This is a genomic window from Sanguibacter suaedae, assembly GCF_016342785.1.
Lineage (GTDB): Bacteria > Actinomycetota > Actinomycetes > Actinomycetales > Cellulomonadaceae > Sanguibacter > Sanguibacter suaedae.
Genome location: NZ_JAEINH010000001.1, coordinates 112,438 through 336,115 on the forward strand (window position 1 = coordinate 112,438; position 223,678 = coordinate 336,115).

Consider the following 223,678-nt stretch of genomic DNA (forward strand, 5'->3'; position numbering starts at 1 on the left):
AGGTCGATGCTCGTGGAGTTCTCGGTACCTGCGGTGATGAAGGACATGGCATTTCCCTTTCGACCGGCCAACCGGGAGAACGGTCGTTCTCCCCGATGTGGACTACAGTAGAGAACGATCGTTCTCAGCGCAAGGGGCCCCAGATGACGAACAGGACGACAGAAGGAGAACGATGAGTGACAGCACCCGCGACAGCGTCGTCGAGGCCGCGGACCACCTCTTCTACGAGCGCGGCGTCCAGGCCGTCGGCATGGACCAGCTGCGCACCGCCGCAGGCGTGTCCCTGAAGCGCCTCTACTCCGAGTTCCCATCGAAGGACGCGATCCTCCTCGCCGTCCTCGACCGACGCACGCACTCGTGGCAGCACGGCATCGAGGGTCGCGTCGCGCTCGCGGCCACGCCCCGCGACCGCGTCCTCGCGGTCTACGACCACATCCTCGACTGGGCCTGCGAGGACGGCTTCCGCGGCTGCGGGTTCCTCAACACGTTCGGCGAGCTCGGCTCCACGCACCCCGCCGTCGCCGACGCCACGCGCGCCCACAAGGAGCGCTTCGTCTCCTACGTCACCGGGCTCTGCGAGGACGCCGGCGCCACGGCCGAGGTCGCACGGCAGCTCGTCCTGCTCGCCGAGGGCGCCCAGACCATGGCTGCCGTCACGGACGACGCGTCGTGGGCGCGCGACGCCAGGGCCGCGGCGGAGACCCTGCTCGACACCGCGACGCGCTGACCTGCAGCGCAACGCGACCAGGCGACCCCCGGAGCCCTGGCCGCCATCGGTCCGTTGCCCGCGCGCGACGCGCCGTCCCGACGCACACTGGGAGGGAACCGTTGCCGTCGACAGGAAGGAGCATCCCCATGGGCCTGCTCAAGAGGATCCCCGCGCTCATCATGGCCACCGTCGTCGCGAAGGTGGGCCGCGGCCTGGCCCGCAAGGTCGCGTCGCAGTCGGAGAAGAACAACCGCGGCAAGCCCACGGGGCTGTCGCAGGCGCTCTACGCGGTGGCCGGCCGCCGCTGAGGGTAGTCCTCCCCATCGCGCGAGACCGCGTCCGTGCGTGATGCTCAGCGGCGGAAACGCCCCCGAGCACCTCACGGAGCACCAGTGCAGCGCACGACGCAGTCAGCACGACGCACCACCAGCAGGACCAGCACCACGACGAGGGTCGCCGCCACCGCGGCGGCCCTCGTCGCCGTCCTCGGCGGGTGCTCCGGCTCCGGCGACGGGCCGGCGGAGCTCCCCGGGTCGTGGCCGGGCCACAGCTCCCCCACGGAGAGCCCGGCGGGGACCGACGAGACCGCCGGCACCGGCATCCCCGGGACCTACGTGGCGGGGATCGAGGACGGGCTCGAGCGGTACCCGGACATCGGGTCCATGGGCATGGGTGACATCTCGTGGGACTGCCCGCTCACGTCCGAGATCGAGGTCGACGGCCGGTCCCAGGAGACCCTGTCGACGACGTTCTGGAAGATCGACGACGGCGTGCACGAGGTCGCGTGCGACTTCTACCCGCCGGTCCCGGTGGACCTGAGGTTCGCCCTCGCGGAGGACGACGCCGCGTACGCGCGCCTCGTCGAGGGCACGGGGGCCGTGCAGCAGAGGGGCAACGACCAGGTGGAGAGCACCGTGACGATCGGTGGTCGCGACCTGGTGCTCGTCACGTGGGAGTACCCGACCAACCCTGCCGCGGGCACCAAGGTCGACGCGTGCTACCTCGACGAGGAGCTGCTAGCCCGTGCGTGCCTCGACGTGCACGACGCGGACGAGCGGAGCGCCGGGTACGACGCCGAGCAGGCCGCGCAGGACCTCGTGGCGATCCTCGACGAGTAGGGGCGATCGGTCAGGCGCGGTAGCGCCCCGGGCGGTGGTTCATGGCGAGGATGACGTTGAGCACGACCACACCGAGGACGGACGCGAGGACCGTGGGGAGGTCCACCACGAGGAGCGCGGCCAGGACGATGGCCGAGTCGAAGCACAGCTGGACCATCCCGGCGCTGTACCCGAACCGTTCCTGGACGTAGAGCACGAAGATCCCGAGGCCGCCGGCGCTCGCACGGTGCCGGAAGAGGACGAGGAACCCGAGGCCCATGAACATGCCGCCGAGGGCGCACGCGTAGAACGGCGAGAGGAAGTCGAGGGCGACGTTCGCCGTGTGCACCTCGGTGAAGACGGAGATGAGCCCGACGACCGCGAAGGTCTTGAGGGTGAACATCCACCCGAGCCGCACGACGGCGAGGACGTAGAAGGGGATGTTGATGAGGAAGAAGACGAGGCTGAAGCTCCAGCCCGTGGAGTAGGTGACGAGGAACGCGATCCCCGCGATGCCGCCTGAGACCCCACCGACGTCCTTGAGGAGCACGAGCCCGAAGGACAGCGCGAGGGACCCGATGAGGAGGGCGACGACGTCCTCGACCGGGCGGTGCGGGCGGGCTTCGACGAGCAGTGCGGGTGCCGCGGGTTCCCGGGTGTCGTGTCTCGCCATGTGAGAAGGGTGCGCGCTGCCGGCCGCCATGCACAACCAAGCGGACCACGGTTGCGCAGATTGCTCACTCCTCGGGCGTCATCGGCGTAGTGTGCTCAGCATGACGCCGCTCGACGCGCTCGACGCGCGGATCCTCCTCGCCCTGGACGACGAGCCCACCCAGACGACCCTGGGCCTCGCCCGCGAGCTCGACGTCGCCCGGAACACCGTGCACGCTCGCCTGCGCCGGCTCGAGGAGCAGGGCGCCCTGCGGGAACCGAGCCGACGCCTGGACCCGCGCGCCATGGGCTACGAGCTGCTGGCGTTCGTCATGCTCTCCATCAGCCAGTCGGCGCGTGACGCCGCCGTCGAGAACCTCGCGCGGCTCCCGGAGATCATCGAGATGCACGCCATCTCCGGGGAGGGCGACCTCCTGGCGCGCGTCGTCGCCCGCGACACCCAGCACCTGTACGAGCTCACGAGCGACATCCTCGCGATCGACGGCATACTGCGGTCGAACACGACCATCGTGCTCGCGGACGAGATCCCGTCCCGCGCAGGGCCGCTCCTGCGCACCCTGCTCTGAAGGAGACCTGCGTGCGACTCTTCGCGTCCGTGACACCGCCGGCCGAGGTCCTCGACCACCTCGGCACGGCCCTGGCGATGCTCGGCGACCTGCCTCCCGCGCCGGTCCGCGACCCGCGCCGTCGTCGCCCAGCACGGGCCGCGATGCGCTCGCCGTGGACCCCGCGGGAGACGTGGCACCTCACGCTCGCGTTCTTCGGGGAGGTGCCCGACGGCGCGATCCCGGACCTCGAGTCCCTCATGGCCGGGGCGACCGGCGACCTCGCACCGTTCCGCATCCACCTGACGGGCGCCGGGACGTTCCGTGGCTCGGTGCTGTGGGTGGGCGTGGGCGGCGAGACCGGGCCGCTGGGTGCGGTCGTCGACGCCCTGGTCCCGGTGCACGAGGAGATCTCGGGCCGCCAGGACCCGCGCGAGCGCAACCGCGCGCACCTCACGGTGTCCCGCTCGACGACGACCGACCTCGCCGCGGCCGCCCACGCCCTGGCCGTCTACCAGGGGCCCTCATGGACGGTCGACGAGATCGAGCTCGTCGCGTCGGACCTCGGAGCGGGCCCGCAGGGCAGCCCCGTCCACACGACGGTGGCCCGTTTCCCCCTGGGCGGCCGCTGACCACGGACGCGCCGAGCTCGCGCTATGCGTACAGCAACGACTTGAAGCCGTCATAGGGCTCCGCGAGGTCGTCGCCCGCACGCCGGAGGTCGACGATCTCCGACAACCCTTCACCTGCCCGGTAGTACCTCCCGCGGGTCTCACCGACCGCGACGAGGAGATCGGCGTCGACCAGCCGCCGGAAGTCCCGGGTCGCCGTGCGCTCGTCGACTCCCGCAGTCCGGACGTAGCTCGATCGTCTGAGTCTGTATCCCACGACGGCCGAGAAGAGCAGGTCGAGAGTCCGCTCGGGCAATCCGTGGACCTCTCCCAGGTCGTCGAGCATCCCCCAGACGACGGCAGCCCTCGCCATCCGACTCTGCACGGTCTGGGCCTGGAGGTGGTGTGCGCGCAGGCAGAACTTGAGCCACAGATGGGCGTCGTGCTCCGGGCTCCAGCTTCCCGAGCTCGTGCGCGCCAGCACCCGGTAGTAGTCGTCCGTGTGCCGCCCCAGCCACTCCTCGATGCTGGAGAGCTCGGGTGCGCTCAACCCCGCGTGGGTGAGGACCAGGGTATGGAGCGCTCGAGCCATCCGACCGTTCCCGTCGCGGAACGGGTGGATCATCACGAGGTTCAGATGAGCCATGGCGGCTGCGACGAACGGGCTCTCGTCGGGTGCCGTCGAGAGCCTCTGGACGAGCTCGTCGACCAGGCCAGGCACCTCGTCCGAAGGGGGCCCCTCGTAGACATTCCGCCCGAGGGTCTCGTCGTGCACGAAGATCTCCCCGCGCCGGTACTGCCCCGGGCTCTTGTCGAGCGAGTGGGACAGGAGCATGAAGTGCATGCTCCTCACGACGGAGGCGTCGAGCCTGAAGTGTTCGTCCGCCGCCGTCGCCAGGACGAAACCGAGCGCCTGGCGGTATCCGCGGATCTCCGCGAACGTCCGTTCGTCGGCGCTGATCGGCTCCTCGCCGTCGATCGCAGCGTCCGCCTCGTCGAGCTCGACGTCGTAGCCCTCGATGCTGTTCGACCCGCGGATGGCTCGTGCCACGGCGGTGCGCCGGAGCCGCCCGACCCATCTCCTGGGCGTCCTCAGGTGGTCGGACAACGTGACTCGCATGGCCTCGAGCTCGCCCAGCACGGCGAGATCGTCGGCGTCGAGCAGCGGTGTGCGATAGATCATGGTGTCTCGATGTCTCTATTCTTGGGACAAGATCTCCATCGTATCGCCGCTGTCTCCAATATAGAGACATCAGGACATGCGTCGGGGCAGGCGCTGACGATCAGGCCCGCGCGTCGGCGAGCATGTCGCGGACGAGGGGTGCGACGCGGGTGCCGTAGAGCTCGAGGCTGCTCATGAGCTGGGAGTGGGGCATGGCGCCGTTGGCGTACTTGAGGTCGATGCGGTCGAGGTCGAGCGCGGTGGCGACGCGCACGATCTTGCGCGCGACCGTCTCGGGCGACCCGACGAAGTAGGCGCCGTCGGGTCCGGCCTGCGCGCGGAACTGGCCCTCGCCCATGGCGCGGCCGCCTCGCTCGAGGGCGATCTTCGAGAAGGTGGCGCCCATCGTCGGCCAGGCCTCGGCGAGGGCCTGCTCGTCGGTCTCGGCGATGTGGCCGGGGGCGTGGACGCCGACGGGCTGCGGGTCGCGGCCGAGCTCGCCGAGCGCGCAACGGTAGAGGTCGGTGAACTGCTTGAACGCGAGGGGGTCGCCACCGATGATGGCGAGCATGAGGGGCAGCCCGTAGGACGCGGCGCGCACGACGCTCTGGGGGCTGCCGCCGACGGCCACCCAGGTGGGCAGGAGGCCGTCCTCGAGGTGCGGGTACACGGCCTGGTCGCGCAACGGCCGACGCGTGGTGCCCTGCCAGGTGACGGGCGTCTGCTCGCGGACGTGGGCGAAGAGGTCGAGCTTCTCCTCGAAGAGGGTCTCGTACTGGTCGAGCTCGTACCCGAAGAGGGGGAACGACTCGACGAAGGAGCCGCGGCCCAGGATGACCTCGGCGCGACCGGAGGACACGGCGTCGAGGGTCGCAAACCGCTGGAAGACGCGCAGGGGGTCGTCGGAGCTGAGGACGGTGACGGCGGACCCGAGGCGGATGCGCTCGGTGCGCGCGGCGATGGCCGTGAGGACGACGTCGGGTGCGGAGATCGCGAAGTCGGGGCGGTGGTGCTCGCCGACGCCCATGAAGTCGAGGCCCACCTGGTCGGCGAGGACGCCCTGGGCGACGACGTCGCGGATGACGTGGGCGTGGCTGTGGGGGGTGCCGTCGTCGGCGAGGGTCACGTCCCCGAACGTGTCGATGCCCAGCTGCAGGTCGCTCATGTCGTCTCCTCGTGGCGTGCTCGTGGGTAGTCGCAGGTGCGGTGGTGGCTCACCCACCACCATAGTTGATGCTTCAACAAAACGTCGCGCGAGATGTTCCCGTTTCACCCGCCCGCCCCCGTCGGACCTCTCAAGACACTGCCGCACGACGTCGACAATCATCCTGAGGACGCGGCTCCGGCGCCCGCCTCCCGGCCCGGGGTCGGGCCGGCTCGCCGTCGAGACCACCACTCCCACGGAGGCCGCATGTCCCGCCCAGAGGTCCGCGTCGGCGGAGGCCGAATCCCCTACGACGACGCCCACGCGTGGGTGACCCGCTACCTCAGCTCCCCCGGTGAGCACTGGGCGTACCCCGCATACGAGTCGTACCCCGGCGGGGACAGCCCCGCCCTCGAGGAGGCGGACCTCCTCGCCCCGGTGCTCCTGAGCACCCCGGTGCGCAGCCTCGAGACCTACTACTCGCTCCAGGAGAACCTCAAGGCGTTCAACGCCGTCCTCGGCGCCATCCCCCTCGAGACCTCCCTCGCCGGCGCGACGCACACGGACCTCGCGGCCGTCGTCGACCTCTTCGCGTTCCTCGACACCCACCCCATGCACGACGTGTCCCTGGCGATGTTCACCAAGCTGCTGCACCGCAAGCGCCCGCACCTCATCCCTCTGTACGACACCGCTGTGGGCACCTGCTACCTCGACATGCCGGACGCCCCCCTGGTGCGCGACGACCGCCGCGCGTACGCGAGCTTCGCGCAGCTGTGGCTGCGCGCCGTGCAGCGCGACCTCGACAGCCAGCTCGACGTGTGGGCCGAGCTCTCGACCCTCACCCCCACCGACGGACCGCAGATCAGCCCGCTGCGTGCCCTCGACATCGTCGGGTGGAAGGTCGGGTCCGGCACCGACGAGATGCGGTCCGCCCCGGCCGAGGCCTGAGCGCGGACTGGCCGAGCGCCGGAGGACGCTCCGGTCGCCACGCGCCCGCCTTCGGGTGACCATGGGACTCCCCCGAGCACCAGGAGTCCCGTGAGCCCCGCGAGCCCGAACCACCACGCCACGCGCACGACGACGGACGTCGACGGCGCCACCGTGGTCGCCTGGGTGTCCGGGCCCGCCCCGGACGCGCCGGGCGTGCCGCACCCCGAGGACGCCGCGCGCCCGATCGTCCTCGTCCACGGGCTCGGGGCGTCGTCGCGCTACTTCCGACCGCTCACCCAGGTCCTCTCCGCGCACCGCACGGTCCACGCGCTCGACCTCCCCGGCTACGGGTCCGCACCCAAGCCACCGCACGACCTCGGCATCGAGGGGCACGCCCGCGCGGTGGTCGAGCACGTCCGCGCCTCAGGTCTGCGCTCACCGGTCCTCGTGGGGCACTCCATGGGGGCGCAGGTCGTCGCCGAGGCACTCGTCCAGGCCCCGGACCTCACCGACCGCGTCGTCCTCGTCGGCCCCACCACCGACCCGGACGCACGCTCCGCGCTGCGGCAGGGCTGGCGGCTGCTCCGCGACGGGCTCCGGGAGCCGCCACGCGCCAACGGGATCATCCTCAGCGACTACGCGCTGCGCTGCGGTCCGCCGTACTACCTGCGGCAGGTCCCCCACCTCGTGCGGTACGACACCGAGGCGGCCGTGCGCCGCACCACCGCGCAGGTGCTCGTGATCCGCGGCGACCGGGACCCCGTCGTGCCCCACACCTGGGCGCGCCGCCTCACCGACGCCGCGCCGCACGGGCTCCTCGCCGAGGTCCCCGGCCCGCACATCGTCATGATGACCGCGCCCGACCACGTCGCCCGCCTCGTCCTCGACCCGGCGTGGTCGACGACGGCGCCCGGAACCTGAACGGAGCCCCGCCCGTGCCACCTCGTCCCCTGCCGTCGCTGCACCTGCGCGAACGGGCCGCGGACTACGCGTACGCCGTCGCCGTGCAGACCCGCCGCCTGCTGGGCGGCCCCGACCCCGGGTCCCTGGCCAGCGGGTCCGAGGCACCCGTGCTGCTCCTGCCGGGCGTCTACGAGACGTGGCACTTCCTGCTGCCCGTGGCGCGACGCCTGCACGACGCGGGCCACCCCGTGCACACCGTCCCGGGCCTGGGCATCAACCGGGCGCCGGTCCTCGACGCCGCCCGCACCGCGCTCGCGACGCTCGAGGACCTCGACCTCCACGACGTCGTCCTCGTCGCCCACTCAAAGGGCGGGCTCATCGGGAAGCGGATGATGCTCACGGACACGGTGGAGGACAGGGTGGACGCGCGGCCCACGGAGCGCATCGCGGCGCTCGTGGCCGTGAACACGCCCTTCGCAGGTTCCCGCTACGCGTCGTACGCCGTGGGGCGCACGCTGCGCGCGTTCGCCCCGGGGAACGCGAACCTCCTGGAGCTCGCGACGCACGCCGACGTGAACTCGCGCATCACCTCGGTGTACGCGGAGTTCGACCCGCACATCCCCGAGACGAGCCGCCTCGAGGGCGCCACGAACGTCGAGCTGCCCGTGGCCGGCCACTTCCGGCCGCTCTCGGACCCGCTCGTGCTCGACGCCGTCCTCGAGGCGGTCGCCCGGTCGTGAGGCGGCCGACCAGGGTCGTGAGGCGGCCGCTCGGGGTCAGCCGACGTCGCGTCGGCGGAACACCAGCGCGCCCACGGCGACCAGGACGGCGAGGACCACGGCGTACGTGACGACGCCGTGCGTGAGCGACAGGGTCGTGTCGACGTACTCGCACACGACACCGTTCGCACCCGCCGTGCACGTCTCCACCCCGTACGTGGTGCCACCCTGGACCACGGCCTCGAGGTTGAGCATGAGCAGCCGGGGTCGCAGCTCGAGGAAGTACCCGGCGAGCATCCCCTCGACGACCACGACGTAGGCGACGACGATCCCGACGACGGCGACCGTGCTGCGCAGCACGGCGGCGAGCGCCGCCCCGATCGCGGCGAAGGCGGCGCTGAGCAGGACGGTGCGTCTGGCGGCACCGGCGAGGTCGCCCCACAGCTCGGACGTCATGGGGCCCACGTGGTCGTTCACGGTGTAGGCGGCCCAGGTGCCGAGGACGGCGAGCGTGACGACGACGGCCATGGGGAGGAGGACACCGAGTGCGGGTGCGAGGACCTTGGTGGCGTAGACCCGACCACGGCGCGGCTCGAAGGTGAGCCATCCGCCGATGGAGCGCGTGCTGAACTCGGCGGCGACGAGGCTGGCCCCGACGAGGAGCGCCACGAAGAGCACGGGGTAGGCGAGGTCGGCGGCGGGGGCGACGCCCTTCGCGGCGAAGGTGGGCGCTTCCCAGGAGTAGTTCTCCCAGCTGGGTTCGAGCATCTCCTCGCACTCGGCCTCGGTGTCGGCCCAGTCGAGGTCGAGACAGTCGGCGATCTGGGCCTCGCTGGTCTCCTCCCACTCGGCCAGGGCGCTCTGGTGGCTCTCCTCCATCATGGCGAGCTCGGACCCGGTGGCGGGGCGGCCGGTCTGCCACGCGGAGAACACGGCGAGGGCGACGACGGCGAGGAGCCCGAGGACCGCGAGCCAGGGGAGGCGCCGGCTGCGGAACCGGTCGAGCTCGACGAGGAGGAGGCGCATCATCGGCCCTCTCCCTCGGTGCGTGCTGTGCCGGACCCCGGTGGGGCGGCGGGTGGTGCGGCGAGGCGCTCGGCGGCGCTCTCCGCGTGGGCGGCGCGGCGACCGGTGGGTGCGGCGACGGCGTCGGCGACGCTGGTGCCCGGCCCCTGGCCGGCGGTGAGCTCGAGGAACACGGACTCGAGCCCCGCGGTGAGCGGGACGAGCTCGTGGACGTAGAGGCCCTGCCCCGCGAGGAGACGCGTGATCTGCGCGGGGTCGTCGACGCCGTCGACGAGGAGGTGGTCGTGGCCGTCGAGGCGGACGGTGAGCCCTGCGGCGTCGAGGACGGTGAGGGCGGTGGGCCGGTCCGCGACGCCGACGCGCACCGAGGAGGTGGCGCTGCCGATGATGTCGCTGACCCGCCCGCTGGCGATGAGCCGGCCGTGCCCGATGATCGACACCGTGTCGGCGACCTGCTCGACCTCGGCGAGGATGTGGCTGCTCACGAGGACCGTCTTGCCCTGGTCGGCGAGGGTCCGCATGGTGGTGCGGATCTCGCGGATGCCTGCCGGGTCGAGGCCGTTGGTGGGTTCGTCGAAGATGAGGAGCTCGGGGTCCTTGAGGAGCGTGGCGGCGATGGCGAGGCGTTGCTTCATGCCGAGGGAGTACGTGCGGAAGCGGTCGCCGGCCCTGTCGGCGAGGCCGACGTCCTCGAGGACCTTCTCGACGGCCCCGTCGGGCGCACCGATGGCCCGGGCGAGGAGCTGGAGGTTCTTGCGGGCGGTGAAGTGCGGGAAGAACGTGGGCGACTCGACGATGGCACCGACGCGTCCGATGACCTGCGGCAGACGCTCCGGAACCTCTTCCCCGAAGAGGGTCATGGTGCCGGAGTCCGCGCGGACGAGTCCGAGGAGCATGCGGATGGACGTGGTCTTCCCGGAACCGTTGGGGCCGAGGAACCCGTGGACGCCACCGAGGGGCACGTCGAGGTCGAGGCCCTCGACGGCGACCTGGCGTCCGCGGCGCGACCGGTAGGTCTTGCGCAGGCCGCGGGTGCTCACGGCGAGCGTCGCCGCGTCCACCTCCGTGGTCGTGACTCCGTGCCGCGCTGCTGCCGCGGGTGCCATGGTGCTCCTCGTGGTCGTCTCTGGGACGCCCGGCGCGCCCCCGGGTCGAGGCTAGCGGTAGATACCGGACATCCCCGTCATCCTGTCGGGGGATCTTCGCTGGTCAGGGCTCCGCCCTGGGGACGGTGCGATGTCCCGCCCGTGCACCCAACGTCCGCCATCGACGCGTCCCCGACCATCGTGACTTATCGCTCTTTCCAGGAGTTCTCACCCAGTTCGGTGCATGTTCACGGCCGGGTCACCCACGCCACGGAGGCTCAGGAGGTCCGAACGACCGCGTGACATCTCAGGGGAGAAAGCAATGACCTCACGTGTTCCACCCGCATGGCTGCGTGCCGCCGGAGTCGGCACCCTCGCAGCCGGCGTCGTCCTGGCGCCCGGAGCACCGGCACTCGCAGACGAGGGCCCTGCAGGACCCAAGAACGTCATCATCCTCATCGGTGACGGCATGGGCTACAACCACATCGACGCCGCGAGCCTCTACGAGCACGGCGCCACCTACAAGCAGGTGTCCGTCGACCCGTCGGCCGGCACCGTCGAGGCGCTCCCCGGGACCCCGTCCCAGGTCTTCGAGCACTTCCCCGTCCAGGTCGCGATGTCCACGCACTCCGCGAACGGGCGCGCCGAGTACGACCCGGCGAAGGCGTGGGCCGACTTCTCGTGGGTCGCGGAGGGCGCGACGGACTCCGCAGCGGCGGGCACCGCCCTCGCCACGGGCGTGAAGACCAACAACGGCAACCTCGGCGTCGACCCGGGAGGCGCGCCGGTGAAGAACGTCGCCGAGCGCGCCTCCGAGGTCGGCAAGGCCACCGGTGTGGTCTCGTCCGTGCAGTTCAGCCACGCGACGCCCGCGTCGTGGGGCGCGCACACCTCGAGCCGCAACAACCTCCACGACATCAGCGACCAGATGCTCTCGGGGTCCCTCGACGTCATCATGGGCGCCGGTCACCCCATGTTCGACGACGACCACCAGCCGCTGGCGACGCCACGCTTCGACTACCTGTCCGAGCAGGGCTGGAACGCCCTCAGCGACGGGCAGACGCCGTTCACGTTCGTCGAGGACAAGGCCGACTTCGAGGCCGTCGCCGCAGGTGAGGTCGTGCCGGAGAAGCTCTTCGGGCTCGTCCAGGTCGCGTCGACCCTCCAGCAGGCGCGCGCGGGCGACGAGGAGGGGCTCCTCCCCGGCGAGGCCCCGCTGAACGACGTCCCGAGCCTCCAGACCCTCACGGAGGGCGCGCTCAACGTCCTCGAGCAGGACGAGGACGGCCTCTTCCTCATGGTCGAGGGCGGCGCGATCGACTGGACGGGTCACGCCAACCAGACGACGCGCAACATCGAGGAGACGCTCGAGTTCAACCGCGCCGTCGAGTCCGTCGTCGAGTGGGTCGAGACGGAGAGCAGCTGGGAGGAGACCCTGGTCATCGTCACGGCGGACCACGAGACCGGGTATCTCGACGGTGCCTCGTCGGACCCGAGCTGGACGCCGATCACGGGATCCAAGGGCCAGCTGCCCACCCAGGGCTGGTACTCGGGGAACCACACGAACCAGCTCGTGCCGCTGTACGCCAAGGGTGCGTCGTCCGACCTCCTCGCGTCGTACGCCGTGGGGCAGGACCCCGTCCGCGGCGCCTACCTCGACAACGTCGACGTGGCGCGGCTCGCGTTCGAGACCTGGGGCTTCGAGGACGAGCCCGACGCGTCGGGCATCGAGGTCCGGGCGACCGTCCCCGAGCAGGGTGAGGTCGAGGGTAGCCTCACCATGACGATCGCCGGCGCCCAGGAGGGCGTGACGCTCTCCGGCGGCGAGAACGTCGGTGACCGGCTGCGCTTCACGGGCAAGCTCCCCACGGTGTCCGTGACGGACTCGCGCTCCAACGACGCCGCGGGCCAGGGCGGCTGGGCCGTGTCCGGTCAGTCGGGCGACCTCACGGCCGCCGCGCAGACCATCCGCGCGACGCACCTCGGGTGGACCCCGGGCCTGCTCACCACGAAGCCGGGCGTCGCTCCCGGGTCGAAGGTCAAGCCGGTCCTCTCGGGCGGCGAGGGGCTCGCCACGCCGGCCACGCTCGCGTCCGCGACGACGGAGGGCCGCTTCGGCACGACCGACATGACCGCGGAGCTCGCTCTCGAGGTGCCGGTCGACACCCGGGCGGGTGACTACTCCGGGACGCTCACCGTCTCGCTGTTCCCCGTCGACTGACGACCCACCGGGGCCGGTCGGGCGATGCCCGGCCGGCCCCGGCCTCGTCCCAGAGCTCCCTGCCCGCCCTCCCACGGAAGACACGACATGCGCGTCACACACCTCGTCCCCGCCCTCCTGATCGCCGCCGTCGCCTGGGGCACGCCCCCCGCGCCGGCCGCCGCGGAGGAGGACACCTCCCGCACGACGTGGGCCGTCGAGCCCGCGAACGCCGACGGCCCGGACTCGCGCGTCTCGGTGCGCACCGAGCTCGTCCCGGGCGCGACCGTCGTCGAGCACGTCGCCGTGACCAACTACTCCGCGCAGGAGACGACCTTCGACGTGTACGCGAGCGACGGCGTCGTCACCGCGGACGGCCAGTTCGACCTCCTGCCCGCAGGGACGCCGCCCGAGGACGCCGGCGCGTGGATGTCCGTGGGCGACGCGGGCCCCGGCGAGACCGTGCAGGTGGTGGTCGGCCCGGAGGCGACCGTGACCGTGCCGGTCGGGATCACCGTCCCCGAGGACGCCACGCCCGGTGACCACCCGGCGGGCGTCGTCGCGTCCGTCTCCCGCGACCCGGGCGAGGAGAGCGTGACGTTCGACGCCCGCGTGGGCGTCCGCATGCACCTGCGCGTGTCCGGCGACCTCGAACCGACGCTCGCCCTCACCGACGTCGAGACCACCTACTCGCCCTCGTGGCTGCCGTGGCGGCCGGGTACCCTGACGATCGACTACGCGGTGGAGAACACCGGCAACGTGCGTCTCGGGGCGGAGACGACCGCGAGCGCGAGCGGCCCCTTCGGGTGGGCCTCCCGCGAGGAGACCGGGCCGTCGGCGCGTGAGGTGCTGCCGGGCCAGGCGGCCGGCGGGTCGGTCACCGTCGACGCGTGGCCGCTGGTCCGTACGGGCGGGTCGGTGTCCGTGGTGCCCGTGGTCGTCGGCGACGACCTCGTCGAGGTGGCCCTCACGGACGCGAGCGCCACCTGGACAGTGTGGACGGTGCCGTGGCTGCACCTCGGGCTGCTCCTCGTCGCCGCGGGGACCCTCGTCGCTCTCGTGCAGGCTCGGCGGCGCCGCGAGGCGCGCACCGAGCGGCGGATCGCGGAGGCGGTGGCCGCTGCCCGGCCTGCCGCCACCGCCTGAGGCGAGCCCGTCAGGCGACGGGCGGCTGGACGTCGAGGACCCAGGTCACCCCGAAGCGGTCGGTGAGCCCCCTGAAGCCAGGGCTTCAGGGGACGCCAGGCGCGGCCGCCCTCAATCCCGGTGCAGCCGGTGCAGCCGGTCGACCATGAGGTCGGCCTCGTCGAGCACGTCGCCCGCCGCCCAGGTCATGTCTCGTCTCGACTGCGTGATGGGCCGCAGCACCTGAGCGTCGACGAGCCGCTCGATGGCAGCGTAGGCGCGGGCCTGCGACACGCCAGTGAGGCGTGCAACGTCGTAGGCGTCGACGATCGGGTGAGCCGGCAGCAGTTGCAGCATGGCTGCGGTCGCAGAGCCCCTGCGCGGACGCACGACGTCTCGCCACTCCTCCGGGAGACGGACCAGTCGTCCGGCGGAGACCGCAGCTTCTGTCGCTGCCCGGGAGGTCGCATCCGCGAGGTAGATCGCGAACGACTCGACGTCGCCGGCCCGGTAGCCGTTGACCAGCTCGAAATAGTGCCCGCGGTCGGCGACGATGGCGGAGGCGACCGGCACCGCCATGCGCGTGGTGACACCCCGGTACCGCCACAAGGCGTTGATCAGCGAACGCCCGAGCCGACCGTTGCCGTCGGTGAAGGGGTGGATGGACTCGAACTGTGCGTGGGCGACTGCGGCATGCAGCACCGGGTCCAGATCGTCCCTGCGCATGAAGGCGATCAGGTCACGCATGAGGCCTGGAACACGCTCGTGGCCGGGTGGGACGTGGACGGCGCCCGCCGGTGACCGGTTCGAACCACCGATCCAGTTCTGGACGGTGCGCAGCGCACCGGCGTCCCACTTCTCCTCGGGGTCGTCGGCCATCAACGGTCGATGGGCGGCGAGGATGTCGTCCAGCTCGACGCCGTCCGTCGCGCGTCGCACGAGGAGCGCGAGCCCGTCGATGGCGCCCTTGACGGTCCGGGCTGCCCTCGGTGCGCTGATGCCGTGCTGCGCCCTGGCCAGCTGGTCCACCGTGGTCAGCTCCTCCTCGATGCGGGAGGAGGCGATCGCCTCGGTCCGCAGCAGGAACGGCTCGAGGGTGGTGACCTGGTCGGCGTAGGTGCGTTCGAGCACGGCGATGTCGACGAGTGCCTGCCTGCTCGCATCGACGAGCTCTGGGGACGCGGCGAGCCGCACGCTCGCGATCTCGGGCGGGATGCTCGCCGTGTACTCGCTGACCTCGGACCGGCGCCCGGAGCGCGGGACCCAGGGCAGCACCTCGTGCAGATGGGGCGGAACGCCCCTGGGGGCGGTGTCCTGCGGAACGGGGTTCGCGTCCGCCATGGTGGGCTCCTAACCGAGAATAGTGGCGCCACTATTCTCGGTTAGGATGATAACCGAGAACAAGAGGAGGACTGTTCTCGGTTGTCACCTCGCCCCGCCACCCCGCGGGTTCTCCCCGTCAGGCGACGGGCGGCTGGACGTCGAGGACCCAGGTCACCCCGAAGCGGTCGGTGAGCATCCCGAACCCGGGGCTCCAGGGCGACGCGGCGAGGGGTTCGACGACGGTGGCGCCGTCGCTGAGCCCCTCCCAGAGGGCGGTCACCTCGGCGAGGGTCTCGCCGCGCACGGACTGGAAGAACGTGCGGTCGGTGACGGTGGTGCCGTTCTCGCGGCGCGTGGTCCCCGCGACCGCGGACGCGTCCGGGTCGTCGTGGCCGGGGACGTCGTAGGCCATGACGCGGAACCCGGCCCCGTCGTCGACCTGCCCGAAGACGACCTTGTCGGCCCCCGGTGCGTCGGCGGGCATGCCGACGTCGCCGTACGTGGTGACGGTCAGCTCGCCGCCGAAGACGCTCCGGTAGAGCTCGAGGGCCTGGCGGGCGGTGCCCCGGAGGTTGAGGTGCGTGGTCGTCGTGATGCTCATGGGTCCATCCCTTGCTCGTGGTGTCGGGAGCGGCGGTGCCGCCCTCGCCGAGGAGCGTGTCAGCGGTAGCGGACGGTTTCGGTCCGCTACCTGCGGCAGACTCGGAGGCATGACCGGAAGCTCGTCGCGGATGCTCGCCCTGCTGTCGCTGCTGCAGACCCGGCGCGACTGGCCGGGGCACGTCCTCGCCGAACGCCTGGGGGTGACGCCGCGGACGGTGCGCCGGGACGTGGACCGGTTGCGCGGCCTCGGCTACGAGGTCGCCGCCACCAAGGGCCCCGACGGCGGATACCGGCTGGGTGCCGGGATGCACCTGCCACCCCTCCTCCTCGACGACGCGCAGGCTGTCGCGGTGGCCGTCGCCCTCCAGCACGTCCCTGCCAGCGGCGTGGATCTCGAGGAGGCGGCCGAGCGTGCCCTGCTCACGGTGCGACAGGTCATGCCGTCGCGGCTGCGGCACCGCCTCGACGCGGTCCGCTTCACGACCACCGGTCCCGGGGGTGACGACGCCCGCGTCGACCCGGCTGTCCTGGAGGCGGTGAGCACGGCCGTGCAGGAGCGTCGCACGCTGCGCTTCGACTACGCGGGGCGCGACGGCCTTCCCCGACGCGCCGAGCCCCACGCGCTGGTGGCGCGCGCGGGGCGCTGGTTCGTCGTCGCGTGGGACCTGGACCGTGACGACTGGCGCACGTTCCGCGTCGACCGCATGGCACCGCGCACCCCGGCGGGCGCGGTGTTCGCGCCGCGTGAGATCCCGGCGTCCGACGCCGCGTCCTTCCTCGAGGCGCGCCTGCGGGGCGCGACGCACGAGGAGGGGTGGCCGTGCGTCGGCACCGTCGAGATCGGGCTGCCTGCGAGCGAGGTGGTGCCCTGGGCGGGCGACGGGACGGTGGAGGCGCTCGGGCCGCGATCGTGCCGGGTGACGGTGGGGTCGTGGTCGTGGGCGGGGGTGCTCGCGTCCGTCGCCCGGTTCGACGCCCCGTTCACCGTCGTCGGGCCGGAGGAGCTGCGGGACGCGGCGGTGACGCTCGCGCAGCGGTGCGCGGCGTCGGCCGAGCCGCCCACGTCGCGGGTGGACCCCGCGAGGTGACACGACGCTGACAGCGCCCCGACCTGCACGGCATGATGTCCGCATGCCTCCCTGCAACGATGCACAGCGGTCCGACGCCGGCTACCTCATGGTCTTCCACTCCGACGAGACGCACGCGATCCACGCGATCCTCTCCGAGGGGCCCGACCCGACCCGGTGGCGGTCCGTGGACGGCGGCGACCCGGTGGTGACGTCGTCCCTCGGGGAGAAGGGCACCCGTGACCCGCACCTGGTGCGGTCGCCGGTGGACGGGAAGTACTTCCTGCTGGGGACGGACCTCGACATCCGGTGGACGGACCGGCCCGGCGTGCCGGAGGACGGCTTCTGGGACTGGGTGGGCCGGCACGGGAGCCGGTCGATCAACGTGTGGGAGTCCGTCGACCTCGTCACGTGGTCGGAGCAGCGCCAGGTGGAGGTGGCGCCCGCCACCGCGGGCATGGCGTGGGCCCCCAAGACGGTGTGGGACGACGACGCGGACGCTTTCCTCGTCGTCTGGTCGTCACGCGTGTTCGCGGCGGACGACACCGACCACGCCGGTGACGGCCCGCACCGCCTCCTCGCCGCGCACACGCGGGACTTCGTGACGTTCACGCCCGCACAGGACTGGGGTAACCCGGGGGCGTCGGTCATCGACGCGTTCATCGTGCAGGACGACGAGGGGTTCGTGCGGTTCGTCAAGGACGAGGCCGCCGGGACGGTCCTGTCGGAGCAGGCGGCCTCGCTCCACGCGGAGCGGTGGGAGCCCGTGTCGGCGGGCGTGGCTTCGGGGACGGAGACGGGCATCATCGAGGGCCCCCTCGTCTTCCGGTCCTTCACGGACGGCGAGTGGTACCTGTGGGTGGACGAGTACACGGGTGCGGACCGCGGCTACGTGCCGTTCCACTCCCCCGACCTCCGCGCCGAACGGTGGGCGCCCGTGGAGGGCTACTCGTTCCCGTGCAAGGTGAAGCACGGCACGGTGGTCCCGCTCGACGCGGACCAGTACGCGCGACTCGAGGCCCGCGTCCGATGACCGGCACGCCCACCGCGCCCGGGCGCCGCTTCGAGATCCGCCCGGCCCGCACCACGGACCCGGCGGAGGTGGACCACCTGTACGAGGTCTGCCTGCGCACCGGTGCGGACGGCGAGGACGCGAGCGCGCTGGTCGACGACCCGCGGCTCCTCGGCGAGCTCTACCTGGGGGCCTACCTGGCGCTGGAGCCGGACCTGGCGTTCGTCCTCGACGACAGCACCGGAGCGGTCGGGTACGTGGTGGGGACCTCGGACACGGCCGCGTTCGACGACCTCCTGGACGCGCGCTGGTGGCCCGCCCTGCGGGCCCGCTACCCGCTGTCGGTGCTCGACGCGCTGGACCCGGACTCCATGGACGCCCGCCTGGTGCGCCTCGTCCACACCCCGGGCCGGACGGAGCCGCACGTCGTGGAGCAGTTCCCCGCCCACCTGCACGTCGACGTCCTGCCGGTCGGCCAGGGCGGGGGGAACGGTCGCCGCCTCCTCGATCGTCTCTTCGACGCCCTCCGCGAGCGCGACGTCCCGGGAGTGCACCTGGGTGTCTCACCCGAGAACCGTCGGGCGATCGGCTTCTACGAGCACCTCGGCTTCCAGCGCATCCCAGGCGCGGAGGGCGTGATCCTGGGGCTCACCCTCTGACCTGCGGCGGATGTCTCACCTCGCCCGGTCAGCAGCCGATGATGAGACCAGGCCCCTTCCCCCCAGGGCGCCCGCGCCGCACGGCGCCCCGCACGACCTCCGAGGAACCATGCACATCGCCTCTGCCCTCACGGGCTCCGCAGCCACCCTGTCCGACCTCGCCGGCCCTCTCGGGCTGGGCGCGCTCGCGGTCGCGGCCGCCGTCGCGGTCGTCCTCCTCGTGTGGCGCTTCTTCCCGGAGGACCGTTCCTGACGTCAGGTCGCGTCAGGCTGCGCCGGGAGCAGCCCGCTCCCGGCTCGCCCTGACGGCGAGCCACAGGGCGAGCGCCCACATCGGTGCTGATCCGAGTGCCGCGAGCGTGGCGGCCGTCGCAATATCACCGCCGGACACGACGTCGAACCCGGGGAGCGCGCTAGCCACGAAGATGCACAGCAGCGCCACCGCACCGGCGACGACAGTCGACCGTCGCGGGCGCGGCGCCGCCCAGAGCGCCAGGGCGTGCAGGACCCCCAGCATCCCGACAGACACGACGCCGAACCACCCCGGGTCGAGCGCGCTGATGTAGATCACGACAGCACCTGCCGCAGCCACGAGGCACGTCAGCGCCGAGTGGGCGTGCGGGCTCGGCGCCCGCCGCGCGCTCACTTCGCGTCGGGGCGCAGGTCCTCGATGGCGGCCGCGACCTCGGGGTCGTCGAGGTTCGCGACGACGTCGCGCTCCTCGGCGACCTCGCCGGTGGTCGCCTCCTCGGGGTCGGGCTCCACGGCGTCGGCGTCGGCGTCGCGGGTGTTCCTCGTGACCGGCACGGGCGGGACCGGGTAACTGCCCGTCCCCACGGAGTTCGTCGTCATGCGTGCTCCTTCGTCGGGTATCGACTCTGATCACCCCATCCTGGCCTCACTCGGCCCCGCGCACACCTCGAGAGCCGACGCGGGCGGGATAGGTTGCCGGTAGGCATCCCTGCCCGGCGGAAAGGCCCCCTGTGTTCGTGCGTGACGGCATCATCATCAGCAGCGCGACAGACCTCGCGGTCGCCGCGCAGTGCGAGCTCGCGCTGCTCGCCGACATGGACGAGCGCCTGGGCCGCTCCCCGCGGACCGCGGAGCCCGACGCGATGCTGGAACGCACGTCGTCGCTGGGGCTGGCGCACGAGGACCGTGTCCTCGCCGGGTACCTGGAGCGGCTGGGCGGTGACGGGCAGGGCGTCGTGTCCTTCGCCGACGAGGAGTGGTCGACGCTCGACGACCTGCGTGCCGCGCACGACCGCACCGTCGCCGCGCTCCGAGACGGCGCTGCGCTCGTCTACCAGGGTGTCCTGTTCGACGGCAGGTTCCTGGGCCGCCCCGACTTCCTCGTCGACGACGCCGCCCTCGCACGCGCCGACGGGAAGCCCGGCGAGGTCTCCGACGCCGGACCGACCCCGCTCGTCACCGTCGTCGACTCCAAGCTCGCCCGCCACGCGAAGGTCACGGCGCTCCTCCAGCTCGCCGCCTACGCGGACCAGCTGCAGGGGGCGGGGGTTCCCGTCGCGCCGCACCTGCGACTCGTCCACGGCGACGGCTCCGTCTCGGAGCACGCCCTCGCGGACGTGCTCCCCGTGTACCGGGAGCGTCGCGCCCGGCTGGAGCGCGTCGTCGACGCCCACCTCACCGACGACGCCCCCGTCGTGTGGGGGGACGAGCGGTACTCGGCATGCGGGCGGTGCGCGAGGTGCACCAGCCACGTCGTCGAGCACCGCGACCTGCTCCTCGTCGCCGGGCTGCGCACCACGCAGCGGGCCCGCCTGCGCGAGGCCGGCATCACCACGATCGACGACCTCGCCGCGAGCACGGGGCCGGTCGAGGGCGTCCCCGACCGTGTCCTGTCCGGGCTCCGCGAGCAGGCCGCCCTGCAGGTCGCGCAGGACTCGCGCCCCGCCCTTCCCGGCGGCCGCCCCGACGTCCGCGCGACCCTCGTCGGGAAGGACGCCCTCTCGACCTTGCCCGCCCCCGACCCGGGCGACGTGTTCTTCGACTTCGAGGGCGACCCCCTGTGGACGGCACCAGGGTCGTCGGACTGGGGCCTCGAGTACCTCTTCGGGGTCGTCGAGGCCCCCACCTCACCGGACGCCGAACCGGTGTTCCGGGCGTTCTGGGCGCACGACCGCGCCCAGGAGAAGCAGGCCCTCCTCGACTTCCTCGCGTACCTGCGCGACCGCCGCGCCGAGTTCCCCGGCATGCACGTCTACCACTACGCGCCCTACGAGAAGACGGCGCTCGGACGCCTCGTCGGGCGGCACGGCGTCGGCGAGGAGCAGCTCGACGACCTCCTGCGTCACGGGGTCCTGGTCGACCTCTACGCCACCGTGCGCCAGAGCGTGCGCGTCTCCCAGCCGTCGTACTCCATCAAGAAGCTCGAGCCCCTGTACATGGGCGACGACCTCCGCAACGCCGACCTCGACAACGCCGCCGACTCCATCACCGAGTACGCCCGGGCGTGCGAGGCGACGGAGGCGGGCCGGGCCGACGAGGCCGCGGCAGTCCTCGACCTCATCGCCGACTACAACCGCTACGACTGCGTCTCCACCCTCCGCCTGCGCGACTGGCTCCGCACGCTCGCCACCGAGAACGGCATCACGCTCCGCGACGCCGACGACCCGGCCGCGCTCCTCGACCCCACCGACCTTCCCGGCGACGACGAGGACGAGCTCGCGGCCGCGCTCCTCGCCGCCGCCGGCGACGCCCCGCGCGAGGACCGCACCGAGGACGAGCAGGCCCTCGCGATGCTCGCCGCCGCGCTCGGGTACCACCGCCGCGAGGACAAGCCCTTCTGGTGGGCCCACTTCGACCGCCTCACCGCACCCCCCGACGAGTGGGCGCAGTCCCGCGACGTCCTCGTCGCCGAGTCCGTCACCGTCTCCCGTGACTGGTCCAAGGAGGGCACCCAGCGCTCGTTGCGCCGCGAGCTGCGCATCACCGGTGAGCTCGCCACCGGCAGCTCCCTGGCCGCAGGTTCGGGCGTGTGGGTGGTGTACGACGACGTCCCCCGTGGCCTCGAGGTGCCGCCGGGCGCGGTGCGCCAGGTGAGCGGGACCTCGACGGTGCTGAGCACCTCCACCGACGCCCGCGGCCGGGACGTCCTCGTCGTCGAGGAGGTCCTCAAGAAGGGCCTCGACCCGTACGACGCGGTGCCCATGGCCGTCGTCCCCGGCAGCCCCGTGCGCACCGGCCCCCTCGAGGCCGCCGTCCGCGAGGTCGCGAGCGCCGTCGAGCGCGACGTCCTCGGGGGCGACGAGCGCTGGCCCGCGCAACCCGCCCTCGACCTCCTGCGCCGCCTCCCCCCGCAGCTGCGGGACACCGACGCGACACCCGGCGGCACCCTCCCCGTCGTCGGCGACGGCAAGGGCGCGTACATCTCGGCCATCACCGACGCCGTCCGCGCCCTCGACGGCTCCTACCTCGCCGTGCAGGGCCCGCCCGGCACCGGCAAGACGTACGTCGCGGCCCGCGTCATCGAGCGGCTCGTCGGGCGCGGGTGGCGCATCGGGGTCGTCGCACCGTCGCACGCCGTCGTCGAGCACCTCCTCGACAAGATCGTCGACGCCGGGGTCCCCGCGCACCGCGTCGGGAAGGTCCCCTCCGGCGACGCCCCGCACGCCTGGACCGCCATCCCCGAGAAGAAGCAGGCGCGCTTCATCAGCGAGCACCGCGACCACGGGTTCGTCGTCGGCGGCACCGCCTGGGACCTCACCAACACCGCGAAGATCGGGCGCGGCGAGCTCGACCTCCTCGTCGTCGACGAGGCAGGCCAGTTCTCCGTCGCCAACACCGTCGCCGTGTCCGTCGCCGCCCACAACCTCCTCCTCCTCGGCGACCCCCAGCAGCTCCCCCAGGTGAGCCAGGGCACCCACCCGGAACCCGTCGACGGCTCCGCCCTCGGCTGGGCCGCCCACGGCCACGACGCCCTGCCCGCCCACCTCGGGTACTTCCTCGAGCGCACGTGGCGCATGCACCCCGACCTCTGCGAGCCCGTCTCACGCCTCGCCTACGAGGGCCGGTTACGCTCGCAGGAGTCGGCCACCGCGGCGCGCTCCCTCGAGGGCATGGCCCCCGGCGTGCACGTGGTGAGCGTGGAGCACCGCGGCAGCTCCGTGGTCTCCGTCGAGGAGGCCGACGCGGTCGTCGCGCAGGTCGCCGACCTCCTCGGGCGTGCCTGGACCGACGGCGAGGGCGCCGAGCCGCGTCCCCTCACGGAGGGCGACGTCCTCGTCGTCGCGGCCTACAACGCCCAGCGCGCGCAGGTCGTCGCCGCCCTGGCCCGGGCCGGGATGCCCCGGGTCCGCGTGGGGACGGTGGACAAGTTCCAGGGTCAGGAGGCGCCGGTCGTGGTCCTCACCATGGCCGCCTCGTCCGCGGAGGACGTCCCCCGCGGGATGGGGTTCCTCCTGTCCCGGAACCGCGTGAACGTGGGAGTCTCCCGCGGCCAGTGGGCGGCCGTCGTGGTGCGCTCCCCCGCGCTCACCGACTACCTGCCGACCACCCCGGAGGCCCTGTGCGAGCTCGGGGCGTTCATCGGGCTGTGCAGCTCCGCGCAGCCCGGTGCGACCCACCACTAGGCAGCGGGGTGGATGACGTGTAGTGTCCGTGACAGAAGTTGCAGTGAATCTCATGTCTTTGCCGCGCAGGGCCACATGCCCGCGGATCTTGTTCTTCAAGAGTTGACGACGGAACACCGTGACGGACGACCCCGACAGGCGGGGCGTCGTGATCACTCTTGAAGGAGTATCAAATGACTGTTGGAACCGTGAAGTGGTTCAACGCCGAAAAGGGTTTCGGCTTCATCGCACCTGAGGACGGCAGCGCCGACGTGTTCGCGCACTACTCCGCGATCGCCTCCTCCGGCTACCGCTCGCTCGACGAGAACCAGAAGGTCGAGTTCGACGTCACGCAGGGCCCCAAGGGCCCGCAGGCCGAGAACATCCGCCCGCTCTGATCTCCGACTGAGCAGGTCACGCCGGGCCCCGGCCCGCTGACCGCCGTCTGAGTCACCACGAGAGCCCCGGACCACGCGTCCGGGGCTTTCGTGTACCCACCCGGAGGTCACCCGCCGTGAGCACCATCAGCATGCCCGTACCGCCCGCCGACGCCCCCCGCGTCCGCGCCGTCACCGACTTCGCCGAGATCTCGCGCCGCATCCAGGACGCCGGCCTCATGCGTCGCCGCTACGGCTACTACTGGGCCAAGCTCGTCGGCATGGTCGTCGTCTACGCGGCCCTCGTCGCCGCGTTCGTCGCGATCGGCGACTCCTGGTGGCAGCTCGTCACGGCCCTCGTCGCCGCCGTCGTCATGACCCAGGCCGCGTTCCTCGGGCACGACGCCGCCCACCGGCAGATCTTCCGGTCCGGGAGGTGGAACGAGTGGACCAGCCTCGTCGTCGCCAACCTCTTCGTCGGGCTCAGCTACGGCTGGTGGCAGCACAAGCACACCCGCCACCACGGCAACCCCAACAAGGACGGTGCCGACCCCGACATCGACCTCCCGATCCTCGCGTTCACCCCCGAGCAGGCCGCAGCACGCCGCAACCCCGCCACCCGCTGGTTCGCCGCCCACCAGGGCTGGTTCTTCTTCCCCCTGCTCCTCCTCGAGGGCCTCGACCTCCACTACCAGGGCCTCAAGCGCGTCCTCGGACGCGAGCCCATCGCCCGGCGCGGCGTGGAGATCCTCTTCCTCGGTGCGAGGCTCGGCGGGTACGTCGCCCTCGTGCTCCTCACCCTGGCGCCCCTCAAGGCCGTCGTCTTCATGGCCGTGCACCTCGGGCTCTTCGGGCTGTACATGGGCGGGTCGTTCGCCCCCAACCACAAGGGCATGCCGATCGTCCCCAAGGACATGAAGATCGACTTCATGCGTCGGCAGGTCCTCATGAGCCGCAACGTCACCGGCGGGCGGTTCGTCGACGTCGCGCTCGGCGGGCTCAACTACCAGGTGGAGCACCACCTGTTCCCCAGCATGCCGCGCGTCGCCCTGCGCCACGCGCAGCCCATCGTCGAGGCGTTCTGCGCCGAGAAGGACGTCACGTACACGCAGACCAGCCTGCTCGCGTCGTACGGGATCGTCGTGCGCTACCTCAACCGGGTGGGCCTGGGCGAGCGGGACACGTTCACGTGCCCGCTCGTCCAGACCTACCGCTGAGGCGTCCCGCTCACGGGTACTGCGTGAACGACGCGGTCGCCGGGTCCGCCCCGGTGCGCCGCCCGGCCTCGAGGCCGGTGATCGCGGCCATCTCCTCGTCGCTCAGCTCGATGTCGAACAGGTCGGCGTTCGCCGCGATCCGCGCCGGAGTCGCCGACTTGGGGATGACGATCGTGCCGTTCTGCACGTGCCAGCGCAGCACCACCTGGCCCGGCGTCACCCCGTGCTCGCGGGAGATGCGCTCCACGACCGGGTCGCCGAGGTCATCGCCACGGCCCAGCGGGCTGTACGCCTCCACCGCGAGACCCGCGGCGCGCGAGGCCGCCACCACCGCGTCCTGCTGGAACGTGGGGTGCACCTCCACCTGGTTCACCGCCGGGACCACGTCCGTCTCCGCGAGGAGCCGCTCCAGGTGCTCGGGCAGGAAGTTCGACACCCCGATGGCCCGCACCACACCCTCCGAGTAAAGCTTCTCGAACGCCCGCCACGTCTCCACGTAGAGGTCCTTGCTGGGCACCGGCCAGTGCACCAGGTACAGGTCCACCTGGTCGACGCCCAGAGCCCGACGGCTCGCGTCGAACGCCGCGAGGGTCGACTCGTACCCCTGGTCGCCGTTGCGGAGCTTTGTCGTGACGAACAGCTCGTCCCGGGGGACGCCGCACGAGCGCAGCGCCGCGCCCACGCCCCTCTCGTTGGAGTAGGCGGCCGCCGTGTCGACGTGCCGGTACCCGACCTCGACCGCGCACTCCACGGCGCGCTGCACCTCGTCGTCGGGGATCTCGTACGTCCCGAACCCGACCTGCGGGACGCGGACTCCGTTGTTCAGTGTCACTGCGGGGATCTGTGAGGTCATACAGATGTCTTACCCCAGGCCGCGCGCCGCGGCGATCCGTCAGCCGCACCCCGTCCCGCCTCCACAGGTCCTCCTCGGGTCCCCCCAGGATCAGCCACGGATCGGGGCGGCCCGGCGCACGCGGGCGAGCCCCGGCGGGATAGCCTCAAGGGAGGAACCGTCGAGCACTGGAGGACCGCCCGTGAGCACACCGAGCAGCAGCACGGGCAGGTCCGTGGGACCCCAGGTGGAGACGACGTCCGGCACCGTCCGTGGCACCTCCGGACCAGGTGGCACCCGGATCTTCAAGGGAGTGCCGTACGCCGAGGCACCCGTCGGGAACCTCCGCTTCAGGGCGCCCCGCCCAGCGCCGCGGTGGACGGGCGTGCGCAGCGCCGTGCACGACGCCCCCGTGGCCCCCCAGCGCGTGAGCAACCCCTTCACCGGGGCGGGCCCCGACACCGAGCAGTCGGAGGACTGCCTCACCCTCACCGTCACGACGCCGCCCACCACCACCGACGACGCCCCCCGGCCGGTCCTCGTCTGGTTCCACGGCGGAGACAACGTCACGGGCTCCGGGTCCGCACCCGCCTACGCGGGCGACGCCCTCGCCCTGCGTGGCGACGTCGTGGTGGTCACGGTGAGCTACCGGCTGGGTGCGCTCGGATGGGTGGACTTCTCGAGCTTCTCGACGTCGCAGCACATCTTCGAGACCAACCTCGGGCTGCGTGACCAGATCGCGGCCCTCGAGTGGGTGAGGGACAACATCTCCGCGTTCGGTGGCGACCCCGGAGCGGTGACCGTCGGGGGGCAGTCGGCCGGTGCCACGTCCGTGACCACCCTGCTCTGCGTGCCGTCGGCCGCCGGGCTCTTCCACCGGGCGATCGCGATGAGCCCCGACGTCGCGGGCGTGTCCGGGGCGGAGCGCGCCGCCGGGTGGGCGCGCGACTACGTCAACTGGTTGCGCACCACGGAGAGCCTGGCCGTCGACGCCCTCCTCACCGCACCGCCCAAGGAGCTCGCGGACGCGACCGCGCGGCTCGCCGCGCTCGTCGCCAAGGAGACCCCCGGGGCGTCCTGCACGCGACCCGTCGTCGACGGCGACCTCCTGCCGGAGCACCCCGTGGACGTCCTCACCGAGGGCCGCGGGCACCCGGTCCCGCTCCTCGCCGGGTCCACCAAGCACGAGGGCCTGCCCTTCGTCGGGTCGCGCCGCTCGGCCGTGCCGACCACGTCGGAGGCCATCGACCTCTTCTTCGAGATCAACGACCCCGGCGCCCAGCTCACCGTGCTCTCCGCGTACCCCGGGTACCCGAGCATGCGTGCCCGCGCCCAGCTGGGGGGCGACGCGATGTTCTGGGTCCCCACCGTCACCGCGGCACGCGCCCACGCCGAGCAGGCGCCCACGTTCGTGTACCGGTACGACGTCACGACGCCCGCCCTCAACCTCCGTGGCCACGGGGGCGGACACGGCACCGAGCTGGTCCCCACCTTCGGGACGCTCTCGTCGTCGCGGGCACGGGCCCTGACGCGGCTCGGTGGCCTCGAGGACCTCACCGCGGTGAGCGAGCGCATGCAGGACGCGTGGACGTCCTTCGTCCGCACCGGGACCCCCGGTACGGGGTGGCCGACCTACGACTCCGACGACCGCCTGACCAAGGTGTTCGCGTCTCGCGACCGCGTCGTGAGCGACCCGGGACGCGAGCGGCGCCGCGCGTGGGAGGGCGTCGCCAGGTACCGCTGACGGCCCCTGATGCATGCCCGACATCCCCTGGTATGGGCCCTTGGCCTTTGCGTCGTCGAAAAATGTGCGTACGTCTAGCCTCCCGGCGACGGATGTGGCTAAAGTAGGCGACGAAGTTGCAGTGGATCGAACGTCTTACCTGCACCGACGCGAGTCGGGGTAGTTCTTGGTCTTCAGGAGTGGACGACGACACCGTGACGAGCGGCCTCCACAGGGGAGGTCGTCCGACAGAAGCTCTTGAAGGAGTTGCACGATGGCAGTTGGAACCGTGAAGTGGTTCAACGCGGAGAAGGGCTTTGGCTTCATCGCCCCCGAGGACGGCAGCGCTGACGTGTTCGCCCACTACTCGGCGATCCAGAGCTCCGGCTACCGGTCGCTCGACGAGAACCAGAAGGTGGAGTTCGACATCACGCAGGGCCCCAAGGGCCCGCAGGCGGAGAACATCCGCCCCATCTGATCTGACGCTCGCACTTTCCCGAGCACGACGAAGGCCCTGGTCCAGGTGGACCGGGGCCTTCGTCGCGTGCGGATGCGCGCACGCACCACGCAGCCGATAGTGAAGACCATGGCTAACCACCCAGGACCCACCGAGCTCCTCCTCGTCCGGCACGGCCAGAGCACCGGGAACGTCGCGAGCGCAGCCGCCGACCGCGAGGGTGCGGAGCGCATCGACATCGACCTGCGGGACGCCGACGTCCCCCTCTCCGACACCGGTGAGGACCAGGCCCGGTCCCTCGGGAGGTGGTTCGCGGAGCAAGGGCCCTCGGCCGCTCCCCAGCGCGTGTGGTCCTCGCCCTTCCTGCGCGCCCGGGAGACGGCACGGATCGCGGTGGAGACCGCCGGCCTCGACGTCCCCGTCCGCCTCGACGAGCGCCTCCGCGACCGCGACCTCGGCATCCTCGACCTGTACTCGGCCACCGGCGTCAAGGCGCACTTCCCCGAGGAGGCGGAGCGCCGCGCCTGGCACGGCAAGTTCTACTACCGGCCCCCGGGCGGCGAGTCCTGGGCGGACGTCGCACTCCGGGTTCGGGCGTTCCTCGGAGACCTCGAGCGCTCCGCCGCAGGCACGGACCGGGTGCTCGTCGCCGCCCACGACGCCGTGATCATGGTCTTCCGGTACGTGTGCGAGGGGATGACGGAGCAGGAGGTCCTCGCCGCCGCCCGCGAGCGGTCGGTGAGCAACGCGTCCGTGACGCGCCTGCGCCGCTCACCCGATGACGACCCGTGGACGTGGCGCGCGGACCTCGTGAGCGCCGACGAGCACCTCACCCCGGCCCGGCGGACGGACGAGGCGGGCAGCACCGATGTCGGCTGACACCTCACCGGTCCCCCTGACACCTGCGCTCCTGCGCTCCTGGGGACTGCCCAAGGACGCCTCGTCCAAGTACGAGCGCGGCCAGGTGCTCGTCGTCGGCGGAGCCCGGCAGACGCCCGGCGCCGTCCTCCTCACCGGGGTGTCCGCCCTCCGCGTGGGGGCCGGACGCCTCACGCTGGCCGTCGCCGCGTCAGTGGCCCCGGCGCTCGCGGTGGCGGTGCCCGAGGCGGGCGTCGTGGGGCTCGAGGAAGGTCCTGGCGGCGCCGTCCTCGGCCGGGGAGGGTCCGCGCTCGCCGACGACCTCGCATCCTCGGACGTCGTGGTCGTGGGGCCCGGACTCGACGACGCCGACGAGGCCGCCGCGCTCCTCGAGGCCGTCGCCCCGCACGTGGGCGACTCGACGGACGTCCTCCTCGACGCGTACGCCCTCGGGGTCCTCCCCCGGGTCGCCGAGGCCGTCGAGCCGCTGCGGGGGCGCCTGGTCCTCACGCCCAACCCGGCGGAGGCCGCACGCCTGGTGGGGTGCGAGGCGGACGACCTCGACGACCCAGCGGACCTCCTCGCGGGCCTGCGCGACGTCGCGGACCGCTACGGTGCCGTCGTCACCTGCCAGGGCCTCGTGGTGGCCCCCGGCGGGGACGCCTGGTCGTTGACCACGGGGACGGGCGGGCTCGCGACGTCCGGGTCGGGGGACGTCCTCGCGGGAGCGGTCGCCGGCCTGCGGGCCCGGGGAGTCTCCGCCGACCGGGCGGCCGCCTGGGGCACGCACGTGCACGCCGTGGCCGGCGACCGCCTCACGTCGTCCGTGGGGGCGTTCGGGTTCCTCGCCCGCGAGCTCGCCGCAGAGCTGCCGCGGGTGGTCGCCGAGCTCTCCGCCTGAGGGGGCTCAGTCCTCGGAGACCTCGGCGAGCGGCGCGACGGCGGGGCCCTCGAGGACCTCGCCGTCGGGGGCGAAGCGGGAACCGTGGAGCGGGCAGTCCCAGGACCTTTCCGCGTCGTTCCACGACACGATGCCTCCGAGGTGGGAGCACGACGCGGAGCGGCGGAACGTCATCCCACCGACCGTGCACACCGCCTCCTGGCGCAGCCCGGACCGCTCGACGCGTCCCTCGCCCTCGGCGGGGACGCCGTCGGACCCGCTCGACGGCACCACGCCGGGCACAAGGGGCTTGAGGCGGTCGGTGGTCATCCGCGCCCCGACGCTCGCGTTGATGCGGGCCGCCTCGCCCACGCCCTTCGCCTCGTGGCGGCTCCACGACCGGAAGGCGTCGGCCCACGGCATGCTCCCGTGGCTCTCGTCGCCGAGGAGGGTGACGCTCAGCGCGAGGCTCGCCGCGACGGCGTTGGTCATGCCCCACTTGTCGTACCCGGTGGCCACCTGGATCGCGTCCTGGCCCGGGGTGAGCGGGCCCACGAACGGCAGGTGCGAGGTCGTCTGGTAGTCCTGCGCGGACCACACGTGGGTGAGCTCGGCCCCCGGGAACCGTTCCTGCGTCCACGCGACGAGGTCCTCGACGTTCCCGAGGGTGTGGTCGTCCCGCCCGACGACGTGGCCGTTCCCACCGACGAGGAGGAGCTCGCCGTCCTGCCCGGGGTAGGTGCGCAGCGACCGGGTCGGCGAGCCCGCCGAGAGGTACATGGGCTGCGGCAGGCTGCCGGGGACCCGGAAGGCCGTCGCGTAGGAGCGCAACGGCTCGACGCGCGCGAAGAAGCCGCCGCGGTCCAGGACGGGGACGCCCGTGGCGAGCACAACCCGGTCAGCGAGGACCTCCGTGGGCGTCCGGGCACCGGGCCCCTGGTCGGTCTCGACGTGCACGGCGCACGGGTCGCCCGCGTCCACACCCACCACACGGCTGCGCTCGTGGATCTGCACGCCCCGGTCGACGAGATCGTGGGCGAGCTCCATGAGGACGTCCATGGGGTTGATCTGCACCTGGTCGGGCAGCACCACGCCACCGGCGTGCTCGAACCCGAGACCCACGTCGTCCTGCCAGCGCACGGGGAGGCCGAGGGACGCGGCCGCGTCGTGCTCCGCGCGGGCCGCCGCCACGTCGTCGGGCGAACCCGCGTAGGTCACGGCGTCACGCAGCTGGTGGTCGATGCCGCGGGCCTCGCAGTACCGGCGCAGCCAGGACTGGCCCTCCCGGTTGCCCTCCACGTAGCGGGCGACGGTCTCGGAGGAGTGCCGGCCGGTGAGGTCCGACAGCCGCGTTCCCTGGAGCAGCGACACCTTGGCCGTCGTGTTGCCCGTGGTCACGGCACCCACGTGCCGGGCCTCGAGGACCACGACGGAGGCGCCCGCCCGGGCGAGGAGGAGCGCCGTGGTGAGGCCGGTGAGGCCTGCGCCGACGACGGCGACGTCGTACCTGGAGCCCGCGACGAGCGGGCCGGGCACGGGGAAGGGCCGCGTGTCGGGTCGTGTGGTGGGGTCGAGCCAGAGGGAGGTCGTCTCAGGAGCGTCCATCCCTCGATGATGCGCAGAGACCGGCGATCCCGCACGGCGAGATGGCGCCCAGGAGTGCCGGTCCGCGCGCGGCGGTCCCTCATGGTCGCGGCTCCCCGGCCGATGGGACGCGCGAGAAGGTGGCCCCACGGACGGGACCCGACGAGGCCGAGGACCGGCCGCACAGAACGAAGGACCTGTCAGTGAGCGGTATCGACGCGATCTCGTCGCGCATCCTGGAGATCCAGACGACCATCTCGTCCGTGTCCCGGGGCCTCACCCCGACGCAGACGTCCGCGGCGGCGTCCTCGTCGTCTGCGAGGACAGCAGCTGGCACGGCGGCGACGAGCGAGGCGTTCGGGTCGGCGCTCGCGCAGGCCGTCGCGGCCGCGCCCGCCGCCCCGGCGCCGCCCGCGGCCGCCCCGGCGTCGACCGCGAAGCTCGACGCGAACGGCATCCCCGAGGGGTTCGCCGCGTACGGCAACGGGAAGATCCCGCGCGAGGCCCTCACCGAGATCACCGGCACGGGCCACCGCCTGTGGGCACCGGCCGCGCAGGCGTTCGACAAGGTCCTCGCCGCCGCGAAGGCGGACGGCGTGACCATCGGCATCACCGACTCGTACCGGACCTACGAGTCCCAGGTGGACCTCGCCCAGCGCAAGGGCCTGTACTCGCAGGGCGGTCTCGCGGCCAAGCCCGGCACCAGCGACCACGGCTGGGGGCTGAGCGTGGACCTGAACCTCGACAGCAAGGCGCTGGCGTGGATGCGCGCCAACGGAGCATCGATGGGCTTCGTCGAGGACGTGCCGCGCGAGCCCTGGCACTGGACCTTCCAGGGCTGATCGGCACGGTTCCGCGGCTGCCGCGGGGTGCCTCGTGAGATCGCTCCCATACCGACGGTATTCGAGGTTTCATCCATGGGGACTTCTCCCCATCGGACACCCCTCCGTTCACCTTGATGACCCCCTGGAGGGGGCCTACTGTTCCAGGGTGATCAGTCGGAAGCCAGACCTCTCAGGAGCAGCACCCGCGACGCTCGTCTCGCTCGAGCGCACCGGGCTCGCCGGCCTCTCCGCCGCCAGCCTCATGGACATCCGCCAGCAGCTGTCGGCCACGGAGCTCGTCCTGCCCACCTCCACCGCCGCCGTCGCGCAGGCCACCCGGAGCACGCCCGCGCCGCGCGCCTGACACCCGCAGACACCACGAACGCCCGGTGCCCGTCCCTCCCAGGACAGGCACCGGGCGTTCTGTCGTGAGCGGCCGGGACGCTCAGCCCTTGTCGGAGCCCTTGTCCTTGTGCGCGCCGTCGGTGGTCCCGCGGCTCTCGCGCAGCTCGCGCCCACGCTCGACGTCCTCGCGGAACTTCTCGGCCTTCTTCTCGCTGGCCTGCGTGTCGCGCGGCGGGAGCTGCACGGTCTCCTCAGCGGCGATGCCCGCCTGGAGCTGGCGACCCCGCTCGAGCTCCGCGTCGAGCTCTGCCCCGAAGAGCAGGGCGAGGTTGGTGATCCACAGCCACAGCAGGAAGATCACCACACCGGCGAGGGCACCGTACGTGGCGTCGTAGTTGGAGAACCGCGCCACGTAGAACGCGAACCCTGCGGACGCGAGGGCCCACACGCCGATGGCGACGACGGCCCCCAGGCTGATCCACCGGAACTTGGGCTGACGGACGTTCGGCGTGCCGTAGTAGAGGATCGCGATGACGATCACGACGAGCACGAGGACGGCGGGCCACTTGGCGATGCTCCACACGGTGAGGAAGGTGTCGCTCAACCCGACGAACGACCCGATGGCCTCGGCGACGGGCCCGGACGCCACGAGCATGAGTGCGATGAGCGCCACGAGCACGAGCGTGATGAGCGTGACGAGGAGCATCACGGGGCGCAGCTTCCAGATGGGCCTGCCCTCGTCGATCTCGTAGATGCGGTTCATGGCCCGGCCGAAGGCGTTGACGTAGTTGGACGCCGACCACAGGGCGACGGCGAGACCGGTGTAGAACGCGAGGGTCGACGCCGACGACTGGGAGATCCCCTCGATGATCGACTGGAGGTTCTTCGCCGCGTCCTCGGGGACGAACTCCTCGAGCGTGTTCATGAGCTCGCCGACCATCTTCTCGCTGTTGCCCACGAGGCCGAGGATGGAGATGAGCGCCAGGAGGGCGGGGGCGACGGCGAGCACCGAGTAGTACGTGAGGGCGGCCGCGAGGTCGGTGCACTGGTCGGAGAGGAACTCGCGGAAGGTCTTGCCCCCCACGTAGGTCCAGGACCGCTTGGTGAGGTCGGTGGGCGACCCGGGCTTGCGGGAGTCCTCGGCGTCGGGCGAGGACTTCTTGCGCTCCGCCTCCGAGATCGAGTCGTCGATGTGCGTCATGGTGGGTCCTCCGCGGTACGTCATGGGGGGGCGTCTCCTCCCATGGTCCGGCGGGACCTGCGCGGACGCGACCGGAGAGCGGCCGCGCACCGCCGCGGGGCGTCAGCCGACGCGCACGACGAGGACCGCGGTGTCGTCGGTGACCTCGTCCGCCACCAGACCCTGGACGAGGGCGTGCGGGAGGTCGACGAAGGGCAGCGGGGCGAGCGACCCGAGAACGCGGCAGAGGCGTTCGATGCCGTGGAGGAGCATCTCGCCGCGGCGCTCGACCAGCCCGTCCGTGTAGAGGACGAGCGTGTCGCCCGGGTGGAGGACGGTCTCGTGGTCCGTGCGTGCGACCGTCGGGTAGACGCCGAGCATGAGGTCGTTGCGGGCGCGGAGCAGCTCGACGGTTCCGTCGGCCCGGAGCACCACGGGCGGGGGGTGCCCGGCGCTCGACCACGTGAACCGGCGGCTGCCGCCGGGCTCGTCCGCGGGGTCCAGGCAGGCCGTGATGGCGGTCCCGGTCGCCTCGAGCCGCACCCCCGTGTTGGCCCGGTCGAGGAGTGCGAGGATGTACGACGGGGGCTCGTCGTGCTCCCAGGCGAAGGACCGCAGCATGGACCGCAGCTGTCCCATGAGCGCTGCGGCCGCGAGGTCGTGCCCCGTGACGTCGCCGATCATCAGGGCGAGGGACCCGTTCTCGAGCACGAGTGCGTCGTACCAGTCGCCGCCGACGTCCTCGGTGCGGGCGGCGGGCTCGTAGATCGAGGTGATCTGCACGCCCTCCACCGTGGGCAGAGGGGACAGCATGGACGCCTGGAGCATGCGCGCGACGCTCTGCCGCTCGGCGAGGAGCCGCGCCCGGTCGAGGGCCTGCGCCGTGTACCCGCCGAGCGCGGCCTTGATGGTCGCCGACTGGTCGTCGAAGTCCCGCGGGAGGTCCCACACGAGGGTGAGGACACCGAGGAGCTCACCGCTGGAGATCAGGGGCATGAGGGCGCGGGCACCGCGGATGCGCGCCACCGACGGGCTCGTGAACTGGAAGCGCGCCCGCATCTCGTCGACGTCGCGGAAGAGCAGGTGGGTGCGGGTGCGCGCCACGTGCGCGAGCGGCCGGTGCGGGTCGTCCACGAGGCAGTCCTGCCACCAGCCCTCGACGTCCCCCGGGAACCCGTCCATCGACGTGTAGCGCAGGGACGTGCCGTCCTCGCTGAGGACCGCGAGGCCCGTGTAGCGGGCTCCGAGGCCGGTGGTGGCGACACGGCCCGCGATCTGGGCGACGTCGTCGATGGTCACGGCGTCGGCGAAGGCGTCGGACAGCAGGAGGAGGAGGCGTGCCTGCCGGTTGCTCTGCGTCATGACGCGCTGGATCTCGCGGGCGCGGGCGTGCTCGGCACGCCGTCGCAGGTCGGCGGAGCACAGGGCCGCCAGGTCCTCGAGGACCTCGAGGTCCGTCTCCGTCCAGTCGTGGGGCTGGTCGTCGAGGACGCACAGCACCCCGGCGGGTTCGGACCGTGCGTCGTGGACCGGGAACCCTGCGAACGCCACGACGTGCTCGTCGGGCCCGTCGAGCCGGCGCCGCACCGTCGGGTCGTCCGCGACGTCCCGCACCACGACGGGCGTGCCGCGGGCGACGACGATCCTCCGGAAGGAGTCACCGAGGAACGGTGCCGTCGTCGACGCCCACCCCTGTGGGAGGTCGGTGCCCGGCAGGAGCGGCCCGTCCGGGTCGCTCGCGAGGGACACGAGGGACACCGGTGCACCCACGCGCGTCCGCGCCAGGCGTGCGAACCGCTCGCGGGTCTCGTCATCGATGGAAAGCTGGCCCGTCGACACGCTGGCGGTCCTCGGGGTCTCGGTCACAGGCCTGATTATCCACGTCAGCGGGTCGGCCGCCGCACCCGCAGCGGCATCGGGCCCCGCACGGTCGTACGGTGGATGGATGAACCGTCTCTCCCGGTCCTTGTCCCCGTACCTCCGACAGCACGCCGACAACCCGGTGGACTGGCGCGAGTGGTCGTCCGACGCGTTCGCCGAGGCTCGCGAGCGCGACGTGCCGGTGCTGCTGTCCGTGGGGTACGCGGCGTGCCACTGGTGCCACGTCATGGCGCACGAGTCGTTCGAGGACGAGGCGACGGCGGCGCAGATGAACGCGGGATTCGTGAACGTCAAGGTGGACCGGGAGGAGCGCCCGGACATCGACTCCGTGTACATGGCGGCCGTGGTGGCGATGACGCGGCAGGGCGGGTGGCCGATGACGGTGTTCCTCACCCCGGACGGTGCGCCGTTCTTCGCGGGGACGTACTACCCGCCGACACCGGTGCAGGGCATGCCGTCGTTCCGTCAGGTCCTCGACGCGGTGAGCACGGCGTGGCGGGACCGCCGGGAGGACATCGTCGAGCAGGCAGGTGGGCTCGTGGAGCACCTGCGGACGCAGTCGCCCGAGCTGAGCACGCTCACCTCTGCGCCGACGGTGGACGACCTCGCGGGGGCCGTCGACGCGCTGTCCCGGGACCTCGACGCGCAGCACGGGGGCTTCGGTGGTGCCCCGAAGTTCCCGCCGTCGATGACGCTGGAGCAGCTCCTGCGTCACCACGCCCGGACGGGCGACGAGCGGGCGCTGCGGATGGTGCTCAGCACGTGCGAGGCGATGGCCCGGGGAGGGCTGTACGACCAGCTGGGCGGCGGGTTCGCCCGCTACTCCGTGGACGCGGGGTGGGTGGTGCCGCACTTCGAGAAGATGCTCTACGACAACGCCCAGCTCCTGGGCGTGTACGCGCACCTGACCCGCACCCTCGACGCCCTGGTGGGCGGGGGCGCGACGGAGCTCGACGGACAGGACCTCGTCGGGCCGGCCGCGCTCGCCCGCCGGGTCACCACGGAGACCGCGGAGTTCCTCCTCCGTGAGCTGCGGACCGGCGAGGGGGCGTTCGCGTCGTCCCTCGACGCGGACAGCGACGGCCACGAGGGCACCTTCTACGTGTGGACCCCGGAGCAGCTGGTGGACGTCCTCGGGGAGGACGACGGGCGCTGGGCGGCGCGTGTGCTGTCCGTCACACCGGAGGGCACCTTCGAGGGCGGGGCGAGCGTCCTGCAGCTCCTCGACCCGGACCTCGTCTCCGCGCCCGACGACGCGGCCCGCTGGGAACGCGTCCGCACGGTGCTGGCTGAGGCGCGCGAGCAGCGCACGAGGCCGGGACGCGACGACAAGGTCGTCGCCGGGTGGAACGGCATGGCCGTCGGCGCGCTCGCCGAGGCGGGCATGATCCTCGGGCGGCCGGACTGGGTGGACGCTGCCGAGGAGGCCGCGGGGCACGTGGTGGCCCTCCACCTCGGGACGGAGGACCACGCCGTGCACCTGCGGCGCGTGTCGCTCGGCACGGAGCAGGGCGATGCGGGCGGCACCCTCGAGGACTACGCCCTGCTCGCCGACGGGCTCCTCGTCCTGTCCTCCGCACGACGCGACACGCGATGGACGGAGATCGCCCGGCACCTCCTCGACACCGTCCTCGACCGCTTCATCGAGGAGTCGCCGGAGGGCGGCACCACGTTCTACGACACGCCCGACGCTGCGCACGACGGCGTCGAGCTCGTCGTGCGCCCCGCCGATCCCGGCGACAACGCGAGCCCCTCCGGCCGCTCCGCCGCGGCCGGCGCCCTCCTGCGGTACGCAGCCCTCTCGGGGTCCCACCGGCACCGGCAGGCCGCCGAGGCCGCCCTCGCCGTGTACCCCGTCCTCGCGCGGCGTGCGCCGAGGTTCGCGGGGCACGCCCTCGCCGTCGCCGAGGCCATGGCCGACGGCCCGCGCGAGGTGGCCGTCGTCCTCCCGACGGCACCCGGGTCGTCGGCCGGGGACGACCTGGTGCAGGCCGCGTGGGCGACGCCCACGGCGGGCGCGGTGATCGCCGTCGGGCCGGAAGGGACGGGGCACCCGCTCCTCGCCGACCGCCCCGCACCGGTGCCCACCGCCTACGTGTGCCGGGGCTTCGTGTGCGAGCGCCCCGTGACCACCGCTGCCGACCTCCGGCAGCTCCTCTCCCCCACGCGCACCACGGAGGACACGCCATGAGGACCCACGACCTGCTCACCGAGACCTTCGACCGCGTCGCGCAGGAGGTGCGTGACGTGTGCGACGGGCTGGAGCCCCACCAGCTGGAGCACCGGCCCGGCCCAGACGCGAACACGATCGCGTGGCTCGTGTGGCACCTCGCCCGCGTGCAGGACGCGCAGGTGGCGGCCCTCGCGGACAGCCCCGAGGTGTGGACGGCCGACGGGTGGGCGCGACGGTTCGACCTGTCCCTGCCCGACGAGGACACGGGCTACGGGCACACGAGCGACGACGTCGCCGCCGTCCGTGGCGTCACCGCCGAGCTCCTCGTCGGCTACCACGACGCGGTCGTGGCCCGCAGCCGGGACGTCGTCGCCGGCCTGGGCGACGACGACCTCGACCGCGTGATCGACGAGTCGTGGGACCCTCCCGTGACCATGGGCGTGCGCCTGGTGAGCATCCTCGCCGACGACCTCCAGCACGCCGGGCAGGCCGCCTACGTCCGGGGGCTCGTCGCCGGCGGCTGACAGGACACGACATCCGCAGCACCTGCCGTCCGGCACAGGACCGCCCCTCTCCCGGGGGAGGATGGTGCTGTGACCGCCACCCTCGTCGCCCGCGGCCTCGCCGCCGGGCACGCCGACCGCACCCTGTTCTCCGACCTGGACGTCGTCGTCGCCCCTGGTGACGTCGTGGGTCTCGTCGGGCCCAACGGTGCCGGGAAGTCGACCCTGCTCTCCGTCCTGGGCGGGGCGCACGCGCCCGACGCCGGGTCCGTGTCCCTGTCGCCCGCGCACGCCCTCGTCGGGTGGTTGCCGCAGGAGGTGGAGCGCGTCCCCGGGGAGACGGTCGCCGGGCACCTCGCACGCCGTACCGGGGTCGCCGACGCGCAGGCCGCCCTCGACGCCGGGGCGGACGCGCTCGCCGCGGGCACACCGGGCGCGGACGACGCGTACTCCGTGGCGTTCGACCGGTGGATGGCCATCGGTGCCGCGGACCTCGACGAGCGCACCGGCGCGGTGCTCGCGGACCTCGGCCTCGACGTCGACCCCACCCACCCCATGACGGGGCTGTCCGGCGGGCAGGCCGCCCGCGTCGGCCTCGCGGCGCTGCTGCTGTCCCGGTTCGACGTCCTCCTCCTCGACGAACCCACCAACGACCTCGACCTCGACGGCCTCGCCCGCCTCGAGACGTTCGTGCGCTCCCAGCGCGCAGGCGTCGTCGTCGTCTCCCACGACCGCGAGTTCCTCGCCCGCTGCGTCACGCGCGTCGTCGAGCTCGACCTCGCCCAGCAGCAGGTGGGCGTCTACTCCGGCGGGTACGAGGCGTACCTCGAGGAGCGCGCCACCTCACGCAGGCACGCCCGCGAGCAGTACGACGAGTACGCCGACAAGAAGATGTCCCTCGAGGCCCGGGCGCGCATGCAGCGCGGCTGGATGGACAAGGGCGTGCGCAACGCGCTGCGCAAGGCGAGCGACCCCGACAAGATGCTCGCCGGCAAGCGCCGCGAGGGGTCGGAGAAGCAGGCTGCGAAGGCCCGGCAGACCGAGCGCATGATCGAGCGCCTCGACGAGGTGGCCGAGCCCCGCAAGGAGTGGGAGCTGCGCTACGAGATCGCCGCGGCACCCCGCGGGTCGAGCGTCGTCGCGACCCTCCGCGGGGCCGTCGTGCACCACGGTGCCGGCAGGGACGGGGGCGAGGGCGACGGGACGGGTGGTCCCGCGTTCACGCTCGGTCCCGTGGACCTTCAGGTCGATGCCGGGGACCGCATCGCCATCACGGGCGCCAACGGGTCCGGCAAGACCACGCTCCTGCGGGCCCTCCTCGGGCGGCAGCCGCTCGCGGCCGGCACGGCGACGCTCGGGGCGAGCGTCGCCGTCGGCGAGGTCGACCAGGCGCGCGACCTCCTCGGGGCGGGCGGCGGCCCGCTCGCCGACGCGTTCGCGCGGCTCGTCCCCGACTGGTCCGACGCGGACGTCCGCACCCTCCTCGCGAAGTTCGGGCTGCGCGCCGCCCACGTCGGACGGCCCGTCACGTCGCTGTCGCCCGGAGAGCGCACGCGGGCGTCGCTCGCGCTCCTCCAGGCGCGGGGTGTGAACCTCCTCGTCCTCGACGAACCCACCAACCACCTGGACCTGCCCGCCATCGAGCAGCTCGAGGAGGCCCTCGAGGGCTACGCGGGCACCCTGCTGCTCGTCACCCACGACCGCCGCATGCTCGACGCCGTGCGCGTCGACCGCCGCTGGACCGTCGACGCGGGGCGCGTCACCGAGGAGTGACCGGGACGCCGGGAAGAGGTGGCGCGGGGCAGCGCACGGACGCGGCATGATCGGCCCATGACCGTGCACCTGACACCCATGCCGACCGACCGTCTCCCCGGGTGGATCGAGCGCACCCGCGCCGAGTACGTCGCCGAGCGCGTCCGCGCCGGCGAGACCCTCGAGGCGGCCGAGGCGAACGCCCTCGCGTCCCACACCCGGCTCTTCCCGGGCGGCGCCCCCGCACCCGGCCACCACGTGCTCGACGTCGTCGCCGACGACCAGGTCGTCGGGTACCTGTGGGTGGGCCCGGTCTCGGACGACGACCACGACGCCTGGTGGGTGTGGGACGTGGAGATCGCCGCCGAGCACCGCGGTCAAGGTCACGGGCGGGCCGCGATGACGCTCGCCGAGACCGTGGTCCGCGAGAACGGTGGCAGCACCCTGGGGCTGAACGTCTTCGGCTTCAACACCGGCGCCCGGGCGCTCTACGAGTCCCTCGGGTACCAGACCAAGGCCGTGCAGATGTCCAAGCGGGTGTGAACCGCCCGCGTCGTCACCGCCCGACGAGCGTGAACTCCCGAACCCCGTCGGTGAGCTCGGCCGCGACGCGTCCCAAGCCGTCGACGACGCCCCGCACCTCGCCCACCTGCTCGGACGTCGCGCGTGACGTCGTCGCCACCCGGGCGACGTTCTCCGCGATGTCCGTGGACCCCGCGGCAGCGCTCACCAGGTTGCGCTCGATCTCCGTGGTGGTGATCGCCTGCTGCTGCACGACCGCCGCGACCGACGACTGGCGCTCGCTCACCTCGGACATGGACCCGGCGATGCGCGTGATGCTCGCCGTGACGTCCCCGGCGTCGGTCGTCACGGCGTCGAGCACCGGGGCGATCGCGTCGATGGCCGTGGCCGTCTGGTGCGCGAGCTCCTTGACCTCGCCGGCGACCACCGCGAAGCCCTTGCCCGCGTCCCCGGCCCGGGCGGCCTCGATGGTCGCGTTGAGCGCCAGGAGGTTCGTCTGCTCCGCGATGGCCGTGACGGTCCGCAGCACGGCCGCGATCTGGGACGACGACCCGCCCAGCCGCTCGGCCGACTCCGACGCCTCCGCGATGAGCCCCACCGCGCGGTGCGCCTCCTCGGACGCCGCCCGCACGTCGTGCCCCACGGAGTCGATGGACGTGCGCATCTCGGTCATGGCGGCGGTGACCGCCTGCACCTCCGACGACACGACCGAGGCCGACCCGGCGGCCTCCGACGCCCGTCCCTGCGCGTCCGCCGCGATGCCCTCGAGGGTCCTGCTCGACCCGCCCAGGCCGTCGGCCGTGGTGTGCAGCGCGTCGGCGCTCGCGCCCATGCGCTCGACGGCGGTGCGCATCCCGTCGACCGCCTCCCGCAGGGCCTCGCCCATGACGCCGATCTCATCGGTCCCCTCGGGGACGACGGTCACCGACAGGTCACGGCCGGCGACGCGACGCAGGGCGTCCGTGAGCCGCGCGAGGCGCGCCGTGATCCGACCCGACGTCCACACGACGAGCCCGGCGATGAGCGCCGCCACGAGGAGACCGACGAGCGCGAGGTCACGCAGGAGGTCCGACGCGCCCTGCTCGAGCTGCTGGGGGACGGCCTCGAGGTCCGAGTCGAAGCCCCACGCCGCGATGGTCCAGCCCCAGGCGGGGAAGGCCCCGACCTCGACGGTCGCGGCGCCCGCGGTCGGGAGCGTCAGGCGGGCCCGGGCGTGCTCCCCCTCGGCCGCGGCGACGGCGTCGACGAGGGACTGGGTGTAGGGCGTGCCGTCGGCGTCGGTCGCGTCGAGCGCGGAGTCACCGGCGACGGCACCGGGCGGCGGGACCACGTACGCGCCGGCGGCGTCCGTGACCGTCACGTACCCGTCGGTGCCGATCGTGATGTCTGCGAGCGCCGCGCGCAGGGGTGCGTCGACGTCCGCCTGGGGCAGGCCCACGAAGATGGCGCCGATGACCTCTCCGGAGCCGTCGAGGAGTGGCCCGTACCCGGTCACGTAGGTCTCGCCGACCACCTGGGCGGTGCCGAAGAAGCTCTCGCCGGCGAGGAGCGCGGCGACCACGGCGTTGGGGGTGCCGTCGGGGGCGGTGGCGGCGATGTAGGTGCCGATGGCGCGGGTGTCGTCGGCGGTGGGGACGGTCGTCGCGACGCGGAGCATGTCGTCGGTCTCGTCGACGCGCTGGAAGATGGTGACGGCCTCGCCGAGGAGCGAGGCGATGTCGTCGACGACGGGTGTGGGGGTGCTGAGGTCGCGGTTCTGGCCGAGCCAGGTGGCGCCCACGCTCATGCGGGGCAGGGTGATGTCGGTGGCGTCGCCGGTCGTCTGGTTGGTGGCACGCCAGGCCACGGGCTCACCGAGCTCGAGGGTCCCCTCGGTGGCGAGGACCTGCTGCGCGACGCCGAGGTCGGACTCGAGGCGGGCGGTCACCGTGGTGACCTGCGTGGCGACCAGCGACTCCGCCTGCTGGACGGTGGTCTCCAGCGACGACTCGTTGAGGGCGCGGACGTCGGCCCCCGCCTGCTCGGCGAGCCCGGCGCTCTGCCAGGCCCCGGCTGCGGTGAGGAGGACGGCCGTGAGGACCACGGACCCGACCCCGGTGAGCAGGAGCTGGCTCCGCAGGCCGAGGCCGCGTCGGCTCCTGGCTCCGGGGCGCGCTCCGGGAGGTGTGGCGCGCGGGCCGCCGGGGCGCGTGGTCGTCGGGTGCATGTCTCTCCTCGAGCAGAAGAGGGGGCCGACGACGGTGGCGACGCGCGCGCCCAGGTTCCCGGGCGCCACTTTCACCTATCGGCGGTATGTCAAGGGACTTGAGTCCCGATGTGCGGTCCCACCCGCCATCCGTTCACTTCACCCCTGCAAAATTACAGTTGTGCAAACTTTCTGCGCGTGCGACGCTACGTCCGTGTCCACCCCACCCGCCCCCGGCCTCCGCGAGCGCAAGCGCGCCGAGACGCGGCTGCGCCTCGAGCAGGCCGCCGTGGAGCTCGTGCAGCGCGACGGGCTGGAGCGACTCACGGTGGACGCGATCGCGGCCCGCGCGGACGTGTCGTCCCGCACCTTCTTCAACTACTTCGACTCGAAGGAGGACGCGATCCTCGGGATCCACGACGAGAACCTCACCGACGCCGTCGTGGCGCACCACCTGGACACGCACGACCACTCCGACCCGGTGGCGTCCGTCGTCGCGTTCCTCGCGACCATCTGGCTGCCCGCCGCCCCCGAGGCGGCCGAGCTCCACGAGGCGCGCATGGCCATCGCCGAGCAGCACCCCGAGCTCCTGGGTCGACAGCTCGCCCAGATCAACCGCATGGGCGAGGCCGTCGGCGGCACCGTCCGCGCCATCGTCGAACGCAGCGGTCGGTTCGCAGGGTCCGCCACCACACCGGAGCAGGCCGTGAGCACCATGCTCGGCCTGTGCACCGGCACGCTGCACGCCGTCGTCCGCGAGTGGCTCGCCGGCGACCGGTCCCGCCCGTTCACCAGCCTCGCGGACGACGCCGTCGCCCGCGCCCGCACCGTCCTCACCGCACTCCTCTAGCACCGCCCGCTCCCAGCCCCTCACCGCCCCACTCCCGCGGAGGAAAACCCGTGTTCCGACTCGCCCGCCTCAGCCTGGCGAACCGAGCGCTCGTCGCGCTCGTCTCCCTGCTCATCGCCATCGGTGGCCTCGTCGCCATGACGAGCCTCAAGCAGGAGCTCATCCCCTCGATCGAGCTCCCCCAGGTCACCGTCGTCACCGCGTCACCCGGCGCGTCGCCCGAGGTGGTCGACGAGCAGATCAGCCTGCCGCTGTCCACGGCGCTCACGAACGTCCCCGACGTCGAGGACGTCGTCGCCACGTCCCGGGGCTCGCTGTCCATCATCTCCGTGGCGTACACCTTCGGGGCCGACGCGGACCAGGTGCGCAGCGGGGTGACCCGCGCCATCGAGTCCGTCGAGGGGTCGCTGCCCGAGAGCGCCGAGCCGGAGATCATCGCGGGCAACGTCTCCGACTTCCCCATCATCTTCCTCACCGCCACCTCCGACGCGAGCGTCGCGGACCTCTCCACCACCCTCGACGAGGTCGTCGTCCCCCGCCTCGAGGACGTCGACGGCGTGCGCTCCGCGGTCGTCAGCGGCGGCGAGACGCAGCGCATCACCATCGCCCCCGACGCGGCCGCCCTCGCCGCCGCGGGCCTCGGCCCGCAGGACGTCACCGCCGCGCTCGACGCCAACGGCACGGTGCTGCCCGTCGGGACCGTCACCACCGACGGCGAGGAGCTCTCCGTCCAGGCCGGGACCGCGCTCGCCGGGCTCGACGACCTGCGCGCCCTGCCGCTCGCCAGCACCACCCAGCCGGGAACCGTCGTCCTCCTCGGGGACGTCGCCGCCGTCGACCTCGTCACCGAGGACCGGACCTCCATCACCCGCACCAACGGCACCGACAGCCTCTCGGTGTCCATCACCGCCACGGCCGACGCGGACGTCGTGGGCGTCTCCCACGCCGTGGACGAGGCCCTCGCGGACCTCCGTGACGAGCTCGTTGACGGCACGGAGCTCACCGTCGTGTTCAGCCAGGCGCCGTTCATCGAGGACTCCATCCACCACCTCGTCCTCGAGGGCGCCCTCGGCCTCGTGTTCGCGGTCCTCGTGATCCTCGTGTTCCTGCTGTCCGTGCGGTCCACGCTCGTCACGGCCATCTCGATCCCGCTGTCCGTCCTCGTGACGTTCATCGGCCTGTACGTGGGCGGGTACACGCTCAACGTCCTCACCCTCGGCGCCATGACCATCGCCATCGGCCGCGTGGTCGACGACTCCATCGTGGTCATCGAGAACATCAAACGGCACATCGGCTACGGGACGCCCAAGCTCGAGGCGATCCTCACCGGGGTGCGCGAGGTCGCGGGCGCCATCACGTCGTCGACCCTCACCACCGTCGCCGTGTTCCTGCCCATCGCCCTCGTGAGCGGCGTCGTCGGCGAGCTGTTCCGGCCCTTCGCGCTCACCGTGGCGATCGCCATGCTGTCGTCGCTCCTCGTCGCCCTGACGATCGTGCCCGTCCTGTCGTACTGGTTCCTCGGCCGCAAGGCCGACGCCGGGGCCGCGAGCGACCCGGCCGAGCTCGAGAGGGTCCGCGCCGAGGCCGAGGCCAAGGAGCACCGCGGGTTCCTCCAGCGCGGGTACCGGCCCGTGCTGCGCTCCACCCAGAAGCACCCCGTCATCACCGTCCTCGCCTCCGTGCTGCTCCTCGTGGGCACCGTGTCCCTGGTGCCGCTCCTCAAGGTCGACTTCCTGGGTGGCACCGGCCAGAACTCCCTGTCCATCACGCAGGAGTTCGAGCCCGGCACCGACCTCGACTCCGTGAGCGAGGGGGCGCGCGCCGTCGAGGACGCGCTCCTCGACACCGAGGGCATCGAGGAGGTCCTCCTCACGGCCGGGTCCGGCGACGGCGACCTCGGCGCCCTCCTCGGGGGTGGCGGCGGGACCGCGTCGTTCATCGTGAACACCGATCCCGACGCCGACCAGGCGGCGCTCACCGAGACCGTGCGCGAGCGCCTCGACGCCATCGAGGGCGCGGGCACCATCACGCTCGGCCAGAACGACGGCAGCGGGTTCTCCTCGACCGTCGACGTGGTCGTCACCGCCGTCGACGAGGCCGACCTCGCCGAGGCCGCCGACACCGTGTACACCGCGCTGCAGGGCGTCGAGTACTCGACGACCACCGAGACGGACCGCGCGGCCGACCAGCCGACCCTGCAGATCACCGTCGACCGCGAGGCCGCCCTGCAGCAGGGCCTCACGGAGATCCAGGTCGTGGGGATCGTCGCCGGGTCGCTCTCCCCGCAGAGCGTCGGCACCCTCACCGTCGACGGCACCGAGCACCGCATCTACGTCGAGACGGGCCTGCCCACGCCCACCACGCCGGACGAGATCTCCCAGATGGTGCTCCCGACGGCCTCCGGCCTGGTGCCGCTGGCCGACGTCGCGACCGTGGAGCGCGTGAGCGTCCCCACCACCATCACGCGTGAGGCCGGCGAGCTCGTCGCCACCATCTCCGTGACGCCGGTGGAGGGCGAGCTGGGACAGCTCACCACGACCGTCGACGAGGCCCTCGCCTCCGTGGACCTGCCCGCGGGTGCGTCCGCGGACGTCGGCGGTGTCGCCGAGCTCCAGGCGGAATCGTTCGAGCAGCTGGGCCTCGCGATGCTCCTCGCCATCGCGATCGTCTACCTGCTCATGGTCGCGACGTTCAAGTCGCTCGTGCAGCCGCTCATCCTCCTCGTGTCGATCCCCTTCGCCGCGACCGGGGCCATCGTGCTGCTGCTCCTCACGGGCACGCCGCTGGGCGTCTCGGCGCTCATCGGTCTCCTCATGCTCATCGGCATCGTGGTGACCAACGCGATCGTGCTCATCGACCTCGTGAACCAGTACCGGGAGCAGGGCGAGAACGTCGAGCAGGCCGTGTTCGACGGGGCACGCCAGCGTCTGCGCCCCATCCTCATGACGGCGCTCGCGACCATCTGCGCCCTCATCCCCATGGCGCTCGGGGTCACCGGGTCCGCCGGGTTCATCTCCCAGGACCTCGCGATCGTCGTCATCGGTGGGCTCGTGTCCTCGACGCTCCTCACCCTCGTGCTCGTGCCGGTCCTCTACCGGCTCGTCGAGGGGCGCAAGGAGCGCCGTGCGCTCAAGCGTGCCGACGCCACGGAGCAGGCCCCGGCAGGCGCCGAGGCCTGACGAAGGACCCCGTCAGCGGGAGTGCGCGGCCCAGGCCTCACGGAGGTCCGGGCCGCGCAGGCCCGACGACAGCAGGAGGGTGAGCAGGACGCGTGCCTTGACGGCGGACAACGACCCGCCGGGCAGGACACCGCGGGCGGCGAGGTCGATCTCGCCGCCCGCGTACCCGTAGGTGTGCTCCAGCACGGGCCCGGAGCCGATGCGGCTGGCGAGGACCACGGGCATGCGCGCCACGGCGCGCTCCACGTGCTCGACGGCCGTCGCCGCGACGTGCCCACCACCGGCACCGGCGAGCACCACACCGTCGTACCCGGCGTCGGCGAGAGCGGGCAGGACCGCGAGGTCGTCGCCACCGCCCGCCCCGACGATCGCGACGCGCGCACCCGCCGTCGGCGGGGCCGCGAGCGCCGCCCTGGGGCGCGGACGCAGCTCGAGGCGAGCCGCGCCCTCGACGACGAGGCCCACGGGGCCGAGGGGGTCGGAGGAGAAGGCGTCGACCCGGAAGGTGCTGCGCTTGGTGACCCACCGGGCGCTGTGCACGAGGTCGGCGAACTGCACGAGGACCCCCGCGCCCGAGGCGTCGGGCGCGGCGGCGACGCGGATCGCGGAGACGAGGTTCGCGGGTCCGTCCTCGCCGGGGACGTCCCGGCTGCGCATCGCGCCCGTGACGACGACGGGCACGCGGGCGGCGGTGCCGAGGAGGTCGAGCGCGAAGGCCGTCTCCTCGATGGTGTCGGTGCCCTGGGAGACGACCACGCCGTCGACGTCGTCGGGCAGGCCCGTGACGTGACGGTGGACGGCGAGGACGTCGTCGAGGGACAGGGAGGGCGACGGGAGGAGGCGGAGCTCGTGCGGGACGAGCTCGACGTCGGGGACCCTGTCCTGGACCTCGCGGCGGAACATCTCGGCGCCCCGGACCGGGACCACGCCCTCCGACGTGGGGGCGTTCTCCGAGCTGATGGTGCCGCCGAGGGTGATGAGGCTGATGCGTCGTGTCCGTGTCACGCGGACAAGTGAACCAGGGTGGGCCGGTCGGCGGTGCCGACCGGCCCACACGTCACACGGTTCCGGTGCTGCTGGTGCTGGTGCCCCGCCCTGCGCGGACGCGGAGGGCGACGAGCCCTGCGCCTGCCGCGACGAGGAGCAGCGACACGGCGATCCACCACGGGTTCGCCTGGCCACCGGTCTGCGGGAGCGTCCCGGTGGGTGCGGTGCCGTCCTGGGCGGCGACGGTCACGGCCACCCAGCCGACGACGTCGCCCTGGACGTCGAGGACCGCGAGACGGTGGTCACCGGGCGGGGTGCTCTCCGGGATGCGGACCGTGACGGTCCCGTCCGCGGCGACCTGCGTCCAGTCACCGTTGAGGAGCGCCGCGGGCTCGAACAGCCACACGGCGACCCACGTCCCCGCACGGTCCTCACCGACGTCCACGGTGACGACCTGCCCCTGACGGAGCGCCTTCTGGTCGAGGACGATGCCACCCTCGGCAACACCGTCGAGGACGGCAGCCGTGCGGTTCGTGGGCAGACCCTGAGGCTTGACCGTCGGGTCGGCGGGGATCACCGGCTCGGCCGGGGTACCGGGTTCGGCGGGAGTGCCGGGCTCGGCGGGGTTCGCCGGGTCGACGGGCTCGACCGGCGTCTCAGGCCCGGTGGGTGTCCCCGGTGCAGGAGGCACAGTCGGGTCCGTCGGGTCCGTCGGGTCCGTCGGCTCGGTCGGGTCCGTGGGCTCGGCCGGGTCGGTCGGCTCCGAGCCGGCCTCCGCGACGGAGAGCCGCACGGGTGCGGACTCGACGTAGACGGTGCCGTCCGGCAGGACGAGGCGGGCGAACACGGCCGCTCCGTCCAGCTCCGCCTCGGCGGCGAACGTCAGCTCGGGACCGTGCTGGTCCTCGACGAGCATGGGCGTCGTCTCGCCTGCTCGCTGGACGAACCACTCCCACCGGTCGACGACGGACGCGGGGTCCACGATCGCGGTGAGCGTCGCCTCCTCGCCCTCGGCGAGCGTGCCCTGGGCTCCGTCGATCGTGATCTTCTGGCGTGCGGGGGCGCCGTGGTCGTCGACGTGCACGGTCACGGGTTCCGCGACCATGGTCCCGGCGTCACCGGCGAACGTCAGGGTGGCACGCACCTCGACGCCGTCGAGCGCCTGCTCGGCGACGAGCGAGTGGGTGAGCCCCTCGGCGTCGGGCAGCGCCGTCCAGTCCTGTCCGGGCCAACGCCACTCCCAGGCGACGGTGTCGTCCTCGGCGAGCGCGGGGTCGGCGATGAGCCCGAGGCTCACCTGGCCGCCCTGGTGGTAGTGGCCGCTGATCGACTGGAAGAAGAAGATCTGCTCGTCGGGGTCGGCGGTGGAGACGTTGATCGGGGCTCCGGCCTGACCGACGTACTCGTCGCCGAGCTTGGCGACGAGGTACAGGTACCCGCCGTCGAGGTCCTGGGTGATGGTGTGCTCGAGGGTCAGGGCGTCGGGGCCGTTGCCCTCCTTGAGGACGGTGGTGACCCAGGGCTCCACGGAGAAGTTCGAGTAGCTCCACTCGTAGACGAGTCCCTCACGCTCGGGGAACACGGTGCCGCTCGCACGGAGGGTGGCTCCGTCGCGGTAGACGCTCTGCACACCCTCGAGCATGACCTCGCGCTCGAGGATCGTCATGGGGAGGATCGGCGACTGAGCCACGGCGACCCCGTCCCGGACCACCTGGACGGCCATGTCGCCGGAGTACCACGACATGCCAACCAGGCTGATGCTGGCGCCGTCGACGACTGCGGTCTCCACCGGGTACCAGGGGCTGCCGTTGCGCTGGACGAGCCGGTAGCTCTCGCCGGGGGCGAGGTCGCGCCCGGAGACGGTGAGGAGGAGGGTCTCGCCGTTGTAGAGGGTGCCCGGCGTCTCGAGCGTGAGGACCGGCTGGCCGCCGTCCTGGGTGACGACGAGCGGGAGCCAGTCGGTCTTCTGGACGGTGGTGCGCCCCTCTCGGACCGCGGCCTGGATCTCGAAGCCGTCGTGGGACAGGTCGAGGGGCATCTGGAGGTGGCCCTCGGCCGCGCGGCCTCCGGTGCCGTCCAGGGCGTACCCGCTGTTGGTGGTGCCGACGGGGCGGATGGCCCACTCGACGGTCTGTCCTTCGGTGAGGGTGACGCCGACGAGGCGGACGTCGAGCATGTCGCCGACGGTGTAGGAGTCGGCGAGGCCGCGGAGCCCGAACTCGTCGCCGCCGGCCTCCTCGACCACCGTGACACCGACGGGCGCGGAGGTGGACGCGAGGGCGAGGTTGGCGACGGCCGGGACGTAGGTCGCGGTGTAGGAGTGGGGTCCGACGACCGGCTCGGCGACCGTGAAGGTGGCTGAGCCGTCGGTGACGGGTTCGTGCCCGAGCACGGTGTCGCCGTCGCGGAGCTCGACCCACCCGTCGGCGAGCGCGGGCGTGACGGTCGCGGTGAGGGTCAGGGGGTCGCCGAGGACGAGGTCGGTCGCGGACGCCGCGAGCGTGGTCCCGGTGGCGGCCTGTTCGGGGAGGTCCCCGACCACGAAGGTGTAGGTGGCGGTGTCGCTCGACGGCGCACCGGCGACGGTCACGGTGCCCTCGACGCTCACGCGGTAGGTGCCGGGCGCGGTGAAGGCCCAGTTGGCGTGCATGTGGGTGCGGCCGACGGTGAACGTCTTGTGGTCCTCGTCGGAGGACCACAGTCGATTGGCGCCGCCGAAGGTGCCCATGGTGAACAGCTCGAGGTCACCGGGGCCCTCGACGCCGGTGAGCGTGAAGGTGGTGCTGTTGCCCTCGATCGCACCGGTGGGGACGGACTCGGTGGAGAACCCGGGCCACAGCTGGCCGGGACCGGGGTTGGACTCGGACGCGAGCCAGATGGGCGCGCCCTCGGGGGCGATGAAGTCGAAGCCGGCGGGGGCGGTGGTCGCGGAGTCCTGATCCACGTGGAACCAGACGTCCGCGGGATCGAGGCGTGTGCCGTTGCCCTCGGGGACGTCGGCCTTGGTCCCGAGCACGAGGGCGCCGTCCTCGAGGAACGTGGAGACGGCGTCGGTGTGGATGTCCTGGAGGACGCGGTACTCGGTAGGAGCGGGCGCGGTGCCGTCGGCGGCGACGGCCGTGGCGGGGAGCATGAGGGCTCCCGCCAGGACCGTCACCGCCGTGAGCAGCGCCGTCGGCCGGGCGGCCGGTCGTGCGGTGGAGATCACGGGGGTCCTTTCGCAGCGCACGCCGGGGCGGCGTCACGCGGGAGGGTTTATGAGAACGAATATCAATATCGTTCAGCGTGATCTTCTCCGACCTCCCAGGAACTGTCAAGGTTGCGTCAGTCGAGGACCGCGGTGGCCTCGACCTCGACGAGCACGTCGGGCTCGAAGAGGAGCTCGACGCCGATGAGTGAGGAGGGCGGGAGCGGCTGCGGGAGGTCGAGCTCCTGGGAGACGCTCTCGACACCGGCCATGAAGTCGCTGATCATCTCGGGCTGCCACCGGGTGACGTAGAAGGTGAGGCGCACGACGTCGTGGAACGTCGCGCCTGCGGCGGTCAGGCCGGTCGCGGTATTCCGCAGGGCTGCGGCGACCTGGCCCGCGAGGTCGCCGGGCGCGAGGGGAGCGCCCTGGGCATCGCGCGCGATCTGCCCCGCAACGTGGACGTGTCGGGTTCCGGTGGCGACCGCCACGTGGTGGTAGGGCGTGGGCTGCATGAGGCCGTCGGGGGTGAAGAGCTGGACGGGCACGGGGACCTCCTGGTCGAGAACGGGTGGTATCCGTTGTCTACCTGGTGTCCGGAAGGCACTTCAACGAGACTAGGTGGCATGACGGATACCGCCCGCCCCCTGACGCACGACCTCGGTGTCGGCGCCCCGCACCGGGAGCTCCTGGACCAGGTGCTCGACAAGTGGTCGCTGCAGGTGCTGGAGGAGCTCTGCGAGCGCCCTTCCCGCTTCAACGACCTGCGCCGGGCGGTCCCGGAGGTCACCGCGAAGTCGCTCACCGCGACGTTGCGGCGCCTGGAGCGCAACGGGATCGTCGGGCGGGAGGTGGTGAGCTCGCGCCCGGTGGCGGTCGAGTACAGCATCACCCCGTTGGGCAAGACGTTCCGGGACCCCGTCGACGCCCTGCTCGTCTGGGCGCGGGCGCACCTGCCCGAGATCCAGCGTGCGCGCGAGGCCTTCGACGAGGCGGAGTACCGGTAGGGCGGAAGGCTAGCCGAGCCGCTCTGCGACCGTCTTCTCGGCGACGGCCTTCGCGTCGGCGAGCGTTCCCTCGGGGAGGGTGACGGACCCACCCCACGGGTAGACGACCATCCAGCATTCTGGCCCGTCGCTCGGCACGTACGGGGTGATGATGACCTCGCCCTGGGGCGTGTCGAGCTGGTGGGCGTGCTCGTGCGCGATCCAGTCCATCACCCCAGCATCGCAGCAGGTGGGAGCGGTGTCATGCGGTCGCGCGCCCCGCCGGGGACGGGCTAGCCGCGCTCAGGCTCCGAGGTGGCCGCCTGCCGCCGGACCGCTCGGTCCTTGCGTGCGGCGTAGACGGCCATGGCGCAGGACACGACAAGACCCGAGACGACCATGGTCGTGACGACCTCGTTCCACCAGACGCCGTTCTGGATCCGCACGATGCTCATCCCGATGACCATGATCGCCAGCGGCCACGTCACGAGGAAATACCTGCGGAAGGTGTCGCGCGGCTCGTCCTGCGTTCGGTCGGTCACTTTCCACTCTCCCCTGCCCCTGGTGAACGAACAAGAGGCTCGAGATCCTCAGGATCTCGAGCCTCTTGTTGTGGTGCGCCCGGAGGGATTCGAACCCCCAACCTTCTGATCCGTAGTCAGATGCTCTATCCGTTGAGCTACGGGCGCAGACCGTCGGTCACCGCGAGGGCGACCGTCGAGAACATTACCGCGACTGGGCCCCGATCCCCAAACCGGGGCGACGTGACCCCCGTCGCACCCTGAGCGCGAGGCCGTCCCGGGCTCAGGGTCCTCCCTGGTCCTCCGCCCCTGGGACCACTCCCTGGGGTGCAGAGGGACCACCCGGGGGTCACCCTCGAGGCGTAGGCGGCGCCGCGCACGACGAGACCGTCGGCCGACGCGCAGCCACCCCACCGCCCGCCAGGCTGGACTCATGCAGACAGCCCAGCCCGTCCTCACCGCCCGCGCCCTGACCAAGGTGTACGGCTCGGACGCCACCGCCACCCATGCCCTCGCCGGCGTCGACACCACCGTCTTCGCGGGCGAGTCCCTCGCGGTGATGGGCCCGTCCGGCTCCGGGAAGACGACCCTCCTGCACTGCCTCGCCGGGATCGTCCGCCCCACGTCGGGGGCCGTCATGTGGCGGGGGACGGACATCGTCGCCATGCGCGACGCCCAGCGCACCGCGCTGCGCCGCACCGACTTCGGGTTCGTGTTCCAGTCCGGGCAGCTCCTCCCCGAGCTCCCCGCTGTCGAGAACGCAGCCCTCCCCCTCATGCTCGCGGGCATGCCCCGCGCGGAGGCCACCGCCAGGGCGTCCGACGTCCTGGCCCGGCTGGGCCTCGCCGGCATGGACGACCGTCGGCCCGGCGAGATGTCGGGCGGGCAGGCGCAGCGCGTCGCCATCGCGCGCGCCCTCGTCGGCTCCCCCGGCGTCGTGTTCGCCGACGAGCCCACGGGCGCCCTCGACCAGTCGACGGGCACCGAGGTCATGTCCATCCTCACCAGCGCCGCCGAGGCCGCCGGCGCGGCCCTCGTCGTCGTCACCCACGACCCGGGCGTGGCCCGCTGGTGCTCGCGCACCATCACCATGCGCGACGGTCGCGTCTCCGGCGAGTTCCTCGCCCCCGACCGGTCCACCCCGGCGTCCGCCGCCCAGACCGAGGACGCCCGATGAAGGCCACCGCGGCCCTGTGGCTCCTGCTCCGGCGCCGGAGCGCCACGGGCAGCGACCCGCAGCGCCTCACCACCGTCCTGTCCGTCCTCGCGTTCGCCGTGACCACCGCGATCGTCCTCGTCGTCCTCGGCGGCGTCGGCGCCTTCGGGGAACGCGCCCGCCTGGCCGGCAGCACCGACGAGGCCGGGACGTACGTCATCCTCGCCTGGGTCGCCGCGTCCCTGCTCCTCGTGCCGCTGATCACCCTCGGCGGGGCCGCCGCGCGCCTCGCCGTCGCACGACGCGACGCCCGCCTCGCGGCCCTGCGCCTCGCCGGGGCGACGACGGGGCAGGTCGCCACCCTCACGGTCCTCGACGCCGCCTCCCAGGCCTTCGTGGGGGCCCTCGCGGGCGTCGTCGGGTACCTCGCGCTCGTGCCCCTCGTCGCCCAGGTGCGGTTCCAGGACCGCGCGTTCGGCCTCGCCGAGCTGTGGACGGGCGTGCCGACCGTCCTCGCAGCGGTCGCGGGCGTCGTCCTCGTCGCGCTCCTGTCGTCCGTCGTGAGCCTGCGCCGCGTCGCCGTGACACCCCTCGGCGTCGCCAACCGGGAGCAGCCACCCGGCCTCACGTGGATGCGGGCCCTCGTCGCCGTGGCCGCCGTCGTCGCGTTCACCACCGTCATCAAGCTCGGCCGCGCCGACCTCGTCGTCATCGCCGTCATGCTCGTCATCGGGTTCGCGACCCTCAACGTCGTCGGCCCCTTCGTCGTGTGGGTCCTCGGCAAGGTCACCGCGTCCCGCGCCCGCACCGTCCCCACGCTCCTCGCCGGACGCCGCATGATCGACGACCCGCGCACCGCGTGGCGGTCCGTCGGCGGCGTCGCCCTCGCGACGTTCATCGCCGGGCTCGCCAGCCTGTCCTCCATGTTCGCGTCCACCGCCGACGCGTACGCCGGGGAGGACCGCATCCTCATGCTCGACGTCGCCACCGGCGGGTACCTCACCCTCGCCATCGCGGGCGTCCTCGCCGCAGTGTCCACCGGCGTCATGCAGGCGGGCAACGTCATCGCCCGACGCGCCGAGTACCGCACCCTCACCCTCGCCGGCACCGACGTCGGCGTCCTCGACACCGCCCGCATGCGCGAGACGTTCATCCCCCTCGTCGCCTGCATGGGCGTCTCCGCCGGGTTCTCGCTCCTGTTCATGGTGCCCGTGGTGGGAACCGTCGCCCTGCAGAGCTGGCCCGTCGTCGTCCAGTTCGTCGTGAGCGTCCTCGCCGCCGGCGGGCTCGTCCTCGCCGGCGCCGCCGCCTCACGTCGCGTGGTCCGCGAGGTCGTCGCCGTCTGACGCGTCGAGGGCGGGCGGCCCGCCCTCGACGACCACCGAGAACGACGAAGGGCCCCGGTCACCTGACCGGGGCCCTTCGTGAAGCGGAGACGGAGGGATTCGAACCCTCGAACGGGTTGCCCCGTTACCACCTTAGCAGGGTGGCGCACTAGACCTGGCTATGCGACGTCTCCTCGCCCGCGGCACAGCGATCTACTGCGGGCTGTGCCAGGGTACCCGTACGCCGCACCCAGGAGCAAAAGCGCGCCCGCTCAGCGCGGCGCCCGCCGCCACGCGCCGTCGGTGAGGGTGCGTGCGATCGTCAGCCCGATGACGAGGGCGATGACCACGAACGTGGCCTGCACCCCGTGCGCGAGGGCCTCCACGGAGTCACCGCTGTTGAGGTAGTAGATGGCCCGGTACGCCGACGCACCCGGCACCATGATGACCACGGCCGGCACGGACAGCGTGATCCGTGGGACCCCCAGCCGCGGCGCCACGAGGTTGGCGAGCACCCCGACGACCACCCCGGCGACGCACGCGGCGCCCTGCGGGAGCATCCCCGCATCGACGAGCTCGAGGCGGCCCACGTTCACGAGCATCCCGATCCCGGCGGCCGCGAACGCGATGCGCCACGGGGAGTTGAACAGCAGCGCGAAGCCCCACACGCCGAGGGCGCTCGCCGCGAGGCGCAGCCCGATCTCGAGGGCGAGGGATAGCGACAGCGGGTCGGCCGGGTCCGGCGTGAGCCCCATGACGGCGGACACGGCCCACACGCTCAACGCCGCCGACGTCATGATCATCAGGGCGTACGTGAGCCGCGACATCCCCGCGGAGAAGTCGAGCCGGGACAGGTCCAGGCCCGCGGTGACCAGCGGGAACCCGGGCACGAGGAAGAGCACCGCGGACACGTAGCCGCTCTCGTGGATCGAGTCGACCGCGCCGAGCGCGAACAGCACGTTGACGATGCCCAGGTACACACCGCTCGCGACCGCCGCGGACAGCATGGTCACACCGAGCTGGTTGTACCCCTTGTGGAGCATGTGCCGGCGGGCGAGCTGCCCGAGCCCGGCCCCGAAGAACACGACGAGGACCTCCACCGGTCCGCCGTTGTTGAGGAACGCGAAGGCGGCACACGCGAGGGCCGCGAAGAGGGCGTTGGACCACGGACCGTACCGGGGCGGTGTGGCCTCGATGGCGTCGAGGCGCTCCTCGATCTCCTCGACCGTCACCCCGGGCCTCAGCGTCGCGCACAGGCGCTCCAGGGTGGCGATGCGGTGGGCGTTCACCCCGATGGCCCGGCTCTGCACCACCTCGGTGCGGAAGATGGGCCCACGGTGCGACGTGGCGGTGATCTCGTTGACGGTCACCTGCGCCGCGACGCTGTCCATGCCGAGGGCCCGGCCCACCTGCTGCATGGCGATCTTCACACGGTAGCTGCCGCTCCCGCTGGCGAGGAGCATGGTCCCCACCCGGAGGACCACACCGGACTGCCTGATGAGGCCGACGGGCTCGAGGGAGTCCTCCTGGGGCGGGCTGGTCGTCACCGGCCCATCATCGCGGACCTGCGGCGCCCGACGCAGGACATCCGTCCCGTGAGGTCCGCCACGTCCCGCACCGAGCACGTCGAACGCGCGGTGAGCACCCGGAGACCTCTGCGCGCGGGAGTGTCAGTACCGGGCGAACACCTGGGTGGCCCACGCCGACCCGTCGGGGGCGACGTGGTACCCGATGCCCACGTGCGTGAACGTGGACCGCAGGATGTTCGCCCGGTGGCCCGGGCTGTTCATCCAGTTCGTGTGGATGGTCGACGGGAGGTCGGGGTACCCGCCCGCGTACGCCACGTTCTCGCCCCACGCCCTCCACCCGGCGGGGATCTGCGACGACACGGACGGGTTGTGTGCCATGCCCGTGGACGCCATGTGCGCGCTCCACGGCTGTGCCACGGCCTCCAGCCCGGAGTGGTAGGCCAGCGGCGGCAGGCCGTTCGCGGCCCGGGCGTCGTTGAGCGCCCAGAAGAGCGCTGCGGCGCCCGCGGTCGACGGCGCGGCGGCGGGCGCGGCAGCAGGGGCGGCCGCGGGTGCCGGGGCCGCGGGTGCCGGGGCCGCGGGGGCGGCGGCAACCGGCGCCGCTGCGGCAGGTGCCGGAGCCGCAGGCGCGGCCGCTGCGTCGGCCGGAACGGGCGTCGCCTCGGGTGCCGCCGACGCCACGGGAGCGGGCGCGGTGCCCGGCACAGCCGCGGCCGTCGGGTCCTCGACCGCGGCGGGCGCGGCCTGGGGAGAGACGGCGGGCGCGGGTACGGGAGCCGTGTCCTGGAGCGGCTCGGCAGGCACGAGGGCGGCCAGGTCGGGCGCTTCGTCGACGGCGGACGCGGGTGTCGCGTCGGCCGTCGGAGCGGGAACGACGGCGCCTGCCCGGACGGTGCCCTGCTCGGACGTGAGGATCCCGGAGGCGGTGGCGACGGGCGCGAGGGCCAGGAGGCCTGCTGCCACGACGGCACCGGTCAGGACGGTCTTCTGCTTCATGCTCGCTCGCTCACTCTCGTGTGTCTGCGGATGCATCGGCACGTCGACCGTCGATCACGAGCGGTTGGAGCGAACTTCTTCACCCAGCGTCCCCGTGAAACACGAATCGCCGCATTTACCACTCTGCGTGGTCGCGGCGACGGACGCTACCCGGGCAGCCGGGAGCGTGGGGTGAAGTGGCGGAGGGCGAGGGATTCGAACCCCCGGTGCTGTTGAGGCACAACGGTTTTCAAGACCGTCACATTAGGCCGCTCTGTCAGCCCTCCTCGCGCAGCGGGCTGCGCACGCGCCATTCTGGCACGAGGTCTCGGAACGCACCGAACCGCCCCCTGATGGTCGAGGGCGGTTCGGGTCCAGCAGGCCGGACCGCTCAGGCGGCGCGGAGCTGCTGCATCGCGTGCTGCACGAGCGCGATGAGGGACTGCTTGGTCGCCGCGCGGGAGCGGGCGTCCGTGTAGAGCATGGGGACGTGCGCGGGGATCTGAAGAGCCTCGCGGACGTCCTCGAGGCGGTGCTTGGCCACCCCGTCGAAGCAGTTGACGCCGACGACGAACGGGATGCCGCGGGACTCGAAGTAGTCGACGGCCGGGAAGCACTGCTCCAGGCGGTCGGTGTCGACGAGGACCACGGCGCCGATCGCGCCGCGCACCAGGTCGTCCCACATGAAGAGGAAGCGGTCCTGGCCGGGTGTGCCGAAGAGGTACAGCCACAGCGAGCCGGGGAGCTCGATACGACCGAAGTCCATCGCCACGGTGGTGGTCGTCTTGCGGTCGGACACGCCGCCCGCGTCGTCGACGCCTACGGAGTGCTCGGTCATGGCCGCCTCGGTGTTCAGAGGCTCGATGTCGGAGATCGACCCGATGAAGGTCGTCTTGCCGACCGCGAAGCCGCCCGCCACGACGATCTTGACGACCGTCGGAGCGCCCGCAGGCTTGGCCGGCGCGGCCGCCGCGTTCGCGGGGCCGTTAGAGGGCGGAAATACCATTGAGAACACTCTCCAACACACTCAGGGACAGGGCAGGGTTCTGACCGTGTCCGGTGTGAACATTGACGGGCGTAGACGTGTGGACGGTGAGGTACCCGTCGTCGGCGAGGTCCGCGATGAGGATCCGCACCACTCCCAGAGGCATCCGCAGCAGTGCGGAGACCTCGGCGATCGAGACGTACGTGTGAGCCGCGTGGCTCAGGATCGCACGCTTCTCCGGGGGCAGGCCCCGGCTGTCGACCGCACCGGGCATGACCTCGATCAATGTCTCGAGCGGCAGGTTCGACGTCGCCGAGCGGACACGGCCGCCCGTCACTGCGTACGGACGCACCGTGGCGGCCTCGAAGTGCTCTCCATCCATGGAGTGCGAGTTCGACGTGAAGTTCGACATGGTGACCTACCTCATCCGATCGGCGCTCGGGTCGCTCCGTCAACAGGAAGGCTACCGCGCATCTCAGAGATAAGCTGCGGCGTCAAGGTGGCCTCTGTGCGGGAGACGAGCATGGCCATCTCGTAGCCGATCAGACCCACGTCGCACGTGGAGTCCGCGACGGCCGCGAGGACGGATCCGTTGGACACGTTCATGAGGAACAGGAAGCCGTTGTCCATCTCGATGATGGCCTGGCGGACTGCACCTCCGTTGAGCTGACGGGACGCACCTCTGGTCAGGCTCGACATGCCGGACACGATCGCGGCGAGCTGGTCACCGCTCGTCCGGTCGAGGTTCTCGGACATGGCCATCAGGAGCCCGTCTGCCGACACCACCAGGGTGTGACGGGTGCCGGGGACAGTCCTGACGAAGTTGTCGAGCAACCAACCAAAGTTCGTCGCCTCAGTGCTGAGAGCGCTCACGCTTCCTCCTTTTCCGATGCCTCAGTGGCGATTCGTCGATCAACGCGGCTGGGGCGCCGAGTCTGGAACATTGTTCTGCACGGTAGCGTCAGCCGATCTCCCGGCATCCGTACCTTGGCCTGCTGTGTGTGCGGCCCCCGGCTGCCGACCACGGGAGGTGGCCGACTGGAACGCCGAGAGTCGTGACCGAAGCTCAGCCGCGTCGCGGCTGATCTTCTGAGATGCGACGTCGTCAGTGGAAGCTGCGACCTCGCCACGGGTTCGGCGGGTCAGCCCGCCGGCCTGTGAGGTGTCGACCGCGCTTGGGCGGTATGCCGACAGCTGGCTGAGCTCAGCCAGTGCCTGCTCCTGGATGTTCGACCGCATGGCGAGCATCGAGGCGATGTCCCCGTTGATCTGGCTCGGGGGCGTCCAGCTGGCGCCCTCGTCGAGCCCGCTCAGCGGGAGGTCCTTGAAGGGCAGCGGAGCCTCGGCCCGCTGCTGGGCGGGTGCGGCAGGCGCGCTGGGCGTCCACTGCTCCCCCGCGGGGGCGGCGGGTGCCGACGGCGCCCACTGTCCGGCCGGTTCCGGCATGGCCTGCGCACGAGGTGCGGGGCTCTGCTGGCGAGCGGGCAGGGACTCGAAGCCCTGCTGCTCGAAGCGGTCCGCCTCACGCACGGTCTCCCGCGGCGCACGGTCCACCGCGGGAGGCGCGGTGGGGGCCGCGGCGGCGGGTCCCGGCGTGAACGTCGGCAGGCCGGTGGGCGCGAGCCCACCCTCGGCGGCCGCGTCGTCCTGCTCGCCGCCACGGCGACGCAACCAGGAGAACGGTCCGCGACGCGTCGGCTCGGCGGCCTGACGTGCCTGGCGGCGCGTCGGGGCGTCGGACACGACGTCGGCGAAGCTCGGGAGCGTCGGACGCTCCTCCTGGACCTCGACGGGCGCGGGCCGCTCGGCTACCGGTGCACGCTCGGCGACGGGCTCACGCGTGGGGACCGCGGGGGCCTCGACGCGCAGGACCGGCTCGGGACGCTGCGGCTGCTGAGCAGGCTCCGGGGCGAAGCGCTGGGCGCTCTCCCGGACGGGCGGCTGCTGGACGGGTGGCTGCTGGACGTCCTGGGCCGGGGCAGGGCGTTCCATCCGCTGCGCGGGCTGGAAGCGCGAGGCGAGCTCGGCGCGCTGCATCGGCTCGAAGTCACGCGTCGCCGGCGGCAGGATCGGGGCGACCGTCGGAGGGGCGACGGGTGCTGTGCGCTCCACCGGTGCCAGCGCCTCGAAGCGCTGGACAGGCTGGAAGCTCGACTCGCCGCTGTCCTCCTGCGGACGCCACCCGGACTCGGGCTGCTGCGCCTGCTGCGGCTCGGCGCCGCGCTGCTGCAACGGCTCGAACTGCTGGACGGGCTCGAAGGCCTGCTCAGGCTGGAACGACTGCTCCTGCTGGAACGACTGCTCCTGCTGGAACGCCGTCTCTGGCTGCCAAGCAGGCTCTGCCTGCTGCGGCTGCTGCTGCTGGTCGACACCACGCTGCTGCAACGGCTCGAACCGCTGAACAGGCTCGAACGCCTGCTCATGCTCGGGCTGCTGCACGGGCTCGAACGCCTGCACGGGCTCGAAGGACTCGGTCGGCTGGAACTGCCCCAGCGGCTGGAACTGCTCGACGGGCGCGAACGGCTCGTCGGAGTCCGCCTGGGGTGCCCAGCTGGGCTCCTCGGCCTGCGTCTGCTGGCCCCACCCGAAGTCGTCCTCGTCCGGCGCGAGACCGGGGATGACCATGGGTGCGGAGACCTGCTCGGGAGCGTCGGCCCAGGAGGCGGACTCCATGCCGTGGCGTCCGCGGTCCTGGCCGAGCTCGGCTCCAGGGGCGTCGTCGTGTGCGGGGTGCTGGTCGTCGCTGTCCTCGGCGTGGCGCACCGAGGGCGCGTCGGCCTGGAAGGACTCGGCGACCGCCTCGGCAGTGGTCTCCTCGGCCGGGACGTCCTCTGTCGAGGCGTAGTCCTGCTGCTCGTCCGTCGGCTCGATGGAGCTGAGGGTGCGGAAGCGGGAGAACACGGCGCTGCGACGCTCACCGTCGAGGATCGGCTCGTCCTGGACGGGCTCGAGCTGCGTGAAGGCCGCTCCGAGCTGGGTGGGCTCGCTGCTCCGGGTCCGGGCAGGGAGGCGGGCCGGCAGGCTCTCGCCGAGGTTCTGCGGAGGGCTCCAGCTGAGGTCGTCGGCGGAGGAGAGGTCGATGGAGGGGTTCGCCGACTCGAGAGGCGGCAGGACCATCTCACGGGCGGCGTCGGCGTCGGGAGAGATCCCCACGTTCGACGCGACCGCGGGGGTCTGGCTCGTCGAGACGGAGCTGCGGCGACGCGGCATGCCCATGCTCGTGGAGCCGTCGGTGAGCGCGTCGAGGTCGACGGGGATGGCGACCTCGGGCTCGGTCTCGGGCGCGATCCACTGGTCGGTGGCCTGGCGGTTCGCGGCGCTCAGCGGGTCCGTGGGGCCCTGGAGCGGCACGTCCGCGTCGTCGACGAAGAGGTTGAGCGGGAACGACACGGTCGCGATGGTGCCGGCGCTGCCGTCCGGTGCCTTGGAGAACACCACGTGCGCACCGAGGCGGTCCGCGAGCCGACCGACCACGAAGAGGCCGAGGCGCTGGACACCGATGACGTCCGACGCGGAGCGGGAGGCCACCTTCGCGTTGGCGTTGGCGATCTCCTCGTCGCTCATCCCGAGCCCGTGGTCGCGGACCTCGACGGTGACGTACCGCGACGTGCGGTTGGTCGTCACCTCGACGGGCGTGTTGGGCTCGGAGAACATCGTCGCGTTCTCGAGGAGCTCGGCGATGAGGTGCGCGCCGTTCAGGGCGTTGTGCCCGAGCATGAGCGGGTCGGCCTCGAGGTTGAGGCGCACCCGGTCGTAGAGCTCGATCTCGGACGACGCGGTACGGACCACGTCGGAGACCGGCATGGGCTGGCGCACGCGCCGGCCGGAGTCGATGCCCGCGAGCACGAGGAGGGACTCGGAGTTACGACGCATCCGGGTCGCGAGGTGGTCGAGGCGGAAGAGGTTGGCGAGGACGCTGGCGTCCTCCTCGGAGCGCTCGAGCTCGTCGAGGAACGCGAGCTGACGGTTGAGGAGCACGTGGTCGCGGCGGGCCACGTTGACGAACATCTCGGCGATGGAGCCACGGAGGGCCGCCTGCTCCTTGGCGACCTCGACGGTCGTCGCGTTCACGTCGTTGAACGCTGCGGCGAGCTGTCCCACCTCGTCGGAGGACTCGACCTTGATGGTCGCGAGGCTCATCTCCGGGCCCTGGCCGGGGACGGACACCTGCTCGACGAGCTTGGGGAGCTCGTCGCGGACGTCGGCGGCGGCGCGGGTGAGGTGACGCAGCGGGACGGTGATGCGTCGCGAGATCGCGGCGGCGATGAACACCGACACCACGAGGATGAGCAGCGTCCCGACGAGGGTGAGGATGGCCTCGGTGCGCTGCGTGTCGGCCTGCGCCTGGGTGCGCTCGACGGAGAAGTCACGCAGCTCGTCCCTGATGGGGACGGCGCTCTCGATCTCTCGGGCGTTGGCGTTGACCCACTCGGCGGCGAGGGTCCCGGTGATCGCCTCGGCACGGCCGGTCCCGAGGTAACCACGCATGGAGACGAACTGTGCGTTCTGGGGCGGGAGGCGCAGGTCCTCGACCGCGAGGGCGGCGACGGCGAGCGTCGCGTCGGAGCGGATCGCGTTGGTCAGACCGATGACGGTCGTGAGCTCACGGATCTCTCGCTGGTTGGGGGTCGGGGAGGCGACGTCGTCGAGGACCTTCTGCGCGAGGGGGTACTCGGCAGCGGTGAGGTCGATGGCACGGGAGGTCTGGACGTACGCGTCGATGTAGGCGGCGACACGACGGTCGGTGAGGGTGTCGGCGAGCGATCCGGGGACCTCGAGGAACGACAGCACCATGGTGGTGTACTGGTCGGAGATGACGAGGGTCTGGGCCGAACCACGGTTGACCTGGTCGCGGGCCTGGGCGAGGGACGTCGGGTTGGTGGTGCCGACGTTGGTGAGGACGGTGCGCACGAGCGGGTCGAGCGCGCCGGTCTCGAGGCCCTCGTACTCGGACCGCAAGGCCCCGAGGGCCGCGTCCGTCTCCAGGCGCGCCGCGTCGAGCTGCTCCTTGGCGCCCGCCACGTTGTTGAGGGTCTGGACCGAGAGGTTGCGCTCCTCCTGGAGTGCCGCGATGACCTTCTCACCGCCCTCGAGGAGCTCGACGATGCCGTCGGCCTGCGAGGCGATCCTGGCTCGGCTGAGGGCCTGCCACGAGAAGACCGACGCCGCGATGGCCAGCACGAGCACCGGCACAGCGAGGGCAGCGAAGATCTTGCCTCGCACACTCAGTTTCCGGAGCATCTGTTATGCCTTCCAATCGCTGTCATCGCTGTCACGGTGGGCCCGTCTCGTCCTGCACGCGCACCATCGTCCGCAAGGGAAACATCGACCGGGGACCCCTGGTGCTTTAGGCAAACAGGGGGCTTTAACCCGCTCGCCCCGCACCACCGTGCCGGCCGGCCCGGGTGGCCGTAGGGTCACAAGTATGCACGTGGTTGAAATTTCGAGGTTCGGGCAGCCTGACGTCCTGACGTCCGTGGAGGTCAGCGACCCGACCCCCGCCCCGGGTCATGTCCTGGTGACGGTCGCTGCCGCTGGCATCAACCGCGCGGACATTCTGCAACGCCGCGGTCACTATCCGCCACCCCCTGGGGCACCGAGCTGGCCCGGCCTGGAGGTCTCGGGGGTCGTCGAGGCCCTGGGAGAGGGTGTCAAGGGGTGGAAGGTCGGCGATCGGGTGGCCGCGCTCATCGACGGCGGCGGCTACGCGGAGCTCGTCACGGTGCCCGCGGAGCAGCTCCTCCCGGTCCCGGACTCCGTGGACCTCGTCGACGCCGCGGGTCTCCCGGAGGCCGTGTGCACGGCCTGGTCGAACCTCGTCGACGTCGCCCGCCTCTCCGCGGGCGAGCACGTGCTCGTGCACGGTGGGTCGGGAGGTGTGGGGACCGTCGCGATCCAGGTGGCCCGCGCGCTCGGCGCGCACGTGCTCGTCACCGCGGGCAGCGAGGAGCGGGTGGCCCGGTGCATGGAGCTCGGCGCTGCCGGCGGCTTCGTCTACCGCCGCCCCGAGGGCGAGAGCTTCGCGGACGCCCTGCCGGACCTCGTCCGCGAGGCGACGGGAGGCCACGGGGCGGACGTCGTGCTCGACGTGGTCGGAGGCGCGTACCTGGGTGCGAACGTCGCGTCGCTCGCGACGGGCGGACGCCTGGTGGTCATCGGGATGCAGAAGGGGCAGCGCGGCGAGCTGGACCTCGGAACCCTCCTCACCCGACGCGCGAGCGTCACCGGCACGACGCTGAGGTCGCGTCCGGCCGAGGAGAAGGCCCGGATCGTGGCCGCGGTGCGCGAGCACGCGTGGCCGTGGCTGGCCGACGGCCGGCTGCGGCCGGTGGTGCACGCCCGCCTCCCGCTCGCCGAGGCGGCCCGCGGGCACGAGCTGCTCGACTCCGGCGAGGTCGTCGGCAAGGTCCTCCTCGTCCCCTGACCCGGGCTGCGGCCGGGACGGTGCACGGGCGAGGGGGCATGGGCAAGACTGGTGTCATGAGCGACGACCAGCACGCAGACCAGCAGCTCGAGGGTCAGGACCGAGCGGTGGAGCAGGTGCGCGAGGAGCGCACCGTCATCGAGGAGCCGGCGAAGGTGCTGCGCATCGGGGAGATGGTGAAGCGTCTCCTCGAGGAGGTGCGCAGCGCCCCGCTGGACGAGGCGGCCCGCAGCCGGATGGCCGAGATCCACGAGCGGTCGATCGCGGAGCTCGAGGACGGGCTGTCCGACGACCTCGTGGCCGAGCTCCGGCGCATCACCCTGCCGTTCACGGACGACGCGGTGCCGTCGGACGCGGAGCTGCGCATCGCGCACGCCCAGCTGGTGGGCTGGTTGGAGGGCCTGTTCCACGGCCTGCAGACCGCGATCGTCGCCCAGCAGATGGCGGCGCAGGCCCGGTCCCAGGGCCGCGCCCCGACCCGCGCGCTGCCGCCGGGCCTCCTGCGGGAGCCCGGGACGCCCGACGGGGGCGAGACGTCCGACGGACGTCCCACCCCCGGTCAGTACCTCTGATCCCGGCCCCGGTCAGGCACCCCGGCCGGCTCAGCCCTTGACGGACCCGGCGAGGAGTCCTCGCACGAAGTAGCGCTGCAGGGCGAGGAACACGATCATCGGGACGATCATCGAGATGAACGCGCCGGCGGACAGGATGTGCCAGTCGCCGCCGCGCGAGCCGGCCATCTCCGCGACGCGGACGGTCAGGGGCGCGACATCACGCCCACCGCCGGCGAACGTGAGGGACACGAGCAGGTCGTTCCACACCCACAGGAACTGGAAGATCCCGAAGGATGCGATCGCGGGCACGAGGAGCGGCATGAGTACCTGGAAGAAGATCTTCACGTGCCCGGCACCGTCCATGCGTGCCGCCTCGATGAGCGAACGCGGGATCTCCTTCATGAAGTTGTGGAGCAGGAAGATCGCGAGCGGCAGCGCGAAGATCGAGTGCGAGAGCCACACGGCCCAGAAGGTGCCGTTGAGCCCCCAGTCGACGTACTGGGACAGCAGCGGGATGAGGGTCACCTGGATGGGGACCACCTGGAGCGCGAACACCGCGATGAAGAGGATGTTCTTGCCCCGGAACTCGATCCACGCGAAGGCGTAGGACGCGAGGAGCGCGAGCGTGATCGGGATGACCACCGCCGGCAGGGTGATGACGATGGAGTTGACGAAGAACGTGGACAGCTGGGTGGAGCTGCCGAACAGCGCGGACTCGTAGTTGTCGAAGTTGAACCACGGGCGCGTGATCGTGGTCCACCAGCCGCTGCTGCGGATGTCCTGCTCCGGCCGGAACGACGTGATGAGCAGCCCCAGCGTCGGGGTGGTCCACAGGACCGCGATGACGATCGCGGTGACGGTGGCCCATGGTGACGTGAGCGCCTTCTTCCCGGCAGCGGCTCGACGGTCGATCCGGGACATCTTCGACGCGGGGCCCTTCGAGGCCTTCTTCTCGTCCTGCTCGGACAGCTTCACGGCGGGAATCGGGACACTCATCGGATCTCCTCCGTGATACGCAGCTGACGGACGTTATACATCACGATCGGGATGACGAAGACGAACAGCACGACGGCGAGCGCGGCACCGAAGCCCTGCTCGTTCTGCCGGAAGCTCTGCGTGTAGAACTCGTTCGCGACGACCGACGTGCCGTAGTTCCCGCCGGTCATGGTCCGGACGATGTCGAAGACCTTGAGCGTGCCCATCGCGATCGTCGTCACGACGACCACGAGAGCGGGGCGGATGCTCGGCACGGTGATGCTGCGGAACATGCCGACGCCGCTCAGGCCGTCGAGGCGGGCGGCCTCGACGATGTCGTCGGGGATGGCCTTGATCGCTGCCGACAGGATCGTCATGGCGAACCCGGTTTGGATCCAGATCATGACGGCGATGAGGAAGAACGTGTTGAGCGGCTGGTTGAGGAGGAACTGCTGCGGGTCGAGACCGAGCCAGACGAGGATCTGGTTGAGCAGACCGACCTGTGGGATGTTCTGCTGGGCGGGGCGGAACTCGTAGACGAACTTCCAGATGATGCCGGCGCCGACCATCGAGATGGCCATGGGCAGGAAGATGAGGACCTTCGCGAGCTTCTCGAACCTCGTCCGGTCGACGAGGACGGCGTACAGCAGTCCGAGGAACGTGGACACGAGCGGCACGAGGATGACCCAGAGTGCCGTGTTCGTGAGGACCTGCTGAAACTGGTCCTGGCCGAACGCCTTCGCGTAGTTGTCGAACCCGACGAAGTTCTGACCGTTGCGGTCGAAGAACGAGCTGTAGATGGTCCGCAGGCCCGGGTAGACGAGGCCGAAGAGGATGAGGAGCAGTGCGGGCCCGAGGAACCCGACGGTGACGATCCACCTCGGCGGGCTCTTGGGACGGTCGACCGCGAAGAGGATGATGCTCATCACCGCGACGAAGAGAAGGATCGCGACGACCATGACGAGGAGCTTCTCGGTCGTGGTGTCGGCGTGGAGCAGCCAGTCCATCGGGGCCTCCGAACTACCCGTCCTCGCGCACGGGATGAGATGAGCATGACGTGATGGGCGCCGGCACGATACCGGCGCCGGCGAGGACCCGCCCTCAGGCGGGTCCCCGTCGTTCCTGCATCAGCGGGTGGCCCGCACCGTGGTGGGCCACCCGCTGATCACTTCCGTGTCAGGACGTCGGCCAGGACGCCTCGATCGCGTCCGCGACCTCCTGCGAGCTCTTGTCGGAGGCGAAGAACGCCACCATCTCCGACCAGAACGTCCCCGCACCGACGCTGCCGGGCATGAGGTCCGAGCCGTCGAAGCGGAACTCGGCCTCGGGGTCGGCCAGCAGGTCGGCGGACAGGCGGTCGAAGTCCGTCGCGAGGAGCTCGGAGTCGAGCCCGGTGTTCGCGCTGACCCAGCCACCACGCGTGGTGACGGCGGCCTTGACGTTCGCCCAGTCGGCGCTGGAGAGGTACGTCTGGAAGGCCTGGACCTCGGGGCGGTCGTCGAACGCGACGACGAACTCGCCACCACCGAGGATCGGCTTCTCACCCTCGGTCATGGACGGCAGGTAGAACGCGTAGACGTCGCCGTCCTCGGCGACCTCCGTGCCCTCGGGCCACTGGTTCTGGTAGAAGTTCGCGGCGCGGTGCATCGAGCAGTTGCCGTCGAGGATCGGCGCACCGGCGCCGTCCCACTCCGTCGCGGCGATCGAGTCGACGCCGCCGAAGCCGGCGTTGACGTAGTCCTCGTTCTTGAGGATGTTCGCGACCTCGTCGAGGGACTCGACGATCTGCGGGTCGTTGAACGGGATCTCGTGGGTCGTCCACTGGTCGTACGCGTCCGGGCCGGCGACGCGCAGCACGACGTCCTCGACCCAGTCGGTCGCGGGCCATCCGGTGGCGTCACCGGAGGCGATGCCGGCGCACCACGGGATCTTGCCGTCGGCGACGATCTGGTCGGACAGCTCGATCATCTCGTCCCACGTGGTGGGGACCTCGTAGCCGGCCTCCTCGAAGGCCGACGGGGAGTACCAGACGTAGGACTTGATGTTGGCGCCCAGCGGCGCGGCGTAGAACGTCCCGTCGACGGTGCCGTACCCCTTCCAGGACTCGGAGAAGTACTCGTCGACGTTCGCCGCGGTCGCGTCGGGGGCGGGCACCGCCGCGCCGGTGTCGTTGACGATCGTGCTGAGCAGGCCGGGCTGCGGGACGTAGGCGATGTCGGGCGCGTTGCCGGCCTGGAGGCGGACGAGGAGCTGTGCCTCGAACTCGCGGGAGCCCTCGTACTGGACGGTGACGCCCGTGCACTCCTCGAACGGGTCGTAGGAGAGCTCCTGGTCCTCCTGCTCGGGCTCGACGATCGACGTGTAGACCGAGACGGTGGTGCCGTCGAGGTCACCGAACTCGTCGTAGACGGAGCAGTCGATCTCGGGGACCTCGGCTGCCGCCGTGGTCATGTCCCCGTCGTCGTCGGTGTCGTTGCTGCTGGGAGCGCAGGCCGTCAGCGCGAGGGCGAGAGCCGCCCCGCCGGCCAGGACCGCGGAACTGCGGCGCGTTGCGATTCTCATTGTCAGGATTCCTCACATCGTCGTGATGACCTCGGGGTGCCCGTCGTCGTGCTTCGCGCGACCCCGGGCGGGTGTCTCGTCACCTATGCAAGCGTTTACATGTGGTGTGCGCAACTCATGAATCGTTTTCATCCCATAACGATTCAGTCACACGGCTCATGCGCGGGGCGCAGCGGTCGAGGCGCGCTCGACGAGGACCGTCGGGTGGACCACCAATGACGGCTCCCCTCGCCCGGCGATGAGGTCGAGCAGCAGACGGGCGGCCTGGGAGCCTTGGCCGGAGGCGTCCTGCGACACCGTGGTGAGACCCACGAGCTCCCCGAGGTCGTGCCCGTCGATCCCCACCACCGACAGGTCCTCCGGCACCCGCAGCCCGCGGTCGCGGGCTGCGAGGATGGCCCCCATCGCCATCTCGTCGGACGCCGCGAACACGGCCGTCACCTCGGGGTGCGCGTCGAGCAGCGCGTGCGTGGACGTGCGCCCGCCCTGGATGTCGAAGTGCCCGTTGACCTCCCACCCGGCCTCCGGCTCGATCCCCGCCGCTCGGAGCACCTCGGACCAGCCCTGGCGCCGCCCCGACGGCGGCGACCACGAGTGCTCCTCGTCGGGCGTCCCCGTGACGTGACCGACCCGGCGGTGCCCCAGCCCCACGAGGTGCTCGGTCGCCTGCACCCCCGCCTCGTGGTCGTCGAGCCGCACCGTGAGGTGGTCGTCGCGCCCCGTACCGACGAACGCCACCGGGCGGTCCAGCCCCTCGAGCGCCTCGACCTCGAGGTCCGTGAGGGGCAGTCCCACCACGAGGACCCCGTCCACCCGGTGCCGCAGCACGCTCGGGTCCACCGGACGCCGCGGCACCTCACGGGCGATGTCGAACGTGTAGAGGAGCGCGTCGAACCCCACGGCACGCAGCGACCTCTCGGCACCCTCGATGACGTTGGCGAAGAACCACCGGTTCACCCACGGGGTGAGGAGCCCGATGGTCCGCGTGCGTCCCGACGCGAGGCTCGCGGCCGACGGCGAGGCCACGTACCCGAGGTCCCGCGCCACCGCCTCGACCCGCTTGCGGGTGATCGGGGAGACGTTCGGCAGGCCCCGCAGGGCACGGGAGACCGTCGCGGTGGACACGCCGGCCACCCGGGCAACCTCGTCGATGCCATGCGTCACGGAGACCGATTGTTCTCCACATCGACGCACGACGCGAACGTGCGGCCCCTCAGTCGCCGAGCAGGCTCCGCAGGACGGGCACCGCACCGTCGTCGAGGATCGACAGGGTCACCTCGTCGGCGGCGGCGATGACGGACGCGTCCGCGTGCCCCATGGCGACGCCCCGGCCCGCCCACGCGAGCATGTCGACGTCGTTGCCGCCGTCACCGATCGCCACGGTGCGCTCCACGGGGACGTCCCACTGCTCGCGCAGGCGCTCGAGCGCGTACGCCTTGGTCACGCCCACCGGGGCGATGTCCATCCAGTGCGTCCCGGCGATCATGAAGTACGTGTCGCTCAGGCCCAGCGCACGGACCGCGGCGCTGAACTCGCGCGTGGGCTGCTCCGCGTCGGCGACGACAACGCGCGCCGTGCTGCGCCCGCACAGGTCCTCGAACTCGACCACCGTGTGCAGGCCGTGGAGGTTCCGGTCGGGGAACGCCTGGTTCACCCAGTAGCCCACCCCGATCTCCTCGAGCGCCACCCTCGCGGACGGCATGTGCTCACGCATGACCTCCAGCGCCTCGCGGGGGTCGAACATCATGACGTCCTCGAGCTCGAAACCGCCCTCGGCCTCCGGCGTCACCCGGGCGGTGACCGACCCGTTGGAGCACACCACCCAGCCCTCGTCGATCCCGAGGTCGCGCGCCACGGGCAGGAGCGCCACGAGGGGGCGTCCGGTCGCGAGCACCACCTCGTGCCCGGCCGCCCGGACGTCCGCGACGGCCTCGCGCACCTCGTCCGACAGGAACTCGTCGTACGTCATGAGCGTGCCGTCGACGTCGAGCGCGACGATCCTGCTCGTCGCCGTGAGCGTCGGGGTCGCCAGCTCCGCCGTCATGCCTTCACGGGCTCCAGGACCTCGAGCCCCCCGAGGTACGGGCGCAGGCCCTCGGGGACGCGGACCGAGCCGTCGGCCTGCTGGTGGTTCTCGAGGATCGCGACGATCCACCGGGTGGTGCCCAGGGTCCCGTTGAGGGTCGCCACCGGTCGCGTCTCCCCCGTGGCGGTCCGCTCGCGCGTGCCGAGACGGCGCGCCTGGAACGTCGTGCAGTTCGAGGTGGACGTCAGCTCGAGGAACCGCTGCTGCGTGGGCAGCCACGCCTCGCAGTCGAACTTCCGGGCCGCGCTCGACCCGAGGTCGCCCGCCGCGGTGTCGATGACGCGGTACGGCAGCTCGGCCTTCGCGAGCATCTCCTCCTCCCACGCCAGGAGGCGCAGGTGCTCCGCCTCCGCGTCCTCCACCGGGACGTAGGAGAACATCTCGACCTTGTGGAACTGGTGGACGCGGATGATGCCCCGCGTGTCCTTCCCGTACGAGCCGGCCTCGCGCCGGTAGCAGGCGCTCCACCCGGCGTACCGGCGCGGCCCGGCCGACAGGTCGAGGATCTCGCCCGAGTGGTAGCCCGCGAGCGCCACCTCGCTCGTGCCCGTGAGGTAGAGGTCGTCGGCCTCGAGGCGGTAGATCTCGTCGGCGTGCTTGCCGAGGAACCCGGTGCCGGCCATGACGTCGGGCTTCACGAGGGTGGGCGTGATCATCGGTGTGAACCCGGCCTGGTAGGCCTGGTCCATGGCGGCGTTGAGGAGCGCGAGCTCGAGGCGGGCCCCGATGCCGGTGAGGTAGTAGAAGCGGGCGCCCGACACCTTGGCGCCGCGCTCGGTGTCGATCGCGCCGAGACGCTCGCCGAGGTCGAGGTGGTCGCGGGGCTCGAAGCCCTCGGCGGCGAAGTCGCGGGGCGTGCCCTCGGTGCGGAGCACCACGTAGTCGTCCTCGCCGCCGGGAGGGGCGCCCTCGACGATGTTCGCGATGCGGTACGTGAGGTCGTCGAGGGCGCGCGCGGCGGCGTCGGCGTCGGCCTGGAGGGCCTTGACCTGCTCGGCGAGCTCCTTGGTGCGGGCGAGGAGCGCGGCCTTCTCGTCGCCCTGCGCCTTGGCGACGTCCTTGCCGAGGGACTTCTGCTCCGCGCGCAGCTGCTCGTACCCGGTGAGCGCGGACCGGCGGCGGGCGTCGGCGTCGAGGAGCTCGTCGACGAGCGCGGGGTCGTCACCGCGCGCCGCCTGGCTGGCGCGGACGAGGTCGGGGTTGTCGCGGACGGCGCGGAGATCGATCACCGGTCAAGAGTATCCACTGGGCACCGGAGCTGCCGTCGTCCCGAGCGGGTGTGCCGATCTGCACCTACGGTGAGCGCATGGAACTGGAAGTCTGGCTGCTCGTCGCAGCAGTCGTCGTCGCGCTCGTGGCGTGCGGCCTGTCCGTCGTCGTCGTCCGTCAGCAGCGTGACCTGCGGTCGGCGCTCGACGCCCGGGAGGCCGCACCGGCGGCCTCGGAGCCCGAGCCGCCTCGTGGCCCCCTCCTGGCGTTCGTGGCGAACCCGTCGAAGAGCGGGACCGAGGTCATCAAGCCAGCGCTGCTCGCCCGCTGCGCGGCGGAGCACCTGCGGGAGCCCCTGTGGATCGACACGACGGTGGAGGACCCGGGCGTCGGGCAGGCCCGGGAGGCCGTGAGCCGGGGCGCCGACGTGGTGGTGGCCGTCGGTGGCGACGGCACGGTGCGTGCGGTGGCCGAGGGGCTGGTGGGGAGCGACACCCCGATGGCGCTCCTGCCGCTGGGCACGGGGAACCTCCTCGCCCGGAACCTCGACATCTCGGTGACGGACCTCGAGGACGCGTTCGACGTGGCCCTGCACGGGATGGACCGGCGCATCGACATCGGGTGGCTGCAGGTGGACGACCCCGCCGAGCCGTCGGCGCCGGAGGGCGAGGACGTGCCGGAGGACGGCGACCAGGTGCCCCTCGAGGGGACGCCGCTCGACAAGGCCGCGGCGGAGCCGGTGCGTCACCTGTTCCTCGTCATCGCGGGCCTGGGCTTCGACGCCGCGATGGTCGCGGACGCGGACGCCAACCTCAAGGACAAGATGGGGTGGATGGCGTACTTCGTGGCCGGTGTGCGGCACCTGCACGGCAAGCGGCTGCAGATGACGATCACGCTCGACGACAAGACGCCGGTCGAGGCGCGGCTCCGCAGCCTCATGATCGGCAACTGCGGGAAGCTCCCCGGGGGCATCACCCTCATCCCGGAGGCGGTCATCGACGACGGGATCCACGACGTCGCGGCGATCGACACGCGCGGCGGCCTGGTGGGCTGGGCGCAGCTCCTCGGCGAGGTCGTCATGCAGGGCTTCGGGGTGTCGAACGACCTCCCCAACAAGATCGGGCGCATCGACCACACCCGGGCTGAGCGGGTGCGGCTGCACGTCGAGGGCGGCGAGCAGGTGCAGGTGGACGGCGACGTCCTGGGACGCGCCACGGAGATCCACACATGGGTCGAGCCCGGCGCCCTCGTCGTGCGGGCCCCGGTCCCGCGCCTCGACGCCGCCTGACGGAGGGCGCGCCCGCCAGCACCGGCGGGCGGGCCGTCGCGGGGCACCGACCTAGGCTGTGGGGGTGAGCGCACCCACCCTGAACCCGACCGTCGAGCAGCGCCGCGGCGGCCCCGCCCGTCTGTTGGCGCGCGCCGTCTGTGCCGCGGTCGCCCTGACAGTCCTGGGCGGTACGGCCGTGGGCGTCGCCCACGCGGGCACCGACGACGACGCCCACCAGGTGCTCCTCGTCGGCACGGGCGGCGTGTCCTGGGCGGACGTCTCCCCCACCACGACACCGGCCCTGTGGTCGCTGGCCGAGGACGGCAGCGTCGGCAACCTCGTGGTGCGCAGCGTCAACGCCTCCACGTGCCCCGTCGACGGGTGGCTCGCGATCTCCGCGGGCACGCGCGCCGCCGACGCGTTCGACGCGAAGGACGACGCGTGCCGCGAGCTCGCGCCCGCGACGGGCGGCGCGCTCCCGGAGTGGGACGAGCTCCGCGAGGCTGTCGACGCACAGTCCTACGACGCGCCCCTCGGCGCGTTCGGTGACGCCGTCACCGAGGCGGGGACCGTCGCGACGGCCGTCGGCCCAGGAGCGGCGCTCGCCCTCACCACGCAGGACGGGGACGTCGCCGGCACCGCGATCACCCCCGGCGATGCCGCGGGCGCGACGGGCGACGCCGTCGCCGACGGGCTCGAGACGTCCGACCTCGTCGTCGTGGACCTCGGCGCCGTCCGCGAGGCAGGCTACGAGACGGAGACCACGGGTGGCGAGGTGTCGGGCGACCAGCCGCGACGCGCTCAGGACGTCACCGTCGTCGACGCCCGTCTGGCCGAGGTCCTCGCCGCCGCCCGCGACGCCGACCCCGGCCTCGAGCACACCACCGTCGTCCTCGCCTCCGTCGCCGACCCCAGCACCGAGCCCCGCCTCCAGGTCGCGGCCGTCCTCGCACCCGGGGAGGCGCCGGGCACGCTCCTGTCGAGCTCCACCCGCCAGCCCGGGTACGTCCAGGGCACCGACGTCCTGCCCACCGTCCTCGACCACCTCGACATCACCGCCCAGACCCGGCTCGTCGGCGCGTCCTGGACGTCCGACACCGCTGGGACCCCCGCCCAGGAACGCGTCGCAGACCTCGTCGACGCCGAGGACCACACCCTCGCCACACGCCCCCTCGTCGAGCCCTTCTTCCTCCTCTTCTGCGCCGTGAACCTCGTGCTCTTCGCCGCCGTCTCCTACGGATTCAGCGCCCGCGCCCGCCGCAACCCACGGATCGCCCGCACCGTCGCCGGACACCCCGGAGCGGTGCTGGGCTCCCTGCGCGCCACCGGCATCGCCATCGCCGCCCTGCCCGTCTCCACCCTCCTCGCCAACCTCGTCCCCTGGTGGCGCACCGGCGCACCAGCCCTCACGCTCACCGCCCTCGTCCTCGCCTGGATGGCGGCCCTCACCGCGCTCGCGGTGCTGCCCCCGTGGCGGCACCGCGTGCTCGGCCCGGCGACCGTCGTCACCGTCATCACCGCGCTCGTCCTCGCCGTCGACGTCGCGACCGGGGCTCGCCTCCAGGTGTCCGCCCTCATGGGCATCCAACCGACCGTGGGCGGACGGTTCTACGGCTTCAACAACACGGCGTTCGCGCTGTTCGCGGTGACCACGGTGCTCGCCGCCGCCGCGGCGGCCGACCCGCTCGTCGCCGCAGGACGACGCCGGCTCGCCGCGGGCGTCGTCCTCACCATCGGCGCGGTGGCCGTGGTCCTCAACGGCTCGCCCGCCCTGGGGGCCGACTTCGGGGGGCCCCCAGCCCTCGTGCCCGCGTTCGTCGTCCTCGCGCTCCTCGCCGCCGGGGTCCGCCTCACCTGGCAGCGCATCGTCGGGGTGCTGCTCGCCGCCGTCGTCGTCGTCACGACGTTCGCCGTCGCGGACAGGCTGCGCCCCGAGGAGGACCGCACGCACCTCGGACAGCTCGTCGACACCGTGCTCGACGGCGGCCTCCTCGACGTGGTCCTCCGCAAGGCCGAGGCCAACCTCTCCACGCTCACCAACCCCCTCGCGATCGTGGGCGTCGCCGGGATCCTCGTGGTCGTCCTCGTCCTCGGGCGCCCCCTGCGCGCCGCGACCCTCGACGACGGCGGGGAGCACGCCGGCTGGTGGACGGACGGCGCACCGCTCACCCAGATCAGCACCCGCTCCCCCATGGTCCTGCCCGGCGTCGTCACCGCCGGGACGGCCCTCGGCATCGGGACCCTCGTGAACGACTCGGGCGTCGTCATCCTCGGTGTGGGCCTGGCGGTCCTCGTGCCGCTCGTCGCCGCGACCTACGCCTCGTGGATGCTCACGCTGCGCCGCGACCCCGCCGAGCAGGAGCCTCTCCGAATGCCGTGACCAGCCCCCGAGGGTACTTTCGTCACGCACCGCCACCCCCTCGACGGAAGGCTCCCATGACCCTCTACGGCTTCCACGCCTCGCACGAGCAGGTCCACCCCAGAGCACTCCTCGACGCCGTGAAGCGGGCGGAGGCGGCCGGGTTCGAGGCCGCCATGTGCTCCGACCACTTCGCCCCGTGGAGCGACCGGCAGGGCGAGTCCGGCTTCGCGTGGTCCTGGCTCGGGGCCGCCCTCGAGGCGACGAACCTGCGCTTCGGCGTGGTCAACGCCCCCGGGCAGCGGTACCACCCGGCGATCATCGCCCAGGCCGCCGCGACGCTCGGGGCCATGTACCCGGGTCGCTTCTGGGCGGCGCTCGGGTCCGGCGAGGCCATGAACGAGCACATCACCGGCGACGCGTGGCCCCGCAAGGAGCTCCGTGACCAGCGCCTCGAGGAGTCCGTGGACGTCATCCGGGCCCTCTTCCGCGGCGAGGAGGTCAGTCGCGAGGGGCTCGTCACCGTCGACCGGGCCCGCCTGTGGACGCTGCCGGAGACCCAGCCCGCGCTCATCGGACCCGCCGTGAGCGTCGCGACGGCCGGTCGCGTGGCCTCGTGGGCCGACGGCCTCGTGACCATCAACCAGCCGCACGACCACCTGCGCGACATGATCGCCGCCTACCGCGACGCCGGCGGGAAGGGCACGCTCGCCCTGCAGATCCACCTGAGCTACGCCCGCACCGAGGACGAAGCCCTCGCCGTCGCCCACGACCAGTGGCGCAGCAACGTGTTCGCCCCGCCCCTGTGCTGGGACCTCGACACCCCGGCGTCGTTCGACGAGGCGTCGCGCCACGTGGAGCCCGACGACGTCCGCTCCTCCGTGGTGGTCTCGGCCGACCTCGGCGAGCTCGTCGACGTCATCGGCGGGTACGCGGACCTCGGTTTCGACGAGGTGTACCTGCACCACGTGGGCAAGGAGCAGACGGAGTTCATCGACGTGTTCGGCGAGCACGTGCTCCCCGCGCTGCGCGCTGCGGGCACGACCGCGACCACCGGTGGGGTGACCGCATGAGGATGACCGACACGTCCGACCTGTGGTGGAAGACCGCCGTCGTGTACTGCCTGGACGTCGAGACGTTCATGGACTGGAACGACGACGGCGTGGGCGACCTCGACGGTCTCGCGCACCGCATGGACTACCTCGCCGAGCTGGGCGTCACGTGCCTGTGGCTCATGCCGTTCTACCCGACGCCCGACAAGGACGACGGCTACGACATCACCGACTACTACGGTGTGGACGCCCGCCTGGGCCACCACGGCGACCTCGTGGAGATCCTCCGCACGGCCCGCGACCGCGGGATGCGCGTCATCGCCGACCTCGTGGTCAACCACACCTCGGACAAGCACCCGTGGTTCAAGGCGTCCCGGTCCAGCAAGGACAACCCGTACCGGGACTTCTACGTGTGGCGCGACGAGCCGCCCGCGAACCCGGCGGACACCGTCTTCCCGGGTGAGGAGGACGGCGTGTGGGAGCTCGACGAGAAGACCGGCCAGTACTACCTGCACTCGTTCTACTCCCACCAGCCCGACCTCAACGTGTCCAACCCGAAGGTCCGCGAGGAGATCGCGAAGGTCATGGGGTTCTGGCTGGAGCTGGGGCTCAGCGGGTTCCGCGTGGACGCCGTCCCGTACTTCCTCGAGGCCGTCACCCCCGAGGACCCGGAGGACCGCGACGGGCCCGGCCGGGACTCCGCCGCGGACGGCACGGGCGACGACGACTACTCGGACCCGCACGAGTACCTGCGCTCGCTGCGCGGGTTCCTGGGCCGGCGCACGGGCGACGGGATCCTCCTCGGGGAGGTGAACCTGCCCCGCGAGGAGCAGGTCACGTACTTCGGGGGCGACGAGGCCGACGAGCTCACCATGCAGTTCGACTTCGTGGGCATGCAGAACCTCTACCTGTCCCTCGCGCGCGGTGACGCCCGTGCCGTCGCGCAGGCCCTCGCGGACCGTCCCCGGTTGCCGCGCGAGGCGCAGTGGGCGAACTTCGTGCGGAACCACGACGAGCTCACGCTCGACAAGCTCACCGAGGAGGAGCGCCAGGAGGTCTTCGAGGCGTTCGCGCCCGAGGAGGAGATGCGCATCTACGGGCGGGGCATCACGCGCCGCGTGCCGTCGATGCTCGAGGGCGACCCGCGGCGCATCCGCATGGTGTACAGCCTGCTGTTCTCCCTGCCCGGCACCCCCGTGCTGTTCTACGGGGAGGAGATCGGGATGGGCGAGAACCTCGACGTGGGTGGCCGTGAGGCGGTCCGCACGCCCATGCAGTGGTCGTCCGGCCCCAACGGCGGATTCTCCCGGGCGTCGGAGCGACGCCTCGTGGCGCCCCTCGTGGAGGGCGGATTCTCGCCCGAGCACGTGAACGTCGCGGACCAGCGCCACGACCAGGACTCGATGCTCGCGTTCGTGCGGACGCTCATCGCGCAGTACCGGAACTCCACGGAGATCGGGTGGGGCGACGTGCGGGTCCTCGACCAGCCGCACACGTCCGTCCTCGCCCACGAGGTGGCCGGGGCGCAGGGCCAGATGATCGCCCTGCACAACTTCGGTCCCGAGCGACTCACCGTCCCGATCACCGTGCCCGACGGCACGGGGACCACGCGCCTCGTCGACCTCCTGCAGGCCGGCGAGACGGACGTCGCCGAGGACGGTAGCGCCGAGGTGGTCCTCGACGGGTACGGCTACCGCTGGTTGCGCGTCGTCCACGAGGACTCCCGCAGACTCCTCTGAACCGTGCGAGCGGCCGTCCCGGGGCTTCTACTCCTCGGGGCGGCCGCCGCGGACGGCCTCACCGAGGGCGCGGACGCGTCGGGCGTTGATGGCGAGGACGACGTCACGGTACTGGGCGGCGCGGTGCAGCTGGCCGCGCAGGTCCGTGCCCGACGGGCGGTGCCGCAGGTCGCACGGGACCTCGAGCGCGACGTAGCCGAGGCGCACGAGATCGATCGTCAGACCCGTCTCGACGCCCCAGCCGCGCGCGAGCGGGGTGGCCGCCTCGAAGGCCTCACGGGTGAGGCACCGCATCCCCGACAGGGGCTGCGTGGGCATCCACCCGGTCATCGACGCGATCGCGCGGCGCGCGGCGCCGACGACGACGCCCCGGCCTCCCGCACCGGCCTGGGGCGGGAGGAGCGCGATGGTCATGTCCGCGCGGCCCTCGAGCACCGGCGGGACGAGGGGCGCGGTGTTCACCGCGGTCTCGGCGAGGTCGCCGTCGATGAACAGGAGCAGGCGCGGCGGGCGGGCGGGCGCGTCCCGCATGGCGACGACGGCCGCACCCGTCTCCATGGCGGCGGCCTTGCCGCGGTTGTGGGAGTGGCGGACCACGACGGCCCCCGCGTCGCGGGCGACGTCCTGGGTGTTGTCCAGGCTGCCGTCGTCGACGACGAGCACGAGGTCGACGTGCGGGATGGCCTTCGCGGCGCGGACCGTCGCGGCGATGCGCCGCGACTCGTCCTTGGCGGGGATGACCACGGCGACGCGCTGGCGCAGCGACTCGCGCTCGGTGAGGGACGACGTCGCGGACTTGGCCCGCCGCCCGCGGTTGGTCCCCGGGCCCTGCCCGGTCGTCCCCTCGGCCCCGGTCTCTCGATCCGCGCTCACGTCGTCAACCCTCGTGGTGTGGTGTGTCTGATTCCTGGCGAGCCGGGTCCCCGTCCCGCGTCAGCGGAGGGTGACCTGGCGGGAGACGATCCCTGCGCGGGCTCGTCGTTCGTCGGCGTCGAGCGGTGCGTCGACCGCGAGCGCCGCCTCGAGGGACGGCCAGAACTCGGCGACGGCGCCCTCGATGTCCTCGGCCTCGGAGCCCTTGGGGAGCTCCCAGACGGGGATGACGATGCCGGACGCCCGGAAGGCCCCGAGGAACTTGGAGCCCGCGAACCCGGACTCGCGCTTGGCGTGGAGGCGGGCGATGGCGTCGATGACGGTGTCCTCGCTGTGGGGCATAGCCCAGCGGAGGTACTCGCGGGCGCCCATGCGGCACCAGTAGGCGCTGTCGACGGTGGTGAGCTTGCGGGTCTCGATGATGGTCGAGTTGGCCTCGTCGAGGGACGCCTTGATGTCGGGCGTGATCTCGGTGTCGGGGTCCATCCAGTAGTCGAAGCCGTCGTGGACGGTGACCTCGAAGGGGACGGCCGGGTCGAGGATGTCCTGGAGGCGGGGGCCGGGACCGGGGAGGACGGTGCTGGTGAGGGAGGCGCCGGGCTCGAGCTCGAGGGCGTCGAGGACGGTCTGGGCGAGGTCGCGGCTGGCGTCGCCGGACCCGGCGTGGGTCTGGAGGGCGACGAGGACGGCGCCGTCGGCGCGGTGCAGCGCGGGCCATGCGCCGGGGAGGACGGTGGTGAACGTGATGTCGCGGGCGCCGTGCTCGGCGGTGGTGCGCGCGGTCGCGGTGGCGGCCGGGACGACCTCGCGGAGGGCCACGAGGTCGGGCTCCCCGTCGAGACCCTCGAAGGGGCGCAGCACAAACTCCGGTGACGTGTTCTTTGCCATGGCATGAGCCTACCGGCAGTCGGCGGGCGCCCGCCTCTGCGGGCCCCGCGCGGCACCCCGCGCACGGTGGCGCGGACGGCGCCTCTCGTCCTGCCGAAACCGGGTCCCACGTGCCAAGATCGAGCCATGGACCCGCGCGCAGGAACCCACGCCCAGCCAGAAGACCTCATCGACGTGGACGCCGTCGTCGGTGCCTACTACGACCTCGCCCCGGACGTCGACGACCCGGCCCAGAAGGTCGTCTTCGGGACGTCGGGTCACCGGGGCTCGAGCCTCGACCACGCGTTCAACGAGCCGCACATCATCGCGACGACGGCGGCCATCGTGGAGTACCGGCGGTCGCAGGGCACGGACGGGCCGCTGTTCATCGGACGGGACACGCACGCGCTGTCGCTGCCGGCGTGGCAGACGGCCCTCGAGGTCCTCGCCGCGGCGGGCGTGCAGACGTACGTCGACGCGCGCGACTCGTACACGCCCACGCCTGCCGTGTCCCACGCGATCCTGCTGCACAACGAGGCGACGACGTCGCAGGGCGTGCGGACGTCGGGCCCCGGGCTGGCCGACGGCATCGTGGTGACCCCGTCGCACAACCCGCCGCGCGACGGTGGTTTCAAGTACAACCCCCCGCACGGCGGGCCCGCGGGCTCGGAGGCGACGTCGTGGATCGCGGACCGCGCGAACGAGATCCTGCGCAGCGGCGTCGGTCAGGTGCGGCGCGTCCCCCTGGAGCAGGCCCTGGCGGCGGACACGACGCTGCGCCACGACTACCTCGCGGCGTACGTGGACGACCTGGCGACCGTCGTGGACCTCGACCGCGTCCGTGAGGCGGGCGTGAGCATCGGCGCCGACCCCCTGGGTGGTGCGGCCGTCGAGTACTGGGGGGCCATCGGCGAGCGCTACGGCCTGGACCTCACCGTGGTGAACCCGCAGGTGGACCCGCGGTGGGCGTTCATGACCCTCGACTGGGACGCGAAGATCCGCATGGACTGCTCGTCGCCGTACGCGATGGCGTCCCTCGTGGAGACCATGAAGGGCGACGCGCCCTACGACATCGCGACGGGCAACGACGCCGACGCGGACCGGCACGGGATCGTCACGCCCGACGCGGGCCTCATGAACCCCAACCACTTCCTCGCGGTCGCCATCGACTACCTGTACGGCGGGGGCCGCCCCGAGTGGCGCATGGACGCCGCGATCGGCAAGACCCTCGTGTCGTCGGCCCTCATCGACCGGGTGGCCGCGAGCCACGGGCGTCGCCTCGAGGAGGTGCCGGTGGGCTTCAAGTGGTTCGTGCCCGGCCTGCTCGACGGGTCCGTCGGGTTCGGCGGCGAGGAGTCGGCCGGGGCGTCGCTGCTGCGCCGCGCCGGCGGCGTGTGGACCACCGACAAGGACGGCATCGTCCTCGCCCTCCTCGCCTCGGAGATCCTCGCCGCCACCGGGTCGTCGCCGTCGGAGCACCACGCCCGCCTCGTGGAGCGTCACGGACAGTCCTGGTACGCACGGGTCGACGCCCCGGCGACCCTCGAGGAGAAGGCCACCCTCTCGCGGCTGTCGCCCGACCAGGTCACGGCGTCGACCCTCGCGGGTGAGAGCATCCACGAGAAGCTCACGACGGCCCCCGGCAACGGCGCCGCCATCGGCGGTCTCAAGGTGACCACGCCCAACGCGTGGTTCGCCGCCCGCCCGTCCGGCACGGAGAACGTGTACAAGATCTACGCGGAGTCGTTCGTCTCCGAGGAGCACCTGGGCGAGGTCCAGGAAGCGGCTCGGGCGCTCGTCTCCGACGCCCTCGCCTGACCGCGACGCCTCCCGGCCGCGGCCACCAGAACGCGCGGGGCGGGGGTGGCGGGACCGCGCCGCCCCCCGGCCCCCCCCCCCTGCCGGTCCGGGCGGGCGGTCCCGGTACTCGTCGTGGCGCTTGACGTAGTCACGGACGAAAGCGCACTCGGGGATGACGGTCATCCGCTCGGCGCGCGCGTGGTCCAGCGCGGTCCGGGCGAGGGCCGACGCGAAACCCTGGCCCTCGTGGTGGGGCTGCACCACGGTGTGCATCACCACCATGGAGGCCTTGCCGGCCGCGGTGCCTGCCGGGACGTGGTCGTACTCCAGGTACCCGGCCGCCTCACCGTCGACCGTCACCTCGAACCGGTGGGCGTCGGCGTCGTGCGTCACAGGGACGTCGGGCTTCTCGTCGTGTCCGCTCATCCACCCATGATGCCTCCATCACACCGGGCCCGCCCGGGTGCGCCGCACCGGCCGTGAGCGGCCACCCGGTGGGACACTGGGAGACGTGCCGACCGACCAGCCCGACGTCCCCCGAAGCCCTTCGGAGGGCTCGCCCGAACCCGTGACCCGCGCCTCCCGCAACCCCTACCGGGCGATCCTCACCATCCCCGGCGCGGCGCGCTTCTCGTCGGCCGGGGCCCTGGCCCGCCTGCCCATGTCGATGGTGGGCATCGGCATCGTCCTCATGCTCCAGCAGATCTACGGGTCGTACGCGCTCGGGGGTCGCGTGAGCGCCGCGTACATCGTGGCCCAGGCGATCTGCTCGCCGCAGATCGCACGCCTCGTGGACCGCCAGGGGCAGCGGCGCGTCATGCTCCCCCTGTTCGTCGGGACGTGCGTGTCGCTCGTGGCGCTCATCCTCTGCGCCCAGCTCCGCGCGCCCGAGATCCTCCTCTACGTGTTCGCCGTGACCACCGGCGCCACCATCGGGTCCGTCGGGTCGATGGTCCGCGCCCGGTGGTCGTACCTCGTCACCGACCCTCGGACCCTGCACACCGCCTACTCGTTCGAGGCGGCCGTCGACGAGCTGTGCTTCGTGGTGGGCCCCATGCTCGCCACCATCCTCGCGACATCCGTGACCCCCGTCGCCGGTCTCGTCGTGCCGCTCGTCGCCGTGGCCGTCGGCGGGTTCGCGTTCGTGTCGCTGCGCGCCACCGAACCCCCGCCCTCCGTGCCCGTCCCCGGCGAGAAGCGCCCCTCCGTGCTCCTCAACCTCGGGATGCTCGCCGTCATCGCCGTGTTCGTCGGCATGGGCACCGTCTTCGGGGCCACGGACGTCGCGACCATCGCCTTCGCGGAGGAGGCCGGGCACGAGGCGCTCGCCGGCGTCATCCTCGGCGTCTTCGCCACCGGGTCGCTCATCTCCGGGCTGCTGTACGGAGCCAAGCACTGGCTCTCACCCCTGTGGTTGCGGTTCGTCCTCGGCATGGTGCTGCTCGCCGTCGGGGTGTCCCTGTTCTTCTTCGTGACGTCACTGCCCGTCCTCGCCGTCGTCATGTTCGTCACCGGGTTCGCCATCGCGCCCACCCTCATCAACGGCAACAACCTCGTCCAGGTCCTCGTCCCACCGTCACAGCTCACCGAGGGCCTCACCTGGGTGGGCACCGCCCTCGGCGTCGGCGTCTCCGTCGGCACGTCCGTGGGCGGCGCCCGCATCGACGCCGCCGGCGCCCACGGCGGCTTCGAGGTCGTCGTCCTCGCCGCGGCGTTCTCCGTGGTCGTCACCCTCGCCGCCGCGGGCACCCTCCGCCGCAGGACCGCCGCGGCGCCGACGTCGGAAGCCGTCTGATCCTGGGTGCTGCTCCTCTGAGCCCACCCACCCCCGGACCACCGGTAGCCCTCCGGACGCGGCGACCCCACCGGGTGCCGCAGCGCTGGGCGCGCGCCCGGCAAGGAACCGGCGCACGATGGGACGGTCCCCCTCGTCACCGGTGAAAGGACCTCCGTGGCCAAGAACACCCGCACCCAGACCGTCGCCGACCAGCTCGTCGCGCAGGTGGTCGCCGCCGGTGCCACCCGCATCTACGGGATCGTCGGCGACAGCCTCAACCCCGTCGTCGACGCCGTGCGGCGCGCCGCCGACGACGGCGTCGACATCTCCTGGGTGCACGTCCGCCACGAGGAGGCCGCCGCGTTCGCCGCCGCCGCCGAGGCCGAGCTCACCGGGAACCTCGCCGTCTGCGCCGGGTCCTGCGGGCCCGGGAACCTCCACCTCATCAACGGCCTCTACGACGCCAACCGCTCCAAGGTGCCGGTCCTCGCCATCGCCAGCCACATCCCCAGCAAGCAGATCGGCACCCAGTTCTTCCAGGAGACCCACCCCGACCGCCTCTTCACCGAGTGCTCCGTGTACTCGGAGATGATCTCCTCCCCCGACCAGGCGCCCCGGGTCATCGCCTCCGCCATCCACCACGCCTACGGCAGCCCCGGCGTCTCCGTCCTCACCCTCCCCGGCGACGTCGCCGACATGGACGCACCCGCCCCCGTCGCCCAGGTCACCACACGCCCCGCCCGCCCCCGCGTCGTGCCCGACGCCCAGTCCGTCCAGGACCTCGCCGACGCCATCAACGCCGCCAAGAAGGTCACGATCTTCGCCGGCGTCGGCGTCCGCGGCGCACGCGAGGACGTCCTCGCGCTCGCTGACAAGATCGCCGCGCCCGTCGGGCACTCGCTGCGCGGCAAGGAGTGGATCCAGTACGACAACCCCTTCGACGTCGGCATGTCCGGGCTCCTCGGGTACGGGTCCTGCTACGACGCCACGCAGGAGGCCGACCTCCTCGTCCTCCTCGGCACCGACTTCCCGTACGACCAGTTCCTCCCGGAGGACGTCCGCACCGCCCAGGTGGACATCGAACCCACCCACCTGGGCCGACGCACCCGCCTCGACGTCGCCGTCGTGGGCGACGTCGGCGAGACCGTGCGCGCCCTCCTGCCCCTCGTCGAACCCGCGAGGTCGCGGAAGTTCCTCGACTCCATGCGCAAGGCCCACCTCAAGTCCATGAACGGGGTGGTCGGCGCGTACAAGGGCCGCTCCGCCGAGACCCTCACCCCCATCCACCCCGAGTACGCCGCGGACCTCCTCGACCAGGAGGCCGCCGACGACACGGTCTTCACCGTCGACACCGGCATGTGCAACGTGTGGGCCGCCCGGTACATCAACCCCAACGGGCGCCGACGCGTCATCGGGTCGTTCATCCACGGGTCCATGGCCAACGCCGTCCCCCACGCCATCGGCGCCGCGTTCTCCAACCCCGGCAGGGAGGTCGTCGCCATCGCCGGCGACGGCGGCCTGTCGATGCTCCTCGGCGAGCTCGTCACCATCAAGCACTACGACCTCCCCGTGAAGATCGTCCTCTTCGACAACGCGACCCTCGGCATGGTGCGCCTCGAGATGCTCGTCGAGGGCCTCCCGTCCTTCGGGACGGACTCCCCGTCCGTCGACTACGCGGCCGTCGCTCGCGCCCTCGGCATCCACGCCGTGCGCATCGAGGAACCCGGAGACGTCCGCGCCGCGCTCCGTGAGGCCCTCGACCGCCCCGGCCCGGCGCTCGTCGACATCGTCACCGACCCCCACGCCCTGTCCATCCCACCCACCATCACCGCCGGGCAGGTCCGCGGGTTCGCGACAGCCATGAGCAAGGAGGTCCTCGGCGGCGGCGTCGGCGAGGTCGTGTCCATGGCCCGCTCCAACCTGCGCAACGTCCCCCGCCCCTGACCCGCTCCTCCCACGCGGACCCGCCCGACGCCGGGCGGGTCCGCGTCGTCGCGTCACGGGGAGGACTGCCCATCATGGTCACACCGCAGAAGCCCCCTTCTCAGATACAGTTCAGGCAAAGACCTGGTGCACGCTCAGAGGGGACCACGACCGCATGCTGACCTTCATCGTCATCGGGGTGGTGGGCCTGCTCCTCGTCGCAGGCTCGCTCGTCCTCGGGGACTTCATCGACGTGGGCGACGGCGCCCTGTCCGGGACGTCCCTCGGCGTCGGGGCCATGGTCTTCGGGTCCGTCGGTGCCATCGTCCTCAGCAACGACCTGCCCATGTGGGGTGCGTACGTCGGATCCGCCGTCGTGGCGCTCCTCGTCGTCGTCGTCGTCCAGCTGTTCGTCAAGCGCCTCCGCGACACCGAGGACGGCCAGCCCGTGTCCCTCGTGGGCGCGCACGGCGTCGTCACCTCCGACATCACCGGTGGCCGCGGCGAGGTGTCGCTCGACACCGAGCTCGAGCGCAGGCTCGCCTGGGCCGACACCCCCATCCCGCAGGGCACGCGCGTCGTGGTCCTCGAGCAGTCCGGCGGTCGCGTGCGCGTCGAACCCACGACGCCCCCCGCCACCACGGCATAGACCTACAGCCCACCCCACCGGAAGGAGTTGCCCCACCCGGGGCAGTCACCCATGCCAGACAACACCGTCACAGTCATAGCCGTCGTCGTACTCGGCATCGCGTTCTTCGCGGTCATCGCGTTCATCGGCAAGCGCATCCGGCGCGTCCCCCCGAACGAGGCCCTCGTCATCGTCGGACGCGGCGCAGGCCGGGCCGCCGCCACCCAGGGCGGCCAGCGCGTCGTCGTCGGTGGGCGCGTGTTCGTCTGGCCCATCCTCCAGCAGGGCTTCGCGATCTCCCTCGAGCAGCGCCAGATCGGCATCACCGTCGAGGGCGTCGACAAGAACCGCATCAAGATCGCCATCAAGGCGTCCATCAACTTCAAGGTGCGCGGCGACGAGGAAGGCGTGCGCAGGGCCGCGCAGCGCTTCCTGTCCCAGCAGGGCACCCTCACCGAGATCATCAAGGAGTCCCTCGAGGGCTCGCTGCGCTCCATCGTCGGCGACATGACCATCGAGCAGATCATCTCCGACCGCAAGGGCCTCTCCGACCGCGTCGTCGACTCCACCAAGCTCGACCTCGCCGAGCAGGGCCTCCAGGTCGACCTCCTCAACATCTCCGACATCTCGACCCCCGGGTCGGACTACCTGGGCAACCTCGGCCGTGCCGAGAACGCCCGCGCCCGTCAGGTCGCCGAGGTCTCCGAGGCCGAGGCGCAGCGCGCCTCCGAGTTCGCCGTCATCGAGGCGCAGGAGCAGGTCGCCGAGCGTCGCAAGGCCCTCGACCTCAAGCAGGCCACCATCAAGGCGCAGACCGACCGCGCCAACGCCGAGGCCGAGGCCGCCGGGCAGCTCGCCCGCGCCGAGCAGGACCGTCTCGTGGCCGCCCAGCAGCGCGAGGCCCTCGCCGAGCAGGCCAAGGTCACCGAGGAAGAGCTCGACATCTCCATCCGCAAGCCCGCCGAGGCCGACGCGTACGCGTCCGTGCAGCGGGCCACCGCCGAGCGTGACGCCGCGAACGCCGCCACCGAGGCCGACGCCTTCAAGCGCACCACCATCGCCGGCGCCAACAAGACGGCAGCCATCCAGGACGCCGAGGCCGCCGCCGAGGCCGTCCGTCGTGCCGGTGAGGCCGAGCGTGACCGCCAGGTCGCCCTCGCCGTCGGTATCCGCGCCGAGGGTGAGGCCCGCGCGGCCGCGACCGAGGCCGAGGGACGCGCCGAGGCAGCAGCGCTCGACGCCAAGGCCGAGGCGCTCAAGAAGTACGGCGAGGCCGCACTCGTCCAGGAGCTCATCGAGCGCCTCCCGGAGATCGTCCGCGCGGCCGCAGAGCCCATCGCCAGCATCCAGGGCATGACCATCGTGTCCACCGACGGCGCGTCCGCGGTCACCAAGAACGTCGCGTCCGTGCTCAGCGAGGGCCAGGGCGTCATCAAGGAGCTCACCGGGGTGGACCTCAACCAGCTCCTGTCCCACCTGACGTCCGGCACCACCACGACCGCCGGCAGCGCGACCGGCACCGCCGGTCGGACCGACGCCTGACCACGGGGAGCCCGACCGCGTGACCGACCCCGCACCCGCAGTCCCGGAGCCGCAGCACCTCGTCGTCATGGGGGTGAGCGGCTCCGGGAAGTCGACCGTGGGCGCGCTCCTCGCCGAGCGCCTCGGGTGGACCTTCACGGACGCCGACGACCTCCACCCGGAGGCCAACGTCACGAAGATGCGCGCCGGGACGCCCCTCGACGACGACGACCGCGCCCCCTGGCTGGTCGCCGTGCGCGACGCCATGAGCGTCCGTGCGGCGGCCGGCCGGTGCGGCGTCGTCGCCTGCTCGGCCCTCCGGCGCACCTACCGGGACGTCCTCGCCGGCGCCGAGGGCCGGGTGCGGTTCGTGCACCTCGACGTCACCGGCGAGGTCGTCGCCTCCCGCGTCGAGGCCCGCGAGGACCACTTCATGCCCTCCACCCTCGTCGCGTCCCAGCTGGACGCCCTCGAGCTCCTCGCCGTCAACGAGGACGGTCTCGTCGTGCCCGTCCTCGGGGACGCCGACGAGGTCGCCGAGCGCATCGTCGAGCACCTCGGCCTGCGCCCCTGAACCCGCCCGCCGGCACGGCTGCCCTGGTAGCGGGTCCGCCCTCGGACCTCAGGACAGGACGGGCTCCAGGCGCTCCACGGCGCGCGTGACCAGCGCCTCCCCCGACGCCCCGTGCGGCGCGAGGGCATAGCCCAGCCGCACCGACACCGGCGTCTCGCCCGGGCGCAGCACACCCTCGTGGACGAGGGCCCGCACCGCGGACTGCCCCGCGCCCCCCAGGCGGTCGGCAACCCCCCGCACCTGCTCCAGGGCGTCGTCCAGGGACACCGCCGCCACCGGGGCGAACACCCCGAACTGCGTCCCGCCGAGCCGCCCCACCGCGGACCGAGGCACGAACTCCTCCCGCAGACGCCGGGCCACCGCCGCCAGCACCGTGTCGCCCGCGAGGAACCCGTGGCTGCCGTTCACCGCGGCCACCCCGTCGACCGTCGCGACGAACACGGCCACGAAGTCGTCCTGCTCCGACGCCGCCCGGGTGTGCACGTCGAGCGCACCCAGCCACGCGTGCCGGTCACGGATGCCCGTGAGGGCATCGTGGTCGGTGCGCGCCACGAGCTCGCCGGACAACGAGTGGATGAGCGACGCCACGTTCACCGCACCCCACACCTGGGACCGCACCACGAGGTCGTCGTACCGGCGGCGACGTGGGCGCGCCATCGCCACCCGCAGCGCGTCGGACACCGACCACCACGGGTCCACGAACGTGGGGCTCCAGTCGGTGAGCTCGCTCACCGGCTTGCGGTACAGCAGCGCCCGGCCGTACCCGAGCTCCCCGGACATCGCCGCGAAGCACCGGTCACGGGTGACCAGACCCACCCGGTGCGCGTCGGCCACGTCACGCACCCCGATGCACTCGACGCTGTCGGACCGGAAGATCTCCTCGAGGGCGCGGCAGCTCAGGGTGGAGTCCACGACCTCCACGGGATGAGCGACGTCGGCGACCACTGGGGCGCGACGCGCGACCGGCTGATCGACGTGCTGAGCAGGGCGGGAAGAGTTCATGCACGCATCGTCGCGGGCGGATCGGCGGACTTCACCGACAGTTCACCGTGGGCGCCGAGAATTCATCGAGCACCAGGGTGAAGCGCCCCGGACCAGGAGTGTGTCCCTGGTCACGTGCGCGCTAGGTTGTCCTCCATGCTCAGCGCCCAGGACGTCCTCACCAAGCAGTTCTCCCCCACCCACCTGCGGCAAGGCTACGAGGTGGACGCCGTCGACGAGTTCCTCGACCGGGTGGTCGAGGTCCTCCGTGAGTACGAGTCCGGGTCCGGCGAACCGCCGTCACTCGTGGTCGCCGACGTGCGCAGCACCCAGTTCGCGGTGACGAAGTTCCGCGAGGGCTACGCCATGGAGGAGGTCGACGCGTTCCTCGACGAGGTGGAACGCACCCTCTCCGACCACGAGCGCGCCCAGCGTGCGCGGGGCTCCGCCCGTGCACCCGGCACGCGGTTCGCGGACAGCACCCCCCGGGAGCCGGAGCGCACGCCGGAGCACGTGCCCGAACCCGCGTGGTCCCCCGACGTCGCACGGTCCTTCCTGCCCGAGCCCTCCTCAGCGCCCGCACCCGCTCCCGCTCCGTCGTACGCGGCGCCGCCGGAGCCGGAGCGTCCCGCCGGGCCCGCGCCGCGGCGTGCCGCCCCGCCGAGCCTCGTCCCCGGGTCCGGGTCCGCGCCCAGGTCGGCGGACCAGGCGGTGGACCTCACGGAGCTCGTGAGCAGCCTCCAGCGGGCGCGCCTGCTCTCAGGGGCCGACGGGTCGTCGACGCCCGTCGTGCGCACGCCCGACGGTCAGCGCCACGTCGTGCGGTCCGTGAGCACGCACGACGGCCAGGTGGTCATCACCGTCAGCTGACGGTCGCCCCGAACAGCAGGCCCAGCACGTAGGTGACGCCGGCGGCGCCCAGCCCGATGAGCAGCTGGCGCCCGGCACGGCGCACGGGCGACGCCCCGGAGAGCACGCCGACGGTGGCGCCGGTGGCGCACAGCGCCAGGCCCACCAGGACGCACCCGAGCACCAGGGCTGCCGGGCCCTCGAGCCCGAAGAGGTAAGGAAGGACGGGGACGAGGGCGCCGGACGCGAAGAAGCAGAAGCTCGACGCCGCCGCGCCCCAGGCGCTGCCCACCGCCTCGCGCTCGGCCGCGGCACCCTGCGGCGCGATGACCGTGCGCGCCGTGTACGTGGCGAGCACCCGGTCGGCGTGCTCGCGGGCGGCCTCCGCCGACTGGCCGCGGGCCCGGTACACCAGGGCCAGCTCGTTGGCGTCGACGTCCAGGTGCGGCAGGGCGGCCGCGGCCTCCGGGCTGGGGTCCGACGCCTCGAGGAGCTCGCGCTGCGACCGCACGGACACGTACTCCCCGGCTCCCATGGACAGCGCCCCCGCGAGGAGTCCCGCGAGGCCGGTGAGGAAGACCGTGGAGCTGGCGACGCCTGTGGCACCGATGCCGAGGATCAGCGCGAGGTTGGACACGAGACCGTCGTTGGCCCCGAACACGGCGGCGCGGAACGTCCCGGAGATGCGCGTCCTGCCGCGGGTCGCGAGGCCGCGGACGACCTCCCCGTGGATGCGTTCGTCGGCGGCCATCGCTGGTGTGGCGTCGACGTCGACGTCGTACGTGGAGCGCGACTCGGCCTGCTGGGCGAGCGCGAGGACGAAGACGCCGCCGAGGCGGCGGGCGAGGAGACCCAGGACGCGGGTGCGCCAGTGGCCCTTGAGGGGGCGTCCGGCGCGGTCGCCGAGGAGCTCGAGCCAGTGGGCCTCGTGGCGTCCCTCGGCCTCGGCGAGGGCGAGGAGGATCTCCCTCTCCTCACCGTCGCGGCGTCGGGCGAGGTCGCGGTACACGGACGCCTCGGCGCGCTCGTCGGCGAGGTTGCGACGCCACCGCCGGACCTCCCTGCGGGTGGGCACGCGAGCGGGGCCGGCGGCGTCGGGGTGGGGGCCTGTGGTCACGGCACCAGTGTCCCAAGGTGGCGGCGGGACGGAGTTCGGTCACCCGTGCCGACCGACGAGGGGCCGCCGCACGTCCTGTTGTCAGATGGCGAAGACGGCGTTCCGGGGACGGGCGGCGGCCGCGGCGGCGGCAGCTGCTGCGGCGAGCTCCTCGGTCTCGCCCCAGAAGTCGTCGAGGAGCGCGGCGGTGTCGCCGGGGTTCTCCTCGGGCGGCAGGTGCCCTGCGCCAGGGATGATCTCGTAGCGGGCGCCGAGCGCGCGGGCCATGAGCTCCTGCCAGGGCTGCGGCCAGGCGTCGTCGGCGGCGCCGTGCGTGACGAGGGCCCGCACGCCCGCCCGGACGAGGTCCGCGGTGGTGTCGGGGGCGTTGACGAGGACGTTGATGATGCCGAGGAGGCCGTCGGAGGACGTCTGCCCGGCGCGGTAGCGCAGGAACTCCTCCTGCGGGGTGAGCTGGGGTGCACCGGGGCCGACGAGGTCCGGGTTGGACGCCTCCCAGAGGCCGAGGCTGCCGCTCTCGCGGACCACGAGAGCCATCTCGCGGATCTCCTCCGTCCAGCACTTGGGGCCGGAGCACAGGAAGGTGAGGTCGGAGAAGAGGTCGGGCGAGCGGAGGACGGCGGCGCGGGCGACGAGCCCCCCGAAACTGTGGCCGAGGAGGTGCACGGGGCCGTCGGAGATGACGTGGGCGACCTCGACGACGTCGGACGCGAAGTCGTCGAGCCGGTAGCTCAGCGACGACCGGGGGGCGACGGAGTCGGCCTGGCCGCGCTGGCTGAAGGACCAGGTGTCCCATCCGAGGTCGGACAGGAGCGGCATGAGCGGGAGGAAGTCCTCCTTGGACCCGCCGAGCCCGGGGACGAGGAGCACGGTGCCTCGCGGTTCGGCAGCGACGCCCCAGCGCGTGGTGGCCGCAGGACTGCACAGCGCCGTGAGCTCTCCGACCGTGGAGCGGATCGACAGGCACCGCACACCGTCCGGCAGCGGGAGTCCCCCGAAGGGCTCGGCAGGTTGGACGAGCACGCCCGGGGCCTTTGCAACCTCACCTGTTCCCATAGACCGACAGCGTATGACGTGTACAGGGTGAAATTCACCCCCTGCGGGTGATTTTTCTTCGACACGAGGCGCGTTCTGCCGAGGGAACGTGGAGGATCGTGCTATATCAGGCGCCTGGAGCGGTGGCTCGATAGTGTCGGGAGCCTATGCGCCTCTCTGCCCCCTCCCGCCCACTGCCGCGCCGAGCCGTCGTCGTCGGCCTCTGCGTCCTCCTCGCCGCCGTCGTGGTCGTCGTCGTCCTCGCGGTCCTCGCGGAGCGCCGCGCCAGGGAGGCGGCGGAGGAGACGCGAGCGGAGGCGGCGGCCCTGAGCTCGCGGCACGCGCTCCTCGTCGCCGAGGCGACCGCCTACGGCGAGGAGCTCCGGGAGCAGGCCGACCGAGACGCCGCCGCGGCCGCCCAGGCGGACCTCGAGGCGGCCGTCGCCGACTCGACGGTGGCCGTGGACGCCGCGCAGGCGGTGCTCGACGCCTCCGCCGACCGAGTGGCCGACAACCTCGTGCGGCAGCAGCTGGCCGACGCGATCGTCGCCGCCCGGGAGTCGCACGGCACCGACGCCGCGACGGTCCGGGCCGCGACGGAGGCCCTCGGGCCGGCGCAGCAGGCCGTGGTCGACGCGGAGGCGGCATGGGTGGCCGAGGAGGAGCGGCTCGCCGCCGAGGCGGAGGCCGCCGAGCAGGCGGACACCGCCGAGGGCGGCACCGCCCCGGGTGTTCCCGCACCTGCCCAGGCCGGTCCTGCACCGCAGTGCGTCGACGACTCCACGTACTCCGGCCCGGCCTTCTACACGTCCGCCCCCGGTGAGGGCGGTGACGGGTCGAACGGGAACATCCCCGCGTCGCAGATGACCCGGTTGTCCTGGGGGCACGACACCGTCGGCACGCCCCAGTACCTGGTCACGTCGGCCGCCCGGGCCCTGGACCGCCTCAACGCGGCCTACCGGGCGCACTTCGGGGAGGACCTGCGGCTCGACCTCACGTACCGGTCCTACGACGAGCAGGTGCGCATGCGCGAGGCCCTCGGGTCCGTCGCAGCCGTGCCGGGCACGTCGTCCCACGGGACCGGGCGGGCGCTCGACGTGCCCGAGTGGTCGTGCTTCCAGTTCGGGTCCGCGCGCCGTGACTGGCTCGTGACGAACGGTCCCTCCTACGGCTGGGTGTCGCCGTCGTGGGCGCGGTCCGGTGGGTCCAACCCCGAGTACTGGCACTACGAGTTCACCGGCTGACCCGCGCGTCCGGGCGAAGGTCCCAGGCGGCCGGCGCACGGTCCGCCTAGAGTCGTCACGACCGGCCGCGAGCGAGAGGGAGCCCCGTGCGTACACCGTCCGTCTGGGAGACGATCGTCCAGGAGAACCCGAACCACTCCCGCTGGTACGTCGAGCGCTTCCGCGCGATGGCCGCGGAAGGTGCGGACCTCGCCGGGGAGGCGCGCCTCGTCGACGCGATGCTCCCCCGCCGGTCCCGGGTGCTCGACGCGGGCTGCGGCCCGGGCCGCGTCGGTGCCGCCCTCGGCGCGGCGGGCCACACCGTCGTCGGTGTGGACGTGGACCCCGTGCTCGTCGAGGCCGCCGTGGAGGACCATCCCGACCACCTGTGGCTCGTCGGGGACCTCGCCGAGCTGGACCTCCCTGCCAGGGACGTCCCCGAACCCTTCGACGCGATCGTGTGCGCGGGGAACGTCATGACCTTCCTCGCCGCAGGCACCCACACGGAGGTGCTGCGCCGCATGCGCGCCCACCTGGCGCCCGGCGGGCGCGCAGTCATCGGGTTCGGTGCCCGACGCGGGTACGCGTTCCCCACGTTCCTCGAGGACGTCCGGACCGCGGGCCTGGTCCCCGACACCTTGTTCTCGACGTGGGACCTGCGACCTTTCACGGACGGCTCCGACTTCCTCGTGGCGGTCCTCAGCGCCGCCGAGTGACGACGTCGGCCACGACGCCCACGGCAGGCGTCACCGGCCGTAGCGGAGGACGAAGTTCCGCAGGACCGTGCCGGGGTGGGTCACCACGGCACGGCTCACCTCGTCGATGACCGCCTGGGACTGTCCCGCCGGGAAGTACCCGCTGTCCTCGTACACGCGGATGCGCTCCACGAGCGCTGCCGCGTCGAGCTCGGGGTGGAACTGGGTGGCGTAGAGGTTGGTGCGCACCCGGAACATCTGGACCGGGCACGTGGGGGACGACGCGAGGAGCACCGCGTGCTCGGGGAGCACGGTGCACGCCTCCTTGTGGCCGACGAACGCCCGGAACTCGTCGGGGACGCCGGCGAGGAGCGGGTCGGCGCGGCCGGCGTCGGTGAGGGTCACGGGGACGGCGCTGACCTGCTCGGCGTACGTCGTGTCGACGACCGCACCCTGGTGGACGCCCAGCGTCCCCACCCCGTAGCAGGCGCCGAGGTACGGCATGTCGCGCTCGACGATCTCGTCGAGCAGCCCGGAGATCTCCTTCTCGACGCGCACCTGGGCGTCGGACTTCTCCTCCTCGGGGTCGCTCGAGCAGTACGGGCTTCCGCCGACGATGACGCCGGAGTAGTCGTCGAGGTCGATGCGCGGCAGCGGCCCCGCCTCCATGCGCACACGGTGCAGCTCGTGGTCGGCGAGGCCCCCGCCCCGGAGGAACGCGGCGTGCTCGCCGTCGGCGGCGACGTCGTCGTCACGGCTCGCGAGCAGGAGGAACGGCTTCATCGTCCCAGTGTGGGCCGGGTCGCCCGGACGCGCCCGGCGGGCGGGGCAGCGGTGGCATCATGGAGCCGTGCCCAGGAGCGGAACGCGGACGACGCGCGAGGAGCAGTCCCGCACCCGCTCGGTCCTGCGGGAGGCGGCGATCATCCTCGTCAGCGCGCTCGTCCTCTCGTGGCTCCTCAAGACGTTCGTGGTGCAGGCGTTCTTCATCCCCACACCGTCGATGGCGGACACCCTCGTCAAGGGTGACCGCGTCGTGGTCTCACGCCTGGTGCCGGACGTGGTCGACGTGCGCCGTGGTGACGTGGTCGTCTTCAAGGACCCGGGCGGATGGTTGCCCCCACCGGTGCCCCAGGAGCAGAACGCGCTGCAGGAGGCCGCGACGGAGGCCCTGACGTTCGTCGGTCTGCTGGCGCAGGACTCGGGTGAGCACCTCATCAAGCGCGTCGTGGGGACGCCCGGCGACCACGTGGTCTGCTGCGACGCCGAGGGCCGCGTGAGCGTCAACGGTGAGCCGATCGACGAGACCTACATCAAGGACGGCTCCGTACCCAGCCAGGACCCGTTCGACCGCACCGTCCCCGACGACATGCTCTTCGTCATGGGCGACAACAGGCAGCACTCGTCCGACTCCCGCTACACCACCGGGAACCCGGGCGGCGGGTACGTGCCCATGGACGACGTGGTCGGCACCGCGTTCGTCAAGGTCTGGCCGTTGTCCCGAGCCCAGATCCTGCGGAACCCCGGCGACGTGTTCACCGACGTCCCGTCGCCGTGACGCGCGGTCAGGTGCCCGAGGGACGCGATCCCGCTCGGGACGCCATCAACGTGGCAGCGACGATCACGGCCGTGTAGACGGTGATCCACAGGGGTGCGTAGGACGTGGCCGACACTCCTGTACCGAAGAGCGACGTGACGAGCCCGCAGACGTAGCTCACCGGAGCTGCAGCGAGTATCGGGAGGAGCAAGGTCCAGCTCCCGACGCGCCTCGCCTCGTCCTCGCTCAGGCCGATGGGGATCAGGGCTCGGGCGTCGTGACGGACCTCGCGTGAGTGCTCCGCCATCTCTCGGACGACTGCCAGGCCGATGATGATGATCGAGATGAGCCAGGCTGATCCGATCCAGCTGCTCAGGGGGTTGCGCGGTTGCGCCTCGCTCAGCACGTCGTAGGTGTTGAAGGCGGGCAGCTCGCCGCCGAGGACGTAGAGCTGGTCCTGGGACACCGGGCCTGATGAGAGGACGAGGGCGCCGTCGAGCGCCTCCGCCGGGTCGCCGCCCGGGTCCAGGCTCCCCGCACTGCTGATCCCCATGTGGAGCATGGTCCTGAAGAGGTCGAGAGCCTCCCCCGAGACCTCCCCGTCAGCCGTGCACGGGGCCACCACCAGGAGAGGACCGAACACCTCGAGGTCCGAGCAGGACCGGACCATCACCGTCGGCACACCGTCCTCGCCCGCAGGGGCCAGAGGAAGGACCACCGCGCCCGGAAGCGGCTCCAGGCCCTCCGTCAGCCGGGCGACGTCGTCCGGGCGTCCGTCGTGCCAGTCCACGACGTACACAGCGGGACCGTCAGCGGAACGCTCGTGACTCGAGACTCCGCTTCCCGGCCCGACGTAGATCGAGACGGAGACCGCGCCGAGGTAGATCGCGAGCGACAGCAACGCCGCGACCCGGCTCGCGGTACGGGGGGCGTGCACGACCCTCGCCGCGGCGAGCCACCTGTGGCCGCCCTCCCGGCTCCTCCGCCGCAGGGCTACCAGCTGAGCGAGGTACGGGACGGACCACGTCAGCCCCACGGCCAGCATCACAGCACCGCCGTAGAAGACCTGGGTCGCCGTGGTGCCCAGGAGGTCGGGGACGACGACGAGCGTGAGACCGGCTCCGACCGGCAGGAGACGCCACGCGGAGACCCGCCCGGGCGGTCGGCTCCGCCGCGACACGGCAAGCGGGATCGTGCTCGAGGACGACGCGGCGAGGACGACGACGCCGAGGACGACCCACAGCGCCGTGCCCGGGTCGACGGACAGGTCCCCCGGGAGGAACCGTGATCCCGACAGGGGGATCGTCGTGAGGACCGGACTCACGAGCACGGAGACCAGGGCGCCGAGCCCCGACCCGACGAGAGCGAGAAGGGCCCCTTCGAGGGCGAGGATCGTCCGCACGATCCTCGGGGACACGCCGTGCCGCAGCAGGTCTTCCGAGCGACCCGCACGAACAGCCGACCGCGCACGGGCTGCGAGCCACGTCATGACGAGCGTCGGCAGCACGACGAGGAAGACCGTCAGCATCCGCATCTCCGGCGGGCGCGGGATGGGGGACTGGGGCGCGGACACATCGAAGCGATCATCTTCCGCCTCCAGCGTGGGCGCGGAAGGAAACCCGTCGATCCTCAACGGGATCCCCACCCTGTCGAGCGTGCGCCCCTCGGCGGGCACGGCCCACACGAGGAGCTCGTCCTGCGTCCCGACCCCCTCCGGTCCGATCGTCCCCCCGACGCCCTGACCCACGTCGGACCTGTCGAAGCCGAGCACCTCCGGGCCCAGGCCCAGACGGAGCAGGCCGGGCGACACGACCGCTTCCCCGGGCGCGGGCAGCGCCTCGAGGCCCGGCGGGACGATCCGGCTCTCGCCCTCGTGGCCTGCGACCGGCTCGATCCACAGGACGGACACGTCGCGACCGTCCTTCACGAAGCCTCGCGGGACGAGGTACGCGGATCCTTCGTCGTCCTGCGCGACGTCGGGCGTGCGAGCCGCCAGCGTCTCCTCCACGCGCCAGGACACAGCCACCAGCGCGACGGAGAGGCACACCAACGCCGTCGCCAGGGCCGTGGCGAGCACCACGCAGACCTGACGCCAGCGGCGCTCCGCGTCACGGCCGAACGCGAGCCGTGTCGCGAGCCGGAGAGCTACGCCCACGACGCGCGGGACCGGTCGTCGGCCTGGCGCATCCGCTGGATCCGGTCACACCTCTCTGCGACCGTGGTGTCGTGGGTGGCGAGCAGCACCGAGATGTCCCGGTCGCGAGCCGTGCCGACGATCAGCTCGGTCATGAGCCGGACGTTCTCCTCGTCCAGTGCCGCTGTCGGCTCGTCCGCGACGAGCAGCTCGATGCGGTCCGAGAGCAGCGCTCGGGCGAGAGCTGCCCTCTGCGCTTCGCCTCCCGACAGGTTCTCCGGGCGGAGCGCACCCGCGCCGTCCAGACCGACCACGGTCAGTGCCTCCCGGGCGAGCGCCAGGGCTCGCCGCCTCGGCATCCCGTCGAAGACGAGCACGAGCGCGACGTTCTCGGCAACGTCCAGCTCCGGCAGGAGCCGCGGGTTCTGCTCGATGATGCCGATGGACCGTCTCCGGAGACACGCCCGCTCACGGCTGGACATCGAGCCGTAGCCCGCGCCGAGCACCTCGACGGAACCGGCCGTGGGCGTCCTCAGGCCGACGACACAGTCGAGCAGCGTCGTCTTGCCGCTCCCTGACGGCCCCATGAGGGCGAGGACCTCGCCCTGTTCGAGCCGCAGGTCGACCGCAGGGAGGATCGTCGCCTCCCCGAGGGTGACCTCCGCCCCGACGAGGAGCAGGGCTGGCGCCGGGATGCTCGAACGTTCCATGTGCGCCTGTTCCCTGTCGTCCCTGTCCGGAGCCGCGGTGAGCGGTGCGCGGCGATGCTCAGCATGGCCTATCCCTCACTGACGTCACCAGTCGCCGTAGACGAGGTTGCCCCCGTCCGAGCGCAGCGACTCCCACCGGCGCGCCCATGCGGCGCGGGACCGTGCGGGTGGCCACGGGTCGCCCCGGAGCTCGGGTGGGAGGAGGGGATCGTCGCGGAGCGCCCGTTCGAGGGCGTCGGCGAGCCGGAGCTGCCGGACGACGTCGGGGCTCGTCGTGTCGGCGGCGTCGGCTCGGAGGGCCTCGTCGACGGTCGCGTAGGCCGCGACGGTCGGGCGGTGGGGCCAGAGGAGCTCGGCGATCTCGAGCGGGTCGGTGGTGCCGCGCACCGCCAGGTCGTCGGTGGTGGCCGTCGACAGGTAGGGGCCCGCGTCGTCGCGCAGCGCGTCGAGGAGGTCGTGAGGGCTGACGTAGAGGCCGGTCGAGACGGCGACGGCGCCGAGGTCACCCAGGTCCCGACGCAGCGCGTCCCGCACAGCACGCTCGCGTTCGGGGACGCTCACGGCGATCATCCGCCACCGGCCGTCCCACGGGGCTTCCCCGGCGTCCTGGGCAGACGCGAGAGCCACGCCCTGCCGGTCGCGTCGCAGGCGTCGACGCCCCTCACCGGTGAGGCGGAGGGTCCCTGCCCGCCCCCTCCCGACCTGGACCACGTCACCGCCGGCGACGAGGCGTCGGATCGCCAGGCGCACGGGCTGGTCTGCGAGACCTGCGAGACGGGCGGTGTCGTAGACGTCGGCCAGACGCGCCTCGCCGACGTCGGGCAGGAACGCCTCGACGACCGTCCGCGGAGCGATCCGGTGCGTCACCCTGCTGTTCGTTCTCTCGCGGTCGCGCCTTCCATGACCCGAATCTATCGCATAGATTACGACCGTGCAGAGATCGACACCCCGGAGACGAGCGCTTCTGTCCGCCATCGCGCTCGGCGCGCTCATCGCGCTCGGCGCAACGGTCACCGTCGTCGGCAACAGCTTCCGCTTCACCCAGGAGACCATCACCATCCCCGGGCCCGACGGGGACCTCGTCGGCGTCCTGACGCTGCCGGACGACGGGCACGCCCGGGGGATCGTCGTGATGGTGCACGGCGACGGGCCCGTGGACGCGACCATGGACGGCCTGTACGCCCCGTGGTTCGAGGGCGCGGCCGACGCCGGCCTCGGCACCCTGTCCTGGAGCAAGCCGGGCGTCGGCGGCTCGCACGGGGACTGGCTGTCGCAGTCGATGGACGACCGCGCCGCAGAGGTCTCCGCGGTCCTCGACTGGGCCCTGGGCGACGACGAGGTCCCGACCGACACGGTCGTGCTGTGGGGCGCGAGCCAGGCCGGCTGGGTGCTCCCCGAGGTCACCCGCAGCCGTTCGGACATCGACGGGGTCGTGGCCGTCGGGCCCGCGATCAGCTGGCTCCGGCAAGGTCGCTTCAACCTCCTCGCCGAGCTCGAGCACGACGGCGCGGACGCTCAGGAACGGGCGGGTGCGATCGAGGAGAGCGACCGCACCCGCGCCCTCCTCGCGCGACACGCGTCGTACGAGGAGTACCTCGCGTCCACGACGAGCGACGACCCGATGACGGAGGACCGCTGGGGATTCGTCCAGCGCAACGTCGGCTCCGACGCGACGGACGACCTGAGGGCCTCGGCCTCCCGGGAGATCCCCGTGCTCCTCATGGTGGGTTCGCACGACCGCAACGTCGACGTCGAGGAGACCGAGGACACCTACCGCTCGATCCTCGGATCGTCGCTCACCGTCACGCACCTCGACGGCACGCACTCCCTGGCCCGACCGGTCATGGAGGACCACGACGCGGTCGGGCTCCTCACCGCCGTCGTCCGTCCCCGGGCCCTCCTCGCCCCGGGGACCATCGACGACTACACAGCGTTCCTCATCGGGATCGGTCGCTGACCCGTCCCGGGTGACGCGTCAGGCGGGAGGTGTCCCGTCGCCGAAGGGGCGCCCACCGAGGGACTCGCGCCCGTGGTCGCTGAACCATCCGGCGAGGTCGGGGCCCTGCGGGACGATGCCCGACGGGTTGATGTCACGGTGCACCACGTAGTAGTGGGCCTTGATCTGGTCGAAGTCGACGGTGTCCCCGAACCCGGGGGTCTGGAAGAGGTCCCGCGCGTAGGCCCACAGGACGGGCATCTCCGTGAGCTTGGAGCGGTTGCACTTGAAGTGCCCGTGGTAGACGGCGTCGAAGCGGACGAGCGTGGTGAACAGGCGCACGTCGGCCTCGGTGATGGTGTCCCCCACGAGGTAGCGCTGGCCCGCGAGCCGCTCCTCGAGCCAGTCGAGCGCCGTCCACAGGCGGTCGTACGCGGAGTCGTACGTCTCCTGGCTGCCGGCGAACCCGCACCGGTACACGCCGTTGTTGACCTCCGTGTAGACGCGTCGCATGACGGCGTCCATCTCCTCGCGCAGCGCCTCCGGGTAGAGGTCGGGCGCACCGGGGCGGTGGTGCTCGCGCCACTCGGTGGAGAGGTCGAGGGTCATCTGCGCGAAGTCGTTGGTGACGACGGCGCCCGTCGTGGTGTCGACGATCGCGGGGACGGTGATGCCCCGCGCGTACTCGGGGTCACGGGCCAGGAAGGCGTCCTTGAGGCGCGGGATCCCGAGCACGGGGTCCACGCCACCGGGGTCCAGGTCGAACGTCCAGCTGTCCTTGTCGTGCGTGGGACCGGGCAGACCGATCGAGATCGCGTCCTCGAGGCCGAGGAGACGACGCACGATGATCGACCGGTTCGCCCACGGGCAGGCCCGGGCGGCGATCAACCGGTAGCGGCCCGCCTCGACGGGGAAACCCTCCGAGCCGTCGGCGGTGATCCGTGTGGTGATGTACCGGGTGTCGCGGTCGAACTCCTTGCCGGGCACGGAGTAGACGCCGTCTTCGTTGCTCATTCAACCATCGTCCCCCGTGGACGCGATTCCCACACCTGTTCTACCGGGGGAATGTGAGCGGCGGTCCTCGGGCCGGGTCGGAGCCCCGTCCGGCCCGGCCCGACGGACCGCTCAGTCCGTGCGCTCACCGACGGCGGGCTCGTCCGGCGCAGGGCCCTCCGGGCCCACGTCGGCGGGGCTGCGGAGCAGGTTGACGATGCTCAGGGCGAGCCCTCCCCACACCACGAGGACGGACACGACGAGGACGACGACTGCGGTGGTGGTCATGAGCGGGGTCCCTTCTGTCCACCGTGACGGAGCTGGGAGGCCGGGAGCTCGGGCCACGGGACGAGCTCGTCCGGGTCGTGCCGCCAGCGGACGAACGACATGACGAGGGCGAAGACCACGATGACGCCGACCGTGCCCCACCCGAAGGCGTTGACGAACCACTGCGGGTTCCCGCCGTACCCGTCGCGGACCAGGGTCCACACACCCGTGAGGAGCATGTAGCCGAGCACCACGGGGACCCCGATGCCCACCATCCAGCGCCACCACGCCCCGATGCGGGTCGACGACACGGCGTTGAGGTGCCACTGGAGCTCGGGGAGGCGACGGAGGACGACGCCCACGAGGATCGTCATGACGACGGCCGAGCCGATGATGCCCACCTCGTTGGCGAACGTGTCGACCGTGTCGAGGAGCGGCAGCCCGGTGGTCGTGGAGAAGAGCACGACGGACAGGACGGCGGCGACCCCGCCGACGCGGAGCGCTCCCTGGCGGGGCGTCCACCCGAACTTCTCCTGGAAGGCCGACGACACGACCTGGAGGAGCGACAGCAGCGAGGTGATGCCGGCCAGGGCGAGAGCGGAGAAGAACAGCACCCCGAAGACGGGCCCTCCGGGCATCATCGAGATGATGTGCGGGAAGGTCACGAAGGACAGGACGGGGCCGGTGAGGCCCTCGAGCTCGCCGACCTGGACGCCCTCCTGGTGGGCCATGAACCCGAGGGTCGCGAAGACGCCGATGCCCGCGAGGAGCTCGAACGAGGAGTTCGCGAACCCGACGACGAGTCCCGTGGACGTGAGGTTGGACCGTCGCTTGAGGTACGACGAGTAGGTGATCATGATGCCGAAGGCGATGGACAGGGAGAAGAAGATCTGCGCGAACGCCGCGATCCACACGCCCGGGTCGGCGAGGGCGGACCAGTCGGGCGTGAAGAACGCGGTGAGCCCCTCGCCCGCGCCCTCGAGGAACAGCGCACGGACCACGAGCGTCACGAAGAGGACCACGAGGAGCGGCAGGAAGACGACGTTGGCCCGCTCGAGGCCGCGCTGCACACCGAGCGCGAGGACGACGAGGACGACGACCCACACCGCGACGAGGGGGAGGAGGACGCCGGGCACGATGTCGAGGCTCAGCCCGGGGGTCTCGGACACCTGGAGGTACTCACCGGTGAAGAACCCGGCCGGGTCGTCGCCCCACGCCGTGTCCACGGAGAACCACACGAAGCTCACGGCCCACGCGATGATCACCGTGTAGTACAGGATGATGACGAAGGAGATGCCCACCTGGAACCAGCCGAGGCTCTCGGCGCGCGTCGACAGGCGACGGAAGACGCTCGGTGGTGAGCCGCGGAAGCGGTGCCCCAGGGCGTAGTCGAGGAGCAGCACGGGCAGCCCGACGGCGAGCAGCGCCACGAGGTACGGGACGAGGAACGCGCCTCCGCCGTTCTCGTAGGCGACTCCCGGGAACCTCCAGATGTTGCCGAGGCCGACGGCCGACCCGACCGCCGCGAGGATGAACCCCGTCTGCCCGGACCACTGCTCCCTCGTGGCCGGTCCTGCTCCTGCCCGTGCTGCCATCACCCTGTCCCGATCCGTCGTCGTGCGTGCCGTGTCTGCGCGGCCCAGCGGAGAACTGTACGACCGTGCAGCATGACGATAGCGCCGGTCCTGGCGGTCCCGTCCGCAGAAGGTCCCAGATCGTCTCACCATACGGTCACGGGGGATTCGACGTGATGTCCGCCATGTGGACGGCGGGAACACGCGGACGTTCCCCCGCGGTTCAGCGGACATGGACCTCTCCCCCGGTGGCGCCTCGCGTCCCGAACGCCCTGCCGCAGACCCCGCCGTCCTGGGCGACCCCGCCTCGAAGCGCATCCCCGTCGGCTTCGTGCTGCTCCTCTCGGCGCTCGTCGCCCTCGGGCCGCTGACCATCGACCTGTACCTCGCGGCGTTCCCGCAGATCACCGACGACCTCGGCACCACCGAGCCGCGCGTGCAGCTCACGCTCACCGCCACCCTTGCGGGCCTCGCGATCGGCCAGCTCCTCATCGGGTCCGTGTCCGACGCGATCGGCCGTCGGCGCCCGCTCCTCGTGTCGCTCGCCGCGTACGTGGTCGTCACGGCGGCCATCGTCATGGTGGACGGCATCGTGTGGTTCACGGCGCTGCGGTTCGTGCAGGGCCTCACCGCCGCGGCAGGCATGGTCCTGGCCATGGCCATCGTCCGGGACAACTACTCCGGCTTCCGGGTGGGCAAGGTCATCGCCCGCCTCATGCTCGTCGTCGGGGTGGCGCCCATCCTCGCGCCCACCATCGGGTCGCAGCTGCTGCTCCTCGGCTCGTGGCGCCTCATGTTCGTCGTCCTCGCCGTCATGGGCGCGCTGCTCCTCCTCCTCGCCACGCTCCGCCTCCAGGAGTCCCTGCCCGTCGAGCGCCGGCGGGCCGGCGGCGGCGGTGCGGCCCTGCGCTCCTACGCGGGGCTGCTGCGCGACTGGCCTTTCATGGGCGTCGCGCTGCTCTCCGGCTTCTACATGGCGGCCATGTTCACGTACGTGTCGTCGTCGTCGTTCGTCTTCCAGGACGGGTTCGGGCTGTCCGCCCAGGAGTTCGGGCTCGTGTTCGGCGCCGGTGCCGTCGCGGTCACCGCAGGGAGCCAGATCAACGGCGCGCTCGTGGGCCGCGTCACGCCCGAGCGCATCCTGTCCGTCGCCATCCCCGCGGGCGTCGTGCTCTCGGCCGCGCTCCTCGTGACGGCCGTCGTCACCGCGGGTTCCCCGGGCGGGCTGTGGCCCATCGTGGTCCTCCTCGTCCTCACCCTGTCGACCGCCGGTTTCGTGATGCCCGCCGCCCCGGCCATCGCGCTGGAGCACAACGGCCACCGCGCCGGGTCCGCGGCAGCCCTGCTCGGCGCCATGCAGTTCGGCATCGGTGCCGGGATCGCCCCCGTGACGGGTCTGCTGGGTGGCGACCCGGCGACGACCATGGCCGGGGTGATGTTCGCGGTCGTGAGCATCGCGGGGCTGCTGTTCATCGCCGTGGGACGCGCCGAGCGCCGACGCGCCGCAGCCGGGACCTCCGGGTCCGGAGACGAGGCGGAGGCCGTCGCCGTGGCGGGCACGCCTGCCACCGCGACCGGTGCCGCGACGACCACGGAGGCCGAGCTCTCCGGTGCGGGAGCCCCCGCCGCGGTCGGGTCAGCCGGCGCGGACCGTGAGGGTGCTCGACCCGTCGGCTAGGCGCCGGACGGAGATGCCGTCGGCGATGGTCTGCTTGAGCGTCTCGACGTGGGAGACCACGCCGACGACGCGCCCGCCCGCACGAAGGCCGCCGAGGACCTGGAGGACGGAGTCGAGGGTCTCGGGGTCCAGCGTCCCGAATCCCTCGTCGACGAAGAGGGTGCCGAGGTGCACCCCTCCGGCCTCGGCGGTGACGACGTCGGCCATGCCGAGCGCGAGGCACAGGGAGACGTAGAACGTCTCCCCGCCGGACAGGGACGACGCGAGCCGCGGGACACCGGTGTGGTGGTCCACGACGCGGAGCGCGAGACCGACCTTGAGGCCGCCGCCCTTCTCCTTGTCGTCGCTGCGCTCGAGCTCGTAGCGCCCGTCGGACATGACGGTGAGGCGCTCGTTCGCGGCGGCGACGACGTCCTCGAAGCGGCGCATGAGGACGAAGGTGGCGAGCGTGAGGCGCTTGGTGTTGTCCGCGCCGTTGCCCGTGGCGAGGTTCGCCATGCGCAGGACCGGTTCCGAGCGCACCTGGGCCTCGTTCAGCGCGAGGACCACTCCCTCGACGGTCCGGGCGGCGCGGCCCGCGTCGGCCGCCCGGCGTGTGGCGAGGGTGGCGGCCTCGGCGGCGGAGCGGCACGCGGCCTCAGCATCCGCGACGACCTGCTCGGCGGCGGGCAGGTCCACGTGGGCGTCGGCGGCGAGGCCGACGATCTCCGGTGCCGCGAGCCCTGCACGGACGCGGGCCTCGTCGGACCGGAAACCGGTGACGGCGGCCTCGAGGGCGGCCTGCTCCTGCGCACCGAGGCGTGCGTCGAGCAGGGCGTCGAGGGTCGCGAAACCCTGCTCGGCCATGGTGCGGGTGCGCTCGGCGACGCGCTGGTCGCGGGCGCGGAGGGCGGCGCGGGCCTCGCGCCGGGCGTCGAGGAGCGCGTCGAGGGCCGTCACAGCGCTCTCGAGAGCCTCGACCGCGGCCGCGACGCTCGGCGGGGCGTCGCCGGGACGCCCAGAGTCCGTCCCGACGTCGGCCCCGGTGTCCGGGGCCACGTCACCCTCGAGCCCACGGACCGCTTCGGCGACCTCGAACGTGTCGCGGTCGAGGTCGGCCGCGTCCCGGTCGAGCCGAGCGGCCTCGCCGGTGAGGGAGTCGCGGAGCGCCGTCGCCTCCGCGAGGAGGCCGGCTGTCTCCGCGTCGAAGTCGGCGAGGGCCTGCTCCGCGACGGGCACCGAGTCCCGGGCGGTCTCCGCCTCGGTGACCGCGGTGCTCGCCGCGTCGAGGGCGGCGACCGCGGCGGACCGCTCCGCGCCGCCGGTGGAGGCGATCGCCGCGGCGTGGCGCTCGGCGAGGAGCGTCGCGGTGCGCTCGGCGGCCACGAGGTCGCGCTCGGCGGACTCCCGGACGGCCTGCGCGTCGTCGACGGCGTCCTGGGTGACGTGGTCCTCGTGCAGCGGGGCCGGCGCCGGGTGCTCCGCACCTCCGCAGACCGGGCACGGCACACCGGGTTTCAGGGTCGTGGCGATCTCGCCGGCGATGCCGTCGATGCGCCGCTGCCGAAGGTCGTGCTCCTGCGCAGCGGTGTCGCGAGCACGATCGGCAGCTCGGGTGAGCGTCGCGCGGGCCCCGTCGAGGTCGACGCGGAGGGCGTCCACGGTGTCGAGGGTCTCGACGACGGTCCGGGCTGCGGCGGCGACGGCGGTGCGGGCGGTGAGCTCGGCGGCGACGGCCCGGTGGTGGTCGCGCCCCGCCTCGAGGGCCGTGCGGGCGACGGGCCGTGCGTCGAGGTCCCGGGCACGTTCCTCGGCCTCGGCGCGGCGCCCCTCGAGGGCGGCACGGTCCCTGGCCAGCGCGTCGCGGCGCACGGGAAGGGACGCCTCGACGGCCACGAGCCGCTCGAGCGACGACGCGCGGCGGGCGTCGGCGTCGCGTCGCGCACGGAGGTCCGCCTCCGCGGCGTCCGCGCCGGCACCGGTCTCGTCGTCGAGATCGGGGAGGTCCGGCAGGGTGCCGTCGGGCAGGACGCCGCGCGCGCCGTCGAACGCCGCCGCGGCCTCGGCCACGAGACGGTCGGCGGTGAGCTGGGCGTCGTGCTCGCCGTCGAGGAGCGGCCGCACGACCGCGGCCCGACGTGCCACGTCCAGGGCTGTCTCCTGCTCGACGACGTGCGCCGCGCGCTCGGCGAGCTCGTCCTGCTCGGCGAGGAGCACGGCCCGGCGGTGCAGGGCCTCGGCGAGCCGCTGAGCGCTCGTGAGCGTCGCGCGGGCGGCGTCGAGATCGGTCCGGGCCGCGGTGTCGGCGAGCGCGAGGGCGTCGGCGGCGGCCTCGAGACCGGCGACGTGCTCGGCGGAGAGCTTGGGGGTGTCCTCGGCGCGGGCGTCACGCAGGACACCCGCGGCGTCCTCGTCGAGGTCTGCGGTGACCACGAACCCGTCCACGGCCGCGGTGACCGCACCACGGGCGGTGTCGAGGTCCCGCTGGGCGGCGGCGCGCATGCCCGCGAGCTCGGTCTGGGCCCTGTCGTAGACCTCGGTGCCGAACACCTTCTGGAGGAGCGCCCCGCGGTCCTCCGGCCTGGCCCTGAGGAACCCGGCGAACTCACCCTGCGGCAGGACGACGGTCTGGACGAACTGGGTGCGGTCCAGCCCGACGACGCGCTGGAGCTCGAGCCCGGCCTCGTCGAGCCGCGACGCGACGAGCTCACCGGCGTCGCCCGGGGCGCCGAGCGTCGCTCCCGGGGCGAGCGCCTCGCTGGGCAGGCGCCACAGGCGCACGCTGGCCTGCTGCTTGGTGGTGCCGTCACCCCGCTTCTTGCGGCGCAGCCGTTCGGGCGTGCGGACCACCCGGAAGGCCCCGGCGCCGGTCTCGAAGGTGAGGTCGACGACGGAGTCGACGTCGTCGGGAGCGAAGGACGACCGGAGACGGTCCTCGCTCGCCGACGCGGACGCGACCTTCCCGTAGAGGGCGAAGACCACGGCGTCGATGATGGTCGACTTGCCTGCGCCCGTGGGCCCTTCGAGGAGGAAGATCCCGGACGCGGCGAGGGCCGCGAAGTCGACGACGTGCTCCCCGGCGAACGGTCCGACGGCCTGGATGCGGAGGCTGTGCAGGTGCATCAGGCGCTCCGCTCCGCCGCGCCGGCACGCTCGAAGGCTGCGCGGAGCACGGCGACCTCGGCGTCGGTGGCCGTGGCACCGGTGACGTGCGCGACGAAGTCCCCGGCGACGACGACGGGGTCGCTCGCGGCGGTCACGGCGAGGGTGAGCGACGGGCGCTCCTCGCGGGCGGCGGGCCGGTGCTGGACGACGAGCGCGTGGGGGAAGCGCTCCTTGACGCGCGCGGTCATCTCCCGCGGGCGGGCGGTGTCGGTGACGAGGACGCGCACCCAGTCGTCCCGGTGGGCTTCGCCGGCAGCCCCCAGGAGGTCGTCGAGCGTCCCGCTGACCTCGCTGAGCCGTCGCGGCACGGGCGCACGGAGCAGCTCGGGCTCGCCGGTGACGCCCTGCGACCCGTCGGCGGACAGCTCGAGGAGGACGCTCGACTTCGCGTGGCGCATCTCGGAGAACGAGTACGCGAGGGGTGACCCGGAGTACCGGCCGACCGTGGCACCGGGGAACGTCACGCGCTGCGGTCCGTGGAGGTGGCCCAGGGCCACGTAGTCGACGCCCTCGAAGACCCCGGCGGGGACGGAGTCGACGCCGCCCACCCGGATGTCGCGCTCCGACTCGGACGCCTCGCCGCCCACGACGAAGGCGTGCGCCATGACGACGGAGCGCACCGGCGCGTGGGCCGTCCGCGCGGCGAGGTCCGCCCGGACCCGCCGCATCGCGGCTCCCATGACCGCGGCATGGGACCGTGCAAGGGGCTCGTCGCCGTCCTGGAGCGCGACGCGCGACGCGTCCGGGTCGAGGTACGGCATCGCGTACACCAGGACGGGGGCACCCCCGTCGGGGTCGGGGATCTCGACGGGCCTGCCGACGTCGGCGACCCTGGCGCGCACGTGGATGCCGTCGCGGAGGATGCGGTCGCCGAACCCGAGGCGGACGGCCGAGTCGTGGTTGCCGGGGGTGACGACCACCTGGGCGTGCTGGGACAGCCGTGCGAGGGTCTCGGAGAGCAGCGTCACGGCCTCGACGGGCGGGATGGCCCGGTCGTAGACGTCACCCGACACGACGACGGCCCGCACGTCCTCGGCGCGCGCCACCTCGACGAGGTGGTCGAGGTACGCCGCCTGGTGCTCCAGCAGGTCGACCCCGTGGAGGGTGCGCCCGAGGTGCCAGTCGGAGGTGTGCAGGATCCGCATGCGGCGACGGTATCCGCCGCCACCGACAGGGGTCATGCGCCCGCGCGGACCGTCCCGTCGTCGTCGCTGCGCCGGATCGCGAAGCGGTCGGTCATGCCGAGCACGTCGAGGAGGTCGAGCATGTTGGGCGTCGGGTCGAGGAGCTCGACGTCGATGCCGCTCTCCTCGCACACCCGGTAGACCTGGACGAGGAACGCGAGGCCCGAGGAGTCGATGAACGTCACCGCACCCACGTCGAGCACCACGGGGGCGTTCTGCACCATGAGGAACACCATGGCCTCGCTCGCCTGGTCCCTGAGCGCCGCGTCGACCTCGCCGTGGAGGGTGATCCACGTGGATCCGTCGACGGTCGTGAAGGAGATCCCGGACGCGTCGTCGCGCCCCAGGGGGAGAGTGCTCATGTGTGCTCGTACCTGTCTCGTCTTGCGGGTCGGTCTGCTCGGCCGTCGGGCGGTGCGCCCGCGTCTCGGTTCAGGCCGCTGACGACCGTAACGCGCGACGCCGCGATTTTCCATCCGGGGACAGAGGGTGAACATCGTGTGTGCACCCAGGCCGTTCCCAGTTTTCCGTTGCACAATCGTTACATGACGTCGAAGACGACTCGACTGGCCGCCGCGAGCCTCCTCGCCGTGGCCATGCCGCTCACGCAGAGCCCCACCGCGGTCGCGGTGGGCGCGGAGCGTGACGCCTCCCTGACGCTCGCCCGTGCGCAGACGGACGTGATCACGCGCGACATCCTCCTCGCAGCCACCCACACCACCGTCCTCCCGGCGGAGCTGCGCACCGCGACGCGCGACGCCATCGCCTCCGCGCAGGCCGCGACGACCGGTGCCCGCGACGCCCTCCGCGACGCGGGCACCAGCGACCCCCACGCCTTCTGGTACGCGGAGGTGTCGCTCCAGGACGCCCTCACCGCGCTCGAGGCCGCGTCCGCGGAGATCCGCCACGTCGCCGGCCGCGTGAGCGGCACCGACGAACCCACGGCGTTCGCGCTGCGCGCGCTCCTCGACGACCTCGGCACCCTCCGCGACGACGTCGACGGCACGAGCGGCCGCACCGCGTCGCGGGACAGGGGCGCAGGGGACGCGGTGGGCAGAGGGCACGCGGCGGACGCGGGCACCGCCGACGAGAGCGGCACCGTGGCCTGAGCCGGGCTCAGCCCGCGACGGCCCCGTCGGCCAGGTGCAGCCACCCGCCGGTCCACGTCCGTCGCAACCATCGGTCGTGGGACGCGACGACGACGCACCCCGGCGCTGCGCGTACCGCCTCGGCGAGCTCGTCCGCGAGCGCGAGGGACACGTGGTTGGTGGGCTCGTCGAGGAGGAGCACCTCGGGGGCCTGGGCGACGAGGAGCGCGAGGACGACGCGCCTGCGCTGCCCGACGCTCAGCTCGCGCAGGGGGCGGGAGGCGTCCCTGGGTGCGACGAGGCCGAGGGACAGCAGGTCCTCGGGGTCGCCGAGCAGCGAGAAGACCTGGCGTGGCGTCCGCTCGTCGTCCTGCAGGTGGACGTCCTGCTCGAGGAGACCGACCCGCACGCCGTGGGCGCGGTGCACCGTCCCCGAGGCGGGTGCGACGTCACCGGCGAGGACGTGGAGGAGCGTCGACTTCCCGGACCCGTTGCCGCCGGTGACGAGGAGGGTCGTGTCGGCCGCGAGGTCGAGCGCGGGGACGGCGAGCCGGCCCGGGACCACGACGTCGCGCAGGCTCACCACGACGCCGTCGGCACCGGGTGCGGCGAGGCCGTCGGTGCGGGTGCGGAGCTCGAGGGGCCGGGGTGGGCGCGGCACCTGTGCGGCCTCGAGGGTGTCGAGGCGCAGGCGGGCGTTGCGCACACGGCGCGACACCTGGCTCTGCACGCGTTCGCCCAGCCGGTCGTAGCCGAGCTTGTTGCCGTCGCGCATGGGCGCGCCGTGCGCGACGCGGCGCGCGGTCCCGGCCACGGACCGTCGGAGCGTGGCGAGCTCCGCCTGCTCTGTCTCGTAGCGCTCCTCCCAGGCCGCCCGGGCGGTGCGCTGCTCGGCGCGGTACGCGGAGAAGGTGCCGCCGAACGTGGTGGCGCCGGTCCCGGTGATGCCGGGGTCGAGGTCGAGGATCTCGGTGCAGACCTCGTCGAGGAGGTCGCGGTCGTGGCTGGCGATCACCACGGCCCCGGGGAGCGCGGTGACGGCCTGCGCGAGGAACGTGGCCGCGTCGTCGTCGAGGTGGTTGCTCGGTTCGTCGAGGAGCAGTACGGCGGGGCGCCGGACGAGGAGCGCCACGAGGCCCAGCCGCGTGCGCTCGCCCCCGGACATGTCGCCCACGGTGCGGTCGACGACGCGCTCGAGGCCGAGGCCGGCGATCGCGAGGTCGGCCCGGCGGTCGGCACCCCACACGTCCGCGGCCTCGGCGGCGCGCAGCGCGTCGTCGTACGCGTGGACGCACGACGCGTCGTCCGGGCGCGCGGCGAGGGCGGCGGCGGCCCGCTCGAGCGCTGCCTCGAGGGTGCGCGCGGCGGCGAGGGCGTCGTCGACCACGCGACGAGCGGGCACCTCGGGCCCGTACGGCAGCTCCTGGTGGAGGTACCCGACGTCGGACGGGCGGTGGACCGTGCCGGAGTCGGGGTCCTCGAGCCCGGCGAGGAGGCGCAGGAGCGTGGACTTGCCCGCCCCGTTCTCGCCGACGACGCCGAGGCGGTGCCCGGGGGCGACGGCGACGTCGACGGAGCGCAGGACGGGGCGGTCCCCGTAGGTCTTGGTCAGTGATTCGGCGTGCACGTGTTCCTCCCCGCGGGACGGGCGCACCGGTCGGTTCCGGGCGCACGGGTCCCGCCAGACGACGGATGGTCGGGGCGGGTCAGGTCCACATGGGGACCACCATGCCCGACGCCCCCGCGCCGGGTCACGACCTTTTCCGGACCTGCACCGGACCTGACCAGCCCCGACGGCCGGTTCCGGCGGCGGACGGCCCGTCGGTCAGGGACACTGGGGCCATGACCAGACAGACCACGCCCCGCCCCCAGGCACGGCCACTGGCACGACCCGTCCACCGTTCCCTGGCTCTCGCCGCCGTCCTCGGAGCCACGCTCGGTCTCGGCGCGTGCGCCGAGGTCCAGGAGCTGACCGACTCGACCCAGCAGCTCGCGTCCGAGGCCGCGGAGCAGGCGAGGAGCATCGGCGGCGACGCCCAGGCCCTCCGCGACCAGGTGAGCACGCTGTCCGACGACGTCCGCGCGAAGGCCGACGTCGCCGTGCAGTCCGCGACCGACGCGTCGGAGCAGGCGCGCAGCGCCCTCGAGAGCGCCCAGCGGACCGGGCAGGACGCCGAGCAGCAGCTCGCCGACGCCCAGGTCTCCCTCGACGACGCGACGACCCGCCTCGAGGAGCTCCGGGCGTCCCTCGGTGACGAGGCGGGACCCGAGGTCCGGTCGGCGATCGACTCCCTCGAGGCCGAGGTCGCCGAGCTCCGGCAGTCCGTGGAGAGCGCCGAGGGCTGACCCGCCCGCGGCTCAGGCCGTCGTGCCGCCCGCAGGGTCGGTGACGTCGGCGACCTGCGCGTCGAGGACGGTCACGAGGTCCGTGCCGTCGACGGTGGCAGCCACACCGTGCGCGCCGGCGCCGACGGACACGTCCCGCCCCGGCACGGTCGCGTCCGCGACGACGGGCAGGGCGCGCGAGGACCCGAACGGCGTGATGGTGCCGCGCTCGTAGCCGGTGACGGCGAGCGCGACCGCCGCGTCGGGCATCGACATGCGCTGCACGCCGAGGAGCGCGCGCAGGCGTGGCCACGAGATGGTGCGGTCCCCGGGGACGAGGACGAAGAGGTAGTCGTCCTCCGCCCGGCGCACCACGAGGGTCTTGACGATCGCCGAGGGGTCGACGCCGCGGGCGGCGGCGGCCTCCTCGATGGACCGCACCGGGCCGTGGCGGGTGATGGTGAAGGCAAGTCCGGACGCCTCGAGAGCGCGGACGGCGCGTTCTTCGCTCATCCACCGAGCATCGCACGTGCCCGGGCGGGCAGCCCTGCTCCGGCGAGCCGCTCGCGGCGCACCGCTGATACCGTGATCCCAGACCCTGACCTGGAGGATCCCATGCGCCACGTGTTCGCCTACGCCATGCTCGCCCTGTTCGCCCTCGGCCTGTTCGTCATGGGCATCTCCGCGAACTTCCCCGGCTACGAGGCCTACGTCTTCGTCAGCGGCATCCTCCTGAGCACCCTCGCGTTCCTCATCCCGATCCAGCTCGTCAAGGATTGAAGGTTCAACGACTGAGAGCGGCCTCACACCGCACTCACCCGCAGAGGTCTTCACGACCCGCGGCCCACCGGTCGATAGGTGGAGGACACAGGTCCAGGACTCGCCGGGCCTGACCTCACCCCAAGGACACCACCGTGACGAACGTCGACCTCTCCCTGAAGTCCGCCCTCGAGATCGACGGGGCCATGGCCGTCGCCCTCGTGGACTACGACAGCGGCATGTCGCTCGGCCAGGCAGGCACCGGCATCGACCTCGACGTCGCGGCCGCCGGGAACACCGACGTGGTGCGCGCCAAGATCCGCACCATGCACCGGCTGGGCATCCAGGAGTCCATCGAGGACATCCTCATCACCCTCGGCAGCCAGATCCACCTCATCCGCCTCCTGCAGAGCGAGGGTGGGCGCGGCCTGTTCCTCTACCTCGTGCTCGACAAGTCGCGCTCCAACCTCGCGATGGCACGCCGCCAGCTCCTCAACATCGAGCGCAACCTCGAGATCTGACGCACCCCGATCATCCCCGCCGGTGCCCGTACGGGCACCGGCGCACGAGGAAGGACCGGGACGCATGGAGCACCCCCTCCCCACCGCCCCCACGAAGATCGTCGTCACCGGACCGTTCGGTGCCGGGAAGACCACCCTCGTGACCACGCTCTCCGGCATCCCCGGGGTCTCCACGGAGACCGGGGTGAGCGACGGCACGGCCGTCGTGAAGACCCGCACCACCGTGGCGCTCGACCACGGCACCGTCACCGCGACACCCCCCGCGGGCGCCACCTGGCAGCAGCAGCGCGTCGCCCTCTTCGGGACGCCCGGTCAGGACCGCTTCTCCTTCATGTGGGAGATGCTCTCCACCGACATGGCCGGGTACGTCGTGGTGGTCGACGCGAGCACCACGACCAGCGTCGTCCAGGCGCGCGACATCGCCGCGACGTTCGCGCGCCTCGCCCCCGAGGTGCCGCGCGTCGTCGCCGTGAACCGGTGGGCCGAGCCCGACCGCACCCGCACGCACCTCTCCCGAGCGCTCGGCGCACCGGTCGAGGCCCTCGTCGAGTGCGACCCGCGAGAGCTCGCGGACTGCGCCACGGCGCTGCACCACCTCCTCGACCGCATCTCCCGCACCCCGACCCGAGAGCACGGACCGCGCCCATGATCGTCAAGCACCACGCCATCAACGTGGCGAAGTCGCTGCACCGCGACATCTCCGGGATCCGCCGCGTCCTCATCACCCGCACCGACGGGCTCACGTTCTACGACGACGACCCGGACAGCGACCACGACAGCGCCGCGGCCATCGCCGCGACCGTCCTCGGCATCGCCCACCAGTCCGCGTTCTCCTTCGGGCTCGGCGGGTTCCAGCTCGCCACCGTCCGCGGCCCCGAGGGCTGCCTCGTCGTGTACGCGGTGGACCAGCGGCACATCCTCGCCGTCGTCACCGAGCCCAACGTCAACCTCGTGCTCCTCGACCGCATCGCCCTGCGGCTCGCCCGCGAGCTCGCCGAGGCGGAGTCCGGGGCGCAGGCCCCGGTGGGCTACTGACCCCTCGGTGCGAAATCGCTTGCGACGCCTGGGAGGATAGGTGGTTGTGAGCACGGGGAGCGAGAACACGACCGGGCACCCGGAGAAGGGCGCCGGGCAGGGTCGACGGCAGAACCGGCGACGCTCCGCAGGGCGCCGCGGCACCGGTCAGGCCCGCCCGCCCCGCGTCGACACCGCCCGCCTCGAGCGGGCCGCCGCGACGCGCACCGCCGTCGAGGTCCCGCCCATCACGTTCCCCGAGCAGCTGCCCGTCTCCGCGCGCCGCGAGGACATCGCTGCCGCGATCCGCGACCACCAGGTGGTCGTCGTCGCCGGGGAGACCGGGTCCGGGAAGACCACCCAGCTGCCCAAGATCCTCCTCGAGCTGGGGCGTGGCCGCGCCGGGCAGATCGGTCACACCCAGCCGCGGCGCATCGCCGCGCGCACCGTCGCCGAGCGCATCGCCGAGGAGATCGGCACCCCGCTGGGGCAGATCGTCGGGTACCAGGTGCGCTTCACCGACGAGTCGTCGGAGAGCACCCTCGTCAAGGTCATGACCGACGGGATCCTCCTCGCCCAGATCCAGCGCGACCCCCAGCTCCTCGCCTACGACACGCTCATCATCGACGAGGCCCACGAGCGGTCCCTGAACATCGACTTCATCCTCGGGTACCTCACGCGGCTCCTGCCGCAGCGCCCCGACCTCAAGGTCGTCATCACGTCCGCGACCATCGACTCCGACCGCTTCGCCCGGCACTTCGCCCCCGGCGGCCCTGCGGAGCCCGACGCCCCCGACGACGCCCTCGCGCCCGTCATCGAGGTCTCCGGGCGCACCTTCCCCGTCGAGGTCCGCTACCGGCCCCTCGTCCCCGAGGACGGCGCCAAGGGCGACGAACGAGACCTCATGACGGGCATCTGCGAGGCCGTCGACGAGCTGTGCTCCGCCGGCCCGGGCGACATCCTCGTGTTCCTCTCCGGCGAGCGCGAGATCCACGACGCCGCCGACGCCCTCTCCGGGCACCTCGGGCAGCGCGTCTCCGACCCGAGGCGCCCCGACCACGTCGAGCTCCTCCCCCTGTACTCGCGGCTGTCCGCCGCCGAGCAGCACCGCGCGTTCCAGTCGCACCCCGGCCGACGTGTCGTGCTCTCCACCAACGTCGCCGAGACCTCCCTCACCGTCCCCGGCATCCGGTACGTCATCGACCCCGGGACCGCGCGCATCTCCCGCTACTCGAAGGCCACCAAGGTCCAGCGGCTGCCCATCGAGCCCGTGTCCCAGGCGTCCGCCAACCAGCGCTCCGGGCGCTGCGGGCGCGTCGCCGACGGCATCGCGATCCGCCTGTACTCCGAGGACGACTTCCTCTCCCGCCCCGAGTTCACCGAACCCGAGATCCTCCGCACGTCGCTGGCGTCTGTGCTCCTGCAGATGATCAGCGTGGGCGTGGTGCGCACGCCCGACGACGTCGCCCGGTTCCCCTTCGTCGAACCCCCAGACACGCGCGCCATCCGTGACGGCGTCCAGCTCCTCACCGAGCTCGGGGCCCTCGAGACGCGCGCCCCCCGGGCAGGCGAGCGCGACGGGGCCCTCGGGAAGGGCGGCGGCACGCACCTCACCGAGACGGGGCGCGCCCTCGCGCAGCTGCCCATGGACCCGCGCCTGGCCCGGATGATCGTCGAGGGCGGGCGGCACAACGTGGCCCGCGAGGTCATGATCATCGCGGCGGCCCTGTCCATCCAGGACCCGCGCGAGCGCCCCACCGAGACACGCGCCCAGGCCGACCAGATGCACGCCCGGTTCGCGGACCCCACCTCCGACTTCCTCACGTACCTCAACCTCTGGGAGTACGTGCGCGGGCAGCAGCGCGACCTGTCGTCGTCGGCCTTCCGGCGGTTGTGCCGCGCGGAGCACCTGAACTTCCTGCGCATCCGCGAGTGGCAGGACGTCGTCACCCAGCTCAAGGAGATGGCCAAGCCGCTGGGCATCGTCATGAACCCGCCCGGCAAGCGCGTCGACGGGTCGAGCCGACGCACCGCATCAGGCACAGGCGGGCCGGCGGAGGGCGAGACGCCCGACCCGCGGCTCACGTGGGACGGGGACACGATCCACCGCTCCCTCCTCGCCGGGCTCCTCTCGCAGATCGGCATGCAGGAGGCCACGGAGGTCCGGGCGGCCGCGACCAAGGGCAAGGAGACTGCTGCCGACCGTCGGGCGAAGAAGTTCGCCCGCAACGAGTACCTCGGGGCGCGCGGTGCCCGGTTCGCGATCTTCCCCGGCTCGGGCCTGTCCAAGAAGCCCCCGGTGTGGATCATGGCGGGCGAGCTCGTCGAGACGTCCCGGCTGTGGGCGCGCGACGTCGCCCGCATCCAGCCCGAGTGGGCCGAGGACCTCGCGTCGCACCTCGTGAAGCGCACCTACTCCGAGCCCCACTGGTCGAGCAAGCAGGGCGCCGCGCAGGCCCGCGAGAAGGTCCTCCTCTACGGGGTGCCGATCGTCGCCGACCGCACCGTCCTGTACTCGAAGGTCAACCCGGAAGAGGCGCGCGAGCTGTTCATCCGGCACGCCCTCGTCCAGGGCGAGTGGACCACGCACCACGAGTTCTACCGGGAGAACCGGCGGCTCCTCGACGAGGCCGCCGAGCTCGAGGCGCGCTCCCGGCAACGCGGTCTCGTCGTCGACGACGACGCCCTCTACGCGTTCTACGACGAGCGCGTCCCCGACTCCGTGGTGTCCGCACGGCACTTCGACCAGTGGTGGAAGGGCGCCCGACGCGACGACCCCGCCCTGCTCACCTTCACGCGCGAGCTCCTCGTCCCTGAGGGCACGGGCACGGTGTCCGCGGAGGACTTCCCGCAGCAGTGGGTCCAGGGCGACCTCACCCTGCCCCTGACGTACCAGTTCCAGCCCGGGACGGACGCCGACGGGGTCACCGTCCACGTCCCGGTGTCCGTCCTCAACCGGGTGGTGCCCGACGGCTTCGACTGGATGGTGCCGGGTCTCCTCGACGAGCTCACCACCGCCGCCATCCGCGCCCTCCCCAAGCCGGTCCGTGTCCAGCTGGTGCCCGCGCCCGACGTGGCCCGCGACGTCGTCGCCTGGATCCGTGAGCACTGCCCCGCGTGGACGGACATCACGCGCGCCGGGGACATGGCCGAGTCGTTCGAGGCCGCGTTCACGCGCGCCGTCCGAGCCCTGCGCGACGTCGAGGTGCCCGCCGACGCGTGGGACGCCGAACGCCTCCCCGCCCACCTGCGCATGACGTTCCGCGTCGTCGACGAGCGCGGTGCGTCCCGCAGCGAGGTGGTGCTCGACGAGAGCAAGGACCTCCTCGCCCTCCAGCGGCGTCTCGCCGCCCAGGCCGAGGCCGCCGTCCGCTCCGCCGTGAAGAGCGCCGTCGGCACCGCGCTCCGCGAGGCGCAGGCCGCCGCCGGCGCTGCTGGGGGTGCCTCAGGGAGTGCGTCCGGTGCTGGTGGCCCGGCCGGCTCCGCCGAGTTCGGCAGTTCCAGTCGAGGACGTCGTTCCCAGGGACCGAACTCGACCGGAAGTGACGAACTCGGCGACCACGACGGTGGGACGGGCTCGGGTCAGGGCTCGCGTCAGGGCTCGGGATCCGGTGGCGGTGGCGCCCACGACGGTCTCGTCGGGAGCGTCGGCGGGGCCGTGCAGGAGGTCGACGCCTTGGTGACCTGGCCCGACGGGTTGCCCGACGGGGTGCTCCCCGCACAGGTGGACTCCCCCGGGCCCGGCGGGATGGTGGTCCGCGGGTACCCGGCCCTCGTCGAGGAGCGCAGGACGGTGGCCCTGCGGGTCCTCGCCGACGCGTCGCGGCAGCGGGCTACGCACGAGCGCGGGGTCCGTCGTCTCCTCCTCGGCGAGACGGCCCTGCAGCAGGGGCGCATCACGTCGCGGTGGTCGGCGACGCAGTCGCTGACGCTCGCGGCGTCGCCGTACCGGAACACCGGCGCGCTCGTCGCGGACCTGCAGCTCGCGGCCGTGCAGAACCTCACGCCCGACGCCGCGTCGGTGCGGTCGGTCGACGCCTACCGGGCGGCGCTCGCCACCGTGCGGTCGGGTCTCGAGGAGGAGGTGCACCGGGTGGTGGGGCACGTCGTCGCGGTCCTCGCGGCGGCGCGGACGCTCGACGCGGAGATCCGGTCGGCCAACTCGTTGGCGCTCCTCAACACCCTCACCGACCTGCGTGACCAGGTGGCAGGGCTCGTCCACGAGGGCTTCGTGTCCGCGACGCCCGGGCACCGGCTGCCGCACCTGACGCGCTACGTGCGGGCCGCGTCGTACCGGTTGGAGAAGGCGACCACGAACCCCAACCGGGACGCCGAGCTCGCGTGGCGCGTGCACGACGTCGAGGAGGCATGGGACCGGGCGCGCGCGTCGTCCGCGGCCGGGCAGCCGGACCCGGCGCGGGCCGCCGAGCTCGCGGAGGTGCGGTGGCTCGTCGAGGAGCTGCGCGTGTCGTTGTTCGCGCAGCAGCTGGGGACCGACGGGCCGGTGAGCGAGAAGCGCATCCGCAAGATGCTGGGCGACTGGTGAACCCGACCGCGAGCGCGCCCGGGCCGGACCTCGCGGCGGACTGCTCGCGGTGCTTCGGGTTGTGCTGCGTGGCGTTGGCGTTCGCGCGGTCGGCGGACTTCGCGGTCGACAAGGCGGCCGGGGACCCGTGCCACAACCTCGACGACGCGGACCGGTGCACCATCCATGCGCGCCTGCGCCCGGAGGGTTTCAAGGGGTGCACGGTGTTCGACTGCTTCGGGGCGGGGCAGAAGGTGTCGCAGGGGACGTTCGGGGGGCGCAGCTGGCGGCACGACGACGGGTCGCGGGCGCTGATGTTCGAGGTGTTCCCCGTGGTGCGCAGGCTCCAGGAGGTCCTCTGGTACCTCGTGGCGGCCATGACCATGCGCGGCACGGAACCGGTGCGGGACGACCTCGAGGCGGCGGTCACGGAGACGCAGCGCCTCACCGGTCTGGGCCCGCAGGACCTGGCCGCCCTGGACGTCGACGCGCACCGGGACGGTGTGAACGTCCTCCTGGCGCAGGCGAGCGGACTCGCCCGGGCGACGTACCCGTCGGCGCCGCGGACCAAGCGGACGCGACGCATCGGGCCCGGGGCGGACCTCCTTGGGGCGCGGCTCGACGGGGCAGACCTGCGCGGCGCAGACCTCCGGGGCACCTACCTCATCGCCGCCGACCTCCAGGGTGCCGACCTGCGTGGGGCGGACGTCATCGGTGCGGACCTGCGCGACGCGGACGTGCGCGGGGCCGACCTGTCGGAGGCGTTGTTCCTCACGCAGGTGCAGGTGTCGTCGGCCGTCGGTGACGCCGCGACACGCCTCCCCGGGACGGTGCGCCGCCCGGACCACTGGGCGTGAGTCAGGCGTGCGCGTCGTCCCGCCCGGGCAGCGACGCGAGCCACCCGACGGCGAGCGCGCCGACGAAGGTCCCCACCGCGACGAGGAGGGTGCCGACGAGGTACAGCCCCGTGTCGTCGGTCATGGCGCCCTTGACCCCGAAGCCCCCGGCGAACCCGACGGCCACCCACGTCGCGGTGAGCGGGACCCCGAGGGTCCGCGCGCCCACGACGACGAGGACGGCGAGCGTGAGCACGGCGCCGAGGACCTGCCACGCGACGTAGGGGCCGCTGACGTTCCCCTCCGGGGACGTCACGTACTCCTCGCGGGCGAACCACCCGAACCACGTGATCGCGGACATCACGACGAGGGCCACGGTGACGAGGTTGGGCCGGGCACGCAGCGCGTCGAGGGGGCGGCGTCCTGCGGTGGGGGTCATGCGTGGACCCTATCCGGGTCGGTGCGCGCCCGGCCATGGTGCGGTGCACCATGGGTGGGAGGGGGCCATGGTGAGCAACACGAGAAGGACGCAGCGGTCGATCGGGTGCGCGCTGCTGGTCGCGGCGCTGTGCGCGGCGTGCGCTGACGACCCGATCCCGGCGGGTCCGACGCCCGGGCCGCCGCCGACGACGAGCGAGCGGCCGGACGGCGAGGCGACAGCTGAGGGGACGTCGACCCTGGGCCCGTACGAGGTGACGAGCGACGCGATCGACGTCGCGGTGACGTGCACCGGCACGCGGGCCGTGACGGTGACGGTCGACGGTGTGGGGTCGTTCGACGCGTGGTGCGACTCCATGGAGGGCGAGGGAGACACGTCGCACGTGTTCGACGTGCGGGGCGTGGACACGTACACGCTCACCGTAGAGGCCGACCCGGAGCAGGTGTGGTCGGTCGCGGTCACGACCGCGCCCCCACCGGCCTGAGCTGCAGCCCGGTGAGGGCACGCGGCGAACCGCTGGGAGGCGAGGCTCGCGGTCATCGCGCCGACCATCGTGGATGATGACGTCCATGTCGGCGCTGGAGGCGTATCACGACGACGTACGCGTGCGGGTGGCGCGCGCCGTCAGAGCGCGTGGGTACGTCGGCCACAGCGAGGACTGGCACGTCGTCGGGGCCTCCGGCGATCACGGCATGATCAGCACCCAGCGGAACCGGCTCTCCGACGACCGGCTGGTGTTCCGCGTGCACCTCGCGGTGACGCCCGGCCCGTGGTGGGAGTACCTGGGCTGGTCGGACCTGACACCGCGGACCACCCACGGCCTGTGGCGTCAGACGCTGACCCCCACCACCGATCACGTCGAGCACCGGGGCGAGCGCTGGTGGCTGGTCCACGACCGCGACTCGGCTCGCCGGTGCGGTGTGGACGTCCTTCGCGGGCTCACGGGTGGTGGCTTCGACCAGGTCGGCCGGCTCCTCCACCGGCCGACGCTCATCCGCACCGTCCGACGGGGCGACCTCGGACGTCGGCGCGCCTTCCGGCACGTGCTGCTGACGGAGCTGCTCCTCCTCCACGCCGACGAGGGTGATGCCCTCGGCTTCGCCCGCGTGGTTGCCGAGCTCGACAAAGATCTGCCGCCCTCAGGGCCCGTCCTCGCCTGGGCCGAGGAGCGGCTGCAGCTCCGCACCCGCACCCGGGCCTCGCCGGAGGCGTGAGACCGGCCACCACGGTCAGGCTGGAGAGGCCCGGGCCGGTCGTGCCGTCGACGGCAGTCCCATAGGGTCGGAAGATGGCACAGAGACGTTCTTCGCCCGGCTGGTCGGCCGCTGACATCCCCTCGCTCGTGGGGCGTCGCGCGCTCGTGACCGGCGCCAACAGCGGGCTCGGCCTGCAGACGTCGCTCCAGCTCGCGAGCCACGGCGCGGCGGTGACGATGACGGCCCGGGACCCGGAGCGCGGCCGCGTCGCTGTCGAGAAGGTCCGTGAGCTGTCGGGGTCGCCGGACGTGACGCTCGCGGAGCTCGACCTCGCGGACCTCGCGTCCGTACGGCGCCTCGCAGACGAGTGGGACGGCCCGTTGGACGTCCTCGTCGACAATGCCGGCATCATGGCCGTGCCCTACGGGCGCACGGCCGACGGCTTCGAGCTCCAGCTGGGCACCAACCACCTGGGGCACTTCGCGCTCACCGGGCTGCTCCTCCCCGCGCTGCGGCAGGCACCCAGCGCCCGCGTGGTGGTGCTGTCGAGCAACGCCCACAAGTTCGGTCACATGAACTTCGACGATCTCCAGGGCCTCCACGGGTATCGGCCGTGGACGGCGTACGGGCAGTCGAAGCTCGCGAACCTCCTGTTCGTCCGTGAGCTCGACCGCCGGTTGCGTGCCGCGGGCGACGACGTGCTGGCCGTCGCGGCGCACCCCGGCATCGCGGCCACCAACCTCGCGGCGGGCCTCGCCGGGTGGGGTCCCGTCGGGAGCGCCGTGCGCGGGTTCTTCGCGCGGTTCGGGCAGAGCGACGCGGAGGGCGCCCTGCCCTCCCTGCACGCGGCGACGGCGCCCGACGTCGTCGGCGGCGCGTACTACGGACCCGGTGGCCGCGGCGAGGGTCGGGGCGCACCGACGCGTGTGCAGCCCAACGGGCAGGCCCAGGACGACGCCGTCGCCGAACGCCTCTGGGAGATCAGCGAGGAGCTCACGGACGTGACCTACCCCGACCTGCCGCCCGTGGAGGTGCGCTCATGAGCACGATCGTCCTTCTCGGTGCCACCGGGTACACCGGGCGCCGCACGGCCCGCGCGCTCGTCGCCCGCGGCGCCTCGCCCGTCCTCGCCGGACGCGACCAGGGCAGGCTCTCGCAGCTCGCCGACGAGCTCGGCGGGCTGCCGACAGCGGTCGCCGACGTCGCCGACCCCGCGTCGGTGCGTGGCCTCATCGAGAAGGGCGACGTCCTCGTGACGACCGTGGGGCCGTTCGGGGATCTCGGCCGCCCGGCGGTGACCGCCGCGGTCGACGCGGGCGCCACGTACATCGACTCCACGGGTGAGTCGCCGTTCATCCGTCGGGTGTTCGCGGAGCACGGTCCCCGGGCGCGCGTCACCGGTGCCGCTCTCCTCACGGCGTTCGGGCACGACTGGGTCCTCGGCAACGCCGCCGGTGCGCTGGCCCTCGAGAGGGCGCGCGACGCCCGTCGGCCCGCGACGTCCGTGCACGTCGCCTACTACCTCGACGGTGCAGGCAGGGGCTCGATGAGCCGCGGCACGGCCCGGTCGGCGTTCGCGATGGGCTCCGAGCCGTCGTACCGCTTCACCGGCGGTGCGGTGGTCCCGGAACGTGGAGCGGCGCGGCTGCGACGGTTCGACGTCGACGGCGAGCTGCGCCCGGCGTTCAGCACCGGGGGCACGGAGCAGCTCGCGCTGCCGCGCTCGTACCCGTCGCTCACGGACGTCGAGGTGTACCTCGGCTGGTTGGGCGAGGCGTCGACGGCCGTGCAGCGGTTGTCGCCCGTCACCGACGCGCTGGGCCGGGTGCCCGGCGTCTCCTCCGCGCTCAGCCGACTGGGGTCGGCGGTCGCCGACCGGCTCCCCGAGGGCCCGTCGGCCGAGGACGTCGCCGACGTCCGCACCCAGGTGGTCGCGGAGGCGTACGACGAGTACGGCACGCGCGTGGGCCGGGCCCGCCTCGAGGGACCGGAGCCGTACGCGCTCACCGCGGACCTCCTCGCCTGGGCGGCCGTCCAGGCCTCGGAGGGTGCGGTCGAGAGCACGGGGGCGCTCGGACCCGTCGAGGCCTTCGGGCTCGAGCCCCTCCTCGCGGCCCTCGCCGACGCCGGCATGAAGATCGTCGACTGATGGGACCTGACGAGGAGGTGCTCGCGGGCGGGAACTCGAGCACCGTCGTCCGCGAGGGCGACCGGGTACACCGCACGGCCGGCCCGTGGACGCCTGCCGTCCACGAGCTCCTCACCACGCTGCGCGCGTCGGGCATCGTGGAAGTGCCCGAGCCGCACGGGTTCGACGACCAGGGCCGCGAGGTCCTGTCGTTCCTGCCCGGCGACGTCGGTGGGTACCCCCTCCCGGAGTGGTTGTGGGACCCGGCGCTCCTCGAGGGGACGGCGCGCCTGCTGCGCCGCGTGCACGACGCGAGCGTGCCTCTCGCGGCTCGGCGCGACCTCGTGTGGGGCTTGCCCGTCCACGAGCCGGTCGACGTGGTGTGCCACAACGACTCGGCCCCGTACAACATGACGTTCGCCGACGGCCGGGTCACCGGCCTCTTCGACTGGGACACCGCCGCTCCCGGGCCGCGCATCAGAGACCTCGCGTACCTCGCCTACCGGCTCGCCCCGTTCACCGACGACGCACCCCACCTCACGACGACCGACCGCCTCGAGCGCACCGACCGGCTCCTCACGGCGTACGGCTCCGACGCGGGACGAGCGGACCTCCTGCGCGCGATGGCCGACCGCCTCGACGACCTCGCCGCCTACACGGACGAGCGCGCCGCGGAGACCGGCCGTGCGGACTTCGTGGAGCACGCCGCCGGGTACCGGCGCCACAGCGACCACGTGCGACGCCTCGCTTCATCCTCATCTGACGAGTGATATGACTCGCGAGACGAGAATGGGAGCGCCGCAGACCGGCGGCCGCGCTGACGTCGACCTCCCCGTGCGACAGCCGTTCGACGCGCCCGGGGTGTTCGCGTTCCTCGCCGCACGCGCCGTGCAGGGCGTCGAGGTCGCTGACCTGTCCGACGACCGGCGCCTCCGCTACGCCCGGACCCTCCTGCTCCCCCACGGGCCGGCTACCGTCGAGGTCGTGGCGTCGCGTGCACCGCGCACCGGCTGGCGGCTCACCGCCCACCTCGAGCTCGCGTCGGCGGCCGACGTCGACCCGGCCGTCGCCCGGCTCCGGCACCTGCTCGACCTCGACGCGGACCCCGTCGCCGTCGACCACGCCCTGAGCGCCGACCCGTCCCTCGCGCCCCTCGTCGCCCGGACCCCCGGCATCCGCGTCCCGGGCACCGTGGACCCGCACGAGCTCGTGCTCCGTGCGCTCGTCGGGCAGCAGATCTCGGTCTCGGCCGCCCGAACCCACCTGAGCCGGCTCGCGACGGCGTGCGGCACCCCGACCACGTCGGACGTCCTCGGGCTCACCCGGCTCTTCCCGACGCCGGCCCAGGTCGTCGCGGGCGTCCCCGGACCGGTGCCCGGAGACCCACCCGACGCCGACAGGATCCTTCGCCTGCCCGGGCAGGCGACCCGCGGCATCCTCGGGGTGTGCCGCGCCCTCGCTGACGGCGACCTCGTGGTCGACGAGGGCGTCGACGCCGACCGCCTGCGCTCAGACCTGCTCGCCCGCCCGAGGATCGGGCCCTGGACGGCGTCGTACGTCGCCATGCGTGTGCTCGGCGACCCCGACGCGTGGCTCGACGGGGACGTGGCCCTCGTCGCGGGCGCGAGGGCCGTCGGCATCCTCGATGCCGACGTACCCCGGGCGGCCGCGTCCCGTGTCCTCGCGGCCCACGCCGCGCGGTGGGCGCCGTGGCGCTCCTACGCCGCCATGCACCTGTGGCTCGCGGCGATAGTGTGAGGAGGAGCCGCATAGCCGCGTCGAGAGGACCCAGACCATGACCCGAGCGCCCGTCGTCGCGATCACCGGGGCCACCGGCCACGTCGGCCGCGCGGTCCTCCCCCTGCTCGACGGCGGCCCCCTGCGCCTGGTCGTCCGTGACCCGCGCCGGGCGCCGAGGGGCACGTGGCCGGTGGCGCAGGCGTCGTACGGGGACCGCGAGGCCGCCGTCGCAGCGCTGACCGGGGTGGACGTCCTGTTCATGGTGTCCGGGTCGGAGAGCCCGGACCGGTTGGACCAGCACCGCACCTTCGTCGACGCGGCGGCCGCGGCGGGAGTGCGGCACGTCGTCTACACGTCGTTCCTCGGGGCGGCGCCGGACGCGACGTTCACGCTCGCCCGGGACCACTGGGCCACGGAGGAGCACCTGCGGGCGTCGGGCATGGCGTTCACGTTCCTGCGCGACTCGTTCTACCTGGACGTCCTGCCCGAGTTCGGTGGTGAGGAGGGCGTCATCCGCGGGCCTGCCGGCGACGGGCGCGTCGCGGCCGTCGCGCGTGCGGACGTCGCCCGGGTCGCCGCCACGGTCCTCGCCGACCCCGAGCAGCACGCGGGGCGCACCTACGACCTCACGGGCCCGCAGGCCCTCACGCTCACCGAGGCCGCCCGGATCATCACCGAGCGCACAGGGCGGCCCACCCGCTACGAGGAGGAGACCGTCGAGGAGGCGTACGCGTCACGCCAGTCCTACGGCGCCCCCGACTGGGAGCTCGACGCGTGGGTGTCCACGTACACGGCCATCGCCGCCGGCGAGCTCGCGACGGTCACCGACACCGTGGAGCGCCTCACCGGCACCCCGCCGCTCAGCCTGGCCGACCTCCTGCCGCGGGCCCCCGAGATCCAGGCTCGAGCGCGCGGCACCGTCGCCGCGTGGGACGCGGAGGCGGGGTTCGGGCACGTAACCCTCAGCACGGGCCTGCAGCTCTGGTGCCACTTCAGCAACATCGACGCGCCGGGGTACCGGGCGCTCGACGTGGGCGAGGAGGTCGACGTCGAGCTCGAGTCCTTCGAGGACCAGGACGGCTTCTCCTGGCGGGCGGTACGCGTCGTCCGCGACCCCCGCTGACGCGACACCGCGAGTCAGCTCGGTCGCTGACCCTTCAGCCCGGCGAGCATGCGTTCCTCGATCTCCTCAGGGACGTACTCCGTGCCGTCGTCCAGGTTCGTGGCACGCCACCCGAACGCGTCGGGGCAGGCCGCCATGATGCAGGCGAACTGGTCGTGCGCGTCGCACGCACCCTCGAAGTCCGCGGTGAACTCCGTGGCCTCGCCGTCCGGGCCGACGACCCGCCACCGTGACTGCTTGCTCTCGCTCATCCGAGCGACGCTATCGCATGGCGGGGGCCGTCAGAGCGGCACACGGCGGCGGGACGGGGCAGCCGTGAAGGCCGCCGCGTCCCGCTCCCCGCGGGCTCAGGCGAAGCGCTCGGAGCGCTCCACGACGCGACCGCGGAACGCGTCGGCGTCCCACGAGTAGACGAGGCGGCCGTCGATGTACACCTGCTCGGCGCGGGACGTGGTGTCGAGGGGGTCGCCGGACCACACGACGACATCGGCGTCGAGGCCGGGCGTGAGGGACCCGACGCGGTCGTCGAGGCCGAGGAACGCGGCCGGGTTGGTGGTGAGCGCCTCGAGCGCGGTGGTGCGGGGCAGGCCGTCGCGGACGGCGAGGCTCGCCTGGAGGACGAGCAGGTTGATGGGGATCACGGGGTGGTCGGTGGTGATCGCGACCCGCACCCCGGCGGCGGCGAGGGCCACGAGGTTGGTGATGGCGCGGTCGCGGAGCTCGACCTTGCTGCGGGTGGTGATCATGGGCCCGAAGATCACGGGGATGTCGCGCTCGGCGAGGACGTCGGCGAGCTTGTGGCCCTCGGTGCCGTGGTTGATGACCAGGCGGTACCCGAACTCGTCGGCGAGGCGGATCGCGGTGACGATGTCGTCGTGGCGGTGCGTGTGCTGGTCCCAGACGAGCTCGCCGTCGAGGACGCGGGCGAGGACCTCGAGGTCGAGGTCCGTGGCGAACGGCTCACCCTTCGTGGCTGCGGCGGCCCGCGCCGTCGCATAGTTGCGCGCCTTGGTGAAGGCCTCCCGGATGACGTACGCGACCCCGAGGCGGGTGGAGGGCATCTGCTTCTTCTCGCCGTACACGCGCTTGGGGTTCTCCCCGAGGGCGGACTTCACGCTCACGGACGCGCTGATGACCTGCTCGTCGATGGTGCGCCCGCCCCACGTCTTCATGGCGACGGTCTGCCCACCGATGGGATTCCCCGACCCGGGCTTGATCACGGCCGACGTCACGCCGCCGGCGAGGGCGTCACGGAAACCCTCGTCGTCGATGTCCACGGCGTCCACGGCCCGCACACCAGCCGTGTTGGGCCGCGTCATCTCGTTCGTGTCGTTCCCTGCGGGGCCGTTGGCCTCCTCGTGGATGCCGATGTGCCCGTGGGACTCGACGAACCCCGGCAGCACCCACCGGCCGGACACGTCGACGACGGTCGCGTCCTCGGGGAAGGTCACGTCGTGCCCGACGGCGACGATCTTCCCGTCGCGCAGCAGCACGGTGGCGCCGTCGAGCGGCTCGGAGGAGACGGGGACGACGTGCCCGCCGACGAGAGCGACGGTCCCGGAGGCGGCGGACGTGGGCGAGGTGCGTGAGGAGGTCATCACAGCACCGTACCCATGGTCCGCTGGAGCACGACGGAGCGAAGCACCCCGCCACAGTCATGGAGCGCCGACCACCTATCGCGATGCAAAGGCTTCACGTACCGCGACCAGCGCATCGAGCCGCGTGGACAGGTCGTCGGAGTCCTCGGAACGGACGGGGATCAGACACCGGTCGACGCCCGCCGTGGCGAGTGGCGCGAAGTCGACGTGGTCACCGTGGAACTCCGACTCGTCCGTCGCCCAGATCTGACGCACCGCCTGGACGGCCTCGACCATCCGAGCGGTGCGCCCCGTCGGCCCGACGCCGTGGTTGCGCATCTCCTCCCGGTTCCAGCCCGATCCCACGCCGAGCAGCACACGGCCCCCGAGAGCAGGTCGAGGCTGGTGACCTCCTTGGCGGTGATGATCGGGTCACGCTGCGGCAGCAGGCACACCCCGGTCCCGAGCTTCAGCGTCGAAGTGACCGCGGCGGCTGCAGCGAGGGCGACGAACGGGTCGAACGTTGCGGCGTAGTCCCGCGCCGAGCCGCTCCCGCGTCGAGAAGCAACCGGGATGTGCGTGTGTTCCGTGTAGAACAGCGACTCGAAACCGCGCTCCTCCACATCACGCGCCAGTCGCTGCGGCATGACGGAGCAGCCGGCGAAGCGCACGATTCCGATGTCCACGCTCGCATCCTCTATCGAGCTACGAGCGCTGCCGCCCAGGCGTCGTCGTCGGTGTACGCCGCTTCCGAGAGGACGAGACGTGCGGGGGCGACGCGGTCCGCGTACCAGCCCTCCACGGGGACGATGACCACCGAGGAGAGACCTGCTGCCTCGCCGCTCGTCGCGCGACGCGGGAGGGATGTCTGCCGGAGCGGTCGGCCCTGCCCGACGACGTCGGCGTTGATGCGTTGCCGCGTCGTATTCGACCATGCGTGCCGGGCGTCCTGGTCGATCTCCTCGACACCGAGCACGGCCAGCCACGAGTCCTCGGTCATGGGCTCGCCCTGAACGCCTCGGCGCCAGAGCGCTGTCCACGCCGCGTCGAGACCAAGCAAGTCAGGGCGGGCGGTCGTCCCCGGATCCGGGGGCGGGGAGGCGGGAGGAAGGCCGGGTAGTCCGTCGATCTTCCACGCGGAGCGCACGAACAGGAGATCCACAAGCATGCCGGGCACGTCGATCTCCATCATATTCCTCCTGATTTGACCGTACCGGAGCACGGCAAGGACGACTACCCACCCCGCGTTCCATCTGCTACTTTCCTCTCAGGAAAGTACTTGCACAGGAGGAACCATGAACCAGTCCACCGTCACCCCCGACGACGCGCTCCGCGCCCTCGCCGACGTCCGCACCCGCACCGAGCAGGTCGCCGCCGCGCCGCTCGTCCCCGCCTGGTACTGGTCGGGCGTCGGGGCGCTCGTGCTCCTCCTCGTCGCGTCCATCGAGAGCCGCGAGGTGGCCTTCGTCATCACCGGGAGCGTCCTCTACGCCGCCGGCCTCACGGCGCTCGTCGTCGCGGTCGCACGCCGCGCACCGGTGCAGGCCGGGCGAGCCCTCCTCGGGAGGCGCGGCGCGCTCACCATCGTCGGGTTCGCCCTCGGTCTCGTCGCGCTCGGCCTCGGCACCGCCTGGGCCCTCGTCGCCGCGGGCGTCCCATGGCCCGGAACCCTCGCCTGCGCCGTCGTCGCCGTCGCCCTGGCCGTCGGCGGGCCCGCGCTCATGGCGCACCTGCGACGCCTCATGCTCGCCCGCGCCGCCCTCGTCGCATGAGCCCCGTCGCCCCGAGGTTCGACGACCTCGTCCACGCACCCACGCGCCTGTCCGTCGTCAGCCTCCTCGCCGCCACCGAGCACGCCGACTTCAGGTTCGTGCGCGACAGCGTCGGGCTGTCCGACTCCGCGCTGTCCAAACAGCTCTCCACCCTCGAGGACGCCGGGTACGTCGCCCTCCGCAAGACCTTCGAGGGCAAACGCGCACGCACCTTCGTCACCCTCACACCCGACGGGCGACGCGCGCTCGCCGGTCACCTCGCGGCGCTGCGCGAGATCGTCGCCCGCTCCGGGATGGACCTGGCCGCCGACGACTGAGCGCCCCCACCTCCCCGCCGCCCTCGCGGCACCGCCCCGCACACACCAGGATGATCCGATGCGACCGATCCCCCACCCCCACCTCCGCCAGGTCCCCCTCTTCTCCCGCCGGGACCGCCTGCAGCCGACCGGGTGGACCGAGGTGCACGGCACAGGGATGCGCCACGTGGCCGTCTTCGAGGACGGGCACCCCGTCGACGACGCAACCGCGACCACGCCGGCCGAGCTCGCGCGCGAGGACCTGTCGCCCCACCACGTCGCCGTCGTCGCCTACGACCGCCCCACCCGTGCGGACGTCCTCGAGCTCGGCGAGCTCCTCGACCTCCACCCGCTGCTCGTCGAGGACCTCCTGCACGGCTCCCAGCGCCCCAAGCTCGAACGCTACGGGGACGCGTTGTTCGTCGTGCTGCGGTCGGCCGCGTACCTCGACGACGACGAGGACGTCGACCTCGACGAGCTCCACGTCGTCATCCAGGGACGCTGGGCCGTCGTCCTCCGCCAGGGTGACCCCACCGACATCGACTGGGACTTCTCCGCCCTCGAGCAGGACCCGACCCTCCTCACGCTCGGCCCCGAGGCCGTCCTCTACACGCTCATCGACCAGGTGGTCGACGGCTACTTCGGGGTGCTCGACGGTGTGAGCACCGACATCGAGGAGATCGAGCGGGAGGTGTTCAGCGGCGACGCCGCCGTCCCCCAGCGCATCTACCGCCTCTCCCGGGAGGTCGTGGACCTCCAGCACGCCACCGCGCCGCTGGTCTCCGTGGTGGAGGCGCTCCGCGCCGGTTTCCTCAAGTACGGCACCACCGACGAGCTCCAGACGTACCTGCAGGACGCCGCCGACCACCTCGCCCGCGTCAACAGCCGCGTCACGGAGATCCGCGAGGTCCTCGGCCAGATCCTCACCGTCAACGCCACCCTCGTGGGGCAGCGCCAGAACGAGGACATGAAGACCATCTCCGCGTGGGCCGCCATCCTCTTCGCCCCCACCCTCATCGGCGCCATCTACGGCATGAACTTCGACCACATGCCCGAGCTCCACTGGCAGTACGGGTACCCGCTCGCCCTCGCCGCGATGGTCGCCCTCGGCGCCGGGCTCTACGTCGTCTTCAAGCGCAACCGCTGGCTGTAGAGCCGTCCTCAGGTCCGCGCGACCACCTAGGGCCGCTCCAGGAACGCGCCGACGAGTGCCGTGAAGGCGTGCGGCTGCTCGACCCACGGGTAGTGGCCGCACCGGTCGACGACCGCGAGGTCGCCGTCGGGGAACAGGCGGCTCATGGCCGCGAGCGGCGCGCGCCCCGTGAACACGTCCTCGGAACCCGCGACGACGAGCACCGGTGCCGTGACCGCCGCGAGCCGCTCCGCGAGGTCGGCGGGCGGCGCGACCGAGAAGTACGCCCGCGAGCCGGCGAGGGACCACTCCCCCACCCGGGAGTGCGCCCGCTCCGCGGCGCCCCACCGCGCGTACCCCGCGGGCGCGCACGTCGCCTGCCACGCGGCGAGCTCCGCGTCGGACGTGATCTCCGGGGGCGACGTGAGGGCCGTGACGGCGGCGTCGAAGTCGGGCTCGCCGGTACGCCTCGCCACCATGGCGTCGACGTCCGACGGGACGTCCACGAGGTACCCGGCGGGCGGGGTGACGAGCACCATCCGTTCCACCCGCTCGGGGTGCTGCGCCGCGTACGCGACGGCCAGGCGCGTCCCCGCGGAGTGCGCCACGATCGTCACCCGCTCGAGGCCCAGGTGCTCGCGGAGGCGGTCGACGTCCTCGGCCTGCCGCCACCACGACCCCCGCTCCGGGTCCGCGGGCGCAGGGCTCAGACTCACGCCGCGCAGGTGCGGCACGACGACGCGCCGCGTCAGGCCGAAGGGGCGACCGTCGGGCGTCGCCAGGTAGTCCGGGTGGCGGGCCGCGCCACCCGCGAGCGCGAGCACCGGGCCGTCCGGGCCGGGGTGGTCGTCGTGGTGGAGGGGGACGTCGTCGGCACCAGTCGAGGTCGGCACCCGGTCATGCTAGCGGGGGTCGTCGGCGGCACCAGGGCCTCTGCGTGCCCGCCACCGGAGGAGCGCCGCGTCGGCGGTGCCCGCGGTCGCCGCCCCGACGGCGTAGACGATCAGGTCGGGGGCGTGGAAGGTGGTGCCGAGGACCCAGCGGGCGGGTTCCCAGGCGTCGACGACGGCCGCGGAGAGGCCGACGAGCTGGGCGACCTCCACCGCGGCGCAGAGCGCCCACGCGACGGCCGCGACGACGACCGGTCGGGCGCGCGGGCCGACGAACGCCACGAGCACGTACACGAGCACGGCGTAGAGGGCGTCACCGAGGAAGGCGGACACGGGACCGTCGAGGAGCGTCCGGGCGGCGAGGCCGAGGACGACGGTCGCGACGGCGGAGAGCGCGAGGGCGGGGCGGCGGGCGGCCAGGAGACGAGTAGTCCGATTCACAGGGCCAGCATGCCGGAGCCGGATGTCCGACCTGACCGCTACCCTCCATGGGTGATGAGCGACTCGACCGCGCCAGGGCCAGATCGTGTCCGGTGAGTGGGTGAGCGCCTCCTCGGTGAGGCGCGAGGTTCACGACGACATCTACAAGGTCCTGGTCGACCTCGAGGCGCGCGGGTGGCGGCTTCGGAGACAAGGGCACAAGTTCCGCGTGTACTGCCCGTGCGGCGAGGGGCAGGTGCGGGTGGACGGCACACCGCGGAATCCGAGCGGTCACGCTCGCAGGGTTCGGCGGATGGCTGAGCACTGCCCGGACCGTCACGATCTCGACGGGTGAGCGAGAGTGTTGTCGATTGACAACACTCGTGCTGCGGTGAACGATGGGCGCATGCCCCAGTTCGAGATGACCTTCGAGATACCCGCGGTGCCCGAAGCCGTGGAGGACGCGGTCGCCGACGCGATGGACGCCGTCATCGCGACCCACTCGGGAGTCACCCTCCTCACCGTGGAGATCGGCGCGGACGGCTGCGTCGAGGCGGCCCGTTCCGCCATCGCGGAGCTCCGGTCCCTGGGCGCACCCCCTGTCCGCCTCGTCGACGACCTTGTGACTCGCAGCCAGATCGCCGACCGAACAGGCGTCACGCGGCAAGCCGTCAACCTCTGGGTCAATGGCCAGCGGCAGGCAGGGACGGTCTTTCCGGCCCCGTTCGTGCTCGCAGGCGGTGGGCTCTGGCTGTGGGGGGAGGTCGTCGAGGCCCTGAGAGCCCGTGGCACCGAGATCGACGACGGCGTCGCCTTCCCTACGCGGAGAGACTCCCAGATCATCGGAGGCATGCTGGCTACCTCCCACGGATCCGAGACGTGGGTGACGTTCGACACCGGCTTCACCTTCGGTGTGACGTCTGGCGATGAACCGACGCGAGTCCCCCTCCCCGCACCGAGATCGCTCCTGAGCACCGACTTCACCTTCGCAGCATGAGCGGCCCCCGTCTCGTCTCGACCGCCGCCGAGATGCTCCCCGTCGTCGAGCTCACCGAGATCAAGGTCTACGAGATCACCGGAAGGAGAATCGACGACCCTGACGCTGCAGTTGAGCCCGAACAGTCGCTCGACGTCCAGGCACGAGGATCAGAGAACTGGTTCGAGACCCGCGTGAAGCTGTCCGTCGACACGTCAGAGGCCCAGCTCCTCGCAGACGTGGGCGCGGTCTTCACATTCTCCGAACCGCTCAAGGTGCCTCAGGTCGCGGCAGGCGAGTTCGTCGAGAAGGTCGGCGTGATGGCCGTCTACCCGTTTCTCCGTGAGCACATCTTCACGACAGCCGGGCGGCTGGGAGTCGCACCACCCGTCCTCGGGCTGCTCAGGGCGGGGACCTTCACGATCGCGTCGGATCAGCAGGACTCGGACCGCTGACTGGTCGGCGGACCCACCGTCCGGGGCCTCGTCAGGAGCAGTTGAGACCGGTGGTGAGGGCGTCGAGGTTGTCGCCCATGATCTCGAGGTAGTCGCGCTCGACGTCGACGTGGCCCTCGATGGGGTCGAGGACGGCGGTGGCGACGCCGAGGTCGTCGGCGAGGGTCTGGGTGACCTTGGGGCTGACGAGGATCTCGAAGAACAGCGTGGTGACGCCGGCGTCCTCGACGATCTGGCGGACCTCGCGCAGGCGCTTGGGCGACGGGTCGACCTCGGGGTCGATGCCGGTGATGCCCACCTGGACCAGGCCGTACCGGTCGGCGAGGTACCCGAAGGCCTCGTGCGACGTGACGAGGGTGGCGCCCTGGCAGCTCGTGAGCTGCTCCGCGTACCGGGTGTCGAGGTCGGTGAGCCGGGCCTCGAGATCGTCGGCACGCTCCGCGTAGTCGGCGGCGTTGTCGGGGTCGACGGCGGACAGCTCGTCGGCGACCTGGTGCCCGACGGTCGCGAGGCGGGTGGGGTCGAGCCAGAAGTGCGGGTCGAGGGCGTCGGTGCCGCCCTCGAGGCCTGCGGCCTCGGCGGTGTCGACGACGTGCTCCGGCGACTGCGCGTCGATGGCCTCGTCCGTGGCTGCCTGGAACCCGGAGAGGTACACGACGAGGTCGGCCTCGCCGACGGACCGCACGGCGCTGGGTGACAGCTCGAGGTCGTGGGGCTCGGCCGCCGGCGGGGTGAGGCTCGAGACCGTCACGTGCTCGCCCCCGATCTCGTCGGCCACGTACTCGAGCGGGTAGAACGACGCGAGGACCTCCACGGTCCCGTCGTCCCCCTCCGCGGGGGCGCACGACGCGAGGGCGGCTGCGAGGGCGAGCGTGGTGGCGGCGGCCGTGGTGCGGCTCAGGGTGCGGGTCATGGTGTCCTCTCGGGCGGACGACGGCAGGGGGCACCCGGAGGTGCCCCCTGCGCGGAACGGGTCGGGCGGAGGGTCAGCCCTCCGTCGTCTCCTCGTCGTGGGCGTGGTCGTGGTCGTCGCCCTCGTGGTCGTGGTCGTCGTGCGTGTGGTCGTCGCCCTCGTGGGAGTGCTCGTCGCCCTCCTCGTGGGAGTGCTCCTCGCCCTCGTGCTCGGCGTGGTCCTCGCCCTCGTGCTCGTGGGCGCCCTCCTCCGCGGCGCCGGAGACGCCGTTGAGCTCGTTGGGCGTCACGGTGAGCTCGGCGCTGATCCAGACCTCGCCGGTCTCGATGTCGACGGCGTGGATGGAGTTGGTGGCCGGGTCGGTGACGTACGCGGAGCCGTCGAGGACGAACACCGTGGGGCGCGGCTCCTGCCACTCCTCGGGCTCCTCCCACTCGTCGATGACGGGGATGGAGCGCTCGATGCTGCCGGCCTCCTCGTCGATGACGTGGAGCTGGCCGTCGGTGCCGAGGACGAGGGCCTCGCCGTCGTCACCGCGCGCGAGGGAGCGGAAGGTGTAGCTCGAAGGCAGGTCGACGAGCTTCAGCGACGCGGTCCGGGTGTCGATGAGGGACACGCGGGTGGGGCGCTCGAGGTCGGCGTCGGGGTCCGACTTGTAGTCACCGAGGACGATCGGGGACTCCTCGCTGCCGGCCTGGTTGCCGATGCGGCCGTAGGCGTCGGGGCTGGCGACCTTGGTGATCTCGCCGTCGCGGTAGACGACCGCGCCGGTCTCGCAGCCGATGACGACGGCCTCGTCGGAGGCCATGGCCTCGCCGTGGACGCCGGGGCAGTCGTCGTTCGCGGCGATCTCCTGGTCGTCTGCGTCGAGGACGCGGATGCCCGTGCGGGCGTCCTCCGTGCCCTCGGACACGACGAGGGACCCGTCGGAGAGCTCGACCGCGACGCCGTGGTGCGCGGACGGGGTCGTGTACTCGCGGGTGGCGACCTCGGGGTCCACCAGGTCGGCGGAGTCGAGGACGACGATCTTGCCGGTGCCGTCGTCGAAGAGCGCGGTGCGGCCGTCGTGGTTGACGACGTGCCCGGGCTTCTCGGCGTCGAACATGACGTCCGTGAGGGTCGGGGTCGTCGAGTAGTAGTGGTCGTGGTCGCCGTGGGGCTCTGCCCAGCTTCCGGCGTCGAGGACCTGGAAGCCGCCCGTGGTGGAGACGTAGAGGTGGCGGCCGTCGCCCGCACCGTTGATGCGGTTGAAGCCGGCCAGCTCGATGTCCTCGAGGACCTCGAGGGTGGTGGCGTCGAGGACCTGGATGCCACCGTCGTAGGTGATGGCGAGGCGCGGCTTCACCGCGGACTCCTCGGTGACCTCCGCCGCGGCTGCGGTGGTCTCGTCGGCCGTGGCGCCGTCGGTGGCACCCTCGGAGCCGCTGCACGCGGTGAGGAACGCGAGGGGCAGGGCCACGCCGAGGGCGAGGGACGGCCGAAGGCCGGTGCGGCGTCGTGCTGGGGAGGTGATGGTCATGGTGTGCGGGGCGGCGGCGCAGGAGACGCGCGCCACCTCTCCTTCCTACGGAGGGGCGGTGTTCGGTGCGACAGTATCAGATAATAGCAATCGTTCTCATTATCGACTGGGAGCGCTCATTGGCGTCAGGAGGCGCACCGCCCGCACACGCCCCGGAGCCGGGCGTGGACCACGACGTCCGCGAACTGCTCGGCCCCGGCCGTCCGCACGGCCCACTCCTCGACCTCGCCCAGGTCCACCGGGTCGGCCCGGTCGCACACCCGGCACACGAGGAAGCACCCGGAATCGCCGGGCGCCGCACGCCGGTAGCGCACCGCACCCGCCTCGTCGTGCACCGAGTCCACCAACCCCTCCCGCTCGAGGAGGCGCAACGTCCGGTACAGCGTGGAGATGCTCACCTCCGTCCCCTGCTCGCGGAGCATCGCCTGCACGTCGCGCACCGCGCGGAACGCGTCCGACGACCCCACGAGCGCCAGCACCGCCTCCTGATGGCGGGTGTGCCGGGCGCGCCGCGGCGTCTGCTCGTTCGTCGCCGTCATGGTCCCGTCACCGCCCCCGAGCGACCGGGGACACCCACGAAGGGCTGGTCCTGCTCGACGTCCCGCCGACCCGCGCTCGCGCCCCGTCCGCGGGCGACGAGCCCGTGGCGCGGCGCGAGGCACCACGCGACGAGGAACGCGACCGTCGCGACGAGGACGATCGCCCCGCCGGTCGGCAGGTCCAGGGCCCAGGACAGGTACACGCCCACGACGGCCGACGCGCTGCCCACGAGCGGCGCGACGAGCATCATCGGACCGAGCCGGTCCGTGAGCAGGCGCGCCGTCGCGGCGGGCGTGATGAGCAGCGCGAGCACCAGGACGTTCCCGATGGTCTGCACCGAGATCACGACGGCGACGGTGACCATGACGTAGAGGACGAGGTCGAGGGCGAGCACGGGCAGCCGTGCGGAGCGCGCCATCTCACGGTCCAGGCTCACCGCCACGATCTCCTTGTGCAGCAGGAGCGCCACGAGGAGCAGACCACTGCCCACCGCGCCCACCACGTAGAGGTCCTCGTCGACCACGCCCGCGACGGACCCGAAGAGGAACTGCTCGAGGGTGCCCGTGTACCCCGGGGCGCGGGACACGATCACGATGCCGAGCGCGAACGCCGCCACGAAGAACACCCCGATCACGGTGTCCTCGCGGAGCCTGCGCCCCTGGGAGAACAGCGCGACGAGCACCGCGGTGACGACGCCCGCCACGACACCCCCCACCACGAGCGACCCCTGGAGGAGGAACGCGACGGCCAGCCCGGGGAACACGGCGTGCGCGACGGCATCCCCCATGAACGCCATCCCGCGCAAGACCACGTGGCAGCCCACGACCCCGCACACGACGCTCGACATCACCGCCACGAGCACCGCCTTGCGCAGGAACGCCAGGTCGGGGTCGGTGAGGTCCTGGAGGAACTCCAGCGGCGAGATCACAGCGCCTCCTGGGGGACGAGGCCGAGGGCGCGCAGCAGCGGCGAGGTGGGTGACGCCCCGAAGGTGCGCATCCACGGTGCGGGGTCGTGGAGCTCGTCGGGGGTGCCGAGCGCGACGACGGACCCGTCGAGCAGGCAGAGCCGTGTGCAGGTGTGGACGGCGGCGACGAGGTCGTGGGTGGTCATGAGGACCGCGCGCTCTGCCGCGAGCTCGACGAAGAGCTCGGTGAGGTGGTCCTGAGAGGGGACGTCGAGTCCGGTGAAGGGCTCGTCGAGGAGGAGGACCTGGGGGTCGAGGGCAAGGGCCCGGGCGACGAGGACCCGTTGGCGCTGCCCACCGGAGAGCTCGCCGACCGGTCGTGTGCGCAGGTGGGTCATGCGGACGCGGTCGAGGGCGGCCCGCACGGCCTGGTGGTCGGCGACGCCGGCCTGACGGAACCAACCGATGCGGCGCACGCGCCCCGAGAGCACCGCCCCCTCGACGGACACCGGGTAGTCCCACGCGAACTCGTGGCGCTGGGGGACGTACCCGACCTCCCCGTCGACGGCGACCGTCCCGGTGCGCGGCCGCAGGAGACCGAGGACGGTCCGCAGAAGGGTCGTCTTCCCAGCGCCGTTGGGACCGAGGAGTGCGACGAGCTCGCCGCGGTACAGGTCGAGGGCGACGTCGCGCAGGACGGGGCGTCCGCCGAGGTCCACCGAGACTCGGTCGAGGCGGACCGCCGGCGTCGTCATGACGCGTCCCCGGCGGGGCCGCCGGTCCGTCCGGTCGTCGTCGTGGCGGAGTCGGCGTCGGCATCGGCCTCCGCGGCGGCGCGGGCTCGTCGGGAACGCACGACGGTCGCACCGAGCGCGACGAGGAGCGCGAGGACGGCGGCCGCAGCGCCGATCGCCCAGGGCGACGGCCCCGTCCCGCTCTCCTCGGGAGCCGCCTCGGTGTCGGGGGCCGTATCCGGCGTGGCCTGGTCGCCGGTGCCCGTGGCGCCGTCCGTGCCGTCGCCCCCGTCCGAGTCCTCAGTGCCCTCAGCATCCCCGGTGTCCTCAGCCAGGTCGCCGGCGGCCTCGGCGGCGGCGAACGCCTCCTGCGGGTCGGTGTCCGTGCCGACGGCGAAGAGCATCCGGGCGGAGTCCTCCACCTGCTCGCCGTCGGTGAGGTCGGCGAGGACGGTGACGTCGACGACGTACGCGCCGGGCTCCGTGAACACCCAGTTGGCGTGGGTGTGGGTGTTGACCTCCATCCACAGCTCCTGGGGGTCGTCGTCGGCGGTCGTCCACAGGACGTTGGGCGTCCCGGACACGCCTTCCTGGAGGAACAGGTGCAGCTCGCCCGGGCCCTCGACGCCGTCGAGGCGCAGGGTCGCCCCGAGGTCGACGCGCTGCGTGACCTCCGGGTCCTGGGTGTTCCACCCGAGCCACGCGACGGCCTGGTCCTGGACCTGCGGCACGAGGTAGAGGGGGTCGCCCTCGGCGACGCCGAGGAAGGCGTACTCCGGGCTGCCCGGCGCCTCGAGGCGCGCGGTGTCGAGGACGTGCACCACCGTGTCCTCCATGTCACGCCACACGGGCGGGACCTCCCGGTCGTCGCGCGCCTGGAGCGTCCACTCCCCGTCCACGAACCGGGGGCCGACGTCGACGTGCCCGTCGGAGATCACGGCCTGCTCGCCTGGGACACCGTCGGTGTCGGCCACGAGCGTGCTCCCGGCGGCCGCCGGTGGAAGGGCGAGCGTCGCAGCGGCGAGCACGGTCACGACGGCGGTCCTGCGGGCCGACGGACGCGCGGTACGGCGGGAGGGCGATGGGGACACGGGGTCTCCTCCTGGGGGTTCGGGGGTCATGCGAGGCAACGTGCGAGGGCGTCGGCGTTGGCGCGCACGAGGTCGACGTACGTGGTGACGTCGCGGTCGAAGGTCGCGGAGTAGATGTCGCACACGGGGACACCGGTGCTCTCCGCGACGGAGGCGAGGACCTGGTCGGCGGCGCCGACCTCCTGGAAGACGGCCCCGAGGTCGAGGGCCCGGACGGTCTCCGTGAGCCGCCGCCGGGTGGCGACGCTCGCCTCCTGGGAGGGGTCGGCGGTGACGAACCCGGCCACGTCCACGTCGTAGGCGGCGGCGAGGTAGGCGAACGTGTCGTGGGTGCTCAGCAGGTGGCGCTGCGAGCGCGGGATCGCGGCGACGGTGCTCGCGACGTACGCGTCGGCCTCCCGGAGGGTCTGCGTGTATGCGGCGGCGTTGGCCCGGTAGGTGGCGGCGCGGGCGGGGTCGGCGTCGACGAGGGTGTCGGTGATGACCTCGACATACACCTGGGCGTTGCGCACGTCCTGCCACAGGTACGGGTCGATCTCGCCGTGCACCGACCGCCCCAGGACGGCCTGCGGCAGCTGGTAGACCTGCTCGACGCCCGCGTCGGCGACGTCGAGGCCGTCGGGCACGGGCGCGAGCGCCTTGGCGGGGACGGACACGACGGTGGTGTGCGCGTCGTACGGGTGGTGGGCATGCTTCGCGTGGTCGGTGTGGTCGGTGTGGTCGGTGTGCGCCTGGCGCTCGTCGGCCGGGTGCTGGTCGGCGGCGAGGGCCACGTCGCCGGGGCCGAGGCGCACGGCGACGTCGGCGTGCCCGCCGTCGAGCACGTCGGTGGCCCCCAGCCCGTGCGGGTCCACGCCGACCGCGAAGGTCACGGTCGTGGATCCCACGGGCACCGGTGCGTCGCCCGGTGCGGGGACGAGCTCGGCCGTGAGGTCGAGCTCGTAGACGCCCTGCTCGGAGAACGTCCAGCTCATGTGGGTGTGGGCATCCGACGGGAGCGCCACCGCGTCGGCGTCGTCGAACCCGTCCCTCGAGTCGAGATACACCCGGGGGGCGCCGAACGCCTCGGTGAGGTACGCGGTGAGCCGCCCCGGCCCGGTGAGGCCGGTGGGCCGCAGGACCACCTCCGACGCCCGGTCGACGCCGCGCGCCCCCGCGGCGTCGACCGACAGCCCCAGCCACACGGTGTCCAGGGCGGGGTTCTCCACCCGGGGGATCACCGTGGCCGCGTACGTCGACGCGGTCTCCGCGAGCGAGACCCACGGGACGTCGCCGAGGTTCGCGTCGAGGACGGCCGTCGCCGCGTGCCCGTCGAGCAGCGCGTAGCTGCTGAACGCCACGTCGGCCCGTGCCACGTCGCGGACGTCCCGCAGGGACGGCTCCCCCGCCCCGCCGCCGGGGAGCGCGGTGACGACCGCGTCCTCCCCGGCGACGTTCCGGACGAGGTCCGCGAGCAGCGGCGTGGTGGTCACGACGCGCAGGCGGTCGTCGTCACCCGCGACACCGTGCCCGTCGTCACCCGACCAGGGGGCGACGGCCAGCACGACGACGAGCGCGACGGGCAACGCCGCGCCCACCGTGCGCCTCACGCCGTGCGACGCCGTGCGACGAGGACGCCACCGACCCCGAGCGCGACGAGGAGCCCTGCGAGGGTCACGAGACCGCCCGCGTCACCGCCGGTCGTCGCGAGGCCCGCCCGGGCGCGTTGGGCCGCGGTGAGCTCGCAGTCCGCGCCCGACGCCGTCCTCCCGACGACCGTGGCCTTCGGCGCAGCCGGCGCCTTGGTCGCCGCGGCGTCTCCCACGGAGAACGTCAGGCTCACCGGGGCGGACACCTCGCGGCCACCGGAGAGCGTCACCGACTGCGTGAGGTTCACCGTGTAGGTCCCGGCGGCCGTGAACGCCCACGTGGCGTGCATGTGCTGGTTGAGCGGCAGGTCCATGCTCCGCGGGAACCCGTCGACCGTGCCGAGGTACCTGGTGCCCACCCCGCCGAAGTTGCCGGTGGCGTACACCGCGAGGTCACCGGGGCCGTCGACCGACCCCAGCGTGTACGTCACGGGGCTCTCCGCGGCGTCGAGCAGGCTCGGGTGCTGCGTGTTCAGCCCGAGCCACGGCACACCGGCCTCCTGGACCTGGCCCACGGACCAGATGGTGGCGCCGGCCGACCCGAGGAACGAGAACGCCGGGTCCTCGGGCACGGCCCGCTCCGCGTCGTCCCCGAGCCGGTACGTCACCGACGCGGGGTCCACCCAGGTGGCGGGCTGGGACCGGTCGTCCTTCACCTGCGCCACGAGCTCGCCGCCCTCGACGACGGACCCGAGGTCGAAGTGCCCGTCGGACACACCGTCCAGGGCTGGGGCGCTCGACGCCGCGGTGGCGGCGGGCGCCTTGCCGGGGACGACGGTCGCGACGCACACCGGTGCGGCCTTCGCCCCGCCACCGGACCCACCTGAACCGGACGGGCCCCCAGTACCACCGGAGCCGCCGGGGGCGCCAGGGTCGGGGGTGTCGGACCCGGCGGGCGGTACGGGTGCCGTCGGCGCGGGTGCGGCGGGTGCGGTGGGCGTCCCGCCCACGGGCGGGGGCACCGCACCCTGGCCCTCGCCGACCTGCACGAGGTAGCTCGCGGCCTCGCCGCGGAGGGTGCGGCCGTCGGTGGTGCGCAGGCTGGGGACCACGTCGAGCGTGTAGTCGCCCTCGGCGGTGAACACCCAGCTGGTGTGGACGTGCGCGTTGGCCGTCACGGGGATGGTGCCGCCGGAGGACGTGGCCGTGTCGATGTAGCGGTTGACGGGCTGGCCGAACGAGTCGGTCTGGTAGGTGAAGAGGTCACCGGGTCCGGAGACGGTGACGTCCAGGCTCACCGGGGTGCCCGCGGCCGGGACGATGCCCGTCCCGGCGAGCGAGGGCAGCAGGCTCTCGGTGCTCCACCCCACCCACGGCAGGTACGTCTGGTCCTCGCCGGTCTGGCTGCCCAGCCACGCCGTGGCGCCACCGTGCTCGCCGAGGAACGCCCACGCGCCCGTCGCGGCGGGCAACGTCTGCCGTCCGCGCTCGTCGAGGTACGCGATGGTCACGTCCTCCGGTGCTCGCAGGCGGGCCTGGGCGTCGTGGATGCCCGTGCCGTCCTTGACAGCGAGGACGAGGCGACCGGCCTCGGCGTCGTAGCGGGTGTCGAAGGCGTCGACGTGCCCGCGGTCGAGGACGAGGCGCTCGGCGGGGTCCGTGGGTGCGGGATCGGTGGGGGCGGGGTCCGTGGGCGCGGGATCCGTCGGGACCGGGCTCGGGGTCGGGTCCGTGGGAGCGGGGTCGCTCGGTGCGGGCGTGGGCTCCGGGTCCGTGGGTGCCGGGGTCGGGTCCGTCGGGGTGGCGTCGGTCGGTTCCGGCGTGGGCTCCACCGTCGGCTCGGGCTCTGGTTCGGGGGCCGGGTCGGCGGGCGCGGGGTCGACCGTCGGCTCGGGCGTGGGCTCCGGCTCGACGACTGAGCGGGCGCCGACGCGCACGTGGTAGCTCGCGGTGCTGCCGCTCACGACGGTGCCGTCGGCGGTGGTGAGCGAGGGCGTCACGAGGAGCTCGTAGTCGCCCTCGGCGGTGAAGACCCAGTTGGTGTGGACGTGCGCGTTGGCGGCGACGGGGATGGTGCCCCCGGCGCTCGTGGTGGTGTCGACGTACCGGTTGGTGGGGTTGCCGAAGGCGTCGTTCTGGAAGGTGAGGACGTCGCCGGGCCCGGCGACCTGGACGTCGAGGCTCACAGGGCTGCCGGGAGCGGGGACGATGCCCGTGCCCTCGAGGGAGGTGAGGAGCCGCTCGGTGCTCCACCCGGCCCACGGGACGTACGCCTGGTCGGTGCCGCTCTGGCTGAGCAGCCAGGCGTCGGTGCCCCCGTAGGCGCCCAGGAAGGACCACGGCCCGGCGGCCGGAGGGAGCTGCGCCTTGGCGCGCTCGTCCTCGACGGCGAGGGTCACGGTGTGCGGGTCGCGGTGGACGGGGCCGTCGGCATGGAGGCGGGTGTCGTCGCGCATGCCGAGGACGAGCGTGCCGCTCGCGGCGTCGAAGGTGGTGTCGAAGGCGTCGACGTGGCCGGACGACAGGACGACCTCGCGGTCCGTGGTGGTGGCTGCGTGCGCCTGCAGGAGCGGCGGGGCGAGGGCCCCGAGCATCGCGAGCACGACGACGAGCGCTGCGTGGCGCAGCGCCGGGAGGGCGGCGGTCACTGGTGGTTCCTCTCGGACAGGAGGCCGGGAGTGCCGGCGAACAGCCCGAAAGCGGGCGTTCCCGCCTCACTGTAGTTAACGATAATCGTTATCACAAGTATCTGGGGTGAACCTGGCCGCTCATCTGAGCCGCATTGTTCGCTCACCTGATAGCGTGAGAGCGGCGTCGGTTCAGCGTCGCGACACGCCCTCGCTCGCGGACGCCCCGCACGGCGCACCCACCAGCCCGACCGCACCCACCCGACGACGTGAGGACACCGCGATGACCACGCTCAAGGACGAGACCCTGGCCCGCCTCCCCGAGGACCTGGCGCGTCCCACGTACGACCGGAGCGCGCTACGCACCGGCATCGTGCACATCGGGGTGGGCGGCTTCCACCGCGCCCACCAGGCCATGTACCTCGACCGGCTCATGGAGCAGGGCAAGGCCCTCGACTGGGCCGTCTGCGGCGTCGGCGTCATGCCCGGGGACGCCAGGATGCGCGACGCCCTCGTCGGCCAGGACGGCCTCTACACGCTCGTCCTCAAGCACCCCGACGGCGCCCTCGAGGGCCGCGTGGTGGGCTCGATCCACGAGTACCTCCTCGCGCCCGACGACCCCGAGGCCGTCATCGAGAAGATGGCCCACCCCGACACCCGCATCGTGTCCCTCACGGTCACCGAGGGCGGGTACGCGATCCACCACGTCACCGGCGAGCTCGACACCGACGACCCTGCGGTGCGCCGTGACCTCGAGCCGGGCGCCGTGCCCGCCACCAGCTTCGGGCTCGTCACCGAGGCGCTCCGGCGCCGGCGCGACCGCGGCACCGGCCCGTTCACCGTCATGAGCTGCGACAACATCCAGGGCAACGGGGAGGTCGCCCACCAGGTGTTCGTCGCGTTCGCCACCCTCAAGGACGCGGAGCTCGGCGCGTGGATCGACGAGCACGTCCCGTTCCCCAGCTCGATGGTCGACCGCATCACCCCGGTCACCACGGACGACGACCGCACCACGGTCCGCGAGCGCCTCGGCGTCGACGACGCGTGGCCCGTGGTCGCTGAGCCCTTCACGCAGTGGGTCCTCGAGGACCGGTTCGTGGCCGGCCGCCCGCCGTTCGAGGACGTCGGCGTGCAGATGGTGGAGGACGTGGAGCCGTACGAGCTCATGAAGCTCCGGCTCCTCAACGCGAGCCACCAGGCCCTGTGCTACCTCGGGTACCTCTCCGGGTACCGGTACGCCCACGAGGTCTGCCAGGACGAGACCTTCGCGCGGTTCCTCCTCGACTACATGGACCACGAGGCGACGCCCACGCTCTCCCCCGTTCCGGGCATCGACCTGGACGACTACAAGCACACCCTCGTCGAGCGGTTCTCCAACGAGCACGTCCGGGACACGCTGGCCCGGCTGTGCGCGGAGTCGTCGGACCGCATCCCCAAGTGGTTGCTGCCCGTGGTGCGGGCGAACCTCGCGGCGGGGCGCGACATCGAGCGCTCGGCGCTCGTCGTCGCCGCATGGGCGCGCTACGACGAGGGTGTCGACGAGCAGGGGGAGCCCATCGAGATCGTCGACCGGCTCGCCGACCGGTTGCACGCCGCGGCGCTGCGCCAACGGGACGAGGCGACCGCGTTCATCGCGGACCGGCAGGTGTTCGGCGACCTCGTCGACGAGCCGCGCTTCGTGGAGGCCTACACGGCGGCGCTGCGGTCGCTCCACGAGCACGGTGCACGGGTGACCGTGGAGACCCTCGTCACACGCGGCGGCCCAGCTTCCGCCTGACCTCGGGACTCCCCCGGGCCTATCGTCCTGCATCCTCCCGCGGGACTGCGGGCTACCGTATGTGAGCGCTAACATGCAGCGAGAGAAACGGTCCAGGACAGCCACGAGGGCGCTCGGACCTCGAGAAGGGGAACATCGTGACGGACAGCGTCGACGTCAATCCGATCGTGCTGCAGCGGGCCGACCCGTGCGTGCTGCGCCACGACGGGCAGTACTACTTCACGGGGTCGCACCCGCTCTACGACCGGGTGGTGCTGCGGCGCGCCGAGCGCCTCGAGGACCTCCAGGCGGCCGAGGAGGTGACCATCTGGGAGCGCCACGCCGAGGGCCCCATGTCCCACCTCATCTGGGCGCCGGAGATCCACCGGGTCGACGGGAAGTGGTACGTCTACTTCGCGGCGGCGCCCGACGAGGAGATCACCTTCGACGCGCAGGACACGGACGACACCTTCAACCACCGCATCTTCGTCCTCGAGAACGCCTCCGAGGACCCCTTCACCGGGGAGTGGGTGGAGCGCGGCCAGGTGGACACCGGCTGGGAGACGTTCGCGCTCGACGCCACGAGCCTGGTGCACCGTGGCGAGCAGTACCTGATCTGGGCGCAGCAGGCGTTCGACGTGCAGGGCCACTCGAACATCTACATCGCCCGGATGGCGAACCCCTGGACGCTCGCCACCTCGGCCGTCCTCCTCACCAAGCCGGAGTACGACTGGGAGATCGAGGGCTTCTGGGTCAACGAGGGCCCGTCGGTCCTCGTCCGCGACGGCCGCGTGTTCCTCACCTACTCCGGCGCGGCCACCGGCATCGAGTACGCCATGGGCCTGCTCACCGCCGACGCCGACGCGGACCTCCTCGACCCCGCGTCGTGGACCAAGAGCGCCGAGCCGGTGTTCGTCTCCGACCCCGAGGCCGGGCAGTACGGCCCGGGGCACAACTCGTTCACCGAGCTCGCCGACGGCACCCCCGTGCTCGTCTACCACGCACGGACGTACACGGAGATCACGGGTGATCCCCTGTGGGACCCCAACCGGCACGCCCGCGCCCAGGTCCTCCCGTTCGACGCCGACGGCAACCCCGTGTGGGGCACCCCCGTGCCCGACACCCGCCCCACCCCGACCTCCGTCGAGGTCCTCGCCCCGTCAGGAGAAGCACGATGAGCGCCCCGTCCGGCACCGTCCAGCAGCGCAGCGCCATGGACTCCCTCAAGCGAGGCGTGTTCTGGAACTACGGCGGCACCTACTTCTTCTACTTCGCCATCTGGCAGCTCGCGTTCACGTTCCTGCCGCTGTGGCTGAGGGACGAAGGGATGGGGACGGGCGCGATCGGAGTCGTCTACACGGTCATCGCGGTCACCGCCCTCGTCCTCCAGCCCATCTACGGCTACGTGCAGGACCGCCTCGGGTTCAAGAAGCACCTCTTCTACCTCGTGGTGTTGTGCGCCGCGTTCATGGGACCGTTCTTCACGTTCGTCTTCATGCCGCTCATCGGGTTCAACGAGCACCTCGCCGCGGTGGTCGGCGGGATCTTCCTCAGCCTGTGCCTCAACTCCGGCGTGGGGGTCGTCGAGGCGTACAACGAGCGCGCCAGCCGCGCCAACCGCTTCGAGTACGGCCACGCACGCCTCTTCGGGTCCCTTGCCGGCGGCACCGCGGCTCTCGTCGGCGGGTTCATCTGGGCAGCCAACCCGAACAGCATCTGGTGGGCGGGGTCACTGTCCGCCATCGTGCTCGGCACCCTCCTCTTCGTGGCCCGCGTGCCGAGCGAGGACGACGTCAAGGGCTCCACCACGACCGACGGCACCGATGCGAAGGGCGGCACCCAGGAGAAGATCTCCAAGGCCGCCATCGCGGTCCTGCTGAGGGACCGGAACTTCATCGGATTCGTCATCCTCATGTTCGGCACCGCCGCGCTCTACGACGTGTTCGACCAGCAGTTCCCCAACTACTTCGCCACGTTCGTCACGAGCGGCGACGCCGAGGTGCTCTTCTCCCGCGTCGTCGCGGTGCAGATCTTCGCGGAGGCCGCGTTCATGGTCGCCGCGCCGTTCATCATCAACAAGATCGGCGCCCGCAAGGGACTCATGGTGTTCGCCACGATCCTCGTGGTCCGCGTCCTCGGGTCCGCGTTCTTCACACACACCTCGATGCTCATCGCCTGGCGTCTGCTCGCAGCCATCGAGATGCCGTTCCTGCTGGTGTCCGTGATGAAGTACATCACCCGCATGTTCGACGTCCGCATCTCCGCGACCGCGTACATGCTCGGCTTCAGCTTTGCGAAGAACGTCGGAGTCGCCGTCTTCGCGGCATCCTTCGGCGCATCGTACGAAGCCATCGGGTTCGCCAAGTCATACATCGTGATGGCGGCCATCATCGTCACGGTCACCGTCATCGCCCGGGTCCTCATGGCCGACGACCGGGACCGCCCGGCGCCCGGGGAACCCATCTCCGAGACACCGGCGTCGAAGCTCGCCCCAGCGGGAGACTCTGCCGGCTCCTGACCGCAGGACCACACGAACGGGCCGTCGTCGGCCGCTCCCCGGTGAGCGGACGGCGACGGCCCGTTCTCGTCCCTCGGGGTGTCCCCGCCCGTCAGGCCCCGCCGGCCCGAGCGGGAGCCTGTCAGCTCGCGCCGGCGCCGCAGATCGTGGCGAGCTCGCGGGCGCACGCCTCGTCGACGACGAGGACGGACGCGAAGCCACCGCGGACCGCGGCGCACAGGCCGCGGGCCGCCTCGGCACCGTAGCCGACGGCCACGACCTCGGGGGTGCGCACCAGCTGCTCGATGGTCACCCCGACCACGCGCTCGTCGAGCGCCGTGCGCACCGGCGCACCCGAGTCGTCGAAGAGGCGCCCCGAGCACTCGGCCACGGCGCCCGCGTCGCGGCCCGCCCGGCGGTCCTCCTCGGGTGCCAGGTCGTAGACCGTCGAGGCGTGCGCCGACCAGGCACCGATGGCGACGACCGCCAGGTCGAGCGAGCCCGCCCGGTCGAGGGTCTGCGCGATCTCGGGCTGGCGCCGCAGTCCCGCGGCGGTCGCGGCGTCGTCGACGACGAGCGGAGCCCAGATGGGCCACGTGCGGACGCCCGGCTGCGCCTTGAACCGGTGGATGAGCTCCACGGAGTTACCGCTGCCCTCGACGGGCAGGGCGCCCACGAGCTGGACGACGTCGCACGGCGGCAGGCCTGCGAGGTCGCGGGCGGCGAGCTCGACGGTGCGGGACCACGAGACGCCGAGCGTCATGCCGCGCACCGCGCGCTCCCGCACCACGGCCGCCAGCCCCGCGGCCACGGACGCGCGGGTCGCGTCGCCGTCCTCACCGGTGCGGGCGATGTGCACGTGGGAGACGCCGAGCGCCGCCGCGAGGTCACCGGCGCGCGCCCCGTCGAGGTGCGCGGGCGGCGAGATCTCGATGCGCACGATGCCGAGCTCGCGGGCCTGGACGAGCATGCGGGCCACCTGGAAGCGGGAGATGCCGTGCTCCTTGGCGATCTCGACCTTCGACCTGTTGCCCAGGTAGTAGTCCGTGCTCACGTCGACGAGCAGCTTCGCCTGGACGGGGTCGGTCACGTCCGCACCTCTTTCCGCACACATGAGGGACTTTGGCCCCTCGCTATTGCTCACCTGAGCATATCTGACTATGGTCGTTCGCAGATGAGCGCACCGTTGCCTCTCACTTGAGCGGAGCGCCGTCGACAGGATCCAGCACCGCGCGGCGACCACCGGCGCCGCTCGAACGTGAGGACGACGATGTTCCGATCCCGCGGCGCCCCCGAGCGCCCTCGCACCGCACCGGACCCCGGTGCCCCCAGCACCCACCGACCTCCCCGACGACGCTACTCCCGAGCGGTCGCTGCGGCCGGGACCATCGGCCTCCTCGCCGGGTGCGCGGGCGCCGGGGCGGGAAGCCCAGGCGAGGGGCGCGAGCAGATCGTCGTCGCGATCGTCTCCAACCCGCAGATGCAGGACGCGATCTCCCTCCAGGATCACTTCCGGGCGGCGCACCCGGACATCGACGTCCGGTTCGTGAGCCTCCCCGAGAACGAGGCCCGCGCCAAGATCACCGCGTCCGTCGCCACGCAGGGCGGCGAGTTCGACGTCGTCATGATCTCCAACTACGAGACGCCCATCTGGGCGGCCAACGGGTGGATCGAGAACCTCCAGCCCTACGCCGACGCCACCGAGGGCTACGACCCCGACGACTTCGTGCCGAGCATCAGCGAGGCCCTCTCCGTCGACGGCGACCTCCACTCCGTGCCCTTCTACGGGGAGTCGTCCTTCCTCGCCTACCGGGCCGACCTCTTCGAGGAGGCCGGCCTCGAGATGCCCGACACCCCCACGTGGGACGACATCCGCGGTTTCGCCGAGGAGCTCCACGACCCGGCGAACGGGTTCTCCGGCATCTGCCTTCGCGGTCTCGCAGGGTGGGGCGAGGTCATGGCCCCCCTCGGTACCGTGATCAACACCCACGGCGGCCGGTGGTTCGACGACGACTGGAACGCCACCCTCGACTCCCCGGAGGTCCGCGAGGCGGTCGACACGTACGTCGACCTCGTCCAGGACTACGGGCAGCCCGGCGCCGCGACGTCCGGGTACGGCGACTGCCTCACCCGCTACGCCCAGGGCCAGACGGCCATGTGGTACGACGCGACCGCCATGGTTTCCAGCATCGAGGACCCCGCGTCGTCCACCGTCCCCGGACTCTCCGGGTACGCCCCCGCTCCGGTCGACCAGACCGACGCGGCCGGGTGGCTGTACACGTGGTCCCTCGCCATCCCCTCCACCAGCGAGCACAAGGACGCCGCGTGGGACTTCGTGTCCTGGATGACGTCCAAGGACTACATCCAGCTGGTCGGCGAGGAGATCAGCTGGGAGCGCGTCCCGCCCGGCAGCCGGCTGTCCACCTACGAGATCCCCGAGTACGCCGAGGTCGCCGAGGCCTACGCCGAGCCGACGCTGCGCGCGATGGGCGAGGCCACCCAGGCCAACACCATGGTCGAGCCCGTGCCCTACCCGGGCATCCAGTTCGTCGGGATCCCCGAGTTCCAGGACCTCGGGACCCGCGTCGGGCAGCAGATCTCCGCGGCCGTCGCCGGGCAGCAGAGCGTCGAGGACGCCCTCGACCAGGCACAGCAGTACGCGACGAGCGTCGCGAGGACCTACCGCGACGCGGAGCCGGGAGCCCAGCCATGACCACACTCGTCGAGCGGCACCAGGCCGCCGAGCACGACCGGCGCACCCGCCGCCGGGACACGTCCGTGGACCGGGCCGAGGGATGGCGCCGCAGGGCGCCCCTGCTGCCCGCGCTGATCTTCACGATCATCGTCACGCAGGTCCCGTTCCTCTTCACGCTCTGGTACTCCACCCGGTCGTGGAACCTCCTGCGCACCGACGGCGACGTCTTCGTGGGGCTGTCGAACTTCGGGGACATCTTCGCGGACTCCACGTTCCGCGGGGCCGCCCTGAACAGCATCCTCATCACACTCGGGTGCGTGGCCGTCGCCATGGTCCTGGGCATCTTCTTCGCGGTCCTCCTCGACCGGAAGTTCGTGGGCCGCGGCGTCGCCCGGACGCTCCTCATCACGCCGTACCTCATCATGCCCGTGGCGGGCGCCATGATCTGGTCCATCTCGATGCTCAACCCCACGTACGGGCTGTTCAACTGGACCATCGGGCTCATCGGTCTCGACCCCGTCGACTGGACGTCCACCTACCCCGTGGTGTCCATCCTCATGGCCCTCGTGTGGCAGTGGACGCCGTTCATGATGCTGCTGGTCCTCGCCGGGCTCCAGGCCCAGCCCAAGGACGTCCTCGAGGCGGCCGCCGTCGACGGCGCCGGCTGGGCGCGGACCTTCGTGTCCATCACGCTGCCCCAGCTGCGCCGCTACATCGAGCTCGGCGTGCTGCTGGGCGCCATCTACGTGGTCAACACGTTCGACCAGATCTACCTCATGACGGCCGGCGGACCAGGTACCGCCAGCGCGAACCTGCCCTTCTACATCTACCAGCGGGCGTTCCTCGGGTTCGACGTGGGGCAGGCGGCCGCCATGGGCGTCGTCGTGGTGATCGCGACGATCTTCATCGCCATGGCCGCGCTGCGCCTGATCTTCCGCAGCTTCGACACGAAGGACTGATCCGCATGGCCACGCCCACCATCGACGTCCCCGTCCGCACCACCGAGCCGCGCCGCGGGAGCACCAGATCGCGCCGTGGGCGCGTGGGCGGCGGGCTGCTCACCACGTTCACGTGGATCGTCTCCATCGCGTTCTTCTTCCCGGTCGCGTGGATGGTCCTCACGTCGTTCAAGCAGGAGAGCCAGGCGGCGTCCGACCCGCCGCAGTGGTTCTTCACGCCCACCCTCGACCAGTACCGGGCCGTCATCGACGCGGGGGCGGGCACGTACTTCGCGAACTCGCTCATCGCGACGGGCGTCTCGACGATCGCCGTGGTGCTCCTCGCGGTACCGGCCGCGTACGCGTTGTCCATCCGCCCCGTGAAGAAGACGCAGGACGTCCTGTTCTTCTTCATCTCGACGAAGATGCTCCCGGTGGTCGCGGTGATCATCCCCATCTACGTCATCGCGGGGCAGCTCAAGGTCCTCGACAACATCTGGACGCTGGTGGTCCTGTACACCGCCATGAACCTGCCCATCGCGGTGTGGATGATGCGCTCGTTCTTCATGGAGGTGCCCGGGGAGGTCCTCGAGGCGGCGTCGATGGACGGTGCAGGCCCCATGAAGACCATGCGCACCGTGCTGCTGCCCATGGTGGCGCCGGGCCTCGCGGCGACCGCGCTCATCTGCGTGATCTTCGCGTGGAACGAGTTCTTCTTCGCGCTCAACCTCACCGCGGCGCGGGCGGCGACGGCACCCATCTTCCTCGTGTCGACCATGACGAGCGAGGGACTGTTCCTCGCCCGCCTGTCCGCGGCGTCGGTGCTCGCCTCGCTGCCCGTGGTCCTCGCCGGCTGGATCGCGCAGAAGCAGCTGGTCCGTGGGCTGTCGATGGGTGCGATCAAGTAGGTCCGGTCAGGCGCCGTCGCCGGAGGCGCCGGCACGGACGAGCCCGGGGTGGTCCTCCCAGTGGGGCTCGGGGCCCTTGCGGGGGCCGCGGGGAACGGGCGGGGCACCGGCGAGGAGGGTCACGCGATAGGAGAAGGTCACCGCTCCGTCCATGCCACGGCACACCTGGCGGCGGTCCGCCTCGTCGTCACCGAGTCGTCCTGACTGCACCTGCGCTCCTCTCGAACTCCCAGGTCTGCTCCTGGTCTGGATAGAGACTAGAGGTCACCAAGTGTTCGCCGCGGATTATGGCGGCACTTTCACCCGGGTGGGGTCTGACCTGCGACGATGCGTCCGGAGCGCTCCGATTCGACCTACCCGCGGTCGGTGAATCGTTCTCCTTCGGCGGTTGGCTGAACATGTTCAAAGGTGCCTGCTACGCTCGATGTTGAACACGTTCAACATCGGACGTCGACGGACACGGCACAGGAGCGGGCATGGCGAGGAACAGCACGGACACCCGGGAGCGGCTCGTCGAGACCGCCCTGCGCCTCTTCCGCTCCGAGGGATACCAGGCGACGACCATGCGTCGGATCGCCACCGAGACCGGGGTGTCCCTCGGGAACGCCTACTACTACTTCGCCGGCAAGGAGGAGCTCGTCCACGAGCTCTATCTCGTCGTCCAGCGCGAGCACCGGGCCCTCGCCCTGCCGCGGCTGCGCGAGGACGCCCCGCTGGAGGACAACCTGCGGGCCGTCCTCCACTCCGGCATCGACGTCATGGCGCCGTACCACGGGTTCGGGGCGACGTTCGTGCAGACCGCCCTGCCGTCCACGTCACCGGCCAGCCCGTTCTCCGAGCGGTCCGGCGAGGCCCGCACCATGGCCGTCGACCTCATGCGTCAGGCCGTGACCGCATCCCGCCACCGCCCCTCGCGGTCGCTGCAGACCCAGCTCCCCACCCTCCTGTGGCTCGCGTACCTCGGGGTCACCCTGCACTGGGTGAGCGACGGGTCGCCCGACCAGGAACGGACCCGCGTCCTCGTCGACCGGGTCTCGCCCGTCATCGCGAAGGCCGTGAACCTGTCCCGGCTGCCCATCGCGCGCGGGCTCGTCGACGACATCGTGCGCCTCACCGAGACCCTCGGCACCCGGGCGGTGACCCGATGAGCGCCGGGGCGCGGCTGCGCACCGCGGTCGTCGCGGGCGCGTCCGGGTTCGTCGGGCAGCACCTGGTGCGCGGCCTCGAGGAGGCCGGCGTGCGGGTGCGCACCATCGGACGACGCGCAGGCGACGACGCGTCGTGGGACGACCACGCCGGTCTCGTGCGCGCCGTCACGGGCGCCGATCTCGTCGTGAACCTCGCGGGTCGGTCCGTGAGCTGCCGGTACACCAAGCGCACCGTCGACGAGATCTTCTCGTCCCGCGTCACCACGACGGCGGCGCTGGGGCGGGCGCTCGGTGACTCCTCGGCGCCGCCGGAGCTGTGGGTCAACGCGAGCACCGGCACCATCTACCGCGACGCCCGGGACCGCCCCATGGACGAGGCGACCGGCGAGATCGGCACCGGACTGTCCGTCGCGGTCGCGCGCGCATGGGAGCACGAGCTCGACATCGCCCCCACGGACGTGAGGAAGGTCGCGCTGCGCATGTCCATCGTGCTCGGCACCGGCGGCGGTGCCGTCAACCCGCTCATCAACCTCGCCCGCCTCGGGCTCGGCGGCCGCATGGGCGACGGCGACCAGGTGTTCAGCTGGGTCCACGCCGACGACGTCACCGCGGCGGTCCTCCACCTCGCGGCCCACCCGGAGCTCGAGGGGCCCGTGAACGTCGCGACCCCGAACCCTGAGACGAACTCCGAGACGATGCGCCAGGTGCGCGAGGTCTTCGGCCGGCCGGTGGGCGTCCCCACGCCGGCGTGGCTCCTCGAGCTCGGGGGGCGCCTCATCCGCACTGAGCCCGAGCTCGTCCTCAAGAGCCGATGGGTGCACCCCGCGGTGCTCCTCGGCTCGGGGTTCGAGTTCGCCCACCCGACGCTCGCCGGTGCCCTCGAGGAGATCGCCGGCCGCACCCGCCGCGGGATCCTGCCTGTGGCGCTGGGGTAGCCCCCACCGGTCCTTGCCCTCTGTCTCGAAGTCCGTCAATATAGGCGCATGTCGATACAGGCGCCTCAGGGCTCCCCCGGACCACCCACCGCACCCGACGCCGCAGCCGCCCGCCTCTCCACCCTCGACCGTCTCCTGCCCGTGTGGATCGGGCTCGCGATGGTCCTCGGGCTCGTCCTCGGCCGGTTCGTCCCCGCCCTCTCCGACGCGCTCACCGCCATGGAGGTCGGTGGCATCTCCGTCCCCATCGGGGTCGGGCTCCTCGTGATGATGTACCCCGTCCTCGCGAAGGTCCGCTACGACCGGGTCGGCGCCGTCACCGGCGACAAGCGCCTCCTCATCAGCTCCCTCGTGCTCAACTGGCTCGTCGGCCCGGCGCTCATGTTCGCCCTCGCGTGGATCTTCCTGCCCGACGTCCCCGAGTACCGCACCGGCCTCATCATCGTGGGGCTCGCCCGGTGCATCGCCATGGTCGTCATCTGGAACGACCTCGCCTGCGGCGACCGCGAGGCCGCCGCAGTCCTCGTCGCCATCAACTCCGTCTTCCAGGTCGTCGCCTTCTCCCTCCTCGGGTACTTCTACCTCACCGTCCTGCCCGGCTGGCTCGGCCTCGACACGCAGGGCCTCGAGGTGTCCATGGGGCAGATCGCCCTCAACGTCCTCGTGTTCCTCGGGGTGCCCCTCGTCGCCGGGTTCGCCTCCCGGTGGATCGGCGAGCGCAGCAAGGGCCGTGACTGGTACGAGGAGAGGTTCGTGCCGCGCGTCGGGCCGTGGGCCCTCTACGGCCTGCTGTTCACCATCGTGCTGCTCTTCGCCCTCCAGGGCGAGGCCGTGACGTCCAACCCCGTCGACGTGGTGCGGATCGCGCTGCCGCTGCTCGTGTACTTCTTCGTCATGTGGTTCGTCGGTGTCGCCGCCGGCAAGGCCCTGGGTCTCGGGTACGCCCGCTCCACGACCCTCGCGTTCACCGCCGCGGGCAACAACTTCGAGCTCGCCATCGCCGTCGCCATCGGGACGTTCGGCGCCACGTCCGGCCAGGCGCTCGCCGGGGTGGTGGGCCCTCTCATCGAGGTGCCCGTCCTCGTGGGCCTCGTGTACGTGTCCTTGTGGTTGGCGCGCCGCTGGTTCGGGGTCGACCCGTACCTGCCCGTCGCGCCCGTCGCCTCCATGGCGCCCGCCCGTGACACCGACGACGCCGGGGCGCGGTCGTGACCGCGGCGACGTCCGCGAGCCCGGGCGCGGGCGCGGGCGCGGGCGAATCTGCCTGCACGACGTCCGCTCCCGCCGCGTCGCACGCCATGGGCGCCGACGCCGCGGCCGGCGTCGCGACCGCCCTGCGCGCGCTCGGCGACCCGCTGCGCCTGCGCATGCTGTCGCTCGTCGCGACGTCGCCCACCGGTGAGGCGTGCGTGTGCGACATCGCGACCGTCGCCGACGTGTCACAACCCACCGTCTCGCACCACCTCAAGGTCCTCAAGGACGCCGGCGTCCTCACCTCGGAGCGCCGGGGGACGTGGGTGCACTACCGGGTGGCCGACGCGTACACGGCAGCCGTGCCGGTCCTCCTCGAGGGTTTCGCGGCAGCCGCCGTCGAGGCCGCACCCGGCGGCCACGCGCCGTCCGGGCTCACCGATGTCGACGCGACCCTCGACCGCGTGGCCGACGACCTCGCCGCCCGGTTCCCCGACCTCTCCGCGAGCGTCGTGCTGCGCACCGTCCGGGAGAGCTACACGGCGCTCGCCCGCCGGTCCACCGTCCGCACGCACCTCGTGGTCAACACCGAGCGCTTCGCCCGCCAACGCCTCGACGACCTCGTGGCCGCAGGGACGGACGAGGTCGACACCCGGCCGCGCGTGCTGTTCGTGTGCGTCGCCAACGCGGGGCGGTCCCAGCTGGCCGCCGCACTCGTGCGGCACCACGCCGGCGACGCGGTCGTCGTGCGGTCCGCGGGGTCCGCGCCCGCGGGCGACGTCCACCCCGGGGTGCGGCCGCTCCTCGCCGACCTGGGGGCGGTCGACGCCTTCCCCAAGCCGCTCACGGACGACGCCGTGCGCGCCGCCGACGTCGTGATCACCATGGGGTGCGGCGACACGTGTCCCGTCCTGCCGGGCAAGCGCTACGAGGACTGGGTGGTGGGCGACCCCGCCCTCGCCTCCCCCGAGGGCACCGAGGCGATCCGCGACGAGCTCGACCGCCGCGTCCGCGCCCTCCTCGCCGACCTCCTCCCCGACCACCCGCACCCCTGACCAGCTTCCAGCCGGCGCATGACGGGTCGTGCTCTTGTGGACGATGCGGCGCCTTGAGCGTGCGCCCTGTCCACATGAGCACGCCCCGTCGGCCGCGGCTCGCCGCTCTGACTGCCAGCACCGCACCATCCCGAACCCAGGAGATCCTCGTGACCGTTCAGACCGACCGTCCCAGCGCCCTGTTCGTGTGCGTCCACAACGCCGGCCGCTCCCAGATGGCCGCAGGGTTCCTGCGCGCCCTGTCGGGCGGGGCCGTCGAGGTCCGCTCCGCCGGGTCCATGCCGGCCGAGCAGATCAACCCCGTGGCCGTCGAAGCCATGCGCGAGGTCGGTGTCGACATCCGTGCCGAGCAGCCCAAGGTCCTCACCACCGAGGCCGTCCAGGCGTCCGACGTCGTCATCACCATGGGCTGCGGCGACGTCTGCCCCGTCTTCCCGGGCAAGCGCTACGAGGACTGGAAGCTCGACGACCCCGCCGGTCAGGGCATCGCCTCGGTGCGCCCCATCCGCGACGAGATCCGCGGCCGCATCCTCACCCTGCTCGCCGAGCTCGGTGTCGAGCCCGTCGAGGTCCCCGCACCGGCCTGACCCTCAGCCGGAGCATGACGGAGCGTGCTGGAAGACGTGCAGGGGGTCAGGGGGCGAGGGCCAGGGCCGCCCGGACGAGCGCGAGGTGGCTGAGGGCCTGGGGCAGGTTGCCGAGGAACTCGCCGGTGCGGGCGTCGATCATCTCGGACCAGATGCCCACGTCGTTGGCCTGCTCGAGGAGCTCGTCCATCCACTCGGTGGCCTCGTCCTTGCGTCCCACCGTGGCGAGGGCCGCGACACCCCAGAACGCGCACGCCGTGAACGTGCCCTCCTCGTCCGCCATGCCGCTGTACCGGTACAGCAGGGGGCCGTCGCCCAGCTCGGCGCGGAGCACGTCGATGGTCGAGCTCATGCGCTCGCCGGTGTCGAACCCGCTCAGGGCGTGCAGGAAGATCGACGTGTCGAGGTCCGTGCTGCCCGGTGCCATGACGTACGTGCCGCGCTCGTCGTCCCAGCAGTTCTCGTGGACCCAGTCAGCGATACGGTCGGCCTCGGCGCGCCACCGGTCGGGGACGCCGGGGATCTGCCCCAGCTCGGCGAGGTGCACCGCGCAGCGCAGCGCCTGCCAGCAGCCCAGCTTGGACGTCGTGAAGTGCTGCTCGTCGTGCAGCTCCCACATGCCGGCGTCGGGGCGGCGCCACACGTCGCACACCTCGTCGGCGAGGGACGCGAGGAGCCGGCCCGTCTCGTCGTCGAGGAGGTTCCCGGCGTCGACGTAGCCGCGCACCACGGCGAGGAGGTCGCCGTACACACCGAGCTGGAGCTGCTGGTCGGCGCTGTTGCCGTTGACGACGGGCCCGATGCCCCGCCACCCGGGGACGAGCGCCTCGCGGTGCTTGTCGGGGAGGCTGCCGTCGAGCTCGTAGAACACGCGGGCGTGGTTCTCGCGGAGGGTCCGGACGATCCAGCTGGTCGCGGCGTGCGTCTCCTCGCGGAGCCCGAACCCGACGAGCGCATCGACCGCGTACGCGGTGTCGCGGATCCACGCGTACCGGTAGTCCCAGTTCTTGCCGCCCGCCCAGCTCTCGGGCAGGGACGTGGTGCCCGCGGCGGCCATGGCGCCCGTGGGGGCGTGGAGGAGGAGCTTGAGGGCGAGAGCGCTGCGCTGCACGGCCTTGCCCCACGCGCCGTCGTAGTGGAACGCCTGGGTCCAGGCCCGCCAGTTGTCGACGGTCCGGTCGATCCCGGCGTCGACGGTCTCGGGGGCGGGCAGGAAGAGGGGCTCGCCGCTCGTGGCGACGACGCCCACCGTGTGGCGCGAGCCGGGCGAGGTGGTGAGAACACCGCTCACGTCCTGGGAGGTGACGACGGTGGTGGTCTCGCCCAGCAGACGGACGGCGTGGGTGACGCCGTCGACGCGCAGCACGGGCCCGTGGACCGTGTCGTGGACCCACGGCGACGCCGTGTTGAGGACCGTGCCGGGCGTCACGCGCCACGTGAGCGCGACGGTGCCCTCGAGACCTTCGACGCGTCGGGCCAGCTCGCTCCACGGCAGCCGCCCGGCCACGCCGGTGTTCAGGGAGTCCGTGACGCGCACCGTCCCGGTGTCCGTGACGTACGTGGTGGCGAGCACGTTGGTGCCGACGATGTACTGGCGGCGGAGCCGGTAGGGCCGGGTGGGGGCGAGCTCGAGGCAGCCGCCGTGGCGGGCGTCGAGGATGCTCGCGAAGGCGGGCGGCGAGTCGAGGTCGGGTGTGGGGAACCAGTCGATGCACCCGTCGTCGGCGACGAGGGCGATGGTGCGGCCGTCGCCGATCGCGGCGTACGCGCGCAGGGGTGCGTACCCGTCGGTGCGGGGCGAGGGGTCGCGGAGCTCGTCGGCGTCGCGGTGGCCGGAGCCCTCGACCGCGTGCCCGGCGTCACCGTCGAGGTTCTCCAGCTCTGGTTGCTCGGTCATCGTGAGTCATCGTCGGACGCGGCCGCGGGCACCGCAACAGCGGGCGTCGTCCCCGGGGTCCCGGAAGGGGCGACCGCGACGGGCACCTCGACGGCGGGCGCGACGTCGGAGCGTCGTCGTGCCTCAATCTGCTGGCCCCACAAGGTGCCGGCGAGGATGAGGACGATCCCCGCGGCGCCGGGGAGGCCGAAGGCGTCGCCGGCCAGGGTGATGCCGACGGCGGCGGCCCACACGGGTTCGGTGCCGAGGAGGAGGCTCACCCGGGTGGGCGACGTGGTGCGCACGGCCCACATCTGGACGAGGAACGGGAACACGGTGCACAGGACCACGAGGTAGGCGAGCTGGAGGGTGGCCGTGGTGTCGAGGGTCCGCACGTAGTCCGGCACGGACGTCCCCCACAGCAGGGATCCGACGACGAACACCACGGCGCAGGTGCTCATCTGCACGAACGTCAGGTGGAGGTTGTCGTTCTCCGGCACGGACCGCTTGTGCATGGTGGTGACGTGCACGGCGCGCACGACGGCGGCCACGAGGATGAGGCCGTCGCCCCACCGGAAGGTGCCGCCGATCCCGCCGGACAGGAGCGCGACCCCGGCGACGGCGAGCAGCCCGGCCCCGTAGAACCACCGGCTCAGCGGGGCACCGCCGAGGGCGGTCTCGAGGAGGGGCGTGATGATGATGGTGAGGCTGATGATGAGCCCGGCGTTGGTGGCGCTGGTCCCGGCGATCCCGAAGGTCTCGACGAGGAAGATCGACGCGAGGATGAGCCCGAGCAGCACGCCGAGCCGCAGGTCGCGGGTGTGCACGCGCCTGCGGGCGAGCGCGACGAGGAGCCCGAGGAGCGCCGCGGCGGCCACCATCCGCACGGCGAGGACGCCGAGGACGGTCTGGGTGGTGACGAGCTCCTTGGCCACCCAGTAGGTGGACCCCAGGCGGCCGCGACGAGCAGGAGGGACGCGTCGACGACGCGAGGTCGCGCGAGGGCGGGGGTGGTCACGGGTGCTCCTGGTGGGTGGGCCCGGTGCGGGCGGCGAGGTCGGTGGCGGCGTCGCGGAGGAGCTCGGCTGCGGCCTGGGGTGCGGTGCGCGCGACGGTGAGAGCGGCGATGGTGAGGGCCGCGGTGGTGCGGGCGACGCGGGGTGCGTCGAGGTCGGGGCAGGGCGTGAGGGCGTCGGTGAAGGCGTCGACGAGGTCGTCGCGGTGCGCGGCGACGGTGCGGGCGAGGGTCTCGTCGTGCGCGGCGATGCTCGTGGAGGTGTTGACGAGCAGGCACCCGAGGCGGGCGGAGCGGGAGCGGTCGTCGGCGAGGACGTCGGCGAGCTCGCGCAGGTAGGTGACGGCGGCGTCGGGTCCGGCGCCGGGGGCGCGCAGGGGCGCGAGGCGGGGAGCGACGACGGTGTCGAGGTAGTCGCGGACGGCGTGGTCGAAGAGGCCCCGTTTGCTCCCGAAGGCGTTGTAGAGGCTGGAGCGGTTGAGGCCGGTGGCGTGCTCGAGGTCGGCGAGGGACGTGGCGTCGTAGCCGCGGTCCCAGAAGAGGTCGCGGGCGGCGCGGACCGCGGTGGCGGTGTCGAAGGCCTGTGGCCGTCCCATGGGTTCTCCTGGGGGCGATGAGGTGGGCGCGGGGTTGCGTGCCCCGTGTGCAAGGATAGATTTGAACTGATCGTTCCACAACCAGCGTCCCAGGAGGATCCCATGGCTCGCAGCACCCAGGTCCAGCTCGTCTCCCGCCCTCAGGGGTGGCCCACCGCGGACGATGTGCGCACCGTGCACGTCGACCTGCCGGACCTCGCCGAGGGCGAGGTCCGCGTGGAGAACGAGTTCGTGTCCGTGGACCCGTACATGCGTGGTCGCATGAGCGACGCCCGCTCCTACGTGGCGCCCTACGAGCTGGGCGAGACGATGACCGGCGCGGCCGTGGGTCGCGTGGTCGCGAGCCGCAGCGACGCGGTCTCCGAGGGCGACCTCGTCATCCACGAGATGGGGTGGCGGGACGTCGCCCAGGGCGACGCGTCACGCTTCCGCGTGGTGCAGCCGATCGACGGCGTGCCGTCGTCCGCGTACCTCGGGGCGCTCGGGATGACGGGCTTCACGGCGTACGCGGGCCTGCTCCACGTGGCGCGCATGCAGGAGGGCGACACGGTGTTCGTGTCGGGCGCCGCGGGTGCGGTCGGCTCGATGGTGGGGCAGATCGCGAGCCTCAAGGGCGCGGGCCGCGTGGTGGGCAGCGCGGGCTCCGACGAGAAGGTCGCCGCCCTGACGGAGCGCTACCGGTACGACGCGGGCTTCAGCTACCGGTCCGGTGACGTCACCGAGATGCTGCGCGAGGCGGCGCCGGACGGCATCGACGTGTACTTCGACAACGTGGGCGGCGACCACCTGGAGGCGGCGCTCGACTCGTTCAACGACGGCGGGCGTGCAGCGCTGTGCGGTGCGATCTCGCAGTACAACTCGACGGAGAAGGCGTCGGGCCCCGGCAACATGGCGAACATCGTCACGCGGCGCCTCACCCTGCAGGGCTTCATCGTCGGCTACCACCAGGAGCACATGCCGGCGTTCCTCGAGGAGATGGGCGGATGGGTCGCGGCGGGCGACGTGCGGCTCGACGAGACCGTGGTGGACGGCATCGAGAACACGTTCGACGCGTTCCTCGGCCTCATGCGTGGCGAGAACACGGGCAAGATGGTCGTCCGCGTCTGACGCGTCCGGGGGCGTCGCCGCTCAGGCGTGCGACGCCCCGCCGCGCCGTCGGGCCACCGTCGACGCGAGGAACGCGGCGCCGGAGAACGTCCCCACCAGGACGAGGCCCGCGCCGACGATCCACAGACCCGACTCGTCGGACCGCAGGCCCTCGACGGCGAAGCCGGTCGTGAAGCCGGACGCGACGCACGCGGCGACCAGACGCGGGCGCAGCAGGTAGGCGGCGACGAGCGCGAGGACCGCGAGGGTGGCGACGGCCCCCACGGCCTGCCACGTGGCGTACGGGCCGGACTGGTTGCCCTCGGGGGAGATCACGTACTCCTTGTGGGCGAACCACCCGAACCACGTCACCGCAGAGAGGACGAAGACCCCGAGCGGCACGGCCCAGGGCGACGACGCGAGGGACGTCCGGAGCGGGCCGACGCGGTCCGGGGCGGTACGTGCGGGAGCGGTCATCAGGAGCATCCTTCGAGGTGAGGCGGGTGGATGCCCCAATTCTGCCGTGCTGCGAGGGGCGTGGGATCCACCCGTGGGGGCATCCTCCACGCCGCCGGGGTGCCCGTGGAGTCCAGAAGGATGAGCCGGGTACCGACCCTCGGGCGGATGCCCTGCTGTCCGCCCGTCGGCCCGGATCGCGCCTGCCCGACAGGTCAGGCGGGGGGCAGCCCGAACCAGATGAACGCGAGGATCCCGGCGGTCCACAGGAGCATGACGAACGGGTTCAGCCGCAGCCAGATGCGCGACCACCGAGAAGTCGGGGCTTCGGCGGGGTGGAGCGGCGAGGAGACCGGGTCGGTGACGTCGTCGCTGTGCCAGCTCGACAGCTCGAGCCCGACCCCTCCGAGGAGGACGAGGCCCGCCACCACCATGACCGGGACCGCCGGAATGGTGGCGATGACGCCGTCGAGCAGCAGGAGCGGGAGGAATGTGAGGGCCGCGAGCGCCCCGAAGAGGACCACGAAGAGGAGATTCGAGCGGAACGTCCCATGGAGCAGGAACCGCAGCACGGCGTCGGCGAAGGCCACGAAACCACCGATGCAGGCGAGGACCACGGCGAGGGACACGACCTGACCGACGGTGAGCTCCATGGCCCCGAACCTGCGCCAGTCGCTGAACGCCCAGACGAGGACGAGCATCCCGATCACCTGGACGACGGACGGGATCGCGGCGCGGAAGATCCCCGCTGTCCCCGACCCGGGGGCGGCGGGCAGGTCGAGGCTGCGGGCGTAGGCGACGGGTTCCCCGAAAGCGTCGGCGGCGGGCTGACCGCTCTCGGCGCAGTGGGACTCGACCTCGCTCAGGGCCTCGCCGATGTGCTCGCCGCTCACGTCGAGGAGGCGGAGCTCGATGATGAACGCCTCTGCCCACGTCTCCTCGACGTGGGGGGCGAGCTCGCGCTCGGTCGAGTAACGGAAGGCCGCGTGCTTCTCCTTGAGCGTGCGCCTCATGGGGTCTCCTCGGGGTCGGTGGGTGCGGGCGCACCGGTCTGGGGGTTGGTGGGCGTGATGATGGCGGACGTGAGGCCCACGAAGGCGGACCACTGCACCGGCCGACGGGGTGAGAAGGCTCCGCCTCAGGCGACAGGGACCGTGAACCAGACGAGCACCAGCAGGCCCGCCGTCCACACGAGCATGATGAAGGGGCTCACCCACTTCCAGACGCGCCACCCCCGGGAGGTCGGGGTGTCGGCGGGCTGGAGCGGCGAGAGGACGGGGTCGTCGACGTCGTCGCGGTGCCAGCGTGTCAGCTCGAGGCCGACGCCTCCGAGGAGAACGACGCCCCCCATCACCATGACGGGGGCCGGGGGGACGGTGGCGATGACACCGTCGAGCAGCACGAACGGGATGATGACGAGGAACGAGAGCGCCGAGAAGAGGAAGGTCGCTCGGAACGGTGCGCGGATCACGAACCGCAGCACTCGGTCGGCGAGGACGACGAGCGCGGCGATGTCGGCGAGGACCACGGCCAGCGTCACCACCTGACCGACGGTGACCTCCACGGCACCGAACCGCCGCCAGTCGCTGAACGCCCAGACGAGGACGAGCATCCCGATCACCTGGACGACGGACGGGATCGCGGCGCGGAAGATCCCTGCGGTCCCGGAGCCGGGGGCGGCAGGCAGGTCGAGGCTGCGGGCGTAGGCGACGGGTTCCCCGAAGGCGTCGGCCGCGGGCTGGCCGCTCTCGGCGCAGTGGGACTCGATCTCGCTCAGGGCCTCTCCGATGTGCTCGCCGCTGACGTCGAGGAGGCGGAGCTCGACGATGAACGCCTCCGCCCACGTCTCCTCGACGTGCGGGGCGAGTTCACGCTCGGTCGAGTAGCGGAAGGCCGCGTGCTTCTCCTTGAGCGTGCGCCTCATGGGGTCTCCTCGGGGTCGGCGGGTGCGAGCGCACCGGTGCGGGGCGTGGTGGTGGGCGTGATGATGGCGGACGTGAGGCCCACGAAGGCGGACCACTGCTCGGCCCACGCGTCGAGCTGACTGCGCCCGACGGCGGTGAGCTCGTAGTACTTGCGGCCCGGCCCACCGTCGCCGGCGCGCCACTCGACGGTGAGGTGACCGGCGGACTCGAGCCTCTTGAGCAGCGGGTAGAGGGTGCCGCCCTTGACGACGCCCAGGCCGGAGTCGGCGAGCCGCGCCGCGATGGCGTACCCGTACGTGGGGCCGTCGGCGAGGACGCTGAGGACGCACACGTCCATGACGCCGCGCAGCCACTCGCTCGGCCACGGCTCATCAGGTTGCATGACTAGATCATGCATCAACCTAGTCAGACTGGCAACCTACTCACCAGCGCGCGACGCGGCCCGCGCTGTTCGCGGGGCGCGCTAGCAGCGAAGCGCCCTAGTCGTGCCGCACGCCCTCGTGGGGCCGGTGGCTCACCGGTTCCAGCTGGAAGGTGCAGTGCTCGGTCGCGAAGTGCCCTGCGAGGCACTCCTCGAGGGAGTCGAGCACCGCGCCCGACCTGCCCTGGGTGATGCAGTCGTCGTCGACGACGACGTGCGCTGACAGCGCGGTGACCCCGCTGGTGATGGTCCACGCGTGGAGGTCGTGGACGTCGACGACGCCCGGCACCTCGCGCACGTGCTCGCGGACGGCGTCGAGGTCGAGGCCGCGCGGGGTGGCCTCGAGGAGGACGTCCACGACGTCCCGGAGGAGCGACCAGGCCCGGGGCACGATGAACACCCCGATGGCGAGGGACGCCAGGACGTCGGCCCGCGCGTACCCGGTCGTGGCGATGACGACGCCCGCGACGATGACGGCCACGGACCCCACGAGGTCACCCAGCACCTCCAGGTATGCACCGCGGACGTTGAGGCTCTCGCTCTGCCCGCCGCGGAGGATGAGGAGGCAGACGAGGTTGGCGAGGCCACCGAGGACGGCGACGACGAGCATCGGGCCCGTGGCGACCTCCGGCGGGTCGGCCCACCGCTGCACCGCCTCGACGACCACCCACACGGCGAGCCCGCCGAGGAGGAGGGCGTTGGCGAGCGCCGCGAGGATCTCCGCACGCTGCAGCCCGTACGTGCGGGCGCTCGTCGGCGGCCGTGCGGCGAGCCCGCTCGCCACCAGGGCGATCGCCACGCCCGTCGCGTCGGTGAGCATGTGCGCGGCGTCGGCCAGCAGGGCCAACGACCCGGACACGATGCCACCGACCACCTGCGCGCCCACCACGCTCATTGTGATGACGAGCACCACGACCAGGCGCCTGCGGTGCGCGCCCGTCGCCGTCCCGTGGCTGTGGCTGTGGCCTGCGCTCACGGAGCGACCTGGGCTGTCGGGGTGGCCGTCGGGCAGAGCGTCACCGCGTCCCCGGTGAGCGCGAGGGCGTGCTCCGCGGCGGCGAGCAGTCCCGCCGTGGCGGCAGGGTGGGCGAGGCGGAACACCGACGCGCGACCCTCGGCGCGGGAGACCACGAGCCCGCAGTCACGTAGGCAGGCGAGGTGCTTGGACACCGTGGACTGGGCCAGCCCGAGGTGCGCGGTGAGATCGACCACGCGGTGCTCGCCGAGTGCCAGGTGACGCAGGATCGACAGCCGCGACGGGTCCCCGAGCGCCCGGAAGAGCGACGCCGCGTTCTCGAGCGCACCGACCTCGTCGACCGACACATCGCCGCTGATCTCTATCATCGTCATACGGCGATCATACGCACATTCCGTCGGCGTGCCGTCCTCCAGCCCGTCCGGGCGTGGGTCCCCCCGGCGCCGAAGCTCGCGAGAGACCCCACGGGGACGAGCGAGGAGGACGAGACCGAGGGCTGAGTCCACAGGTCGGGGCTCTTGCGCACGCTCGCGGGGCCGTCCGTGGGAGAGTTCCCCTCGCCCCGCAGGGACCACTGGTCCGTGGCCGCCGGTGGACCGCCCCGAGCACGCCCGCCCCACCCTGTGGGCCGGCGTCGGGGCGGGCCTGTCCGTCCTCGCGCCGACAGGGCGCCCCGCTCACCGTGGTGGCGGGTCGGCACGGTGACCCTCGTCCCGGCGTTCGCTGCCGTCCGGGCCTACCCTCTCCTCAGGCTCCTGTCCGTCGACGGCACCGACGCGGTACTCGTGGGGCTCGCGGTCCCCGTCGCGCCGACGGTGGTCTGCTGGTGGCGTTACGGGAAGGCACGCGGATGACAGCACGGAGAAGGTCGCAGGTGCGCCGGGCCGCCCTCTGGGCGCTCGTGTGCGCGGCGGTTCCGAGCGCCTGGTGGACGGTCGTGTCGCTCGCCGCCGGTGACGGCCGCGAGGTGGGGCTCGCCTACCTGCCGCTCGTCGTGATCCTCACCGCCCCGGTGGGTGCAGCGTTCGGGCTCCTCGCCTGGTTCCTCGACCGCGCGGCGGCCAGGGCCGTCACGAAGGAACCCACGTCCGCACGACCCCAGGTGATCGCCGCCGTCGTCATGCTCGTCCTCCTCACCGTCGTCGCGCAGAACCTCCTCGGTTTCGCGGCCGTCGGAGGCCAGGTGACGTCGTTGATCGTCGCGCTCCTGGTCGCGGCCGTCGTCACGGGCCTGCGGGTCGTGCACTACCGGAAGGTGGCGCGGGCGACCGCGCCCGAGGCCTGAACAAGAACGCGCGAGCGCGCGCCCTCAGATCGCTCGTCCTTCCCTAGAAGACAGTCACGCCGAGAAGCTTGGCAGCTGCCTGGAGGTCGGGGTCACGGTCGCTGAACTGCGCCGAGGCCACGGTGTCGATCGCTGCCTCCACAGCGTGCGCCGTGTCAGTTCCCGGGGAGAAACGACCCATGTCGATCCACAGCGCCGTGGCCTGCTGGTCGGTGCCGTGCCGTGAGGGATAGCGAACCCCCGATGGAAGCGATCCGTCGGGGAGCTCCTGGCTGGCCAACCACCAGGCCAGAGAGCATGTCAGCGCCCTGTCCGGACCGGTCAACGCCGAGACGTCCAGCAGGTTCGGCATGGTGCGGACCCGGTGCCCCGTCGGTGCCCATTCCGCGACGGTGGACCGGAGCAACCCCACGGTCTGTGAGTGACACCGGTCGATCAGGGTCAGATCGGCCCGTGGGCGGATCTGCGCGATCGCACGCGTGGTGCGCCACTGGAGATTGACCGATCCGCTAGGCATGTGGCCAAAGCCTGATGCCTGCCACTCCTGGTGGATCGTCGGACCAGGACCGTCAGGGAACAACGACGCGAGATCACTCAGTCCTGGGTCAGGGACTGCATAGGCGAGAGTCTCGAGGAACGCCCCCCACACGCTGGTCAGCCCCATAGACAGTGGCCCATCCGGGCACGTCGAAGCGCGCCCACGTCAGGTCTGGGCGCCCGGTGCGGACCGGAGGGTTGAGAGGTCCATAGCGATGGGAGAACACCCGCCACAAGGTGCCTGTGCAGGTGACGGTGGGCCAGGGCAGCAAGGCTCAGGCGCCCCAGGATCCGTCGAGGAATGCGGTCGCCGCCTGGAGCACCTCGGTGCACCTGCCCTCGCGGAGGGCGAGCACCGGGGACTGCTCCCCCAGGAGCGGGTTGGCGCCGACGAACCATGCACGCGCGGTGTGCTCGTTCTCCCCGTCCGCCAGGACCTGCCAGACACGGTGCGCTACGCGCATCCGCTCCGAGGCGCCGGCAGAGGGGGTCGTCTCCTTCATCCACCGGAACGGAGCCTTCGCGTCCTTGGAGCCAGCCAGTGCGGCAACGGCTGTCGCCCCGAGATGGTTGACCAGGCGCCGGGCCACCTCGTGGTCGTTCATGCGCGTGGTGTTCCCATGTGCTTCGACGATCGCACTGATCGACATGACGGGTCCTTCCCTCCGTGCCGTGCTGGACAACCTGCTAGACCACCTTACGTCACACCGTATTCACCACTCAAGAACCTACTCTCGATGCGAATGTCGCAGCGGGCGCTGCGCGTCCTGCTCGGCGGGGCCTCCGTCGGGCTCGCGGGCACGTAACCCGGGCACGCCCCGGACACGATCCGTCGGCGGGATGGTGACGTCGGCCCTCTGGTACCGGTGACCGGTACCGGAGGTGGAGGTGAGCGGGCCGCGCGCACGCGAGGGTGCTCACATGATCCTGCTCAGCGACCCTCGCGTCGCCGCCGTCCCCGTCCTCGGACGGGCTGACCCGTTGGTGGAGCTGGGACCGGAGTTCGGCCCGGCCCGGGCCCTGGTCCGCTCCGGGCTCGCCGACCGGCTGGCCGCTGCCCGCGCGTCGCTGCCGACCGGGATGGCGCTCCGCGTCCAGGAGGGTCACCGGCCGGTGTGGGAGCAGCAGGCGATCATCGCGACCTACGCGGCCGAGGTCGCCGCGGCCCACCCCGGTGCGTCAGCGGCCGAGCGGGAGCGGCTGGTCAGCCGCTTCGTGTCCCCCGTCGCGGTGGCACCGCACGTCGCGGGTGCCGCGGTGGACCTCACCCTCACCGGGCCCGACGGCGCCGACCTGGACATGGGCACCCCCATCGATGCGACACCGGAGGTCTCCGGCGGCCGGTGCTTCACCGACAGCCGCGACATCGGCGCCCCCGCACGGGCCCTGCGCATGGTGCTCGGGCGGGCGCTCGTGGGCGCAGGCCTGGTCAACTACCCCACGGAGTGGTGGCACTGGAGCTACGGCGACCGCTACTGGGCGCTCCTGACCGGCGTCCCCGCCGCCCTGTACGGGCCGGTCGAGGCCCCGTCGCCGGTCCGGGAAGCCGCGGTGGCCGGGGCGGGCAGGTGACCCGCCCGGCCACCCTCCCGGCGCCCGCACCCGCGCTCGCAACCGGCCTCGGCCGGCGAGGCCCGAGCGCCCCGGAGCTGTGCGTCGACCTGGACGCGATCGCCGCGAACTGCCGTCTCCTGGCGGGGCGGGTGCGCGGGGACCTCATGGCGGTCGTCAAGGCCGACGGGTTCGGGCACGGCGCGGTCGCCGTCGCCCGCACCGCGGTGGCCTCGGGGGCGACGTGGCTGGGCGTCACCGCGCTGAGCGAGGGGCTGGCGCTGCGCGACGCCGGGCTCCGGGTCCCGGTGCTGAGCTGGTTGAACCCGGTGGGCGCCGACTTCGGTGCCGCGGTGCGGGCGGGCGTGGACCTCGCGGTGCCGTCGGTCCCTCATCTCGCGGCCGTGGCCGCCGCCGCGGGTGACGCACGGACGGGCCCGGCGCGGGTCCACCTGCACCTGGACACCGGGCTGGCGCGCGACGGTGCGTCGCCCGAGGAGTGGCCCGCCCTGTGCCGGGCGGCCCGGCTCGCCGAGCTCGACGGTCGGGTGCAGGTGGTCGGCGTGATGGGTCACCTCGCGCTGGCCGACGTCGGCGGTCCCTCGGCCAACGCCGCCGGGCGGGCGGCCTTCGAGCGGGGCCTGCAGGTCGCCCGGGCGGTGGGTCTGCGGCCTCGGCACCGGCATCTCGCCGCCACGGCCGCCACGCTCACCGACCCGGCCACGCACCACACCATGGTCCGCGTCGGTGCGGGGCTGGTGGGCATCGATCCGTCGGACTCCACGTCGCTGCGCCCGGCGCTCACCCTCACCGCCCCGGTGGTCTCGGTCCGGCAGGTGCCGGCCGGGACGGGCGTGGGCTACGGGCACGCGTGGGTGGCGTCGCGGGCGACGACCCTGGCGCTGCTCCCCGTCGGTTATGCCGACGGTCTCCCGCGGGCGGCCACCGGTCGCGCCGAGGTGCTGCTCGGGGGCCGACGGTGCCCCGTGGTCGGGCGCATCTCCATGGACCAGGTGGTCGTCGACGTCGGCCCCGGGTCCCCCGTCGCCCCCGGCGACACGGCGACGGTCGTCGGCACCGGGCGCGACGCAGCACCCACGGCCGCCGAGTGGGCCCGCTGGGCCCGCACCCTCGAGCACGAGATCGTCACCGGCCTCGGCTCGGCCCCCCTCCGCGTCCTGCGCCGCTTCTCCCCCGACCCCACCTGGAGCCCTTCATGACCTCCCCCACCACCACGACCACGAGGGTCGCCGTCGTCGGCGGCGGCACCAGCAGCGAGCACGACGTGTCCCTGGCGTCCGCCGCCGCAGCGGCGGACGCCCTCCGTGGCGGCCCGTGGGACGTCGTCCCCCTGACCATCGGCCGCGACGGCTCCTGGCACCACGGCGCCGGCGAGGGCGAGCACCCGTTCGACCTGTCCGGGGCGGTCCGCGTCCTCAGCGGCTGCGACGTCGTGCTGCCGCTGGTGCACGGCCGTGGCGGCGAGGACGGGACGCTGGCCGCGCTGTGCGAGCTCGCCGGGGTCCCCCACGTCGGGTCCGGGGTGGGTGCGGGGGCGATCGCGATGGACAAGTGGGTCACCAAGCTCGTGGCCGCCGACCTGGGGCTCGGGGTGGCCCCGGGCAGGTTGCTGACCGCCGCCGACCAGGCGACGGACCACCTGACGCTGCCGGTGGTGGTCAAGCCGGTCTCGGCCGGTTCAAGCCACGGCGTCACCCTGGTGCACCGCCGCGAGGACCTCGACGGCGCGCTGCGTGCGGCGTTCGCCCTGGGCACCCGCGTGCTGGTCGAGGACCTCGTGGTCGGGCGGGAGATCGACGTCGCCGTCCTGGGACGACCCGACGGGTCCCGGGTCGTGGCACCCGCCCTGGAGATCGTCTGCGACGGGGTCTTCGACGCCGACGCCAAGTACGGCGGTGAGGCCGACTTCCGGGTGCCCGCCTCGCTCGACCCGGCGCAGCGGGCCGAGCTGGAGAATGCCGCGGTCCGGGTCTACGACGCCCTGGGCTGCCGGGGTGTGGCGCGGGTCGACTTCTTCCTCACCGTGACGGGCCCGGTCCTCAACGAGGTGAACACCATCCCGGGGTTCACCCCGGCGTCCCAGGTCCCGCGCATGTTCGCCGCCGCGGGCACCAGCTACCCCGAGCTGCTCGCCATGCTGCTCGAGGACGCCCTGCTGGAGGACCAGCCGCTCCGGGCCGGCCGGCCTGTCGCGGTGCTGCAGCGATGACCACCTCCGCGGTCACCGCCTCACCGGTCCAGGGCACACGCATCGACGGTCTGGACCTCGTCCGGGGGCTCGCGGTGGTCCTGGTCATGGCCCGGCACGCGTTCCCCGACGTGGCCCCCGGGGCCGGGGTGGTGGGTGTGGTGGCCTTCTTCACGCTGTCCGGGTACCTGATCACGGGCCTGCTGGTCCAGGAGCACGACCGGCACGGCCAGGTGGACCTGCGCCGGTTCTACCGTCGGCGCGTGCAACGCCTGGTGCCGCCCCTCGTCGCCCTCCTGGTGCCGTACACGCTGGTCACAGCGTTGCTGGACCCGCTCGACGACCGGGCGAGCCTGCTGCGTGACCTCGCGGTCGCGGTCACGTGGACGGGGAACCTGCCGCACCTGGTGCCCGACGGGGCGACGTTCCACCTGTGGACCCTGGCCACGGAGGAGCAGTTCTACCTGGTGTGGCCCGCGCTCCTGGCGGCCTGCCTGGTGGCCGGGCGGCCCCGTCGGGCCCTGGGTGTCGCGATGGTCATCACCGTCGCTGCGCTGCTGGCCACCGCCTGGTGGTCCGCGGGCTCCCCGGAAATCGCCTACGCCCTGCCGACGAGCTGGGCGCCGGCGTTCGTCATCGGTGCGGCCGCCCGGTTGCTGCCGCTCCGGCGTTCCCTGGGCGTCCCTGCGGCTGCTGCGGCGACGGCCGGGCTGCTGGTGCTCGCCGTCATACCATTGCGGGGACACACGTGGACCTACCTCGCGGCCGGTCCGACCATCGCTCTGCTCACCGCGGTGCTGGTCCTGGCGGCGGTGCACTGGAGAGAGGTGACGGCGTGGCCCCTGAGCTGGCTCGTCGCGCTCGGCACCGTCTCCTACGCCGCGTACCTGTGGAACTACCCGCTGACCCTGTGGTTGCGCCCCGTCCCCTTCGGTCCGCTGCTGGCAGCGCTGGCCACGGTGGTCATGGCGGTCCTCAGCTGGCGGCTGGTGGAACGACCGCTCGCCGCACGCTGGGCACGGACCAGCCCTTGAGCTCCCCCGACGGGTGGGCGCGGGCCCGACGGGCGCTCGCCGACGTGGGCCCTGACGTCGTCCCGGCCCTGACCGTCGCCGTGCTGGGCCTCATGGAGGCCCGGTCGGCCGCTGTGGGGACGCCGGGCTCTGGCGTCCCGCTGGGCGCTCTGGTCGTGGCCGTCGCGGTGGCCGTCGGGCTGTGGCGGCGGGCGCCGACGGCCGCGGCGACCCTCGCCTGGGTGACGGTCATGGTGCAGGTGGCCGGCGACGTGCCGCCGCTGCTCACCCAGGCATCGGTGGCCCTGGTCGCGTACGGGACGGCCCGCTGGGGGCGGCACGCCGTCGTCGTGGCCGGAGGGCTCTCCCTGCCGCTGTCCGTCCTGGCGGGGTTCCTCGTCCTGCAGTCGGGGCTCTACGACCCGCCGGACACCGGGAACGTGTCCCAGGTGGCGGCACCCCTCGGCGAGGCGGTGGGTGCGCTCGACGTGGGTGGCACGAGCCTGGTCACCGTGCTCCTGACCGCAGCAGGGCTGCTGGTCGTGGGCCTTCCGTGGGGGGCCGGGGTGACGGTGCGCAGCCTGGTGCGGGCGCGAACCTCCCAGGAGAAGGCCCTGGCGGCGGAGACGCGGGAGGCGGAGACCGCCGAGGTCGCGCTGCTGCGCAGCCAGCAGGCGCAGCTGGCCGCGGACGTGCACGACGTGGTGGGCCACTCCTTGACGGTGATCCTCGCGCAGGCCGAGTCCGGCCAGTACCTGCCCGACGACGACCCTGCCCGCCTCAAGCGCACCCTGGCGGTCATCGCGACCTCTGCCCGGGCGTCCCTGGTGGACGTGCACGACGTCTTGCGCGTGGTGCACGATCCCGCGACCGGACCGGGGTCGACGCATGTCGGTGACCTGGACGAGCTCCTCACCGGTGCCCGGCGCAGCGGGCACCCCGTGGTGCTGGCCGAGTCCGGGCGGCCTCGACCGCTGGAGCCGGACGTGGCCGGTGTGGCCTACCGCGTCCTGCAGGAGATGCTCACCAACGCGTTGCGGCACGGCCGCCCGAGCGCATCTCTCCAGGTGCGCCGGGACTGGGGCGACGAGCTGCGCATGTCCGTCGCCAACGACCGTCCGGTCACGGAGCCTGGGCAGCCGGCTGCCTCGGTGGCGGAGACGGGCAGCGGTCTGGGGCTCCCGGGGATGCAGAAGCGCCTGGCGTCGGTCGGCGGCCGGTTGGACGTCACGGCCACCGCGACGACGTGGACCGCCACCGCTCACCTGCCGGTGCGCGCATGACCGGGGACACCGGCACCGTGGAGCCGGACGACGCGTCGTCGATCAGGGTGATGCTCGTCGACGACCAGGAGCTGTTCCGTGAGGGCGTGCGCATCATCGTGGACGCGCAGCCCGGCATGCACGTGGTCGGCACGGCGGGCGACGGGCACCAGGCGCTGCGGATGGCCGCCGAGCTGCACCCCGACGTGGTCCTCATGGACCTCCGGATGCCGGTGCTGGACGGTGTGGAGGCGACGCGGCGGTTGCTGGCACCGGACCTGGTGGGCAGCAGGGCCACACCGCTTCGGGTCGTGGTGCTGACCACCTTCGACCTCGACGACCGCGCGGCGACGGCCATCCGCCACGGGGCCAGCGGGTTCCTGCTCAAGGACACGACGCCCCTCCAGCTGGCCGACGCCATCCGGACGGTGCACGCCGGCAACGCCGTCCTGGGCCCGAACGACCTCATCGCGCTGCTCGACAGCCACGGCGCCACCCGCGACGAGCTCCCCCACAGCTACCAGCGGCTCACCGAGAAGGAACGCGACGTCCTCGTCGCGGTCGCCCGCGGCCTGTCGAATGCCGAGATGGCCCAGGAGTTCTTCCTCGCCGAGTCCACCATCAAGACCCACGTCGGTTCCGTGCTCCGCAAGCTCGGCCTCCGAGACCGGGTCCAGGCGGTCGTCTTCGCCCACCGGCACGGGCTCACCTGAGGCGGGGCTCCCTGCGCATGCACCACGTGCGGGGACCGTCGTCGGGGAGCCGGACGTCAGCGATGATTTCGAAGCCGAGACGTTCGTAGAACCGCACGTTCGCGACGTCGGAGGTCTCCAGGTATGCAGGGAACCCGGCACTCTCGGCCTCTTCGATGCCGGGAAGCAGCACCGCGGTCCCGAGGCCCTTCCCCTGGGCCTCGGGAGCGGTCGCCACGGTCTGCAGGAACCATGCGGGCCCCTCGGGTCGGTGTGGTTCCACCGCCGCGTCCGCAGAGGCAGCGACGGCAGCCCGGTCGCCACTGAGCTCGACGAGGATCGGTGCGAGCTCCACGAGAGCGGGTGACGGGTCCTGGTCAGGGACGGCCCAGACGGCCACGGCGCGCCCCTCGTCAGCGACCCAGACGCGGCCGTGGACCATCCCGACGCGGGTCAGGCACAGCTCCTGGTACCTCCTGATCCGCTCCCCGTGCCGGTCCGCCGCGACCACGTGGCGCGTGTAGGGATAGTCGGCGAAGGCCCTGGCGAGAGTGTCGACGGCGACCGCGACGTCGGGATCGGTGATGGGGCGGACGGAGGTCGCGTCCTGGCGCCGGGGCGTGGTCATCGGACGATGATGCCAGGACTCTGTCGGGCGTCACGTGGCCGGACTCCAAGGAACTGGCGCGAGATCCTGGCTGTCGGGTCCTCAGATCTCGCTCAGCAAGGACTCTGTTCTGATGCGATACCGCTCCCGAAGGCCCGCGTATACGCCCCATTCGCTGGAATCGAAGGCGACGACGCTCATCGTCGCGGAGTCCCTCAGGTGAACTGGTTGGTCCTTGGGAAACCCAAGGATGACACAGTCGATCACCTGATAGAGCTTCGTGGCGAGCAGACGAAGCTCCTCCTCCGACAGGATCAACCCATGAGGAGCAGCACTTGCGGCTTCTTCCAGGCTGTCCACGGAGACGTCAGCCCCGACAGCGGGGGTCCCCCAGAAGAATGTCAGATGCCACTCGAGGTCTGCGCTGATCACCTGGTCGAGCACTTCCTCCAGGCCCACAAGATGTTCGCCGATGTACATCGACGTCCGGAACGCAGTCATGCTTCACCTTATCCCCGCAGGTTTCCAGCTCCCGAAGGCTCGGTTGGCGACGACGTCGGTCTCACCTGACGCGGAGCGGTCCGTCCGCGCCGGGTGACTCTGACGCCGGCGCGAGTGCGGTCAGCGTCGCGACGCGTATTCGGTCGATCGTCGGTAGAGGTACGCCCTCCATCGCTCCTCGATAGCGTCGACCCCAATCCGAGCGCCCGGGGGCGCCGGCAGGTACCTGACCAGTCCATCGATCTCTGCCGGATAGTCGAAGTCGGCGTAGAGCATCTCGATCACCTGGAGCGGGTCCGCGTGGCCTTCCTTGTGCTCGTGCAGCCAGGCCAGGGCGAGGTAGAGCCATACCCGATCCGGGGCCGAGGCAGGTTCGACCTCGATGGCGTCGACGATCCGCGGCACTCGCCACAGCTCGCCCTTGAAGACGCTCGCGAGCTCCACGACGGGCGGTAGCGCGGCACCAGTTGCGACGAGGTCCTCCGCGATGCCGACGGCCGACGCGTCGTCCAGCCAACCGTTGGCGTAGCCGTAGGCGAGCTCGCCGTGTTGGAGGCGCACCTGGGCGACGACGAACGTCGCGGGCAGCCTGAACTTCACCATGTGGGTCGGTCCCGCGCCCCGGCCCTCATCGACTGCGCGGTGCGCTCCCGCACTCGGCTGGACCACCTACCGATACGACTCGAGCATCGGGGCAACCAGGAGCCGGAAAATACGGGGCGCACGTCAGCCGGCGAAAACTGCGACGAAGCCAACGAGGTACCCGGCAGCTCCAGCCACCACCCGAGACACGCCGATTCGTCTCGATGTGGTTGCGCGAGATGAGACCCTCTCGACCTCCTGCCCCCGCGCGCAGACACACCACAGCAGACCTGCTCCACCTACCACCGTCAAGATCAAGCGTTCCGCTCCAGGGCCGCTGACTGCGGTCGCCACGAGACCGCAGAGGGCAAGTGCTGGGCCAGCTCGCCACAGCCTTCGGAAAGCGAGCCTCTGTCGATCGGTTGAGACCAGCGGAAAGAGCGCCATCAGATTGACGCATGTACCTGCGATGAGCAACAGTGCGCTAATCGTCAACTGACCTTCGGTCATGAGCAGTAGGCCACCTTTCCAGCGTCATAAGCGAGGCTAACGCTGTTTCCCCCGAACCAGGCGTATTGCCTGAGAAGCTGGCTCCCTGCTAGGCGGCGAGCTTGCCACGCTGTCTGTTGAAGCATGGACGCAACACCCGCGCCAGCCGCAGAGACTGCCGTGACTCCTACCTTCTCGATGCACGCTCCGGCACTGCCGCCATCGAGACACTCCTGCGCCGCAGCCACGGAGCTAGCACCGACGCTCGTCCAGGTCAGCACGGTCGATGCGCCAAGCAGGAACGGAGCAGCGGTCCCGCCAGATGCCACCGTCACGCCGACCAGACCTGCGCCGAGCGCCAGCGTTCCAGCAACGTTGCCGACGGTTGACCACTCGTCTTTGGTCCATTTAAGCGGGTTCCAGCTCCAGAGGCCGAGGGGGTCGACGTACTGGAGTGGGTTGCCGTCGGTGTAGCCGTAGGGGTTGTTGGTGGTGGTCTCGAGGGGGTCGCGGGTGAGGAACTGTGCGGTGGTGGGGTCGTAGTAGCGGGCACGCAGGTAGATGTACCCGGTGGGGTCGGTGTACTCCCCGGCGTACCCGAACCTGGTGATCGCCGACACCGGCTCGGTCGTCACGGCCAGAGGTTGGCCATAAACGTCGTAGTCGGCGTTGGAGGTGACTGCGCCGGTGGTGTCGGTGGTGGTGCGGATCGAGCCGAGGACGTCGCCGTGCAGGTAGTCAACGCCGGACCCGGTGAGGTCGTACTGGGCCAAAGGTGTGCTGCTGGCGCCGTACAGATAGGAGTGAGTGTTGTCGGTGAGGAGCTGAGGCACCGCGGCCAGGGCGTTCCACGTGTACTGCTCGGTGGCGCTCTCGGTGCCGGTCGTGGTGGTCGCCGAGGCGCGCAGACCGGTCGCGTCGTAGGTGTACGCGGTTGTTGTTCCGTCCGGGCCGGTGATGGTGGTGAGCTGGTTGGCCTGGTCGTAGGTGTGGGCGATCGTCCCGGCGGCGTCCCCGGTGTCGGTGACGGTGGTGGCGCGGTTCCCGCGGGCGTCGTACGTGAAGGTCGACGTGACCGCCGGGGCCGTGTCGGTCGCGGGGGTGGTGGAGGTGGTGAGCTGGCGTGCGGCGTCGTAGGTCAGGGTCTGCCCGGCGCCGAGAGTGGTCACAGACCCGGCGGCGTCGAACGTGAACGTCGACGGCTGATCGCCGCTGACCTGCGCGACGCGCCCGAGGGCGTCCCACGTGTAGGTCGAGGTGGTCGTGGCCACGGCCGGCGGTGCGCGGGACTGGGTCGAGCGTGTGGTGGTCTGGTCGGCGAGCTGACCGGCATCGGTGTAGCCGTAGGCGAGGGCGAGGAGGTCCTCACCGGCCGAGGCGCTCGTGAGCACACCGAGGGTCTGACCGTTGGCGTCGTGGTCCATGGAGGTGACCACACCGTTGGGGTAGGTGACCTCGGTGGTGGACCCGTCGGCGTCGTAGGCGAAGGTGTAGGTCTGGTCGAGCCAGTCCTTCACGCTGGTCAGCTGCCCGGCTGCGTCGTAGGTGCGGTGCACGGTCTGCCCGGTGGGGTAGGTCAGTGCGGTGAGCTGGTTGACCTCGTCCCACCCGTACCCGACCGTGGTCCCGTCGCGGTCGACCTGCAGGACACGCCCGAGCGCGTCGTAGGTGTAGGCAGTGGTGCCCGCGGCGTCGGTGGTCGAGGTGGGGCGCCCAGCGAGGTCGTAGGTCATCGACACGTCCGGTGTGGCGTCGGAGTAGTCGGTGCCGGTGCGCCGCCCCGCCGCGTCATAGGTGTAGGTGGTGACAGCGCCGTCGGCCTGGGTCACGGTGGTCAGCAGACCCGCGACGTCGTACCCGTACGTGGTCACGCGACCTGCGGTGTCCGTGTACGACGCGCGCCGCCCCGCCTCGTCATAGGTCGTGGTCGAGCGGGCACCTGAGCCGTCGACGTACGCGATGACCTGCCCGGCGGCGTTGTTCTCCCACCTGACCGTGCTGCCGTCACCGCGCAGCACGCTCACCGGCCGACCGGCCTTGTCGTACGTGCTGGTCGCTGCCCGACCGTCGGCATCAGTCACCGTCACCGGCCGACCAGCCTTGTCATACGTGGTGGTCGTGACCTTCCCCAACGCGTCGGTGACGGTCAACAACTGATCAGCCGCGTCGTAGGTGTAGGTCGTGCGCGCACCCGACGGGCTCACCGTCGCGGTAACTCGGTCACCCGCGTCGTACTCCATCGACGTCACCCGACCCAACGCGTCAGTGACCGACGTTGTGCGCCCCAGGGCGTCGTACTCGCTCGAGGTCACCGACCCCGCCGCATCAGTGACCGTCAGGACACGGCCGGCCCCGTCATACGTCATGGTCGTTCGCCCACCCGCGGCGTCGACCACCGCGGTCAGCTGTCCGTGCAGGTCGTACTCGCTGGTCGTGGTCGCAGCCGACGCGTCGGTGACCGACGTCGGACGCCCCTCGGCGTCGTAGACCGAAGCCACCAGCGCGCCCAACGCGTCTGTTCCCGTCAGCTGGCGTCCGAGAGCGTCGTAGGAGAACGTCGAGGTGTAGTCCCCAGGCTGCGCGCCGGCAGTCGTACCGCGCGGGTCGGTCGTCGAGATGAGGTTGCCCAACGAGTCGTACTGGGTCAGGACCACAGACCCGTCCGGGCCAGTGATCGAGGCTGTGAACCCCGTGCTGTCGTAGGTGAACGCGGTCACCCGACCGAGCGGATCCGTCGACGTGGCGACCGTGCCATCAGCATTGAGCGTGAAGGTGGTCGTTGCACCGTCGGGCGCGGTGGACGAGACCAGGTTCCCTCGGTCGTCGTACGCCATCGTCCGGGACTCACCGGCCGCGTTGGTCATCGAGGTCATGTTGTTGAGCTCGTCGTACGTCGCCGTCGACACCCGACCCAACGGGTCGGTCACGCTCGTGCGGTTCCCGCGGGCGTCATAGGTGAACCGTGTGAGCCGGCCCAGGGCGTCGGTAGTGGACTCGACCTGGTTCGTCTCACCGAAGGTGAAGAACGTGGTGGCCTCGATCGGTGTCCCGGCGGCCTTGGTCTCGGAGAGCACCTGTCCGTCGATGAACCGTTCGATCGTCACTGAACCCGCAGGGTCAGTGATCGTCGTCTGATCCGACTCGTAGGCGAACGTCATAGTCCTGCCCAGTGCGTCAGTCTGGGCGGTGACCCGGCTCGCGGTGTCATAGACGTTCGTGGTCACCCCGCCACCGGGCTTGGTCAACGACACCACCCGGTGTGCCGAGTCATACGCGTAGGCAAGGGTCGATCCGTCGGGCAGCGTCACACCCGTGAGATCTCCAGCCGACGAGTACGCGTAGGACACGGTCCGCCCCGTGTGGTCCACGACCGCCGTGATGTGCGAACCGGCCCAGATGACATCCAGGGACGACCCGCGGTCGTCGGTCACACGGGTGAGGTTCGCCCCGGTGTAGGTCAATGTCACCGTGTTGCCGTTAAGGTCTTGAAGGGCACCAAGGCGCCCGTCAGCATCGAAGACGAACACCTGACGCCCCTGGCGGGTCATCACGAACGTGCCATCGGCCCGTTGCTCCAAGGTTGCCTGAACCTGAACCGGGGCCGCGAAGCGCCCATCGCCGGTGCGCGTGAACGCCACGACGCTGCCGTTCTCCTGGCGCACCTGAACCTGCCCAGCGTCCTGCAACGTCCCTGTCACCCCGACGGGAACCGACATCAGCATGTCGAAGTTCGTCGTCCACCCCCACCCCAGCGGACCATCGACTCGATTCCGAGAAGTGGCGAAACTGCGCTGGAACGCCAGTGCGGGCGAACCGCTTCCCACACTCAGATCGGTGCTGGTCTCCCAGAACTCACCCGTCACCGAGTTCACCGGGTCTCCATGACACCGCGCGCTGCAAGGCACCGACGGGTTCGACCCACCTGCGGTCGCGCCCGCCCACGTCGGACCGTTGCCTGACGTGCTCAACCGGCCACTGATCGCGCGAACGTCGTTGGTGGGGATGGAAGTGGAGGGCCTGTCTTGTGCGACATAGGCGGTGAAGGTGCGGGTGCCGTTGTTGGCCACGCTGATGTCGGCCGTGAGGGTGGTGTTATCGGCAGACCCACACGCGGTGTTAGCGCAAGCGCTGACCAGCTTGCCCTCGTTGTCGTAGATCGACAGGTAGTACGGGGAGCGTAGCTCCGCGCTGGCCGTCGCCGTGACCACCATCTGGTTAGTCGAAGTGCCCGCCGCCTTCGTCAGCTGGACCGAGCCGTTCCACCCCAGGTTTCGAACCTTGACGGTGTTGGAGATCGCGCGGACGTCGTTGGTGGGGATGGAAGTGGAGGGCCTGTCTTGTGCGACATAGGCGGTAAAGGTGCGGGTGCCGTTGTTGGCCACACTGATGCTGGCCGTGAGGGCGGTGTTATCGGCAGACCCACACGCGGTGTTAGCGCAAGCGCTGACCAGCTTGCCCTCGTTGTCGTAGATCGACAGGTAGTACGGGGAGCGTAGCTCCGCGCTGGCCGTCGCCGTGACCACCGCCCAGGTGTCGTGAACATCAACCTGCGTGCGCGAAACAGCCAACTGAGCAGTCCCCGACCAACCTGTGTTGTGGGTGCTGACGGTGTTGGAGATCGCGCGGACGTCGTTGGTGGGGATGGAAGTGGAGGGCCTGTCTTGTGCGACATAGGCGGTAAAGGTGCGGGTGCCGTTGTTGGCCACACTGATGCTGGCCGTGAGGGCGGTGTTATCGGCAGACCCACACGCGGTGTTAGCGCAAGCGCTGACCAGCTTGCCCTCGTTGTCGTAGATCGACAGGTAGTACGGGGAGCGTAGCTCCGCGCTGGCCGTCGCCGTGACCACCGCCCAGGTGTCGTGAACATCAACCTGCGTGCGCGAAACAGCCAAGTCGACAGTCCCTGACCACGGCTCGGCCGCGACTGCAGGCGGGGAAGGCACCGCGATAAGCACGATCCCAGCGAGCACCGCCGCTGTGATCGCGGCGACGAGCCGCCGGAACTGCCCGGAGGGCTTGCGCAATCTCTCAGCGTCCCTGGTCATACCAGCACGATTCGGCCGACCTGTATCAAACGACATGAACTCTCCCCCTGGACACCGCTCTCACACTCTTACCTCGACCGGATCGACACCAGGAGGTGAAACCTTGAGCCTCTACTGAAAAACGGTCGATCGGCATGAGAGACGAGCAGTAGCGCTCCAGGACAACCCGCCACGACACGTCGTCTACCCCATGGGTTGCGAGGCGTGTCGTCGCACAGCCACGTTGATGAGGAGCCTCCGCACAGGTTCCACCTCGGGGCCACCGCGACGCGGTGCCCGGCCGCGCCGAGCACGCGCGCGAGGTCGTGGGCGTCGGCCGGCTCGCCCTTGGCGTCGATCATCACCACGGGCCACCCGCCACCACTGCCTGGCCAGGATCCGGCCCTGACCCACGGACCGCGCGATCTCGAACAGCCCTTCTGCAAGCCAACGACGCAGACCGCCAAGTGCTCCTAAGCGTCTAACGCTTCCATCACGTCCTCGGGGGGCGGGGTCAACCACATCAGGGTCACCCCGCCCTTCGGCACATGGTCGAAGCGCGCCGCCAGGGAGAACCCACCGGCCTCGTCGCCGCGGGCCTCCGCCCACGCGCGTGCTTCCTGCGTGGAGCACTCGTCGACGTCGAAGGTCGCCACCCGCCGCCCTGGATACACCACCGCGACCCTGTAACCATCAGCGTTCATCTCGTGCTCACAGGTGCGCTCATCCACCTGGGTAACTCTCATCTCCGGAGCGTAACCCTGCCCATCTGGGGACAGATCACATCACCCGTGCTCTCGCCTTCCATGAAGCCGCTTGTCGAGAACGTCCATCTCGATGATAAGAAGGCGCGGACCGCTGAGATGCGTCGAGCCAGTCGCAGTCCTTGCTGCTGGACGTGGTGGGTGGTGTGCGCTGGATTCGGGGACTGATCGCAACGGGCTTCGATGATCGGGTCCCCCGAATGCACCAGACGGCAGAGTTGCGGGTGGAAGGGAGCACCGTGATCACCTGGCTCAACCGGCTCGTCGACGTCGTCGAGGAGCATCTCGCCGACGACCTCGACGTCGCCTGCCTCGCCGCCACGCTCGGCACCACCGAGCACCACCTGCGTCGCATGTTCTCCGCGCTGGCCGGGATGCCGCTGTCGGAGTACGTGCGCCGTCGTCGCATGACGGTCGCCGCGGCGGACGTCGTGACAGGAACCGGGGACCTGCTGGGCATGGCCGTCCGCTACGGCTACACCTCGGCCGAGGCCTTCGGAAGAGCGTTTCAGTCGGTCCACGGAGTCACCCCGGGCCGAGCACGTCGCGACGGTGGTCCCCTCCTCACCCAGCCACGCCTCAGGTTCCGCCTGACCGTCGAAGGAGCAACACCCATGAACGTCCGAATCACCTCACGACCTGCCTTCCGGCTGGCGGGGCACGCCACCCGTGTTCCGCTCATCCACCGCGGAGTCAACCCCGCCATACAGGAGCACGTGACGTCCCTGGCTCCAGAGGAGCACCTGCGGCTCAAGGCCATGGGCGACACCGAGCCGCACGGACTCCTCGCGGTCACCACCGACATCGACCCGGACCGCACGGAAGACACCGAGCTGACGTACCTGCACGGCGTGGCCGTCACCGACGCCGTGCCACCCCCGGACGACCTCGACGTCATCGACGTGCCGGCCGGCTCGTGGGCCGTCTTCCGGGCGGCGGGTCCTTACCCGCAGACGCTCCAGGAGGTGTGGTCAGCCACTGCCACCGAGTGGTTCCCCTCGAACCCGTGGAGGCTTCGAGCGGGCCCAGAGATGGTCTCCGTGATCGACCGCACCGACGACTTCAGTGTCGCAACGGTCGAGCTCTGGCTGCCCGTCGAGGGCAGCTGACCCGGCTCTCGGTCCCGCGCCGGCCTGACCTGCTCCACGAGGTGCGGTCGACGCCACGACACGCGCCGAGGAGTTCGTTACGCTTCCCTGAAAGCCGAATTGCGCCCAAGGGGCACTAGATCGGTACTCGCTCCGGTTCGAGCCAACCGAGCACGTTATGGCTCGCGAGGGTGCGAAACTCAACGTCGAGGAGGACACCCACCGATGATCGACCTCGGATACCAGAGCGCACTCTACGACTACGCTTTTCTCGCAACAGTCACCACGTTGGCCACCGTCGCCGTCGTGTTCCTTCGACGAAGAACTCGCTCTAGGCGTCAATCCGGCTCCGACGCTGAATAGGACTCACGACTCCTCTCTTCCCTGAAGGGATCGACCACCACCGCGAACGCCGTCGGTCGCAGAGCTGCGGGCCGCAGCGATCACTGCCCCGCCCGCGGGTCCTGGGACGGGTCGTCGTACATCTCCGGGCACCCTTGCTCGGGTGCGTCAGGACGCAGCTCGAAGTGCCAGATCTCGTTGGCGTACACCTGGCAGAGGCCGTACTGGGCGCCGCGCCGGCTGAGGAGCTCGGCGGTCGGGTAGGGGCCGATGTCGACGGCGTCGCCCGTCACGTGGGCGGAGCCCTCGGGCGAGGCGACCAGGCGGGACGCCTCCTCCGCGGATCCCGTGGTGCGCAGGGCGTCGTCCTGCAACCACTGCTGGTACTCCGGGGACCGCCACCCGCTGGTGATGTGCAGGGGCCGCCCGTCGGCCTCCATGGCGGTCGCCGCCTCCCGGACGGCAGCGAGCAGGTCGGGGTCGAGGCGCGCGATCGCGGGGACGGTGTCGTCGAACGGGGAGACCGCCTCACCGCCGGGGACCCGCCCGTCGGCGGCCGTCGGCTCGGTCGACGTCACGAGCCGCACCCCACCCCCCGAGGGAGCGGCGAACAGCTCTCGGGCCGCACCGGCCCCCAGGGCGACCAGAACGGCGAGGACGACGACGGCGGCGGCCACCCGTCGGCGCCGCGGACGGCGCGGGACGCGCCGGGGACCGGTCGTCGGTTCGTGGACTGGGGCGGTGACACCGGGTGCGCTCATGGGTCGAGCGAACCCACCCGGCTGTTGCCACGGTGTACGGGCTTTCGCATACGCCCGCGATATGGGGCCGCGCGTAGGGTCGCCGTATGCGTGTGCTGATCGTCGAGGACGAACCGGATCTCGCCGCGGCCGTCCGGGACGGGTTGCGGCTCGAGGCGATCGCCGCCGACGTCGCCCTGGACGGTCACAAGGCCCTGGAGCTGCTGGCCGTCAACACGTACGCCGTGGCGGTCCTCGACCGCGACGTGCCGGGGCCGTCCGGGGACGACGTCGCACGGTCGATCGTCGCCTCCGGGTCCGCGACGCCCATCCTCATGCTCACCGCCGCGGACCGCCTGGACGACAAGGCCAGCGGTTTCGAGCTGGGGGCCGACGACTACCTCACCAAACCGTTCGTCATGCGCGAGCTCGTCCTGCGGGTGCGGGCCCTCGCCCGACGCACCCCCGCGCGGACCCCGCCGGTGCTGGAGCTGGTCGGGCTCCGCGTCGACCCGTTCCGGCGGGAGGTGTTCCGCGACGGCCGGTACGTCGCGGTGACGCGCAAGCAGTTCGCCGTCCTCGAGGTCCTCATGGCCGCCCGCGGAGGCGTGGTGAGCGCCGAGCAGCTCCTCGCGCAGGCGTGGGACGACAATGCCGACCCGTTCACCAACGCCGTGCGCATCACCATCTCGTCGTTGCGCCGGCGCCTCGGTGAGCCATGGGTCATCGACACCGTCCCCGGCGTCGGGTACCGCATCGGTGCGGGCAGCCCCGCCCAGGCCACGGGGGACGACGATGCGTAGGCGGGGTCTCTCGGCCCGCCTACGCCTGACCCTCAGCTATGCGGCGCTCGTGGTCGTCGTCGGCGCGATCCTCCTGGCCGTCGTGTTCGTCTTCCTCCTGCGGTATGTGCCGGAGGGCAACATCGTCGTCCTCCAGCCCGGCAGCGGGAGCGCGATCGCGCCCGACCGGAACGACCTCCTGGCCGCGTTCGTGCCCGCCGCGACCCTAGCGTGCGCGGCGCTCTTCGCGCTGGGGATGCTCGGGGGGTGGTTCCTCGCCGGGCGGGTGCTGCGCCCCCTCACCGAGATCAGCGACGCCGCCCGACGCGCCGCGTCGGGGTCGCTGAGCCACCGGATCGGGTCGACGGGACCGCACGACGAGTTCCGCGACGTCGCGGACACGTTCGACGCGATGCTCACCCGCATCGAACGCAACGTCGCGGGGTACCGGCGCTTCGCGGCGGACGCCTCCCACGAGCTGCGCACCCCGCTCGCCACCACCCGGGCCATTCTCGACGTCGCGGCCGCCGACCCCGACGTCGACACCGGCACGCTGGTGGCGCGACTGAGCGCCGCGAACGACCGTGCGGTCGCCGTCACCGAGGCGCTGCTCCTCATCGCCCGGACCGACGCCGCCCCGCCCGAGCGCACGACCGTGGACCTCGCGCTCGTCCTCGAGGACGCCGTCGAGACGTTCGCCGGTCTCGCCGAGTCGCGCGGCACCGCCCTGCACCTCGGCGCGCAGCCCGCCTGGGTGAGCGGCAACGAACCGCTGCTCCTGCACCTCGCCGCGAACCTCGTGCAGAACGCCGTGGTCCACAACACCGGCGCGGGCGGGTGGGTCCGGGCGAGCACCGACGCGACCGGCGCACACGCCACCCTGACCGTCGAGAACACGGGCAGGCGGCTCACACCCGAGGACGTCGCACTCCTCACGGAGCCGTTCCGGCGCGGAGAGGGCCGCACCAGGTCGGCCGACCACGCCGGGGCTGGCCTGGGCCTGGCCATCGCGACGTCCATCGTCGACGCCCTCGGCGGCACCCTCACCCTCGTCCCCCGCGCCGACGGCGGCCTCGTGGCGACCGCCAGGTTCCCTGCGGTCCCCGCCCCGACTACCGACGACTGAGACATGACCATCTCACTCGCTCAGGCACGGAGGGACGCACCGTCGTGCAACGCCGTCAGAGGGTCCTACCAGCCCAGCGGGCGAGGTCACCTCCGGGCGTGCACACGACGAGCTCGCCGGTCTGCGACGTGAACGTCCAGGCTTCGTGCTGCGAGTGCGGTGGGCATTCCATGCGGTCCCCGCGTGCAAAGAGGAGCGACAGGACACCCTGGGGGCCGACTGCCGCGTGGACGACACGCTGGTGCAGCAGCCCCGTCACGACGGACCAGTGCTCCTCGGGCTCCTCCGGGTCGATCTCGACCGGCCGGTCCGAACCGGCGGGCACGACCGTGAACGGCGTCTCGACCCGCAGCCCGTCACCGTCGCCGAACTCGACGAAGACCGAGAAGTCGTGCGACAACCGGCTCACCTGCTGTCCCACGAGCCCGTCCGGATACTCCGCCACGGTCACGCGTCGCCGCGTTCCAGCTGCGCTGCGGCCGCTGCGAGCACGTACGACCACCATCGCAGCGAGGTTCCCAGGATCTCTGCCGGCATGCCTTCCCAGGTCTCCGTGGTGCGCTCGAGCATCGACAGGGTCTCCGAGACCTGTCCGATCGTGACCTCCGGGCTCTCGAGCGGATCACCGAGGCGTGGGTCGTGGATGGCCCAGAAGAAGTCGAACGGAAGGTCGAGCGTCGGCCCGTGCTCAGCCACGCGATGCTCGATCAGCCGGCCGATCATCTCGCGCATCTCGTCCAGGTCGACGGTGACGTGGTCCACGGGATCAGCGGGTGACGAACCCGCGGAGCTGTTCGGCCTTGGCGGTGACGAACGCGGCGGCGTCGCGGACCTCCTGCGCGGCCTGGGCGGAGGCGCTGGCCGCCCCGGAGACGGCGCCGATGCTCGCGTTCATCTCGTTGCTCGTGGCGGTCTGCTCCTCGACGGCGCTCGCGACGGTGCCCTGCTGGGCCTCGATCTCGCGGATGAGGCGCACGATGTCCGCGATGGCCTCGGTGGCGTCGTCGCTGTCCGTCTGGATCTGGTCGATGGACGCGGTGATGTCGGCGGTCGCGGTCGCGGTGCGGCCGGCGAGCTCCTTGACCTCACCGGCGACGACCGCGAATCCCTTGCCCGACGCCCCGGCGCGTGCGGCCTCGATGGTGGCGTTGAGGGCGAGGAGGTTGGTCTGGGCGGCGATGCCGGAGATGAGCTTGCTGACGTCGCCGATCTTCGCGGACGACTCCGCGAGCTTGGTGAGGCGCTCACGGGCCTGCTCGGCGGCGGCGACGGCCGTGGCGGTGTTGTCGGCGGCCGCCCCGGCGGTCGCGGCGATCTCGCGGATGCTCGCGGACATCTGCTCGGTGCCCGCGGCGCTCGTCTCGGCCAGCTGGGACACCTGCGCGGCGCCCTGCACCAGGCGGTCGCCCAGCTCGGAGAACGTGCTGGCGGCGGTGCCGAGCTCGGACGCGACCCCGTCGGCCACCTGCGTGTTCTCACGCTCGGCGGTGATGTTCCGCCACGTGGCGACGAACCCCTCGGTGCCCATGCGGTTCACGGTGACCTCGAGGAACGCCGTCTGCCCGCGGTGCCCGGCCTCACGGACGGTCGTCACGGGGAAGTGCTTCTCCTGCACCACGATCTGCCCCAGCTGCTTGCGGAGCTGCGTGAAGACCTCCATGCCGTGCGACGCGACGATCTCCTTGGCGCGCGCCACGGACTCGGGGCTGCTGTACAGCTCGGTGCCGCGGGTGTCGAGGACGATGATCGGCACCGGGAAGGCGTCGAGCACCTGGTCGACGGAGAACTGGGCGAGCTCGGGCACCTGCGTGCGGGGGCCCTTGCTGAACAGTGCCATCAGTGGTGCTTCCTTCGGCTGGACGGACGTTTCTGCCTGCTCATCGGCAGGTCCGGGTCCGTCATGAGCGCCGGGGCGGGCGAAACGCGTCAGCCGACGATGGGCGCGCTCTCCGGGTGGCGGAAGAGGCGTTGCTTGTCGCGCAGCGCGAGGGCGGTGCCGAGGGCGACGGGCCCGAGACGCCCGGCGAACATGAGGAGCACCAGGAGGATCTGGTGCCAGTCGGCGAGGTCCGCCGTGATGCCCGTGGACAGGCCGACGGTGGCGAACGCGGACACCACCTCGTAGAGGACCTGGTCGAGGCTGAACTGCGACGTGGACGTGATGACGATGGTCGGCACGATGACGGCGGCGACGCTGAGCAGCGCCACGGACAGCGCCTGGCGTTGTGCGGCGGGGGCGATGCGCCGGTCGAAGAAGACGGCGTCGGGGTCGCCGCGCAGCTCGGCCCAGATGACGACGAGGAGCACCGCGAACGTCGTCACCTTGATGCCGCCGGCGGTGCCCCCGCTGCCACCACCGATGAACATGAGGACGTCGCTGCCCAGCCAGGTGCCGTTGTTCATGCCGGCGGTGTCGACGCTGTTGAACCCGGCGGTGCGGGTCATGGCGCCCTGGAAGAACCCGGCGAGGAGCTTGCCGCGCACGTCGAGCGGGCCGAGGGTGGCGGGGTTGCTCCACTCGGCGACGGTGACGAACGCCCCTCCCCCGACGAGGAGGACCCCGGTCATGAGCATCGTGATCTTCGTGTGCAGGCTCCACGCCCGCGGCGTCCACCCGGTGCGCCGCAGCTCGAGGATGACGGGGAACCCGATGCCGCCGACCACGACGGCGGCGACGATGGTCAGGCTGATCCACGGGTCGGTGACGAACCCCATGAGACCGTCGGAGTAGAGCGCGAACCCGGCGTTGTTGAACGCGGACACCGAGTGGAACACCCCGAGCCAGGTGGCCCTCCCGAGGGGTTCGCCGTAGGTGACCATGTATCGCCCGGTGAGGACCACGGCGGCCGCCCCCTCCGCGACGGCCGTGATGATGCCGATGGCGAGGAGCACGCGGCGCACGTCGCCCAGCCCGACGCTGCGGGTCGCGGACGCCGTGACGAGGCGGGTGCGCAGGCCCATGCGGCGGGAGATGAGGAGCCCGAGGAGCGACGCGAGGGTCATGATCCCGAACCCGCCCACCTGGATGAGCAGGAGGATGACCACCTGCCCGAACCCGCTCCAGTGCGTCGCGGTGTCCACGACCACGAGGCCCGTGACGCACACCGCGGACGTGGCCGTGAACAGGGCCTCGACGACCGTGGCCCCGCGGCCCGCGCTCGACACGGGCAGGAGCAGCAGGAGGGTGCCGATGCCGATGGCCGCGGCGAACCCGAGGGCCACGAGCTTCCCGGGCCGACGGCGGAACGCACCTGCGGCGCGGTCCTTGGTGGGCCGGGGCGTGCCGTCGGGCCGCATCTGCGGCTGGTGGGTCCTGCGGGGCGGACGGGTGAGCGTCACCGTCGCCGTACGCACGGCGTGGTCGAGGACGGGCCTGAGATCCTGCATGGTGCGTCGAGCTCCACGAGACGCGTCGGTCCGCGGATGGGCCGGCTGCAACACGGCCACGCTAAGCCCGGCCGATCCCCCTGGACCCCGGATTCCCGCTCCTGGAGGCCGATCTTGACGAATCCTTAACGGCGCACGTAGGGCGTCACCGGACGCTCCGGGCATCCCCGGCAGGCCCGGGCTCGAACACGTACCCGCGGCCCGGCTGGGTGATGAGGTGCACCGGGTGGGCGGGGTCGGCCTCGAGCTTGCGGCGCAGCTGGGCGGCGTACACGCGCAGGTAGTTGGACTCCGTCCGGTACGCCGGCCCCCACACCTCGTGGAGCAGCTGCGGCCCGGCGACCAGGCGCCCACGGTTGCGCACGAGGACCTCGAGCATCGCCCACTCCGTGGGCGTCAGCCGCACCTCCGCACCGTCGCGGAACACCCGCTTGCCACCGAGGTCCACGCGCAGGTCGCCCGCGTCCACGACCGTCGCGTCCTGGCCCGGCGCCGCCCGCCGCACCGCGACGCGCAGGCGCGCGGCGAGCTCGTCCATCCCGAAGGGCTTGGTCACGTAGTCGTCCGCGCCCCGGTCCAGGGCGTCGACCTTGTCCTCCCCCAGCTGCCGTGCGGAGAGGACCACCACCGGGGCGGGCGTCCGCGAGCGCAGGAGCCCGATGACCTCGAGGCCGTCCATGTCGGGCAGCCCGAGGTCGAGGACGACGACGTCGGGTCGGGTGGTCTCGGCGAGGTGCAGGGCCGTGGCGCCGTCGGCGGCGGTGGTGACGTCCCAGCCGCGGGCCTTGAGGTTGATCTGGAGGGCGCGGGCGATGTGCGGGTCGTCGTCGACGACGAGGACGCGGTGCCCGGTCATGAGGCCCCGCCCGTGGGGTGAGAGGGGGTTGCGCCGGTGGTATCGGCGCGGGGGACGACGACGACCATGGTGAGGCCACCGCCGGGGGTCTGCTCGACGCGGACGCGGGCGTCGACGGCGTCGGTGAGGCCTCGGACGACGGCGAGCCCGAGGCCCATCCCGGCGTACCCGCCTGCGCCGCCGGCGTCGAGGCGTTCGAAGGCACGGAACATGCGTTCGTGGTCGCGGGGGTCGACGCCTGGGCCGTCGTCGACGACCCGCACCTCGAGGGTGTCCTCGACGGCGCGGGCGACCACCTGGGCGGGGCGGCCGGACGGTGCGTGGCGGACGGCGTTGGTGGCGAGGTTCTCGACGACGCGCTCGAGGAGCCCGGGGTCGGTGCGGGCGAGGGGCAGGGACTCTGGGAGGTCGAGGACGACGTCGAGGCCGTCGAGGGCGACGGGGAGGATCTCGTCGAGGCTCACGGCCCGCAGCGTGGGGCGCACGGCGCCGGTCTGCAGGCGGGACAGGTCGAGGAGGTTGTCGACGAGGCGCTCCAGGCGCCCTGTGGACGACTCGATGGTCTCCACGAGCCACGCCCGGTCGGCGTCGTCGAGGGGGGTGGGACCGGCGAGGCCGTCGACGGCCGCCCGGATGGCCGCGAGCGGGGTCCGCAGGTCGTGGGACGCCGCGGTGAGGATCGCGGTCCGCACGGCGTTGCCCTGCTCGAGCTCCCGGGCGCGGCCGGCCCGCTCACGGAGGCGCTCGCGGTCGAGGACGAGGACCACCTGGGCGGCGAAGGCCTCGAGGACGCGCACGTCGCCGGGGCTGGGGCGGGTGCCGGGGAGGGCGACGCGGACGCGGCCGGTGTCGACGACGGGGTCGGACCCGTCGGGCGCGGTCCCCGGGGTTCCGCTCGTCGGGGCGACCGGGTCGGGGGCGGGGTGGACGGCGACGACGGACCACCCGTCCCCGGCGGCCGCGTCGGGCACCCGCTCGGAGAGCACGGCTGCGGGTGCGGAGAAGCGGCGGGCGATCTCGTCGACGACGCCCTGCGCGGAGTCCTTCCCGGTGAGGACCGCGCGGGACAGGTCGGCGAGGAGCGTCGCCTCGTCACGGGCTTCCCGGGCCTGGACGGACCGGCGCTCGGCGAGGTCCACGACGGACGCGACCGCGAGCGCCACGAGGACGAACACGACGAGCGCGAGGGCGTCCTCGGGGTCGGCGACCGTGAGGCGGCGGACGGGTTCGGTGAAGTAGAAGTTCAGGAGCGACGACGCGAGGAGCGCGCACACGAGCGACGGGACGAGCCCCCCGACGAGGGCCGCGACGACCACGAGCGTGAAGAAGAACATGAGGTCGCTGGCGAGTCCGAGGACGTCTCGCTCGAGGAGGAGCACCCACGTGAGGAGGGGCGGGCCGGCGACGGCGAGCGTCCACCCCACCGTGGCGCGCAGCGCCCCGAGGCGCGCCGGTGGGCGGACCAGGGACCACACGTCCGGCACTCCCACGGGTCCCTCCTCCACTCTCGACGGTCCTGGTCAACGGTACGGCTCACCACCCGTGGGGCGTCGCCGGGCCGCGCCGGGCGTCCACGGAACGCCCTCGTCGCGCCGGGCCTCGTCGCGCCATGATGCAACCGTTCGCGCGCCCGGACGCGTCTGGGGGGTACGAACGGATGGAGGACCTGATGAGATCGGACGACGGGTTCCGAGCATGGGCGGCGGACAACCGCCGGCTGCTCGTCCGCACCGCGACCCTGCTCACCGCCGGCGACCAGCACACCGCCGAGGACGTCGTGCAGACGACCCTGACCAAGATGTACCTCGCGTGGCCGCGGCTGCGCGGGGTGGAGAACCGCAGCGCCTACGCCAGACGCGTCCTGGTGAACGCGTTCACCGACGAGATGCGGTCCACGCGCCGCGCCCGGGAGGACCTGCGGTCCCAGCTCCCCGAGCGGGCCGCAGGGCCCGGGACGGCCGGGCACGGTCCCGTCTCGGAGGACACGTGGCTGCTGTACTCGGCGCTCGCGGACCTCCCCGAACGGATGCGGGCGACCGTGGTGCTGCGCTACTTCCACGACCTCAGCGTCGCGGAGACCGCCCGCGCCCTGCGCTGCACGCAGGGCACCGTGAAGAGCCAGACGGCTCGGGCCCTGGACAAGCTCAAGGTCCGCCTCGGTCCCGTGCTGCGGACGGACGACCGCGCCGACGACCACCCGGTGATGCCCGCCGTGGGCACCACCACCCTCCTCACCACCCCCACCCCTACGCACGCCGGGAGCCTGTCATGAGCGATCTCACCACCCTGATGAACCGAGCAGCCGCGGACGTCGACGGCGCCCCCACCCCTACGACGCTCGACGGCGACGTCCAGCGTGGACGGCAGGCCCGACGCCGCCGTCGCGGCGTGGTCGGCACCGGTGTGGGCGGGGCACTGGCGGCCGTGGTCGCGGTGGGCGTGTCCGTGGGGTCGACGGTGGGTCCGGCCGCGGCGGTGGACCTCGTCGCCTACACGGACGCGCAGCCGGCGGGCTTCACCATCGAGGAGGTCCCGGACGGGTGGCACGTGCTGTCCTCCGACGCGGGGAACCTCGTGCTGGCCGACGCCGACGACACGGGGACGGACCCGAACCTCTTCGAGGGTCGGATCGTCGCGAGCCTCGTGGGCGAGGAGTCCCTGCCGTCGTCCCTCACCCCGCAGACCTTCGTGGTGGACGGTGCGGAGACGCTCGTCTACGACCTCCTGGGCGCCGACCACGAGCCGTCCGGGACTCTCGGGGTCTTCGTGGAGGACGACGGCGGTTACCTGTCGGTGCAGCTCCCCGCGGAGCTCCGCTGGGACGCGGAGGTCGCCGCGAGGTTCGCCGGGGGCCTCGACGTCACGGACGCCGCGGAACCGTCCTTCGGCTGATCCCAGGATTGGTCGTCGTCGGCACTCAACGAAACGGCCTCGGCACGCGTTTGAGTGTATGGAGGGATGGAGGACCCGATGACGACGGACGACGAGTTCCGGGCATGGACGGCGCAGAACCGGCGCCGGTTGGTGCGTACGGCGGCGCTGCTCACGGGCGGCGAGCCGGAGACCGCGGAGACGGTGGTGCAGGCGACGCTCACGCGGACGTACCTGGCGTGGCCGAGGCTGCGCAGCCCGGAGAAGCGTCAGGCGTTCGCCCGTCGCGCCCTCGTGGGCGCGGCCACGGCCGAGATGCGGTCCGCGCAGCACACGCCGCACCCGGACCCCGCGGTCCCCGGTGGTGTCCCCACGGAGGAGGTCCTCGACGAGGACGTCCTCCGTGGGCGTCACGCCCGTCGGCGCCGCCGGGGCGTGGTGGGCACGAGGGCGGTCGGTGTCCTCGCGGTGGCCGTCGCGGTGGGCCTGTCCGTGGAGTCCACGGTGGGACCCGCCGCGGCGGTCGACCTCGTCGACTACACCGCGGAACAACCCGCAGGGTTCGCGATCGCCCAGGTGCCGGACGGGTGGCGGGTGCTGTCCTCCGACGCGGGCAGCCTCACCCTGGCCGACGCCGACGCCGACGGGTCCGGGCCCGGTGCCGGGGCCTCTGCGGGGCGGATCGTCGCGAGCCTCGTGGGTGCCGGGGCGCTGCCCGCGTCGAGCACGCCGCGGACGTTCACCGTCGACGGGGAGACGACGCTCGTCTACGAGACATCCGGGACGGGGGCGGGGGAGACGCTCGACGTGTACGTGCCCGCCGACGACGGCATGTACCTGTCGGTCCGGTTGCCGCCCGAGCTCGAGTGGGACGGCGCGGTCGCCGCCCGGTTCGCCGCAGGCCTCGACGTCACGGGTTCACCCGTCCAGGACTCGGGCAGCTGAGATCACCGGAAGATCCGCCGTGTGAGGATCGGCACGTTCGCAGCGCGCCGTGCGAGGCCTCGCGCCCGGCCGTCGGGCACGCCTGCGACCCCCACACGCGAGAGGACCTCTGATGCTCACGAGCACGGACCGTATCCAGACCACCCACGCCGGTTCCCTGCCGCGCACCCCCGAGCTCATCGCCGCCAACGAGGCGCGCGAGTCCGGTGAGGGCGAGCAGGACCACGGCCGGCTGCTCACCGCTGCCGTCGTCGACCTGGTGCAGCGTCAGAAGGACCTGGGCATCACCGTCCCGGGCGACGGCGAGTACGGGAAGTCCATGACGTCGGCCGTGGACTACGGGGCGTGGTGGTCGTACTCGTTCCAGCGGACCGCGGGCCTCGAGCTCGACACGGAGATGAAGTGGGTCACCGAGGCCCGTGACTCCACGCCCGGGAACGTGCGCATCACCGGGTTCGGGCACCGCCGCGACCAGCAGCTGTTCGCCGACGCGTACACGGACCCCACGAGCGGGATCTTCGCGGGCGACGGCCCCAAGCCGTTCCCCAAGTGCACCGGCCCCCTCGCCTACACGGGGCACGACGCCATCGCGTCCGACGTCGCGAACCTGCGCGCCGCGCTCGACGCCGCGGGACTCACCGACGGGTTCGTCACGTCGCTCGCGCCGGGCAGCGCGTCACGCATCGCGAACGAGCACTACGCGACGGACGAGGAGCACCTCTACGCGTGGGCGGACGTCATGCGCGAGGAGTACACGGCCATCATCGACGCAGGGCTCCTGCTGCAGGTGGACGACCCCTCGATCGCGGAGAGCTGGGACCAGATCAACCCCGAGCCCACCGTCGAGGACTACGTGCGGTTCACCGAGGTCCGCGTCGAGGCCCTCAACCACGCCCTGCGCGGCCTGCCCGAGGACCGCATCCGGTTCCACCTGTGCTGGGGCTCCTGGCACGGCCCGCACACCACGGACCTGCCCATGAAGGACATCGTCCGCACCATGCTCAAGGTGAACGCCGGGGCGTACTCGTTCGAGGCCGCGAACGTCCGCCACGAGCACGAGTACCGCGTGTGGGACGACGTGGCGCTCCCCGACGGCAAGGTCATCCTGCCCGGCGTCGTCGGGCACGCCACCAACGTGGTCGAGCACCCGGAGCTCGTCGCCGAACGCATCGAGCGCTTCGCGACCCGCGTGGGCAGGGAGAACGTCCTCGCGTCGACGGACTGCGGACTCGGTGGGCGCGTCCACCCGCAGATCGCCGTCGCCAAGCTCGACGCGCTCGTCCAGGGCGCGGACCTCGCCACGCAGCGCCTCTGGCGCTGAGACCGGTGCAGCCCGGGCTCAGGTCCGGGCGGATCGCCCGGACCTGGGTGCCTGCGGCTGGGACGCCTGCTCGAGGAACGCGTCGACGACCCCGTGATAGCGGTCCGGCTGGTCACGGCGGACGCAGTGCCCTGCGTCCGGGACGGTGACGAGCCGGACCTTGTCGTTGCGCAACGCCTCCGGTCCCGGTGCCATGACGGACCCCTCGGGGACGACCACGAGCGTCGGGACCTCCAACCGGTCGAACAGCTCACCCCAGCCCTGGTCGCCCAGCCACAACCCGCGGCGGACGTACTCACGGTCGACCAGGGGTTTGCACGCCGCCCACGCGGCGACCTCCGCGCGGGACCAGCCCGTTTCCGAGGCCCACCGCTCGAGGCGTCGCGTCTGATCCTGGTCGTGAATCTCAGCAGTCATGGAGTCGAGGAACGCCTCGGTGGCCGCTACGAATGCCGGGTCGGGAGCGTCGCCGGAGGGTTCGGCAGGGTCCTCGAGGACGAGTCCCCTGACGCGGTCCGGCCTGGCAAGCGCGGTGCGCAGCGCGAGCAGACCGCCCAGCGAGTGCCCGACGAGCGCGACCGGCCCCGGAAGGCTGTCGACCAGCGCGACCACGTCGGCGACGAGCACCTCGGTGGCAGACTCCAGCTCGTCGTCCCTGAACCGGGGGGACCGTCCGTGCCCGCGCAGGTCGGGGGCGTGGATGTCCCACCCGTCGCACCACCGTCCCACGAGGTCCGGCCACGCCGTGCCTGCCTCCGTCAGGCCGTGCACCAGCACCACGGTGGGAGCGTCGGGCGTGCCGTACCGGTGGATCGTCAACGGTTGCATGACGGTCAGACTAGGACGTTCCCGGCGCCAATGGTGGTCCGGCCTCCGCGACCACCATTGCGTCGCCCCTCTTGTTGTACGTACGATGCCCGTACATCCCTGGAGGTCATGATGGCAAGGCAAGCTACGGTCGCCCGCAGGACGAAGAGTCAACGGATCGAGGTCCGCGCGACGGAGCGCCAGGAAGCGGTGCTTCGCCAGGCTGCGTCGGCGTCTGACAAGACCATGACCGAGTTCATCCTGGCGACGGCCGTCGAGCAGGCTGAGCGCATCCTCGCCGAGCGTCGCTGGTTCACTGGCACCGCCGAGCAGTACGACACCTTCCTCATGCTGCTCGACGAGCCCCTCGAGTCGACCGAGAAGTTCGAGAAGCTGTGGTCCCGCCCGTCGCCGTTCGGCAAGCCCTTCACCCCGACGGATCGATGAGCGACGGAGTACTCGAGCCGCCACGTCGCCTGACGAAGAACGATGATCGAACCGCCTTCACCAGCGGCGCACCGGAGTTGGACGACTGGTTCCGCCGCTTCTCTCTCGAGAATCAGCAGGCCAACAACGCAGTCACCTATGTGACTGTGCGCGACGGTGTGGCACTCGGCTACTACGCCGTCGCGATGTCGGCCTACACGACGCTGGACCTGCCCGAGCGGATGCAGAAGAACCGCCCGAAGGAGATGCCCTGCATCCTGCTGGCACGCCTGGCAGTGGACACGACAGCGCAGGGCCAGGGAGTCGGCGCGGCACTCCTCAAGCATGCGATGGAGCGGGCAATCTCACTGAGCGAACAGGTGGGTGCAGCGGCTCTTCTCATCCATTGCCGTGACGACGCCGCACGCGACTTCTACCTTGCCAACGGGAACTTCGTCGCTTCCCCCGTGGAACCCATGCACCTCATGCTGCCGATGAAGGAGATCCGTCGCCGCCTCGGGCAGTGACGAGCACCAGTCGATCAGCGCTCGAGCCGCCTGTCCGGTCGGACGGCCCACCACAGGAACGACAGACCGACAGCCGCGGCGGCCGCGCCGAGGCCGGCGCCGATCGCCGTGCTGGAGAGGACGTGGGCGACCCCCGATTCCGCGTCGTGGAGCACCAGGGCCACCGCGACCGCGCCGACGACGGCAGCGCCCCCGAGGACGGCGGCCACTCGCACGAAGCGTGCGCGACGCCTCGGGTCGGACGACACGAGCCACTCCCCGCGGTGCCGCCAGGCGAAGGCGACGAGGACGACGAGGCCGAGGGCCGTGCTCAGGTGCTGGAGGAGACGAGCCCACGTGAGGGACCCGACGACGTCGGTGCGGAGCGCTGCGACGTTCTCCACGAACCACCCGTCGCTGTGCGTGAACGAGTCCCAGGCCACGTGGGTCAAGACACCGAGCGCGAGCGAGAGCACCACCCACACCACCCAGAGCAGCGTCGGAGCCTCCCTGGTGGCCTCGGAGGTGGCCGGGAGCGCCCAGCGCGCTGGGCGTACGCACGCCGCCAGCGCGATGTAGAGGACGAGCGCCAGCGGCATCGCGACGGTCACCGCCCCCGGCCACGCGTGCGTGGTGGTCGCGTTGAGGAACGGCTCCCACCACGCCTGGGCGCTCACCGGGATGCGCAGCGCCCGCAGGAAGTACGGCAGGTCAGGCGCCAACGCACCCGCCACGAGGGCGGTAGGCACGAGCGGGCCGCGCATCAGAGGAAGGACTGCGGCGGGGTGGACGAAGGTCAAGGGCATGAGGTCAACCTCGGGGGGCGGGAACCGGCGACTGGCTGAGGACGACGTCGGATCCGTGAGGCACGGCTGGTGGGTCGTCGGAGACGACCGTAGGTTCCCGCCCGGGCCTGCCACGTCCACCTGGAGGAGGATCGCCACTCGCAGGCATTCCCGCGGGGCCCCGCGTGAGCAAGGATGGCTCCGTGGACACCTTCGCGGAGATCGCCGACGAGCGTCGGGCGCTCGCCGACCTGCTGTCCGGGCTGACGGGAGACCAGCTAAGGGTGCAGAGCCTCTGCGAAGGATGGTCCGTGCGGGACGTCGCCGCGCACCTCGTGGTGCCCCTCGAGGTGGGCTTGCCAGGGTTCGCGGTTGCCATGCTGCTGAGCCGGGGCAACTTCGACGTGGCCAACCGGCGCCTGACCCGACGGCTCGCCCGTCGGCCGATCGAGGAGATCGTCGCCGTCCTGCGGAAGAAGGCCGACTCGCGGTTCACGCCTCCGGGTGGCGGCCCCGAGTCGCCGCTCACGGACCTCCTCGTGCACGGCCTGGACATCCGTCGGCCCCTAGGTCTCACGCGAGCGGTCCCCGAGGAGCGCATGCGCAAGGCGCTGACGTTCCTCACGACCACCCCGGCCCCGGGATTCGTCACCAAGGGCACCCTGGACGGGTTGCGGTTCGAGGCGGACGACGTCGGGTGGGCGCACGGCACCGGTCCCGTCGTCCGCGGCGACGCGGACACCCTCCTCCTTGCGATCACCGGCCGCACCGTCGCGCGCGGGGGCCTCACCGGTGACGGTGTGCCGACGCTGCGTGCCAGGCTCGAGCCGGGCGGGACCCGCTGAGATGCCGAACATCTCCTGTGGTTCGAGGTCCCGTGGTCGAGACTGACCGCCTCCGCCTGCGCCCCGTCGTCTCCGGGGACGCGGACGCGGTCTGGCGTATCCATTCCGACCCGCGCACAAACCAGCACAACCCCGCCGGCCCGATGACCGACAGCACCCAGGCGGTAGAGCTGGCGCGGTCGTGGGCTGCGAGCTGGGCCGAGGACGGCCACGGCTACTGGGCAGTCGAGGAACGCCGGGAGCCGGGCACCGTCATCGGCTTCGGAGGGCTCCGGTTGGTCGAGTGGCGTGGGCGACAGGTCTACAACCTCTACTACCGCTTAACTCCCGAGGCGTGGGGCCGGGGCATCGCGAGCGAGCTCGTGGGCGCCGCCGTCAACTGGTGGCGGGACAGCGGGGAGCAGTACCCGCTCGTGGCCTACACGACCGCCGACAACGTCGCCTCGCAGAGGACCGCCGCCCGAGGTGGCCTGACCCGGCGACCCGACCTCGACGAGGAGACGGCCGAGTACACGGACGTCGTCTTCGCGCTGGGTCTCGACTGAACCCTTGGCCGTCCGGACGACACGTTCGGACCCGTCCGGTGTGCGTCTCAGCGGGCGATGTTGGTCCGTTCGAAGAGCCGGTGGAAGAGCCGGGTGACGGGTCCGGCGGGTGTCTCGGTGGGCCACTCGGGGACGTGGGAACCCGCGGGCACGAGCGCGGAGAGGATGGCGGTGCGGACGGCGTCGGGGTCGATACCCATGGCGTGCAGCAGCCGCGGGGCGCGGGCGGAGGGTTCGAGGACCGCGAGCCACAGGACGGCGCTGGTGAGCTTCCGCTCCTTGGGGAGGGCACCCGTCTTGCGCAGGCGACCCCACTTCGCGGTCGCCCGGTTGAGGGCCGATTGCAGCTCCGGGGTGTGCTTGGTGCGCGGCGGCTTCCCGGTGGCCGCCGGTGAAACCGGGTCGGCGGTGGCGAGCCCGAGGCGCGCCAGGTGGGGCGCGTCGTCGAGCGAGCCCTGGACGGCGCTGCGGACGGCGGTCGTGGTGAGGTCGGGGAACGAGGGGACGACGCGCCTCGTGAGGTCGTCGTCGGCGGCGAGCAGACCGAGCAGGACGTGCTCGGAGCCGTAGTCGCGGGCCCCCAGGGCTGTGGCTTCGTCCTTGGTCGCGGTCATCACCGCGACGAACGAGTCGTCATACATCAGCATCGTTGCTCCATCTCCGAGATCCGCGTGGCCGGGTGTGCTTCTTGTGGACCGTCTGGCGCGTGACCTGGAGCTCCAGGGCGATGTCGGCCCACGACATCCCCTGCTCTCGTGCCCTGGCGACGTGGAGGTCCTCCAACCTGTCCGCCAGCCGGTGCAGCGCCAGGACGGTCCGCAGACCCTCTCGGGGGTCGGTCGTCGATGCCGCTGTCTCCACCTGCTCCAGATCCATGCGTGTCAGTCTGGTCTGACACTAGGCCGGTGTCAACCCAGTCTGACATCGAGGGTCCGTCGCGCTGATTGCCTAGGGGCGAGGCGCAGTCGGAGCGGCCGGTTCCCACGCGAGAACCAGGTCGCGCAGCTCTCCCGTCGGCACAGCGCTGTCGAGCCGGAGCACGGGTTGGTCGAGCGTCTCCAACCACGCCTCGTGCCCGGCGCGGCTGCGCCCCTCGAACGCGGGGTCGTCGTAGCCGCGAGCCCACTCGAGGAACGCCTCCCACGCCACCTCGTCGAACCCCGCACCTGCCCGACGCGAGGCCTCGCGCGCCTCAAGACGACGCATCCGCTCCTGCGGGTCGAGCGTCAGGAAGACCACGGCGTCGCACTCCGCGACGATCGGATCACCCCAGCCGGGCATCGACCCGGACAGCACCCACGCCTCCCGCGGGACGAACATGCTGCGCATGAGGGCCAGACGGTCGGCGACGGGCCGCTTCACGACGTACGGAGGATCTGTGGGGACCCAGAAGTAGTCATCCGTGTCGGCGTGCGGGACGGACCATGCGTCAGCGATCGCCCGAGCAAGGGTCGTCGTCCCGGACCCGCTGGCTCCCAGCACGTGGAGTCGGCACCGTCTCATAGCGCCATCCTCCCGCGCCGTGCGGACGACGCTCCAGACCGGGTGTGCGGCCGTCGCGGATGACTGCGGCCCCCGCGGGCATGTGGAAGGCTCTTCCTCATGTGCGGAGAGGTGCTCGGATCCCTGATCGGATCCCTGATCGGTTCCCGATGGCAACGGCGCCGTGCCGATCGTCGGGCGTTGGAGCAGCTGCGGGCGGTCGGGAAGCTGATGAAGGAGTGGAAACACGGCACCTGGACCATCGCGCCGGGGAGGTTGACCTTCTTCCGCACGGTCGTGCACGTGACGTACATCGAGGACGGCTACCGCGAACCATCGGGGCGCGAGTCATGGAGCGTGGCTCCGGACGCCCACATCGTCACCCTCACCTGCCCGTCCGGTACCGCGGAGTGGGCGTTGCTCCCGAACTGCCGCGAGGAGGCCGTCAGTCGGCTGCGGGGTCGAGTCGGATTGAACGGTCCGTCACACACCTGATCTCGACGAGTCACGCTCGGGCTCTCCGTCACCAAGATGTCGGCGACGCTCTTCTATCGAGCCCTTCCATCGAAGAGCGAGCATCGACACAACGCCACAAGCTATCGCTGGAATCGCAAAGTACGCCTCCCAATAGACGGCCGCTACCCCGACACTCCCACAGGGTCTTCGTTCGTCTCGGGTCAGTCCGCCTGGCTTGGCATGAATCTAGGGCCGCAGAAAGAACTCTCGACCATGCATCGAGGGAAGAAGACGAAGCGCACAAAGGGGTCCCGGGGGTGAATGCAGAGTTAGTGACGATATGGTTAACGACGTAATACGAAGTGGAAAAAAGACTCGCGGCAAGGACACGGGAGCCCGGGTCTACACTGGAAAATTCATACGTGTCATCGTAAACTCAAAAAGCAAGTAGTAACAGTCACGAGGCGCTAAGGAGAGAAGCCATGGAAGACACGGAAGAGTTGGAACAGTTACCGCACACGGTCTGGGTCACGTGGGAAGCAGAATACAACCTTGGCTACATACGCTTGCAGGAAATAGCAGAGGGGCAAGCGGCCATTCAGAAAATCGTGCCTTACCCTCGAGGAGGCGGTGAGGTCATACTGGATTTTAGCAAGAAAGGAGTCCTCCTGGGAATTGAGTTTGTGGGAATCAGAGCCATGCCGCCTTCCATGATTCCCAAGAACGTCAGGGAACAGGGTTAGAAGCGCGAAGAGCGGCTGTCAGCACTCACGAACCGGGTGCAGATACGGAGCCCGATCCCCTACGGTCCGCGTGTGAGCTGGTTAAATCAGAGTTTTGGTCCAGTTCGTGCATCGCGCTCCGATCAGCCTAGTCGGCCAGCCTCGTCCCAGACAGGTGGTGCAGCGACTCTCGCAAGCCAGCAATGGCGCCTTCGACGAGAGCGCTCGCACTCTCGGCCGTGGATGCTCTTCACGTGTAGCGCGTGCGCCCTCAAGAGCGACACATAACTGCTCGGTGCCCTCGACCTCGCCGCGCGAAGCCTGGGCGCGAACTTCTCCGAGTTCTGCACGGGCATCCTCGAGGCTCTGGGTCACCCGCGTGATCTCGGTGCGGGCCAGGCCCAGGGCGCTGGCGCTCTCAACCGCTTGCGCGGCGAGGCTGTCGGACTCGGCCCGGGACTCCTCGACAGATGGTCGTGCCGCCGCCAGGCCGGAGTGACCAGAGGCGGAAGGAAGAACTTGCGACAGGTCGAGCTAGACCATATTTTTCCGCGGTTACACGGAGGGAACGACTCCGCCTTCAATCGACAGGGCATTTGCGCTCGTTGCAACAACATAGAGGGGAACCAATGAGAAGGCGAGCCACTGTTCCAGCAGACGATGACGCTGCAATGACGAGCCTCGACGTGATCGAGGACGGCCATCGAGTCACAAGGATTCACAGGCTCCACTCAGGGAGCTGGATGGTGCTATCGGCACGCGAGAATGACCAGTCGGAACCGGTTTGGGTTCACTACGGGCACGTCTTGGAGTCTGACCCCTCCGCACGCACAGTGCCACCACTCCGCAAAGGACAGTATGCACTGCGATCATTTACCGGAAGTACGTGGCACGTCTTTGGCCCGGTTTCAGATAAGTTGCTAGATGACCTGCTCGATGACGGCATGATCGATATCCAACAGGAAACACTGATTGCCCGCGAAGGAGGCTAAATGCCATGAGGGCACCCTGCATGCACTTCGCCCTCGCTTGAACAAGACAAGGGCCCCCAGCCAGAGCACCGATAAGTCATGTTATGGCATAACCGCTGTTCGGGACCGGTTTCCTACCCCTACCCATCAGGCAGCTGATGTGCGTCAGCGGCGCGGTTGCCGTAGGCGGTGCGGGTCTCGACGGGGATGTCGCTCCGGTCGCCGACCTTGTAGCCGTTTCTCTCGCGCCGGGTCTGATCGAGGCTCTCAATCCAATGGACGATGAGGGTCATGGCGCGGCAGCGCACCGCAGTGGGCGGGCCTGACCTGCCAGGTGCGCCGGGCCCTCGACACCGAGAGCACCTTCGACGCCGCCGGGCGCCAGACCAGCGTCCCGGGAACTGACACTCCCGCCGGGGCCGACGCCGGGGACCTGGAGATCGGGTACTACGACACCGATGCGGCCCGCTCCTTGACCCAAGCCGGGACCAACACGGGCTACGAGCTCGACCCGGCCGGACGCCGCGCCACCCCCACCACCACCCCCGTCAAGGGCGAGGAGTCGGTCCAGGTGCGCCACTACACCGACACCACCGACAACCCCGGCTGGGTCAGCATCACCACAAAGGACACGAGCACCACCCGATACGCCGCCTCGATCGTCGGGGACCTGGCCGTGACCATCACCAACGATGCGGTCTCGGTAGCGGTGGCCGACCTGCACGGCAACGTCGTCACCACCCGGGGACCGGCCCCGTCCAGGTCCCTGGCGCCCTGGACACCTACAACGAGTACGGCACCCCCCTGGTTGCTCGTGGCTCCAGCACGGGGGCGCTGGCCTACGGGTGGCTCGGCGCCAAGGAACGCGCCACCGACACCACCGGCCTGCTCCTCATGGGAGCCAGGCTCTACAACCCCACTACCGGCCTGTTCACCAGCATCGACCCCGTGGTCGGCGGCAACACCACCGCTTACACTTACCCCCAAGACCCCATCAATCAATACGACCTCGATGGACAGAAGTCATGGTGGAAGAAGAACTGGAAATGGGTAGCTGGGGCCGCCGCTGTTGTCGGAGTCGTTGCTCTATGCGCAACCGGTATTGGATGTGGCGTTGCGCTCGGGATCGCGGCCCGCGCCGTCACACGAGTCGCGGCCAGGGCAGCGGTCACCGGGATCAGGACCTAGAGGACGACCCGGTCGGTCCATGGCCGATTCAGTTCGAACCATACGGTCGTCGGGGCTCGCTACGTGAGTCAGAAGCTCGGGAACACCAGATACCTCAAGCTGGATCGACCAGGCCATGGAAAAGACCACTGGCATCTGGTGCGAGGCAAGTTCAATGGTAAGGGAAAGATGAAAGAGCTGAACAGTTGGCGACTGTGGCCGCCTCGCTCGAGGGGGAGACGGTGAACGTCCTATGTCCTTTCTTGTCGCACCCTGCGGTAGGAATAGTCCCAACCGGGTCCCTGAGAACGGTGCCGCTCCAGGAGCGCGATCTGCCCCCCGAGTTTATCAACCTGGACCCAGACACGGCGGAGGAGCGCGTGCGTGAATGGTGGTCAATGGTTGTCCGCTGGCTATCGAAACGTGGAGCTACCTGGGTACGGGTTGAGGTTGAGTACGGCTTCGATCCATCGCTCAAAGTGCCGGTACTGAAGAATGCTGCAAACGGCGTCTTCGAGGGCCCGTGGAGCGAAACCACCGGAGTTCAACTTCTCGCCCTGGATCCAGATTCAATCAAGGTCTGGGATTCCAGCAACACGCTCTTGCTCTATCAAGTGGAGACGTGGGATGGGGTAACTGTGATTGCCCCCCCGGATGCTTCGTGAGATACCCCAATCCCGGAGCGGCTCCAATGCTGAGATGACGTGGCGTCAACTTCGGATGGCAGGCGGGCTACTTGAGGGGCGATGATTGTGCAGTTCAGTGGAATGGAGCCATGGCTAGCCGGTTCGTCACAAACAGAGGTGGTGACTACCGTCGCCGTCTACGACCTCCACAGTGTTCGGAGTGTTCGTACCGGAGGGGCCGGGGAACCGATGAGCCGAAGCCAGTTCCTGCGAAGCAGTGCGATTGACCTCGTAAGTCTTGCTGTACCCGCGCTGCGTAGACTCGGCAAAGTCGGTCGGCATCACCACCTATACCGGTCTGTGAGCCGCAGAAGTGTCAATGCGCACCACGCCCGCCCTGCGGCCGCTACGCCTGTTGCGTTTAGAAGTACATTTAGATATCGGCCAGTTCGCTCATCACTACGGGTGGGGAGACACATGGCTTTCGGAATCCGCTCCGGACGGAGCTACCGGTGACGGTCACTCTGCTTCTGGGAGTTGCTGCGGGTGGGGTGACTGTCCTCACCTATGGCGTAGCCGTTGTGAATGGACTTCTTGAAGCACCTCCTATTGCTTTTGGTGGGTTTCTCTGCGGCGGCCTGTCCATATTTCTCGGAGCGTTGATTGCGATGCCAGCGGTGGCTGAACTGACAGGAGAGCCTGGATACTTGTGGTTTGCGGCCTGCGCGGGAGTGGCGCACTCGGCGATCCACGCAGCCATCTTTCTGACGGTCAGGCGTCGGAAAATGCGTCGTCGGCAGCTCGACGCCACCCTTCATGTCCTGGTCTCAGCGGGCCTTTCTGCGGTATCTGCTGTCTTTGCCGGAGTGTCTCACCTGGCATAGTAAACGCGGTTGGTACCACACTTGGGCTATGCGAGCAGGCTTCCGCCTATGACGGTGCGGCACGCCCGACAGGTGTCTCGACGTCATCGACGACGCCTCCACCACCACCACCACCAGTGCGTGGGCCTACACCGCCGCCGACCAGGTCCAGACCGGGGCCTACACCACCGGCACCTACGCCTACGACGCCCTGGGTCGCCCGACCAGCATTCCGGGCGTGGACACCCCCGCGGGAGCTGGCGCCGGGAACCTGGAGATCGGGTACTACGACACCGATGCGGCCCGGTCCCTGCCCCAGGTCGGGACCAGCACGGTCTACGAGCTGGACCCGGCTGGACGCCGCGCGACCTCCACCACTACCGGGCCCTGGCCTACGGGTGCCTCGGAGCCAAGGAACGCGCCACCGACACCATCGGCCTGCTCCTCATGGGAGCCAGGCTCTACCACACCGTCACCGGACTGTTCACCTCCATCGACCCCGTGACCGGCGGCAACATCACCGCCTACGCTTACCCCCAAGACCCCATCAATCAATACGACCTCGACGGACTGAAATGGAACTGGCGCAAGATCGGACGCTGGGCCGGGATTGGCCCTGGAGTGGCCGGCGCGATTGCTTGCGATGCACGTATTGCGCGTGGCCTAGCAGTGGGCGCTACCACGGGTGCTGCTGCCTATTCCGCACGGTACGCTGGAAGAAGAATGCCCGATACGTGGGCGTCACCTTCAGCCGAGGTCGCGGGCGCGGCACTGACCTGTACATCAAGGGATATCGCCGCTTTGGACTTCACTGTCACCGGATTCCGGGTGCTTCGCGTTGGAAAATTGCCCATTATCACCGAAGGCCGGGAATCAAGCATCACCGACCGTGGCGAAGGGGCTGGTAGTCGCATGCCACTCAGCGCACTTGACTTGAACTGGCCCATCATTCTGTTTGACGACGACCTCTACCCCTACGTGGCACACTCGCTAATCGAACTTGATTCCTATCTGGAAGACTCAACGGACGAAGTGGAGTTGATGGTCGACGCCTCCGGACGTGCCATAGTCGTTCACTGGAATGGGGCCGAGGGAATTGCTCATCGTTCAAAACCCGTGGATGCTGAATCGCTTAAGTGTCTCGTCGAAGATTCATTTCTGAAACATGGGCGTGGCATCTCCAGTCCCTCTTCAGGAGCTGCGACGTCCACCATCGTGATCAGCATGGCCTCTGCTCTTGACGCCGAAGGGCGGTCGTGACCTGTTTGAGCCTCTCCCCTGGGGGAGGACTTTGGACCACCTTCCGCCGTTTTCACACGAAGACAGGACCCCATCGGGCTACTTGAGAGGAGCAAGTTTGAGATGAAGCGAATCGCGACCAAAGACGTCGATATCCAATGTCAGGAACTACTTCGACTAGTGCGCAAAGAGGGGGCGGCTCGGGAGTTTCTATTGTATGGACGGAACCCACCCCCAAATGGCGAACGGCCTTGGCAGAAGTAACCCTGGGAGACGGCGTCGTCCAGCTTTCGAGGACAACGGGGAACTTAGCTACGTTGGCCCAGAAGGCGGGGGAGCTTTGCCGGTACCCTGTTCGGACGCCGGTGCAGTCCTAGGCTTTGCACTCTCTCTGCTCACCTCAGATAATTAGCCTCGGAGGGAACGTCGTCGAGTTGACGATCTAGCATTCGGTCGCAGAGAACTCGACTCTAAAGTGATCAATGGACTGGGCAGAATTCGCAACCTCGGCGATTACAGGAATCTCATCGGCATTCGACGTCAACGTCTCATGAAGAGCACTCCAAGGCGCTGGAGAGGACTATGAGCCTGTTGCGCACGCGCAAAGTCGGAGAAACACGGTACCAAGTGGCGCGGGGAAGACTGCCCTCCGAGAGCCTGTTGCACAGTGCAATCAGTGCGGGCAGGGGCGTTCTGGTCGAGGAGTTTCCCCCGGGCCAGCCGACTCTCGACTTTCTGGAACCAGTGATTACTGACGTAACGGCTGTGATCGTGGCGAACGGTTCCTCTGCAGACACGAGAATACTTGAGAGCGCATCTTCGCTACGGACCCTTGAGGTTTGGTGCCAGCCGGCGGCGCCTACTGATCTATCGGGACTCCCTCTGCACAGTTTCGCTGGGCGCGCCCACCGGCATTGGAGATCGGTTTCTGCCGCCGAGCGGCTAAGAACACTGAGTCTCGAAGGGGGGATGTTAGTTGGATCAGGGGTAGCATGCGCCTTCATGAGCTCGAACTGACCCGCCTCAGGGGCGACGTCGACTTGCCAAGTACTGGGATGGAGGAGATTGAGAGGATCACGCTCCACGGCGCTCGTTCCCTCAAAATTTCTTCCCTATCAGGTCACCTGTCCCTCAGGGCTGTTACTCTCGCGAGCATCGGCAGCCTTCGAGCCGGCACAACCTTTGTCGATGCACCCCTCCTTCGGCGGGTACATCTGGAGGACATCTCGCAGATCGACACGGTCGCATGGGTGCGCGAGGAGGCTGAGCTCAACCAGCTGCTCATCGTGGGTACGGCCCCCTGGATACGGGCAGCACGCCAGCAGGTTGGGAAGTTGCCGGGCGGATGGTCTTTCCCGCCTTGGGTGGATCAGCCCGAGGTGACAGCAGCGGCGCCACCTTGAGCTCGCCAGCGTTGAGCGGACCGGACGCTGACCGGTCCTCGCTGGCTCAGGTCGTCGGTCGACCGCGCCCCGGACACCGATGGGACCGCGCGCCGACGTCGGACCGGTGGGCGCATCGTCACGCCGTTCCTGCAGACCCTGCCGGGGCAGGAGCGCACCCCCGCCCCGGCCGGTGCGCCCGAGGAGGACGACCGGTGGGGTCAGGGGTGACGCCCCGTCAGGTCAGGACAGCTGGCCGTCGTAGTCGGGCAGCTTGAAGGTGCGCTCTGCGGAGCCGCCCACCAGGTCGTGCACGTTGTTCCCGATGTTCGCGACGATCGTGTAGCCGCGCGCCTCGATGGCCCGCCGGTTGGCGGTCTTCAGGGCCTCGTCGGAGCGGAAGTCGAACCACCCGCGCATGTACAGACCGTCGCGCGGGTAGCCGGCGCGGTCGAGGTTGTAGACCGTCTGCCCGCGGAGGATCTCCGGGCGGGCCGTCACGAAGAACACGTCCGCGCCGGCGTCCTCCGCGATGCGGGCGAGCTCGAGCACACCGGGCGTCGCAGGGCTGGTGAGCCCGGGACGGTAGCTCGTCTGCAGGGCGGTGTTGTCGATGTCGAGGACGATGGCCGTCCGCGCCCCGGACGCGTCGGGCAGGCGGGTGCGCAGGAACGCCGCGGCCTGGTCCGTCACCGCGGTGACGTCCGCGACCCACTGCTGGTAGGACGGCAGGGCGAGGGCTTGGACGTCCTGGGCGGTGAGCGGGCCCGGCCGGGTCGGGTCGGCCGGGTCCACCGGCCCGGCCACCTCCGTGCGGACCTGCTCGGCGACCGTCACGGCACCCGGTGCCGCGACGGACGCCCCGGGCACGGCCGTGCCCAGGAACGCTGCTACCGCGACGACGACGACTCCTCGACGAAGACTGCGCATCTGTGTGATCCCCCTTGGTCATGACTGCGGATGGTCGGTTCGGGGCGCCGGCCGGCGGCGCCCCGAACCCACTGAAAAGTAGCGAAAGCCACCAGTCGGGCACCAGGGTGCGTCAGATGAACATCAAGGAACGCAAGCGGGTGAAGAAAAAAGTCGCACCCATCCGCCCGGCCGTCCGCTCCGAACTCCCCGTGACAGATGCAGAAACACCGGCACGACGGAGGAGCACCTCATGAAGACGTCACTTCCCATCATCCGCCCCACCGCAGCGTTCGCCGCTGCGATCGCCCTGACGTTCGGGCTGGCGGCGTGCGGCACCGACTCGAACGACGCATCGACCACCACGGAGACCACCCAGAGCACCACCGACGGCATGGACGAGATGGAGGACATGGACATGTCGTCCATGGCCCCCGTGAGCACCGGCGACCCGTTCGCCGACGCCCGCACCGCCGCGCAGCACATGCCCGAGACGGCCGCGACGCTCGCCGGAGGGTTCGCCACGGCGCTCGACCTCCCGGGCGACCCCGCCTCCCCCGCCGCCGATCTGCGCTCCGGCCTGACGTCGCTCCTCCAGGAGCACGTCTACCTCGCGGGCATGGCCGTCGCCACCGCGTACACCACCGGTGCCGACTCGGCCGAGTTCGAGGCCGCCGCCGCGACCCTCGACGAGAACACCGTGGCGCTCTCCGAGGCCGTCGGCGAGCTCTCCACCCCCGAGCAGGAGGAGGCGTTCCTCGCCCTGTGGCGTGAGCACGTCGGCTACTTCGTCGACTACGCCGTCGCCGAGAAGGGCGGCGACACCGCCGCCAAGGACGCGGCGCTGGCCAACCTCTCCGGGTACACCACGGACGCCGGCGCGTTCTTCGAGGAGGTCTCCGGTGGCGAGCTGCCCGCCGCGGACATCGCCATGAACCTCGAGATGCACATCAGCACCCTCACCGCCGCTATCGACGGGTTCGCCGCCGGCAGCACCGACGCGTACGCGCTCCTCCAGGAGGCCGCCGCGCACGTCGGGGAGGGCGCCGCGGTCATCGCGACCGGTCTCGACGCCGCCGCCGACCTCGAGGGTGACCCGAACGACGAGGCGTCCACGCTCCGCGCGACCCTCACGGCCGGGCTCCAGGAGCACGTCTACCTCGCCGGGATCGCCGTGTTCACGGCGTACACCACCGAGGGTGGCACCGACTCCGAGGCGTTCGCCGCCGCGGCCGACGTCCTCGACGCCAACTCCGTCGCCCTGTCCGAGGGCATCGGGTCCCTCGCCGGCGAGGAGAACGGCACCGCGTTCCTCGAGCTGTGGCGCGAGCACATCGGCTTCTTCGTCGAGTACGCGAACGCCGTCGCCACCGGTGACGAGGCCGCCACGGAGCAGGCCCTCATGGACCTCGACTCCTACCGCGGCGTCGCCGGGGACTTCTTCGAGGGCATCTCGGACGGCGAGCTGCCGGCCGACGCCATCGCCGACGGCCTCGCCATGCACGTCCAGACCCTCGGTGGAGCCATCGACTCCCTGAACACGGCCCTGGTCCAGAACGGCTGACACCACCAGCACGGGTGGCGGGACTGACGCACCGTCCCGCCACCCGGCCCGTCGCCCCGCCCCGGCAGGCATCGCACGGCACAATGACACGATGACCACACCCCCTCCGGGCACCACCGGTGCGCCCGCGGACCGCGACACGCGGTCCGTACGGCTCGCCGGTCTCGTGGGCCGGGTCGCCGACGGCGACCGCCAGGCCTTCGAGGAGCTGTACGACGAGACAGCCGCCATCGTGCACGGCACGGCGGTCCGCGTGCTGCGCGACCCGGACCTCGCGGCGGACCTCACCCAGGACGTCATGGTCGAGGTGTGGCGCACCGCAGCCCGGTTCGACGTCACCCGGGGCAGCGTCACCGCCTGGGTCGCGACCATGGCCCACCGCCGCGCGGTGGACAAGGTCCGCTCCGTCCAGGCGCAGCGCACCCGCGACGAGGTCGCGGGCATCAAGGACTACGTCCGACCGCACGACGACGTCGCCGAGACCGTCGAGCACAGCATGGAGCGGGACAGGGTCGAAGGATGCCTAGGTTCGCTCACCGATCTCCAGAGGGAGGCAGTCATGAGCGCGTACTACGAAGGCCTCACCTACCGTGAGGTCGCTCAGGACCGCGGCGTGGCCCTCCCCACCGTCAAGTCACGCATCCGTGACGGGCTCAACCGCCTCCGCGAATGCCTGGGGGTGGACCGGTGAGCGACGAGACCCGCGACCTGCTCGGCGCCTGGGCGCTCGACGCCGTCGACGACGTGGAACGCGCCGCCGTCGAGCGAGCCCTGCGGGACGACCCGCAGCTCGCCGACGAGGCCCGTGCCCTCAAGGAGACCGTGGCGCTGATCGCCGTCCACGGGGCCGTCGCACCCCCCGCCTCCCTGCGCGCCTCGGTCCTCGACCGCATCGCGTCGGAACCCCAGGCCGGGACGGTGGCTCCGCGTCGCACCACCACCCGGCGGGGCGGCGCACGATGGCTCGCGGTCGCCGCCGCGTTCCTCGTCGCCACCGGCGTCCCCACCGTGATCGCCGTCCAGCAGTCCCAGCGCGCCGACCAGGCTCAGCAGCAGGCCGACCAGATCGCCGACGTCCTCGGACGCCCCGGCGCCCAGGTCGTCCAGGCCGACGTCACCGGGGGCGGCCGGGCCGTGGCCGTCATCGCCGACGGGGCAGCCGTCCTCACCGCCGACGACCTCCCCGAGCTCGACCGCCGCGACTACCAGCTGTGGGTCGTCGCCGACGGGGACCCCGTCTCCGCAGGTGTCCTCGACGCCGACGGGGGCAGCGTCACCGCCCAGGTGGGCGACGTCCCCGACGGCAGCGCGCTGGCCGTCACCGTCGAACCCGTGGGCGGCTCCGAGCAGCCGACCACCGACCCCGTGGTGGTCCTCGCCGCCGGCTGACTCACCGGCCCCCGCTCTCCCCGCCCGCGCGCACCCGCCCCCGGGTCGTCCGTCATGCCCGCACCACACGAACGGAACCCCCATGACCACGACCGTCGACCGCACCGACACCCGCACCGACGCGCGTCGGCCCGCCCGGGGCCAGACGGGCCGGCTGCTGCTCCGGCTGCACTTCTACGCAGGTGTGCTCGTCGGGCCGTTCATCCTCGTGGCCGCCCTCAGCGGGGCGCTCTACGCCCTGAGCCCGCAGATCGAGAAGGTCGTGTACGCCCACGAGCTGCGGGTCCCCGTGTCCGGACCCGACCTCAGCCTCGCCGCCCAGGTCGACGCCGCGCAGGCCGCGACCGGCGGCACCGAGCAGCCCGTCGCCGTGCGCCCCGCCCCGAACCCCGGGGACACCACCCGCGTCCTGTACGCCGCCGACGGCGAGAGCTCGTCGCGCACCATCTTCGTCAACCCCGCCTCCGGGGAGATCCGCGGCGACCTCCTCACCTACGGCACCAGCGGGGCGCTGCCCCTGCGCACCTGGATCAGCACCCTCCACCGCACCCTGCACCTCGGCGACGCCGGGCGCCTGTACAGCGAGCTCGCCGCGTCGTGGCTGGGTGTCGTGTCCCTCGCCGGGCTGGGCCTGTGGGCGGCGCGCTGGCGTCGCACCCGCAAGGCGCGCGGGCTCGTCGTGCCCGAGAAGGGCGCCACCGGGTACCGGAGGACGCTCGGCTGGCACGCGTCCACGGGTATCTGGGTCCTCGGCGGAGCGCTGTTCCTCTCCGCCACGGGCATCACCTGGTCCCAGTACGCGGGCGCCAACGTCAGCGCCCTGCGCGCCGGGCTGTCCTGGCAGGCGCCCACGGTCACGACCGCGCTCGACGGCGCGGACGTGGGCGGCGGCGGAGAGCACGCCGGGCACCACGACGGCATGGTCATGGACGCCCCCGACGCGGACCCCGCAACGTTCGACGCCGTCCTCGACGTCGCCCGCGGCGAGTCCGTCGACACCGGGCTCGTGGAGATCGTGCCCCCGTCCGCCGAGGGCGAGGCGTGGGTGGTGCAGGAGATCCAGCGGTCCTACCCCACGCAGGTGGACGTGGTCGCGGTGGACGGCGACACCCTCGAGGTCACCGACCGCGTCGACTTCGCCGACCACCCCTTCGTGGCCAAGCTCGCCCGGTGGGGCATCGACATGCACCAGGGGACGCTGTTCGGGCTCACCAACCAGATCGTGCTCACCGTCGTCGCCCTCGCCATCGCGGCGCTCGTCGTCAAGGGGTACGTCATGTGGTGGCAGCGCCGCCCGACGCGCGACGCCGGGCGTGCGGTGGGCAAGGCGCCCGCCCGCGGCGCGCTGCGCGACACGCCCTGGTGGGGGCGGACCGTCGTCCTTGGCGTGGCCGTCGGGGTCGGGTTCGCCCTGCCCCTGGTCGGGGTGAGCCTCGCCGCGTTCGTCGTCGTCGACAGCCTCCTCGGGCTGCGGGCACGGAAGGGCTGATGCTGCGGCTTGTCAGCGCCCCACGCATGGCTTATTGTTTTCGATAATATCGAGCTCGATAACAGGAGGACGACGTGCGTGGTGGCAGTGCTCAGGCTCAGGCAGGGCGGACGAGGGCAGCGATCAGCGTAGGCATCGGCACGATGCGGCTTCTCGTGGTCGTCGGGGTGCTCGTCGTCCTCGCGGCGTTGTGGTCCGTCGTCCGCGGGCGGTACCTGGTCGCCCTCGGGACCGCCACGCCGCACCTCACCCTCGAGGACCTCCCCCAGGTCGAGCGCGTCGGCGCCGTCGTCACCGACGAGGTGCTGGTCAGCGACCTCGCCGTCTGGGTACGCCTGCTCGCATGGCTCCCGGACATCGTCCAGGGTGCGGCGCTCGTCGTCGCGGGCCTCTGCGCCGTCCGTGCCCTGCGGGGCATCGGGAAGGGCGACTTCTTCTCGCCCACCGTCGTGTCGGCGGTGCGCTGGGGCGGAGGCACGCTCATCGTCGGCGGCCTCGCCCAGGGAGCGCTCGACTCCTTCGCGTCCTTCCTGCTCGCCACCACCCAGGCCGGCCCCGACGGCGCGTGGAGCAACGCCTACGACTCCCTGACCTTCACCGGGGGGACGTGGCCGCTGAGCCTCGTCGTCATCGGTGTCCTGGTGGTCGCCGTGGGAGCCGCGTTCCGCGAGGGGGCGCGCCTCCAGACGGAGGTCGAGGGCGTTGTCTGAGCCGCGCGGCGCCGCCGGCGGTGAGGCGGTGCCGGCGCCCGAGGACGCGGGGGTGGTGTGCCGCCTGGACGACCTCCTCACCGAGCGCGGCATGACCATGACCGAGCTGTCCCGGCGCACCGGCATCACCATGGCCAACCTGTCGATCCTCAAGAACAACCACGCCAAGGCCATCCGCATGACGACCATCGGCGCCGTGTGCCGCGAGCTGGGCATCACCCCCGGCGACCTGCTGCAGCTGCGCGACTGACCCCGTCACGCGGCGGATCGTCCACGCGGCCGCGGTCCGCGCTCACCCTGGCGGCGGACGCCTACCCGTGTCCACCCATTCCTGGAGCTGGGGCACGAGGTCGGCGGGGGGTCGGCGGTGGAACCGCGGCAGGTCGAGGGTCCGGTCGTCGGTCCGCACCACCACGTGCTCGCTCCACGTGGGGCGGCCCGCGACGTCGCCCTCGACGGCGACGACGTCCGCCCGGGCCACGATCTGCGGGGCGCGGAACCGCCGGCGCACCTCGAGCTCGTCGTCACGCACGACCAACCAGGCACGACAGTCCGCGAGGTCCACGCACACGAGCGCGGCGACGAGAACCACCGCGACCACGAGGAGCGCGGCCCGCCAGGGCTCCCCGTCCGTCGCCCGAATCCCCAAGAACACCAGCTGCACCCCGAAGCACGCCGCGACGATGGGCCGGAGAGCGCCCCGGGCGTCGCCGCTCGCGACGACCACCTCGGACGCACCGTCGCCCCTCATGAGACCACCGCTCGGGAGAAGTCCACGCGTCGATCGTGGCAGACCGGCGGGCCCCGCACCATCGGACGGCCGTGCCGTCGCCCGGAGCCCGCGCGGCCCTGGATCCCGGGCGCGCACTCTGGCATCGTCGGCGCATGGCAGACCACGTCCAGTCCCGGACCACCGTCCCTCCCGCGCCCGTCGAGGACGCGGCCACCACACGTGACGGCACGCCCGATGGTGCCGGGACCGTGACGGTCCGCCCGACGACCCCGGACGACTGGAAGGAGCTCCGCGCGCTGCGCCTGGAGATGTTGCGCGACACCCCTGAGGCGTACGGCGAGACCTTGGACGACGCCCTGCGCCACGACGAGGCGGAGTGGCGCAGCCGCGGCGCCCGCGGCACGGCCCCCGGTGGGACGTTCGTGGTGGCCGTCGAGCCCGCAGGGCGCTGGGTGGGCATCATGGGCGGGCGGCAGACGGACCCGGATGCCGAGCCGATGCTCTACGGCGTGTACGTCGCGCCCTCGCACCGTGGCCGCGACGCCGGGGTCGCGGACGCGCTCCTCGACGCCGTCGAGGACTGGGCCCGGACGATGTCGGGCACGCTGCGGCTCACCGTCCACGAGGACAACCACCGGGCCCAGGCGTTCTACGCGCGGCGCGGCTACCGCCTCACCGGCACCACGTCGCCCTACCCGCTCGACGAGACGCGGCGCGAGCTCGAGATGCGACGGGCGCTGAACCTCAGCCCCGGGGGTTGATCAGCTGATGGAGGTGGAAGTCCTGCCACCGCCCGTCGATCTTCAGGTACTGGGGGGCGAGGCCGATCCGCACGAACCCGTTGCGCTCCAGGACGCGCCGCGACCGGTGGTTGTCGAGGAGGGTCTCCGCCTGGACGCGGTGCAGGCGCAGCTCGTCGAACGCCAGGTCGGTCATCCGCCGCACGGCCGTCGTCGCCACCCCTCGTCCCCCGGCGGCCTCGGCCACCCAGTAGCCGACGCTGCACGACTGCAGGGCCCCGCGCGTGATCCCGCTCAACGTGATGCGCCCGATGATCGCGCCCGCGTCGTCGGTGATGACGTGCGGGAGACCCAGGCCACGGTCGTAGGCGCCGAGCGCGCCCGCGAGGTCGGCGCGCTGCCCCTCCACCGTGAAGTACGCGTCGTCCCGGGTCGGCTCGAACGCCGCCAGGAAGTCCCGGTTCTCGGTGACCAGGCGTGCCAGCGCGGCCGCATCCTCCATGTCGATCAGGCGCGTCGAGACCATGGGGAGAGTCTTCCACGAACCTCCCCGGCGATTCGGATCGAATATGATTCATCTGCCACCAGAGAAGTTGTGATGCGTATATGATTCACACATGGTTTCAGCGGCTGATGAATCAGAAACGATGCGCGCCCGCTTCTTCCGCGCGCGCAGCGCCAGTGGCCTGGCCAGCGCTGTCCAGGCGGTCCGGACGGCGAGCGGCAGGACCCAGACGGAGCTCGCCGAGTCGATCCACTCATCGCGCCCCACCATCTCCCGGATGGAACGAGGACTGCCCACCGCCACCGACACACTCATCGACGCCCTCACGGAATGCGGTTACGAGCTGGTCGTCGTCCCCCGGGGTTCACGCGTGACCGTGGCGGCCCCCTGATGGCCGGAACCCTGCACCTCTGGTTGCGAGGGCAACCAGTCGGCACCCTGGAGAAACTGCGCAACGGCCGGCTCCGCATGCGCTACGCCAGCGCCTTCATCGGCACCTTCGGTGAAGGTGCACGCCCGTTGTCCCTCTCCCTGCCGCTCACGGAGAAGCGCGTCCAGGGCGATCACCTCGAACGTTTCCTCGACAACCTCCTCCCGGAGGGCAGCGTCCGAGGTGCACTCGAGCGGGAGCACCGGCTGCGGCCCGGAGACACCTTCGGGCTCCTCTCCCACATCGGCCGTGAGTGCGCCGGCGCCATCCAGCTCACCACGGAGGAGAGCGCACCGGGCCAAGGGCATCTCGTCCCCCAGTCGGACGAGGACGTCGATCGGATCGTGGCCAGCCTTCCCACCCTGGAACCCCCGCCGGGACAGGTGGTGAGCGCCTCTCTCGGCGGCGTGCAGGCCAAGGTCCTCCTGACCAGGTCCGACACCGGCTGGGCATGGCCGGCAGACGGGGCCATGTCGACCCACATCATCAAGCCCGAACCGACGTCCGACGTCGTCGTGCGCGACCTCGTCCGCTGGGAGGACTGGGCGCTCCGGCTCGCACGGACGGTCGGCATCCCCGCTGCGCATGCCGAGCTGGGCGACTTCGACGGCCGCCTCGCTCTCGTCGTCGAGAGGTTCGACCGTCACGACGGCCGACGCACGCACCAGGAGGACTTCACCCAGGCCCTCGGGATCGCGTCGCGCGACAAGTACGAGACGACGCCGACGGACCGGCGCCTGGCGACCATCGCCCGGGCAGCGGGCGCTGAGGCCGTGATCCCCGCGGACCTCGCGCGTGAGCTGCTGCGCCAGGTCACCTTCAACCTCCTCATCGGCAACGGCGACGCCCACTCGAAGAACTACTCGTTGTCGATCGACCAGGCCGCCAACTACTCGATGGCCCCGCTGTACGACGTCGCACCGGTGTTCCTCCTGGACAAGGTGTTCCAGAGCTTCGGGCACCACCTCGACGGGCAAGGGCGCCTGCCCTACCTGACAGCGACGCACCTGCTCGCCGAGGCGACCACGTGGGGCCTGACCGACGAGAGGGTCCGCGAGACGATCTCGGCCGTCGCGACGAGGATCCGGGACGCTCTGCCGGTCTGCTCGGCCGTAGGGATCGACGTGTCACCGGTCTCCGAGCTCATCGATGCCCGCGCGGCCTCTGCCCTCGGGGCGGTGTCCTGAAGGGCAGCTCGCGGCCTTCCGCAGCTCGTTCGGTGCTCGTAGGTTGGTCCCGTGACGACAACTCTCGGACTCGACGACCTCCTCACCCTGGAACGGCGCGGCTGGGACTCCCTGTGCCGCTCGGAGGGCGGCACCTTCTACGGCCGGCTGATGACCGCCGACGCCGTGATGGTCCTGACGAACGGCACGATGCTGGACCGGCCCACCGTCACCGCGACCCTCGACGGATCCCCGCCGTGGGCCTCCTACGAGCTCACCGACGCACGTCTCGTCCCGGTGGACGACCGGACCACAGCGCTCGTCTACCGTGCCAGCGCATCACGTGAGGGAGAGGGCGAGCCGTTCGTCGCGCTCATGACGAGCCTCTACACCCTCGTCGACGACTCGCCACGGCTCGCCCTCTACCAGCAGACGACGATCACGCACTGACGGTCGCGCACCCCGCGCCGACGACGGATCCCGGGCCGCACCGGTCTCAGCGCACCCGCCTCGCCCGGACCACCGTGTCTCCCACGTGCATCTCCTCGCCGTCGTGGACGACCGTCCGGCCCGGCTCGGAATCCGTCTCCACGACCCACCGCTCAGGGTCGAGGAGCGCTCGGACCTGCGCGCCCGTCCAGAAGAAGTCCGGGTCGAAGTGCCCGCGCAGCGCCGTCTTCCGGTCCGCGAGCGCGTGCCCGACGACGAGCAGGGTCCCGCCGGGCGCGACAGTCCGGACGAGGCGCTCGAACAGGGGGTCGCGGACGACGCTCGGCAGGTGCATGAAGTGCGCGGTGACGAGGTCGAACGCGTCGGGTCCCGGGTCCCAGGTGGTGACGTCGGCGTGCTCCCAGCGGATGCGGGCCGCGACGTCGGGCCCGGCCTGGGCGGCGTGGGCGGCAGCCTTGTCGAGGCCCACCCGCGAGTGATCGACGCCCGTCACCGTCCATCCCCGCTGGGCGAGCCAGATCGCGTCGGCCCCCTCCCCGGCGCCCACGTCGACGGCCCTGCCGGGTGTGAGGTGCGCGGTCTCGGTCACCAGGTGCGGGTTGGGGTTGCCGCTCCACACGGAGCGCGTCGAGGCGTAGCGCTCGTCCCAGAACTCCTCGCCGAACTCCTCCGGGGTGCCGTGCGTGCGGTCGTCAGGTGTGTGGTCGTCGAGCGTGCCGTGGTCGGTGTGTCCCATGGCGCTCACGCCCCGTGCCGGCGGTCGGCGAGGACGAGGTCGGAGACGCGCGCCTCGGCGCTCGCGGAGAAGGGCTCGCGGCGGTCCTCGACGGCACGTCGGGTGTCCTCGGTGACGAGGTCGGCGTTGATCATCGCCCCGGCCATGAGCCCTTCGGCGGCGGCGACGACCACCTGTCCGCCGAGGTTCGTGACGTTCCCGGCGACCCACACGCCTGGGACGTCGGTGGCGCCCTGCGGCGTGGCGGTGACGTGATCGCCGACGCCCATCGGGTGCGGGGCGGGCGTGAGGCCGAGCTCGGCGAGGACGTTCGCGCGGGCACGGAGCGTGGTGCCGACGGCGACCGCGCGGATGGGGATGGTGGCGCCGGACGCGAGGTGCACCCCGGTGAGCTGGTCGTCGGCCACCTCGAGGGCTGCGACGGGTCCGTCGACGACGGCGATGCCGCGGGCGGCGAGCTGCTCCCACTCGTCGTCGGTGGGTTCGAGGGTGCCGTTGAGGAACAGGGTGAGGTCGGCGGTCCACTGCCGGAACAGGAGCACCTGGTGCATGGCCATGGGCCCGGTGGCGATGACCCCGACGGGCTGGTCGCGGACCTCCCACCCGTGGCAGTACGGGCAGTGGATGACGTCGCGCCCCCACCGCTCTCCCAGGCCTGGGATGTCGGGGAGCCCGTCGATGAGGCCTGTCGCCACGAGGAGGCGCCGGGCACCGAAGGTGCGGCCGTCGGCGAGGGTGACCACGAACCCGTCACCGCGACGCCTGGCGCCGACGACCTCGCCGTCGACGACGTGGCCCCCGTAGGAGCGCACCTCGGCGCGGCCGGTGGTGACGAGCTCGGCGGGCGGCATGCCGTCACGGGTGAGGAACCCGTGCACACCGGCGGCCGGGGCGTTGCGCGGTGCGCCCGCGTCGACGACGACGACGGAGCGGCGGGCGCGGGCGAGGACGAGCGCCCCCGAGAGGCCGGCTGCTCCCCCGCCGATGACGACGACGTCGACCTCTGTAGGGGCGCGGCCCGGCGCGTCGGGTGCCGCGAGAGCTTCGGGGGTGTTGCGGGGTGCGGGGTTGGCGTTGCGGGTCAGGTCGGTGCCGTCCGTCGGGGCGTGCTGTGCGTTCTGGGTCATGGGGACCACCTCCACGAGTACTGTCCGACGCCCTGCGATCGATAGCAAGCATCCTTGCCGCTATGGCAATTCCGTGGGAGCGTGGAGGCATGGACGACCTCGACGACGTCATCACCGCAGTCGGCCCGCGCCTGCGGGCGCTGCGCGTGCGACGCGACCTCACGCTCTCCGACCTCTCGGCCACCACGGGCATCTCGGTGAGCACCCTGTCCCGCCTGGAGTCGGGGCAGCGCCGCCCCAACCTCGAGCTGCTGCTCCCCCTCGCCCGCGCGCACGGGGTGCCCCTCGACGAGCTCGTCGGCGCGCCCGACACGGGCGACCCCCGCATCCACATGAAGCCGGTGACACGCCACGGGAGCGTCCTCATCCCCCTGACCCGGCGCCCCGGCGGCGTGCAGGCCTACAAGCAGATCATCCCGCCCAGCCGCAGCACCCCCAGCCAGAAGGTCCACGAGGGCTACGAGTGGATGTACGTCCTCGACGGCCGGCTCCGCCTGGTGCTCGGCGACCAGGACCTCGTCCTCGGCCCCGGCGAGGCCGCCGAGTTCGACACCCGCACCCCCCACTGGTGGGGCGCCGCAGACGACAAGCCCGTCGAGATCCTCAGCCTCTTCGGCCGGCAGGGCGAACGCGCCCACGTCCGGGCACGCCCCGGCGGCGGCGAGGCGGACGACGAGTCCGTGGAGCCCGACGAGTAACCGACCGGGGACGCGGCGGACGACGAGTCCGTGGAGCCCGACGAGTCGACGAGAACGAGGAGCGGGCGCCGTCGACTACCCGCCGCCGGGCGGGGCAGACTCGGACTCGGACTCGGACTCGGACTCGTCGAGGATCACGGCGACGAGGCGCGCCAGCACCCCGTGCGGGTCGTGCAGCACCCGGAAGCCGTCCGTCACCACCCGCAGGGTGCCTGCGTCGACCGGCTCGACGGCCCAGACTCGGGAGATGAACCCGAGCTCGACCTCGAGGCCGGACGCGAGGCGCACCCGCCGCTCCGTGAGCACGCCCCATTGCTGGGTCCGCACGATCGGGGCGGCCTCGCCCAGGGCGGGCACCACCCACCCGTCGCCCTCGACGAAGGCGGGCACGTCGTCGGTAAGGACCACGACGTCCACGTCGGAGTCCGCGCGGGCGGCGTCGCGCGCCCACGACCCGGCGAGGCCGACGGCGACCACGGACGGGACGGTCCGCGCCCACCGGACGACCGCGTCGCACACCCCCGCCACCTCGATGCGTTGGGCGGCGGTCGCGGGCCCTCCGGAGGTCTCAGCACCCATGGGCGCATCGTCCCACGAGACCATCCGTCCTGGTCGTCCGCATACGTCCCACGGTGCGCCTTCACTGACCCACGTTTGACGAGCACCACCACGCCCTTGGGGTAATGATGGGGTTCTGATGGGGGGTGAGTGTCATGACGGAGGCGCTGCACGTGGTGGTCGACGGTGAGCACGTCCGGAGGTCCTTCGGGATGCTCACGGGCTTCATCCTGGCCCCGGAGACCACCGACGGGCTGCTCGCGGAGTTCGCCGAGCTACCAGTCGAGGAACGCGTGTGCCTCCTGGCGTCCACGCGCACCATGTGGCACATCTTCGCCAAGGACGCCGCGACCCTCGGCGCCTACGGCGGGTCCACCGAGACCGCCGTCCAGGTGATCCGCACCGAGACCGACACCCTCTACGCCAAGACGCTGCCGTCGGCCGTCACCATGGCCAACCGCCTCGACGACGCCCTCGCCCTGCGAGGCCTCACCCACATCGACGCAGCCCTCGTCGACGACATCGGCGACCAGCCAGCCCACGCCCTCGGCGCCCTCGGCTACTTCCTGCGCGCCACGAGCATCGCCATCTTCGCGTGCGCCGTGCAACGCGGCTGCCCCGTCCCCGAGCTCCTCGCGGCCGTAGGCCACAAGCTCGCCCTCGCGGCCTGACCCGCGGGCCGCTGCCCCTCAGCCTCCCTTCTGAGCGCGGGCATTCCGCCCCAGCACGGCGCACACCCTTACCCCGGCCCCTCTCGAGGCCGACGGGGCGTGCTCTCGTGGACGGGACGGGCCCTTGAGCGCACGTTCGATCCACAAGCGCACGCCCGGTCGGGCAGCTGAGGTCGGTCCACTCAAGGTGACCATGATGAGGAGCCGTCAGGGCGTCGGGTCGCCCGCCGGCGGGACCTCCGGCTGGGGCGCGGGGTCCGTCGGGACGACGGCCGGGGTCACCACCGCGGTGACGACGTCGACGAACAGCGTGACGAGGTTCGGCGCGGCGAGCACCACGACGCCGAGGAATGCGAGCTTCACCAGCGCGACCCGGACCCTGCGGCCATGACTGCGAGCGGGGCGTGCGGTCGAGCGCTTCTTCTCCCCGCTGCCCTGTCCTCGGG

At 71.9% G+C, this 223,678-nt stretch carries 220 protein-coding genes, 3 tRNA genes and 3 pseudogenes (2 of these 226 running past the window's edge); 120 read left to right on the forward strand and 106 right to left on the reverse strand.

Annotated elements, in window-relative coordinates; translation table 11 throughout:
- Nucleotides 1-47, reverse strand: the 5' end (the start) of a protein-coding gene (locus JAV76_RS00555; protein WP_198732072.1) for an alpha/beta fold hydrolase. The gene continues 802 nt to the left of window position 1, outside the view; 47 of the gene's 849 nt are visible here — the first part of the coding sequence; the start codon lies at nt 45-47; the stop codon falls past the left edge of the window.
- A gap of 125 nt (nt 48-172) precedes the next feature.
- Between JAV76_RS00555 and JAV76_RS00560 the strand changes: the two genes are divergently transcribed.
- From JAV76_RS00560 to JAV76_RS00570, 3 genes are all read left to right on the forward strand, one after another.
- A complete protein-coding gene (locus JAV76_RS00560) occupies nt 173-727 on the forward strand; it encodes a TetR/AcrR family transcriptional regulator (protein WP_198732073.1) in 555 nt (184 codons plus the stop codon).
- 128 nt (nt 728-855) lie between these two features.
- Nucleotides 856-1,017, forward strand: coding sequence for a hypothetical protein (locus JAV76_RS00565; RefSeq protein ID WP_198732074.1), 162 nt, complete (start codon nt 856-858; stop codon nt 1,015-1,017).
- Between the two features lie 84 nt (nt 1,018-1,101).
- Nucleotides 1,102-1,827, forward strand: a complete 726-nt coding sequence (locus tag JAV76_RS00570) for a hypothetical protein (RefSeq protein ID WP_198732075.1) — start codon at nt 1,102-1,104, stop codon at nt 1,825-1,827.
- 10 nt (nt 1,828-1,837) lie between these two features.
- Here the strand turns inward: JAV76_RS00570 and JAV76_RS00575 are convergent, their stop codons facing one another.
- Nucleotides 1,838-2,479, reverse strand: a complete 642-nt coding sequence (locus JAV76_RS00575; protein ID WP_198732076.1) for a YitT family protein — start codon at nt 2,477-2,479, stop codon at nt 1,838-1,840.
- Nucleotides 2,480-2,579: 100 nt separating this feature from the next.
- Here JAV76_RS00575 and JAV76_RS00580 point away from each other — a divergent pair, with 100 nt between their 5' ends.
- Nucleotides 2,580-3,044, forward strand: a complete 465-nt coding sequence (locus JAV76_RS00580) for an Lrp/AsnC family transcriptional regulator (protein ID WP_198732077.1) — start codon at nt 2,580-2,582, stop codon at nt 3,042-3,044.
- Nucleotides 3,045-3,055: 11 nt separating this feature from the next.
- On the forward strand, nt 3,056-3,655 hold the full coding sequence (gene thpR / locus JAV76_RS00585; protein ID WP_198732078.1) for an RNA 2',3'-cyclic phosphodiesterase: 600 nt from the start codon (nt 3,056-3,058) through the stop codon (nt 3,653-3,655).
- A 22-nt stretch (nt 3,656-3,677) separates the two neighbouring features.
- Here thpR and JAV76_RS00590 read toward each other — a convergent pair whose 3' ends face one another.
- Together JAV76_RS00590 and JAV76_RS00595 are read right to left on the reverse strand one after the other, a co-directional pair.
- On the reverse strand, nt 3,678-4,817 hold the full coding sequence (locus tag JAV76_RS00590) for a Fic family protein (RefSeq protein ID WP_198732079.1): 1,140 nt from the start codon (nt 4,815-4,817) through the stop codon (nt 3,678-3,680).
- A 100-nt stretch (nt 4,818-4,917) separates the two neighbouring features.
- The gene (locus tag JAV76_RS00595) at nt 4,918-5,961 is read right to left on the reverse strand and encodes an LLM class flavin-dependent oxidoreductase (RefSeq protein WP_198732080.1); all 1,044 of its coding nucleotides are present in this window, start codon (nt 5,959-5,961) and stop codon (nt 4,918-4,920) included.
- A gap of 246 nt (nt 5,962-6,207) precedes the next feature.
- Here JAV76_RS00595 and JAV76_RS00600 point away from each other — a divergent pair, with 246 nt between their 5' ends.
- The 3 genes from JAV76_RS00600 to JAV76_RS00610 all read left to right on the forward strand — a co-directional run bounded on the left by JAV76_RS00600 (nt 6,208) and on the right by JAV76_RS00610 (nt 8,513).
- Complete coding sequence (locus tag JAV76_RS00600) at nt 6,208-6,888, forward strand: DUF6308 family protein (protein WP_198732081.1); 681 nt, start codon at nt 6,208-6,210, stop codon at nt 6,886-6,888.
- A gap of 90 nt (nt 6,889-6,978) precedes the next feature.
- Nucleotides 6,979-7,791 carry an alpha/beta fold hydrolase gene (locus tag JAV76_RS00605; protein ID WP_198732082.1) on the forward strand — a complete coding sequence of 271 codons (813 nt, stop codon included), beginning with the start codon at nt 6,979-6,981 and terminating at the stop codon, nt 7,789-7,791.
- Nucleotides 7,792-7,805: 14 nt separating this feature from the next.
- Entirely contained in the window at nt 7,806-8,513 is a 708-nt protein-coding gene (locus tag JAV76_RS00610; protein WP_198732083.1) for an esterase/lipase family protein, read from the forward strand.
- Nucleotides 8,514-8,549: 36 nt separating this feature from the next.
- Here JAV76_RS00610 and JAV76_RS00615 read toward each other — a convergent pair whose 3' ends face one another.
- Nucleotides 8,550-9,521: a DUF2705 family protein gene (locus tag JAV76_RS00615; RefSeq protein ID WP_198732084.1), complete on the reverse strand. Its 972-nt coding sequence runs from the start codon at nt 9,519-9,521 to the stop codon at nt 8,550-8,552.
- Nucleotides 9,518-10,624 (reverse strand): ABC transporter ATP-binding protein, encoded by a 1,107-nt coding sequence (locus JAV76_RS00620; RefSeq protein ID WP_198732085.1) that lies wholly within the window; start codon nt 10,622-10,624, stop codon nt 9,518-9,520. The genes JAV76_RS00615 and JAV76_RS00620 overlap by 4 nt, the downstream gene beginning before the upstream one ends.
- Nucleotides 10,625-10,925: 301 nt before the next feature.
- Here JAV76_RS00620 and JAV76_RS00625 point away from each other — a divergent pair, with 301 nt between their 5' ends.
- Nucleotides 10,926-12,824: an alkaline phosphatase gene (locus JAV76_RS00625; protein WP_198732086.1), complete on the forward strand. Its 1,899-nt coding sequence runs from the start codon at nt 10,926-10,928 to the stop codon at nt 12,822-12,824.
- An 87-nt stretch (nt 12,825-12,911) separates the two neighbouring features.
- Nucleotides 12,912-13,949: a hypothetical protein gene (locus tag JAV76_RS00630; protein WP_198732087.1), complete on the forward strand. Its 1,038-nt coding sequence runs from the start codon at nt 12,912-12,914 to the stop codon at nt 13,947-13,949.
- 111 nt (nt 13,950-14,060) lie between these two features.
- Here JAV76_RS00630 and JAV76_RS00635 read toward each other — a convergent pair whose 3' ends face one another.
- Nucleotides 14,061-15,269: a Fic family protein gene (locus tag JAV76_RS00635; protein ID WP_198732088.1), complete on the reverse strand. Its 1,209-nt coding sequence runs from the start codon at nt 15,267-15,269 to the stop codon at nt 14,061-14,063.
- Nucleotides 15,270-15,387: 118 nt separating this feature from the next.
- Nucleotides 15,388-15,852 carry a VOC family protein gene (locus tag JAV76_RS00640; protein ID WP_198732089.1) on the reverse strand — a complete coding sequence of 155 codons (465 nt, stop codon included), beginning with the start codon at nt 15,850-15,852 and terminating at the stop codon, nt 15,388-15,390.
- 109 nt (nt 15,853-15,961) lie between these two features.
- Between JAV76_RS00640 and JAV76_RS00645 the strand changes: the two genes are divergently transcribed.
- The 4 genes from JAV76_RS00645 to JAV76_RS00660 all read left to right on the forward strand — a co-directional run bounded on the left by JAV76_RS00645 (nt 15,962) and on the right by JAV76_RS00660 (nt 18,845).
- A complete protein-coding gene (locus JAV76_RS00645) occupies nt 15,962-16,942 on the forward strand; it encodes a helix-turn-helix transcriptional regulator (protein WP_198732090.1) in 981 nt (326 codons plus the stop codon).
- A gap of 43 nt (nt 16,943-16,985) precedes the next feature.
- Entirely contained in the window at nt 16,986-17,954 is a 969-nt protein-coding gene (locus JAV76_RS00650) for a glycoside hydrolase family 43 protein (RefSeq protein ID WP_198732091.1), read from the forward strand.
- Nucleotides 17,951-18,592, forward strand: a complete 642-nt coding sequence (locus tag JAV76_RS00655) for a GNAT family N-acetyltransferase (RefSeq protein ID WP_198732092.1) — start codon at nt 17,951-17,953, stop codon at nt 18,590-18,592. The genes JAV76_RS00650 and JAV76_RS00655 overlap by 4 nt, the downstream gene beginning before the upstream one ends.
- A gap of 109 nt (nt 18,593-18,701) precedes the next feature.
- Nucleotides 18,702-18,845 (forward strand): hypothetical protein, encoded by a 144-nt coding sequence (locus tag JAV76_RS00660; RefSeq protein WP_198732093.1) that lies wholly within the window; start codon nt 18,702-18,704, stop codon nt 18,843-18,845.
- Nucleotides 18,846-18,857: 12 nt separating this feature from the next.
- On the opposite strand, the gene JAV76_RS00665 is transcribed toward JAV76_RS00660, so the two are convergent.
- Nucleotides 18,858-19,163, reverse strand: coding sequence for a hypothetical protein (locus tag JAV76_RS00665; protein WP_198732094.1), 306 nt, complete (start codon nt 19,161-19,163; stop codon nt 18,858-18,860).
- A gap of 71 nt (nt 19,164-19,234) precedes the next feature.
- Complete coding sequence (locus JAV76_RS00670; RefSeq protein WP_198732095.1) at nt 19,235-19,444, reverse strand: hypothetical protein; 210 nt, start codon at nt 19,442-19,444, stop codon at nt 19,235-19,237.
- A 137-nt stretch (nt 19,445-19,581) separates the two neighbouring features.
- Between JAV76_RS00670 and JAV76_RS00675 the strand changes: the two genes are divergently transcribed.
- From JAV76_RS00675 to JAV76_RS00685, 3 genes are all read left to right on the forward strand, one after another.
- The gene (locus JAV76_RS00675) at nt 19,582-23,187 is read left to right on the forward strand and encodes a TM0106 family RecB-like putative nuclease (protein ID WP_307843931.1); all 3,606 of its coding nucleotides are present in this window, start codon (nt 19,582-19,584) and stop codon (nt 23,185-23,187) included.
- Nucleotides 23,188-23,360: 173 nt separating this feature from the next.
- Complete coding sequence (locus JAV76_RS00680; protein ID WP_042437666.1) at nt 23,361-23,564, forward strand: cold-shock protein; 204 nt, start codon at nt 23,361-23,363, stop codon at nt 23,562-23,564.
- A gap of 131 nt (nt 23,565-23,695) precedes the next feature.
- Complete coding sequence (locus tag JAV76_RS00685; protein WP_198732409.1) at nt 23,696-24,760, forward strand: fatty acid desaturase family protein; 1,065 nt, start codon at nt 23,696-23,698, stop codon at nt 24,758-24,760.
- Nucleotides 24,761-24,770: 10 nt separating this feature from the next.
- Here JAV76_RS00685 and JAV76_RS00690 read toward each other — a convergent pair whose 3' ends face one another.
- Entirely contained in the window at nt 24,771-25,613 is an 843-nt protein-coding gene (locus JAV76_RS00690; RefSeq protein ID WP_198732096.1) for an aldo/keto reductase, read from the reverse strand.
- 181 nt (nt 25,614-25,794) lie between these two features.
- Between JAV76_RS00690 and JAV76_RS00695 the strand changes: the two genes are divergently transcribed.
- From JAV76_RS00695 to JAV76_RS00710, 4 genes are all read left to right on the forward strand, one after another.
- Nucleotides 25,795-27,336, forward strand: a complete 1,542-nt coding sequence (locus JAV76_RS00695; RefSeq protein ID WP_307843932.1) for a carboxylesterase/lipase family protein — start codon at nt 25,795-25,797, stop codon at nt 27,334-27,336.
- A 253-nt stretch (nt 27,337-27,589) separates the two neighbouring features.
- Nucleotides 27,590-27,793: a cold-shock protein gene (locus JAV76_RS00700; RefSeq protein ID WP_066460786.1), complete on the forward strand. Its 204-nt coding sequence runs from the start codon at nt 27,590-27,592 to the stop codon at nt 27,791-27,793.
- Between the two features lie 108 nt (nt 27,794-27,901).
- The gene (locus JAV76_RS00705) at nt 27,902-28,651 is read left to right on the forward strand and encodes a histidine phosphatase family protein (RefSeq protein ID WP_198732098.1); all 750 of its coding nucleotides are present in this window, start codon (nt 27,902-27,904) and stop codon (nt 28,649-28,651) included.
- On the forward strand, nt 28,641-29,531 hold the full coding sequence (locus JAV76_RS00710) for an NAD(P)H-hydrate dehydratase (RefSeq protein ID WP_198732099.1): 891 nt from the start codon (nt 28,641-28,643) through the stop codon (nt 29,529-29,531). Before JAV76_RS00705 ends, JAV76_RS00710 begins: the two co-directional genes overlap by 11 nt.
- A gap of 6 nt (nt 29,532-29,537) precedes the next feature.
- Here the strand turns inward: JAV76_RS00710 and JAV76_RS00715 are convergent, their stop codons facing one another.
- Nucleotides 29,538-31,115: an FAD-dependent oxidoreductase gene (locus JAV76_RS00715; RefSeq protein ID WP_198732100.1), complete on the reverse strand. Its 1,578-nt coding sequence runs from the start codon at nt 31,113-31,115 to the stop codon at nt 29,538-29,540.
- A gap of 182 nt (nt 31,116-31,297) precedes the next feature.
- On the opposite strand from JAV76_RS00715, the gene JAV76_RS00720 reads away from it, so the two are divergent.
- Entirely contained in the window at nt 31,298-31,936 is a 639-nt protein-coding gene (locus JAV76_RS00720) for a M15 family metallopeptidase (protein ID WP_307843933.1), read from the forward strand.
- Between the two features lie 148 nt (nt 31,937-32,084).
- Nucleotides 32,085-32,282: a hypothetical protein gene (locus tag JAV76_RS00725; protein WP_198732102.1), complete on the forward strand. Its 198-nt coding sequence runs from the start codon at nt 32,085-32,087 to the stop codon at nt 32,280-32,282.
- A gap of 81 nt (nt 32,283-32,363) precedes the next feature.
- On the opposite strand, the gene JAV76_RS00730 is transcribed toward JAV76_RS00725, so the two are convergent.
- Together JAV76_RS00730 and JAV76_RS00735 are read right to left on the reverse strand one after the other, a co-directional pair.
- The gene (locus JAV76_RS00730) at nt 32,364-33,464 is read right to left on the reverse strand and encodes a YihY/virulence factor BrkB family protein (RefSeq protein ID WP_198732103.1); all 1,101 of its coding nucleotides are present in this window, start codon (nt 33,462-33,464) and stop codon (nt 32,364-32,366) included.
- A 102-nt stretch (nt 33,465-33,566) separates the two neighbouring features.
- Entirely contained in the window at nt 33,567-35,309 is a 1,743-nt protein-coding gene (locus JAV76_RS00735) for a GAF domain-containing SpoIIE family protein phosphatase (protein ID WP_198732104.1), read from the reverse strand.
- 79 nt (nt 35,310-35,388) lie between these two features.
- On the opposite strand from JAV76_RS00735, the gene JAV76_RS00740 reads away from it, so the two are divergent.
- The 4 genes from JAV76_RS00740 to JAV76_RS00755 all read left to right on the forward strand — a co-directional run bounded on the left by JAV76_RS00740 (nt 35,389) and on the right by JAV76_RS00755 (nt 40,295).
- Nucleotides 35,389-37,515 (forward strand): thioredoxin domain-containing protein, encoded by a 2,127-nt coding sequence (locus JAV76_RS00740; RefSeq protein ID WP_198732105.1) that lies wholly within the window; start codon nt 35,389-35,391, stop codon nt 37,513-37,515.
- On the forward strand, nt 37,512-38,021 hold the full coding sequence (locus JAV76_RS00745) for a mycothiol transferase (RefSeq protein WP_198732106.1): 510 nt from the start codon (nt 37,512-37,514) through the stop codon (nt 38,019-38,021). Before JAV76_RS00740 ends, JAV76_RS00745 begins: the two co-directional genes overlap by 4 nt.
- A 69-nt stretch (nt 38,022-38,090) precedes the next feature.
- Complete coding sequence (locus JAV76_RS00750; RefSeq protein ID WP_198732107.1) at nt 38,091-39,773, forward strand: ABC-F family ATP-binding cassette domain-containing protein; 1,683 nt, start codon at nt 38,091-38,093, stop codon at nt 39,771-39,773.
- A gap of 57 nt (nt 39,774-39,830) precedes the next feature.
- Complete coding sequence (locus tag JAV76_RS00755) at nt 39,831-40,295, forward strand: GNAT family N-acetyltransferase (protein ID WP_198732108.1); 465 nt, start codon at nt 39,831-39,833, stop codon at nt 40,293-40,295.
- Nucleotides 40,296-40,308: 13 nt separating this feature from the next.
- Here JAV76_RS00755 and JAV76_RS00760 read toward each other — a convergent pair whose 3' ends face one another.
- Nucleotides 40,309-42,480 (reverse strand): methyl-accepting chemotaxis protein, encoded by a 2,172-nt coding sequence (locus JAV76_RS00760; protein WP_198732109.1) that lies wholly within the window; start codon nt 42,478-42,480, stop codon nt 40,309-40,311.
- A gap of 193 nt (nt 42,481-42,673) precedes the next feature.
- On the opposite strand from JAV76_RS00760, the gene JAV76_RS00765 reads away from it, so the two are divergent.
- Both JAV76_RS00765 and JAV76_RS00770 read left to right on the forward strand, forming a co-directional pair.
- On the forward strand, nt 42,674-43,309 hold the full coding sequence (locus JAV76_RS00765; RefSeq protein ID WP_198732110.1) for a TetR/AcrR family transcriptional regulator: 636 nt from the start codon (nt 42,674-42,676) through the stop codon (nt 43,307-43,309).
- A 50-nt stretch (nt 43,310-43,359) separates the two neighbouring features.
- The gene (locus JAV76_RS00770) at nt 43,360-46,488 is read left to right on the forward strand and encodes an efflux RND transporter permease subunit (RefSeq protein ID WP_198732111.1); all 3,129 of its coding nucleotides are present in this window, start codon (nt 43,360-43,362) and stop codon (nt 46,486-46,488) included.
- A gap of 12 nt (nt 46,489-46,500) precedes the next feature.
- On the opposite strand, the gene JAV76_RS15175 is transcribed toward JAV76_RS00770, so the two are convergent.
- The 3 genes from JAV76_RS15175 to JAV76_RS00785 all read right to left on the reverse strand — a co-directional run bounded on the left by JAV76_RS15175 (nt 46,501) and on the right by JAV76_RS00785 (nt 51,210).
- The gene (locus JAV76_RS15175) at nt 46,501-47,493 is read right to left on the reverse strand and encodes an asparaginase (protein WP_198732112.1); all 993 of its coding nucleotides are present in this window, start codon (nt 47,491-47,493) and stop codon (nt 46,501-46,503) included.
- A gap of 52 nt (nt 47,494-47,545) precedes the next feature.
- Nucleotides 47,546-50,683, reverse strand: coding sequence for a choice-of-anchor M domain-containing protein (locus JAV76_RS00780; protein WP_198732113.1), 3,138 nt, complete (start codon nt 50,681-50,683; stop codon nt 47,546-47,548).
- Between the two features lie 116 nt (nt 50,684-50,799).
- A complete protein-coding gene (locus JAV76_RS00785; protein ID WP_198732114.1) occupies nt 50,800-51,210 on the reverse strand; it encodes a RidA family protein in 411 nt (136 codons plus the stop codon).
- A 78-nt stretch (nt 51,211-51,288) separates the two neighbouring features.
- Between JAV76_RS00785 and JAV76_RS00790 the strand changes: the two genes are divergently transcribed.
- Complete coding sequence (locus JAV76_RS00790; RefSeq protein WP_198732115.1) at nt 51,289-51,669, forward strand: winged helix-turn-helix transcriptional regulator; 381 nt, start codon at nt 51,289-51,291, stop codon at nt 51,667-51,669.
- A 9-nt stretch (nt 51,670-51,678) separates the two neighbouring features.
- Here the strand turns inward: JAV76_RS00790 and JAV76_RS00795 are convergent, their stop codons facing one another.
- The 3 genes from JAV76_RS00795 to JAV76_RS00805 all read right to left on the reverse strand — a co-directional run bounded on the left by JAV76_RS00795 (nt 51,679) and on the right by JAV76_RS00805 (nt 52,337).
- A complete protein-coding gene (locus JAV76_RS00795; RefSeq protein WP_198732116.1) occupies nt 51,679-51,879 on the reverse strand; it encodes a hypothetical protein in 201 nt (66 codons plus the stop codon).
- A 62-nt stretch (nt 51,880-51,941) separates the two neighbouring features.
- Complete coding sequence (locus JAV76_RS00800; protein ID WP_198732117.1) at nt 51,942-52,190, reverse strand: hypothetical protein; 249 nt, start codon at nt 52,188-52,190, stop codon at nt 51,942-51,944.
- A 71-nt stretch (nt 52,191-52,261) separates the two neighbouring features.
- A tRNA-Arg gene (locus tag JAV76_RS00805) sits at nt 52,262-52,337 on the reverse strand.
- Nucleotides 52,338-52,602: 265 nt separating this feature from the next.
- Between JAV76_RS00805 and JAV76_RS00810 the strand changes: the two genes are divergently transcribed.
- Both JAV76_RS00810 and JAV76_RS00815 read left to right on the forward strand, forming a co-directional pair.
- Entirely contained in the window at nt 52,603-53,346 is a 744-nt protein-coding gene (locus tag JAV76_RS00810; RefSeq protein ID WP_198732118.1) for an ABC transporter ATP-binding protein, read from the forward strand.
- A complete protein-coding gene (locus JAV76_RS00815; RefSeq protein WP_198732119.1) occupies nt 53,343-54,671 on the forward strand; it encodes an FtsX-like permease family protein in 1,329 nt (442 codons plus the stop codon). The genes JAV76_RS00810 and JAV76_RS00815 overlap by 4 nt, the downstream gene beginning before the upstream one ends.
- 84 nt (nt 54,672-54,755) lie before the next feature.
- Here JAV76_RS00815 and JAV76_RS00820 read toward each other — a convergent pair.
- The 8 genes and pseudogenes from JAV76_RS00820 to JAV76_RS00855 all read right to left on the reverse strand — a co-directional run bounded on the left by JAV76_RS00820 (nt 54,756) and on the right by JAV76_RS00855 (nt 63,362).
- Nucleotides 54,756-54,844: transfer RNA gene (locus JAV76_RS00820), tRNA-Ser, on the reverse strand.
- Nucleotides 54,845-54,922: 78 nt separating this feature from the next.
- Nucleotides 54,923-56,197: a threonine/serine exporter family protein gene (locus JAV76_RS00825; protein ID WP_307843934.1), complete on the reverse strand. Its 1,275-nt coding sequence runs from the start codon at nt 56,195-56,197 to the stop codon at nt 54,923-54,925.
- 123 nt (nt 56,198-56,320) lie between these two features.
- Nucleotides 56,321-56,650 (reverse strand): annotated as a pseudogene (locus tag JAV76_RS15315) (CAP domain-containing protein); the annotation flags it as partial.
- 702 nt (nt 56,651-57,352) lie between these two features.
- Nucleotides 57,353-57,441, reverse strand: a tRNA-Ser gene (locus JAV76_RS00835).
- A gap of 104 nt (nt 57,442-57,545) precedes the next feature.
- Nucleotides 57,546-58,160 (reverse strand): GTP-binding protein, encoded by a 615-nt coding sequence (locus JAV76_RS00840; RefSeq protein WP_230401679.1) that lies wholly within the window; start codon nt 58,158-58,160, stop codon nt 57,546-57,548.
- Entirely contained in the window at nt 58,141-58,551 is a 411-nt protein-coding gene (locus tag JAV76_RS00845; protein ID WP_198732120.1) for a DUF742 domain-containing protein, read from the reverse strand. The genes JAV76_RS00840 and JAV76_RS00845 overlap by 20 nt, the downstream gene beginning before the upstream one ends.
- Nucleotides 58,552-58,562: 11 nt before the next feature.
- Entirely contained in the window at nt 58,563-59,012 is a 450-nt protein-coding gene (locus JAV76_RS00850; protein WP_198732121.1) for a roadblock/LC7 domain-containing protein, read from the reverse strand.
- Nucleotides 59,013-59,051: 39 nt separating this feature from the next.
- Entirely contained in the window at nt 59,052-63,362 is a 4,311-nt protein-coding gene (locus JAV76_RS00855; protein WP_198732122.1) for a sensor histidine kinase, read from the reverse strand.
- Nucleotides 63,363-63,564: 202 nt separating this feature from the next.
- Here JAV76_RS00855 and JAV76_RS00860 point away from each other — a divergent pair, with 202 nt between their 5' ends.
- Nucleotides 63,565-64,563 carry an NAD(P)H-quinone oxidoreductase gene (locus JAV76_RS00860; RefSeq protein ID WP_198732123.1) on the forward strand — a complete coding sequence of 333 codons (999 nt, stop codon included), beginning with the start codon at nt 63,565-63,567 and terminating at the stop codon, nt 64,561-64,563.
- A 56-nt stretch (nt 64,564-64,619) separates the two neighbouring features.
- On the forward strand, nt 64,620-65,135 hold the full coding sequence (locus tag JAV76_RS00865; protein ID WP_268921800.1) for a bacterial proteasome activator family protein: 516 nt from the start codon (nt 64,620-64,622) through the stop codon (nt 65,133-65,135).
- Nucleotides 65,136-65,165: 30 nt separating this feature from the next.
- On the opposite strand, the gene JAV76_RS00870 is transcribed toward JAV76_RS00865, so the two are convergent.
- The 6 genes from JAV76_RS00870 to serS form a co-directional block, all read right to left on the reverse strand.
- Nucleotides 65,166-66,113, reverse strand: coding sequence for a carbohydrate ABC transporter permease (locus JAV76_RS00870; RefSeq protein ID WP_198732125.1), 948 nt, complete (start codon nt 66,111-66,113; stop codon nt 65,166-65,168).
- A complete protein-coding gene (locus JAV76_RS00875) occupies nt 66,110-67,099 on the reverse strand; it encodes a carbohydrate ABC transporter permease (RefSeq protein WP_198732126.1) in 990 nt (329 codons plus the stop codon). The genes JAV76_RS00870 and JAV76_RS00875 overlap by 4 nt, the downstream gene beginning before the upstream one ends.
- 169 nt (nt 67,100-67,268) lie before the next feature.
- Nucleotides 67,269-68,654, reverse strand: a complete 1,386-nt coding sequence (locus JAV76_RS00880) for an ABC transporter substrate-binding protein (RefSeq protein WP_198732127.1) — start codon at nt 68,652-68,654, stop codon at nt 67,269-67,271.
- Between the two features lie 156 nt (nt 68,655-68,810).
- Nucleotides 68,811-69,818: a LacI family DNA-binding transcriptional regulator gene (locus tag JAV76_RS00885; RefSeq protein ID WP_198732128.1), complete on the reverse strand. Its 1,008-nt coding sequence runs from the start codon at nt 69,816-69,818 to the stop codon at nt 68,811-68,813.
- Between the two features lie 49 nt (nt 69,819-69,867).
- Nucleotides 69,868-70,698 (reverse strand): HAD family hydrolase, encoded by an 831-nt coding sequence (locus tag JAV76_RS00890; RefSeq protein WP_198732129.1) that lies wholly within the window; start codon nt 70,696-70,698, stop codon nt 69,868-69,870.
- Nucleotides 70,695-71,969 (reverse strand): serine--tRNA ligase, encoded by a 1,275-nt coding sequence (gene serS, locus JAV76_RS00895; protein WP_198732130.1) that lies wholly within the window; start codon nt 71,967-71,969, stop codon nt 70,695-70,697. Before serS ends, JAV76_RS00890 begins: the two co-directional genes overlap by 4 nt.
- Before the next feature lie 77 nt (nt 71,970-72,046).
- Here serS and JAV76_RS00900 point away from each other — a divergent pair, with 77 nt between their 5' ends.
- The 4 genes from JAV76_RS00900 (at nt 72,047) to JAV76_RS00915 (ending at nt 78,369) form a co-directional block, all read left to right on the forward strand.
- Nucleotides 72,047-73,237 (forward strand): diacylglycerol/lipid kinase family protein, encoded by a 1,191-nt coding sequence (locus JAV76_RS00900; RefSeq protein ID WP_198732131.1) that lies wholly within the window; start codon nt 72,047-72,049, stop codon nt 73,235-73,237.
- A 64-nt stretch (nt 73,238-73,301) separates the two neighbouring features.
- On the forward strand, nt 73,302-75,599 hold the full coding sequence (locus JAV76_RS00905) for a hypothetical protein (protein WP_198732132.1): 2,298 nt from the start codon (nt 73,302-73,304) through the stop codon (nt 75,597-75,599).
- Between the two features lie 56 nt (nt 75,600-75,655).
- Nucleotides 75,656-76,651, forward strand: coding sequence for a TIGR03885 family FMN-dependent LLM class oxidoreductase (locus JAV76_RS00910; RefSeq protein ID WP_198732133.1), 996 nt, complete (start codon nt 75,656-75,658; stop codon nt 76,649-76,651).
- On the forward strand, nt 76,648-78,369 hold the full coding sequence (locus tag JAV76_RS00915; protein WP_198732134.1) for an alpha-amylase family protein: 1,722 nt from the start codon (nt 76,648-76,650) through the stop codon (nt 78,367-78,369). The genes JAV76_RS00910 and JAV76_RS00915 overlap by 4 nt, the downstream gene beginning before the upstream one ends.
- Nucleotides 78,370-78,396: 27 nt before the next feature.
- Here JAV76_RS00915 and JAV76_RS00920 read toward each other — a convergent pair whose 3' ends face one another.
- Together JAV76_RS00920 and JAV76_RS00925 are read right to left on the reverse strand one after the other, a co-directional pair.
- Nucleotides 78,397-79,242 (reverse strand): glycosyltransferase family 2 protein, encoded by an 846-nt coding sequence (locus JAV76_RS00920; RefSeq protein ID WP_198732135.1) that lies wholly within the window; start codon nt 79,240-79,242, stop codon nt 78,397-78,399.
- A gap of 60 nt (nt 79,243-79,302) precedes the next feature.
- Entirely contained in the window at nt 79,303-80,130 is an 828-nt protein-coding gene (locus JAV76_RS00925; protein ID WP_198732136.1) for a DUF5926 family protein, read from the reverse strand.
- 126 nt (nt 80,131-80,256) lie between these two features.
- Between JAV76_RS00925 and pgm the strand changes: the two genes are divergently transcribed.
- Complete coding sequence (gene pgm / locus JAV76_RS00930; protein WP_198732137.1) at nt 80,257-81,927, forward strand: phosphoglucomutase (alpha-D-glucose-1,6-bisphosphate-dependent); 1,671 nt, start codon at nt 80,257-80,259, stop codon at nt 81,925-81,927.
- Nucleotides 81,928-82,038: 111 nt separating this feature from the next.
- On the opposite strand, the pseudogene JAV76_RS15320 reads toward pgm, so the two are convergent.
- Nucleotides 82,039-82,335, reverse strand: a pseudogene (locus JAV76_RS15320) (GNAT family N-acetyltransferase); the annotation flags it as partial.
- An 85-nt stretch (nt 82,336-82,420) separates the two neighbouring features.
- Here JAV76_RS15320 and JAV76_RS00940 point away from each other — a divergent pair.
- The 5 genes from JAV76_RS00940 (at nt 82,421) to JAV76_RS00960 (ending at nt 88,332) form a co-directional block, all read left to right on the forward strand.
- Nucleotides 82,421-83,704, forward strand: a complete 1,284-nt coding sequence (locus tag JAV76_RS00940; protein ID WP_198732138.1) for an MFS transporter — start codon at nt 82,421-82,423, stop codon at nt 83,702-83,704.
- Nucleotides 83,705-83,860: 156 nt separating this feature from the next.
- Entirely contained in the window at nt 83,861-85,630 is a 1,770-nt protein-coding gene (locus tag JAV76_RS00945) for a pyruvate dehydrogenase (protein WP_198732139.1), read from the forward strand.
- A gap of 154 nt (nt 85,631-85,784) precedes the next feature.
- Complete coding sequence (locus JAV76_RS00950) at nt 85,785-86,258, forward strand: NfeD C-terminal domain-containing protein (protein ID WP_198732140.1); 474 nt, start codon at nt 85,785-85,787, stop codon at nt 86,256-86,258.
- Nucleotides 86,259-86,309: 51 nt separating this feature from the next.
- Nucleotides 86,310-87,779, forward strand: coding sequence for an SPFH domain-containing protein (locus JAV76_RS00955; protein ID WP_198732141.1), 1,470 nt, complete (start codon nt 86,310-86,312; stop codon nt 87,777-87,779).
- Nucleotides 87,780-87,798: 19 nt separating this feature from the next.
- A complete protein-coding gene (locus JAV76_RS00960; protein WP_307843935.1) occupies nt 87,799-88,332 on the forward strand; it encodes a gluconokinase in 534 nt (177 codons plus the stop codon).
- 48 nt (nt 88,333-88,380) lie between these two features.
- On the opposite strand, the gene JAV76_RS00965 is transcribed toward JAV76_RS00960, so the two are convergent.
- Nucleotides 88,381-89,334 (reverse strand): GGDEF domain-containing protein, encoded by a 954-nt coding sequence (locus JAV76_RS00965; protein ID WP_198732142.1) that lies wholly within the window; start codon nt 89,332-89,334, stop codon nt 88,381-88,383.
- A gap of 135 nt (nt 89,335-89,469) precedes the next feature.
- On the opposite strand from JAV76_RS00965, the gene JAV76_RS00970 reads away from it, so the two are divergent.
- Entirely contained in the window at nt 89,470-90,183 is a 714-nt protein-coding gene (locus tag JAV76_RS00970; RefSeq protein WP_198732143.1) for a DivIVA domain-containing protein, read from the forward strand.
- On the opposite strand, the gene JAV76_RS00975 is transcribed toward JAV76_RS00970, so the two are convergent.
- Both JAV76_RS00975 and JAV76_RS00980 read right to left on the reverse strand, forming a co-directional pair.
- A complete protein-coding gene (locus JAV76_RS00975) occupies nt 90,176-91,279 on the reverse strand; it encodes a VIT1/CCC1 transporter family protein (RefSeq protein WP_198732144.1) in 1,104 nt (367 codons plus the stop codon). The genes JAV76_RS00970 and JAV76_RS00975 overlap by 8 nt on opposite strands.
- 81 nt (nt 91,280-91,360) lie before the next feature.
- On the reverse strand, nt 91,361-92,302 hold the full coding sequence (locus tag JAV76_RS00980) for an alpha/beta fold hydrolase (RefSeq protein ID WP_198732145.1): 942 nt from the start codon (nt 92,300-92,302) through the stop codon (nt 91,361-91,363).
- A 179-nt stretch (nt 92,303-92,481) separates the two neighbouring features.
- Between JAV76_RS00980 and JAV76_RS00985 the strand changes: the two genes are divergently transcribed.
- Nucleotides 92,482-93,558, forward strand: coding sequence for a M15 family metallopeptidase (locus JAV76_RS00985; RefSeq protein ID WP_198732146.1), 1,077 nt, complete (start codon nt 92,482-92,484; stop codon nt 93,556-93,558).
- Between the two features lie 86 nt (nt 93,559-93,644).
- Entirely contained in the window at nt 93,645-94,253 is a 609-nt protein-coding gene (locus tag JAV76_RS00990) for a class I SAM-dependent methyltransferase (protein ID WP_307843936.1), read from the forward strand.
- A 30-nt stretch (nt 94,254-94,283) separates the two neighbouring features.
- On the opposite strand, the gene JAV76_RS00995 is transcribed toward JAV76_RS00990, so the two are convergent.
- Entirely contained in the window at nt 94,284-95,015 is a 732-nt protein-coding gene (locus JAV76_RS00995) for a glutamine amidotransferase (protein WP_198732147.1), read from the reverse strand.
- A gap of 67 nt (nt 95,016-95,082) precedes the next feature.
- Here JAV76_RS00995 and lepB point away from each other — a divergent pair, with 67 nt between their 5' ends.
- Complete coding sequence (gene lepB / locus JAV76_RS01000; protein ID WP_307843937.1) at nt 95,083-95,790, forward strand: signal peptidase I; 708 nt, start codon at nt 95,083-95,085, stop codon at nt 95,788-95,790.
- 7 nt (nt 95,791-95,797) lie between these two features.
- Here the strand turns inward: lepB and JAV76_RS01005 are convergent, their stop codons facing one another.
- The 3 genes from JAV76_RS01005 to JAV76_RS01015 all read right to left on the reverse strand — a co-directional run bounded on the left by JAV76_RS01005 (nt 95,798) and on the right by JAV76_RS01015 (nt 99,480).
- A complete protein-coding gene (locus JAV76_RS01005) occupies nt 95,798-97,924 on the reverse strand; it encodes a hypothetical protein (protein ID WP_198732149.1) in 2,127 nt (708 codons plus the stop codon).
- A complete protein-coding gene (locus JAV76_RS01010) occupies nt 97,915-98,613 on the reverse strand; it encodes an ABC transporter ATP-binding protein (protein WP_198732150.1) in 699 nt (232 codons plus the stop codon). The genes JAV76_RS01005 and JAV76_RS01010 overlap by 10 nt, the downstream gene beginning before the upstream one ends.
- Nucleotides 98,614-98,697: 84 nt before the next feature.
- Complete coding sequence (locus tag JAV76_RS01015; protein WP_198732151.1) at nt 98,698-99,480, reverse strand: PaaX family transcriptional regulator; 783 nt, start codon at nt 99,478-99,480, stop codon at nt 98,698-98,700.
- Between the two features lie 64 nt (nt 99,481-99,544).
- Between JAV76_RS01015 and JAV76_RS01020 the strand changes: the two genes are divergently transcribed.
- A complete protein-coding gene (locus JAV76_RS01020) occupies nt 99,545-100,570 on the forward strand; it encodes an alpha/beta hydrolase family protein (RefSeq protein WP_307843938.1) in 1,026 nt (341 codons plus the stop codon).
- Nucleotides 100,571-100,588: 18 nt separating this feature from the next.
- Here JAV76_RS01020 and JAV76_RS01025 read toward each other — a convergent pair whose 3' ends face one another.
- The 3 genes from JAV76_RS01025 to JAV76_RS01035 form a co-directional block, all read right to left on the reverse strand.
- A complete protein-coding gene (locus tag JAV76_RS01025) occupies nt 100,589-101,563 on the reverse strand; it encodes a glutathione S-transferase family protein (protein WP_198732152.1) in 975 nt (324 codons plus the stop codon).
- Nucleotides 101,564-101,674: 111 nt separating this feature from the next.
- A complete protein-coding gene (locus JAV76_RS01030) occupies nt 101,675-101,830 on the reverse strand; it encodes a methionine/alanine import family NSS transporter small subunit (RefSeq protein WP_198732153.1) in 156 nt (51 codons plus the stop codon).
- Nucleotides 101,827-103,404 carry a sodium-dependent transporter gene (locus tag JAV76_RS01035; RefSeq protein ID WP_198732154.1) on the reverse strand — a complete coding sequence of 526 codons (1,578 nt, stop codon included), beginning with the start codon at nt 103,402-103,404 and terminating at the stop codon, nt 101,827-101,829. Before JAV76_RS01035 ends, JAV76_RS01030 begins: the two co-directional genes overlap by 4 nt.
- A gap of 211 nt (nt 103,405-103,615) precedes the next feature.
- Here JAV76_RS01035 and JAV76_RS01040 point away from each other — a divergent pair, with 211 nt between their 5' ends.
- On the forward strand, nt 103,616-105,061 hold the full coding sequence (locus tag JAV76_RS01040; RefSeq protein WP_198732155.1) for a multidrug effflux MFS transporter: 1,446 nt from the start codon (nt 103,616-103,618) through the stop codon (nt 105,059-105,061).
- On the opposite strand, the gene JAV76_RS01045 is transcribed toward JAV76_RS01040, so the two are convergent.
- From JAV76_RS01045 to JAV76_RS01055, 3 genes are read right to left on the reverse strand one after another with little or no spacing between them, the layout of a single operon-like run.
- Nucleotides 105,020-108,163 (reverse strand): AAA family ATPase, encoded by a 3,144-nt coding sequence (locus tag JAV76_RS01045; protein WP_198732156.1) that lies wholly within the window; start codon nt 108,161-108,163, stop codon nt 105,020-105,022. The genes JAV76_RS01040 and JAV76_RS01045 overlap by 42 nt on opposite strands.
- The gene (locus tag JAV76_RS01050; RefSeq protein ID WP_198732157.1) at nt 108,163-109,350 is read right to left on the reverse strand and encodes an exonuclease SbcCD subunit D; all 1,188 of its coding nucleotides are present in this window, start codon (nt 109,348-109,350) and stop codon (nt 108,163-108,165) included. The genes JAV76_RS01045 and JAV76_RS01050 overlap by 1 nt, the downstream gene beginning before the upstream one ends.
- Nucleotides 109,351-109,382: 32 nt before the next feature.
- Nucleotides 109,383-109,751 (reverse strand): STAS domain-containing protein, encoded by a 369-nt coding sequence (locus tag JAV76_RS01055; RefSeq protein WP_198732158.1) that lies wholly within the window; start codon nt 109,749-109,751, stop codon nt 109,383-109,385.
- A gap of 183 nt (nt 109,752-109,934) precedes the next feature.
- Here JAV76_RS01055 and JAV76_RS01060 point away from each other — a divergent pair, with 183 nt between their 5' ends.
- Nucleotides 109,935-110,498, forward strand: a complete 564-nt coding sequence (locus JAV76_RS01060; RefSeq protein WP_198732159.1) for a hypothetical protein — start codon at nt 109,935-109,937, stop codon at nt 110,496-110,498.
- Nucleotides 110,499-110,505: 7 nt separating this feature from the next.
- Here the strand turns inward: JAV76_RS01060 and JAV76_RS01065 are convergent, their stop codons facing one another.
- Nucleotides 110,506-112,104, reverse strand: coding sequence for an ABC-F family ATP-binding cassette domain-containing protein (locus JAV76_RS01065; RefSeq protein WP_198732160.1), 1,599 nt, complete (start codon nt 112,102-112,104; stop codon nt 110,506-110,508).
- Between the two features lie 215 nt (nt 112,105-112,319).
- Here JAV76_RS01065 and JAV76_RS01070 point away from each other — a divergent pair, with 215 nt between their 5' ends.
- Nucleotides 112,320-112,823 (forward strand): hypothetical protein, encoded by a 504-nt coding sequence (locus JAV76_RS01070; protein WP_198732161.1) that lies wholly within the window; start codon nt 112,320-112,322, stop codon nt 112,821-112,823.
- 12 nt (nt 112,824-112,835) lie between these two features.
- Here the strand turns inward: JAV76_RS01070 and JAV76_RS01075 are convergent, their stop codons facing one another.
- Entirely contained in the window at nt 112,836-113,315 is a 480-nt protein-coding gene (locus tag JAV76_RS01075) for an aminoacyl-tRNA deacylase (RefSeq protein ID WP_198732162.1), read from the reverse strand.
- A 102-nt stretch (nt 113,316-113,417) separates the two neighbouring features.
- Between JAV76_RS01075 and JAV76_RS01080 the strand changes: the two genes are divergently transcribed.
- The 6 genes from JAV76_RS01080 (at nt 113,418) to JAV76_RS01105 (ending at nt 120,478) form a co-directional block, all read left to right on the forward strand.
- Nucleotides 113,418-113,582, forward strand: coding sequence for a hypothetical protein (locus tag JAV76_RS01080; RefSeq protein WP_198732163.1), 165 nt, complete (start codon nt 113,418-113,420; stop codon nt 113,580-113,582).
- A 134-nt stretch (nt 113,583-113,716) separates the two neighbouring features.
- Nucleotides 113,717-114,082, forward strand: a complete 366-nt coding sequence (locus tag JAV76_RS01085; RefSeq protein ID WP_198732164.1) for a hypothetical protein — start codon at nt 113,717-113,719, stop codon at nt 114,080-114,082.
- A 64-nt stretch (nt 114,083-114,146) separates the two neighbouring features.
- Nucleotides 114,147-114,731 carry a GTP-binding protein gene (locus tag JAV76_RS01090; protein WP_198732165.1) on the forward strand — a complete coding sequence of 195 codons (585 nt, stop codon included), beginning with the start codon at nt 114,147-114,149 and terminating at the stop codon, nt 114,729-114,731.
- Nucleotides 114,728-115,117: a roadblock/LC7 domain-containing protein gene (locus JAV76_RS01095; protein WP_198732166.1), complete on the forward strand. Its 390-nt coding sequence runs from the start codon at nt 114,728-114,730 to the stop codon at nt 115,115-115,117. Before JAV76_RS01090 ends, JAV76_RS01095 begins: the two co-directional genes overlap by 4 nt.
- Nucleotides 115,118-115,163: 46 nt before the next feature.
- The gene (gene hrpA / locus JAV76_RS01100) at nt 115,164-119,642 is read left to right on the forward strand and encodes an ATP-dependent RNA helicase HrpA (protein WP_198732167.1); all 4,479 of its coding nucleotides are present in this window, start codon (nt 115,164-115,166) and stop codon (nt 119,640-119,642) included.
- Nucleotides 119,639-120,478: a pentapeptide repeat-containing protein gene (locus JAV76_RS01105; RefSeq protein WP_307843939.1), complete on the forward strand. Its 840-nt coding sequence runs from the start codon at nt 119,639-119,641 to the stop codon at nt 120,476-120,478. The genes hrpA and JAV76_RS01105 overlap by 4 nt, the downstream gene beginning before the upstream one ends.
- A gap of 1 nt (nt 120,479) precedes the next feature.
- Here the strand turns inward: JAV76_RS01105 and JAV76_RS01110 are convergent, their stop codons facing one another.
- On the reverse strand, nt 120,480-120,896 hold the full coding sequence (locus JAV76_RS01110) for a hypothetical protein (protein ID WP_198732168.1): 417 nt from the start codon (nt 120,894-120,896) through the stop codon (nt 120,480-120,482).
- A gap of 70 nt (nt 120,897-120,966) precedes the next feature.
- Between JAV76_RS01110 and JAV76_RS01115 the strand changes: the two genes are divergently transcribed.
- The 7 genes from JAV76_RS01115 (at nt 120,967) to JAV76_RS01145 (ending at nt 127,083) form a co-directional block, all read left to right on the forward strand.
- Nucleotides 120,967-121,380 carry a hypothetical protein gene (locus tag JAV76_RS01115; protein ID WP_198732169.1) on the forward strand — a complete coding sequence of 138 codons (414 nt, stop codon included), beginning with the start codon at nt 120,967-120,969 and terminating at the stop codon, nt 121,378-121,380.
- An 85-nt stretch (nt 121,381-121,465) separates the two neighbouring features.
- Entirely contained in the window at nt 121,466-122,110 is a 645-nt protein-coding gene (locus JAV76_RS01120; protein ID WP_198732170.1) for a hypothetical protein, read from the forward strand.
- A gap of 74 nt (nt 122,111-122,184) precedes the next feature.
- A complete protein-coding gene (locus tag JAV76_RS01125) occupies nt 122,185-123,135 on the forward strand; it encodes an oxidoreductase (protein ID WP_198732171.1) in 951 nt (316 codons plus the stop codon).
- The gene (locus JAV76_RS01130) at nt 123,132-124,241 is read left to right on the forward strand and encodes a saccharopine dehydrogenase family protein (protein ID WP_198732172.1); all 1,110 of its coding nucleotides are present in this window, start codon (nt 123,132-123,134) and stop codon (nt 124,239-124,241) included. Before JAV76_RS01125 ends, JAV76_RS01130 begins: the two co-directional genes overlap by 4 nt.
- Entirely contained in the window at nt 124,241-124,990 is a 750-nt protein-coding gene (locus tag JAV76_RS01135) for a phosphotransferase (protein WP_198732173.1), read from the forward strand. Before JAV76_RS01130 ends, JAV76_RS01135 begins: the two co-directional genes overlap by 1 nt.
- A gap of 1 nt (nt 124,991) precedes the next feature.
- Nucleotides 124,992-125,978: a DNA-3-methyladenine glycosylase family protein gene (locus JAV76_RS01140; RefSeq protein ID WP_198732174.1), complete on the forward strand. Its 987-nt coding sequence runs from the start codon at nt 124,992-124,994 to the stop codon at nt 125,976-125,978.
- Nucleotides 125,979-126,015: 37 nt separating this feature from the next.
- Nucleotides 126,016-127,083: an NAD(P)H-binding protein gene (locus tag JAV76_RS01145; protein WP_198732175.1), complete on the forward strand. Its 1,068-nt coding sequence runs from the start codon at nt 126,016-126,018 to the stop codon at nt 127,081-127,083.
- 14 nt (nt 127,084-127,097) lie between these two features.
- Here JAV76_RS01145 and JAV76_RS01150 read toward each other — a convergent pair whose 3' ends face one another.
- From JAV76_RS01150 to JAV76_RS01165, 4 genes and pseudogenes are all read right to left on the reverse strand, one after another.
- Nucleotides 127,098-127,334: a hypothetical protein gene (locus JAV76_RS01150; RefSeq protein ID WP_198732176.1), complete on the reverse strand. Its 237-nt coding sequence runs from the start codon at nt 127,332-127,334 to the stop codon at nt 127,098-127,100.
- 96 nt (nt 127,335-127,430) lie between these two features.
- Nucleotides 127,431-128,681 carry an amidohydrolase gene (locus JAV76_RS01155; protein WP_198732177.1) on the reverse strand — a complete coding sequence of 417 codons (1,251 nt, stop codon included), beginning with the start codon at nt 128,679-128,681 and terminating at the stop codon, nt 127,431-127,433.
- A gap of 75 nt (nt 128,682-128,756) precedes the next feature.
- Nucleotides 128,757-129,307: pseudogene (locus JAV76_RS15325) on the reverse strand (TIGR03619 family F420-dependent LLM class oxidoreductase).
- A 50-nt stretch (nt 129,308-129,357) separates the two neighbouring features.
- Nucleotides 129,358-129,660, reverse strand: coding sequence for a hypothetical protein (locus tag JAV76_RS01165; protein ID WP_198732178.1), 303 nt, complete (start codon nt 129,658-129,660; stop codon nt 129,358-129,360).
- Between the two features lie 295 nt (nt 129,661-129,955).
- Here JAV76_RS01165 and JAV76_RS01170 point away from each other — a divergent pair, with 295 nt between their 5' ends.
- From JAV76_RS01170 to JAV76_RS01180, 3 genes are read left to right on the forward strand one after another with little or no spacing between them, the layout of a single operon-like run.
- On the forward strand, nt 129,956-130,432 hold the full coding sequence (locus JAV76_RS01170; protein ID WP_198732179.1) for a hypothetical protein: 477 nt from the start codon (nt 129,956-129,958) through the stop codon (nt 130,430-130,432).
- Nucleotides 130,429-130,749 carry a winged helix-turn-helix domain-containing protein gene (locus JAV76_RS01175; RefSeq protein ID WP_198732180.1) on the forward strand — a complete coding sequence of 107 codons (321 nt, stop codon included), beginning with the start codon at nt 130,429-130,431 and terminating at the stop codon, nt 130,747-130,749. Before JAV76_RS01170 ends, JAV76_RS01175 begins: the two co-directional genes overlap by 4 nt.
- A gap of 58 nt (nt 130,750-130,807) precedes the next feature.
- Entirely contained in the window at nt 130,808-131,881 is a 1,074-nt protein-coding gene (locus tag JAV76_RS01180) for a magnesium and cobalt transport protein CorA (RefSeq protein ID WP_230401682.1), read from the forward strand.
- 26 nt (nt 131,882-131,907) lie between these two features.
- Here the strand turns inward: JAV76_RS01180 and JAV76_RS01185 are convergent, their stop codons facing one another.
- Nucleotides 131,908-132,753, reverse strand: a complete 846-nt coding sequence (locus tag JAV76_RS01185) for an alpha/beta fold hydrolase (protein WP_198732181.1) — start codon at nt 132,751-132,753, stop codon at nt 131,908-131,910.
- Between the two features lie 9 nt (nt 132,754-132,762).
- Nucleotides 132,763-133,191: a DUF2809 domain-containing protein gene (locus tag JAV76_RS01190; protein ID WP_198732182.1), complete on the reverse strand. Its 429-nt coding sequence runs from the start codon at nt 133,189-133,191 to the stop codon at nt 132,763-132,765.
- Between the two features lie 385 nt (nt 133,192-133,576).
- Between JAV76_RS01190 and JAV76_RS01195 the strand changes: the two genes are divergently transcribed.
- The gene (locus JAV76_RS01195; RefSeq protein ID WP_198732183.1) at nt 133,577-134,167 is read left to right on the forward strand and encodes a helix-turn-helix transcriptional regulator; all 591 of its coding nucleotides are present in this window, start codon (nt 133,577-133,579) and stop codon (nt 134,165-134,167) included.
- Nucleotides 134,168-134,199: 32 nt separating this feature from the next.
- A complete protein-coding gene (locus JAV76_RS01200; RefSeq protein WP_198732184.1) occupies nt 134,200-134,601 on the forward strand; it encodes a hypothetical protein in 402 nt (133 codons plus the stop codon).
- 31 nt (nt 134,602-134,632) lie between these two features.
- Here the strand turns inward: JAV76_RS01200 and JAV76_RS01205 are convergent, their stop codons facing one another.
- From JAV76_RS01205 to JAV76_RS01240, 8 genes are all read right to left on the reverse strand, one after another.
- Nucleotides 134,633-135,514: a metal ABC transporter substrate-binding protein gene (locus JAV76_RS01205; protein WP_198732185.1), complete on the reverse strand. Its 882-nt coding sequence runs from the start codon at nt 135,512-135,514 to the stop codon at nt 134,633-134,635.
- A 73-nt stretch (nt 135,515-135,587) separates the two neighbouring features.
- A complete protein-coding gene (gene aztD, locus JAV76_RS01210; protein ID WP_198732418.1) occupies nt 135,588-137,033 on the reverse strand; it encodes a zinc metallochaperone AztD in 1,446 nt (481 codons plus the stop codon).
- A 125-nt stretch (nt 137,034-137,158) separates the two neighbouring features.
- On the reverse strand, nt 137,159-137,572 hold the full coding sequence (locus tag JAV76_RS01215; protein WP_198732186.1) for a Fur family transcriptional regulator: 414 nt from the start codon (nt 137,570-137,572) through the stop codon (nt 137,159-137,161).
- The gene (locus JAV76_RS01220; RefSeq protein WP_198732187.1) at nt 137,569-138,501 is read right to left on the reverse strand and encodes an anchored repeat-type ABC transporter permease subunit; all 933 of its coding nucleotides are present in this window, start codon (nt 138,499-138,501) and stop codon (nt 137,569-137,571) included. Before JAV76_RS01220 ends, JAV76_RS01215 begins: the two co-directional genes overlap by 4 nt.
- The gene (locus JAV76_RS01225; RefSeq protein WP_198732188.1) at nt 138,498-139,235 is read right to left on the reverse strand and encodes an anchored repeat-type ABC transporter ATP-binding subunit; all 738 of its coding nucleotides are present in this window, start codon (nt 139,233-139,235) and stop codon (nt 138,498-138,500) included. The genes JAV76_RS01220 and JAV76_RS01225 overlap by 4 nt, the downstream gene beginning before the upstream one ends.
- Nucleotides 139,232-140,305: a choice-of-anchor M domain-containing protein gene (locus tag JAV76_RS01230; RefSeq protein WP_198732189.1), complete on the reverse strand. Its 1,074-nt coding sequence runs from the start codon at nt 140,303-140,305 to the stop codon at nt 139,232-139,234. The genes JAV76_RS01225 and JAV76_RS01230 overlap by 4 nt, the downstream gene beginning before the upstream one ends.
- Nucleotides 140,306-140,331: 26 nt before the next feature.
- Nucleotides 140,332-141,894: an anchored repeat ABC transporter, substrate-binding protein gene (locus JAV76_RS01235; RefSeq protein ID WP_198732190.1), complete on the reverse strand. Its 1,563-nt coding sequence runs from the start codon at nt 141,892-141,894 to the stop codon at nt 140,332-140,334.
- Entirely contained in the window at nt 141,891-144,521 is a 2,631-nt protein-coding gene (locus JAV76_RS01240) for a TIGR03773 family transporter-associated surface protein (RefSeq protein WP_198732191.1), read from the reverse strand. The genes JAV76_RS01235 and JAV76_RS01240 overlap by 4 nt, the downstream gene beginning before the upstream one ends.
- A 262-nt stretch (nt 144,522-144,783) precedes the next feature.
- Between JAV76_RS01240 and JAV76_RS01245 the strand changes: the two genes are divergently transcribed.
- The 3 genes from JAV76_RS01245 to JAV76_RS01255 all read left to right on the forward strand — a co-directional run bounded on the left by JAV76_RS01245 (nt 144,784) and on the right by JAV76_RS01255 (nt 148,774).
- Entirely contained in the window at nt 144,784-146,277 is a 1,494-nt protein-coding gene (locus tag JAV76_RS01245; protein ID WP_198732192.1) for a mannitol dehydrogenase family protein, read from the forward strand.
- A gap of 137 nt (nt 146,278-146,414) precedes the next feature.
- Complete coding sequence (locus tag JAV76_RS01250; protein ID WP_198732193.1) at nt 146,415-147,434, forward strand: glycoside hydrolase family 43 protein; 1,020 nt, start codon at nt 146,415-146,417, stop codon at nt 147,432-147,434.
- Nucleotides 147,431-148,774 carry an oligosaccharide MFS transporter gene (locus JAV76_RS01255; protein ID WP_198732194.1) on the forward strand — a complete coding sequence of 448 codons (1,344 nt, stop codon included), beginning with the start codon at nt 147,431-147,433 and terminating at the stop codon, nt 148,772-148,774. The genes JAV76_RS01250 and JAV76_RS01255 overlap by 4 nt, the downstream gene beginning before the upstream one ends.
- A 121-nt stretch (nt 148,775-148,895) precedes the next feature.
- Here JAV76_RS01255 and JAV76_RS01260 read toward each other — a convergent pair whose 3' ends face one another.
- Nucleotides 148,896-149,843 (reverse strand): sugar-binding transcriptional regulator, encoded by a 948-nt coding sequence (locus JAV76_RS01260; RefSeq protein ID WP_307843942.1) that lies wholly within the window; start codon nt 149,841-149,843, stop codon nt 148,896-148,898.
- Between the two features lie 180 nt (nt 149,844-150,023).
- Here JAV76_RS01260 and JAV76_RS01265 point away from each other — a divergent pair, with 180 nt between their 5' ends.
- Genes JAV76_RS01265 through JAV76_RS01275 form a run of 3 tightly spaced genes read left to right on the forward strand, consistent with a single transcriptional unit; the run spans nt 150,024 to nt 153,294 of the window.
- Nucleotides 150,024-151,466: an ABC transporter substrate-binding protein gene (locus JAV76_RS01265; protein ID WP_198732196.1), complete on the forward strand. Its 1,443-nt coding sequence runs from the start codon at nt 150,024-150,026 to the stop codon at nt 151,464-151,466.
- Nucleotides 151,463-152,407 carry a carbohydrate ABC transporter permease gene (locus JAV76_RS01270; RefSeq protein ID WP_198732197.1) on the forward strand — a complete coding sequence of 315 codons (945 nt, stop codon included), beginning with the start codon at nt 151,463-151,465 and terminating at the stop codon, nt 152,405-152,407. The genes JAV76_RS01265 and JAV76_RS01270 overlap by 4 nt, the downstream gene beginning before the upstream one ends.
- A gap of 5 nt (nt 152,408-152,412) precedes the next feature.
- Nucleotides 152,413-153,294, forward strand: a complete 882-nt coding sequence (locus JAV76_RS01275; protein WP_198732198.1) for a carbohydrate ABC transporter permease — start codon at nt 152,413-152,415, stop codon at nt 153,292-153,294.
- 6 nt (nt 153,295-153,300) lie between these two features.
- Here JAV76_RS01275 and JAV76_RS01280 read toward each other — a convergent pair whose 3' ends face one another.
- A complete protein-coding gene (locus tag JAV76_RS01280; RefSeq protein ID WP_198732199.1) occupies nt 153,301-153,504 on the reverse strand; it encodes a hypothetical protein in 204 nt (67 codons plus the stop codon).
- A 266-nt stretch (nt 153,505-153,770) separates the two neighbouring features.
- On the opposite strand from JAV76_RS01280, the gene JAV76_RS01285 reads away from it, so the two are divergent.
- The 5 genes from JAV76_RS01285 (at nt 153,771) to JAV76_RS01305 (ending at nt 158,210) form a co-directional block, all read left to right on the forward strand.
- Nucleotides 153,771-154,442 (forward strand): TetR/AcrR family transcriptional regulator, encoded by a 672-nt coding sequence (locus JAV76_RS01285; protein ID WP_198732200.1) that lies wholly within the window; start codon nt 153,771-153,773, stop codon nt 154,440-154,442.
- Nucleotides 154,439-155,377, forward strand: coding sequence for a TIGR01777 family oxidoreductase (locus JAV76_RS01290; RefSeq protein WP_198732201.1), 939 nt, complete (start codon nt 154,439-154,441; stop codon nt 155,375-155,377). The genes JAV76_RS01285 and JAV76_RS01290 overlap by 4 nt, the downstream gene beginning before the upstream one ends.
- A 48-nt stretch (nt 155,378-155,425) precedes the next feature.
- Nucleotides 155,426-156,589 carry an ACR3 family arsenite efflux transporter gene (gene arsB / locus JAV76_RS01295; protein ID WP_198732202.1) on the forward strand — a complete coding sequence of 388 codons (1,164 nt, stop codon included), beginning with the start codon at nt 155,426-155,428 and terminating at the stop codon, nt 156,587-156,589.
- 86 nt (nt 156,590-156,675) lie between these two features.
- A complete protein-coding gene (locus JAV76_RS01300) occupies nt 156,676-157,623 on the forward strand; it encodes a metalloregulator ArsR/SmtB family transcription factor (protein ID WP_198732419.1) in 948 nt (315 codons plus the stop codon).
- Nucleotides 157,624-157,838: 215 nt separating this feature from the next.
- Nucleotides 157,839-158,210, forward strand: coding sequence for an arsenate reductase ArsC (locus tag JAV76_RS01305; protein ID WP_230401743.1), 372 nt, complete (start codon nt 157,839-157,841; stop codon nt 158,208-158,210).
- 46 nt (nt 158,211-158,256) lie between these two features.
- Here the strand turns inward: JAV76_RS01305 and JAV76_RS01310 are convergent, their stop codons facing one another.
- The 3 genes from JAV76_RS01310 to JAV76_RS01320 all read right to left on the reverse strand — a co-directional run bounded on the left by JAV76_RS01310 (nt 158,257) and on the right by JAV76_RS01320 (nt 161,697).
- Entirely contained in the window at nt 158,257-160,107 is a 1,851-nt protein-coding gene (locus JAV76_RS01310; RefSeq protein WP_198732204.1) for a glycoside hydrolase family 15 protein, read from the reverse strand.
- Complete coding sequence (locus JAV76_RS01315) at nt 160,104-161,039, reverse strand: DMT family transporter (protein ID WP_230401744.1); 936 nt, start codon at nt 161,037-161,039, stop codon at nt 160,104-160,106. The genes JAV76_RS01310 and JAV76_RS01315 overlap by 4 nt, the downstream gene beginning before the upstream one ends.
- 61 nt (nt 161,040-161,100) lie before the next feature.
- Nucleotides 161,101-161,697: a TetR/AcrR family transcriptional regulator gene (locus JAV76_RS01320; RefSeq protein WP_198732206.1), complete on the reverse strand. Its 597-nt coding sequence runs from the start codon at nt 161,695-161,697 to the stop codon at nt 161,101-161,103.
- 102 nt (nt 161,698-161,799) lie between these two features.
- On the opposite strand from JAV76_RS01320, the gene JAV76_RS01325 reads away from it, so the two are divergent.
- Nucleotides 161,800-162,804, forward strand: a complete 1,005-nt coding sequence (locus JAV76_RS01325; protein ID WP_198732207.1) for an NADP-dependent oxidoreductase — start codon at nt 161,800-161,802, stop codon at nt 162,802-162,804.
- 21 nt (nt 162,805-162,825) lie between these two features.
- Here JAV76_RS01325 and JAV76_RS01330 read toward each other — a convergent pair whose 3' ends face one another.
- From JAV76_RS01330 to JAV76_RS01355, 6 genes are all read right to left on the reverse strand, one after another.
- The gene (locus JAV76_RS01330) at nt 162,826-163,260 is read right to left on the reverse strand and encodes a hypothetical protein (protein ID WP_198732208.1); all 435 of its coding nucleotides are present in this window, start codon (nt 163,258-163,260) and stop codon (nt 162,826-162,828) included.
- A gap of 194 nt (nt 163,261-163,454) precedes the next feature.
- Entirely contained in the window at nt 163,455-164,252 is a 798-nt protein-coding gene (locus JAV76_RS01335; RefSeq protein WP_198732209.1) for a hypothetical protein, read from the reverse strand.
- A 125-nt stretch (nt 164,253-164,377) separates the two neighbouring features.
- On the reverse strand, nt 164,378-165,163 hold the full coding sequence (locus JAV76_RS01340; RefSeq protein ID WP_198732210.1) for a DUF1129 domain-containing protein: 786 nt from the start codon (nt 165,161-165,163) through the stop codon (nt 164,378-164,380).
- The gene (locus JAV76_RS01345) at nt 165,160-165,546 is read right to left on the reverse strand and encodes a PadR family transcriptional regulator (RefSeq protein WP_230401684.1); all 387 of its coding nucleotides are present in this window, start codon (nt 165,544-165,546) and stop codon (nt 165,160-165,162) included. Before JAV76_RS01345 ends, JAV76_RS01340 begins: the two co-directional genes overlap by 4 nt.
- 97 nt (nt 165,547-165,643) lie before the next feature.
- Complete coding sequence (locus JAV76_RS01350; protein ID WP_198732212.1) at nt 165,644-166,561, reverse strand: cation diffusion facilitator family transporter; 918 nt, start codon at nt 166,559-166,561, stop codon at nt 165,644-165,646.
- A complete protein-coding gene (locus JAV76_RS01355; protein ID WP_198732213.1) occupies nt 166,558-166,935 on the reverse strand; it encodes an ArsR/SmtB family transcription factor in 378 nt (125 codons plus the stop codon). The genes JAV76_RS01350 and JAV76_RS01355 overlap by 4 nt, the downstream gene beginning before the upstream one ends.
- A gap of 327 nt (nt 166,936-167,262) precedes the next feature.
- Here JAV76_RS01355 and JAV76_RS01360 point away from each other — a divergent pair, with 327 nt between their 5' ends.
- A complete protein-coding gene (locus tag JAV76_RS01360) occupies nt 167,263-167,415 on the forward strand; it encodes a hypothetical protein (protein WP_198732214.1) in 153 nt (50 codons plus the stop codon).
- Complete coding sequence (locus JAV76_RS01365; RefSeq protein WP_198732215.1) at nt 167,412-167,846, forward strand: hypothetical protein; 435 nt, start codon at nt 167,412-167,414, stop codon at nt 167,844-167,846. The genes JAV76_RS01360 and JAV76_RS01365 overlap by 4 nt, the downstream gene beginning before the upstream one ends.
- A 43-nt stretch (nt 167,847-167,889) precedes the next feature.
- On the opposite strand, the gene JAV76_RS01370 is transcribed toward JAV76_RS01365, so the two are convergent.
- Together JAV76_RS01370 and JAV76_RS01375 are read right to left on the reverse strand one after the other, a co-directional pair.
- Nucleotides 167,890-168,363: a hypothetical protein gene (locus JAV76_RS01370; RefSeq protein ID WP_198732216.1), complete on the reverse strand. Its 474-nt coding sequence runs from the start codon at nt 168,361-168,363 to the stop codon at nt 167,890-167,892.
- A 295-nt stretch (nt 168,364-168,658) separates the two neighbouring features.
- Nucleotides 168,659-168,988, reverse strand: coding sequence for a hypothetical protein (locus tag JAV76_RS01375; protein WP_230401685.1), 330 nt, complete (start codon nt 168,986-168,988; stop codon nt 168,659-168,661).
- Nucleotides 168,989-169,304: 316 nt separating this feature from the next.
- Between JAV76_RS01375 and JAV76_RS01380 the strand changes: the two genes are divergently transcribed.
- From JAV76_RS01380 to JAV76_RS01405, 6 genes are read left to right on the forward strand one after another with little or no spacing between them, the layout of a single operon-like run.
- Nucleotides 169,305-169,955, forward strand: coding sequence for a M15 family metallopeptidase (locus JAV76_RS01380; protein ID WP_198732218.1), 651 nt, complete (start codon nt 169,305-169,307; stop codon nt 169,953-169,955).
- Entirely contained in the window at nt 169,952-171,154 is a 1,203-nt protein-coding gene (gene alr / locus JAV76_RS01385; protein WP_198732219.1) for an alanine racemase, read from the forward strand. The genes JAV76_RS01380 and alr overlap by 4 nt, the downstream gene beginning before the upstream one ends.
- Nucleotides 171,151-172,164 (forward strand): D-alanine--D-alanine ligase family protein, encoded by a 1,014-nt coding sequence (locus JAV76_RS01390; RefSeq protein ID WP_198732220.1) that lies wholly within the window; start codon nt 171,151-171,153, stop codon nt 172,162-172,164. The genes alr and JAV76_RS01390 overlap by 4 nt, the downstream gene beginning before the upstream one ends.
- The gene (locus tag JAV76_RS01395; RefSeq protein ID WP_198732221.1) at nt 172,161-173,177 is read left to right on the forward strand and encodes an acyltransferase family protein; all 1,017 of its coding nucleotides are present in this window, start codon (nt 172,161-172,163) and stop codon (nt 173,175-173,177) included. Before JAV76_RS01390 ends, JAV76_RS01395 begins: the two co-directional genes overlap by 4 nt.
- A complete protein-coding gene (locus JAV76_RS01400) occupies nt 173,174-174,439 on the forward strand; it encodes a sensor histidine kinase (protein WP_198732222.1) in 1,266 nt (421 codons plus the stop codon). Before JAV76_RS01395 ends, JAV76_RS01400 begins: the two co-directional genes overlap by 4 nt.
- A complete protein-coding gene (locus JAV76_RS01405; protein ID WP_198732223.1) occupies nt 174,436-175,131 on the forward strand; it encodes a response regulator in 696 nt (231 codons plus the stop codon). Before JAV76_RS01400 ends, JAV76_RS01405 begins: the two co-directional genes overlap by 4 nt.
- On the opposite strand, the gene JAV76_RS01410 is transcribed toward JAV76_RS01405, so the two are convergent.
- The 5 genes from JAV76_RS01410 to JAV76_RS01430 all read right to left on the reverse strand — a co-directional run bounded on the left by JAV76_RS01410 (nt 175,124) and on the right by JAV76_RS01430 (nt 183,044).
- Nucleotides 175,124-175,738 (reverse strand): GNAT family N-acetyltransferase, encoded by a 615-nt coding sequence (locus tag JAV76_RS01410; RefSeq protein ID WP_198732224.1) that lies wholly within the window; start codon nt 175,736-175,738, stop codon nt 175,124-175,126. The genes JAV76_RS01405 and JAV76_RS01410 overlap by 8 nt on opposite strands.
- Nucleotides 175,739-175,819: 81 nt before the next feature.
- Complete coding sequence (locus JAV76_RS01415; protein WP_198732225.1) at nt 175,820-176,218, reverse strand: hypothetical protein; 399 nt, start codon at nt 176,216-176,218, stop codon at nt 175,820-175,822.
- 120 nt (nt 176,219-176,338) lie between these two features.
- Nucleotides 176,339-176,821, reverse strand: coding sequence for a DUF2247 family protein (locus JAV76_RS01420; protein WP_198732226.1), 483 nt, complete (start codon nt 176,819-176,821; stop codon nt 176,339-176,341).
- Nucleotides 176,822-177,306: 485 nt separating this feature from the next.
- Nucleotides 177,307-182,313 carry an RHS repeat-associated core domain-containing protein gene (locus JAV76_RS01425; RefSeq protein WP_198732227.1) on the reverse strand — a complete coding sequence of 1,669 codons (5,007 nt, stop codon included), beginning with the start codon at nt 182,311-182,313 and terminating at the stop codon, nt 177,307-177,309.
- 473 nt (nt 182,314-182,786) lie between these two features.
- Nucleotides 182,787-183,044 carry a hypothetical protein gene (locus tag JAV76_RS01430; protein WP_307843944.1) on the reverse strand — a complete coding sequence of 86 codons (258 nt, stop codon included), beginning with the start codon at nt 183,042-183,044 and terminating at the stop codon, nt 182,787-182,789.
- A gap of 272 nt (nt 183,045-183,316) precedes the next feature.
- Between JAV76_RS01430 and JAV76_RS01435 the strand changes: the two genes are divergently transcribed.
- A complete protein-coding gene (locus tag JAV76_RS01435; RefSeq protein WP_198732229.1) occupies nt 183,317-184,186 on the forward strand; it encodes an AraC family transcriptional regulator in 870 nt (289 codons plus the stop codon).
- A gap of 422 nt (nt 184,187-184,608) precedes the next feature.
- Here JAV76_RS01435 and JAV76_RS01440 read toward each other — a convergent pair whose 3' ends face one another.
- A complete protein-coding gene (locus JAV76_RS01440; RefSeq protein ID WP_198732230.1) occupies nt 184,609-185,268 on the reverse strand; it encodes a M15 family metallopeptidase in 660 nt (219 codons plus the stop codon).
- 86 nt (nt 185,269-185,354) lie between these two features.
- Between JAV76_RS01440 and JAV76_RS01445 the strand changes: the two genes are divergently transcribed.
- On the forward strand, nt 185,355-186,050 hold the full coding sequence (locus JAV76_RS01445) for a response regulator transcription factor (protein ID WP_198732231.1): 696 nt from the start codon (nt 185,355-185,357) through the stop codon (nt 186,048-186,050).
- Nucleotides 186,043-187,155: a sensor histidine kinase gene (locus JAV76_RS01450; RefSeq protein ID WP_198732232.1), complete on the forward strand. Its 1,113-nt coding sequence runs from the start codon at nt 186,043-186,045 to the stop codon at nt 187,153-187,155. Before JAV76_RS01445 ends, JAV76_RS01450 begins: the two co-directional genes overlap by 8 nt.
- A gap of 55 nt (nt 187,156-187,210) precedes the next feature.
- Here the strand turns inward: JAV76_RS01450 and JAV76_RS01455 are convergent, their stop codons facing one another.
- From JAV76_RS01455 to JAV76_RS01480, 6 genes are all read right to left on the reverse strand, one after another.
- Entirely contained in the window at nt 187,211-187,600 is a 390-nt protein-coding gene (locus JAV76_RS01455; RefSeq protein WP_198732233.1) for a DUF6188 family protein, read from the reverse strand.
- 2 nt (nt 187,601-187,602) lie between these two features.
- Nucleotides 187,603-187,917: a hypothetical protein gene (locus tag JAV76_RS01460; protein WP_198732234.1), complete on the reverse strand. Its 315-nt coding sequence runs from the start codon at nt 187,915-187,917 to the stop codon at nt 187,603-187,605.
- A 4-nt stretch (nt 187,918-187,921) separates the two neighbouring features.
- Nucleotides 187,922-188,992 carry a methyl-accepting chemotaxis protein gene (locus JAV76_RS01465; protein ID WP_198732235.1) on the reverse strand — a complete coding sequence of 357 codons (1,071 nt, stop codon included), beginning with the start codon at nt 188,990-188,992 and terminating at the stop codon, nt 187,922-187,924.
- Nucleotides 188,993-189,081: 89 nt separating this feature from the next.
- Nucleotides 189,082-190,542 carry a TrkH family potassium uptake protein gene (locus JAV76_RS01470; RefSeq protein ID WP_230401688.1) on the reverse strand — a complete coding sequence of 487 codons (1,461 nt, stop codon included), beginning with the start codon at nt 190,540-190,542 and terminating at the stop codon, nt 189,082-189,084.
- 145 nt (nt 190,543-190,687) lie between these two features.
- A complete protein-coding gene (locus JAV76_RS01475) occupies nt 190,688-191,398 on the reverse strand; it encodes a response regulator (protein ID WP_198732236.1) in 711 nt (236 codons plus the stop codon).
- Nucleotides 191,395-192,888: a sensor histidine kinase gene (locus JAV76_RS01480; protein WP_198732237.1), complete on the reverse strand. Its 1,494-nt coding sequence runs from the start codon at nt 192,886-192,888 to the stop codon at nt 191,395-191,397. The genes JAV76_RS01475 and JAV76_RS01480 overlap by 4 nt, the downstream gene beginning before the upstream one ends.
- 179 nt (nt 192,889-193,067) lie before the next feature.
- Between JAV76_RS01480 and JAV76_RS01485 the strand changes: the two genes are divergently transcribed.
- From JAV76_RS01485 to JAV76_RS01500, 4 genes are all read left to right on the forward strand, one after another.
- On the forward strand, nt 193,068-193,670 hold the full coding sequence (locus tag JAV76_RS01485; protein ID WP_198732238.1) for a SigE family RNA polymerase sigma factor: 603 nt from the start codon (nt 193,068-193,070) through the stop codon (nt 193,668-193,670).
- Nucleotides 193,667-194,290, forward strand: a complete 624-nt coding sequence (locus JAV76_RS01490; RefSeq protein WP_198732239.1) for a hypothetical protein — start codon at nt 193,667-193,669, stop codon at nt 194,288-194,290. Before JAV76_RS01485 ends, JAV76_RS01490 begins: the two co-directional genes overlap by 4 nt.
- A gap of 78 nt (nt 194,291-194,368) precedes the next feature.
- Entirely contained in the window at nt 194,369-195,214 is an 846-nt protein-coding gene (locus JAV76_RS01495; protein WP_198732240.1) for a SigE family RNA polymerase sigma factor, read from the forward strand.
- 112 nt (nt 195,215-195,326) lie between these two features.
- Nucleotides 195,327-196,535, forward strand: coding sequence for a cobalamin-independent methionine synthase II family protein (locus JAV76_RS01500; protein WP_198732241.1), 1,209 nt, complete (start codon nt 195,327-195,329; stop codon nt 196,533-196,535).
- Nucleotides 196,536-196,553: 18 nt separating this feature from the next.
- Here JAV76_RS01500 and JAV76_RS01505 read toward each other — a convergent pair whose 3' ends face one another.
- Nucleotides 196,554-197,363, reverse strand: a complete 810-nt coding sequence (locus JAV76_RS01505) for an alpha/beta fold hydrolase (protein WP_198732242.1) — start codon at nt 197,361-197,363, stop codon at nt 196,554-196,556.
- Nucleotides 197,364-197,474: 111 nt separating this feature from the next.
- Between JAV76_RS01505 and JAV76_RS01510 the strand changes: the two genes are divergently transcribed.
- Both JAV76_RS01510 and JAV76_RS01515 read left to right on the forward strand, forming a co-directional pair.
- Complete coding sequence (locus JAV76_RS01510) at nt 197,475-197,789, forward strand: type II toxin-antitoxin system TacA family antitoxin (protein ID WP_198732243.1); 315 nt, start codon at nt 197,475-197,477, stop codon at nt 197,787-197,789.
- On the forward strand, nt 197,786-198,295 hold the full coding sequence (locus tag JAV76_RS01515; RefSeq protein ID WP_198732244.1) for a GNAT family N-acetyltransferase: 510 nt from the start codon (nt 197,786-197,788) through the stop codon (nt 198,293-198,295). The genes JAV76_RS01510 and JAV76_RS01515 overlap by 4 nt, the downstream gene beginning before the upstream one ends.
- Before the next feature lie 14 nt (nt 198,296-198,309).
- Here JAV76_RS01515 and JAV76_RS01520 read toward each other — a convergent pair whose 3' ends face one another.
- Nucleotides 198,310-199,080, reverse strand: a complete 771-nt coding sequence (locus JAV76_RS01520; protein WP_230401689.1) for a DUF4184 family protein — start codon at nt 199,078-199,080, stop codon at nt 198,310-198,312.
- 182 nt (nt 199,081-199,262) lie between these two features.
- Here JAV76_RS01520 and JAV76_RS01525 point away from each other — a divergent pair, with 182 nt between their 5' ends.
- Together JAV76_RS01525 and JAV76_RS01530 are read left to right on the forward strand one after the other, a co-directional pair.
- Complete coding sequence (locus JAV76_RS01525) at nt 199,263-199,904, forward strand: maleylpyruvate isomerase family mycothiol-dependent enzyme (protein WP_198732245.1); 642 nt, start codon at nt 199,263-199,265, stop codon at nt 199,902-199,904.
- A gap of 32 nt (nt 199,905-199,936) precedes the next feature.
- Nucleotides 199,937-200,449: a GNAT family N-acetyltransferase gene (locus JAV76_RS01530; RefSeq protein WP_198732246.1), complete on the forward strand. Its 513-nt coding sequence runs from the start codon at nt 199,937-199,939 to the stop codon at nt 200,447-200,449.
- A 47-nt stretch (nt 200,450-200,496) separates the two neighbouring features.
- On the opposite strand, the gene JAV76_RS01535 is transcribed toward JAV76_RS01530, so the two are convergent.
- The 3 genes from JAV76_RS01535 to JAV76_RS01545 all read right to left on the reverse strand — a co-directional run bounded on the left by JAV76_RS01535 (nt 200,497) and on the right by JAV76_RS01545 (nt 201,952).
- Entirely contained in the window at nt 200,497-201,096 is a 600-nt protein-coding gene (locus JAV76_RS01535; RefSeq protein ID WP_198732247.1) for a Clp protease N-terminal domain-containing protein, read from the reverse strand.
- The gene (locus JAV76_RS01540; protein ID WP_198732248.1) at nt 201,083-201,325 is read right to left on the reverse strand and encodes a helix-turn-helix domain-containing protein; all 243 of its coding nucleotides are present in this window, start codon (nt 201,323-201,325) and stop codon (nt 201,083-201,085) included. Before JAV76_RS01540 ends, JAV76_RS01535 begins: the two co-directional genes overlap by 14 nt.
- A 72-nt stretch (nt 201,326-201,397) precedes the next feature.
- A complete protein-coding gene (locus tag JAV76_RS01545) occupies nt 201,398-201,952 on the reverse strand; it encodes a P-loop NTPase family protein (RefSeq protein WP_198732249.1) in 555 nt (184 codons plus the stop codon).
- A gap of 111 nt (nt 201,953-202,063) precedes the next feature.
- On the opposite strand from JAV76_RS01545, the gene JAV76_RS01550 reads away from it, so the two are divergent.
- The 3 genes from JAV76_RS01550 to JAV76_RS15330 all read left to right on the forward strand — a co-directional run bounded on the left by JAV76_RS01550 (nt 202,064) and on the right by JAV76_RS15330 (nt 203,742).
- Nucleotides 202,064-202,426: a hypothetical protein gene (locus JAV76_RS01550; protein ID WP_230401690.1), complete on the forward strand. Its 363-nt coding sequence runs from the start codon at nt 202,064-202,066 to the stop codon at nt 202,424-202,426.
- A gap of 443 nt (nt 202,427-202,869) precedes the next feature.
- Complete coding sequence (locus JAV76_RS01555; protein WP_198732251.1) at nt 202,870-203,130, forward strand: DUF2283 domain-containing protein; 261 nt, start codon at nt 202,870-202,872, stop codon at nt 203,128-203,130.
- Between the two features lie 474 nt (nt 203,131-203,604).
- Nucleotides 203,605-203,742, forward strand: coding sequence for an HNH endonuclease (locus JAV76_RS15330; RefSeq protein WP_372402930.1), 138 nt, complete (start codon nt 203,605-203,607; stop codon nt 203,740-203,742).
- Between the two features lie 478 nt (nt 203,743-204,220).
- Here JAV76_RS15330 and JAV76_RS01565 read toward each other — a convergent pair whose 3' ends face one another.
- Complete coding sequence (locus JAV76_RS01565; protein ID WP_198732253.1) at nt 204,221-204,373, reverse strand: hypothetical protein; 153 nt, start codon at nt 204,371-204,373, stop codon at nt 204,221-204,223.
- 481 nt (nt 204,374-204,854) lie between these two features.
- Here JAV76_RS01565 and JAV76_RS15335 point away from each other — a divergent pair, with 481 nt between their 5' ends.
- The 4 genes from JAV76_RS15335 (at nt 204,855) to JAV76_RS01585 (ending at nt 209,378) form a co-directional block, all read left to right on the forward strand.
- Nucleotides 204,855-205,268, forward strand: coding sequence for an RHS repeat-associated core domain-containing protein (locus tag JAV76_RS15335; protein ID WP_372402969.1), 414 nt, complete (start codon nt 204,855-204,857; stop codon nt 205,266-205,268).
- Between the two features lie 290 nt (nt 205,269-205,558).
- The gene (locus JAV76_RS01575) at nt 205,559-205,912 is read left to right on the forward strand and encodes a hypothetical protein (RefSeq protein WP_198732254.1); all 354 of its coding nucleotides are present in this window, start codon (nt 205,559-205,561) and stop codon (nt 205,910-205,912) included.
- Nucleotides 205,913-206,805: 893 nt separating this feature from the next.
- Nucleotides 206,806-207,996, forward strand: a complete 1,191-nt coding sequence (locus JAV76_RS01580; RefSeq protein WP_268921801.1) for an RHS repeat-associated core domain-containing protein — start codon at nt 206,806-206,808, stop codon at nt 207,994-207,996.
- Between the two features lie 971 nt (nt 207,997-208,967).
- Complete coding sequence (locus JAV76_RS01585; protein ID WP_198732256.1) at nt 208,968-209,378, forward strand: hypothetical protein; 411 nt, start codon at nt 208,968-208,970, stop codon at nt 209,376-209,378.
- A 222-nt stretch (nt 209,379-209,600) separates the two neighbouring features.
- Here JAV76_RS01585 and JAV76_RS01590 read toward each other — a convergent pair whose 3' ends face one another.
- Nucleotides 209,601-210,287: an HAD family acid phosphatase gene (locus tag JAV76_RS01590; RefSeq protein WP_198732257.1), complete on the reverse strand. Its 687-nt coding sequence runs from the start codon at nt 210,285-210,287 to the stop codon at nt 209,601-209,603.
- Between the two features lie 232 nt (nt 210,288-210,519).
- On the opposite strand from JAV76_RS01590, the gene JAV76_RS01595 reads away from it, so the two are divergent.
- The 6 genes from JAV76_RS01595 (at nt 210,520) to JAV76_RS01620 (ending at nt 215,668) form a co-directional block, all read left to right on the forward strand.
- On the forward strand, nt 210,520-211,830 hold the full coding sequence (locus tag JAV76_RS01595; RefSeq protein WP_198732258.1) for a hypothetical protein: 1,311 nt from the start codon (nt 210,520-210,522) through the stop codon (nt 211,828-211,830).
- Nucleotides 211,831-211,921: 91 nt separating this feature from the next.
- Nucleotides 211,922-212,521: an ECF RNA polymerase sigma factor SigK gene (sigK, locus tag JAV76_RS01600; protein WP_198732259.1), complete on the forward strand. Its 600-nt coding sequence runs from the start codon at nt 211,922-211,924 to the stop codon at nt 212,519-212,521.
- Entirely contained in the window at nt 212,518-213,219 is a 702-nt protein-coding gene (locus JAV76_RS01605; protein ID WP_198732260.1) for an anti-sigma factor, read from the forward strand. Before sigK ends, JAV76_RS01605 begins: the two co-directional genes overlap by 4 nt.
- Nucleotides 213,220-213,301: 82 nt before the next feature.
- The gene (locus JAV76_RS01610) at nt 213,302-214,708 is read left to right on the forward strand and encodes a PepSY-associated TM helix domain-containing protein (RefSeq protein ID WP_198732261.1); all 1,407 of its coding nucleotides are present in this window, start codon (nt 213,302-213,304) and stop codon (nt 214,706-214,708) included.
- Nucleotides 214,709-214,851: 143 nt separating this feature from the next.
- Nucleotides 214,852-215,418: a DUF2975 domain-containing protein gene (locus JAV76_RS01615; RefSeq protein WP_198732262.1), complete on the forward strand. Its 567-nt coding sequence runs from the start codon at nt 214,852-214,854 to the stop codon at nt 215,416-215,418.
- Nucleotides 215,411-215,668: a helix-turn-helix domain-containing protein gene (locus JAV76_RS01620; protein WP_230401692.1), complete on the forward strand. Its 258-nt coding sequence runs from the start codon at nt 215,411-215,413 to the stop codon at nt 215,666-215,668. Before JAV76_RS01615 ends, JAV76_RS01620 begins: the two co-directional genes overlap by 8 nt.
- Before the next feature lie 42 nt (nt 215,669-215,710).
- On the opposite strand, the gene JAV76_RS01625 is transcribed toward JAV76_RS01620, so the two are convergent.
- The gene (locus JAV76_RS01625; RefSeq protein WP_198732263.1) at nt 215,711-216,169 is read right to left on the reverse strand and encodes a hypothetical protein; all 459 of its coding nucleotides are present in this window, start codon (nt 216,167-216,169) and stop codon (nt 215,711-215,713) included.
- A gap of 134 nt (nt 216,170-216,303) precedes the next feature.
- Between JAV76_RS01625 and JAV76_RS01630 the strand changes: the two genes are divergently transcribed.
- Nucleotides 216,304-216,912, forward strand: coding sequence for a GNAT family N-acetyltransferase (locus JAV76_RS01630; RefSeq protein WP_198732264.1), 609 nt, complete (start codon nt 216,304-216,306; stop codon nt 216,910-216,912).
- On the opposite strand, the gene JAV76_RS01635 is transcribed toward JAV76_RS01630, so the two are convergent.
- Nucleotides 216,896-217,417 carry a GNAT family N-acetyltransferase gene (locus JAV76_RS01635; protein WP_198732265.1) on the reverse strand — a complete coding sequence of 174 codons (522 nt, stop codon included), beginning with the start codon at nt 217,415-217,417 and terminating at the stop codon, nt 216,896-216,898. The two genes, JAV76_RS01630 and JAV76_RS01635, sit on opposite strands and share 17 nt — an antisense overlap.
- 121 nt (nt 217,418-217,538) lie before the next feature.
- Between JAV76_RS01635 and JAV76_RS01640 the strand changes: the two genes are divergently transcribed.
- From JAV76_RS01640 to JAV76_RS01650, 3 genes are read left to right on the forward strand one after another with little or no spacing between them, the layout of a single operon-like run.
- Nucleotides 217,539-217,787, forward strand: coding sequence for a helix-turn-helix transcriptional regulator (locus JAV76_RS01640; RefSeq protein ID WP_198732266.1), 249 nt, complete (start codon nt 217,539-217,541; stop codon nt 217,785-217,787).
- The gene (locus tag JAV76_RS01645) at nt 217,787-219,013 is read left to right on the forward strand and encodes a type II toxin-antitoxin system HipA family toxin (protein WP_198732267.1); all 1,227 of its coding nucleotides are present in this window, start codon (nt 217,787-217,789) and stop codon (nt 219,011-219,013) included. Before JAV76_RS01640 ends, JAV76_RS01645 begins: the two co-directional genes overlap by 1 nt.
- A gap of 51 nt (nt 219,014-219,064) precedes the next feature.
- On the forward strand, nt 219,065-219,442 hold the full coding sequence (locus tag JAV76_RS01650; protein WP_198732268.1) for a nuclear transport factor 2 family protein: 378 nt from the start codon (nt 219,065-219,067) through the stop codon (nt 219,440-219,442).
- A 46-nt stretch (nt 219,443-219,488) separates the two neighbouring features.
- Here JAV76_RS01650 and JAV76_RS01655 read toward each other — a convergent pair whose 3' ends face one another.
- A complete protein-coding gene (locus JAV76_RS01655) occupies nt 219,489-220,178 on the reverse strand; it encodes a class I SAM-dependent methyltransferase (protein ID WP_198732269.1) in 690 nt (229 codons plus the stop codon).
- Between the two features lie 5 nt (nt 220,179-220,183).
- Nucleotides 220,184-221,305, reverse strand: a complete 1,122-nt coding sequence (locus JAV76_RS01660; protein WP_198732270.1) for an NAD(P)/FAD-dependent oxidoreductase — start codon at nt 221,303-221,305, stop codon at nt 220,184-220,186.
- Between the two features lie 62 nt (nt 221,306-221,367).
- Here JAV76_RS01660 and JAV76_RS01665 point away from each other — a divergent pair, with 62 nt between their 5' ends.
- On the forward strand, nt 221,368-222,003 hold the full coding sequence (locus tag JAV76_RS01665; protein ID WP_230401693.1) for a helix-turn-helix domain-containing protein: 636 nt from the start codon (nt 221,368-221,370) through the stop codon (nt 222,001-222,003).
- Between the two features lie 75 nt (nt 222,004-222,078).
- On the opposite strand, the gene JAV76_RS01670 is transcribed toward JAV76_RS01665, so the two are convergent.
- A complete protein-coding gene (locus JAV76_RS01670) occupies nt 222,079-222,582 on the reverse strand; it encodes a nucleotidyltransferase domain-containing protein (RefSeq protein WP_198732271.1) in 504 nt (167 codons plus the stop codon).
- 134 nt (nt 222,583-222,716) lie between these two features.
- Here JAV76_RS01670 and JAV76_RS01675 point away from each other — a divergent pair, with 134 nt between their 5' ends.
- The gene (locus JAV76_RS01675) at nt 222,717-223,232 is read left to right on the forward strand and encodes a hypothetical protein (protein ID WP_198732272.1); all 516 of its coding nucleotides are present in this window, start codon (nt 222,717-222,719) and stop codon (nt 223,230-223,232) included.
- Nucleotides 223,233-223,439: 207 nt separating this feature from the next.
- Here the strand turns inward: JAV76_RS01675 and JAV76_RS01680 are convergent, their stop codons facing one another.
- A protein-coding gene (locus tag JAV76_RS01680; protein ID WP_198732273.1) for a nuclease-related domain-containing protein crosses the window boundary here: on the reverse strand, nt 223,440-223,678 show its end. Its footprint extends 697 nt past the window's final position; only the last 239 of its 936 coding nucleotides appear in the window; its start codon lies beyond the right edge, outside the window — the gene reads right to left on this strand; the stop codon is at nt 223,440-223,442.

Excerpts from the sequence above, each read along its gene's own strand:
- JAV76_RS00740 (WP_198732105.1), top strand. The coding sequence starts at position 35,389 with ATGAACCGTCTCTCCCGGTCCTTGTCCCCGTACCTCCGACAGCACGCC.
- JAV76_RS01075 (WP_198732162.1), bottom strand. The coding sequence starts at position 113,315 with ATGAGCGAAGAACGCGCCGTCCGCGCTCTCGAGGCGTCCGGACTTGCC.
- JAV76_RS01495 (WP_198732240.1), top strand. The coding sequence starts at position 194,369 with ATGACGACGGACGACGAGTTCCGGGCATGGACGGCGCAGAACCGGCGC.
- JAV76_RS01670 (WP_198732271.1), bottom strand. The coding sequence starts at position 222,582 with ATGGGTGCTGAGACCTCCGGAGGGCCCGCGACCGCCGCCCAACGCATC.
- JAV76_RS00630 (WP_198732087.1), top strand. The coding sequence starts at position 12,912 with ATGCGCGTCACACACCTCGTCCCCGCCCTCCTGATCGCCGCCGTCGCC.
- JAV76_RS01545 (WP_198732249.1), bottom strand. The coding sequence starts at position 201,952 with ATGAGACGGTGCCGACTCCACGTGCTGGGAGCCAGCGGGTCCGGGACG.
- JAV76_RS01055 (WP_198732158.1), bottom strand. The coding sequence starts at position 109,751 with ATGAGCACTCTCCCCCTGGGGCGCGACGACGCGTCCGGGATCTCCTTC.
- JAV76_RS01300 (WP_198732419.1), top strand. The coding sequence starts at position 156,676 with ATGGGCGCCGACGCCGCGGCCGGCGTCGCGACCGCCCTGCGCGCGCTC.
- JAV76_RS01415 (WP_198732225.1), bottom strand. The coding sequence starts at position 176,218 with ATGACTGCGTTCCGGACGTCGATGTACATCGGCGAACATCTTGTGGGC.
- JAV76_RS01590 (WP_198732257.1), bottom strand. The coding sequence starts at position 210,287 with ATGCGCAGTCTTCGTCGAGGAGTCGTCGTCGTCGCGGTAGCAGCGTTC.
- JAV76_RS00600 (WP_198732081.1), top strand. The coding sequence starts at position 6,208 with ATGTCCCGCCCAGAGGTCCGCGTCGGCGGAGGCCGAATCCCCTACGAC.
- JAV76_RS00640 (WP_198732089.1), bottom strand. The coding sequence starts at position 15,852 with ATGAGCATCACGACGACCACGCACCTCAACCTCCGGGGCACCGCCCGC.
- JAV76_RS01640 (WP_198732266.1), top strand. The coding sequence starts at position 217,539 with ATGCGCGCCCGCTTCTTCCGCGCGCGCAGCGCCAGTGGCCTGGCCAGC.
- JAV76_RS01305 (WP_230401743.1), top strand. The coding sequence starts at position 157,839 with ATGGCCGCAGGGTTCCTGCGCGCCCTGTCGGGCGGGGCCGTCGAGGTC.
- JAV76_RS01555 (WP_198732251.1), top strand. The coding sequence starts at position 202,870 with ATGGAAGACACGGAAGAGTTGGAACAGTTACCGCACACGGTCTGGGTC.
- JAV76_RS01150 (WP_198732176.1), bottom strand. The coding sequence starts at position 127,334 with ATGAGCGAGAGCAAGCAGTCACGGTGGCGGGTCGTCGGCCCGGACGGC.
- JAV76_RS00815 (WP_198732119.1), top strand. The coding sequence starts at position 53,343 with ATGAAGGCCACCGCGGCCCTGTGGCTCCTGCTCCGGCGCCGGAGCGCC.
- JAV76_RS01320 (WP_198732206.1), bottom strand. The coding sequence starts at position 161,697 with ATGGGACGGCCACAGGCCTTCGACACCGCCACCGCGGTCCGCGCCGCC.
- JAV76_RS00705 (WP_198732098.1), top strand. The coding sequence starts at position 27,902 with ATGGCTAACCACCCAGGACCCACCGAGCTCCTCCTCGTCCGGCACGGC.
- JAV76_RS00950 (WP_198732140.1), top strand. The coding sequence starts at position 85,785 with ATGCTGACCTTCATCGTCATCGGGGTGGTGGGCCTGCTCCTCGTCGCA.
- JAV76_RS01660 (WP_198732270.1), bottom strand. The coding sequence starts at position 221,305 with ATGACCCAGAACGCACAGCACGCCCCGACGGACGGCACCGACCTGACC.
- JAV76_RS00745 (WP_198732106.1), top strand. The coding sequence starts at position 37,512 with ATGAGGACCCACGACCTGCTCACCGAGACCTTCGACCGCGTCGCGCAG.
- JAV76_RS01310 (WP_198732204.1), bottom strand. The coding sequence starts at position 160,107 with ATGACCGAGCAACCAGAGCTGGAGAACCTCGACGGTGACGCCGGGCAC.
- JAV76_RS01655 (WP_198732269.1), bottom strand. The coding sequence starts at position 220,178 with ATGGGACACACCGACCACGGCACGCTCGACGACCACACACCTGACGAC.
- JAV76_RS00565 (WP_198732074.1), top strand. The coding sequence starts at position 856 with ATGGGCCTGCTCAAGAGGATCCCCGCGCTCATCATGGCCACCGTCGTC.
- JAV76_RS00925 (WP_198732136.1), bottom strand. The coding sequence starts at position 80,130 with ATGGCAAAGAACACGTCACCGGAGTTTGTGCTGCGCCCCTTCGAGGGT.
- JAV76_RS00810 (WP_198732118.1), top strand. The coding sequence starts at position 52,603 with ATGCAGACAGCCCAGCCCGTCCTCACCGCCCGCGCCCTGACCAAGGTG.
- JAV76_RS01345 (WP_230401684.1), bottom strand. The coding sequence starts at position 165,546 with ATGCAACCTGATGAGCCGTGGCCGAGCGAGTGGCTGCGCGGCGTCATG.
- JAV76_RS01630 (WP_198732264.1), top strand. The coding sequence starts at position 216,304 with ATGGCAGACCACGTCCAGTCCCGGACCACCGTCCCTCCCGCGCCCGTC.
- JAV76_RS00870 (WP_198732125.1), bottom strand. The coding sequence starts at position 66,113 with ATGAGTGTCCCGATTCCCGCCGTGAAGCTGTCCGAGCAGGACGAGAAG.
- JAV76_RS01475 (WP_198732236.1), bottom strand. The coding sequence starts at position 191,398 with ATGACCGGGCACCGCGTCCTCGTCGTCGACGACGACCCGCACATCGCC.
- JAV76_RS01505 (WP_198732242.1), bottom strand. The coding sequence starts at position 197,363 with ATGCAACCGTTGACGATCCACCGGTACGGCACGCCCGACGCTCCCACC.
- JAV76_RS01155 (WP_198732177.1), bottom strand. The coding sequence starts at position 128,681 with ATGACCTCCTCACGCACCTCGCCCACGTCCGCCGCCTCCGGGACCGTC.
- JAV76_RS01225 (WP_198732188.1), bottom strand. The coding sequence starts at position 139,235 with ATGACGACGCCGGCGGTCCGCCTCGACCGAGTCTCGGTGGACCTCGGC.
- JAV76_RS01215 (WP_198732186.1), bottom strand. The coding sequence starts at position 137,572 with ATGACGGCGACGAACGAGCAGACGCCGCGGCGCGCCCGGCACACCCGC.
- JAV76_RS01080 (WP_198732163.1), top strand. The coding sequence starts at position 113,418 with ATGCGCCACGTGTTCGCCTACGCCATGCTCGCCCTGTTCGCCCTCGGC.
- JAV76_RS00845 (WP_198732120.1), bottom strand. The coding sequence starts at position 58,551 with ATGTCGAACTTCACGTCGAACTCGCACTCCATGGATGGAGAGCACTTC.
- JAV76_RS01165 (WP_198732178.1), bottom strand. The coding sequence starts at position 129,660 with ATGACCGAGGACTCGTGGCTGGCCGTGCTCGGTGTCGAGGAGATCGAC.
- JAV76_RS00645 (WP_198732090.1), top strand. The coding sequence starts at position 15,962 with ATGACCGGAAGCTCGTCGCGGATGCTCGCCCTGCTGTCGCTGCTGCAG.
- JAV76_RS01245 (WP_198732192.1), top strand. The coding sequence starts at position 144,784 with ATGACCACGCTCAAGGACGAGACCCTGGCCCGCCTCCCCGAGGACCTG.
- JAV76_RS01200 (WP_198732184.1), top strand. The coding sequence starts at position 134,200 with ATGCTCCCCGTCGTCGAGCTCACCGAGATCAAGGTCTACGAGATCACC.
- JAV76_RS00955 (WP_198732141.1), top strand. The coding sequence starts at position 86,310 with ATGCCAGACAACACCGTCACAGTCATAGCCGTCGTCGTACTCGGCATC.
- JAV76_RS01025 (WP_198732152.1), bottom strand. The coding sequence starts at position 101,563 with ATGAGCAACGAAGACGGCGTCTACTCCGTGCCCGGCAAGGAGTTCGAC.
- JAV76_RS01180 (WP_230401682.1), top strand. The coding sequence starts at position 130,808 with ATGCGACCGATCCCCCACCCCCACCTCCGCCAGGTCCCCCTCTTCTCC.
- JAV76_RS01270 (WP_198732197.1), top strand. The coding sequence starts at position 151,463 with ATGACCACACTCGTCGAGCGGCACCAGGCCGCCGAGCACGACCGGCGC.
- JAV76_RS01010 (WP_198732150.1), bottom strand. The coding sequence starts at position 98,613 with ATGGAACGTTCGAGCATCCCGGCGCCAGCCCTGCTCCTCGTCGGGGCG.
- JAV76_RS01395 (WP_198732221.1), top strand. The coding sequence starts at position 172,161 with ATGACCACCTCCGCGGTCACCGCCTCACCGGTCCAGGGCACACGCATC.
- pgm (WP_198732137.1), top strand. The coding sequence starts at position 80,257 with ATGGACCCGCGCGCAGGAACCCACGCCCAGCCAGAAGACCTCATCGAC.
- JAV76_RS01095 (WP_198732166.1), top strand. The coding sequence starts at position 114,728 with ATGATCGTCAAGCACCACGCCATCAACGTGGCGAAGTCGCTGCACCGC.
- JAV76_RS00915 (WP_198732134.1), top strand. The coding sequence starts at position 76,648 with ATGAGGATGACCGACACGTCCGACCTGTGGTGGAAGACCGCCGTCGTG.
- JAV76_RS01110 (WP_198732168.1), bottom strand. The coding sequence starts at position 120,896 with ATGACCCCCACCGCAGGACGCCGCCCCCTCGACGCGCTGCGTGCCCGG.
- JAV76_RS00865 (WP_268921800.1), top strand. The coding sequence starts at position 64,620 with ATGAGCGACGACCAGCACGCAGACCAGCAGCTCGAGGGTCAGGACCGA.
- JAV76_RS01610 (WP_198732261.1), top strand. The coding sequence starts at position 213,302 with ATGACCACGACCGTCGACCGCACCGACACCCGCACCGACGCGCGTCGG.
- JAV76_RS00660 (WP_198732093.1), top strand. The coding sequence starts at position 18,702 with ATGCACATCGCCTCTGCCCTCACGGGCTCCGCAGCCACCCTGTCCGAC.
- JAV76_RS00755 (WP_198732108.1), top strand. The coding sequence starts at position 39,831 with ATGACCGTGCACCTGACACCCATGCCGACCGACCGTCTCCCCGGGTGG.
- JAV76_RS01175 (WP_198732180.1), top strand. The coding sequence starts at position 130,429 with ATGAGCCCCGTCGCCCCGAGGTTCGACGACCTCGTCCACGCACCCACG.
- JAV76_RS00635 (WP_198732088.1), bottom strand. The coding sequence starts at position 15,269 with ATGGCGGACGCGAACCCCGTTCCGCAGGACACCGCCCCCAGGGGCGTT.
- JAV76_RS01205 (WP_198732185.1), bottom strand. The coding sequence starts at position 135,514 with ATGACCCGCACCCTGAGCCGCACCACGGCCGCCGCCACCACGCTCGCC.
- JAV76_RS01675 (WP_198732272.1), top strand. The coding sequence starts at position 222,717 with ATGACGGAGGCGCTGCACGTGGTGGTCGACGGTGAGCACGTCCGGAGG.
- JAV76_RS01325 (WP_198732207.1), top strand. The coding sequence starts at position 161,800 with ATGGCTCGCAGCACCCAGGTCCAGCTCGTCTCCCGCCCTCAGGGGTGG.
- JAV76_RS01520 (WP_230401689.1), bottom strand. The coding sequence starts at position 199,080 with ATGCCCTTGACCTTCGTCCACCCCGCCGCAGTCCTTCCTCTGATGCGC.
- JAV76_RS00880 (WP_198732127.1), bottom strand. The coding sequence starts at position 68,654 with ATGAGAATCGCAACGCGCCGCAGTTCCGCGGTCCTGGCCGGCGGGGCG.
- JAV76_RS00860 (WP_198732123.1), top strand. The coding sequence starts at position 63,565 with ATGCACGTGGTTGAAATTTCGAGGTTCGGGCAGCCTGACGTCCTGACG.
- JAV76_RS01340 (WP_198732210.1), bottom strand. The coding sequence starts at position 165,163 with ATGAGGCGCACGCTCAAGGAGAAGCACGCGGCCTTCCGCTACTCGACC.
- JAV76_RS00595 (WP_198732080.1), bottom strand. The coding sequence starts at position 5,961 with ATGAGCGACCTGCAGCTGGGCATCGACACGTTCGGGGACGTGACCCTC.
- JAV76_RS01120 (WP_198732170.1), top strand. The coding sequence starts at position 121,466 with ATGTCGGCGCTGGAGGCGTATCACGACGACGTACGCGTGCGGGTGGCG.
- JAV76_RS00795 (WP_198732116.1), bottom strand. The coding sequence starts at position 51,879 with ATGGACTGGATCGCGCACGAGCACGCCCACCAGCTCGACACGCCCCAG.
- JAV76_RS01515 (WP_198732244.1), top strand. The coding sequence starts at position 197,786 with ATGAGCGACGGAGTACTCGAGCCGCCACGTCGCCTGACGAAGAACGAT.
- JAV76_RS01485 (WP_198732238.1), top strand. The coding sequence starts at position 193,068 with ATGAGATCGGACGACGGGTTCCGAGCATGGGCGGCGGACAACCGCCGG.
- JAV76_RS00730 (WP_198732103.1), bottom strand. The coding sequence starts at position 33,464 with ATGACGCACATCGACGACTCGATCTCGGAGGCGGAGCGCAAGAAGTCC.
- JAV76_RS01130 (WP_198732172.1), top strand. The coding sequence starts at position 123,132 with ATGAGCACGATCGTCCTTCTCGGTGCCACCGGGTACACCGGGCGCCGC.
- JAV76_RS01285 (WP_198732200.1), top strand. The coding sequence starts at position 153,771 with ATGGCGAGGAACAGCACGGACACCCGGGAGCGGCTCGTCGAGACCGCC.
- JAV76_RS01665 (WP_230401693.1), top strand. The coding sequence starts at position 221,368 with ATGGCAATTCCGTGGGAGCGTGGAGGCATGGACGACCTCGACGACGTC.
- JAV76_RS00580 (WP_198732077.1), top strand. The coding sequence starts at position 2,580 with ATGACGCCGCTCGACGCGCTCGACGCGCGGATCCTCCTCGCCCTGGAC.
- JAV76_RS00965 (WP_198732142.1), bottom strand. The coding sequence starts at position 89,334 with ATGAACTCTTCCCGCCCTGCTCAGCACGTCGATCAGCCGGTCGCGCGT.
- JAV76_RS01410 (WP_198732224.1), bottom strand. The coding sequence starts at position 175,738 with ATGACCACGCCCCGGCGCCAGGACGCGACCTCCGTCCGCCCCATCACC.
- JAV76_RS00970 (WP_198732143.1), top strand. The coding sequence starts at position 89,470 with ATGCTCAGCGCCCAGGACGTCCTCACCAAGCAGTTCTCCCCCACCCAC.
- JAV76_RS01540 (WP_198732248.1), bottom strand. The coding sequence starts at position 201,325 with ATGGATCTGGAGCAGGTGGAGACAGCGGCATCGACGACCGACCCCCGA.
- JAV76_RS01390 (WP_198732220.1), top strand. The coding sequence starts at position 171,151 with ATGACCTCCCCCACCACCACGACCACGAGGGTCGCCGTCGTCGGCGGC.
- JAV76_RS01375 (WP_230401685.1), bottom strand. The coding sequence starts at position 168,988 with ATGAACGACCACGAGGTGGCCCGGCGCCTGGTCAACCATCTCGGGGCG.
- JAV76_RS01595 (WP_198732258.1), top strand. The coding sequence starts at position 210,520 with ATGAAGACGTCACTTCCCATCATCCGCCCCACCGCAGCGTTCGCCGCT.
- JAV76_RS00910 (WP_198732133.1), top strand. The coding sequence starts at position 75,656 with ATGACCCTCTACGGCTTCCACGCCTCGCACGAGCAGGTCCACCCCAGA.
- JAV76_RS01615 (WP_198732262.1), top strand. The coding sequence starts at position 214,852 with ATGCGGCTTCTCGTGGTCGTCGGGGTGCTCGTCGTCCTCGCGGCGTTG.
- JAV76_RS01035 (WP_198732154.1), bottom strand. The coding sequence starts at position 103,404 with ATGGCAGCACGGGCAGGAGCAGGACCGGCCACGAGGGAGCAGTGGTCC.
- JAV76_RS00575 (WP_198732076.1), bottom strand. The coding sequence starts at position 2,479 with ATGGCGAGACACGACACCCGGGAACCCGCGGCACCCGCACTGCTCGTC.
- JAV76_RS00985 (WP_198732146.1), top strand. The coding sequence starts at position 92,482 with ATGCGCCTCTCTGCCCCCTCCCGCCCACTGCCGCGCCGAGCCGTCGTC.
- JAV76_RS01580 (WP_268921801.1), top strand. The coding sequence starts at position 206,806 with ATGACGGTGCGGCACGCCCGACAGGTGTCTCGACGTCATCGACGACGC.
- JAV76_RS01405 (WP_198732223.1), top strand. The coding sequence starts at position 174,436 with ATGACCGGGGACACCGGCACCGTGGAGCCGGACGACGCGTCGTCGATC.
- JAV76_RS01445 (WP_198732231.1), top strand. The coding sequence starts at position 185,355 with ATGCGTGTGCTGATCGTCGAGGACGAACCGGATCTCGCCGCGGCCGTC.
- JAV76_RS01365 (WP_198732215.1), top strand. The coding sequence starts at position 167,412 with ATGACAGCACGGAGAAGGTCGCAGGTGCGCCGGGCCGCCCTCTGGGCG.
- JAV76_RS01145 (WP_198732175.1), top strand. The coding sequence starts at position 126,016 with ATGACCCGAGCGCCCGTCGTCGCGATCACCGGGGCCACCGGCCACGTC.
- JAV76_RS01125 (WP_198732171.1), top strand. The coding sequence starts at position 122,185 with ATGGCACAGAGACGTTCTTCGCCCGGCTGGTCGGCCGCTGACATCCCC.
- JAV76_RS01470 (WP_230401688.1), bottom strand. The coding sequence starts at position 190,542 with ATGCAGGATCTCAGGCCCGTCCTCGACCACGCCGTGCGTACGGCGACG.
- JAV76_RS00900 (WP_198732131.1), top strand. The coding sequence starts at position 72,047 with ATGGAACTGGAAGTCTGGCTGCTCGTCGCAGCAGTCGTCGTCGCGCTC.
- JAV76_RS01255 (WP_198732194.1), top strand. The coding sequence starts at position 147,431 with ATGAGCGCCCCGTCCGGCACCGTCCAGCAGCGCAGCGCCATGGACTCC.
- JAV76_RS01030 (WP_198732153.1), bottom strand. The coding sequence starts at position 101,830 with ATGACCACCACCGCAGTCGTCGTCCTCGTCGTGTCCGTCCTCGTGGTG.
- JAV76_RS01135 (WP_198732173.1), top strand. The coding sequence starts at position 124,241 with ATGGGACCTGACGAGGAGGTGCTCGCGGGCGGGAACTCGAGCACCGTC.
- JAV76_RS01290 (WP_198732201.1), top strand. The coding sequence starts at position 154,439 with ATGAGCGCCGGGGCGCGGCTGCGCACCGCGGTCGTCGCGGGCGCGTCC.
- JAV76_RS00615 (WP_198732084.1), bottom strand. The coding sequence starts at position 9,521 with ATGATGCGCCTCCTCCTCGTCGAGCTCGACCGGTTCCGCAGCCGGCGC.
- JAV76_RS01370 (WP_198732216.1), bottom strand. The coding sequence starts at position 168,363 with ATGCCTAGCGGATCGGTCAATCTCCAGTGGCGCACCACGCGTGCGATC.
- JAV76_RS01335 (WP_198732209.1), bottom strand. The coding sequence starts at position 164,252 with ATGAGGCGCACGCTCAAGGAGAAGCACGCGGCCTTCCGTTACTCGACC.
- JAV76_RS01355 (WP_198732213.1), bottom strand. The coding sequence starts at position 166,935 with ATGACGATGATAGAGATCAGCGGCGATGTGTCGGTCGACGAGGTCGGT.
- JAV76_RS01635 (WP_198732265.1), bottom strand. The coding sequence starts at position 217,417 with ATGGTCTCGACGCGCCTGATCGACATGGAGGATGCGGCCGCGCTGGCA.
- JAV76_RS01090 (WP_198732165.1), top strand. The coding sequence starts at position 114,147 with ATGGAGCACCCCCTCCCCACCGCCCCCACGAAGATCGTCGTCACCGGA.
- sigK (WP_198732259.1), top strand. The coding sequence starts at position 211,922 with ATGACCACACCCCCTCCGGGCACCACCGGTGCGCCCGCGGACCGCGAC.
- JAV76_RS00680 (WP_042437666.1), top strand. The coding sequence starts at position 23,361 with ATGACTGTTGGAACCGTGAAGTGGTTCAACGCCGAAAAGGGTTTCGGC.
- JAV76_RS00650 (WP_198732091.1), top strand. The coding sequence starts at position 16,986 with ATGCCTCCCTGCAACGATGCACAGCGGTCCGACGCCGGCTACCTCATG.
- JAV76_RS00560 (WP_198732073.1), top strand. The coding sequence starts at position 173 with ATGAGTGACAGCACCCGCGACAGCGTCGTCGAGGCCGCGGACCACCTC.
- JAV76_RS01645 (WP_198732267.1), top strand. The coding sequence starts at position 217,787 with ATGGCCGGAACCCTGCACCTCTGGTTGCGAGGGCAACCAGTCGGCACC.
- JAV76_RS00670 (WP_198732095.1), bottom strand. The coding sequence starts at position 19,444 with ATGACGACGAACTCCGTGGGGACGGGCAGTTACCCGGTCCCGCCCGTG.
- JAV76_RS00685 (WP_198732409.1), top strand. The coding sequence starts at position 23,696 with ATGCCCGTACCGCCCGCCGACGCCCCCCGCGTCCGCGCCGTCACCGAC.
- JAV76_RS00840 (WP_230401679.1), bottom strand. The coding sequence starts at position 58,160 with ATGGTATTTCCGCCCTCTAACGGCCCCGCGAACGCGGCGGCCGCGCCG.
- JAV76_RS00655 (WP_198732092.1), top strand. The coding sequence starts at position 17,951 with ATGACCGGCACGCCCACCGCGCCCGGGCGCCGCTTCGAGATCCGCCCG.
- JAV76_RS01050 (WP_198732157.1), bottom strand. The coding sequence starts at position 109,350 with ATGCGGATCCTGCACACCTCCGACTGGCACCTCGGGCGCACCCTCCAC.
- JAV76_RS01490 (WP_198732239.1), top strand. The coding sequence starts at position 193,667 with ATGAGCGATCTCACCACCCTGATGAACCGAGCAGCCGCGGACGTCGAC.
- JAV76_RS00995 (WP_198732147.1), bottom strand. The coding sequence starts at position 95,015 with ATGAAGCCGTTCCTCCTGCTCGCGAGCCGTGACGACGACGTCGCCGCC.
- JAV76_RS01140 (WP_198732174.1), top strand. The coding sequence starts at position 124,992 with ATGACTCGCGAGACGAGAATGGGAGCGCCGCAGACCGGCGGCCGCGCT.
- arsB (WP_198732202.1), top strand. The coding sequence starts at position 155,426 with ATGTCGATACAGGCGCCTCAGGGCTCCCCCGGACCACCCACCGCACCC.
- JAV76_RS01585 (WP_198732256.1), top strand. The coding sequence starts at position 208,968 with ATGCGCCTTCATGAGCTCGAACTGACCCGCCTCAGGGGCGACGTCGAC.
- JAV76_RS01045 (WP_198732156.1), bottom strand. The coding sequence starts at position 108,163 with ATGCACCTGCACAGCCTCCGCATCCAGGCCGTCGGACCGTTCGCCGGG.
- JAV76_RS01380 (WP_198732218.1), top strand. The coding sequence starts at position 169,305 with ATGATCCTGCTCAGCGACCCTCGCGTCGCCGCCGTCCCCGTCCTCGGA.
- JAV76_RS01565 (WP_198732253.1), bottom strand. The coding sequence starts at position 204,373 with ATGACCCTCATCGTCCATTGGATTGAGAGCCTCGATCAGACCCGGCGC.
- JAV76_RS01170 (WP_198732179.1), top strand. The coding sequence starts at position 129,956 with ATGAACCAGTCCACCGTCACCCCCGACGACGCGCTCCGCGCCCTCGCC.
- JAV76_RS01625 (WP_198732263.1), bottom strand. The coding sequence starts at position 216,169 with ATGAGGGGCGACGGTGCGTCCGAGGTGGTCGTCGCGAGCGGCGACGCC.
- JAV76_RS01330 (WP_198732208.1), bottom strand. The coding sequence starts at position 163,260 with ATGACCGCTCCCGCACGTACCGCCCCGGACCGCGTCGGCCCGCTCCGG.
- aztD (WP_198732418.1), bottom strand. The coding sequence starts at position 137,033 with ATGACCATCACCTCCCCAGCACGACGCCGCACCGGCCTTCGGCCGTCC.
- JAV76_RS00625 (WP_198732086.1), top strand. The coding sequence starts at position 10,926 with ATGACCTCACGTGTTCCACCCGCATGGCTGCGTGCCGCCGGAGTCGGC.
- JAV76_RS00715 (WP_198732100.1), bottom strand. The coding sequence starts at position 31,115 with ATGGACGCTCCTGAGACGACCTCCCTCTGGCTCGACCCCACCACACGA.
- JAV76_RS01535 (WP_198732247.1), bottom strand. The coding sequence starts at position 201,096 with ATGCTGATGTATGACGACTCGTTCGTCGCGGTGATGACCGCGACCAAG.
- JAV76_RS00620 (WP_198732085.1), bottom strand. The coding sequence starts at position 10,624 with ATGGCACCCGCGGCAGCAGCGCGGCACGGAGTCACGACCACGGAGGTG.
- JAV76_RS01510 (WP_198732243.1), top strand. The coding sequence starts at position 197,475 with ATGGCAAGGCAAGCTACGGTCGCCCGCAGGACGAAGAGTCAACGGATC.
- JAV76_RS01420 (WP_198732226.1), bottom strand. The coding sequence starts at position 176,821 with ATGGTGAAGTTCAGGCTGCCCGCGACGTTCGTCGTCGCCCAGGTGCGC.
- JAV76_RS00690 (WP_198732096.1), bottom strand. The coding sequence starts at position 25,613 with ATGACCTCACAGATCCCCGCAGTGACACTGAACAACGGAGTCCGCGTC.
- JAV76_RS01060 (WP_198732159.1), top strand. The coding sequence starts at position 109,935 with ATGACGTCGAAGACGACTCGACTGGCCGCCGCGAGCCTCCTCGCCGTG.
- JAV76_RS00890 (WP_198732129.1), bottom strand. The coding sequence starts at position 70,698 with ATGACGGCGGAGCTGGCGACCCCGACGCTCACGGCGACGAGCAGGATC.
- JAV76_RS01465 (WP_198732235.1), bottom strand. The coding sequence starts at position 188,992 with ATGGCACTGTTCAGCAAGGGCCCCCGCACGCAGGTGCCCGAGCTCGCC.
- JAV76_RS01440 (WP_198732230.1), bottom strand. The coding sequence starts at position 185,268 with ATGAGCGCACCCGGTGTCACCGCCCCAGTCCACGAACCGACGACCGGT.
- JAV76_RS01450 (WP_198732232.1), top strand. The coding sequence starts at position 186,043 with ATGCGTAGGCGGGGTCTCTCGGCCCGCCTACGCCTGACCCTCAGCTAT.
- JAV76_RS00710 (WP_198732099.1), top strand. The coding sequence starts at position 28,641 with ATGTCGGCTGACACCTCACCGGTCCCCCTGACACCTGCGCTCCTGCGC.
- JAV76_RS00700 (WP_066460786.1), top strand. The coding sequence starts at position 27,590 with ATGGCAGTTGGAACCGTGAAGTGGTTCAACGCGGAGAAGGGCTTTGGC.
- JAV76_RS01070 (WP_198732161.1), top strand. The coding sequence starts at position 112,320 with ATGACCAGACAGACCACGCCCCGCCCCCAGGCACGGCCACTGGCACGA.
- JAV76_RS01500 (WP_198732241.1), top strand. The coding sequence starts at position 195,327 with ATGCTCACGAGCACGGACCGTATCCAGACCACCCACGCCGGTTCCCTG.
- JAV76_RS00590 (WP_198732079.1), bottom strand. The coding sequence starts at position 4,817 with ATGATCTATCGCACACCGCTGCTCGACGCCGACGATCTCGCCGTGCTG.
- JAV76_RS01275 (WP_198732198.1), top strand. The coding sequence starts at position 152,413 with ATGGCCACGCCCACCATCGACGTCCCCGTCCGCACCACCGAGCCGCGC.
- JAV76_RS00760 (WP_198732109.1), bottom strand. The coding sequence starts at position 42,480 with ATGCACCCGACGACCACGCGCCCCGGCGGCCCGCGCGCCACACCTCCC.
- JAV76_RS01265 (WP_198732196.1), top strand. The coding sequence starts at position 150,024 with ATGTTCCGATCCCGCGGCGCCCCCGAGCGCCCTCGCACCGCACCGGAC.
- JAV76_RS00790 (WP_198732115.1), top strand. The coding sequence starts at position 51,289 with ATGACGGATACCGCCCGCCCCCTGACGCACGACCTCGGTGTCGGCGCC.
- JAV76_RS00875 (WP_198732126.1), bottom strand. The coding sequence starts at position 67,099 with ATGGACTGGCTGCTCCACGCCGACACCACGACCGAGAAGCTCCTCGTC.
- JAV76_RS01040 (WP_198732155.1), top strand. The coding sequence starts at position 103,616 with ATGGACCTCTCCCCCGGTGGCGCCTCGCGTCCCGAACGCCCTGCCGCA.
- JAV76_RS01195 (WP_198732183.1), top strand. The coding sequence starts at position 133,577 with ATGCCCCAGTTCGAGATGACCTTCGAGATACCCGCGGTGCCCGAAGCC.